The following is a 230,686-nucleotide window of genomic DNA, read 5'->3' on the forward strand; positions in this document are numbered from 1 at the left end:
TGAGACCGGAGATCATCCAGTCCAGGTACGTCTCGTTGGAGGCGGCCTGCTCGAGGAAGACTCCCCAGTGAAAAACGTAATCCATGATGCGTCCTCAAAAAGAAACGGAAGGACTGCTCCTTCCGTTTCGCACTGCTCCAATCGCAGGGATCAGTCGAGTGCCTTGTCGTTCGGGGTCTTGAAGAGCGCCTTCATGTCTTCGGACAGCGGGAAGTCCAGGTTCAGGCCCTTCGGCGGTACCGGTTGCTGGAACCACTTCGTGTACATCGTGTTGATCGAGCCGTCCTTCATCAGGCCGGTGATCACGTGGTCCGACAGCTTCTTGAACGGTGCATCGTCCTTGCGGATCATGCAGCCATACGATTCACGCGATTGCGCCTTGCCCACCACGATCCAGTCGTTCGGGTTCTTGGCCTTGGCGCGTTCGCCGTAGAGCAGCGCGTCGTCCATCATGAACGCCACGGCACGGCCCGATTCCAGCGTCAGGAACGACTGGCCATGGTCCTTGGTGCTGATGATGTTCATGCCCAGCTTCTGGTCGTCGTTCATCTTGCGCAGCAGGCGCTCGGACGTCGTACCGGCCGTGGTCACCACGTTCTTGCCCTTCAGGTCGGCCCAGTCCTTGATGCCGCCGTCCTTCTTCACCATGATGCGCGTGCCGATGATGAAGATGCTGGTCGTGAACGATGCCTGCTTCTGGCGTTCCAGGTTGTTCGTGGTCGAGCCGCACTCGATATCGATCGTGCCGTTCTGCAGCAGCGTGATGCGGTTCTGCGACGTGATCGGGATTTCCTTGACCTGCAGGTTCGGCAGCTTCAACTGGTCCTTGATGGCTTCCACGATCTTCATGTTGATATCGTAGGAATAGCCCACCTGACGCACGCCGCCCAGGTTGTAGTTGAACGGAATCGAAGAATCCCGCACACCCAGCGTGATGACACCCGTTTCCTTGATTTTCTGTAGCGTACCCGTCAGCGGCTCGGCTGCCTGTGCGCTTGCGCACAGCATGCCTGCCGCGATCATCAGGCCTGCCAACTTGGCAACATTCATAACATCTCCTTGACCATGAAGAGAAAGGCGCGACTGTATCAGCAGTCTTGCCGGCGAAACAGTATTGCTTAGCTCGTCACCCAAGACAACGGGTTTTTCCCCTAAGTGGTGCCTGTTCGGGCATGGTTTCGCGGCGTTGCGCCAAAATGAGACACAACTGCGAACGCCTGGCCTGCATCCTCCGAAGCCGCTTCAATAAAAAAACGGCGACCGGAACAAACCGGCCGCCGCTTCTCGATGCATCAGGAAGGCGGGAAACCTGCTGCATTGCAGCAGCCCGGTTTTCCCGTTCCATTACCCGTTTGCATCAGGGATACAGACCGCGCATCTCGCGCGCCTGCAGGATTCGCGTACATGCCACGATGAACGCGGCCGTACGAAGCGTGACCTTGTTGTCCTGGGCAACCTGCCAGATTGCCCGGAAGGCCTCTTGCATGATTCGTACCAGGCGGTCGTTGATCTCCTCCTCGGTCCAGAAGAAGCTCGAGAAATCCTGCACCCATTCGAAATAGGACACGGTCACGCCGCCGGCGTTGGCGATCACGTCCGGGCAGACCAGTACATTACGCTCGCGCAGGATGTCGTCCGCCTCGGGCGTGGTCGGGCCGTTAGCGCCCTCGATGACCAGCTTGGCGGTGATCTTCGGCGCGATCTGCGCCGTGATCTGGCCTTCCAGCGCCGCCGGGATCAGGATGTCGCAGTCGACTTCCCAGAACTGCGCGGTCGACAGGACTTCAGCCTGGAAGCCATCGATGGTGCCGCTGTGCGACGAATATTCCATCATGGCCGGAACATCGAGGCCGGCCGGGTTGTACAGCGTGGTGCGGTGATCCTGCACGGCCACCACCTTGGCACCCGCCTCCTGGAACAGCTTGGCCGCCACGGCGCCCACATTGCCGAAGCCCTGCACGGCCACGCGCGCACCCTTGATGTCCATGCCCAGGTTGCGGGCGGCTTCCGAACCGACCACGAACACGCCGCGGCCCGTGGCTTCGTGACGGCCCAGCGAACCGCCCAGCGAAATCGGCTTGCCGGTCACCACGCCGGTGGCCGTGCTGCCCGAGTTCATCGAGTATGTATCCATCATCCAGGCCATGACCTGGGCGTTGGTATTGACGTCCGGCGCGGGAATATCCTTGGTCGGCCCGATGATCAGGTTGATTTCGCTGGTGTAGCGACGCGTCAGGCGTTCCAGCTCACCAGTCGACAGCGTGCGCGGATCCACGCGGATACCGCCCTTGGCACCGCCGTATGGCACGTTCACGGCCGAATTCTTGACCGACATCCAGGCCGACAGCGCCATGACCTCGGACAGCGTGACATCCTGGTGAAAACGGATGCCGCCCTTGCCCGGGCCGCGCGACAGGTTGTGCTGCACGCGATAGCCCTCGAAATGGGCGATGGTGCCGTTGTCGAGTTCGATCGGTACATCCACGATCAGCGCCCGCTTCGGGCGCTTCAGCGTTTCCACCCAGCGCGCCAGCGAGCCCAGGTAAGGCGTGACACGATCGACCTGCTTCAGGTAGATGCCCCAGGGGCCGAGATCGTCGGCATTCAGGTACGAGGGCAGGGTGTGAGCGTTGGAGACGTTCTGCGTCGGTGCTACGGAAGACATCGTTGAGTTCCGAGTGAAGGTGACACGCAGCATATCGGCGCCCCCCACTGCGAATCCAATGCCGTTTGCTCATCCGGCCCACAGCCCTTATGCAAGTCTTGCATAACCTTCGCCAACCAGCCTTGCCGGATCAGCCCGGCGCCGCTGGCGCCTGGACCGCGGCCCAGACCTTGTCGACGAGCTGCCGCTTGCGGCGCTGCTGCACGGCGCGGCGTTCGGCGCCGTTGTCCGACGGCCGCTCGCGGTAAAGCCGGATCTCCATGTCGATCGATTGCGGCAGGCTGCGCCCCGATTCGGCGCGCACCAGGCGGCCGGCTGCCACGTCCTCGCGCACGGTACTCTCAGGCAGGAAGGCCATGCCATGGCCCGCCAGTGCCATGACCTTGAGCGCCTCGGCCATATCGGTCTCGTAGCATTTGTCGAGCTTGAGCGTATCGGGGGATTCGGCCAGCAGCATGTCCACCATGCGGCCCAGGAACGCATTGGGCGTATAGCTCAGGAACGGCACCGGCTTCTTGTCCGTGCCGGGCAACCGGAACAGCGGCCGCCCCGTGGCATCGGGCACGCTATACGGTGACAGCCGTTCCGTGCCGAGCACCAGCATGTCGTAGTGCGCCGGGTCGAGCTGGATGGCCTGGCGCGGATGGTGGTAGACCATCACGAGGTCACAGCCGCCTTCCACCAGCATCAGCACCGCATCGTGCACGTTCAACGCGCGCAGCCGGCATGGCAGCGTACCCACCCTGCGCTCCACGGCCTTGAGCCATTCCGGGAAAAACGTCAGCGACAGCGTATGCGGCACCGCGAATTCCAGCACCTGCGCATTGGCCGAACGCTGGCCGCGCATCAGCGCACGTGTCTCGCTGACCTGCGCCAGCATGGCCAGTGCCTGTTCGTAGAACACCTTGCCGGCCGCGGTCAGGCTGGTGGGATAGCTTGACCGGTCAATCAGCTCGGTGCCCACCCATGCTTCCAGCGACTGGATCCGGCGCGAGAACGCCGGTTGCGTGACATGCCGCAGTTCCGCCGAGCGCGAGAAGCTATGCGTCTCGGCCAGGCTGACGAAGTCTTCAAGCCATTTGATTTCCATGTCGCGAATTATCGCCGGTCAATTCAGGCTGCGCACAGGGAGCAATAATTTTTCTCCAGACCATATTTTTGTAGAACAGGATTACAATCCACGACGAATTCACGTCATGATTTGCACGCTTGTGCTCGGGATGCGCGACTAAGATGAACATCATCAAGAACCGACAAGAACGAGCCAGCCATGCAAGCCAACTCAAGTCCGTCCGCGCTGCGTGCGCCGGACCCATTGAACCCACTGACCCTGCTGGCCTCGGGCATGGAAGCCACGCTGGCGCAGAGTGCGCGCATGGTGGCGGCACACGTGGCGGCCAGCCTGCCCGATGCCGAGACCTTGCTGGCCGGCCTGCCCCCAGGCGCGCTCGCCGGCAGCCCCGATACCTACACGCGTCATCTGGTGCATGCCGATCCGTACGAACGTTTCTCGGTCATGCTGCTGGTCTGGCGCCCTGGGCAGCACAGCCCGGTGCATGGGCATCGCACGTGGTGCGCCTATCGCGTGCTACGCGGCACGCTGTCCGAACGGCACTACCGCTGGAATCCCGAAAACCGCACGGCCACGCAAGTCGGGGCCGTGGCACGCGAGACCGGCGATACCTTCAGCGTGCCCGCCGGACTGCAACATATCCACGCGCTCGGCAACGACAGCAATGCGGTAGCCGTGTCGCTGCATATCTATGGCGTGGAACAGGACCGCATCGCCACCGGCGTGAACCTGCTGGTGGATACCATCGTCAGCTGATACCGGCCGCGCAGCGATTGTGGTTGGTGGGTAGCTGGTGCCCTTTCACTTTCCCCACTTTCCGCGATACCCATGGACCGCTATGACCGCCAGATCCTCGGCATCCTGCAAGAGGATGCTTCCGTACCCGTTGCCGAAATCGGCGAACAGGTCGGCCTGACCTCGACACCGTGCTGGCGCCGCGTACAGAAGCTGGAAGAGTCCGGCATCATCCGCAAGCGCGTGGCGCTGCTCGATGCCGCCAGGCTCAATGTTGGCGTGACCGTCTTTGTATCGATCCGCACCAACCAGCACAACGTGAAATGGCTCAAGGCGTTTCACGGGCTCGTGGCCTCGATTCCGGAAGTCACCGAGTTCTACCGCATGGCTGGCGATACCGACTACCTGTTGCGCGTGGTGGTACCCGATATCGCCGCCTATGATGCCGTGTACAAGAAGCTGATCCAGGGCGCGGAACTTGCCGATGTGAGTTCAAGTTTCGCGATGGAGCAGATCAAGTACACCACGGCGCTGCCGCTCGATTACGCGTAGCCGTTATTGCGCGGGCTGAGTGGGTCGCTGGTGCACGATATCGAGGCCGAGACGGAAGGTGCCAAGCTCGGGCTGCTTCGGCAGGTCCGTGCCAATGATCTGAACCTTGGCCCATAGGCCGGCGGCAGCCGTATAGCGTGCACCGGGCACGAGGTCCGGATTGTCCGCCGGATCGTACCAGGCGATGAACGTGCCCAGGCCCGCATCGCCGCCGATGGCATCTACGGGGCCGCGCGCCCCGCTCAATCCCTCACCCGATGTAGTGCGCTGCAGCCGCAGCCACACCGGAAACAAATTACCAGGCTTGAGGTCCGATTTGGCCCACATATGCAGTTTGTTGTACCCGGGACCATCGAAGAGTACCTTCCTTCTCGATTCGTTCGGCCGCGTGACTGCGAACTGGAGTCGAGTATCCCGCTGGGCAGGCTTCACAGTGTGCACCGCAGGCTTCGCCTCTCCATTGGCGGGCACTGTGACATCCACTACCGTCAGCCCACCCGGGCCGATGTAGTCGCCAATGGACCACCAGGCGTCCGATTTGCGGGGCTGCTCCCCGGCCGTTGCGGGATCCATGTTGGTATAGACGCGGTTGCGGAGATGCACGCAACTGTCCGCCGGATAGTCCTTGGCCGTCCACGCCTCGATTTCACCTGGACATTCCTCGGGGTAGAAAAGTTCGGCGCTGGCATGGCCCGACAGCAGCAACGACACGAGCGTGGCGGATACCGTGACCGCATGACGTAGCTTCAGCTTCTTCTGATGCATGGTTTGGACCTCAGGGTTGTGAACGCCGAACGTAAGTCCGACGACACGCACTCTAGGGTTGCGCCATGCTGACTGAAAATAGCCTTCTATCCAAACTGGGCTGCAGTCATGCCGGTCACTGTCGAACCGATCGATTCCCGTCAACCTCGCATCGGCATTTTCGCAATCGCATCCGATCAGCCACGATGCGCCCAGCTTGTCATGCGCTTTTCAAGCACCGCGAACAGTTCGTACATCACCATGGCCATCACCGCGATAACCACCAGGCCGGCAAACGCGAGCGGCATCTTCATTGCCGAACCGGCCGACACCAGCAGGTAGCCGATGCCCTCGTTGGCCGCGCTCATCTCCGACACCGTGGTGCCGACGAAGGCCAGCGTGATCGCCACCTTCAGCGATGCGAAGAAGAACGGCATCGCGCGCGGCAGCCCGACCTTGATCAACACGTCACGGCGCTTGGCCCCGAGCACGCGCAGCACATCCTCGAGCTCCGGTTCCAGCGTGGCCAGCCCGGTGGCGATATTGACCATGATCGGAAAGAACGAGATCAGGAATGCGGTCAGGATGGCCGGACCGGCACCAAGGCCGAACCACACCACGAGGATCGGCACGAACGCTGCCTTTGGCAGCGCGTTGAACGCCGTCATCAGCGGATAGGTGGCCGCGTAGGCGAGCCGCGACGAGCCCATCAGCATGCCCAGCACCACGCCCACCACGATGGCCAGGCCAAAGCCGACCATGGTGGTCCAGAAGGTGCGCCATGCATGCCCGGCGATCACGCCGCTGTACTCGGACAGCGACACGACGATTGCGGACGGGCTCGGCAGGATGAAGTCCGATACATTGAACACCAGGCAGGCGCCCTGCCATAGCAGCAGGAACGCACCCAGCAGGACCCAGGGGGCAAAGCGCTGCACGCGCCTTGCCTGGAGAGAAGACATCGTTGCCATGATCAATGCTGCCGGTTGTTACTGCACTTGTTTCTTGTGGCCGATCTTCTCGCGCAGCTCGTGCACGCGTTCGGCAAACGGTTCGGTGTAGGTGATATCGAGCGGACGCGGGCGCGGCAGGTCGATCTCGCGACGCAGTACGATGCGGCCCGGACGCGCGCTCATCACGTAGACGGTGTCGGCCAGGAACACTGCCTCGCGCAGGTCGTGCGTGACCAAGATCACGTTGAAGCGCTGCGCCTGCCAGAGATCGCGCAGCACGCACCAGAGCTCCTCGCGCGTGAACGCATCGAGCGCGCCAAACGGCTCATCGAGCAGCAGCATGCGCGGCTGATGGATCAGCGCGCGGCAGATCGAGGCGCGCTGCTGCATGCCGCCAGACAGCTGCCACGGGTACTTGTCCTCGTAGCCGGCCAGGCCCACGGTCTTCAGCAGGTCACGGGCGCGCGCCACATACTCGTCGCGCTTCTTGCGCATGGTCGAACGGTAAGGCTCGACGATTTCCAGTGGCAGCATCACGTTGTCGAGCGTGGTGCGCCATGGCAGCAGCGTCGGCGCCTGGAACGCCATGCCCACCTGCTTGAGCGGGCCGGTAACCTTGGCACCGTTGATGCTGACCACGCCGCGCGTGGCCTCGCGCAGGCCCGTGGCCAGCTTCATGAACGTGGATTTGCCGCAGCCCGACGGACCTACGATGGCGATGAACTCGCCTTCGGCGGCCTGCAGCGACATGTCCTCGACCGCGAACTCGCCACGACGCGCGAGTTCGTCGTCGTAGGCCAGCCAGACGCGATTGAAATCGACGAAGGGCTTGCCGCCCTCCTCTGCTGATGGAGCCCCGCCCGCGGCGGGGGCCAGCGCTTCCCTTGCCATCATCGCAACACATCCAGTTCGGCGGCCGACGGCAGGTAGGCATCGGTCCACAGCGTGTCGGGGTTGATACGGCCCTTGGTGCCGAACGCATCGGCAACCTGCGATGCCATCAGCGACAGGCGCGGCTTGTTCACGCGACCGAAACCTTCGGCCTTGGCGTCGGGCGACTTGACCACGCTGTCGAGGGCCAGCTTCAGGCGCTTGACTTCAAGCTTCTCGTCGATGATGCCGTCGCGCGCCTTCACGGCCTTGATGCCTTCCTCGGGATGCGCGATCACGTCCTTGGCGGACTTGGCGAAGGCGCGCAGGAACGCCTTGACTGCCTCAGGATTGCTCTTCAGGAATTGTTCCGAGGTAATGATCGCGTTCCCGTAAAGCTTCACGCCGTACTGCGGATACGGCAGCACGACGATGTCTTCATCCTTCACGCCGCGCGCGTTGAGGTTCAGGATCGACGTGAACGAGAAGCCGGTGATCGCATCGAGATCGCCGCGCGTGAGCATGGTCTCGCGCAGCGTCGGGTCCATGGCCTGCCAGTTGAACGAAGCGGCCTGCAGCCCGTTGGCCTTGGCGAAGATCGGGAAGGCACGGCGGCCGGCGTCGAACACCGGCGCGCCGAGCTTCTTGCCGGTCAGGTCCCGGGGCGCCTTGATGCCCGACTTCTTCAGCGCCAGCACGGCGGCCGGCGTGTTGTTGTAGACCATCATCACGGCCACCGGCTTGTTCTTCGCGTCCGGGTTGTTGCCGTAGAACTCCATCACCGACGCGAGGTCGGCGAAACCCATGTCATAGGTGCCAGAGGCCACGCGATTGACCACGTTGCCCGAGCCGTTGCCCGCGTCGATCGTCACGTCGAGCTTCTCGGCCTTGAAGTACCCCTTCTGCTCGCCGAGCAGGAATAGCGCCGACGGTCCTTCGAAACGCCAGTCGAGCTGGAAGCGGACCTTGGTCGCGGCTTGCGCCTGCGCGGTGCCTGCACAGAGTGTCGACAGCACCATCGTGGTGCCCAATGCAGTGCCCAGCTTCAGCAGATGACGGCGAACAGGGGATTGCGGCATGTACCTTCTCCAGTAGTTGATCTCTCTGGGAAGGACTTTTCGCAAGGGGCGTGCCAGCTTTTCATGGGGCTGTCATGCACCGGCGCGGCGCGTGCGCGCGGTGCATTGACGAACCATGATTGTGCGTGAGGCCGTGTCAGCGCGAGTTGCCGATCACGATTGTCGACAATCCTCAGGCATCCTGCGTGGCATCGCCCACGTCGATGGCCAACGCATCGGCATCGGGCGATCCCTTTGCCGCGTTGCGTGCCTGGATCTGCCACATCTCCGCGTAACGTCCATTGGCACGCATCAATTCGGCATGCGTGCCGCGCTCGATGATGCGGCCGTGATCCATCACCAGGATCTGGTCGGCATGGACCACCGTCGAAAGCCGGTGTGCAATCAGCAGCGTGGTGCGGTTCTGCGCGAGCCGCATCAACTCTGCCTGGATGGCCTGCTCGGTGCGCGAGTCGAGGGCCGAGGTGGCTTCATCGAAGACCAGGATCGGCGGATTCTTGAGCAGCGTGCGCGCAATGGCCACGCGCTGCTTTTCTCCACCGGACAGCTTCAGGCCGCGCTCGCCCACTGGCGTGTCGTAGCCCTGTGGCAATTCGCGGATGAAATGATCGATCTGCGCGGCGCGCGCGGCGGCAATCACTTCATCACGCGTGGCTTCGGGCCGGCCATAGGCAATGTTGTAGTAGATACTGTCGTTGAACAGCACCGTGTCCTGCGGCACGATCCCGATCGAGGCACGCAGGCTCGACTGGCGCACCGCGCGGATATCCTGGCCATCGACCTCGATGCCACCCTGGGTGACGTCATAAAAGCGGAACAGCAGGCGCGCCAGCGTCGATTTGCCCGAACCGCTATGGCCAACCACGGCCGTGGTGGTGCCGGCGGCAATCGTGAAATCGACGTCTTCAAGAATCACCCGGTTCGATTCATAGCCGAACCCCACATGGCGGAAATGCACCGCGGCGCCATTGACACGAAGCGTCGGTGCATCGGGCGAATCGGCCACCTCCTGGTTGGTGCCGAGCAGCACGAACATGCGGTCCATGTCGGTCGTTGCCTGCTTGATCTCGCGATAGATCACGCCAAGGAAATTCAGCGGGATATACAGCTGGATCATCAGCGTGTTGACCAGCACCAGGTCGCCCAGCGTCAGCTTGCCGGCCGCCACGCCCACCGTGGCCCGCCACAGGATCAGGATCAGCCCGACCGCAATGATGGTCTGCTGGCCAAAATTGAGCAGCGACAGCGAGTTCTGCGAACGGATTGCCGCAGTGCGATAGGTGCGCAGGTTTTCGTCATAACGACGCGCTTCGTATTCCTCGTTGCCGAAGTACTTGACCGTCTCGAAGTTCAGCAGCGAATCGATGGCCTTCTGGTTGGCGCGCGAATCGAGCTCGTTCATCTTGCGCCGGAAGTGCGTGCGCCATTCGGTCACGATGATCGTGAACGTGATATAGCCCACCAGCGCGCACAGCGTGATGGCCGCGAACCAGATGTCGTAATGCAGGAACAGGAAGCCGACGACCAGCGACATCTCCACCAGCGTGGGCAGGATGCTGTACAGCGAATACGAGATCAGTGACTGGATACCACGCGTGCCGCGTTCGATATCACGGCTCATCCCGCCGGTCTGCCGCTCCAGATGGAAGCGCAGCGACAACGCATGCAGGTGGCGAAATACCTGCAAGGCAATCTCGCGCACCGCACTTTGCGTAACTTTCGAGAAGAGTATCTCGCGCAACTCGGTGAACAGCGTGCCCGACAACCGCAGCGTGCCGTAGGCAACGATCAGCCCCACCGGCACCACCAGCAGCGCGGTGGTGTCGCCCGGGCCGATGTTCATGGTGTCGACCAGCTTCTTCATCAGCACTGGCACGCCCAGGTTGGCCACCTTGGCGGCTACCAGGCAGGTCAGCGCCAGGATGACGCGCCACTTGTAGTGCCAGACGTAAGGCAACAGGTTGCGGACGGTCTGCCAGTCACTACGGTGCGAACCGGCACCCTTGAAAAGCGAATTGGCCGGCTCGGCGGGGGCGGGCTCGGCGGTCGTGGAATAGCGGCGCATACGTTAGAATTCGTGCCAATGCCGCGATTGTCGCAGAGATCGCCGCGTCCGGCAGACCACAGTATTCCCGCCTTATGAATTCGCCGTATTTCCCGCTCTCCTCGATCGCCGACATGTCCACTACCACTCCGCTCTCAGAACTGCCCCCTGGCAAGAATCCCGCATTGCGCGTGGTACCGATGCCCGCCGACGCCAATGTGCATGGCGATGTGTTTGGTGGCTGGATCATGGCGCAGGTCGATATCGCCGGCTCGATCCCGGCCGTCGAGCGTGCCCAGGGCCGCGTGGCCACGGTTGCCGTGAATTCGTTCCTGTTCAAGCACCCGGTATTCGTGGGCGACCTGGTCAGCTTCTATGCCGATATCGTCAAGACCGGCCGCACGTCGATCACGGTATCGGTAGAGGTCTACGCGCAACGCATGCGCCACAGCCACGAGATCGTCAAGGTGACGGAAGCCACGCTGACGTATGTGGCCACCGATGAAAGCCGGCAACCAAGGGTGCTGCCGACGGCGTAAGTTTTCTGCGAGTTTTGGTTCCCCTCTCCCGCCCGCGGGAGAGGGGTTAGGGGAGAGGGCCAGCGGTTCTGCTTGCCACCTGCCTCAATTTGAACCGCTTTGCCCTCTCCCCCGGCCCCTCTCCCGCCATGCGGGAGAGGGGAGCAAACAGGCAGGTACTTGAAGTCTCAGTTGAACTTCGAGAAATCCGGTTTGCGTTTCTCGAAGAATGCCGTGAACGCTTCCTTCGCTTCCGGCGCCACCAGCATGCGGCGGAACACGTCGCCCTCTTCGGCCATCTTCTTCTCCACGGCCGTGACATCGTCTCCCTTCATCAGACGCTTGGTCTCGCGCAGCGACGACGCCGGCAGCGCGGCAAGCTTCGACGCCTGCTGGCGCACATAGTCCTGCAGTTCGGCCACCGGCAGCACCTTGGTCACCAGGCCCATCGCCAACGCTTCCTGCGCACTGAATGCTTCGCCAAGCAACAGCTTCTCGGCGGCGCGTTGATAGCCAACCAGACGCGGCAGCAGCAGGCTCGATGCGGCTTCCGGGCACAGGCCTAGTTGCGCGAACGGCAGCGAGAGCTTGGCCGTGTCCGATGCGTAGACAAGATCGCAATGCAGCAGCAGCGTGGTGCCGATACCCACCGCCGCGCCGCTGACCGATGCCACTACCGGCTTGCTGGCGTGGCTGATCGCGTGCAGGAACTGGAATACCGGTGCCGGCGTGCCGTCGTCGCCATGGGTTGGCGGACGCTTCATGAAATCTTCCAGGTCGTTGCCGGCTGTGAAGATCTCTGGCTTGCCTTCGATCACGATCACGCGCACGGCGTTGTCGGTCTCGGCTGCGCGCAGCGCATCGGCCATGGTCTGGTACATGGCCGCGGTGATGGCGTTTTTCTTGTCGATGCGATCGAAACCAATCGTCAGTACGCCCTGGTCGATCCGTGTGGCAATGCTCATGTCTTCCTCGTCTCGGTCTGATGCTATTTCGCCGCTCACACAAACGGTGGCGGCATGTCGGAAAGATAACTCAAGCCAAACGCGCCGGCGCCCACGTTCAGCGCGACGGTCAGGCTCATGGGCGCGAGCATCAGCTCGACACCATGCCTGGCTGCGGTCTGTGCCAGCGACTGCCAGGCAGGCCACGCCTCCACGTCTTCAGGCTCGCCCGAGTATGCGGCGGCAATGGCCGGCGTGAGCAGGCATTTTGCCCGGATACAGGCTTCCGCGTGCGCCAGCAGGCGACGAATGCCGTCTTCGGTGCCGCGCGCCTTCGCAATCGCTTCGGTCTGGCCCTGATGCATGCGTATCACTGGCCGGATATTGAAGGCGCTGCCCAGCATGTAGCGGCTCCATGTGATGCTGTTCTCGCCTTTGAGCTTCGCACGCGTGTACATGTAAAGCAGCTCATCCGGAATCAGGAACATGTGCGCCGCATCGCGCAGGCGGTTCTCCACCGCATCGACCACGGCCGCGGGGCTGGCACCATCGGCCAGCATGCGCGCGGCCTCGCGCACGATCAGGGCCTGTCCCGGCCCGATTGCACCGGTATCGATCACGGTCAGGTCGAACAGCCCGCTACGCCCGGCGTCCTTGCGCAGCTTGAAACTGCGCGCCACGGTACCGACCACGGCGCCGGTGGCGTTCGCGTAAAGCTTGCTGCGGCTGCTGGCAATCGTCAGCAGGATCGCGCGGTCGCAGCCTGCCACCACGTTCTTGAGCAGATGGTCCTCAAGCTCGCGTTCGAGCAACGGGATCGATTCAGCGTAGTGGTCCTGCTTGCCAACCAGATACTGCTGATAGAGATCCGGCAACGCCGCCTCGTCGCGAGTGTCGGCCACGAAACGGTCGCCGGCGCGAATGCGGAATGGAATGGTGCGGACGCCCAATGCGTCCATCATCGCGCGCGGCATATCGCATGCCGCGTCGGCCAGAATGGCTGTCTCCTGCATATTGTTGTTTTCCTCCGGGTCAGTGCGTCAACGTGTTGGCATCTTGCGTGTCCATACATTTCTTCATCTGATCGAAGGTCGGGACAGCCAACACGGTTGACTGTCCCTTGCTGGCGCGTTTAGACGCGCTCGAAGATTCCTGCGGCACCCATGCCCGTACCCACGCACATGGTGACCATGCCGTACTTCAGGTTGTGGCGACGCAGCGCGTGCACCACGGTGGCCGAACGGATCGCACCCGTTGCGCCGAGCGGATGGCCCAGCGCAATGGCGCCGCCCATGCGGTTCACACGGGCCGGATCGAGTTCCAGATCTCGCATCACCGCCAGCGACTGCGCGGCAAATGCTTCGTTCAGTTCGATCCACTCGATCTGGTCCTGCGTCAGGCCGCCGGCCTTCAGCGCAGCCGGAATCGCGGCCTTCGGGCCGATCCCCATGATTTCCGGCGGCACGCCGCGTACAGCGAACGATACGAAGCGCGCCAGCGGCACCAGGTTGAACTGCTTGAGGATCTTTTCCGAAACCAGGATCAGCGCGCCCGCGCCATCCGAGGTCTGCGAGCTGTTGCCGGCCGTCACGCTGCCCTTGTTGGCGAACACCGCGCGCAGCTTGCCCAGTCCTTCCACCGAGGTGTCCGGACGCGGGCCTTCGTCCAGCGCGATAGTACGCGTCTTGACGCTGACCTGACCAGTAGCCAGATCCGGAAACTTCTCAACTACCTCAATCGGGGTAATCTCGTCGTTGAACTCGCCGGCCTGCTGCGCGGCAATGGCCTTCTGGTGCGAGGCCAGCGAAAACGCGTCCTGGTCTTCGCGGCTCACCTGCCATTGCGTGGCCACCTTCTCGGCGGTCAGCCCCATGCCGTAGGCAATGCCAACGTTCTCGTCGCGCTCGAAGATCGACGGCGACATCGACGGCGAGTTGCCCATCATCGGCACCATGCTCATCGATTCCACGCCGGCGGCGATCATCACATCCGATTCACCCACGCGGATACGGTCTGCCGCCATGGCCACGGCCGACAGGCCCGAGGCGCAGAAGCGGTTCACCGTGATGCCGCCCACGGTGTTCGGCAGGCCTGCCAGCAGCGCGCCAATACGCGCCACGTTGAGGCCTTGCTGCGCTTCGGGAATTGCACAGCCAACGATGGCGTCCTCGATCAGCGCCGGGTCCAGGTTCGGCACCTGGGCCACGGCAGCCTTCAGGATCATGGCCAGCAGGTCATCCGGGCGCGTGTTCTTGAACGCGCCCTTGGGGGCCTTGCCAATCGGCGAACGGGTAGCCGCAACGATGTAGGCGTCTTGCAGTTGTTTCATGATGTCGGTTCCTCGTTGGCCTGATTAGTTACGCACCGGCTTGCCCGTCTGCAGCATGCCCATGATGCGTTCCTGCGTCTTGCCATTGCCCAGCAGGTCGATGAATGCCTTGCGTTCGAGCGCCAGCAGCCAGTCTTCACTGACCAGCGAGCCGGCTTCCACGTCGCCGCCGCAAACGACTTCGGCAATGCGCGCGGCAATCAGGAAGTCATGCGCCGAGATGAAGTTGCCATCGCGCATATTGACCAGCGAGGCCTTGATCGTGGCGATGCCCGAACGGCCTGCCACGGGGATCAACTGGCCCGGCAGCGGCGCACGGTAGCCGGCATTGGCCAGCGCACGCACTTCGCTTTGCGCCACGTAGAGCAGTTCGTGAACGTTGTAGACGATCGTGTCGGTCGGTTGCACGTAGCCGATCTTCTGCGCATCGAGCGCCGAAGTGGATACCTTGGCCATTGCCGCCGCCTGGAAGCGGTTGGTGACGAAGTTCAGGTAGTTGGTGCTGCCCGCGGCCTGCGCGGCCTTGGCCGCTGCAATCGCGGCTTCCTTGAGTCCGCCGCCCGCCGGCACCAGTCCCACGCCAACCTCGACCAGACCCACGTAGCTTTCCAGCGCCACCACACGCTTGGCCGAATGCAGCATCAGTTCGCAGCCGCCACCCAGCGCGATACCCGACACGGCCGGCACCACGGGCACCGCGGCGTACTTCACGCGCATCATGGTGTCCTGGAATTTCTTCACGAATGGCTCGATGCCCTTGGCACCGCCCATCATGAAGGCCGGCATCGCGGCTTCCAGGTTGGCGCCGGCCGAGAACGGGCCACCGGGCGCACCGAGTTGCAGCGACGTCGGCTGCCACACCACCAGCCCCTTGTAGCCGGCTTCGGCCAGATCCACCGCGCGCACGATCGTGTCGAGCACGTCGGGGCCGATCGTGTTCATCTTGCTCTTGAACGAGATGACCAGCACATCGTCGGCACCGTCGCTGGTCCAGATGCGCGCGCCGTCATTCTCTTCGATGGTCTTGCCCGCGCTGCGCGGATCGGTGGCGTCGGTACCCTTGAGCGCGGCGCGGAACACCTGGCGCTCATACACCGGCAACGCGGCGCGCTTGACGAAGGCATTGGTGGCCGGCGACCACGAACCCTGCGCGCCGTGCACGCCACCGTTGTCGGCCACGGCACCATTCAGTACCCATGCCGGCAGCGGTGCGTTCGACAGCGCCTTGCCTGCATCGATATCTTCCTTGACCCACTCGGCCACCTGCTTCCAGCCGGCGGCCTGCCAGTCCTCGAACGGACCCGAGTTCCAGCCGAAGCCCCAGCGGATGGCCAGGTCGATATCGGCCGCCGAACCGGCGATCTGCTCGAGGTAGACGGCGATGTAATGGAACACGTCGCGGAACACGCCCCACAGGAACTGCGCCTGCGGATTGGTCGATTCGCGCAGCAACTTGATGCGTTCGGCCGGTTCCTTCTTGAGCATGCGCACGACGATCTCGTCGGCCTTCTTGCCCGATTCCACATACTGACCGGTCTTGGCGTCCAGCACCTTGATGGCCTTGCCTTCTTTCTTGTAGAAGCCCGCGCCGGTCTTCTGGCCCAGCGCGCCGGCATCGACCAGCCCCTTCAGCACGGCCGGCGTCTTGTAGACCGGTGCGAACGGATCACCGGCAAGCCCATCCTGCATGGTCTTGATCACGTGCGCCATGGTGTCCAGGCCCACCACGTCGGCGGTGCGGAACGTGGCCGACTTGGCGCGTCCGAGCTTGGTGCCGGTCAGGTCGTCGACGATATCGAACGGAATGCCAAATTTCTCTGCCTCGGCGAACACGGCCAGGATCGAGAAGATGCCCACCCGGTTGGCGATGAAGTTCGGCGTGTCCTTGGCGCGCACCACGCCCTTGCCCAGCGTGGTGGTCAGGAACGATTCCAGGCGGTCCAGGATTTCCGGCTTGGTGGTCGCGGTCGGGATCAGTTCCACCAGGTGCATGTAGCGCGGCGGATTGAAGAAATGCACGCCACAGAAACGCGCCTTCAGCTCGGCGTCAAAACCATCGGACAGCGAGGTGATCGACAGACCCGACGTGTTGGTCGCGAAGATCGCGTGCGGGGCCAGGTGCGGGGCCACCTTCTTGTAGAGGTCGTGCTTCCAGTCCATGCGCTCGGCGATCGCCTCGATCACCACGTCGCATTCCTTGAGCAGCTCGATATCGTCGTCGTAGTTGGCCGCACGAATCAGGCCCGCTTCATCCTTGATGCCGAGCGGTGCTGGGGACAGCTTCTTGAGATTCTCGATCGCACGCAGGGCGATACCGTTCTTCGGGCCTTCCTTGGCCGGCAGGTCGAACAGCACCACCGGCACGCGTGCATTGACCAGGTGGGCGGCAATCTGCGCGCCCATGACGCCGGCACCGAGCACGCCGACTTTCTTGACGATGAAATTGGACATACGCGCTCCTTGGAGAGTGAGCGTTTGAAGAAGAGGGTGAATATGCTCTTGGTTTGCTCCCCTCTCCCGCGCGCGGGAGAGGGGTTGGGGGAGAGGGCCAGAAGTTCTGCTTGCCGCTTGTGGCGATTTGAACCGCCTTGCCCTCTCCCCCTGCCCCTCTCCCGCATGCGGGAGAGGGGAGAAAACCATCAGAACAAGTCAGCGTCCAGTGCCATCAGCGTGGCCGAACCTGCGCGTGCCTTGCGGATTTCCGCGGCGGTTTCCGGCAGCAGCTTGGCGAAATAGAAGCGCGCCGTGGCCAGCTTGGTGACGTAGAACTTGTCGCCGCTGCCCTGCTTTTCCAGCGCGATCTTGGCCATGCGGGCCCAGAAGTACGAGAACACCAGATGACCCACCACACGCAGGTACGGCACCGCGGCGGCGCCGACTTCGTCGGGGTTGCCCATCGCCTTCATGCCGATTTCCATCGTCAGCTTCTGCACCTTGTCGCCAATATCGGCCAGCGGGTTGACGAATTCCTGCATCGCTTCGTTGGTGCCTTCCGCCTCGACGAACGCCTGCACGATCTTGCCGAACGCCTTGAGCTTGGCGCCCATGTCGCCCAGGATCTTGCGGCCCAGCAGGTCCAGCGCCTGGATCGTGTTGGTGCCTTCGTAGATCATGTTGATACGCGCATCGCGTACGTATTGCTCCATGCCCCATTCGGAGATGTAGCCATGGCCGCCGAACACCTGCATGCCCTCGTTAGTCGAGGTGAACGCGTTGTCGGTCAGGAATGCCTTGATCACCGGCGTCAGCAAGGCCACGAGGTCGCCGGCTTCCTTGCGCACGCTCTCGTCGGGATGCGACAGCTCGCGGTCGATCTGCAGCGCGGTCCAGTAGCTGAACGCGCGGCCACCTTCGGCATAGGCCTTCTGCGTCAGCAGCATGCGGCGCACGTCCGGGTGCACGATGATCGGGTCGGCTGCCTTGTCCGGTGCCTTGGGACCAGTCAGCGCGCGCATCTGCAGGCGGTCCTTCGCATACGCCAGCGAGTTCTGGTATGCCACCTCGGTCAGGCCCAGGCCCTGCGCGCCAACGCCCAGGCGGGCGGCATTCATCATCACGAACATCGCGTTGAGGCCCTTGTTAGGCTCGCCCACGAGCCAGCCGCGCGCGCCATCGAGGTTCATCACGCAGGTGGCGTTGCCGTGGATGCCCATCTTGTGTTCGATCGAGCCGCACTTGATGCCGTTGCGCTCGCCCGGGTTGCCGCTGGCATCGGGGATGAACTTCGGCACCACGAACAGCGAGATGCCCTTGGTGCCGCCCGGTGCATCGGGCAGGCGGGCCAGCACCAGGTGAATGATGTTCTCGGCCAGGTCGTGTTCGCCGGCCGAGATGAAGATCTTGGTGCCGGTGATGGCATAGGAGCCATCGGCCTGCGGGTCGGCCTTGGTGCGCAGGATGCCGAGGTCGGTGCCGCATTGCGGCTCGGTCAGGCACATCGTGCCGGTCCACACGCCCGACACCAGCTTGGGCAGGTAGGCCTGCTTCAGTTCCGGCGTGCCATGCGCGTGCAGCGCTTCATACGCGCCATGCGACAGGCCCGGGTACATGGTCCATGCCTGGCCGGCCGAGTTCAGCATCTCGTACAGCGCATTGTTGATGATGATCGGCAGGCCCTGGCCACCGAACTCGGGGTCGCAGGCCAGCGCCGGCCAGCCGGCTTCCACATACTGCTGGTAGGCCTCCTTGAAGCCCTGCGGGGCGCGCACCACGCCGTCTCCGACATAGGTGCAGCCTTCGCGGTCGCCCGGCTGGTTCAGCGGGAACACCACGTCGGCGCAGAACTTGCCGGCTTCTTCGATGACCTGGTTGATGGTGTCCGCGTCGATGTCCGCGTGCTGCGGCATCGCCTTGAGTTCGGCTTCAGCGCCGAGCAGTTCGTGGAGCACGAACTGCATGTCGCGCAACGGTGCGGTGTACTGGCCCATCAAAGTCTCCTTGGAGGTTTTCAATGCCGCCACACGCGCGTGCCGCACAGCCCCCCGCGAGGGAGCGCATGCGACCGTTGCCGGGAGGCGGCTCAGGTTCGGTAAGACTGAATCAGTTTGTTGAGCGCGACCATGGCAAGTTCGGCACTGTCCGGCAGGCGCAGGAAACGGGCGTCATGATGCAAGCCTAGTTCAAGGCTGTACATTTCGAACAGCATCAGGCGCGGATCGCAATCCGCGCGCAGATGCCCCTCTTCCTTGGCCTGGTCGATCGCACGCATCAGCGCGGCCCGCCAGATCGTGACGCTCTTGACCAGCTCGTCACGTACCGGGCTTTCCGCGCGATCGTCGTACTCGACCGCCCCGCTGATGTAGATGCAACCCGTGGTCACTTCCTGGATGCGCTTTTCCATCCAGCGCCGCACCATCGACCACAGGCGAGGCAAACCGCGCGGCTCCTGCAGCGAGGGATAGAACACCTCCTGCTCGAACCGACGGTGATACTCGCGCACCACTTCCACCTGCAGGTCCTCGCGCGACCCAAAATGCGCGAACACACCGCTCTTGCTCATCTGCATGCGTTCCGCGAGCAGGCCGATGGTCAGCCCTTCGAGTCCGTCGCGGGACGACAGCTCCAGTGCGGCATCGAGAATCGCCACGCGCGTCATCTCGCCCTTGCGCAAGGGCGTGGGCGCGGCGGCGGATTCAAGACGAACTGACTGGTGTCGCATGGTTTTCTCTCCGTTCCTTGCAGCCCCCGACATGGAGGCAGTTCCTGGCCTGACGCTGCGTTCGACAGGCATCACGACAGCCGAAGCCGCCGAATGCACGAAGTCTAAGCCAAAAAAGAACGGTCGTTCAGATTATTCTGGCGGGGCCGATTGGCATCAAGTATTTAATTAGACCGGTGTTTCTAAACGCGCGGCGCGACAGGCAGATTCGCGGCGCATTGCAGCATCGGCTTAAAAGCCGCGTGAAACCGCCGGATGCACGCAAACCGGCATTGCGGGTTGCGGCAGGACAGCATGTTACCTTGATTGGCCTCAATAGCGGCCGGTCACGCCGGCAATCACGACGCCAAGACGCAACACGTAGTAGGCGGCCCAATTGGCAAACCGGCGCAGCCGGGGCACCCGCGCATGCACTTCGGGCATCACGCGCGCGCTGCGCTGCGCCATGGCGCGCTCCAGCCGCGCACGCAAGGTATTGGCAAAGCCGGCATCGTAGACCGCCACATTCGCCTCGCGCGCCAGCAGCAGGCTGAACGGGTCCATATTGCTCGACCCCACGGTGGCCCAGGTATCGTCCACCACGGCCACCTTCGCATGCAGGAAGCTTTCCTCGTACTCGAAGATTTCCACGCCAGCCTCCAGCAGCCGTGCATACAGCGCGTGCGTGGCGTAATGCTGCAGTCGGTATTCGACCATGCCCTGCAACAACAGCCGCACGCGCACGCCGCGTTCGCGGCAGGCCAGCAGCGCTCGCCGCATCTTGTGGCCGGGCAGGAAATAGGCGTTGGCCAGGATCACGTCGTGGCGCGCGGCGCCCAGTGCGTAGAGATATTCGCGTTCGATCGTGCGCCGGTTGCGCAGGTTGTCGCGCATCAGCAAGGCGGCAGGCACGCCATCGGCCCGGACATCGTTGCGCGCCAGGCGCGCGCCCCGCGTCAGCGTTTCCACTTCGGCGAATGCCGTGGCGGTTTCACGCAGGCCGCGGCGTTGTGCAATGCGGAACCAGAGCCGTGCCGATGCCAGCGCAATCTGCGCCACCAGCGGCCCCCGCACCCGTACCGCGAAGTCAAAGCGCGGGCCCAGTTCGGGAAGATCGAGCGGGCCGTGGTTGTGGTCGTCGATGATATTGATGCCGCCCACGAAGGCCACTTTGCCATCGACCACGGCCAGCTTGCGATGCAGTCGGCGCAGATGGCGCCGCGCAAGCTTGAAGCCGCGCATGGGCCGGTAGATTTCCAGGTTGACGCCACCGGTGCGCAGGCGCTCGATCAGTGCGGCGGGCATGTCGCCCGCGCCAAACCCGTCGACCACCAGGCGCACGTCGACACCACGCCGCGCCGCGTCGATCAGTGCCTCGCCGACACGCGCACCTACGTCGTCATCGGCATAGATGTAGGTCTCCACGACCACATGTTCCTGCGCGCCCTCGATGGCCTCGATCAGCGCCGGAAAGAATTCCTGCCCATTGCTGAGCAGGTCGACGAGATTTCCCGGCACGGGGCTGCCACGGCGCCGCACCCAGCGCATCATCCGCGCTTTGGCGATGGCGCTGGTGACACCGATCCCGCGCACGGGATCAGGCGGGTGGGCCGCCGGCGGCGGTGCGTCGGGCGCGGTGGTCGAATCGGTTTCGGCGCGGTCGTAGGTCCGTGACATGACTCGATTATCGGCCAACGGGCGGCTCCTGCACATGGTCCGGGCGAACTCTGCTATCGTCGGTGTCATTCTGACGCCCAACAGGGAAAGCATTGTGAAGGTTTTTGGCATCGCCGGATCGTCGGGCAGCGGCAAGACCACGCTGCTGGACCAGTTGATTCCGCGCTTCGTGGCCGATGGCCTGCGCGTAGCCGGTATCAAGCACACGCACCACGGTTTCGACCCGGATACGCCGGGCAAGGATTCATGGCGCATGCGCCAGGGCGGTTGCGAAAACGTGGTGCTGGTGGGGGCGCGGCACCTGACGCTGATGCGCCACTACCCCGAAGACAAGCCATCGCCGGAAATTGGCGAGGCGCTGGCGGTGCTGCCGCGCGACACCGACCTGGTGATGGTGGAAGGCTACAAGTGGAGCGATTTCCCCAAGCTGGAGATCTATCGCCCGGCCAACGGCAAGACGCCGTTGTGGCCCGAGGTGCCGGGTGTGGTGGCAGTGGCCACCGATGCGATCGACGAGGTTACCGGGCAGACTGCGCTGCCGCTGCTCGATCTGTCCGATATCGATGCCATCTACGGCTGGATCCGCGACTACCTCGCGTCACACTGACCGCACCCGCTTACGCTTCCGGAATCGCTACGCGATGCGCCAGTTCGGCCATCAATGGCACATGGTCTGAGCGCTGGGCCCATTCGCGACCCGTCAGCGCCTGCGTGCGCTCGAAATCGAAACCCCGCACGTAGATGCGGTCAAGCTGCCACCACGGCATATGGCTTGGGAAGGTGTGGATACGCCCGTTCTTCGCATGGGCAGACTCCACCGCGTTGAGCGTATTACAGATCTTGGTATCGAGCTTGTGGTTCCAGTCGTTGAAATCGCCGGCGATCACCAGCGGTGCGTGAGCGGGAACCACGGCACGCACGCGCTCCACCAGCGCGCTGGCCTGGCGCACGCGGCTGCGTGCGAACAGCCCGAAATGCACGCAGATCAGGTGGGCTTCCACGCCATGGATATCGGCCACCGCATGCAGCAATCCGCGTTGCTCGAAACGATGATCGGAAATATCGAGGTTCTCCGACATCAGGATCGGATGGCGCGACAGGATCGCATTGCCGTGGTGCCCATGGTCATAGACCGCATTGCGGCCATAGACCGAATGGGGATAGGCATCGGTCGCCAGGTAATTGAGCTGGGTGTGATCGGGGTCGAACAGTTCGGCGGCAACCAGCCGGTCGTTGCGGTCCTGCACTTCCTGCAGGAACACGATATCGGCATCCATGGCCTGCAGGCCGGTGCGCACGCTCTGGATGCGCGGCTTGCCCGAGAACCCGGTCACGCCCTTGTGGATGTTGTAGGTTACGACGCGTAGTTTCATCGCGCGCCCCCTGCATCCATCGCTGGCAGTGCGGCGCTGCGCCAGACCAGTTGGCGCACCGCTTCGGCATTGCTGGTCGAGAAGCAGCGTTCGGCGGCCGCCTGCCAGGGCAGCCATTCGAACTGCAGGTGTTCACGCGGCGCCAGCGTCACGGGCAATGGCTCCGGCACGCACAAACCGAACCAGTGTTCGGTATTGCGCGTGATGCCCGGGGCATAGCGGTGTCGCCACTGGGGATAGATTTCGTAGTCGATCGTGTGCTGCCAGTCGGTCAGCTGGTAGCGGCTCGCGACAATGCCCGTTTCCTCGGCCACTTCGCGCGCCGCGGTGGCCAGCAAGGGCTCGTCTTCGGCATCAAGGCTACCCGTGACCGATTGCCAGTAGCCTGGCCGGTCGGCACGCTCGATCAACAGGACTTGCAGGTCTGGCGTATGGATGACGACCAGCACCGATTCGGGAATCTTGAAGTGCATGGGGCGGTGGAAAGGACAAACCCAAGCATAACGCAGCGGCGCATGCTTGGGCGTCTCCCGCATCCATTTACCGCGATGTGGAATGTCGGGTGCGATATCAGGCTGGCGTCAGGCCAGGGTACGTTCGTCTGGCTGGCGCGGGGACAGGAAGTGATCGCCACCGCCGGCTGGCGGGGTATCCGGCTGGACTGTGCCGGGCGCGCCGCGCAGCCAGGTATCGAAGACTTCCGGCGAATCACCATGGCCCCAGGCGGCGCGCAGTTGCTGCATCAGCGGTGCCAGCGCCTGCGTATAGCGTTGCGATGCTACATGGGCATGCTCGGCCAGCGCATCGGTGCTCTCGCGGACCTGGGCGGCCAGTTCGGCGCGCTCCTGGCCGATTTCCTTCTCGCGCGTGCCCAGCTGGTTGTACTTCTGGATCAGGAAGCGCTGGTAGTCACCGGCCTCCACGCCCTGGGCGGCCTGGGCATTGACCTGCTCGAAGCGCATCACGATGCTGGCGGTTTCCTGCTCCACATGCGCGGCCTCGGCGCTCAGGTCGCGCAGCACATCCTGCAGGCGCAGTGCTTCGCGGCGATGGGTCTGCAGTCGTGCTGCCTCGTCGTCGAACGTACGTTGGGCGGTCAGGTACGCCTGTACCACCGGCTGCGGCGCTACCACCAGCAGCGGATCGGCACCGCCCGCGCGGCGGCCCGACAGCAGCGCGTCGTCCGGCAGGCGCAGGTTACCCACATCTTCCAGCCAGCGGCCGCGGGCCATGACCGTGGCCACGGTATCGAGTGCCAGCTTGCGCAGCGCTTCGGCCCGCTGGGCCGCCACGGGCTCTGCCCCATAGGCCAGGTCCGCCGCCGGCGGCTGGGCGCCCTGCACGGCATGGGCAATATCGGGGACGCAGGCGGCCACGGTCGTGGCCACCGATTCCGACATCGCCTGTGCCGACTTGCGTACCGCGCGGCGCAGCTCGAAGCGCGCCACCAACATCATCAGCAACCCGGCCACCAGCCAGGTCAGGATGGTTTCCGCATGCGCCTGCAAAAAGGCACGGATCAGTTCTGTATCAAGTTGCATCGGTCTTTCCTCCCACGTCACGGCCGGCCTTTCGGGTGGGCCAGCTTCGCGCGCATCAGGCAAAAAGACATTCTCGGCCTGTGCTTCGTTCCAGCTGGTAACAAATGGAAACGCATCCTTTCGCCTGGAACAAAAAAACCGCGCCGAAGCGCGGTTTTCTTGCAATCCGATTAAGGATCAGACCGTGGTCTTCGGCTCCTGTGCGCGCAGGCGGATATGAAGCTCGCGCAGCTGCTTCTCGTCCACCGTGCTCGGGGCCTGGGTCAGCAGGTCCTGCGCACGTTGCGTCTTCGGGAACGCAATCACGTCGCGGATCGAGTCGGCGCCAGCCATCATCGTCACGATACGATCCAGGCCGAAGGCCAGGCCACCATGCGGCGGCGCGCCATATTGCAGTGCGTCGAGCAGGTAGCCGAACTTGGCACGCGCTTCCTCGTCGTTGATCTTCAGGGCGCGGAACACCTTGCTCTGCACGTCCTCGCGATAGATCCGCACCGAGCCGCCGCCCATTTCCCAGCCGTTCAGCACCATGTCGTAGGCCTTGGCGATGCACTTGCCCGGATCGGTCTCCAGGTATTGCATGTGCTCGTCCTTCGGGCTCGTGAACGGGTGGTGCATGGCCACCCAGCGTGCGTCTTCCTCGTCGTACTCGAACATCGGGAAGTCGATCACCCACAGCGGCTTCCAGGTGTCCTCGAACAGGCCCGTGCTCTTGCCGAATTCCGAGTGACCGACCTTCAGGCGCAGCGCGCCGATGGAGTCGTTGACGACCTTGGCCTTGTCCGCGCCAAAGAAGATGATGTCGCCATCCTGGGCGCCGGTGCGCTTCAGGATCTCGGCAATCGCGGCGTCGTGCAGGTTCTTCACGATCGGCGACTGCAGGCCATCGCGGCCCTTGGCCACTTCATTGACCTTGATCCAGGCCAGGCCCTTGGCACCGTAGATGCCCACGAATTGCGTGTAGGCATCGATCTCGCCGCGCGAGATGGCATGGCCACCCGGCACGCGCAGGCCCACCACACGGCCGTTTTCGCTGTTGGCCGGGCCCGAGAACACCTTGAAGTCGACGTCTTTCATCACGTCGGTCAGCTCGGTGAATTCCAGCTTGACGCGCAGGTCCGGCTTGTCCGAACCGAAGCGGGCCATGGCTTCGCGGAATTCCATCACCGGGAATGCATCGAGGTCCACATCGATGGCGTTCTTGAACACGGTGCGCATCATGTCCTCGAACAGGTCACGAATCTCCTGCTCGGTCAGGAACGACGTCTCGCAGTCGATCTGCGTGAATTCAGGCTGGCGGTCGGCGCGCAGGTCCTCGTCGCGGAAGCACTTGGTGATCTGGTAGTAGCGGTCGAAGCCCGAGACCATCAGCATCTGCTTGAAGATCTGCGGCGACTGCGGCAGCGCGAAGAAATGGCCCGGGTTCACACGCGACGGCACCAGGTAGTCACGCGCGCCTTCGGGCGTGCTCTTGCCCAGCATCGGGGTCTCGATGTCGATGAAGCCTTGTGCGTCCAGGTACTTGCGCACTTCCATCGCCACCTTGTAGCGCAGGCGCAGGTTGTATTGCATCTGCGGACGGCGCAGGTCCAGCACGCGGTGCGTGAGGCGCGTGGTTTCCGACAGGTTGTCGTCGTCAAGCTGGAACGGCGGCGTGACCGACGGGTTCAGCACGCTCAGCTCGTGGCACAGCACTTCGATCTTGCCCGAGGTCAGGTTGCTGTTCTCGGTGCCGGCCGGACGCGGGCGCACCTTGCCAACCACGCGGATGCAGAACTCGTTGCGGATTTCTTCCGCGGCCTTGAACATCTCCGGACGGTCCGGATCGCACACTACCTGCACCAGACCCTCGCGATCGCGCAGGTCGACAAAGATCACGCCACCATGATCGCGGCGACGTTGCACCCAGCCGGTCAGGGCCACTTCCTGGCCGATCAGTTGTTCGGTCACCAGACCGCAGTAGTGAGTACGCATGGAGGACATAGGAGGAATTCCCTGTAAAGCACGGCGGCAAGGCGCAGCCGCGCGCAAATCAATTGGTATGGGTGTCGGCGACTTCAGCAGCGGCGTCGGCGGCAACGACGGCGAGCGCGGCGTCGGCAGCGTGATCGTCATCGTTCTGCTTGCGCGGCAAGTCGGTCGGCGCCACGACGCCCATCGACACGATGTACTTCAGCGCCGCATCGACGGTCATGTCGAGCTCGATGGTGTCGGCCTTGGGCATCATCAGGAAGAAACCCGAGGTCGGGTTCGGCGTGGTCGGCACATACACGCTGACGTATTCGCCTTGCAGGTGATTCTGCACGTCTCCGCCCGGTCTGCCAGTCAGAAACGCAATGGTCCACGACCCTTCGCGCGGATACTGCACCAGCAGCGCCTTGCGGAACGCGTTGCCCGATGACGACAACAGCGTGTCGGACACCTGCTTCACGCTGGTGTAGATCGGGCCGACCACCGGAATATGCCCCAGCAGTGCTTCCCACCAGCGCACCAGGCGCTGGCCGATGAAGTTGTGGGCCAGCACGCCCACCACGAGGATGAACAGCAGGGTCAGGATCGCACCGAGGCCCGGAATGCGGCGCCCGAACAGGTTCTCGGGCTGCCACGCCACGGGCAGCAGCGCCATGCTCTGGTCCATCGTGCCGATGATCAGGTTGAGCACCCACAGCGTGATGCCCAGCGGCACGAGCACGAGCAACCCGGTCAGGAACCAGGTCTTGACGGCGGAAGTCTTCTTGGTGGCCACGACTTGCCCGCGCTTAGTGGCTGGCGCTCGAGCCGGCGCCGCCGGTGGCCGGCGCGGCGGATGCCGTGGCCGTGGCCGACGACGATGACGACTCGGCGGCGGCCGGGGCCGCTGCGGTTTCAGTCGCGCCGGCAGCACCGGTCGCGCCAGCCGCGGTGGCGGGCGCACTGGCGCCGCCGCCGTTGCCGCCGCGGAAGTCCGTCACATACCAGCCCGAGCCCTTGAGCTGGAAGCCGGCCGCGGTCAGCTGCTTCTTGAAGGTCCCGGCGGTGCCGCACGATGGGCAGTCCGTCAGCTGAGCATCGCTCATCTTCTGCAGCACATCGCGCCCGTGGCCGCAGGCGTCGCAACGGTAGGCATAGATCGGCATGGTTCTCTAGTGAAAATCTGAAACGTAAAGCGGGTAGATGGCTGCGCCGCCGCAATCGACAAGTGCGATGCACGTGAAAAAAATGCACGTGCGGCGATGCAAAGCCTCGGATTATAAACCGTCGGCGAGGTATCTACTGGCAGGAAATGGGCTCATTCCGAGGCGCAATCGTCACGAATGCGCCAGAAATGGTGAATGTTACGCAATATGCACTTCACGAACCCGCGGATGGTCGCTGATCCATTGCGGCAGCAGCGAGCCAAACACCATGCCGCTGATCGAGAACAGCAGTCCCACCATCTGCGGCGGCACCGTGGCATCGGCGAAGGCCACTTCGCAGGTCAGCCACGACGCCAGGCCGAGCATGATCGCCAGCAGGCCGCCCTGCCGCGTGGCCGGCTTCCAGAACAGGCCAAACGCCAGCGGTACGAACGACGACACCAGCGTCACCTTGTAGGCGTTCTCGACCATATGGAAGATCGACAGGTGCGAATTGAGCGCGAACAGCGTGATCAGCGCGGTGAACACCAGCACCACCGCCTGCATCACGCGCAGGAACTGCTTGTCGCTGAGATGGCGGAAGTACGGACGCAGGATGTTTTCGGCAAAGGTCACCGACGGTGCCAGCAGCGTGGCAGAGGCACAGCTCTTGATGGCCGACAGCAAGGCACCGAAGAACATCACCTGCGCGAACATCGGCGCGTGGGTCAGGATCAGCTTCGGCAGGATCAGTTGCGAATCGGTATTGATGTACTTCTCGACCATCCCCGGGTCGATCAGCGTGGCCGAGTAGGCCAGGAACATCGGGATGAACGCAAAGAAGAAATACAGCACGCCGCCCAGCACCGAGGCACGGCCGGCAATTTTTTCGGTCTTCGACGACGTCACGCGCTGGAACACGTCCTGTTGCGGGATCGACCCGAGCATCATCGTAAACAGCGCGGCCGCGAAGCCGATGATCTGCACAAAGTCGAGCGAGGGCAGGAATTCGAACTTGCCGGCGGCCGCCGCGTGAGACACCACCGCCGTCACGCCACCGGCCTGGCCACTGACTTCGTAGCCGATATAGAGCATGCCGATCACGATGATGATCATCTGGATGAAGTCGGTCACGGCCACCGACCACATGCCGCCGAACAGCGTATAGACCAGCACGCTGGCCGCGCCGATCATCATGCCCGCGTCCTGCGACAGCGCGCCGTCCGATACCGTATAGAACACCAGGCCCAGCGCCTTGATCTGTGCCGCCACCCAGCCCAGGTACGACACCACGATGCACAGCGTGGTCAGCACTTCGGCCACGCGGCCGTAGCGGTTGTGATAGTAGTCACCGATGGTGAGCAGGTTCATCCGGTACAGCGGCCGGGCGAAGAACAGGCCCACGAGGATCAGGCACAGCGAGGAACCAAAGGGATCGGACACCACGCCCGACAGCCCTTCCTTGAGGAATACGGCCGGGATACCCAGCACGGTCTCGGACCCGAACCATGTGGCGAATACCGTGGCGGTGACGATGTAGAACGGCAGGCTGCGGCCCGCGACGGCGAAGTCGGCGGTGCCCTTGACGCGCAAGGCCGCCCACAGGCCGATGCCGACCGAGATAATCCAATAGACGATGACGAACCAGATCAGCATGCCGCTGCCCTATCCCAAATAGCCAGAAATGCCCTGGTGGCGAAAAACCGAAAGCCGGCTGGAGGCCTGGAGCTTCACAGGCTGACTCCAGCGGGAGTCCAATTCATCGGTCGGGGCCGCGGGCGCCCGGGCGGGCAGGTGCGGTCGTAGCCGAATCAAAACGCGGATTATAGCGATGCAGACCCCTGCGGGAACAAAAAAATCCCGGCGCCAGGTCAAATCCCCATTCTGGTTCACATGAAGTGTTGTATGGCGGCGAGGAGGCGGAGTCGTACCGCCTACCAGTACCCCACCCAGGCCAGGGCCTGGACGATCACGATCCCCGCCAGGAAGCCGCCCATCAGCAGCAAGGCCGTGGACAGCCGGCGGTTGGTGCGGCGCTGTTCACTCACCAGTTGCGCCAGCAGGCGCTCCTGCTCGCCGTTGTTCTGCAGCGCGCGGCGCTCCAGGAACTGGTGGGCCAGGCGCGGGAAGTCGGGCAGCATCTTGGCCCATTGCGGCGCCTCCACCTTGACGCGTTCCCAGGCGCCCTGCCAGCCCACCTGCTCATACATCCAGCGTTCCAGGAACGGCTTGGCCGTCTTCCAGAGATCGAGGTCCGGGTCGAGCTGGCGGCCCAGCCCTTCGATATTGAGCAGAGTTTTCTGCAGCAACACCAGTTGCGGCTGGATCTCGACATTGAAGCGGCGCGAGGTCTGGAACAGGCGCATCAGCACCATGCCCAGCGAGATCTCACGCAGCGGCTTGTCGAAATACGGCTCGCAGCAGGCCCGCACGGCCGATTCCAGCTCCTCGACACGCGTCTCCGCCGGCACCCAGCCAGATTCCACGTGCAGCAGCGCCACCCGGTGATAGTCGCGGCGGAAAAACGCAATGAAGTTCTGCGCCAGGTAGTTCTTGTCGAACTCCGACAGCGCGCCGACGATGCCGAAGTCGAGGGCGATATACCGGCCGAAGGTCTCGGGCTGCACCGACACCAGGATATTGCCGGGGTGCATGTCGGCGTGGAAGAAGCCGTCACGGAACACCTGCGTGAAGAAGATCTCCACGCCCTCCTCGGCCAGCTTGTGCATGTCCACGCCCGCCGCCTTCAGCGATTCGGTACGCGAGATCGGGATGCCGTGCATCCGCTCCATCGTGAACACACTGGTGGTACACCAGTCCCAGAACACTTCAGGCACGCACAGCAGGTTGCTGTCGGCAAAATTGCGGCGCAACTGGCTGGCGTTGGCCGCCTCGATCATCAGGTCCAGCTCGTCGTGCAGATACTTGTCGAACTCGGCCACCACCTCGCGCGGTTTCAGCCGGCGGCCGTCCACCCAGACCCGTTCCAGCCAGGTGGCCATGTCGCGCATCAGCGCCAGATCGCTGTCGATCACGGGCAGCATGCCCGGCCGGAGCACCTTCACGGCCACCTCGCGGCCATGGTTCGGGCCGCCGCGCAGCGTGGCAAAGTGCACCTGCGCAATCGATGCGCTGGCCACGGGCTGGTGCTCGAAATTCTCGAACAGCGTGGTTAGCGGCCGGCCCAGCGATTTTTCGATGATCTTTACCGCTACGGCGGAATCGAACGGCGGCACCTGATCCTGCAGCTTGGCCAGTTCATCGGCGATATCGGTCGGCATCAGGTCCCGGCGCGTGGACAGGACCTGGCCGAACTTCACAAAGATCGGACCGAGCGTGGTCAGCGCCAGGCGCAGGCGCTCGCCACGCGGCTGGTCGAGCTTGCGGCCGATGGTGATGACGCGCACCAGCAGCTTGATGCGCCGGCTCTTGAAGCCGGACAGCACTAGCTCGTCGAGCCCGTAGTAAAGGATGACAAAGACAATCTTGCAGAGGCGCAGCAGGCGGGTCATGCGGGATCTTCAGGATGCGGAGCCGCGCGGGGCGGCAACGGGTGCAATATGGCGGCAGACATCAGCCGGGGGCTAGCGGTGGGCCGACGGCAGCGATCCCGGGGAACCCGCTCCCGGCGCCTGCGCTGTCGACCGCTCCAGACGTTCAAGCCTTTTCTCCAGCCGCGCCAGATCGTCGCGCAGGCGCGCGACATCGCTGCCCAGCCCGTCCAGCGCCGCATGGCGCACCAGCGTCGGTTGCTCGTCCAGCAGGTATTCGGTCACGTTGTCGAGCAGGGCACGGCCAACGCGCGTTGCGCTTTCGTGCATCTGGCGCGCGCCGTCTACCACGCGCTGCGCCACGCTGTCGCTGACCGGCGCACCCATCACGCCACGCAGCGCACGCGACAGGTCTTCGGCCGCATCCCAGCGCAGATTGCGCGCGAGCGTGGATACCGCATTGGCCAGTTCGGCATCGCCATCGATGCGTACATGGCGCATCGCGGCAGCCTGCCCGCCTTCGGCCACGTCGGCCACCACGAGCGGCCATTGCTGCAGCGGCACGATCAGCGTCACGGCGGCCTCGCCGGCCTCGGGGGCCAGCTCGATGCCGCCCTGCTCCACCACCCGCAGCGACAGCGCGAAGGCGGCCGCATCAAAGCGGATCACGCGGCCAGCGAACGGCGCCAGCAACGTACAGGCCCATGGTTCCTGTTCGATCAGGTGATTCAGTGCGGCGACGATCGGCGCGGCCAGCGGTGTCGGCAAAGCGTTCATGGCGTCCGGTATTCGGGCGGGTCTCGCCCAATAAAAAAGGCCCACGCGTACGTGGGCCTCCATTCTAAGCTACTTGATAAGCTACTTAAGCTGCCCGGCCGCCGCATCACGCCATCCGTGCGGCGGCTGGCGCAAGCCGGCTCAGGATTCCTGCTGGATACCGGCCAGCAGCCAGCCGCCATCGCCGGACGTCGACTTGGCCAGGTTCCAGACCTCGCCGAACGGCTGGGCCGCTTCACCGGCGTTTTCGCGGATCATGCCCGAGAAGCGCACGCTGGCGATATGCTGCGTCGCGGTCGACTCGATGCCGAGCAACTGGGCGTCAAGCGTAACCACGTCGGTCTTGTTGACCGCGGTGCCGCGCTCGGCCAGGTCCATCTTGATTTCGGCGAACATTTCCGGCGACGTGAACTCGCGGATATCGTCGAGATTACCGGCATCCCATGCGGCCTGCAGGCGCACATAGTGGACCTTGGCATTGCGCAGGAACGATTCGGTATCGAAATCGGCCGGCACACCCCATGGCTGCTGGACTGCCGCGGCGGTAGCACCCGCCGCCGCGCCGCCCATGACCGGATTGGCCGCCGCACCGTTGTAGCCAGTCGGCTGCACCGGTTCGGCCTGGCGCAGCGTCGGCTCGGCACTACGCTCGGCACCACCGAACGGTCCAGCGTTGCCGTTGCCGCTACCCATGCCGGCATAGGCCGGGGTCTGCGAGCGTGCCGAACCGCCACGGAACTTGCGGAACAGCCACAGCGCGATCATCGCGATCACGGCGAACATGATCACGTTGGCCAGGAAGCTGGCGGCCGCGCCGCCCAGGCCAAAGTGCGACAGCAGGTAGCCGATACCCAGGCCAGCCGCGAGGCCGCCGAGCATGCCACCCCAGTTACGCTTGGGTGCCGCGGCTGCGGCCGCACCCGCGGCGCCGGCCGTTGCCGGCGCGGCCTGCTGGGCCGGTTGCTGCTGGGCCGGCGCATTCTGCTGCGGCGGCGTTGCCTGGCGCTGTTGCGTCACGCTCGACGATTGCTTGCCGACGCTGCGCGAACCCCCCAGGCGCTTGGCCTCCGCGTCCAGCGTTGCCCCGAAGGCTACCGTCGCGATCAGCGCGATAGCCAGGAATTTCCCACGAAAAGAAGACATTATTTGCGATCCCCTGTCATTTCCGCTCAACTTTGGAGCGAACATGGCGAATTAATACTTTCTACCGACGTGGAGCGCCACTACTCCGGCCGTCAGATTGAAGTATTCGACCTTCTCGAGCCCAACTTGTTCCATGATGCGTACAAGCGAACCCTGGTCTGGATGCATTCTGATCGATTCCGCCAGATAGCGATAGCTAGGGGCATCCCCCGCTACACGCTCGCCCAGCCACGGTAGCACCTTGAAAGAATAGACGTCGTAGGCCTTTTCGAGCGGCTTCCAGACCTTCGAGAACTCCAGCACCATGACCTTGCCGCCCGGCTTGACCACGCGGCGCATCTCGGCCAGCGCGCGGTCCTTGTGCGTCATGTTGCGCAGGCCGAACGCCACGGTCACCAGATCGAAATAGTTGTCGGGGAACGGGATCTTCTCGGCGTCGCAGAGCGCCACCGGCGTTACGACACCCTTGTCCAGCAGGCGGTCGCGGCCCACGCGCAGCATCGACTCGTTGATATCGGTCAGCCAGACTTCGCCGGTCGGACCGGCCTTCTTCGCAAAGGCCTTGGCCAGGTCGCCCGTACCGCCGGCAATGTCCAGCACCTTCTGGCCCGGACGCACGTTGGCCTGGGCAATCGTGAACACCTTCCAGAGCCGGTGCATGCCGCCGGACATCAGGTCGTTCATCACGTCATAGCGGCTCGCCACCGAATGGAACACGCCCGCTACCTTGCCGGCCTTTTCCGTTTCGTCGACTTTCTCGAACCCGAAGTGGGTTTCACTCATTCTCTGACTCCAGGTCCTGTATTCAGTGCTGATGGCCGCATGCGTGGCCGCCGGCCGCGGGCATCTGCGCATCGCGGTCTAGCCCGGCGGCTTCAAGCCGCTTCAGGTAGTCCGTCCACAGCGCGTCCTGCTGGTCGCCCAGGCGATACAGCAGTTCCCATGAATAGATGCCGGTATCGTGGCCATCGTCGAAGCGGATCAGGATGGCGTAGTTGCCGACCTGCTCCACCGCCGCGATACCGACGTTGCGCTTGCCGGTCTGGAGGGTTTCCTGTCCGGGGCCATGGCCCTGCACTTCGGCGGAGGGCGAGTAGACGCGCAGCAGTTCAAACGGCAGCCGCCAGGTGCGGCCATTGTCAAAACCGATTTCGAGCACGCGCGACTGGGTGTGCACGGTCAGCGCGGTGGGATGGGGGGTATCTTTTTCGAGGCCAGCCATGATCAAGTGTGCGACGCCATCAGGCGTCCTGTACGACCCGATAGCTTACTCCACCGCCCTCGCCTTGCCCATCCCGCGGGCCGCCGCCGCTTTCGTCCGTGCCATCGCCCACCGGCATGTAGCGCAGGCGCCGTCCATGAAACGCGGCCACGGTACTGCGGTGGGCAATGCTGACGATCGCGGCATCGGGCAGTTCCTCCACCATCAACTGGTACATCGCGCGCTCGGTTTCCTCGTCGAGGGCGCTGGTGGCTTCATCGAGGAACAGGTAGTCGGGCTTCTGCAGCAAGGCGCGCGCGAAGGCCAGCCGTTGCTGCTCGCCCGGTGACAGCCGCAGCGACCAATTGTCGAATACGTCGAGATGCTTGGTCAGCATACCCAGTCGTGCCTGGCGCAACACCTTGACCAGCGTCTCGCGCGAATGGGCGTTGCCGACATCGGGATAGGACAATGCATCGGCCAAGGTGCCGATCGGCAGATAGCTACGTTGCGGCAGGAACAGCATGCGCGTGTGCGGAACCGTAATGCGCCCGCTGCCATAGGGCCAGATACCGGCCAGCGCGCGGAACAGTACGCTCTTGCCGCAGCCGGACGGACCGCTTACCAGCCAGCGTTCGCCCGGCCCGATCGACAGCGAGAACGGCGCCACCAGCGGCCGTTGGCCAGGGCGGGCATTGGGATCGACGCCCTCCTCATCGACACCCAGGCCACCGCGCACCGGCAACGCCAATGCCAGGCCACTGATCGCGATACTGGTATCGGTGCGGTCGTCGGATTGCACCACCTCGATATCACCGGGGCCTTCATGCAGCAGGTCCTGGCGCTCGGCCACCCGCATGGCTTCCTGGAAATCGATCAGACGGTTCGCCGCGGCCTTCCAGCCCACCAGCGTTGCATAGCTGTCGACGAACCATGACAACGCGCCCTGCACCTGCCCGAATGCCGAATTGATCTGCATCAGCCCACCGAGCGTAAGCTTGCCCGAGAAGTAACGCGGCGCGGCCACCAGCAGCGGGAAGATGATCGCGAACTGGCCGTAGCCCGAATTCACGAAGGTCAGGCGCCGGGTGTAGCGCATCAGCTGGTTCCAGTTGGCCCGGATCCGCTCGAAGCGGGCGCGCAGCCCGGCCTGTTCGGTGGGCTCGCCGCGATACAGCGCCACCGGCTCGCTGTTTTCACGCAACCGCACCAGCATGAAACGGAAGTTTGCCTCGTACTGCTCCTGCTGGAACGACAGGCCGATCAGGGGCCGCCCGACAAAGTGGGCAATCAGCGAACCGACCACCGCGTATGCAATGGCAAACCACACCATATAGCCCGGGATGGTCAGGTCCACCCCGCCCAGCGCAAAGCTGATCGGCCCGGACACCACCCACAGGATGCCGATGAACGACACCAGCGTGACCACCGAGTTGAGCAGGCCCATCGACAGCGTCAGCGCACCATCCGTGAACTGGCGCAGGTCGTCGGCCAGCCGCTGGTCGGGGTTGTCCGTGGCATGGGTCTGTTCGATGCGGTAGTACGCCTGGTGACCCAGCCAGCGCTGCATGAACGTGCCGGTCATCCACGTGCGCCAGCGCATCTGCAACATCATCTGGTAGTACTGACGCGAGATCGCCAGCACGATAAAGCAGGCGGCAATCCACGAGAACCGCAGCAGCAGCGCCTTGAACGAAACGTAGTCGCGCTGCTCGATCGCGTTGTAGAACACGCGGTTCCATTCGTTGAGCAGCACATTGATATAGACGATGCCAAGGTTCAACGCCACCACCAGCGTGAGCAGGCCCAGGCCGGCCTTGCGATCCTCGGATTTCCAGTACGGCTTGATCAGTGCCCAGGTGGCGGCCAGGCGCAACCGGCTCTGGTTCTTGAGTGCCTCTGCGGGAACGGCAGGGCCGGGCACGATAACGGACGACGGTGTGGAAGACATGGCGCCTGCGGTTTGACCCGCACGGCTGGCCGGCGGGCATGTTGTTGTTCGACCGGTGTCAGACGCGCCGCGATGCGCGCGGGTTCCGTACCAGACTGCTAGCGCACTTTATCAGTCGGCCGGGCCAAGCGCCGAAAGTGCGGCCCGCAGGGTAGGCAGGCGGGTCGCCAGTTCGGCGATGCGCGCCGGCTCGGCAGCCCGTTGCGGCGCGGCCCAGATGGCTTCGGGGAAATGGGTATCCCAGCGATAGCGCGGGATGATGTGCCAGTGCAGGTGGGGCACCATATTGCCAAACGCGGCCAGGTTGACCTTGTCCGGGGTCATGACTTCACGCACTACGCGCTCCACACGCGCCACCAGCCGCATCAGCCAGGCCTGGTCGGCCTCGTCAAGATCGGTCAACTCGGCCGCATGGTCGTTCCAGACCACGCGGCAGAATCCCGGGAAACGCTCATGCTCGACCAGGATCACGCGCGCCCGATCCCCCATCCAGACCATCTCGCCGCCATCGGCTTCGCACAGGGGACAGTTGGGGAGTCGGGTCATGGCGCAGATAAATTGAGATTGGTTTGCTCCCCTCTCCCGCACAGCGGGAGAGGGGCCGGGGGAGAGGGCCCGGCGGCTCTGAATGCGACAAGTCGCAATTTGAACCGCTTTGCCCTCTCCCCCACCCCTCTCCCATTGCATGGGAGAGGGGAGCGCATAACTACTGGTGGTAGCGAGTTAAACCAGAACTCGCTCGATACCACCCGAGTTGGCCTTCGTCACGTAGTCGGGCAGCCAGTTCTCACCGAGCAGATGCTTGGCCATCTCCACCACGATGTAGTCGGCGGTCACCGATGCATCCTCGTTGTAGCGCGACAAACCCTGCAGGCACGACGGGCAGCTGGTCAGGATCTTGACGTCGCCGTTGAAGTCGTCGGTGCGCAGCTTGTCGGCACCCTTACGCATTTCCTCTTCCTTGCGGAAGCGGATCTGCGTCGAGATATCGGGACGCGTCACGGCCAGCGTGCCGGACTCGCCGCAGCAACGCTCGTTCTTCTCGATCTTGCCGCCGCCCTGGTTGCCGCCCATCAGGTCGTTCACCAGCTTGGTCGGATCCATCGTCTTGATCGGCGTATGGCACGGGTCGTGGTACATGTAGCGCGTACCGGTGACGCCCTCAAGCTTGACGCCCTTCTCGAGCAGGTACTCGTGGATGTCGATGATGCGGCAGCCCGGGAAGATCTTGTCGAATTCATACCCGGCCAGCTGGTCATAGCAGGTGCCGCAACTGACCACCACGGTCTTGATGTCGAGGTAGTTCAGCGTATTGGCCACGCGGTGGAACAGCACGCGGTTGTCGCTGACCATCTTCTCGGCCTTGTCGTACTGGCCGGCGCCGCGCTGCGGATAGCCGCAGCACAGGTAGCCCGGCGGCAGCACGGTCTGCACGCCCACATGCCAGAGCATGGCTTGCGTGGCCAGTCCCACCTGCGAGAACAGACGCTCCGAACCGCAGCCCGGGAAGTAGAACACGGCTTCCGTTTCGGCCGTGGTCGTCTTCGGATTGCGGATGATCGGCACGATCTCGTTGTCCTCGATATCGAGCAACGCACGCGCGGTCTTCTTGGGCAGGTTGCCCGGCATCTTCTTGTTGATGAAGTGGATCACCTGCTCCTGCACCGGCGGCTTGCCAACCGTCGCGGGAGGATGCTGGGTCTGCTTCTTCGCCAGTTTCTTGAGTACCTCGTTGCCCAGGCGCTGAACCTTATAGCCCCAGCCGATCATGGCCGCGCGGGTCATGTTGATGGTCTGCGGGTTGGTCGCGTTCAGGAAGAACATCGACGCGGCGGTGCCTGGGTTGAACTTCTTCTGGCCCATCTTGCGCAGCAGGTTGCGCATGTTCATCGACACGTCGCCGAAGTCGATCTTGACCGGGCACGGCGTCACGCACTTGTGGCAGACCGTGCAGTGGTCGGCCACATCGGAGAACTCGTCCCAGTGCTTGATCGACACACCGCGGCGCGTCTGCTCCTCGTACAGGAACGCCTCGACCAGCAACGACGTGGCCAGGATCTTGTTGCGCGGGCTGTACAGCAGGTTCGCGCGCGGCACGTGCGTGGCGCACACGGGCTTGCACTTGCCGCAGCGCAGGCAGTCCTTGACGCTGTCGGCAATCGCGCCAATGTCGCTCTGCTGCATGATGATCGACTCATGCCCCATCAGCCCGAACGACGGCGTATAGGCATTGCGCAGGTCGGCGCCGGGCAGCAGCTTGCCCTTGTTGAAGCGGCCCTGCGGATCCACGCGCTGCTTGTACGCGCGGAATTCGCCGATCTCGTCCTCGGTCAGGAACTCGAGCTTGGTAATGCCGATGCCGTGCTCGCCAGAGATCACTCCATCGAGCGAACGCGCCAGGTCCATGATGCGGGCCACCGCGCGGTGCGCGTCCTGCAGCATGTCATAGTCGTCCGAATTTACCGGGATATTGGTGTGGACGTTGCCGTCGCCGGCGTGCATGTGCAGTGCCACGAAGACGCGGCCGCGCAGCACCTGCTTGTGGATCTTCTGCGCCTCATCGAGGATCGGCTTGAATTCGCCGCCGTTGAAGATCTTGCGCAGTTCGGCACGGACCTCGCTCTTCCAGCTCACGCGGATCGTGCGGTCCTGCAGCAGGTGGAACACCGTGGCGTCGGGTTGCGCCTGCAGGCGCTGCTCGAAGGCCGGCCCGAGCAAACCCAGGCCATGTCCGATCAGCGAGGCACGCGCGCTGGCCAGCGGCGTATCGAGATGGTCCTGCAGGTAGCGCCAGCGCGCGCGGATTTCGCGCAGCAGCGACAGCGCATGCTGCACGCGGTCTTCCAGCAGTTCGGCACTGGGAATTTCATTGGCGTCGTCGCTGCGGCCCAACGGCAGGTTGCCGCGCGCGAAGAACGCTTCGAGATCGTCGGTCAGCTTGAGCTTGTTCTTGATCGACAGCTCGATATTGATGCGCTCGATGCCATCGGTGTACTCGCCCATGCGCGGCAGCGGGATCACCACGTCTTCATTGATCTTGAAGGCGTTGGTATGGCGCGCGATGGCGGCGGTACGCGAACGGTCGAGCCAGAACTTCTTGCGGGCCTCGGGGCTCACGGCGATAAAGCCCTCGCCGCTCTTGCCGTTGGCCATGCGGATCACTTCCGAGGTGGCGCGCGCCACGGCATCTTCGTCGTCGCCAACGATATCGCCAATCAGCACCATCTTCGGAAACGCGTTGCGCTTGCTCTTGGTGGCGTAGCCCACCGCGCGCAGGTAACGCTCGTCCAGGTGTTCCAGGCCGGCCAGGATGGCGCCGCCCGGACGCTTCGATTCGCCGTCGAGGTAGTCCTTGATTTCGACGATGCTCGGAATCGCATCGCGCGGCTGGCCAAAGAACTCGAGGCACACCGTGCGGATATGCTTCGGCATGCGATGCAGGATCCAGCGCGCGCTGGTGATGATGCCGTCGCAGCCTTCCTTCTGCACGCCGGGCAGGCCCGCCAGGAACTTGTCCGTAACGTCCTTGCCGAGCCCTTCCTTGCGGAACTTGCGGCCTTCGATGGCCAGCGTCTCGGTGCGCAGCACCTTCTCGCCCGGCTTGCGATTGCCGTCCGACCACTGCAGTTCGAAGGTGGCCACCGGCACATCGTGGATCTTGCCCAGGTTGTGGTCCATGCGCCGGATCTCGAGCCAGTTGCCCCCGGGATCGACCATGCGCCACCACGCCAGGTTGTCCAGCGCCGTGCCCCACAGCACGGCCTTCTTGCCGCCGGCGTTCATGGCCACGTTACCGCCGATGCACGACGCATCGATCGAGGTCGGGTCCACCGCGAACACCAGGCCGGCCTTGTCAGCCGCATCGGCCACGCGGCGCGTCACCACGCCGGCACCCGAGAAGATCGTCGCCACCTTGTGCGAAACGCCCGGCATGTCGGTCATCTCGACCGGATCGAGCTGTTCGAGCTTTTCGGTGTTGATGACGGCCGAGAACGGCGTCAGCGGCACCGCGCCACCGGTATAGCCGGTGCCGCCCCCACGCGGGATGATGGTCAGGCCGAGTTCGAAGCAGCCCTTGACCAGGCCGGCAATCTCTTCCTCGTTGTCCGGGGTCAGCACCACGAACGGGTATTCAACGCGCCAGTCGGTGGCGTCGGTCACGTGCGACACGCGCGACAGCCCGTCGAACTTGATGTTGTCTTTCTGCGTCACGCGGCCCAGCACGCGCTGGGTGCGCTTGCGCAGCGCGTAGGCATCGGCAAATTCCTGATGGAATGCCTCGATCGCCTGCTTGGCGAACGCCACCAGTTGCTCCACGCGGTGCGAACGGTCCTCGGCAGCCGGCTCGGCGTGCTCGGCACGGTCCGCGGCGCTGCGCTTCTCGATTTCGTTCAGGCGGTGGTGCAACGCGCCAACCAGCATCTGGCGGCGCTTGGGGTTTTCAAGCAGGTCGTCCTGCAGGTACGGATTGCGGCGGACTACCCAGATATCGCCGAGCACCTCATAGAGCATGCGCGCCGAACGGCCGGTACGGCGTTCGCTGCGCAGTTCATCGAGAATGCGCCAGGCTTCGTCGCCCAGCAGACGGATGACAATCTCGCGATCCGAAAACGACGTGTAGTTATAGGGGATCTCACGCAGGCGCGGAGGGGCATCCTGCGCAGCGAGCTTGGCATCGAGCACGAGTGGGGCGTTCATGGGCGGGACCGCTGAAGCTGCGCACGGGGACTGTGCGCGATTTTCGTCATTAAAGGGCGATTGTACTGCAACGCCCCATTTTGCCGCACCGCAACAATGCGCTTTTCGATGAATAACCCCTGAAACTGTCAGGGATCATCGCCAATTGCATGCAATTCGTGCGGTTTTTCACATTACTCAGAACCACTGGCGAATCGCCTCGCCGACCCCGTGCCAGAACGAATCCGGGATCCACAGCAGACTGCCGGTCATCACCAGATAGCGCAGGAATTTGCCAATCGCCATATAACCCACGCTACGCCAGAACGGCATGCGAAGCCAGCCCGCTAATGTGCACAATGGATCACCAATACCCGGCAACCACGACAACAGCATGGTCGGCGGGCCGTACCGGCGCATCCAGCGGAAGTATTTCGCGTCGAGCTTGGGCTTGTGCGGTTTGCGGGGGTGACGCCGGTGCTGGGCGTGCTCGATCTCATGCTGATGGTGCTGGCGCCGCTGGCGATAGCGCACCACGGCCAGCTTGGCCGCGTAGCCGAGCCACCAGTCGATGGCGCCGCCAATGGTATTGCCCAAGGTGGCGACCAGCACGGCCGGCCAGAACATCCCGGGATTGAGCTTGATGTAGCCAAACACGGCCGGCTCGGAGCCCAGCGGCAGCAACGTGGCCGACACCAGGCTGACCACGAAGATGGCGGGCAGCCCCACCTTGGGCAGGGCTACGGTCTCGAACAGCCAGTCGATAAAGGCTTCCATGCGTTGGTTGGCAAGGGCGCGGACGGCAGGGGAAACCGCGTGGCGAGCCCTGTGGTTTTGTGATTTACTGTTAGAGCCTGTTGCGGCGATTCGTTCATCTCGCCGCCCAAACCGGGCAAACCCGGCAGCACCAATATCACGAAATAGCCGTCTCAACCAAGCGGCAGTACCGCGTCGTGGCCCGTCCCGCGCAGTTCATCTTCATTCGGGATCGGCGGAGCTGGCCATGCGCGCACCCACATGGAGACAAGCATGGCGATTCCGATCCGCCTGACGGTCAATGGCAAGCCCGTTGACGCCCAGGTCGAACCCAACACCCTTCTGGTCCAGTTCCTGCGCGAGCAGCTTCGCCTGACCGGCACGCACGTGGGCTGCGACACCGCCCAATGCGGCGCCTGCACGGTCCACCTCGACGGCCGCGCCGTGAAGTCGTGCAACATGCTGGCGGTCCAGGCGGACGGCGCCAGCGTGACCACCATCGAAGGGCTTGCCACCAACGGCGAGATGCACCCGATGCAGCAGGCATTCCGCGAATGCCACGGCCTGCAATGCGGCTTCTGCACGCCGGGCATGGTGATGGCCGCCACCTCGCTACTCAGGCAGCAGCCGAACGCCGATGCCCATGCGATCCGCGAACAGCTCGAAGGCAATCTGTGCCGCTGTACCGGCTACCACAACATCGTGCGTGCGGTGCAGCAAGGCCAGGCCGCGATGCAGGGCAAGGGCGGCGCCGCGCAGCCGGGCGACCTGGCTGTAGCCAGTGCGGAATAAGGGAGGCCTGCCATGAACGCACCCGACAAACATCCGCTGATCGGCACACCCGTGCGCCGCAAGGAAGACTACCGCTTCCTGACCGGCAACGGCCAATACACCGACGACGTCACGCTGCCGCACCAGAGCTACGGCTATTTCGTGCGCTCGCCGCATGCGCATGCGCGCATCAGGTCGATCGATGCCAGGGAGGCGCTGGCCGCCCCCGGCGTCATTGCCGTGCTGACCGGCGACGATATGGCCAATGACAAGGTCGGTGGCCTGCCCTGTGGCTGGCTGATCCACAGCATCGACGGCACACCGATGAAGGAGCCGCCCCACCCTGCGCTGGCGCACGGCAAGGTCCGCCATGTGGGTGACCAGGTGGCGCTGGTGATTGCCGAATCGCTGCAGCAGGCGCGCGATGCCGCCGAGAAAATCGATGTCGACTACGACGAGCTGCCCGCCGTGGTCAGCCCGGCCGATGCCGCCGCGGCGTCGACACTGGTCCATGACGATGTACCGGCCAACACCTGCTACACCTGGGGCCATGGCGACAAGGCCGCCACCGACGCGGCGTTCGCCAAGGCCGCGCATGTGACCACGCTCGAGATCGTGAACAACCGGCTGATCCCGAATGCGATCGAACCGCGCGCGGTCAATGCCAGCTACACGCGCCAGGACGACGGCTACACGGTCTATGTGTCCAACCAGAACCCGCACGTGGAACGGCTGCTGATGGGCGCCTTTGTGCTGGGCCTGCCCGAATCGCGGCTGCGCATCATCGCTCCCGACGTCGGCGGCGGCTTTGGCTCGAAGATCTTCCTGTACCCGGAAGACGTGGCACTGACATGGGCGTCGAAGAAAGTCGGCCGGCCGATCAAGTGGACCGCCGAGCGATCTGAGTCGTTCCTGACCGACGCGCACGGCCGCGACCATGTCACCAAGGCCGAACTGGCGATGGATGCGGACGGCAAGTTCATGGCCATGCGTGTGCATACGGTAGCGAATATGGGCGCGTACCTGTCCACGTTCGCCAGCAGCGTGCCAACCATCCTCTACGCCACGCTGCTCGCGGGCCAGTACGCCACGCCGGCAATCTATGCCGAAGTGCATGCCGTATTCACCAATACGGCACCGGTCGATGCCTATCGCGGCGCGGGCCGGCCCGAGGCCACCTATGTGGTCGAGCGTCTGGTCGAAGCAGCCGCGCATGAACTGAACACCGACCCCGCCGCACTGCGCCGCAAGAACTTCATCCGCACGTTCCCGTATGCCACGCCGGTGGGCCTGACCTACGACACCGGCGACTACGAGCCGTGCCTGGCACGCGCCCAGGAACTGGCGGACGTGGCCGGCTTCCCGGCTCGACGCGCGGCGGCGCAACAACGCGGCAAGCTGCGCGGGCTCGGCTATTCGTGCTACATCGAAGCATGCGGCCTGGCGCCATCGAACATCGCGGGCGCGCTAGGCGCGCGTGCGGGGCTGTTCGAGGTTGGCGAAATCCGCGTGCATCCGACCGGCACGGTGACGGTGTTCACCGGTTCGCATAGCCACGGACAGGGCCACGAAACCACGTTCGCGCAGATCGTGGCCGACCGTCTTGGCATTGCGCTCGATGCGGTGGAGATCGTGCACGGCGACACCGGACGCGTGCCGTTCGGCATGGGCACCTATGGTTCGCGCTCGCTGGCCGTCGGGGGCTCGGCAATCGTGAAGGCGCTCGACAAGATCGAGGCCAAGGCAAAGAAGATTGCCGCGCACCTGCTCGAAGCATCGGACGCCGACATCGAGTTCAGCGACGGCGTGTTCCGCGTGGCCGGCACCGACCGCACCAAGACTTTCGGCGAGGTTGCACTGACGGCCTATGTGCCGCACAACTATCCACTCGACAAGCTCGAACCGGGCCTGAACGAAAACGCGTTCTACGATCCCACCAACTTCACCTATCCGTCCGGCGCCTATATCTGCGAGGTCGAGGTCGACCCCGATACCGGCGAATCGCAGGTCATCAAGTTCACGGCGGTCGACGACTTCGGCAACGTGATCAACCCGATGATCGTTGAAGGACAGGTGCATGGCGGCATCGGGCAAGGCCTCGGGCAGGCGATGCTCGAACAATGCATCTACGACCCCGACAGTGGCCAACTGCTGACTGGTTCCTATATGGACTATGCGATGCCACGCGCAGCCGACCTGCCCGATTTCACGGTGGAGACCGCCAGCGGCACACCATGCACGCACAACCCGCTGGGCGTGAAGGGCTGCGGCGAAGCAGGCGCCATCGGTTCGCCACCGGCGTTTATCAACGCGCTGGTGGACGCGCTGTCACCGCTTGGCGTGCGCGATGTACAGATGCCCGCCACACCGCATCGCGTATGGCAGGCCATCCAGGCCGCGCAATCCAGTGCGTCGTAACCGGGGAGGATGACATGTACGCATTCCAGTTCGAACGCGCCACGGATGCCAAGGCTGCCGTGGCCAAGCTCAAGGCCGATGGTGACGCCAAGTTCCTTGCAGGTGGTCAAAGCCTGCTGGCGGCAATGAAGCTGCGCCTGGCCGCGCCATCGATGCTGATCGACGTGGCTCGCATTCCCGGCATGGCCGATATCAGTGTGCAGGGCGACGAGCTAGTCATCGGGGCCGCCGCGCGCCATGCCGATGTGGCATCGAATGCCGACGTGATGCGCCGTATCCCGGCGTTGGCCGCATTGGCCAACGGCATCGGCGACCGGCAGGTGCGCGCGATGGGCACCATCGGAGGATCACTGGCCAATGACGACCCCGCTGCCGATTATCCGGCGGCGGTGCTCGCACTGAACGCCACGGTCGTCACCGATCGCCGCAATATTGCCGCCGACAACTTCTTCAAGGCGCTCTACGAAACCGCACTGGCCCCAGACGAACTGATCACGGCCGTACGCTTTCCCGTGCCGGATCAGGCCGCCTATATCAAGTTCCGCAATCCGGCCTCGCGCTTTGCGCTGGTGGGCGTGATGGTGGCGCGCAGCGGCAAGTCGGTACGCGTGGCGGTCACCGGCGCGGCCGACAGTGTGTTCCGCGCACCAGCGCTGGAACAGGCCCTGACATCCAGCTTTACGCCGGCGGCAGCGCGCGCGGTGAAGATGGACCCGTCGGGGCTCAATACCGACCTGCATGCGTCGGCGGAATATCGCGCGCATCTGATCCCGGTGCTGGCCTCACGGGCGGTGGAACAGGCGTTGAAGGGATAGGTCGTGTTCCCCTCTCCCATTGCATGGGAGAGGGGAACGCATAGCAGCGGATATTGCGAAACAACAATGCTCCCGACTTCCATCGACCACACCATTACTCTGCTCGAAAAGCAGCAGTATTTCGCCGATCGCGAGACTGCGACCGTGCTTTACCTCGCGCTGCGCATGCAGCGCCCGCTATTCCTTGAAGGTGAGCCCGGCGTCGGCAAGACCGCGCTGGCCCATGCGATGGCCAGCACGCTTGGCACGCGCCTGCTGCGGCTGCAATGCTACGAAGGGCTCGATGCCGCGAGTGCGCTCTACGAGTGGGACTACCCGCGCCAGATCATGGCGCTGCGGCTGGCGGAAGCGCGCGGCGAACGCCCCGAGCAGCAGTCGCTCTATCACGACGACTACCTGCTCAAGCGTCCGCTGCTCGAAGCACTGCTACCCGACCCGGCCGCACCTGGCGTGCCCCGTGTACTGTTGATCGACGAGATCGACCGCGCCGATGAACCTTTCGAGGCGTTCCTGCTGGAGGTGCTGTCCGAATTCCAGGTATCGATTCCCGAGATTGGCGTGGTGCGTGCCGAGCGGCCGCCGCTGATCGTGATCACGTCGAACCGCACGCGCGAGGTCCATGACGCGCTCAAGCGCCGCTGCCTTTATCAATGGATGGGCTACCCGGACCGCGCCCGCGAACTGCAGATCGTGGCCGCCCGCGCCCCCGAAGCCGCCACGGCGTTGCAGCATCAGGCAGTCGACTTTATCCACCGGCTGCGTGGCATCGACCTGTTCAAGGCACCGGGTATCGCCGAGGCCATCGACTGGTGCCGCGCGCTGTCCGCGCTGGGCGTAACCGAACTGGATCCGCAATCGGTGCGCGACACACTGGGCGTGCTGCTCAAGTACCAGGACGATCTGGCACGCGCCGATGGTCCCACCATTGCGGAGTTGCTGGCGGGTGCACCGCCAGCCTGACACGATGCGTGCCGCTCCCGCCCTGCTGCCGATGCTGGCCCGCAACGTCACGCATTTCATGCGGCTGCTGCGCGATGCGGGCTTCGGCCTGTCGCCGGCCCACGCCATCGACGCACTTGAAGCACTGCGTCACGTAGACATCGGCACGCGTGACGAAGTACGTGCCGCGTTGGCTGCGCTGGTACTGTCAGGCCCTGACCAGCGACCATTGTTCAATGCCGCGTTCGACCTGTTCTGGCGCGATCCCGACTGGGAAGGCAAGTTGCGCGCGATGTTGTTGCCGCGCGTCGATGCCGGGGCGCCACCGCCCAAACGCAGCAATCGGCTGGCCGATGCACTGGCCGCGCGCCAGCCGCCTGCGGCAAAGCCGGGCCAGCCCATGCGCGAGGAGCGCTTTACCGCGCCCCTGACCTTCTCGGACCAGGAGCGCCTGGCCAGTCGCGATTTCGAAACCCTGTCCGCCGAGGAATGGCGTGCGCTGCAGCATCTGGTACGCACGCGCCGCACGCATCTGGCATTGCAACGCACGCGCCGGCTGCGCGCCGCGAGCTGTGGCACCCATGCCGACCTGCGGGCCAGTGCGCGTCTGGCGGTACGCCAGCATGGCGAATGGCTGCGCTGGAAATACCGCAAGCAGGCCGAGCGCAAGCCGCCCGTGGTGCTGCTGCTCGATATCTCGGGATCGATGAGCCAGTATTCGCGCGCGGTGCTGTACTTCTGCCATGCGCTGATGCAATCGCGCGAACGCATGCATGTATTCCTGTTTGGCACGCGGCTCACCAACGTCACGCGCGCGCTGCGCGAACGCGACCCCGACGATGCGGTGACGCTGATCACCGAACAGGTGCGCGACTGGGCCGGTGGTACGCGCATTGGTGCGGCGCTTGCCGCGTTCAACCGGCAATGGGCCCGCCGCACGCTGTCGGGCCGTGCCACGGTGCTGTTCGTCAGCGATGGGATCGATCTCGAACATATCGACCTGCTCGAGCAGGAAATGGCTCGCCTGCGCCGATTTGCGCATCGCATCATCTGGCTCAATCCGCTGCTGCGTTATGCGGGCTTCACGCCGCAGGCACGCGGTGTGCAGGCGATCCTGCCGCATGTCGATGCGCTGCGCCCGGCGCACAACCTGGACAGCCTGCTGGCACTGGAATCGCTGTTGGCCGATAGTGGCACACGCCAGTCTGTTCCACCCGTGAGACAAACCAGCCTCGACAAAGGAACCTCGCCATGGAAATGAACCAGAGCCAGCGCCTGCCGGTGCCACAACAGGTGGCCTGGGCAGCGTTGAATGACACGGAACTGCTCAAGCAATGTATTCCCGGATGTGAGAGCATCGAGCCCGACGGCGAAAATGCCTACCAGCTGGCGCTGACTGCGGCGGTCGGTCCGGTCAAGGCGCGCTTCAAGGGACGCATGGCGTTGCTGGATATCCAGGCGCCGGACAGCTATACGATCCAGTTCGACGGCCAGGGTGGCGCGGCTGGCTTCGGCAAGGGTTCGGCAAAGGTCACGCTGACACCCGAAGGCGATGAGACGGTGCTCGCTTACGTGGTGCAGGCACAGGTGGGCGGCAAGATTGCGCAGATCGGCTCGCGGCTGGTGGATGCCGCCGCACGCAAGATGGCCGATACGTTCTTTGCACGCTTTACCGAGGCCGTCAGCGGCGACGGAAGCGACGCAGGCAGCGAGGAAGGCGGCGAGGGTAGCGATGCGGCACAGGCCGCCGGCAACGAGGCCACCGGTGACGGTGGCGACGAACAAGGAAAGAAGCGGAAACGATCATGGACAGCGTGGATCTCGAAGTCCTGAAGAGCAGCGTGAAGTGGCAGCAGGAAGGACATGGTGTTTTGCTGGTAACGGTGGTGCGGACCTGGGGCTCATCGCCGCGACCGGAAGGCGCGATGCTGGCGGTGCGTGACGATGGCCTGGTGGTCGGCTCGGTATCGGGCGGCTGCATCGAGGACGACATCATCTATCGCGTGCATCGCGAAGGCATCCGTTCAACGGTTCCGGAAGCGATGAAGTACGGCATCAGCGCCGAAGAAGCACACCGCTTCGGGCTGCCTTGCGGCGGCACGATCGAACTCGTGGCGGAACCGCTGGCCGCACACAGCGGCATTGCCGACTTGCTGAAGGCGGTGGAGAGCGGCCGCCTGGTTGCGCGTTCGCTCGACATGGAAACCGGCCATGCTTCGCTTGGTCATGCCGAGGCCGCCGACGGCCTTTCGTTCGACGGCAAGACGCTGCTGACTATTCATGGCCCGCGCTATCGCATGCTCGTGATCGGGGCCGGGCAACTGTCGAAATACCTGTGCCAGATTGCCGTAGGCCTGGGCTTCCAGGTCACCGTCTGCGATCCGCGCGAGGAATACACCGAGACCTGGGACATCCCCGGCGTAACGATGGTACGCACGATGCCCGACGATACGGTGATGGAAATGAAGCTCGACGAACGCTGCGCCGTGATCGCGCTCACGCACGACCCGAAGCTCGACGACCTGGCGCTGATGGAAGCGCTGCGCACGCCGGCCTTCTATGTTGGCGCGCTTGGTTCGCGCCGCAACAACCAGGCGCGTCGCGAACGTCTCAAGGAGTTCGACCTGACCGATATGCAACTGGCGCGCCTGCACGGCCCGGTTGGCATCTATATTGGCAGCCGCACGCCTCCCGAGATTGCGATTTCGGTGCTGGCCGAGGTCATCGCCGCCAAGAACCACGTATCGCTACCCGACATCCTGCAGGTGGAAGGCGCCAAGGCCGCGCGCGAGATCGCGGCCGGCGAAGCCGAATGTCCGATCCTGCCCGCCTCGGTACCACAGCCATGACCAAGCACGCCCGCGCCGCGCTCACGCAAACCGACCTGCCCACCGGCATCCTGCTGGCCGCCGGCTTTGGCCGGCGCTTCGATCCTGCCGGCACACGCAACAAGCTGCTCGAGAAAATGCCCGATGGCCGCACCGTGGCATGGCGCAGTGCGCGTACGCTGGCCGCGGGGCTGCCGAACTCGATTGCAGTGGTCAGGCCCGGCCATGCCGAACTTGCGGAAGAGTTGCGGCGCGGCGGCTGCAAGGTGATTGAATCGGCCGAAGCGGAAGCCGGCATGGGCGCTGCGCTGCGTGCCGGCGTGGCAGCCACCGCTGATGCGCGGGGATGGGTGGTGGCACTGGCCGACATGCCGTGGCTGTCGATGGAACTCGTGCGGGCGGTGGCGCTGACCATCACCTCGCGCGACACCATCGCGGCGCCGTGGCGCGATGGCCAGCGTGGTCATCCGGTGGGCTTTGGGGCGGCGTGGCGCGAAGAACTGCTCAAGCTCGATGGCGACGAGGGCGCGCGCGTATTGCTGAAGAGCCAGCCGGTGACGCGCATCCTTACCGAGGATGACGGGGCGTTCCGGGATATCGATATGCCCGGGGATCTGGTTTAGGCGCTTGGTGACTTGATGCGCTGGCCCTCTCCCCCAGCCCCTCTCCCGCGTGCGGCAGAGGGGAGAAAACCGTGGGCATATTGTCAACCGCCATCCGTCTCCATCAACGTTCGCAGATACTCGCTGCTCCACCAGTGCACGTCCTGCTGGCGAATCCGTTCCAGCAGCTTCTGGTGACGCGCGCGGCGATCGGCCAGCGGCATGTGCAGGGCCTGCTGGATTGCCTGCGCGGTCGCACGCGTATCGTATGGATTGACCAGCAGCGCTTCCTTCAGCTGCTCCGCCGCGCCGGCAAAGCGCGACAGCACCAGCACACCCGGATCGTCGGGGTCCTGCGCGGCGATGTATTCCTTGGCCACCAGATTCATGCCATCGCGCAGCGGCGTGACCAGCGCCACGCTGCTGGCGCGGCATAGCCCCGGCAGACGGCGCCGTGACGTGGAGCGATGGATGTAGCGCACTGGCATCCAGTCCAGCTCGCCGTATTCGCCGTTGATCGCGCCCGTGATGCCTTCCATCTCGCGCCGCAGGTCGGCGTACGCATCGACCGACTCACGCGACGGGGCTGCGATCTGGACCAGCGTTGCGCTCGAGCGGTTCTCCGGATACTCGGCCAGCAGCGTCTGGAAGGCCTTGAGCCGCTGCGGCAGGCCCTTCGAATAGTCGAGACGGTCGATGCCGAGCAGCAGGCGCCGCGTGGAATACTGGCCGCGCATCATCTCGTAGGTTTCGCGCGCCTCGGTCTCGCGGCCCAGTCCGATAAATTCATCGACATCGATGCCGATCGGAAACGCCTGCGCGCGCACCGTACGGTGGAATGCGCGGAAGCGGTATTCGCCCATCGGCTCGGCGCCAGCTTCACCCTGCACGTAGCGCGAAAAATGGTCGAGATCGGCCTGGCTCTGGAAGCCCAGCAGGTCATAGGCAAACAGCGCGCGCATCAGCCATTCGTGCTGCGGGATCGCGGCAAGGATCAGTGGCGGTGGCAACGGTACGTGCAGGAAGAAACCAATGCGCTGGCCGCAGCCGATTGCGCGCAGTTCCGCCGCCAGCGGGATCAGGTGATAGTCATGGATCCAGATCACGTCGTCCGGCTTCAGCATCGGCGCCAGCTTGCGCGCGAACAGCTGGTTCACACGCCGATAGGCATTGAGGTTGCCGCCCGAATCGAAATCCGCCAGATCCACGCGATAGTGCAGCACCGGCCAGAGCACGCCGTTGCTGTAGCCGAGGTAGTACGAGTCGTGATCTTCGCGGCTCAGGTCCACCGTGGCCAGCGTCACATTGCCGGCCTGCACCTGGTGCACCTCGCCCTCGCCGGGCGTGCCGCCCTGGCTGGCTTCCACCACCTTGCCGCTCCAGCCGAACCACAGGCCGCCGGTCTTGTTGAGCGCTTCGGAAAGCGCTACTGCAAGCCCCCCCGCCGCATGATTGCGGGGATCCGCGACCCGGTTCGATACCGCTACTAGTCTGCCCATATATCGCTTGTTGTTGTTGCGAATCCTTTCTTCAGATCACGGTGTCCCATGGTGCCGACAACCGCATGGCACCGTTGATCAGGCCGACCATCGAATAGGTCTGCGGGAAGTTGCCCCACATCTCTCCGGTGAGCGGGTGTGTGTCTTCCGACAGCAATCCCAGCGGATTGCGCGCCGCCAGCATGGCCTCGAAGATCTCGCGCGCTTCCTCGCGGCGGCCAATGCGCGCCAGTGCGTCGATGCGCCAGAACGTGCAGATGTTGAACGCGGTCTCGGGCTTGCCGAAATCGTCGGGCGCCTCGTAGCGCCGCATGTACGGGCCGTCGCACAACGTTTCCTCGAGCGCCTTGACGGTCGATACAAAGCGCGGATCCTTCGGGTCGATGAAATTGACCTCGGCCATCAGCAGCACGCTGGCATCGAGTTCCTTGCCGCCGAAGCTTTCGGCGAACGCCTGCCGCGATTCATTCCATGACTCTTCAAGAATGCGCTGCTTCATGCGGTTCGCATGGTCGTGCCAGTACGCGGCACGCGCCGGCTGCTCGAGCTTTTCGGCGATCTTGGCCAGGCGGTCGCATGCCACCCAGCTCATCAGCGCCGACGAGGTGTGGACCCGTGCACGCGTGCGCAGCTCCCACATGCCTGCATCGGGCGTGCCAAACACGCGCACGGCTTGTTCCCCCACCTCCTCGAGCCTTTGGAATTCGGCCGGGCCACCACGATGGAGCAAACGATGATCATGAAACGCCTGCGCGGCGGCCAGCACCACATTGCCGTAGACATCGTGCTGGAAATGCTCCTGCGCCTGGTTGCCCACGCGCACCGGGCCCATGCCGCGATAGCCGCTCAGGTGATCGAGCATGCTTTCGGGCAGCTCGCGCTCCAGTCCGATGCCGTAGAGCGGCTGGATATGGCCGTCCTGCGACTGCATCACCACGTTCGACAGCCAGCGCAGGTAGTCTTCCATCGTGCCGACTTCAGACAGGCTGTTCAGCGCGCGCACCACGAAGAACGCGTCGCGCAGCCAGCAGAAGCGGTAGTCCCAGTTGCGGCTGCTGCCCGGCGCCTCGGGGATGCTCGTGGTCATGGCGGCCACGATGGCGCCGGTCTCCTCGTAGAGCGACATCTTGAGCGTGATGGCCGCGCGGATCACGGCGTCCTGCCATTCGCGCGGCACGGCCAGGCGCCGGCTCCAGAGCCGCCAGTACGAGGTGGTTTCCTGCTCGAAGTCGCGGGCGATATCTTCCACGCCGTGCGTGAGCGTCTCGTCCGGCCCAAGGATAAAGTTGTAGCCGCGCGTGACCAGGAATGGCGTATGCGACAGCACGTAAGCCAGCGGCGCATCGGTGGTCATGCGCAGCGTCATCTCCTCGCCCACGAAGCGCACATGGCTGCTGCCGCGCGTGATGGTGGGCTTGATGCGGCCCCAGTTGAAACGCGGCGCCAGCGTGACGCGCACGCGTGGCGCCCCGCGAATCGGCCGAATCCGGCGCACCAGTGTCAACGGCCGGAAATAGCGGCCCATACGAAAGAAGCGCGGGCAGAAATCGGTGATTTCCAGGCAGCTGCCATGCTGGTCGATCAGGCGCGTACGCAGGATGGCCGTATTGGGCTCATACCACTGCGTGGCTTCCTTGAAATCCTCGATCTCGATATTGAAGTGACCGGCGTTCTCGCTCGTATCGAGCAACGCATTGAATACCGGATCGGCGTCGTAGCGCGGCATGCAGCACCAGACGATGCGTCCCCGGCCGTCGACCAGCGCCGAGAATGCGCAATTGCCGATCATGCCCAGCGACAGCGACGGATCGGCCTGGCGGCAAGAACTGTCCGAATCGGTATTGACGGCCGGGGCCTCGGTGGCAACGACCGGGTTGAGGTTGGCAGGGTCACTCACAACAAATCCTCCCTTTCAGACGATGGGGGTGAGAGGGGTTCCCGCTCGTCGCCACGCCGCGCCATCAGATGGGTCAACGCATGCGCCGAACGATGCAGCCAGCAACGCAGGGCGGCAGGCCCTGTCACGCTGACCGACGCGGCCGTGGCGCGCTGGCCTACCAGCACGCCCACGCCGCCCAGTTCACGTACGACGGTAAATCCAGCCTCATCGGTCACATCGTCGCCGGCAAACAGCGGCATTCGACCGGCAAACGGCGGCGAGCGCATGAACGCGGCGATCGCCCCGCCCTTGTCGACGCCGGCCGGCTTGATCTCGACGACCATCTTGCCGGGCAAGCCTTCGAGCCCGATCGCATCGCGCAATACATCGGCCACGGCGGCGCGTACCAGCGGTTCGAGTTCGGGAACCTGGCGGTAGTGAATCGCCACCGCCACCGACTTGCGTTCCAGCTGCAGGCCCGGATGTCTTGCCACCAGTGCTTCAAGCCGGGGCAGCAAGGGGCCGATGCCGGGCGCCGGAGGCGTGACCAGGCGCTCGGCGCCATTGCGGAATTCGGCACCGTGCACGCCGGCTGACGGCAATCGTAGCGGTTGCAGGAAGTGGTCGAGCTCGGCCACGGGCCGTCCCGAGACGATGGCGAGCGCGCCGTCCAGGCAGGTGTGCAACGCACGCAGCGTGCCAACCAGTTCCGGTTCCACCTGCACCAGGTCGGGGCGCGGCGCAAGGTCGGCCAGCGTGCCGTCGAAGTCCAGGAACAGCGCGGTATGAGGTTCGATTAGAGGTAGCTGAGGCATCGCGGGAAACCGTAACACGTCGATTTGACGAGCGTCCAGCGGGCGCTGTCCTACAACAGTGGTCCTTGCGGCACCTGCCGGCAAAGCTGTCACGCTGGCGCCCCAGAGTGCGTCATCCATTATCATTGGCGGTTTCCGCCGACTTTTCCGGCTTTTTTTGCCGTCGTGCCGATGGCACCGCTGATCATGACCCGCACCCCCGCCAAGCCCGACTATTTGAAGAAGATCCTGACCGCCAAGGTCTACGACGTGGCCCAGGAAACCGAACTGACCTATGCGCCCGCGTTGTCGGCCCGCACCGGCAATGCCGTCTGGTTCAAGCGCGAGGACACGCAGCCCGTGTTCTCGTTCAAGCTGCGCGGGGCGTACAACAAGATGGCGTCACTGACGGCCGAGGAACTGAAACGCGGCGTGATCGCCGCCTCGGCCGGCAATCACGCCCAAGGCGTGGCCTTGTCCGCGGCCCGGCTGCAGTGCAAGGCCATGATTGCCATGCCCACCACCACGCCGCAGGTGAAGATCGACGCGGTGCGCGAGCGCGGTGGCGAATGGGTGCAGATCGTGCTGCATGGCGATTCGTACAGCGACGCCTACCTGCATGCGGTCGAGCTCGAGAAGAAGCACAAGCTCACGTTCATCCATCCGTTCGACGATCCCGAAGTCATCGCCGGCCAGGGCACCATTGCCATGGAGATCCTGCGCCAGCACCCGGGCCCGATCCACGCAATCTTCGTGGCCATTGGCGGCGGCGGCCTGATTTCGGGCATCGCGGCCTATGTGAAGGCCGTGCGTCCCGAGATCAAGGTGATTGGCGTGCAGACGCTCGACTCCGACGCGATGAAGCGCTCGGTGGACGCCGGCAAGCGCGTGGAACTGAAGGACGTGGGCCTGTTCTCGGACGGTACCGCGGTCAAGCTGGTGGGCAAGGAAACCTTCCGCATCACGCGCGAGCTGGTGGACGAGATCATCCTGGTCGATACCGACGCGATCTGCGCCGGCCTCAAGGATGTGTTCCAGGACACGCGCAGCATCCTGGAGCCGGCCGGCGCACTGGCCGTGGCCGGGCTCAAGGCCTATGCCGAGCGCGAGAAGCTCAAGAACCAGCAACTCGTGGCAATCGCCTGCGGCGCCAACATGAACTTCGACCGCCTGCGCTTCGTAGCCGAGCGCGCCGAAGTGGGCGAGGCGCGCGAAGCGGTCTTCGCCGTGTCGATTCCCGAGGAGCGCGGCAGCTTCAAGCGCTTCTGCGAGCAGGTCGGCACGCGCAGCGTCACCGAATTCAACTACCGTATCGCCGACAAGGGCGTGGCGCATATCTTCGTCGGCCTGCAGATCTCGAGCCGTGCCGAGAACGAGAAGATCGCCGCCAGCTTCCGTCGCCACGGTTTCGATACGCTCGACCTGTCCAACGACGAACTGGCCAAGCAGCATATCCGCTACATGGTGGGCGGCCATTCACCGCTGGCGCATGACGAACTGCTGTATCGCTTCGAATTTCCCGAGCGCCCGGGCGCGCTGATGCGTTTCCTGTCGAGCATGAGCCCGAACTGGAATATCAGCCTGTTCCACTATCGGAACCAGGGCGCGGACACGTCGAACATCCTCGTCGGCATCCAGGTGCCGAAGAACGAGAAGCGCGCATTCCGCACCTTCCTTTCCACGCTCGGTTACGTACACTGGGACGAGACCGACAACCCCGTCTACAAGCTGTTCCTGTCCTGATTCCGACCATGACGCTTCCTGAGCACTCGCCGCTGGGCAAGCCCTCGGCGTACAAGACCGAATACGATCCGACGCTGCTGTTCCCGATTCCGCGCCAGCCCAAGCGCACCGAGATCGGACTGGCCGAAGGCAAGGCACTGCCGTTCTTCGGCGTGGATATCTGGAACGCCTACGAGGTGTCGTGGCTGAACCTCAAGGGCAAGCCGCAGGTGGCACTGGTGACGTTCATCATTCCCGCCGACACGCCGAATATCGTCGAGTCGAAATCGTTCAAGCTGTACCTGAACTCGTTCAACCAGAGCAAGATTGCCTCGGCCGAGGCGGTGCAGCAGTTGCTGCATCACGACCTGTCCGAAGCCACGGGCGGCACGGTACAGGTACGGATCGTGACCGAGTCCGACCTGAGCAAGCAGAAGATGGGGGAACTGGAAGGCCTGCTGCTGGACCGGCTCGATATCGAGACGGACATCTACGAACCCGATCCGACGCTGCTCAAGGCCGCGCAGGAAGAGTCGCCGGTGGAGGAATCGCTGGTGTCGCACCTGCTCAAGTCGAACTGCCTGGTGACCGGCCAGCCCGACTGGGGCAGCGTGCAGATCCGCTACGTGGGTGCGCCGATCGACCAGGAAGGATTGCTGAAGTACCTGATCTCGTTCCGCAATCACAACGAGTTCCACGAGCAATGCGTGGAGCGGATCTTCACCGACGTGCTGCGCATGTGCAAGCCCGTGAAGCTGGCCGTCTACGCGCGCTATACGCGGCGCGGCGGGCTCGATATCAATCCGTTCCGCACCAACTTCAATACGCCGTGGCCCGATAACCGCAGGAACGCACGGCAGTAGAGTCTGGCGCCCCTCACCCGCACGCGGGAATCAAAACTCCGCGTGCGCCCGAATCCCGATGAACTTCGCCGGGCCGCGATCACGGTTGTAGCCGGGATTGCGCACGTACTGGAAGTCCGGGCTCAGGCTCAGCGTCTTCCACACCGCAATGCTGTAGTAGATCTCGAAGACCTGCTCGGGACCATAGCGCAGCGCCCCATCGCCAAGGAATGCGCCGAGGCCGCCAGCGGCCAGATAATTGCGGTGCGCCGAGCCCAGCATGTTCACCGCCACGGCCAGACCCACTTCATCGTTGGGCCGCCCCCACGACGCGCCCTTCAGCGTGCCACCGCCTGATACCTGCCGCCCGATTTCCGTGAAGGCATAGGTTTCGGTCTTGTCGTCGGACCAGTTGGCGCGCAGGAACACACCCGCGTCGTTGGCCACTTCCTGCACGAAGGCAAGGCCCACGCCCATCTTGCTGTGTTCACGCCGGACGTCGCCCACATCGGGTGTTACGCCATTGGCCTGCCCGAATGCGATGGCATCATTGAACGCACCCATCTTGGCCTTGTTGCGCCATAGCAGCAGCCGCGCCTGACCCGGCCGGCCCGCAATCGCGTAGCGCTTCTCGAGCTCCAGCATCTGGCCATAGTGTTCGAACAGCCGCGTGTCGAGCTCGCGCCCGTTCGACTCGATCGGCTGCAGGAAATGGCCGATGCGCGCCGACCAGCCATCGCCGATGTATTCGAGCGCCGCGCCCCAGTTATAGCCACGCGAATCGGCTGGATAGTCCCATGAACCATGCGTCATGAACGACCAGTTCATGAACTGGGTACGCGGGTCCGATCCATACGGATTCTGGTCGAATACATCGATCACGCCGAAGTTGCCGGCGGTCAGCACCACGCGCTGCTTGTCGACGGTGCGTGCGAACGAATTGAAATCGGCTTCGATCTTTTCGTCGCCACCGCCCATGCCCCAGTACTGCCGGACGAACGCACGCGCACGATAGAACTTCGGGCTCGTGCTGGCGGTCTTGGCGAGCTCGCCGTTGGACAGGCCACCCATGCCATGCAAGTTCGAGAACGGCACGCCCTGCGCGACCTCGGGATTGAAATGGAATTCGGCGCCCTGCCACAACCGCAACCCGAGATCGAGCGTACCCGTGAACGAGTAGCTCTTGGCACGCTCGGCCGTCAGGCTGTTTTCGCCCGAGTAGGCCGCACCGAACGACGGCTTGCGTTGCCAGATATAGGTGGTCTGGCCGTGGACCGCGAACGGGCTCTCGGTGTCGGGCTCGGCCGGTTGGGCTACGGCGTCCTGCCCATGCGCGGCCCACGGCAATGCCGTACTGCCGGCCAGCATCACAGCGGCAAGGCGTCGGACAAAGCGCGGGCGCAGCCGCGCCAAAGCGGCCGGAAGACAGAAACGCAGCATAGGAAAAACCAGAGAAGGCGGATGGGCGACGCGCGACGAGCGCACATCCTGTGGACTGGCGCGAAGCATAGCCAACCGCGTATGACATGTCTACCGACATTTGCTGCATCGCAACATTCTAAGAATGTGCCGCAACTTCGACGTTGTAACGGACCTTGAATTAATTAATTCGAAAATTAATATTGGGCAGAGCAAGTCGAGTCTCTTGAATGATGAATGCCGATGCCGACCAAAACCTCGCCCTCCGATCCCTCGTCCGATCCGCCGCGGCGCCCAGGGCGCCCCACCGCGCAAGCCACCGATGCGGGCCAGCGTGACCGACTGGTCGATGCCGCGGTGAACCTCTTCGCCAGCCACGGCGTAGCAGCCACCTCGACCAAGGCCATCGCCGCCGCGGCCGGCGTCACGCCGGCGCTGGTGCACTACTACTTTCGCGACCGCGAAGCCCTGCTCGACACCGTATTCAACGAACGGCTGCAGCCCCTGATCGAACAGGTGTTCGGCACGCTCCAGGCTGAATCGACCGATCCGGTGGCATTGATCCAGACGCTGGCTGCGCAGTTGATCCGCACCGCTGCGGCCACGCCCTGGTTCCCGGGACTGTGGATCCGCGAAATCGTCGGTGCCGAGGGGCAGTTGCGCGAACGCCTGCTGCAACGCGTGGCCTTGCAGCGCGCGCAGTTCATCGCGGGGCCCCTTGCCGCTGCGCACGCCAAGGGGCAACTGAACCCGGGGCTGGAGCCCGCACTGGTCATGGTGTCGCTGATCGGCCTGACCTTGTTGCCGCTGGCCACCACGCATATCTGGCGCGCCCTGCCCGGTGCCGCCGACATCGACACCGAAAAACTGGTGAGCCACGTGGTCGCCCTGCTTGGCCACGGCCTGTCCGTACCCACTACCCCTTGAAACACGGAGCCCGTATGCCGTTCCCCTGCCCTGTTCGCGCCTGGCCCGTGCTGGTACTGGCCGTCACGCTCGCCGCCTGCGGCAACGACAAGCCGGCCACCTGGCAAGGCTATATCGAAGGCGAATTCGTTGCCGTGGCCTCCCCGTTCGCGGGCCGGCTGGAAAAACTGTCGGTCGAGCGCGGCCAGCAGGTCGACAACGGTGCGTCACTGTTCATCCTCGAAGCGGACGATGAACGCGCCGCGCGCCAGCAGGCGGCCGAGCAGGTCCGCGTGGCCGAGGCCCAGTTCGCCGATATCCAGACCGGCAAGCGTCCCGTGGAAGTGGCCGTGAACCAGGCGCAACTGGTGCAGGCGCAGGCGCAAGCCGTACGCAGCGCCGCGCAACGCAAGCGCGATGAGGCCCAGTTCGATATCGGCGGTATCTCGAAGGCCCAGCTCGACGAAAGCCGCGCCACCGCCGAAGCCGATGCCGCGCGCGTGCATGAACTGAAGCGCGATATCGATGTCGCGCGCCTGCCGGGCCGCAAGGATCAACTGGCCGCGCAAGGCGCGCAGGTCGATGCCGCGCGTGCCGCGCTGGCACAGGCCGAATGGAAGCTGTCGCGCAAATCGGTCAATGCCACGGTATCGGGGCTGGTCTACGACGTACCGTTCCGTCCCGGCGAATGGGTGCCCGCCGGCAGCGCCGTGGTACGCATGCTGCCGCCCGGCAACGTCAAGGTGCGCTTCTACGTGCCCGAGGCCGTGGTCGGCTCGCTGAAGAACGGCCAGTCGATCCTTATCCGTTGCGATGGCTGCGCAGCGCCAGTGGCGGCAAAGATCACCTATGTATCGAACGAAGCGGAGTTCACGCCACCGGTCATCTACAGCAACGAAACGCGCCGCAAGCTGGTGTTCCTGATCGAGGCACGCCCGAGCACCGAAGATGCGCCAAAGCTGCGGCCCGGGCAACCGGTGGAGGTATCGCAATCATGAGCGAACAGCCTCGCAATGGCGAACTGGTGATCGACGTGCACGATCTGAACAAGCACTTCGGCGACAAGCACGTGGTCAACAACCTGACCATGCAGGTGGCGCGCGGCGAGATCTTTGGCTTCCTGGGCCCGAACGGCAGCGGCAAGACCACCTCGATCCGCATGATGTGCGGACTGCTGACACCTGATTCCGGCTCTGGCACCTGCCTCGGTTTCGACATCCTCAAGCAGGCCGCCGAGATCAAGCGCAACGTCGGCTACATGACGCAACGCTTCTCGTACTGGGAAGACCTGTCGATTCGCGAGAACCTCGACTTCGTGGCCCGCGTCTACGATATGCCCAACCGCCGCGAGGTCGTCGACCGTGCGCTGGAAGACCTCGGTCTGCAATCGCGCGCCGAGCAACTGGCCGGTTCGTTGTCCGGCGGATGGAAGCAGCGCCTGGCGCTGGCCGCATGCCTGCTACACGAGCCGCAGTTGCTGCTGCTCGATGAACCGACCGCCGGTGTCGACCCCAAAGCGCGCCGCGATTTCTGGGAGCAGTTGCACCAGTTGGCCGCGCGCGGCATCTCGGTACTGGTCAGCACGCATTACATGGATGAAGCCGAGCGCTGCCACAAGCTCGCGTATATCGCGTATGGCAAGCTGCTGGCGCAAGGCACGTCGGACGAAGTGGTGGCCAGCCAGCACCTGAGCACGTGGAGCGTGGAAGGCGACAACCTGGCCGAACTGTCGGCGCAACTGCAGGGCAAGCCCGGCGTCGACCAGACCGTGGCATTCGGCACCGCGTTGCATGTGACCGGCAAGGATGGGACACAGCTCGAACAAACGCTCAGGCAGTATGCCGGCGCAAACCATCGCCTCGTCGAGACGCAGACAAGTCTCGAAGACGTGTTCATCCACATGATGGGCGGCGCACAGGACAATATGGCCGCCGCGCCTGCCAGAAAGCCTTTGCATCGCGGCAAGGAGGCCTCATGAACGCCGCGCGCCAGATTGCCCGCCTGCACAAGTCGTTCTCGGTGCAGCGCTGGTGGAGCATCGTGCTGAAGGAATTCCTGCAGTTGCGCCGCGACCGCATCACGTTCGGCATGATCGTGGGGCTGCCCATCGTGCAGTTGCTGTTGTTCGGCTTTGCGATCAACAGTGACCCGCGCCATATGCCTACGGCCGTAATCGTCGCCGAACATAGCGACTTCTCGCGGACCTTTATCGCGGCATTGGAGAACACCACCTATTTCAGGATCGTGCGCACGATGCCCGATGAGGCCGCGGGCCGTGAAGCTCTGCTGCGCGGCGATGTGCAGTTCGTGGTGAACATCCCCACCGATTTCTCGCGCAAGCTGCTGCACGGCGACCGGCCTTCGATCCTGGTGGAAGCCGACGCCACCGACCCGTCCGCCACCGGCCCGGCCATCGGCGCACTGGCGCAATTGCCCGATACCGTCGCGCGCATCGACCTCAAGGGTGCGCTCGCGCCACTGGCCGGCGGAAAGTCCGCGTTCGACGTCAATGTTCAGCGCCTGTACAACCCCGAAGGCATCACGCAGTACAACATCGTGCCGGGCCTGATGGGCGTGATCCTGACCATGACAATGGTGATGATGACGGGCCTGGCCATGACGCGCGAACGCGAGCGCGGCACCATGGAAAACCTGCTGGCCACACCGGTGCAGCCCATCGAGGTGATCTCGGGCAAGATCGTGCCGTACATCTTTATCGGACTGGTCCAGGCCACGATCATCGTGCTGGCCGCGCACTTTGTGTTCGCAGTGCCGTTCCTCGGTTCGGTGGTGGCGGTGTACATGGCCGCGTTGCTGTTTATCGCCGCCAACCTGACCGTGGGCATCACGTTGTCGTCACTGGCCAGCAACCAGCTGCAGGCGGTGCAACTGACGTTCTTCTATTTCCTGCCCAATATCCTGCTGTCCGGCTTCATGTTCCCGTTCGCAGGCATGCCCACCTGGGCCCAATGGATCGGCAATGTGCTGCCGATGACTTACTTCAACCGGATGGTCCGCGGCATCATGCTCAAGGGCAGTGGCTGGACCGAGCTGTGGCCCAATGTCTGGCCCGTGGCGCTGTTCACGGTGATCGTCATGACCATTGCCGTGCGCTTCTACAAGCGCACGCTGGACTGAACCGGAACACCATCATGCGTACCTTGCCTACCCTGCTCGCCTCGATCGTTATGCTGCTGGTGGCCGGCTGCACAGTCGGTCCCGACTTTCGCGTACCGGATGCGCCCACCGATGCCCGGTACACCGCCGGCCCGCAACCGGTGCAAATGACGGCGAACGGATATCCCACGCAGGCACTGGAAGTCGCCGACATTCCCGCGCAGTGGTGGACGCTGTTCCGCAACCCGCAGCTCGACGAGACCATCCGCGTCGCGCTGGCCTCCAGTCCGACACTGACACAGGCCCGCGCCCGGCTGCGTGAAGCGCAGGAGAACCTGGCCTCGCGCACTGGCGCCACACAGTTTCCGCAGGTCGATGCCAAGCTCAGTGCCACGCGCCAGCAGGTTGACCTGACCTCGGTCGGCATCACGCAGTTTCCAAGCCCCGGTCCGTTCACGCTCTACAACGCCAGCGTGCAGGTGTCATATGCACTCGACCTGTTTGGCGGACAACGGCGCGAACTCGAAGGACTGCAAGCCGCCGTCGACTATCAGCGTTACGAACTCGAAGCCGCACGGCTGTCGCTGGCCGCAAACGTGGCCACGGCCGCGATCCGCGAAGCAGGCCTGCGCGCGCAGCTGGCCGATACCGTGGCGATCGCGGCGGCGCAGCAGCGCCAGCTCGGCATCATGCAGGAGCGGCTCAAGCTGGGCGGCGTGGCGCGCGTGGACGTGCAGCGCCAGCAGTCGGAACTCGCGCAAACGCAGGCGTTGGTGCCGGGGCTGTCACAGCAGCTCGATGCCACGCGCCATCAGCTGGCCGTCTACACCGGGCAGACACCATCGAGCGCGCAACTGCCGGAGTTCCGGCTCGAAGACCTGCAGCTCCCCGAGACCTTGCCCGTCAGCCTGCCGTCGGAACTGGCGCGCCGCCGCCCCGATATCCGCGCCGCGGAAGCGCTGCTGCATCAGGCCTCGGCCAACATCGGCGTGGCCACGGCGAACCTCTATCCGCAGATCACGCTGACCGCAAGCGGCGGCACCCAGGAATTGCGCGCACGCGACCTGTTCAGCAGTCTCAATGTCTGGAGCCTGGCGGCCGGCGTGGTGCAACCAGTGTTCCATGGCGGCGAGCTGAGAGCGCAGAAGCGCGCCAAGGAAGCGGCGTACGAGCAGTCGTTGGGCGCTTACCAACAAGCCGTTCTGCAGGGCCTGCAGAACGTTGCCGACACACTGCGCGCGCTCGAGGCCGACGCGGGAACGCTGCAGGCGCGCGCCGACAATGCGAAGCAAACGCGCGACACGCTGGCGATCGTTTCGGAGCAATACCGGCTGGGAGGCGTAAGCCAGTTCACCGTAATCGACGCCGAACGCCAGGCACGCCAGGCCACACTGGACCTGGCGCAAGCGCGCGCCACACGTCTCGCGGATTCGGCGGCGCTGATGCAGGCGCTGGGTGGTGGATGGTGGAACGAGGGGACGACGGTGGGGAGTTTGAAGTAGGCGCGTAAGGATCTGGCATACGGTTCAAATGCCGCTGGTGGTCTCCCCTCTCCCGCGCGCGGGAGAGGGGCGGGGGTGAGGGCCGGCGGCTCAAGTTGGGACAAGTCTCGATTTGAACCTCAGCGCCCTCTCCCCCAGCCCCTCTCCCGCGTTGCGGGAGAGGGGAGCGAGCCGTAGGTACTTCATAGGCTACCGCGCCAGAAACGCACTCAACCGTTTTACCCCTTCATCGAGCCGTGCGACATCGCACGCGTAGCACCAACGCACAAATCCTTCACCTTCATCGCCGAACGCGCTGCCGGGTGCCAGACCGAGATGCGCTTCGCGTACCAGCTGCTTGCACAGCGCCAGGCTGTCGCTGGTACCTGCCAGCTTGAAGAACACATACATGGCGCCATCGGGCGCGTGCGCATCGACGCCAGGCAGCGCAATCAATGCATTCACCAGATGATCGCGCGCCGTGCGTAGCCGCTGCACCAGGTCTTGCGTGAACGCCTCGCCTTCCCGCACCGCCACGATGCCGGCTTCCTGCACGAACGATGGCGCGCATGACGTGTTGTATTCGACCAGCTTGCCGAGGTCATCCATCAACGATGCGGGCAGTACCATCCAGCCAAGGCGCCAGCCAGTCATCAGCCATGCCTTGGAAAACGAGTTCACGGCAATCACGCGTTCGTCGCGGCTGGCGATGTCGAGGAACGACGGCGCATTACCGCCTTCGCTGCCGTAGTAAAGCCGCTCATAGACTTCGTCGGCGATGATCCAGATGCCGAGGCGCCGGCAGTGATCGAGCACGATCTGCTGCTGGGCGCGCGGCATGACCCAGCCGGTGGGATTGTTCGGGGAGTTGATCATCACCGCACGCGTGTCCGGCGTCAGCGCCGCGAGCAGCTTGTCGGTATCGAGGGTCCAGCCGTCGGCGCCATAATCGAGCGTGACGGTCTCCACGGTCGCACCAAGGATGCGCGGGATCTCGACCAGGTTGGGCCATAGCGGCGTCACGGCTACCACGCGATCGCCAGGGCCAGTCACCAGTTGCGCGGCCAGCATCAGTGCATTGACGCCGGCACTGGTCACCGCAATGTTCTCGACGCGCGTGCTGCCGTGCAGCCGCGTGACATAGTCGGACAACACCTCACGCAGCGGTGCAATGCCAAGATTGTGCGTGTAGAACGTGGCGCCATTGGCCAATGCCCGCGCCGCGGCATCACGAATGAATTGCGGCGTGACCTGATCCGATTCACCAAACCAGAACGGCAGCACATCGGGCAGGCCGATGCCGGCATTGGCTACCTCGCGGATGCGCGAGGCCCGCAGCGCATGCACGACATCGCGCGCCAGCGGCGCGGCTTCATTGGAGTAAGGCTGGCGGGGCGGGCTGGCGGACATCGGCACTCCTGTGGCGGAATCGGATGAAGCACCTAGCGTACCGGAATCCGGCCCGCCTCGCATGGGCGATTACGCGAAGCGCACCCGCAGTTCGTTGGCGGTCATCGTGGCATAGCCAAGGCCTTGCAACGGCGCACCAACCGCACGCAGCAACGCGGCATTGTCGGGGGCCACGGCACCGTCCGGCAGCGCCATATTGTTCTCGAAGCCAATCCGCGCGTGTCCACCGAGCATCACCGCAGTGGCCGCGCAATCGGCCTCCTGCTTGCCGAATGCGCATACCGCCCATTCGGTGCCAGTCTGGTCGAGTCCCATCTCGTGCCACGCGGCAAGGAACGGCAGCAGGTCCGCAGGCGACGATTTCTGTCCGGCCGAATACCTGCCCAGCACAAACAGCACCCAGTGGCGCCCTTCCGGAATTGCGCCGCTGCCGCGCAGCGCGGCGTAGCGGCGTACATCATTGGCATCGTAGAGAATGTACTGCGCCACCACGTGCTCGCGATGCATCCACTGGAAGAACTCCTCGGCAGCCGGTAGTGCGGCCTCATCTGGAACCAGTTCGCGCACGGCCACCGATGCCGCCTCGGGACGCAGCGCGCGCACCATGGCAATTTGCTGCGCGGGCTCGTAGATACCCACCGCTTCGGTGGTCAACTGCAGCACCAGCTGGTTGCCCACGGCCTGCCGCACCGCGGCGATGGCAGGCTCGTAGTCGGCTGCTTCGAGACTGTGCGTGGCATCGGCCTTGCGCACGTGCAGGTGGATCATCGCCGCGCCGGCGTCGACGCACTCGCGCGCACACTGTGCCAGCTCTTGCGCGGTGATTGGCAGGCGCGCGTGGTCGGCGTGGGTCTTGCGCGCACCGTTCGGCGCCACGGCCAGTGCAAACGGGCGGCGCAACATGTCATTGTTCATCAATCTGCTCCTCAGGCCGGCAGGACCTTGCTCACCGACTGCGCGAAGCGATCGACGATATTGTCGATATCGGCGGGCGAGCAGATGAACGGCGGCGCAAACAGTACGTGATCGCCGTTGATCCCATCTACCGTGCCGCCCATCGGATAGACCAGCAGGCCATGCTCCATGCAGGTGCGCTTGAGCACCGCATGGGTCTTTCTTGCCGGATCGAGCGTGGCCTTGGTAGCACGGTCAGCCACGAACTCCACGCCGACAAACAGACCCCGGCCGCGCACATCGCCAAGGTTGGGATGTGCACCGAGCGCTTCGCGCAGGCGCGCCCGCAATTGTTCTCCACGCGCCAGCACGTTGTCGAGCAAACGGTCATCGGCGATCGTGCGTTGCACGGCCAGCGCCGCCGCACATGCCGTGGCGTGGCCGATATAGGTATGGCCATGCTGGAAGAAACCGCTGCCGCCGACAATCGCGTCATAGATGCGCGCGGTGGACAGCATCGCGCCAATCGGCTGGTAGCCGGCACCAAGGCCCTTGGCAATGGTGACGATATCGGGCACCACGCCATCTTCCTCGCACGCGAACAGATAGCCGGTGCGGCCCATGCCGGACATTACCTCGTCCAGGATCAACAGCACACCATACTTGTCGCACACCGCACGGATGCGCCTGAGATAGTCCCCCACCGGCGGCACCGCGCCAGCCGTGGCACCGACCACGGTCTCGGCCACGAAGCCGGCCACCGAGTCCGGGCCCAGTTCCAGGATCTTGGCTTCGAGTTCGTCGGCGAGCCGTTGCGCATATTGCTCGTCGGTTTCACCGGCGGCCTGATCGCGATACGCGTAGCACGGCGACACGTGATGCGCGGGCACCAGCAGCGGCAGGAAGGGCTCGCGGCGCCATGCGTTGCCACCAATCGCCAGGGCGCCCAGCGTGTTGCCGTGATAGCTCTGGCGACGTGCGATGAAATGCCGGCGCTGTGTCTGCCCGATTTCCACAAAGTACTGGCGTGCCAGCTTCAGCGCGGCCTCCACGGCCTCGGAGCCGCCCGACACGAAGTACACGTGATCGAGATCGCCGGGCGCGGCATCGGCCAGCGTTTGGGCCAGCGTTTCGGATACTTCCGTCGTAAAGAATGACGTATGGGCGTAGGCCAGGCTATCCACCTGCGACTTGATGGCCTCGATCACGCGCGGGTGTCCGTGGCCCAGGCACGACACCGCCGCACCTCCGGAAGCGTCCAGATAGCTGCGGCCGTTGCTGTCGAACAGTTCGATGCCTTTGCCGCCGACAGCAACAGGCAAGGTTTGCTTGGGATTGCGATGGAATACGTGCGTCATGGTGCGATTGCGATAGCGGCGTCAGGGTGCCAAACAGGTGCCAGTATAGGAACAACGACCGCCACGCGCAACAAGTGTTTCATTGAATCTCACCCAAGAAACATACGAATCAACCAACGAAAAGGAACAGGAAAGGGCACCAGCGCGCGACCTGTGCAACAATCGTTGCATTTTCTGCTCGACCCACGCCAGATGTCCGCCGACCACGCCACCCCGCCCCAATCGCTCGATGCGCTGCTCGACCAGTTGCGCGGTGATTTTCCGAACCTGAGCGCCCAGTTCCAGGGCGGCGCGCGCTATCTGCTCGACCATCCGCGTGATATCGCGATCCAGTCGATGCGCAAGGTGGCCGCCAACGCTGGCGTGCAACCGGCCACGCTGGTACGGCTGTCGCAGTCGCTCGGGTTCGAAGGCTGGCAGGGATTGCGGGAGTTGTTCGTGACCGCGGTACGCGAGGGCGGCAGCCAGCCCTATGCACGGCGCGCGCGCAAGGTGGTCAAGGAGAGTGGATCAAGCCGGATGCTGGCGGAAATGATCGAGGTGCAGCACCAGAACCTCGACGCGCTACTGGCCAACAACGCCGACGCGTTGCCGCGCGCGGCCGATCTGCTGGCCGCGGCCCCCACGGTACACGTGGCCGGCTTCCGGTCCTGCTTTCCGATCGCATTCACGTTCCACTACATCTACGGACTGTTTCGCAGTTCGGTTCGCCTGATCCGTGGCGACGCCGGCACACTGGAAATGGAATTGCGGGCGCTCAATGCCAAGGATGCGGTGCTGGTTGCCGGCTTTGTTCCCTACTCGCAGGAAAGCCTGCGCGTAGCCACCGCGGCGCGCGAGGCCGGCTGCAAGGTGATTGCCTTGACCGACAGCACCGTGGCACCGATTGCGCTGGAAGCCGACTGCACGTTGCTGTTCGCCATCGACAGCCCATCGTTCTTTCCGTCGATCACATCCGGGGTGACGATGGTGGAAGCGCTGGTCGAACAGTTGCTGGCGCGCAAGGGCAAGGGCGCAATCCGTGCGCTGGAACAGACCGAAGGCCAGCTCCACCGCACGGGCGCCTATCTGCCCGACAAAGGCCGGTAGCAGATCTTATTCGAAGGCTTCGTCGGAAGGTTGCGCGTAAGCCTTCCTGATCTGTTCGTTCTGCGGCAGGTCGAACGACAGATTCTTGGGCGGCACCGGCTTCTGGAACCATTTGGCGTACAGCGTATTGATCTCGCCGCTGCGCATCAGGCCGCTCATCGCGCCATCCACCACCTGCTTGAAGCCCGGATCGTCCTTGCGCATCATGAAGCCATAGGCTTCGAACGATTGCGGCGTACCCACCACGGCCCAGTCGTCCGGCTTTGGTGCCAGCGTGCGTACGCCCGAGAGCAGCACATCGTCCATCATGAATGCCGCCACACGGCCCGACTGCAGGATCAGGAACGACTCGCCGTAATCCTTGGCGCTCTGGATCGTCATGTTGGCGCCCTTCTCGTCATTGAGCTTGCGCAGGATCCGTTCCGACGTGGTACCGGCGTTGGTCACCACGGTCTTGCCGCTCAAGTCCGCAAAATCGTGGACCGGGCTACCCTTCTTGACCAGCAGTCGCGTACCGGCCACGAAATAGGTGGTCGAGAACGCCACCTGTTGCTGACGCGCCTTCAGGTTGGTGGTCACCCCGCATTCGAGGTCCACCGTACCGTTTTGCACCAGCGACATACGATTCTGCGACGTCACCGGCACCATGCGCGTCTGCAGGCCAGGCGTACCGGTTTCCTTCTTCACGGCATCGATCACGCGATCGCAGATGTCCTGTGCGAAGCCGATCACCTTCTGGTTCGCGTCGTAGTACGAAAACGGAATCGACGACGTACGGTGCCCGATCGAGATCGCGCCGGAAGACTTGATCTTGCTCAGCGTCGGGCTGGCGGCCACATCGACGGCCAGCGCCGAGCCGGCGCCAAACGACACCGCCATCAGCGCGGCGGCACGGATCAAAACGGTCGGGTTCATGGAACACTCCTTTTCAATGAAAGCATCAGCTGTTGCAATGCTAGTCATTGAGCAACAAGTGTTCCATCATGGATAACCATGAAACAAATGGTTTTTCCTCGGGATTTCCCCAAAGTCGGGCATACGGCCGGTGTGTGTCGGGCATATGGCGCCCGGCTTTGGGGATTTGCGGCGGTTCTAGTGCGTCGCCGGGTTGCGCGGCACGCCTTTCCACATGGCCAGTCCACTGCACACCAGCAGGCCGGCCAGCAGGTACAGCGCGTTGTCCATGCTGCCGGTATGGGTCTTGATCTGACCGATCACCCAGGGGCTTACGATGCCGCTGGTGATGCCAATGCTGGAGATAAAGGCAATGCCCGTGGCCGCGGTCTGGGCTGGCAGATGGCTCGGCGGCAGCGCCCAGAAGATCGGCAGCGCGGCAAAGATCAGCACCGAGGCGGCGGAAAGCAACGCCAGCGATATCGCCAGGCTCGGCACATGCAGTGTCAGCGCGATCAGGGCCAGCGCACCGCCCGTGGTGCAGCACAGGAAGTGGCCGTGGCGCTCGCCGAGCCGGTCGGAACGGCGCGCGATCAGGATCAGGCCCACCGCGCCGATCGCATTGGGAATCACCGAATACAGGCTGACCGCCATGACATCGCGAATGCCGAAGTCGCGAATCATCAACGGCATCCAGAATGACAGCGTCAGGGACCCACAGGTCAGTGCGAAGTAGATGAACGCGAACAGGTACACGCGCGGATTGCGCAGTGCCTGGCCCAGTGCCTGCAGCGAATGCGCGTGGCCGCCCTGCCCCCGCGTCTCGGCCGCATGCTGGGCCAGCAGGTAATCCTGTTCGGCTGGCGTCAGCCAGCGCGCCTGACGCGGACCGTCGACCAGGCAGGTGGCTGCAATCAATCCCAGCAGCACCGCCGGCGCACCTTCGATCGCAAACATCCATTGCCAGCCGTGCATGCCAAGCACGCCGGCCATGTCACGCATGATCCAGCCCGATACCAGGCCGCCCAGCACGCCAGCCACGGCCACCCCGGCAAAGAAGATCGCCATCACGGCCGCACGGCGGCGCGCGGGAAACCAGTAGGTCAGGTAGAGCACGATGCCCGGAAAGAAGCCTGCCTCGAACACGCCGAGCATGAAGCGCAACAGATAGAAGTGCGACGGCTGCGAAACCATCATCATGCCGACCGACGCCAGGCCCCACAGCACCATGATGCGGGTAAAGGTACGCCGCGCACCGAAGCGCGCCAGCAGCATGTTGCTTGGCACCTCGCACAGCACATAGCCAACATAGAACACCGCGGCACCGAGGCCATACATGGCATCGCTGAAGCCCAGGTCCTGCTTCATCTGCAATTGGGCAAAGCCGATGTTGATGCGATCGAGGAACGACACCACGTAGCAGATGAACAGGAACGGAATGATGCGCAGCCAGACCTTGCGGTACAGCGCGTCTTCCTGCTGCGTGGGGAAGACGTCTGGCATTGCGTCAGGCAATACGGGGGCGGCGCCCAGGCTCTGGGTGTGCATGGTTGTCTCCGGATGCAGGATTTTCAGGGACGAACTGGCCCCGGGGCGTCTGGTGCGCCCCTGATGTCCAGTCGTCTGGTGGGTGACGAGTAAGGGTGAGAGGTGGTGAAGCCCGGGTTACACGGGGGTGACGTCGGCTGTGGCTTCTGCAGCGGCGTCGCGCGCGAGCCGCATCGCTTCGAGCAGCGTGGCGTGATCGCCGATATGGTTGGCCAGCAGCAAAATCAGTCGTGCATTGACGGCCTGGCTTTCGGCATCGTCAAGATCGCGATGCATGTCGATCAGCGCCTCGTAGAAATCGTCGGGGCGTGCAAGGTTGGGAGCGGTGTCGAGCGGCATGGGCCTGTCTCCTACGTATTACGTGTTCGCGGTTATCAGGCCAGGGCCGGTGTACGCACCGGAGCGGTCGGGTTGATGCCGGGGAATGCTGCGGGCTGGTTGCCGGTAGCGCGTGCCATTGCCTCGGCGATGCGGGCAACGTCGACACTGCGCCAGCGTGCGCAGACATGCTGGTCCGGGCGAATCAGGTAACACGTACCCGCGCGCGCATCGTAGCGTTTCGCGGCAAGCCCCTCGACATCGCGCAACACGGTAGTACCCTGCCATGCCTGCGCGGACGCCGAGATTGCCGCATCGGTGACAAATACGACCCGCAATGGAATGCCACCTTGCTGCAGTCGACGCAATGCTTCATCGGTCTGCGCATCGAGCCCGGCCGGTGCACCAAAGACCAGCGCCACGAATTCGTCGCCCAGATGCGGCAGCAACCAAGGCTTGCCGGTATCGCTGGCCACCGGTGCATCCACGCATACCGTGCCCGGCGTCATCGCACCGTCAAACCCTTCTGCATCAGGCGTATTCAATGGCGATTCATGGAGCACCGCCGGCACCGAGAGCCGGCCGCTATTGACGAGCTGCCGCGCAAACGCATGGTCGCGCGCCAGGGTCAGCACCGCGTCGCGGAAGATGCGGCTCACCGCGCTTTTCGGCGTGATGAAATCGGTGGAGCGGGTCGAGTTGCGGATATTCTCGTCGGCGGCATACTCGCGTTCGCTTGCGTAGGTGTCGAGCAGTTGTTCGGGCGCCTTGCCCTGCAACACATAGGCCAGCTTCCACGCCAGGTTCTCGGCATCCTGTACGCCGCTGTTGGCGCCTCGCGCACCGAATGGCGAAACGCAATGCGCCGCATCGCCCGTGAACAGCACGCGACCATGGCGGAAGCTGTCCATGCGCACACACGCAAACGTATAGACACTGACCCATTCAAGCGAGAACTTTGCATCGGGTCCCAGTAGCGCCTGCACCCGTGGAATCACGCGCTCGGGTGCCTTCTCCGCGGCAGGATCCGCATCCCAGCCCAGCTGGAAGTCGATACGCCAGACATTGTCAGGCTGGCGATGCAGCAACACCGACTGGTTGGGGTGGAATGGTGGATCGAACCAGAACCAGCGCTCGGCCGGGAACGGCGCCTCCATCTTGACGTCGGCAATCAGGAAGCGGTCGCGGAAGGTATGGCCATGGCTTTCCTGTCCCAGCATCTTTCGCAACGGACTGCGCGAACCGTCGGCAGCCACCACGTAGCGGCCACACAGCGTGTAGCAGCCGTCGGGCGTCTCGATCGTCAGTGCCGCATGATCGGCGTGCTGTTCCACCGCCACGGCGCGACTCTTCCAGCGGATCTCGATGTTCGGCATCGCCATGGCCGTTTCGAGCAGGTAGCCTTCAACGTAGTACTGCTGCAGGTTGATGAATGCCGGGCGCTGGTGGCCGGATTCTGGCAGCAGGTCGAACGCGTAGACCTGGCGCTCGCGCAGGAAAATCTTGCCCAGGTGCCAGCGCACCCCCTTGTCGACCATGCGGTCGCCGCAACCGAGCCGATCGAAGATATCGAGCGTGCGTTTGGCGAAGCAGATCGCGCGCGAGCCGGTAGAGAGCGTGCAATCGTCGTCGACCAGTACCACGGGCACGCCATGGCGGGCCAGGTCGATGGCGGTCGACAGGCCAACCGGCCCGGCACCCACCACGATCACGGGATGCGGGGCCTCGGCAACCTGACCCGCCTTTTGCTCGGCACACGCGGTGTATTCGTAAGTCTGCCGCTGATAGTCGATTTCGACTGAGGTACTGCTCATGGTGTCTCCGTCCACTCTATGTTCTGTGGTGTTATTTGCTCCCCTCTCCCGCGTTGCGGGAGAGGAGTTGGGGGAGAGGGCTAGTGGCTCCAATTGCGACCAGGCTCGACTTGAACCGCCTGCCCTCTCCCCCGCCCCTCTCCCGCGTTGCGGGAGAGGGGAGACAACAATCGATCATTTAATCAATCGATCCATCAATCCTGCAGCGCCGCCCACATTTCCTGGTCGCGCTGTGCGGTCCAGATACGCGGATGCGTAATGCCCGATGCTTCGTCGAACGCGCGCGATACGTCGAACGGCAGGCAGTGCTCGTAGATGAAGACGTTGCCGAACTTCGGATCCATCGACTTGCGCGTATGCGCCATAGCGGCCTTCAGGTCCATTTTTTCGCCGAATGCTTCCTTGCCGGCCTGCAGCAGCGTGGATACGAAATCCTTGGTGTAGGCCAGACCCTTGGCGACATCGTCTGGGGTGGTCAGCGCGGGACCGCGACCGGGTACCAGCTTTTCGGGCTGCAATGCGGCCAGCGCATCGAGCGTGGCGGGCCATTGCTCGAGTTGCGCGTCACCGCAGTAGCAGGCGGCGTCGTACTCGACGAGGTCGCCCGAGAACAGCACCTTCTGTTGCGGCAGCCACACCACGGTGTCGCCCTTGGTGTGCCCCGCACCCAGATGGGCAATGCGCACTTCGAGCTTGCCCATGAACAGCGTGATTTCCTTGTCGAAAACCAGGGTCGGCCAGGTCAGGCCCGGCACCGTCTCCACGCCGGCGAACAGGCGTGGAAAGCGTTCGATCTCGGATTTCATGTCGGCCTCGCCGCGCTCCACGATCATCTCGTAGGTGCCACGGCTGGCAATGATCTGCTGCGCGCCTTCGGCAAAGTAGGCCGATGCCCCCAGCACGCGCACCGCGTGATAGTGCGACAGCACCACATACTTGATGGGCTTGTCCGTGACCGAGCGGATCTTCTCGATCAGGTCTTGGGCCATGGCCGGCGTGGCGGTGGTATCGATGATCATCACGCCGTCGTCGCCAATGATGACGCCCGAATTGGGATCACCCTCGGCCGTATAGGCGTATGCGTTTTCGGAAAGCTGGGTGAAGGTGATCTGCTTGGCTTCGAGGTCGGCCTGGGATGCGAATGCTTTTGCCATGTCTGTCTCGTTATGGGAGTGAGGAAGAAACGATGGGGATGTCGGTGTAGGGAATCTTAGAAACGCGAACCTGTTTAGTCAATGACAAATACGATTGCTATTTGCTAAACAGACTGCAAAGCCTTGTTCTCTCGTGGCTGCTGCGGGAAAACCCCAGCACTTTTGACCGGTGGCAAGAGACTGACAGAGCGCAACACAGCGCCCAGAGCAGGCGCTTCGATTACCATTTGGCTCTTCCGAATCGAAGGTAGATGCAGGTATGGCACGACCCCCGGGCGAATCCGCAGGCAAGACGCAACGCGGCATCCAGAGCGTGGAGGTAGGCGGCCGCCTGCTGCAGGCGCTGGCCGATGCACGCCGGCCGCTGGGGCTGGCCGACCTGGCCGCCGCGGCGCAACTGGCGCCCGCGCAGGCGCATACCTATCTGGTCAGCCTGACCCGGCTCGGGTTGATCAAGCGCGACCATATCGACGGCAACTACGAGCCGGGCCCGTTGGCACTGCGGCTCGGCATGATGCATCTCGACCAGGAACCGGCCTATCGCGCGGCGGTACCGCGTGTGCAGGCACTGGCAGCTGCCATCGGTTTCAACGTGGCCATCAGCCTGCCCACGGCGCAAGGGCCCACGATCGTCCACTATGCGCCGGCTGGCACGGCGTTGCATGTGAACCTGCACGTGGGCACCGTGATGGCCCTCGATGCCACGGCCACGGGGCGCACGTATTGCGCATTCCAGCCCGAGGCGCACTGGCAACCGATCTGGCGGCAGCAGCATCCCGCCGCGTCGGCGGATACGCTCGCGGCATTTGCGAAGTCGCTGGCGGTCATACGCGCACGCGGAATGGAACGCAGCATCGACTCGCCCAGCCCCGCCGTCAGCAGCCTGGCGATGCCACTGCTGGCCAGCGACGCCACGCTGCGACTGGTATTGACCGCCATCGGATCGACGGGCGCCATCGATGTCGACTGGCAAGGGCCCGTCGCGCACGCCTTGCAGGCCGCCCTCGACGACATCGCGCACCTGATGGAGCCCGCATGAGCGATCTCGAAGACAGCAAGCCCCAGCGCGGCATCCAGTCGCTCGACAACACCGGACAGTTGCTCAATGCACTGGCCGACGCACGACGTCCGCTATCGCTGGGCGAACTGGCGCGCGCCGCGGGCATGGTGCCGGCCAAGGCGTTCCCGCATCTGGTCAGCCTGCAGAAGATCGGCCTGCTTGCACGCAATGCCAACGGCGATTTCGAAGCCGGCACGCTGGGACTCGAACTCGGATTGATGGCGCTACAGCGACTGTCACCCACGCGCGAAGCAGAACCCGAAGTCATTGCGCTGGCGCAAGCCACGGGCTTGTCGGTCGCCATGGCAGTCTTCGGGCCGCTGGGCCCCACGGTAATCCGTCTGGAGGAAGCCTCACGCCCGCAGCATGTCAGCCTGCGCGTGGGCACCGTGCTGTCGATGGTCAACACGGCAATCGGGCGTACCTGTGCAGCGCATCTACCCGACGATGTCCTGACGCAGGCGCTTGCGCAGGATGCGATCCGCATGGCCGGCGTGGAAGTCGACGCGGCGCTGCGGGCGCAATGCATGCCGCGCTGGCGCAAGATTCGCGCGGACGGCATCGACAATGCCGAAAGCCGCCCCGTGCCCGGCATCGACACACTGGCAGCCCCGGTGTTCGATCACACCGGCACGCTGGCGCTGGTGATTGCCGTGATGGGCAGCAGCGGCAGCTTCGACAGCGCACTCGACAGCGAAATCGCCCGCATCGTCAGGCAGGCGGCGCAACGATTGTCGTGGAGGTTTGGGGCGACGGGGTTGGGTGCGGAGTAGGAAGGATCTGAAAACAAAAAGGCTCCCGAAGGAGCCTTTTCGAACAGCTAACCGGAACCTCTTGTCTATTTGCACACTTGGGTGCAAACCCGTTCAGGGCGGGGTGGCGCACAGCTTATGGCGCAGAGCTCTTGACCTACCTACCGTTGTCCAGCCAGCCACCCGGCCAGCGCTTCGGTCACGCCGTTTGCAAATGTCGCGAACACCGGCTCGCAGACAAAGCCCATGTGCGGCGTCACCACGACGTCGCGGCGCTTGCGCAAGGGGTGATCGGGTGGCACCGGTTCCGAGTCGAACACATCGAGTGCGGCCAGTGCGGGGCGTCCCTGGTCGAGCGCGCGCGGCAAGGCGTCCATATCGATCAGGGCCGAGCGCGATGTGTTGACCAGGATCGCATCGGGTCGCATCAGGGCCATGCGCTCGGCGTTGATGAGCTTGCGGGTCTCATTGGTCGGCACCAGATGCAGGCTTACCACGCGCGAGGTCTGCAACAGTTCATCGAGACTCACCGCCGTGGCGCCTTCCTCCGCCGCACGCTCGGGCGTCATATGCGGGCTCCATGTCACCAGCTCCATGCCGAAGGCCTTGCCCACGCGGGCCACGCGCTTGCCGATTTCGCCAAGTCCGACGAGTCCGAGGCGCTGGCCGTGCAGCACGCCGGGCAGCGCCATGCTGTTGGTCGACCGCCACCCGCCCGCGCGCATGGTTGCCATCTGTGCTTCCAACTGGCGCACTGCGGCAAGGATCAGCGTCCATGTCATTTCGCAGGTGCTTTCCTTGGAGGGTCCCCAATGCGTACTGGCCACCGGAATGCCACGAACCTTCAACGCTTCCGTATCCAACGTGTTGTTGCGCGTGCCGGTGTAGACCACCAGCCTGAGATGGTTGGCAACAGCTAGCGTGGCCGCGTCCAGTGGGGTACGGTCGCGTACCAGCACCAGCACGTCGGTATTGCGCAGTACCGCAACCAGCGCCTCGCCGCGCAGCGGGTCATGGTGGAAGCTGACGTCGGCTTGCGCGTCGATAGCTGACCAGTCGGCCAGGCGCGCAAGCGCGCGTTCGTAGTCGCCAAGGACCGTGATGCGTGGGCGGGCAGCCATGTCACCTCCGTGCACCAGCCCTGCTGGACCGGCGTCGTTGTTGTCGGGATCGGACTGCCATGATCGCGGTAACCGGCCGCGCTGTGAATTGCAAAGTTGGGTTGGATTGATGCAGCTGACGCATCAAAAGACGAACGCCTCGGCTATGCGTCCGGTGCCCTGCCCGTGCTACCGAGATAGTCATCCACCGCACTCCCCACGGTCGGATGGAAGCGGTCGTCGCCGAAGATCTCGGTCAGCTCGAAACGCTTGAGCTTGTCACGCACCGGGTCTTTCATCTCGGCGAAATGCAGCGCGATGCCACGGTCGCCCAGACCATGGCACAGTTCGCGCAACATGTCGGCCGACGTAACATCGATACTGGTTACTGGTTCGGCGGCCACCACCACGCGCCTGACCGGCGTTGGCGAAGCGTCCACCGCCTCGGTCAGCCGTTGCTGGAACAACTCGGCATTGGCGAAGAACAGCGGCGCATCCCAGCGAAACAGCACCAGGCCGTCGATCAGCGAAGCCTGCGGATAGCGCTGCAGGTCATGGTAGCCGCGCAAGCCCGGCACTCGGCCCAGCACTGCGAAATGGGGCCGCCAGCCATCCCACAGGAATTCGATGATGGCGACCACCACAGCCAGGCAAATACCGGGAATCGCACCGAATACCGCAACCGCCGCGAAGCACAGCATCGACAGCCAGAACTCCCATTGCTGGATGCGGTAGATGCGCTGCAGGTCCTTGAACTCGAACAGGCCGATTGCCGCGGCAATTACCACGGCCGCCAGCGCGCTGTTGGGAAGATAGCGCAACAGGTTGGGCGCAAACATCAGCAATGCCGCCACCGCAACGGCACCGACCACACCGGTCAGTTGCGTGCGCGCGCCGGCGGCCTCGGCCACCGGGGTCCGCGATGCGCTGCTGCTGATCGGAAAGCCCTGAAAGAAACCTGCGGCAAGGTTGGCCGCGCCGAGTCCTACCATTTCCTGGTTCGGATCGACGCGCGTGTGCGAACGCGCCGCAAAGGTACGCGACAACACGCTGGTATCGGCAAACGCAATCAGTGCCACCGCGCAGCCGCCGAGCACGATGCGCACCAGATCGGCCTCACTGAGCCATGGGATCGCGAAAGCCGGCAAGCCTTGCGGAATTTCCCCAAGCACCTTCACGCCATAGGCATCGAGATGGAATACGCTGACGGCAAGCGTAGCCAGTATCACGGCGATCAGGATGCCCGGCACACGCTCGAAACGCTTGAGCGCCAGGATCACTACCAGGCTCGCCGCCCCCACCGCAAAGCTGTACCAGTTTGTCTGGCCATCGAGGATTTTCTGCGCCAGCTGCCATAGCTCGCGCAGCGGGCCCGCATCGTCGATGGAGATGGCGAACAGCTTCGGCAACTGGCTGACCAGCACGGTCAACGCAATACCGTTCATATAGCCGTAGCGAATCGGCTTCGACAACAGTTCGGTGATGAACCCGAGCCGCAGCAGTCCGAGCACGATGCAGAACACGCCTGAGACGATGGCCATCAGGCTGGCCGTGGCCACGGCGCGCGCCGGATCGCCAGCCGATGCGCTGATCACCACCGCCAGGATCGGGGCGGCCAATGCGGAATCGGGCCCCAGCACCAGGATCCGGCTCGGGCCGAACAGTGCGTAGGCCAGCAGCGGAACAATCGTGGCATAGAGGCCGTACACGCCGGGCACACCCGATGCCTCGGCGTAGGCAATGCCTACCGGCACCAGCATCGTGGTCAGCACCAGCCCGGCCGCCAGATCCCTGGGAAGCCAACCGGGCTCATAGTTCTTCAACGTCACCAGGCCGGGCAGCCAGCGCAGCCATCGCGGAGCGGGTGCCCCGTGCGAGGAGGGAGTCGTGGATGCCATAAGTATCTTTTGCGCTATATCGCTCCGCTCCAGCATAGGATCGAATGCCGCGAAAAGGGATAGGCCTTACGTCCAACTCCCGTCCAACTCCGGGCCAACTTACGTCATCGAGCCACGGAACGTACCTCTCAGCGGTCCGCCGGCTGCGGGATGGCGTCAACCTTGAGCGTGGGCCGCCAAGTGTCCGGACCGGGTGCGCGCTCGACCGTACCTTTTGCAACCACGCGTCGATTGGCCAGCGATCGCGCTTCATCGAGAGACACGCCTATCAGTTCCCACACCGCATGATCGTCGGTCTCGATCACCACGGTCGGAAACGGCTCATTGCCCTTGATATGGATCGATCCAACCAGGGTCTGCCGCGAACCGGCGGGCATTGTCGTAGCACACGCTGCAATGCTGACAGCGGCGATCAGTGCGGCGATGATTGCCTTCATTCGGAGTCTCCACTCGGTCAGAGGGCGGCTTGCGCCGCCCCCGCGTACCTTATTGAATCACGACAGACAGCGTGGTGCCGGCCGGGACCTTGACGGTTTCGCCATACGTGCCGCTGATGGCCTTGCGGACCACCGGCAGGCTTGCGTACGGCTGGATCGTCGCCGGTACCGCTTGCGTCAGCGTGCGGCTGGGCAGTTGAAGCTGCGGATCGATGACCGGCAGCACGAAACCACCTTCCGAGCGCGCCGGGAAGCCAAACCCGACCGGGCTCGGCGACTTCATGAGCGCCCCTGCCGAAGCGGTAAAGCGACGCAGTTGTTCACCGAGGCTGGACGTGGGCACGACCGCACGGATCGACGCGTCGAGCACCGCCACGGAATCGGTACTGCTGAAGTTGGTCAACAGGCCCTTGTAGAAGCCGAGGCCAAGTTGGCGATCGAGGAAGCCACCCAGCGAACCCGATACCGAATAACTGTCGCACGAGGCACCGAACGGCGTCCAGTCGAGCAGGCTGCAGTTATAGGAGCCGGACTTGTACCCGACATAGTTCGGGAAGCGGACGTCCCGAATCGCGTTGTAGGTTGCATCGATGGACTGGCTTGCGAAGTCCTCCATCATCATGGCCGTAGCCTCTTCGAGCCACGTATCGAAGCTGTAGGTGTCACCGTGGACGACGCCGCGGCGATAGAAGTTCTGCATATGCATGCCTTCGTGCGCCATGGTCAGCAGCATCGACTTCATGCCCGACGCGCCACCGAGGTACAAGGTTTCTGCATCGAGATACAGCGACACCGATTCATTGCTGTACGGATTGGTGAGCGGATCCATCTTCACCGCATTCCGGCCATAGAAGTAGCCGACCATTCCGAACGGTGTGTTGTTCTGGTCGAAGTTCAGGATCACGATATCGATCGGCTGGCCCGTGCCTGCAATCAGGTTGGAATAGCCATGCGTGCCCCACATCGCGCCACCGACCGACTTCAGCATGTCGTAGATCTTGCCGGTCGGCACAAAGCCTGCGGCCAGGGTGTTCACGATTGTCGGGCTGACCTTGGTCGGGTCGTTCTCGGCGTTCTCGACCCAGAAATTGACCGTTGTGCCGTCGGACGTGGTGTCCTGGCGAACCAGCGTTGCCGAGCGCGCCGAGTTGTCCTGGTTGTACCAGACACGTACATCGTTCACCACCGACAAGCTAGGCGCGCCGAACATGGATGCGCTAGGGCTGCCGCTCTTGGTTCCGGCAAGCGCGGCCCACCCGTCACGGTTGAAATCCGCAATGCGGCGCTTGACCGCGCTGGTACCGTCATCCCATTCGATCGCACTCGCGGCGACCGTTGGATAGTAGGACGCCGTCAGCGGAATCGTCGGCATGACCTGCGCCGTGCCGGTCTGGTTGGTGAAGACCAGCGTGACATCCTGGCCAGTCAGGCCGGCAATGCTGATCGGCATGTTCACGGCCGCAGCCGTGGCATTGATGTTCTGCCACACCCCGACTCCCGTACCGGAGTAGGTATTGGCATCGACCGCCCCGCAACTGACGCAGGCCGGTGCGACCACGCTGGTTGGCTTGGCCGGTTCGCCCGCTGTTCCCGTCGAACCAGTGGTCGTGGTCGATTGCGCTGCGGTTTGAGACCCGTCCCCACCGCCTCCGCAAGCGGCCAGAACGGCGGAAGTCAGCAATGCCAAAGCAAGCGACCCCGGGAAAGACAAAGTGCGCTGATTGCGCTTCATGGATTTCTCCTTATTTTTGGAAGGCCGCGGCCCTTCATGTCGCGGCATCGTCGATATCGGCAAAACTGGCGAATTCGTCACCCCGCTGATTGGGGGACTGGATGCCAGATGCCTGATACGTGTGCCGGGAAACCGCGGCCGCCTTCAGGAGAAATCGATCGTCATCGGGGCAAGCGCTATCGTTTCAGGTCCACGACGGTAGGCTTGCCATTCACCGTGTCGAAGGTCGCCGAAACCTGGTCGCCTTCCTTCAACCCTTTGAGCATGGCCGCGTCCTTGACCGGGAAGGCCATGGTCATGGCAGACATGCCGAGGTTGGTGATGGGTCCATGCTTCAGTGTCACTTTTCCGGTTGCAGCGTCGATCTTGCGAATCTCCGCTGGCACCGGTTGCGGCACCTTGGTCGCGCCTGCCGCAGGCTTCATGTCCATGCCGTCCATGTTTGCGGCAAATACCGGGGGTAGCGTGCCGCCCATGGCCAGGGCCAGCGCCATGGCGCCGAAAGTGGTTTTGAGGAACGTCTTCATGCTTTCTCCTTGAGAGAGGTGGAGTGGGATGTAGCGGGAAATTTCGTGGTCTGCCCGTGACGCATCAGCAGATACACAGCGGGTACGACGAACAGCGATAGCAGCGGCGCCGTGATCATGCCGCCGACCATTGGCGCCGCAATGCGTTGCATGACTTCGGAGCCGGTGCCGTGTGACCACATGATGGGAACCAGGCCGGCCAGAATCACGGCCACGGTCATCGCCTTGGGCCGCACGCGTTGCACGGCACCTTCCTGGATCGCGGCAAGCAGCGCGGTGGCATCGGTTTCGCCCCGCGCCTGGTGGTTCTGCCAGGCGTGCTTGAGATAGAGCAGCATGATCACGCCGAACTCGGCGGCCACGCCCGCCAGCGCGATAAAGCCGACCACGCCGGCCACGGACAGGTTGTAGCCGAGCCCATATAGCAGCCAGAACCCACCGATCAATGCAAGCGGCAACGTGCCCATGATCAGGAGCGCTTCATCGAGCCGCCCAAACACCAGGAAAAGCAGCACGAAGATGATCAATAGCGTGAACGGCACCACCACCTTTAGCCTGGCACTCGCGCGTTCCAGATATTCGAACTGCCCGGACCAACTGAGCGAATAGCCAGCGGGCATCGGCACCGCACGGGCCACGACGGATTGCATGTCGTGCACGGCAGAGCGCAGGTCTCGCCCGCGAATATCGACATAGATCCAGCCGGACAGCCGCGCATTCTCGCTACGCAGCATGGGCGGCCCTTGCGTAACGCGGATGCGCGCCACATCGGACAATACGATCTGCTGGCCGCGCCCGGTAACGATGGGCAAACTCCGCAACGCCTCGACCGAATCGCGATAGTCGCGTGGGTAACGCACATTGATCGGAAAGCGCGCCAGCCCATCGACAACTTCGCCCACGTTATCCCCGCCGATGGCGGACGAGACGATGCTCTGCACATCGTCGACATTGAGCCCGTATCGGGCGGCCGCCGCACGGTCGATGTCGACGTCGATATAGCGCCCGCCAGTCAGGCGTTCCGCCAGTGCCGAGGTGACACCTGGCACGCTCTTCACAGCTTCCTCGATGCGGGTGGCAATCCGGTCGATCTCGTTGAGATCCGCGCCGGCCACCTTGATGCCCACCGGGCTCTTGATACCGGTGGCCAGCATGTCGATGCGATTGCGGATCGGCGGCACCCAGATGTTCGACAGGCCCGGCACTTTCACCACGCGGTCGAGTTCCTCCACCAGCCTGTCAGGCGTCATGCCGGCCCGCCATTGGTCGCGCGGCTTGAACTGGATCGTGGTTTCGAACATTTCAAGCGGGGCCGGATCGGTGGCGGTGTCCGCGCGGCCCGCCTTGCCGTGGACCGTCGCCACTTCAGGCACCGACTTGATCAGCCGGTCGGTCTGCTGCAGCAGTTGTGCCGCCTTGCCGACGGACAGGCCGGGCAGCGCGGACGGCATGTAGAGCAGATCGCCCTCATCGAGGGGCGGCATGAACTCCCCACCGGTGCGCAGGATGGGCCATGCCGTCGCCGCCAGCAGGACGGCCGCCACCAGCACCGTCGAACGCGGATAGGTCAGCACCTTGGCAAGCAGCGGCTGGTAAAGGCGGATCAACCAGCGACTCAACGGGTTCGCCTGCTCCGCCGGAATATGCCCGCGAATCAGGTAGCCCATCAGCACGGGCACCAGCGTGATCGACAAACCCGCCGCGGCGGCCATCGAATAGGTTTTGGTAAAAGCCAGCGGCGAGAACAGCCGGCCTTCCTGCGCTTCGAGCGTGAACACCGGCACGAAGGACAACGTGATGATCAGCAACGAGAAGAACAACGCAGGTCCCACTTCCGCAGCCGAATCACCAATCACACGCCAGCGAGCCTCCCCTGCCAATGCCTTGCCGGGATGGGCTGCCTGCCATTGTTCCAGGTGCTTGTGCGCGTTCTCGATCATCACTACTGCCGCATCGACCATCGCCCCGATCGCAATGGCAATGCCGCCGAGCGACATGATGTTCGCGTTGACACCCTGGTAGCGCATGACCAGGAACGCCGCCAGCACGCCGAGCGGCAGCGATACGATGGCCACCAGCGCCGAGCGCAAATGGAACAGGAAAACAAGGCAAACCAGCGCCACGACGATGAATTCCTCGACGAGCTTGTGACTGAGGTTTTCCACGGCGCGGTGAATCAGCGCCGAGCGGTCGTAGGTGGTTACGATCTCGACGCCCGCGGGCAGGCTTTTCCTGAGCGAGTCGAGCCTGGCCTTGACGGCGTCGATGGTCTCCAGCGCATTCTTGCCCGAGCGCATCACGATGACGCCACCAGCCACCTCGCCTTCGCCATTGAGATCGGACAGGCCGCGCCGCGTTTCGGGGCCGAGCTGGATCGTGGCGAGATCGCCCAGCCGCACCGCGACGCCCGCACCACTGGTTTCGATCGGAATCTGGCGGAAGTCGTCGAGGGTCTTCAGATAGCCCGAGGCCCGCACCATGTACTCGGCCTCTCCGAGTTCGAGCACCGAGCCACCTGCTTCCTGGTTGGCACCACGAATCGCCGCCAGCACTTTCGCCTGCGACAGGTTGTAGGCACGCAATCGGTCCGGCATCAGCGTGACCTGGTACTGCCTGACCATGCCGCCAAGCGATGCAACCTCTGCCACGTTGGGCAGCGACTTCAACTCGAAGCGCAGGAACCAGTCCTGCAGCGCGCGCAACTGACTCAGGTCGTGCTGCCCGGTGCGGTCCACCAGCGCATATTCGTATATCCATCCCACGCCGGTGGCATCGGGCCCCAGCGCGGGCCTGGCTGCCGCCGGCAGGCGCGACTGGACCTGGTTCAGGTATTCGAGCACCCGCGAGCGCGCCCAATAGGGATCGGTCCCGTCTTCGAACAGCACATAGACAAAGGAATCACCGAAGAACGAATAGCCACGTACCGTCTTCGCCCCGGGCACCGACAGCATCGTGGTGGTAAGCGGGTACGTGACCTGGTTCTCCACCAGTTGCGGCGCCTGCCCCGGGAACGGCGTGCGTATGATGACCTGCGTGTCTGAAAGATCGGGCAATGCATCGAGCGGAATGCTGCGCACGGCCCACAGCCCCCAGGCCGTCAGCATGACGGTAGCCAGCAGGACGAGGAAGCGGTTGCGTATCGACGCGAGGATGACGTGCGCTATCATCGCTTGCCTCCCTCGGTGCCGATGGTAGTCACGGTGGACAGCGTGGCCACGCCGTCGCGGTCCAGCTGGAAGCGGAAACGGATGCGATCTCCCGGCTTCAATCCGTTGAGCATTGCCGCATCGTGCGCGCCGAAATCCATCGTCATCGCCCCCCATTGCGCGGCAGGAATCGGCCCATGGGAGATGGTCAGGCCTTCAGCATTCACCGCTTCGATGCGTCCCGTGCCCTCGTACTCGGGCGCGGCGGCGGCTGGTGCGGCGGCTGGTGCGGCGGCAGAGCTGGCTGGTGCCAGCCGGCCCAGCGTGCCGCGCAAGCTGGCGTCCGAATCGATCAGGAACTGGCCCGAAGCCACCACCTTCTGTCCGGCGCGCAATCCGGCAACCACCTCGACCTGACCGTCGGATTCACGTCCGACGCGAACCTCCGCCGACACATATCCTTGCGGCCCGGCGTCAACCATTACGATATTGCGCTGGCCTGCCCGGATTACGGCTTCGGATGGGATCAGCAACGCGTCCTGACGAGCAGCGCCGTCGAACCGCACGCTGGCAAACATGCCTGGCACCAGCCGTCGCTGCTGGTTGGGCAGGACGATGCGGACCTTGATGGTGCGCGTGGCCGCATTGACTTCGGGCAGGATGGCATCAACCTTGCCCGTCACGGGCTCCGGCACAGCAGGTGCCAACACCGTGACGGCCTGGCCGGGCGTCACGCTTCGAGACTGGGTCTCGGGCACTTCGGCGATCACCCACACCTGGCTCAGATCGGCAAGCCGGAACAGCGTCATGCCCGGCGAAACCGTCATGCCCTCGCGCACGGCGATCTCGGTGACCACACCATCAAGCGGGCTGGCGATGCCCTGCCCCGTTTGCAGCTTGCCCGAGCGCGCCACGGCATCGGCCTGCGCCGGCGTCATGCCCGCCTGCAACATGCGCGCTCTTGCCGCACTCACCAGATCGCCCTGCACGCCCGATGGCAGCCGCGACACAGCCAGATACTCCTCCTGCGCCGCCACCCATTCCGGCGCATGAAGGCTGACCAGCGTCTGGCCCCGCCGCACCGGGTCCAGCGTTGCGCGCACCCCTACTTGTTCGACGAACGCTGTCGTGCGCGCCTGGATGACCTGGATACTGCGCTCGTCGAAGGTCACGTTTCCGGGGGCTTCCAGCACGCTGCCAATGCGACCCGCCTTGACTTCAGCAGTGCGGATGCCCAGGTTCTGCGCCACACGGCTGTCGATCCTGACGCCGCTGTTTTCGCCGCTCGTGCCACCAGCATCGCCATCGGCGTAGACCGGCACCAATTGCATGTCCATGAACGGCGATTTACCGGGCTTGTCGAAGCGTTGCCCCGGCACCATCGGGTCATGCCAGTACAAGATCTGTTTGCCGGCATGTGGATCGGGACTGCCAGGCTTGCCGGGCTGGCCCATCGCACCATCGGCATTGGCAGATGTCGTCCTGGCCTGCATGGCGCCGAGGCGATAGCCGCCGTAGCCAGCCGCACCGACCATGACCAGGCAGACCGCGGCGATTGTCAGTCGTGAGTTCATTGCGAATCCTTGTGGGTCGATACGGTCTGTGCAGTAGGCAGTGGGGCCAGGAATTTCAGATCCGCCCAGATCCTTGCGGTACGCTGCTCCAGGGCCAGGCGTTCCAGCGCCGTATCGATGGCGCGGTGATTGGCTTCGGCAACGGCCAACAGCGATCCGCTGTTGGCGCGATACGCTGTCAATGCCGCTTCCGCCTGGGCATTGGCCAGTGGCAGCGTGGCTTCGTCATAGCGTTTGAGGCGTTCCTGGTTGCGACGTAGCTCGGCCACGCGCGCGCCAACCAGCGCATCGGTATCGCGCTGGACGATTTCCGCCCTGGCGCGCGCCGCGTCGGCCTGCGCCAGCCGCGCTGACACTTCGCGGTCCTGCCGGTTGGCGCGATCCCATGGCAACGGCAGGCTCACGTTGACCGAAGCCATGTTCGAGTACGCCGAGCCGCGTTGGCTGTACGTCAGCTCTACCGTGACATCGGGCCGGCGCGATTCGTCGGCCACGCGCACCTCGCTCTCCGCCAGAGTGACATCACGCTGGGCGGCGGCGATTTCCGGCACACCGTCGTAACGGGAACGCATGAGTTGTTCCACGCCGCCGGGCATGGCCAGCACCGGACGCTCACCGAGCGGACGCGCGGCATCGGCGCCAATCCAGCGCGCAAGTTTCACGGTGGCAGTGTCCACCGCGGCCTGGTTTTCACTTTCGCGGTCGCGCAGCTTCTGCACTTCGAGCTGTGCCGCCAGGACATCTGCCCGCGTACCACGTCCGCTGCGATACGCCGCATTGGCAGCCTCCAGGGCCAATGACAGCGGATGGCTATGATGACCAAGCAAGGTCGCCGCCTGCTCGGCATACCAACGGTCGATCCATGCGGCAACGGCATTGCGCTGGACATTGGTCACACCAAGTACGCGTTGCGCATCGGCGGAAGCCGCCTCTGCATCGAAGCGTGCGGAGCGCGCGCGGCGTTTGTCCGAGCGCGTGAATTCCTGCATGACGCTGATGGAACGCATCGTCATGGAGTCCCGACTCAGCGAGAACTTGTCCGGACCATCGGCGGGTACGTTGTTCAGGCCGAATTTCAGGATCGGATCGGGCAACTGGCCTGCCGCGACAGCCATCTGCACAGCCGATTCGATGGCGCCATGCGTGTTCTCGGCATCGCTGGCGCGCGAGGTGGCCAGCGTGGCGGTTTCTTCAATGGATAAGACTGGGGCAGCACGCAACGGCGCTACGAGCGCCATCGACATGCCGACGGCGGACGTCAATCGAAACGTCCACCTCAGGCAAGGCGGGAATGACATAAAGCCTCCGGAAACGACGACCACCGCTCCCACGAAAACGGGAGCGACAAGACAGTGGCGTGGCTTCGGAGGCTACGTGCGCAAACAGCAGTGAAGGATGGCGTGCGGCGGTGGCGGCGCGCGCGGCTGCGCGTTGGCGCGCTGCATGAAAAACGGGGCGGGCACCAGCGCGGGCGGTTCGACAATCACGCCAACGAGGACCGGGATAAACGCGAAAACCTGCGGCGCGGGTTGATCGGCGTGCTTGGTGTCGGCCTGACAATGGCCCATGCAGAACGCCTTCTCACCGTTGAAGTGCCCGGCGTCCTCGTCAATCATCCCGGCCATCTCGGCGCAGGATGCCATGTCCTCCATCGCGCCCATGACTTCCTGCCGTGGCGTGTCCGTGCGCATGCCTGCCGAGCAGGCGTAGGCGGCCGCTGCCAGTTGAACGGACAGAAACACCAGCAGAAGGAATCCGGCAATCCAGGAATGCCGGCGAACCAGATAGCGCACGATGGACGAAGGTGTCGGGACAGCGGTGAGAATAGCGCTTTCGATATCTTTTTCAAAGGCGACCAACAGACGCACCCGGCGGCCGATACGACCGCCCAGCCTAACTGTCGATGGGATTGTCGTGAGCGTAAACATTCCCATAGCGGCAAGGTCAAGGCTAAAAAGGGAATTGCACTACTTCCATATTTCGACTACATTCGAATCATGGAAACCGATAACGCCCTCGAAGCGCTTGCCGCGCTTGCCCACGCCATTCGCCTGGCCGTCTTCCGTCTGCTTGTACAGGCTGGGCCCGAAGGCCTGCCCGCAGGCCGCATTGCCGAACTGATGGAGATGCCAGCGTCTTCGCTGTCGTTCCACCTCAAGGAACTACATCGCGCCGGCCTGCTGGCAAGCCGCCAGGAGGGCCGCTCGATCATCTACATGGCTCGCTTCGAGACCATGAATGAGTTGCTGGGCTATCTCACGGAGAACTGCTGCGGCGGCAATCCCTGTTCGCCGGTGTCTTCCTGCTCGGTTGCCTCGAAGGCGTGATCATGAAGCGATTCCACGCCCTTGTCAGCGTGCCCGATCCGACGGCCAGCACCTCCGCAATATGAACACGGCGCAACCGACTGCCGCGGCAGCAACACCCAGCGCAATTGGCTTCTTCGAACGCTACCTGACCGTCTGGGTCGCGCTTTGCATCGTCGCCGGCATCCTGCTCGGCCAATGGCTGCCATTGGTCTTCCAGGCCATCGGCGCCATGGAAGTCGCCCAGGTGAACCTGCCGGTCGGCATGCTGATCTGGATCATGATCATTCCGATGCTGATCAAGATCGATTTCGGCGCGATGGGCCAGGTGGCCGGCCACTGGCGCGGCATCGGCGTGACCCTGTTCGTGAACTGGCTCGTCAAGCCGTTCTCGATGGCATTGCTGGGCTGGATCTTCGTACGCCACCTGTTCGCGGGATTGCTACCGGCAGATCAGCTCGACAGCTACATCGCCGGCCTGATCCTGCTGGCCGCGGCACCCTGCACGGCGATGGTGTTCGTCTGGTCGCAACTCTGCAAGGGCGATCCGTATTTCACCTTGTCGCAGGTGGCGCTCAACGACGCGATCATGGTGGTGGCCTTCGCGCCCGTCGTCGCGCTGCTGCTGGGCCTGTCATCGATCACCGTGCCGTGGGACACGCTCATCACCTCGGTCGCGCTCTACATTGTCGTGCCCGTGCTGGTCGCGCAGGTTATCCGCAAGGCATTGCTGGCGCGTGGCGAGGCCACATACAAGCGCGTGGTCGGCACCCTCGGCCCCTACTCGATCACCGCACTGCTCGCGACGCTGGTACTGCTGTTCGGCTTCCAGGGCAATGCCATCGTGGAGCAGCCGCTGATCATCCTGATGCTGGCCGTGCCGATCCTGATCCAGGTACTGGTGAACTCCGGCCTGGCCTACCTGCTCAATCGCAAGCTCGGCGTGGCCCACTGCGTGGCGGGACCGTCGGCGTTGATCGGCGCAAGTAACTTCTTCGAGCTGGCCGTCGCTACCGCCATCAGCCTGTTTGGCTTTCAATCCGGCGCGGCGCTGGCCACCGTAGTGGGCGTATTGATAGAAGTACCCGTGATGCTCCTCGTTGTTGGCGTGGTCAACCGCTCGCAGCGCTGGTACGAATCGCGTTAAGGAATCACAATGTCCGTCACGATCTATCACAACCCGGCCTGTGGCACGTCACGCAATACGCTGGCCATGATTCGCAATGCGGGCATCGAGCCGACCATCATCGAGTACCTGAGCACGCCGCCTGACCGGCAGACCTTGCAGGCAATGATCCGTGCTTCCGGTCTCACCGTGCGCGAAGCGATTCGCGAGAAGGGCACGCCCTATGCCGAGATCGGCCTCGGCGATCCGGCGCTGACCGATGACCAGTTGCTTGACGCGATGCTGGCCCAACCGATCCTTATCAATCGGCCCTTCGTCGTCACGGAACTTGGCGTGCGATTGTGCAGGCCATCGGAAGTCGTGCTGGAAGTCCTGCCGGCGCCGCAGCAACGCGCGTTCGTCAAGGAAGACGGCGAGGCGGTGATCGACGAGCAAGGGCGGAGAACCAAATGACAGTGGAGTTACGATGGCCGCTATCAAACTCGAATCTGTACTGACCTGCCCGCACTGCGGCTTCGCCAAAGAAGAATCCATGCCCACTGACGCATGTCAGTTCTACTACGAATGCCAGAACTGCAAGACGCTACTGCGCCCAAAGCCGGGCGACTGCTGCGTGTTCTGTTCGTTCGGTTCGGTGCCGTGCCCGCCGATACAGCAACGGCAATCGTGTTGTCGCTGAAAGCTTCTCACTGCCCATAAGGCAACGATCAAAAAGAAAAACCCCGCTGGTTTGGCGGGGTTTTTCTTTACAAGGATTGCCTACGCAATCTCGGAACGGTTAGACCGGTCAGAACGGGATATCGTCATCCATGTCTTCGAACCCGTTCGACGGTGCCTGCTGCTGACGGCGCTGGCCGCCCTGCTGGCCACCTTGCTGGCCGCCACCGCCCTGACCACGGCCACCACCGTAGCCGCCACCGCCGCCGCCTTGCGATTCACGGCTGTAGCCACCACCGCCGCCGCCGGCACCTGCACCACCGCCGTAGCCGCCTTCATCGCCGCCACCGCCCTGGCCACGGCCGCCCAGCATCTGCATCTGGTCAGCCACGATTTCCGTGCTGTACTTGTCCTGGCCCGACTGGTCCTGCCACTTGCGCGTGCGGATGCGGCCTTCGATATAGACCGACGAGCCCTTGCGCAGGTATTGACCGGCGATTTCGGCCAGCTTGCCAAAGAACGCGATCCGGTGCCACTCGGTGGCTTCCTTGAACTCGTTGCTCTGCTTGTCCTTGTAGCGGTCGGTCGTTGCGAGCCGGATATTGGTCACGGCATCGCCGCTGGGCATGTAGCGGGTTTCCGGGTCGGCGCCCAGGTTGCCGACGAGAATGACTTTGTTGACCGATGCCATATAGAAGTTCTCCAAGGACCGCGCCCTTTCAGCGCGGCGTTAAACGTAGTGCGAGTAATCGCGAAAAAAAACCGGTGACCGTAAACGACATCACGCGCCGTTCGGAAACTCCGTGGGCGCGTGTCGAATGCTACCGCCGATATCGGGAAAAAGCGTGTCGGGTTGTTGCGGATAGGTGAAAAAGTGTGTCTAAGCCGCCACTGCCGAAGTGCCGCCGTTCTTGTCGCTGCCTGCGCGGGCCGGAGGCGCCTTCATGCTCCAGGCGATTATAAGCCAGACCAACAGCACGGCCGCGCAGCCGACGAACACCGCGGGGCGCCCTTCATGCTTGAGCAGCCAGCCGCCCGCCACGCCGCCCAGGAACAGTCCGAGAGCCTGTGTGGTGTTGTAGATGCCAAGCGCCGCGCCACGGCTGGCGGCCGCGTAGCGCGACACCAGCGAGGGCTGCATGGCTTCGAGCACGTTGAAGGCGACGAAGAACAGCAACAGCACGCCGACGATCGGCCACAGGCCATGTACCGTGGCAAACAGCAACTGCACGGCGGTCATCAGCGCCACCGATGCCAGCAACACCGGGCGGACCTTGCCATAGCGCTCGGCGGCCATCATCGGCGCCAGCATCAGCAGGAACGACACGAGCACGACCGGCAGATAGACCTTCCAGTGCTGGTCAAGCGGCATGCCGGCATCGCTCAGCATTGCCGGCACCACCATGAACATCGCCACCTGGCTGGCATGCAACGCCAGCACGCCAACGTTCAGGCGGATCAGGTCGGCATTGAGCAGCACCGTGCGGAACGGCAGTTGCACCGGATGCGGCGCGGGCGGCGTCGGTACCAGGAACAGCGTGACGCCGATTGCCACCACGCCCAGCACGCCCATCAGGCCAAAAATGCCGGACATGCCGATGCTGTGCAGCAGCGGCGAGGCAATCACCAGCGAAAGCGCGAAGGTCAGGCCGATGCTGCCACCCACCATCGCCATGGCCTTGGTGCGATGGCGTTCGCGTGTCAGGTCGGCAATGCAAGCGGTGATGGCCGCCGAAATGGCGCCCATGCCCTGCAGTGCGCGGCCCACGGTAATGCCGGTCAGCGTGTCGGCGAACGCGGCAACCAGCGCACCGGCCACGAACAGCAACAGGCCGGCCACCATCACCGGCTTGCGGCCGATGCGATCGGACAGCCAGCCCAGCGGAATATGCAGGAATGCCTGCATCAGCCCATAGATACCCATGGCAATGCCCACGCGCTGGGCATCATGCCCGTCCGGCAACGTACGCGCGAACTCGGCAAACACGGGAAGGATCAGGAACAGGCCCAGCATGCGCAGGGCAAAGATGCTGGCCAGCGAGAGACTGGCACGCAACTCGCTTCGGGTCATGCGGTCGCGCGAGGTTTCCGCTCGGGCGGGTTCGTCGGCAAGCATTGCGGGTTGTGAGGAAGGCGGGATCGACGGCATTGCGGTCGTAGGTGGAATTCTGGCTCGGTTGGCGTCGCTGCTTCGATCGCCTTGACGTGCGGAAGTTGCCCGGAATCTGCAATGTCCGACATGGCAGACATCGATCCGACAGGCGGTTGCTGTGATGTCCGCGACGCTGTCGATACCGTGCTGTCTCCAGGCGCGTCTGGCGCCGGGCGAACCCCGGAAACCGAAGTTCGGTATATTAGCAGGTTTGCTTCTCGCGCTTCCCCAGTCACCTTGGGTACCGCGAACTGTTTCAGGGCACTGCGGCAAGGTGCCGTGAAAGGCACTGCAAAAGGCATTTTGGCGTTTCCGTGAGACCGGCCTGCATATGGCAGGCTGCGGCCACCGGGCGAACGAACGGGATATGGAAGAAATCAAGATCCGTGGGGCGCGTACCCACAACCTGAAGAACATCAACCTCGACCTGCCGCGCAACAAGCTTGTGGTGATCACGGGCCTGTCCGGTTCCGGCAAGTCGTCGCTGGCGTTCGACACGCTTTACGCCGAGGGCCAGCGCCGCTATGTGGAGTCGCTGTCCGCCTACGCCCGCCAGTTCCTGCAGTTGATGGAAAAGCCCGATGTCGACCTGATCGAAGGGCTGTCTCCCGCGATCTCGATCGAGCAGAAGGCCACCAGCCATAACCCGCGTTCCACCGTGGGCACGGTCACCGAGATCCACGACTACCTGCGCCTGCTCTATGCCCGCGCCGGCACGCCCTACTGCCCCGACCACCATATCGCGTTGCAGGCGCAGAGCGTGGCGCAGATGGTGGACGCCGCCCTGGCGCTGCCGGAAGACACCAAGCTGATGATCCTGGCGCCGGTGGTAGCCGACCGCAAGGGCGAGCATTCCGACCTGTTCGATTCGATGCAGGCGCAGGGTTTCGTGCGCTTCCGCATCCGCTCGGGCGGTGGTACCGCACATGAAGCCGAGGCCAAGGTCTACGAAGTCGACGCGCTGCCGAAGCTCAAGAAGACCGAGAAGCACACGATCGAAGTGGTGGTGGACCGCGTCAAGGTGCGCGCCGACATCAAGCAGCGCCTGGCCGAATCGTTCGAGACCGCGCTGCGCCTGGCCGATGGCCGTGCACTGGCGCTGGAAATGGATACCGGCCACCAGCATATGTTCAGTTCGCGCTTTGCCTGCCCGATCTGCTCGTATTCGCTGCAGGAACTGGAACCGCGCCTGTTCTCGTTCAACAATCCGATGGGCGCCTGCCCGAGTTGCGACGGGCTGGGCCAGATCACGTTCTTCGATCCGAAGCGCGTGGTGGCTTTTCCCAACCTGTCGCTGGCGTCGGGTGCCATCAAGGGCTGGGACCGCCGCAACCAGTTCTATTTCCAGATGCTGCAGAGCCTGGCGGCGTTCTACGAATTCGATACCGATACCGCGTTCGAGGACTTGCCTGCCGAAGTGCAGCAGGTGGTGCTGCACGGCTCCGGTGAAGTCGAGATTCCCTTCACCTATATCAACGAGCGTGGCCGCACCACGGTGCGCGCGCATGCGTTCGAAGGGATCATCCCGAACCTGGAACGCCGCTATCGCGAGACCGATTCGGTGGCCGTGCGCGAGGAACTGGCCAAGTACCAGAACAACCAGGCCTGCCCGGTTTGCCATGGCACGCGCCTGCGTACCGAGGCACGCCATGTAAAGATTGGCGAGGACGAGCAGGCACGCGCGATCTACGAGATCAACGGCTTGCCGCTGCGCGACGCGCTGACGTGGTTCCTGACGCTGAACCTGCATGGCGCCAAGCGCGAGATTGCCGACAAGATCATCAAGGAAATCTCGGCACGGCTGAACTTCCTGAACAACGTGGGGCTCGACTACCTGTCGCTCGAACGCAGCGCCGACACGCTGTCGGGGGGCGAGGCGCAGCGCATCCGCCTGGCCTCGCAGATTGGCTCGGGGCTGACAGGCGTGATGTATGTGCTCGACGAACCGTCGATCGGCCTGCACCAGCGCGACAATGACCGCCTGATCGGCACGCTCAAGCATCTGCGCGACATCGGCAACTCGGTCCTGGTGGTCGAGCATGACGAAGACATGATCCGCGCGTGCGACTACGTGGTCGATATCGGCCCTGGCGCGGGTGTGCATGGCGGCATGATCGTGGCCGAGGGCACGCCGCAACAGATCGAGGACTCGCCAGCCTCGCTGACCGGCCAGTACCTGTCGGGGCAGCGCAGCATCGAGGTGCCGAAGGAACGCGCCGCGCCCGATGAGGAGCGGCTGCTGCGCATTGTCAACGCCACCGGCAACAACCTGCGCAATGTCTCGGCGGAAATTCCGGTGGGCCTGCTGACGTGCATCACCGGGGTATCGGGATCGGGCAAGTCCACGCTGATCAACGACACGCTCTACAACGCGGTGGCGCGGCACCTGTATGGTTCCACGGCGGAGCCGGCGGCGCACGACCATATCGAGGGACTGGAACATTTCGACAAGGTCATCAACGTCGACCAGAGCCCGATCGGCCGCACGCCGCGCTCGAATCCGGCCACCTATACCGGGCTGTTCACGCCGATCCGCGAACTGTTCGCCGGGGTGCCTTCGGCCAAGGAACGTGGCTACGATCCGGGCCGTTTCTCGTTCAATGTGAAGGGCGGGCGCTGCGAATCATGCCAGGGCGATGGCGTGATCAAGGTGGAGATGCACTTCCTGCCCGACGTGTATGTGCCGTGCGATGTCTGCCATGGCCAGCGCTACAACCGCGAGACGCTCGAAGTCCTCTACAAGGGCAAGAACATCTCCGAGGTGCTGGACCTTACCGTGGAGCAGGCGCACGAATTCTTCAGCGCGGTGCCGGTGGTGCGCCGCAAGCTGCAGACGCTGCTCGACGTGGGTCTTGGCTATATCCGCCTGGGGCAGTCGGCCACCACGCTATCGGGCGGCGAAGCGCAGCGCGTGAAGCTGTCGCTGGAACTGTCCAAGCGCGATACGGGCCGCACACTCTACATCCTCGACGAACCGACCACGGGCCTGCACTTCCACGATATCGAACTGCTGCTCAAGGTCATCCAGAAGCTGCGTGACCATGGCAACACGGTGGTGATCATCGAACACAACCTCGATGTCATCAAGACGGCCGACTGGCTGATCGACATGGGACCGGAAGGCGGTGCCGGCGGCGGACTGGTGATTGCCAAGGGCACGCCGGAAACGGTGGCGGCCAGCAAGGCCAGCTTTACGGGGAAATACCTGGCACCGCTGTTGAAGCGGGCCTAGGCTATGGTTGCTCCCCTCTCCCGCAATCGCGGGAGAGGGGTTGGGGGAGAGGGCGTTGAGGTTCAAATTGCGACTTGTCTTGGCTTGAACCGCTTGCCCTCTCCCCCGCCCCTCTCCCGCAGCGCGGGAGAGGGGAGAAAACCGTTGGTGGACGACGCGCTTACCGAGCTTCCGCTACGTCCCCGACCTTCTCCGCGGAATCGTCTTTCATACGGCTGCGGTTCATCATCCCGGCCCGCTCCAGCACCGGATACGCGGTGGCGCAGAACAGCGAATTCAGCCGTTTCAGCTCGCTGATGATATCCAGGTGCAGTGAACTCGTTTCGATCGACTCAGTCGTCTGGATGGCCACGCGCTGCAGGTGCGAGCGCGCGTACTTGCGTTCCAGGTCGCGGAAATTGGCCTTCTCTGCCATCAACTGCTGTGCGCTGCGCAGGTCGCCGGTCAGGAACACCGACAGGCCGAGCCGCAGGTTGCTCACCACGCGCGCGTGCATTTCCGCAATCTCCTGCATGCCGGCTTCGGAGAACTGCAGGTTGTGCGCGATCTTCTTTTCCTTGGCGTCGACGATCACGCGTTCGATCAGATCGCCCGCATGTTCGAGGTTGATTGTCAGCGAGATGATTTCGGTCCAGCGCTGGCCGTCGTTCTCGTCGAGCGCCTCGGTGCTGATCTGAGTCAGGTAGAGCTTGATCGCCGTATAGAGATCGTCCACCTCGTTGTCGATGCGACATGTGGCATTGGCCAGTTTCACATCGTTGGTACGCAGCACACGCAGCATGTTGTCGAGCATCTGCTCGACGCGATCGCCAATCCGCAGCACTTCGCGTGCGGCATTGGACAGCGCCAGCGTGGGCGTGGGCAACGCGGCCGGGTCCAGGTGGCGTGGCGTGACCTGGCTGTCGCCGGTATTGCGGCCGGGCAGGATCGCCTCGCACAGGCGCGCCAGCGGCGCCGTGGCGCCCAGTAGCAGCACGGCCAGCGCCACGTTGAACAGCAGGTGGAAGTTGACGATCAGCCGTTGCGGATCGGCGTCGAGATGGGCCAGCAGTTCCTCGGCCTGGGTCAGCAACGGCAGCGCGATCACGCAACCGAGCAAGCGCGAAAGCAGGTTGCCCAGTGTCACGCGCTTGCCGGGCTGGTTGTTGCCCGAGGTGGTCAGCAGCGCCGAGATGCCCGAGCCCAGGTTGGCGCCCAGCACCAGTGCCAGCGCCACGTGGATCGACACCACGCCGGCCGACGCCAGCGCGCCGCAGAAGAGCACCACCGCCAGGCTCGAATAGCAGAGGATGGTCAGGAACGCGCCGATCAGCATGTCCAGCGCCGCGTCGCCAGTCAGCGTGCCGAACAGCACCTTGACGCCGGCGGCCTGCACCACGGGACGCGTGGCAATCGAGATCAGTTCCAGCGCCAGCGTGATCAGGCCCAGGCCGATCAGCACACGGCCCACATGGCCGGCCTTGTTGCCCTTCCAGGTCAGGTGAAAGATCACGCCCACGAAGATCAGCAACGGCGACAGCCACGACAGGTCGAGCGAGAACACCTGCACCATCACGGCCGTGCCCACATTGGCGCCCAGCATGATGGCCAGCGCCGGGGCCACGGCGATCAGGCCCTGTCCGACGAACGAGCTGACGATGACGGCGGTGGCATTGCTGCTCTGCACGAGCCCGGTCACGCCAAGGCCCGCGGCAAACGCGGTGAAGCGGTTGGACACGCTGACGGAGAGCACGTGGCGCAGATTGGCGCCGTACACGCGCAGGATGCCGACCTTGACGATATTGGTGCCCCATACCAGGAGCGCCACGCCGGAAAGAAGATGTAGCAGTACGCCCATTGTGCGTCCCTTTTTTTTGTGACCGGTGCCGGCAGGGCAGGTGCAGAGGCGAACCGCCCGGTCATCGAGTTGTTATCAAGGGGGCATTATGCGCCCCGCTATTACACGGGGCAATCGGGCGCGCGCTGACGCGATCAGTGACCGCCGAAATTGCAGACGGTGAACAACGGCAGCCCGCTGGCATGCAGCAGCTTCGAGCCGCCCAGCTCGGGCAGGTCGACGATTGCCGCGCCTTCCACCACGGTGGCACCCAGGCGCTCGAGCAGCTTGCGGCCGGCCATCATCGTGCCGCCCGTGGCGATCAGGTCGTCGATCAGCAGCACGCGGTCGCCAGTCTTGCAGGCGTCGGCATGGATTTCCACGGTGGCGCTGCCATATTCGAGTTCGTATTCCTCGGCCACGGTCTGGAACGGCAGCTTGCCCTTCTTGCGGATCGGCACGAAGCCAAGGTTCAGCTCATACGCGATGATCGCGCCAAGGATAAAGCCGCGCGCATCGATGCCGGCCACGAGGTCCAGTTGCTGGTCCATGTAGCGATGCACGAAGACGTCGATCAGCACGCGCAGGGTCTTGGGGTTTTGCAGCAGCGGCGTGATGTCGCGGAACTGGACGCCGGGCTGCGGCCAGTCCGGCACGGTGCGGATGCGGTCTCGCAGGTAACCGGTGACATCGCCGAGATCGGGGGACTGGATGATGGAATCTGCCATGGGAATCTATTTGAAATTGGGTCGGGCGAATCTTGCGCCATGCGGTAACGGGCTACCACCCACGCCGCGCGCTGCCGCCGCACAATGGCCCGGCAGCTTGGACGTTCGCAACCCGTAACCATACAGGAGACAGCTATGGCAAAGAAGATTCTGATGCTGGTAGGCGACTTCGCCGAAGACTACGAGACCATGGTGCCGTTCCAGGCACTGCAGATGGTGGGCCACACCGTGCACGCGGTCTGCCCCGACAAGAAGGCCGGCGACGCGTGCGCCACGGCCATCCACGATTTCGAGGGCGACCAGACCTATACCGAGAAGCGCGGCCACAATTTCACGCTCAACGCGACCTTCGCCGACGTGGACCCGGCAACCTATGACGCACTGGTCATCCCCGGTGGCCGCGCGCCCGAATATCTGCGTCTGAACGAGCGCGTGCTCGAAATCGTGCGCCATTTCGCCCAGGCCAACAAACCCATCGCCGCCGTGTGCCATGGCGCGCAACTGCTGGCCGCGGCCGATGTGCTGGAAGGAAAGACCTGTTCAGCCTATCCGGCCTGCGCCCCGGAAGTCCGGCTGGCCGGGGGCAAGTACGCCGATATTCCGGTGGACCAGGCCCACACCGATGGCAATCTGGTAACGGCCCCGGCCTGGCCGGCACATCCCGCATGGCTGGCACAGTTTCTTGCCGTGCTGGGAACCCGGATCGTAGAGTAGAGGCTTCCGAACGCGGCCAGCCCGGCCGCGGCGCACGGGAGTTTCCATGTGTGAGATCTTCATCCGGGCCAATCCGGACTCGTACCAGACCCAGTCGCGGTCGCTGCGTCTACATGGCGTGGCGACCAGCATCCGGCTGGAATCCTTGTTCTGGGAAGTACTCGAGGAACTGGCCCAGCGCGACGGCATGACCGTCAACCAGTTGCTGACGCGGCTTCACGACGAACTGGCCGAGCATCGCGGCGAGGCCTCGCTCTCGGCCAATTTCTCGTCATTTCTGCGCGTGTGCTGCATGCGATACCTGCTGCTACAGAACGAAGGACGGATCCCGGCGGACCACAGCGTGCCGCTGCGTTCGCTGGATGCGCGGGCCGTATTGGCAGACCTCCCCGCGTCGTGGGTCGACCAAGGTGGCGAAGGAAGCTCCCCTCGCCCGCACGCGGGAGAGGGGCCGGGGGAGAGGGCGCGGCGGTTCAAGCAACGACAAGTCGCAGTTTGACCTGCAGGCCCTGTTCCCTACTCGCGCACCAGCCGCTCTTCCGCCGATTCGAGCGCTTCGGGGGTGCCGCGCAGTACGACGATGTCGCCCGGCTCCAGTACGGTTTCGGGCTGGGGATCGAACGCGCGAATCCCGCGCCGGCGCACCGCCGTGACCTCCACCCCGATCCGTTCGAGCCCCAGCGCGCCCAGGCGGCGCCCCACGGCCGTATGCTCGGGCCCCAGCGACACCGAATGTAGCCGCACGGTGTCGCGCTCGACCATGTCTTCCTCGTCGTCGCGGCCGTGGAAATAGCCACGCAGGAGGCTGTAGCGCGCATCACGCGCCTGTTGCACCCCACGTACCACGCGCCGCATCGGCACGCCCAGTAACACCAGCGCGTGCGAAGCCAGCATCAGGCTGCCCTCGATGATCTCGGGCACCACCTCGGTGGCGCCGGCCTTCTGCAGCGTGTCGAGTTCCGAGTCGTCGACGGTCCGCACGATCACCGGCATGGCGGGTGCCAGTTCCTGCACGTGGTGCAATACCTTCACGGCCGACGGCGTATTGGCATAGGTAATCACCACCAGCGCCGCGCGATGGATACCGGCGGCGATCAGCGACTCGCGGCGGCCCGCATCGCCATAGACCACGGTATCGCCAGCCGCGGCGGCCTCGCGTACACGGTCCGGGTCGAGGTCCAGCGCCACATAGGTGATGCCCTCGCGCTCCAGCATATGCGCCAGGTTCTGCCCACTGCGGCCGTAGCCGCAGATGATGGCGTGTTTTTCGGTCTGCAGGCTTTGCGCGGCAATTCGCGTCATGTTGAGCGATTGCATCAGCCATTCGTTGGCCGCAAAACGCAGTACGACGGCATCGCTGTACTGGATCAGGAACGGCGCGGCCAGCATCGACAGCAGCATCGACGCCAGGATCACCTGGATCAGTACCGGATCCACGAGACCCATGCCGTCGATCTGGTTGAGCAGCACGAAGCCGAATTCGCCGGCCTGCGCCAGGCCCAGGCCGGTGCGGATGGCCACCCCCTGCCGCGAGCCGAACAGGCGCGCCAGTCCCGTGATCAGCACGAGCTTGAACACGATGGGAATCACCAGCAGGCCCAGCACCAGCCAGACATGGTCGAGCACCACGCGGATATTCAGCAACATGCCGATGGTGACGAAGAACAGCCCCAGCAGCACATCGCGGAATGGCTTGATGTCCTCCTCCACCTGATGGCGGTACGGCGTCTCGGAGATCAGCATGCCGGCCATGAACGCGCCCAGCGCCATCGACAGGCCCAGCCGCTCGGTCAGCGCGGCCATGCCCAGCGTGACCAACAGCAGGTTCAGCATGAACAGTTCCTGCGACCGGCGCGCCGCCACGATGTGGAACCAGCGGCTCATCAGGCGCTGTCCCAGGAAAAAGATCGCACCCAGGGCCACCACGATCTTGACCGTGGCCTGGCCCAGCGCCCAGGCCAGGTCGCCGGGATCGCGCGACAGGGCCGGGATGATGATCAGCAGCGGCACCACCGCCAGATCCTGGAACAGCAACACGCTGATGATATTGCGGCCGTGCTCGCTCTCGAGCTCCATGCGCTCGGAAAGCATCTTCACGACGATCGCCGTGGACGACATGGCCAGCGCGCCGCCCAGCGCCACCGATGCCTGCCAGGACAACGGAAACATCCAGCTGAAGAGCCAGCTGGCCGGAATCACGACCAGCATCGACAGCGCCACCTGCGAGCCCCCGAGCCCGAACACCAGCCGCTTCATCGCGCGCAGCTTGCTCAGGCTGAATTCCAGCCCGATCGAGAACATCAGGAAGACCACGCCGAATTCCGCCAGGTACTTGGTCTGCCCGGAATCGCTGGCCAGGCCCAGTGCGTGCGGGCCGATCAGGATGCCCACCGCCAGGTAGCCCAGCATCGGCGGCAGTTGCAGCATGCGGAAGGCCACCACGCCGAAAACGGCGGCGGCCAGCAGCACAAGGGTCAGTTCCAGCGGAGAATGCATTCGGGCAGGTCTGGCAGCTTTGAAAGGACCAGCCGGGCACTCGCGCCACGCCGGCATCTGCACCCCGCCGGCAAAAGACGGCAAGCGCGACGGTCGCCGCGGCCCACAGGCGGGTAGCCGGGCCAGGCGCCATCGCATTCGTTGGTATACTCCAGCGCCATGATAGCCAATTTCGATGCGAATCGAGCACTCGAGCTCGCCCGCCATACCCTCCAGATCGAGGCCGACGCCGTTTCCGCGCTGGCCGGGCGCCTGACGCCCGAATTTGCCAAGGCGGTTGAGATGATTCTCGGCTGCACCGGCCGCGTGGTCGTGTCCGGCATCGGCAAGTCCGGCCATATCGGACGCAAGGTGGCTGCCACGCTGGCGTCCACCGGTACGCCCTCGTTCTTCGTGCACCCGGCCGAGGCCAGCCACGGCGACCTTGGCATGATCACGCGCGACGACGTGCTGGTCGCCTTTTCGAATTCCGGCGAAACGGCCGAATTGCTCTCGATCATCCCGATCGTGAAACGGATTGGCGCCGGCTTGATCTCGGTCACCGGCAACCCGGAATCGAATCTGGCCAAGCTGTCCGATGCGCACCTCGATGGCGCCGTGGCCCAGGAAGCCTGCCCGCTGAACCTGGCCCCGACGGCCAGCACCACGGCCGCACTGGCGCTGGGCGATGCCCTGGCGGTGGCCGTGCTCGACGCCCGCGGTTTTGGCGAGGAAGACTTTGCCCGCTCGCATCCGGGTGGCGCACTGGGCCGCAAGCTGCTGACCCATGTGCGCGACGTGATGCGCACCGGCAATGCCGTGCCGGAAGTTCGTGAAAACACGCCGCTGGCCCAGGCGCTGATGGAAATCACGCGCAAGGGCATGGCCATGACCGCCGTGGTGGACCCCGACGGCAAGGCCGTGGGCGTGTTCACCGACGGCGACCTGCGCCGCCTGCTGGAAACGCCGCGCGACTGGAAGACGGTACCGATCGGTGATGTCATGCATCGCAACCCGCGTACGGTGCACCAGGACCATCTGGCCGTGGAAGCCGTTGAAATCATGGAAGCCAACCGTATCAACCAGTTGCTGGTCGTCGATGACGACGGTCGCCTGGCGGGCGCGTTGCACATCCATGACCTGACCCGCGCCAAGGTCATCTGAACGATGCCCGACTTCCTGTCCAGACTCACCGGCCTGATCATGCGGCTGCTGCCGCTGCTGCTGATGGCGATCGTCGCCGGCAGCACGTTCTGGCTGGTGCAGTTGAACTCGCCGCGCGAGGATGCCGAGAAGTCGAGCGCCAAGCGCCACGAGCCAGACTACTGGATGGAGCGTTTCTCGGCCACCGAACTGGCCGAGGATGGCTCCACCAAGATGCGTTTCACTGGCGTGAAGATGGTCCATTACGAAGACGACCAGACCTACGACGTGACCACGCCGGCGATGCGCGCCTACGAGCCGGACCGCCCGCCCGTGACGGCCAATGCCAACCGGGGTGTGATGAACGCCGAAGGCTCGGTGATCGATCTCTACGGCAACGCGTTCATCGTGCGCCAGGCCGGAGCGGATGTGTCGAAGGACCCGCGCATGACCGCGGCGTCGCAATACTTCCAGCTTCTGGTCAACGACGACATCGTCAAGACCGACAAGCCGGTGCAACTCACGCGCGGTCCGTCGGTGATGACGGCCAATGGCCTGATCTTCAACAACGTCACCCGCGAAGTACAATTGCTGGGCAACGTGCGGGGCACCATCATCATGAACTCGCCGGGACAGCCCAAGACCCAATAATCCGCCGGGCAGGCAGCATCGCCCAGGCCGCAGTCCTTACCTCACCACTCGCCTAACATGACCGCATCCCTGACGACATTGTCCTGTCGCCGCATCGCGCCCGCCCTTCTGGCCGCCGCCGCCCTTGGCCTGACGCTGGCCGCGCCGGCGTTTGCCGAGCGCGCCGACCAGGGCAAGCCGCTGGTGCTGGAGGCCGACAACGCCAGCTACGATGACGTCAAGCAGATCTATAACCTCACCGGCAACGTGGTGCTGACCAAGGGCACGATGGTGCTGAAGTCCGATGCGGCCGAACTGCGCACCGACCCCGAGGGCTACCAGTACGCCATCGCCACGGCCAAGCCGGGCCGCCAGGCCTATATCCGCCAGAAGCGCGACGGCGTGGATGAATACATCGACGGCTGGGGCGACCGTATCGAATACGACGGGAAGTCCGAGATCAACAAGCTGATTGGCCACGCCCGTGCGGCGCGCGTCTCCGGCGTCGGTGCAAAGATCATCGACGAGATCCGCGGTGCCTTGATCACCTACGACAGCCGCAACGAGTTCTACACGGCCACCGGCGGCGACAGCAACACCACGGGGGGCAACTCGTCCGGCCGCGTGCGCGCCGTGCTGTCGCCGCGCGCCGATGCCAGCGCACCAGCCGCCGCAGGCGCGCCGCTGGACCTCAAGCCATCCACCACGCCCGCCAAGCCCTGAACGCCTTACTCCCAGCCAGTCCCCGATGAACGATTCCGCCACGCTCGCAGCCTCCGCCTCGTCCCCCGCGTCCGCCGTCCGCGCCGACAGCAGCACGCTGGTCGTGCGACACCTGAAGAAGCGCTACGGCACCCGCACGGTGGTCAAGGATGTGTCGCTCGACGTGAAGAGCGGCGAGGTGGTGGGCCTGCTGGGTCCGAACGGCGCCGGCAAGACCACCTCGTTCTACATGATCGTGGGCCTGGTGGCGCTCGACGAAGGCGATATCGTGCTCGACGACCAGCACATCAGCGGGCTGGCCATTCATGAACGCGCCCGCATGGGGCTGTCGTACCTGCCGCAGGAAGCTTCGGTATTCCGCAAGCTCAATGTCGAAGAGAACATCCGCGCGGTGCTGGAACTGCAGGTGGAAAAAGGCAAGTCGTTGCCAAAGGCCGAGATCGATCGCCGGCTCGACTCCCTGCTCGACGACCTGCAGATCGCCCACTTGCGCAACAACCCGGCACTGTCGCTGTCCGGAGGCGAGCGCCGCCGCGTGGAAATTGCGCGCGCGCTGGCCTCGTCGCCGCGTTTTATCCTGCTGGACGAACCGTTCGCCGGCGTGGACCCGATTGCGGTGGGTGAAATCCAGCGCATCGTCAGTTTCCTGAAGGCACGCAATATCGGCGTGCTGATCACCGACCACAACGTGCGCGAGACGCTGGGCATCTGCGACCACGCCTACATCATCAGCGAAGGCACCGTGCTGGCTGCCGGCCAGCCCGAGGAAATCATCGCCAACGAATCCGTGCGACGCGTCTACCTGGGCGAGAATTTCCGCATGTAACGCCTGATGGCGATGTCCTACGGGACATGCGCCGAACCGTGCGATTCGTCAACTAGCCGTTGTCGATCACGGCGTCACAGCGATAGCTGATTGCGATAGCAATTTCCGTTCCAACAACGGAAAGATGCGCATAGAATAGGTCGCATGAAACCATCGCTTCAGCTCCGACTTTCCCAGCATCTGGCCCTGACGCCGCAACTGCAGCAATCGATCCGGTTGTTGCAGCTCTCCACGCTGGAGTTGCAGCAGGAAGTGGAGCAGGCGCTGACGGAAAACCCGCTGCTCGAACGCGAGAACGACTGGATCGAGAGCCCGCTGCGCGTGGCGGCGGACGGTTCGGTGAACCTGCAGACCGCGCCGGCCCCGGCGCCCGCCGAACCGCAGTCCAATGGCGAGGATCGTGCCGAAGGCGCCGCCGGCGGCGACGAGGACAGCTTTGGCGATTCCGGCACCGAGGACTATGGCAACGACTGGAGCCTCGACGATTTCGCGCGCCGCCCGCAAGGCGACGAGGACGAGAAGACGCCGATGCAGTTGCGCGATGCCGATCCCACGCTGCGCGAGTTCCTGATGGAGCAGCTCACGCCGCTGAAGATTTCCACGCGCGACAAGGGCCTGGCGATCTTCCTGATCGAATCGCTCGACGACGACGGATACCTCGGGGCGTCACTCGAGGAAATCTGCACGGAACTCCCGGAAGAACTCGAGTTCGAAGTCGATGAAGTGCAGGCGATCCTGACGCTGCTGCAGAGCTTTGATCCGCCCGGCGTGGGCGCACGCAATGCCGCGGAATGCCTGAGCCTGCAACTGCGACGACTCAAGCATCCGCAGCGCGAACTGGCATTGTCGATCGTCAATCATCATCTGGAACTGCTTGCCGTGCGCGATTACACGCGGCTCAAGAAAGCGCTTCAGGTTGACGAAATAGCATTAAAGGCGGCGCATGATCTGATCCGCTCGCTGGCACCGTATCCAGGACATGCGTATAGCCGTCCGGAAGCAGATTTCGTGGTGCCGGATGTGTTCGTGCGCAAGAGCGGTAGCGGCTGGATTGCGCAACTCAATCCGGACGTGATGCCACGCCTGCGCATCAACGACATGTACGCGCAGATTTTGCGCGGTGCAAAAGGAGAAGCGGGTGCCGCAGGACTGCAGCAGAAGCTGCAGGAAGCGCGGTGGCTCATCAAGAACATTCAGCAGCGTTTCGACACGATCCTGCGTGTGGCGCAGGCAATTGTCGAACGTCAGAAGAACTTTTTTTCGCACGGGGAAATAGCAATGCGCCCCTTGGTTTTGCGGGAAATAGCCGATACACTCGGTTTACATGAGTCGACCATTTCCCGGGTGACCACGAACAAATACATGGCCACGCCAATGGGTACTTTCGAACTGAAGTACTTCTTTGGTAGCCACGTCTCCACGGAGACGGGCGGCGCGGCCTCATCCACGGCGATCCGCGCGCTGATCAAGCAACTGATAGGAGCCGAAGACCCCAGGAATCCCCTTTCCGACAGCCGCATCGCCGAATTGCTGGGCGAACAGGGCTTTGTGGTCGCACGCCGCACGGTGGCCAAATACCGCGAAGCGCTGAAAATCCCCGCAGTCAATCTCCGCAAGTCTTTGTAGCCGAGCCGCAACCGCCTGCCTGGTGCGGCTCTTTCAGAAGGAGAAGCGCTATGAACTTCAAGATCAGTGGACACCACCTCGACATCACGCCGCCGCTGCGTGAGTATGTGGAAACGAAACTGGAGAGGATTGTCAGGCATTTCGATCAGGTCATTGGCGTGAGCGTGCTGCTATCTGTCGACAACCACAAGGAAAAGGACCGGCGTCAGTACGCGGAAATCAATCTGCATCTCAAGGGCAAGGACATCTTCGTCGAAGCGCATCATGAAGACCTGTATGCGGCGATCGACTCTCTGGTCGACAAGCTCGACCGGCAAGTGATCCGCTACAAGGACCGCGTGCAAGGGCACGACCGGGAAGCGGTCAAGTATCAGATGGCCGCTGAGCAGCTACAGCAACAATAAGGCGGCAACCCATTGAAGGTTGCTCCCTGAGAGGATCGATAAGAAGAGATAAAGCCGCGCATTTGCGCGGCTTTTTTGATGCTCCGGTGCCGGGCAGCCACCACGCGGCTCGTTACCTTGACGCCACGCTCGCCGCGATTAGATTTGGCCGGGGGTGTTCGCAAGGCGCGCCGCTCGGTGTATGCTGCGCCATACAAAACCACAGGCAGAACGGTCCCGATGTACCGGCCTGGCATACCGTGCGGCAAACGACCGTACGATGCCGGCGGCGACTCCGGGTGGGCACACCGGTCGGCAAGTTCGCGGCACCACCCGCGGCGCCGGCGCTGCAATGCACAAGTGCATGGCAGCCCTGCTCTATAATGGCCGGACGCTCCAATGCGGGCGTCTTCATAGCACTCAATATCCTGTTTGCCCCAACTCGGCGGGCTGGTCCATGCGCGCCGGCTTGCCACTCAGACTTCTCGTGCATCGCCCATGAATCGTTTGGCCAAACTGCTGCCACCCGGCAACATCCACCTCGACGTCACCGTCACCAGCAAGAAGCGGGTCTTCGAGCAAGCCGGGCTCCTGTTCGAGAACAACCATGGCGTGGCCCGAGCCATCGTCACGGACAACCTTTTCGCACGCGAATCGCTTGGCTCGACCGGCCTCGGTGCTGGCGTGGCCATTCCGCACGGCCGCATCAAGGGCCTCAAGCAGCCTTTGGCCGGCTTCATGCGCCTGGCGGAACCGATTCCTTTCGAATCGCCCGACGGCAAGCCGGTCTCGCTGTTGATCTTCCTGCTGGTGCCGGAACAGGCAACGCAGCAGCATCTGGAAATTCTTTCGGAAATTGCCCAGTTGCTGTCGGACCGGGAAATGCGCGAAGGCCTGGCCACGCTGCCCACGCCCGAGGCTGTCCACCAGTTGCTTACCGAATGGCACCCATGATGTGCAGGCTGGCCGCGCAGGCCGCCTGAAGCCATCCCCGCCCCATCCCAGAAAGTCATCCCGCATGGAACTCACCGGCGTCACCTCGCAGTCGATCTTCGACGACAACGCAGCCGACATCAAACTGTCGTGGGTCGCAGGTCTGGAAGGGGCCGATCGTGCCTTCGATGTGGAATTCGCACGCGAAGCCACCTCGGCCGCGGATCTGGTCGGCCACTTGAACCTGATCCACCCGAACCGGATCCAGGTGCTGGGCAAGCCCGAAATCCTTTACTACCAGCGACTCGACGACGAACCGCGCAAGCGGCAGATGGGCGAACTGATCCTGCTCGAGCCGCCGTTTTTGGTAGTGGCCGACGGCATGGAACCGCCGCCCGACCTGGAACTGCGCTGCACGCGGTCCTCAACGCCGCTGTTCACCACCCCGGTGTCCTCCGCGGCTGTGATCGACCACCTGCGCCTGTACCTGTCGCGCATCTCGGCACCGCGCGTGACCATGCATGGGGTGTTCCTGGACATCCTCGGGATGGGCGTGCTGATCATGGGCGAATCGGGCCTGGGCAAGAGCGAACTGGGCCTGGAACTGATTTCGCGCGGCCATGGCCTGGTGGCCGACGACGCCGTGGATTTCGTGCGCCTGGGCCCCGATTTCATCGAAGGCCGCTGCCCGCCGCTGCTGCAGAACCTGCTTGAGGTGCGTGGCCTTGGCTTGCTCGACATCAAGACCATCTTCGGTGAAACCGCGGTGCGCCGAAAGATGAAGCTCAAGCTCGTGGTGCAGCTGGTACGTCGCAATGACGGCGAATTCGAGCGCTTGCCGCTCGACTCGCAATACCTCGACGTGCTCGGCCTGCCGATCCACATGGTCAAGATCCAGGTGGCGGCTGGCCGAAACCTTGCCGTGCTGGTGGAAGCCGCCGTGCGCAATACGATCCTGCGCCTGCGCGGTATCGACACGCTGCGTGACTTCATGGACCGCCAGCGAGCCGCCATGCAGGCCGATGTGGTGTCGCGCGGCCAGGGACGACTGCTTTAAGCACCCGTATCGCCGGTCCGCACGCCGGTCCGCAAGCCGCCCCGCCTGCCGCACCAACGCCCGCCCGGCCAGGACGGGCGTTTTTCATTGGCGCGTCTCAATCGCGGTTTTCAATTGCTTACAAGCCCCAGCATGCGTCGCGTCAACGGCCTATGGCCGCTTACCGTTTTGTGCTGTAATGGGCATCGAGCCCAGTGCGGTACCGCCAGCCAGCTTGCAGCATCCAGACAATGGCGCGCGGCCACGATGTTTTTCCACAGCCAGGAGAGAAGCATGAAAAAACTGATCGCGATGTGTGTGCTGGTGACCCCGTTGTTTGCCACGGGCGCGTTTGCCCAGGGTGCTTCGGCCCCGGCTCCCGCTGCGGGCAAGACCGCCCAGCAGGAAAAGATGTCGGCCTGCAGCAAGCAGAACAAGGGCAAGAAGGGTGACGACTACAAGAAGTCCATGAGCGACTGCCTGTCGGGCACCGCGCCGGCCGCCGCCGAACCGAAGACCCAGCAGGACAAGATGTCCGCCTGCAGCAAGCAGAACAAGGGCAAGAAGGGCGACGACTACAAGAAATCCATGAGCGACTGCCTGTCGGCCAAACCGGCCGCCTGATCGCACCGGGACAACAAGGTTTCCCCCCAATGAATGGCGAATCGCATGCGATTCGCCATTTTTGTTTGCAACAGGCTGTCATGACGCGGCCACCTTGCGGTGCTATCCTTGCGTCGCTATGCGGATCATTCTTATCACCGGAATTTCCGGCTCCGGCAAGTCGGTCGCCCTGAACGTCCTGGAAGATGCAGGCTACTACTGCGTCGACAACCTGCCAGCCCAGTTCATTCCCGAGCTTGCCACCTACCTGGCCGACCAGGGCTATTCGCATCTTGGCGTGGCCACCGACATTCGCAGCCGCGAATCGCTGGCCCGACTGCCCGATACCGTGCGCGAGCTGTCGGCCAAGCATCACGTCCAGGTGCTGTTCCTGACCGCGAACACCGACGCGCTGGTGCAGCGCTATTCCGAGACACGCCGCCGCCACCCGCTATCGACACGGGTGGAATCGGGCACCGGATCGGATGCCCCGGACGATACCTCGCTGATCGAGGCCATCGAGATGGAACGCGAGCTGCTCAGTCCGCTGGCCGAATCCGCGCACCGTATCGATACCAGCAATGTCCGCACCAACACGCTGCGCAGTTGGATCAAGGAACTGATCCGCAGCGGCCCCGACAACGAATCCCAGCCGCTGACGCTGCTGTTCGAATCGTTTGGTTTCAAGCACGGCGTGCCCAGCGACGCGGACCTCGTGTTCGACGTGCGCTCGCTGCCCAATCCGTATTACGACCTGGCATTGCGTCCGCTCACGGGACGCGACGCCCCGGTCATCGACTTCCTGCAGAGCCAGCCCATGGTGCTGGCCATGGCCGAGGACATCCGCGCCTACGTCGAGAAGTGGCTACCGAGTTTCATTGCCGACAATCGCAGCTACCTGACGGTGGCCATCGGCTGCACCGGTGGGCAGCATCGCTCGGTCTTCATCGCGGAAAGACTCGCCAACTATTTCCGGGCCCATGGTAATGTGCTGGTCAGACACCGCGAAATGGCCGCTGCCGGCTGACACGCGGGCTTGAGGGGTGGCGCGCTGGCGCCGTCCCGCTACTGGAGCGGCCATTCGCATGTCGATACTTTCCGCCGACACCGCACCCACCTCGCCCACCCTGGATGCGCTGCCGCTGTTCCCGCTGAACACGGTCCTCTTTCCCGACGGCCGCCTGCCACTGCGCATCTTCGAGAAACGCTACGTCGACATGGTGCGCAACTGCATGCGCGACACCACGCCATTCGGCGTCTGCCTGATCGCCAGTGGCGAAGAGGTGGCACGCCCTGGCCACACAACGGAGCCCGAGGAAATCGGCTGCCTGGCGGAAATCGTCGATTGCAATATGGAGCAGCTCGGCGTGCTGCTGATCGAGACGCGCGGCCGCCAGCGCTTTCGGGTGCTATCGCGTACCACGCGGGACGACGGCCTGCTGGTGGCCGAGGCGGAATTGCTGCCCGACGATGTCATCGACTGCAAGCTTGAACTGCTGGGCGAATGCCTGGCCGCGTTGCGCCGGATCGTATCGTCATTGCACGCCGAACAGCCCGACAAGTCGCGGCTGCCCTTTGCCGAGCCCTATCTCTGGGATGATCCCACCTGGGTCGCCAATCGCCTGTGCGAGTTGCTGCCCGTGCCGCTCAAGGCCAAGCAAATGCTGATGGCACTGCCCGATGCAGGCATGCGCATCGAGATCGTGCACCGCTATATGCGGCAACACCACATCGTTTGATCGCCATGCGCGATCAGAACAGCCCGATCCTGGCCTGATCCTCGAGCAGGCGCCGCACAGGCGCGGGCGTGCCGAGCGCATCGAGATCGTCGAGCGACAACCAGCGGGTGTCACCATTGACGCGCGGCGTGGCAGCGTCGAGATCGATGCGGATTGCACGAATCAGCAGCCGGAAATGCGTGAAGACGTGCGTCAGCTCGCCGGCAAGGTATGCGCGCGCGGGCTGGCCGAACTGACGCGCAACCTCCATCGCGGCATCCTCGGCGGCTTCGGCATCGAAGGGCACGGCATCGTCCACCATCTCGGGCAGGCTCCAGAGGCCGCCCCAGATGCCGCTGGCAGGTCGCAGGCCCACCAGCACATCGCGCCGATGCCGCATGATCAGCATCACGGTACTGCGTTCGGGAATGGCCGCGCGCGGCTTCGGCGTTGGCAGTATTGCCGTGAGGTTGTCGCGGCGTGCCACGCAATCGGACGATAGCGGACACGTGTCGGCATTGCCCAGGCATGCAGGCTTGCCGCGCGAACAGACTGTCGCGCCGAGATCCATCAAACCCTGTGTATAGGCCACCATGTTCTCAGCCTGGCCCGCGCCGGCCGGCGGCAACGCGTGCGCGGCCAGCGCCCACATGCGCGTCTCGATGGCACGCTCGCCAGGATAACCATGGATGCCGAACACACGCGCAAACACACGCTTGACGTTGCCGTCCAGGATTGGCGAACGCACGCCCGCGCTGAATGCGGCAATCGCGGCCGCGGTCGAGCGGCCAATGCCAGGCAAGGTGACCAGCACCGCCGGATCGGTCGGAAATACGCCGCCGTGCTCTTCGACGACGGTCTTGGCGCAGCGATGCAGGTTGCGCGCGCGCGAGTAGTAGCCAAGCCCGGCCCACAACGCCATGACCTCGTCGGCCGGCGCAGCCGCCAGCGCAGCCACGGTAGGCAACGCGGCGACGAAGCGCTGGAAGTAGTCGATCACGGCAGCGACCTGGGTCTGCTGCAGCATGATTTCCGAGAGCCAGATGCGATAGGCATCGCGCGTGTTCTGCCAGGGCAGGTCATGCCGGCCGTGCTGGCGCTGCCACGCAACCACGCGCATGCCGAAATCGGACGGTACGGCGATCGCTTCGGTAACAGGAGCGATGGCGGGAACAGCGGCAGGAGCGGCGGCAGTCTTGCGGGGCATTGCGGGGAGTCTGGAAAAGAAAAGCGCCGCTCTTGGGCGGCGCTACATGATACATCGGCGGGGGTGTCAGGCTTTCTTGCGGCGCGACGGCATTCGATGCGCCGACCCTCTCCCCCAGCCCTTCTCCCGCGCGCGGGAGAAGGGAGCGCCCCCACAGCTACGCCGCGCGAACGGATGCTTCTTCGGGGGCTTCCACCAGTTTGCGCGTGAAGTACTCGATCTTGGTGCTGCGTTCGTCGAGGCCGTTGAGTACTTCTTCCAGCTCGGCAATACGGCTTTCCAGTGTGTCGGTGGCTTCGTGGATGCGTTCGATCGAATCCACCCGGCGACGCAACTGCTTCTGGTGCTCGCGCACCTGCGCTTCCAGCGGCGTCATCACGGACTTGAGCCAGATCTCGATATCGCGGTTCAGGTCGCGGAAGTTCTCCAGCACGCGGCTGGCCATCGTCGCGAATGCGTTCTGCACCAGTTGCGGACGCGAGCGCGTCAGCATGTTCACCGTGCCGAAGTGCGCATTGACGAGCGCCAGCGTTTCCTGCAACTCCGCGGCGTAGCGCGACGTCACGAACTGCATCGGCGACGGCAGCGTAAAGCCATGCTCGGCGTTGAAGCGCCGGTACATGCTGTCCACCAGCTGATGCAGGCCGGCAATCTTCTGGTCGGCGTCCTGGATCAGCCCGGTCAACTGGGCAAACAGGCTCTCCATGTCTTCGCGCAACCCGCGCGAGAAGAAACGTTCCTTCATCTGCTCGCGCTTGTCGCGCATGGTGCGCCGTACATCGCGCAGTTGCAGGCTCTTGATGATGTCCGAGCTATGGCGGCCAAACACCAGGCGCAGCGCCTGGAACTTGGCAATGCTCTGCTCGAACTCTTCCTTCTCGCTCTGCACGCGCATCAGCATGTGCTTGACCATCGCATGGTTCTTGCCGCGCAGGCCGCGCAGTTCGAACAACTGCTCGACGATGTCGCGGCGGCGGCTTTGCAGCAGCTGCTGCGCGCCGCGCGACATGTCCTGCACCAGGCGCTGTACCTGGTCGGACACGATCTCGCGCCGCTGCGGAATCAGCTGGTCGGACAGCACGTTCTCGAACTGCATCAGGTTGCTGCGCACGAGCATCGGCTGGTCATGCGTGACCTTGGCCACCAGACCCTTCTGCGCCGATACCGGATACACGCGACGCTCCTCGATACCCAGCGTCTGCGCCGTGGAGCGTACCTGGCGCGAGATTTCCCCGGCAATCTCGGGCGACGTCTTCAGCGGATCCCACAGGCCGTCGATCTTGTTGAGCACGGCCAGGCAACCGCGGCGATGGCCTGCGCCAACGTGGGTGCGCCACAACGCAAGGTCGCTCTTGGTCACGCCGGCATCCGCGGCCAGCACGAACACCACGACGTGGGCATCGGGAATCAGGCGCAACGTCAGTTCCGGCTCGGTACCGATCGCGTTCAGGCCCGGCGTATCCAGGATCACCAGGCCCTGGCGCAACAGCGGGTGCGGGAAATTGATCACCGCATGGCGCCAGCGCGAGATCTCGACCATGCCGTCGGCATCGACCGAATAGGCGGCGTCGGGATCGTTCTCGTTGTAGAGGCCCAGCGATTCGGCCATCGACGGAGTCACGCGCGTCGTTTCCACCACATGCTGGAAGGCCGCGAGCATGCCTTCTGGCGACGATGGGTCGAGCGGCACCGTGGTCCAGTGCGAGTTGGCAGTACCGGGCTCCATGAAATCGGCCGTGGAGGCGTCCTGCAAACGCGTCTCGATCGGCAGCAGCCGGATGCTGGGCGGCTCGTTCTCGTCGTAACGCAGCTCGGTCGGACACATCGTCGTACGGCCGGCCGAGGACGGCAGGATGCGGCGACCATAGTCGGCGAAGAAGATCGCGTTGATCAGTTCGCTCTTGCCGCGTGAGAACTCGGCAATGAACGCCACCTTGAGCCGGTCGCTCTTGAGCACGTTCTGGATGCGCTGCGCGCGGTCGTCCGCGGTGGCGTCATGCAGGTCGTACTCTTGCAGCCAGGACTGGAATTCGGCGAGTGACTGGAGGACCCCGGTTCTCCAGGCGCCATATTGTTCGAATTGATGGGCGAGGCTCGTCATGAGTGATCGCTGTGTCGGCTCGGATTTATGTTTTTGGGCGCGTATTTCACGCCTGGCGCCGGGCTTGCCCGTTGACCCGCGGACCCGATGTCAGGCGGCTTGCCGGGTCGCTAGATACGGCGATCCGGCTGTTTTTGTAACTTTTTATGACTGCGCACACGATACAGGTTTCTGCGCGGATTTTGTGGAATTCGCGTCCCTTGTTGCGTTCATGTATCGCGAGTGTTGCGCCGAGCCATCGGCAAATCATTGCAACAATGTTTTGCCACCGGATTGCGATGAGCGGCGCCGCACCGGACAGTTGTCAGGTCAACTCCGGCAACCGGCCTTCAGGCTTGCAAGCCTGCCGTCAATGCTGGCACTGCGGACAGTAGAAGGTCGATCGCTGTCCCTGGACGATCTGGCGGATCGGCGTACCGCAGACCCGGCACGGTTCGCCGGCACGGTCGTAGACAAAGCAGTCAAGCTGGAAGTAGCCGCTGCTGCCGTCACTGCCGACAAAGTCGCGCAAGGTACTGCCGCCCCGGGCAATGGCTTCGGCCAGCGTTGCGCGCACGGCCTCGGCCAGCTTTTCGCAACGCGCCAGGCTGATCCGGCCGGCCGGCGTGGTCGGGCGGATTCCCGCGCGAAACAGGCTTTCGGAGCAATAGATGTTGCCGACACCCACCACGATTTCGCCCGCCAGCAGCGCCTGCTTGATGGCCACGGACCGGCCGCGCGTCAGCCGATGGATCCAGGCACCGTCGAAGCGCGGATCGAACGGCTCGATCCCGAGCCGCTTCAGCAACGGATGTTCGGCCAGCGCCGATTCGGCCAGCGGGGTCCAGACAATGGCCCCGAAACGCCGTGGATCGCGAAAACGCAGCACCATGGCGGGGCGTCCGTCCTGCCCCGCCTCGGGCGCCAGCACAAGATCGAGGTGATCGTGCGGGCCGGCGGCCGGCGCATCGGGATAGACGCGCAGCGTGCCGGTCATGCCAAGGTGCACAAGCAGCCAGCCGGGCGCGGCGTCGGACTCCGGAGCGGGCAGGCATTCGAGCAGCAGATATTTACCGCGACGCTCGATGCGATGAATCACGCGCCCGGTAAGGTGCGCCTCGAGCTCGGGCTCCACGGGCCAGCGCAGGCCGCGGTGACGCACCGTCACATCGACGATGCGGCAACCCACCACATGCGGCAGCAACCCGCGCCGCGTGACTTCGACTTCCGGCAATTCTGGCATCGCGCCCCTGTCTCCCGCCCTGCATTGGCCCAGCTTCCTGGCTCGGCGTCAAAACCTCGCAGAACCCGCAGAACCTCTGGTGCGCTTTTGCGCTCCAATCACGCAGGGAATTCCCTGCCGCTGGCCGCGCATTGTGCGGGTTCCCATACGTAAGCGCCCTGCGGGGCAAGCAGGGCATTGTAGCGGCAGGCTACAATGCCTCCATCCATTCCTACGCCCCCGTGCGCCGGAGCTTTGATTTCATGCCGGACTTCTTCTCGTCCTCTCAGGCCATGCGCCCGGAATCCACGCCGATGAACGCATCCCGCTTCCGTCGCCATGCGCGCGCCCTGGGTGTGGCCGCGTGCCTGGCGTTTGCATCGCTGGCCCATGCCGCACCGGCAACGGTTGCCCAGAACGATGACGAAGTCATCGACATTCCGGCACCCTCCGGCGCAGCCAAGGCGGCACGAACGCCACTGCCCGATGTCGCACTGACGCCGGAAATCCTGTATCGCGTGCTGGCGGCGGAAATTTCCCTGCAGCGTGGACTGGTGGGTCCGGCCTACCGCACGTACATGGACCTTGCGCGCGATACGCGCGATCCGCGCATGGCGCAACGTGCCACCGAGATCGCATTCAATGCGCGCGTCGCGCAGCAGGCACTCGACAGCGCGCGGCTCTGGACTGAACTGGCGCCCAAGTCGCCCGCTGCACGGCAGGTCCTGTCGACCCTGCTGGTACTGAATGGCCGCTGGGAAGACGCCGAGCCACTGCTGATCCAGCAACTGGCTGCCGCCCCCGCCGCGCACCGTGGCGAAGCCATCCTGCTCATGCAGCAGCAGTTGTCTCGCACCAGTGATCCGGCCGGCGCCGTCGGCGTACTCCAGCGCATCACCGCGAACGACTCGAAGCTGGCCGAAACGCACCTGGCGCTGGCGCGCGCGCGCGAGGCCGCGGGTGACAATGCCGGCGCACTGACCGAACTGGACCAGGCGTTGCGCATCAAGCCGGATCTTGAGCCCGCCGCGCTGATGTCGGCCGAGCTCCAGGCCGAGAACGCCCCGGACAAGTCGATCGAGGTGCTCAAGCGCTTCCTGGCCAAGTCGCCGTCGTCGGTCAACGGGCATATCACGCTTGCACGCCTGTACCTGCAGAAGAACGACATGGAGGCCGCGCGCGCCGAGTTCGAGGTGTTGCGCAAGGTCGCCCCGAACGATCCACGGGTGCCGCTGGCGCTGGGCCTGACCAGCCTGCAGGCGCGCAGTTATGACGATGCCGAGCGCTATCTGAAGGAATACCTGCAGATGGCCGAGAAATCGCCGGCCGCCAATCCCGATATCGCGTTCCAGTACCTGGCACAGATCGCCGAGGAAAAGAAAGACTACGCGTCAGCCATTGCATGGCTCGACAAGATCGATGACAGCCGCCTGGCCACGGCGGCGCAGGCCAAGCGCGGACAGTTGCTGGTGCGCATGGGCCGGCTCGACGACGCCCAGGCCGTGTTTGGCGACCTGCTGGCCGACGCCGAGGACATTCCCGACCCGATCCAGCGCAACCAGCGCATGACCGCGATCCGCCAGGCCGAAGTCGGTGCATTGCTCGATGGCAAGGCCTACGACCGTGCGCGCAAGGTACTCGATGAACGCGTGAAGGCCGAGCCGCAGAATGCTGACTGGATCTATGAACTGGCGATGCTCGACGAGCGCGAAAAGCGCTATGACAGCATGGAGCGTGGCCTGCGCAAGGTCATCACGCTGCAGCCCGAGCAGAAGCAGGGCTACAACGCGCTGGGCTATTCGCTGGCCGACCGCAACGAGCGCTTGCCCGAAGCCCGCAAGCTGCTGGAACGCGCGTCTGAACTCGGCCCGGACGATCCGTACATCATGGACAGCCTGGCCTGGGTGAAATATCGCCAGGGAGAACTGCAGCCCGCCGCAGACCTGCTCAGGAACGCGTATTCCAAGGCCCCCGAGGCCGAGATCGGCGCGCATCTGGGCGAGGTGCTCTGGCAACTTGGCCAGCATGACGAGGCACGCAAGACCTGGAACGAGGCCGCCAAGGTGGAGCCCGAGAACCAGACGCTGATCGATACGCTGCGCCGCTACAACCAGAACCTGCTGCTGTCCAAGTAGCCAGCAAACCAATCCGCAAAGTCATCCGCATTGAATCCGCATTGCGTATCATGCAAACGCCCGGGCCCCTGCCCGGGCGCGTCGTTCTGATGATCCGCAGACCTGCAGACCCGCCGAGATCTGATGAGACCCGCAGGCGTCAATGACGCCTGCGGCCATGCCTCATCCCGCCAACCATGACCATGCTCCGCTCCCGACGCCTGGCCCTGCTTTGCCTGGCCGCCCCGCTCTGGCTTGCCGCGTGCGCCAGCATCACGCCAACGCGCAATTTCGACACCGGCGAATCCGCGCGCAGCGAACACTACTCCGGCCGCTTCGCCGCCAACTACACGCGCTACGGGCGCAGTGAAGGCGTGCAGGGCAGCTTCCGCTGGGAAGAACAGGGCCGCAACGTGCGGCTCGACCTGGTCTCGCCGCTGGGCCAGACCCTGGCCGTGGTCACGAGTACACCTTCGGGCGCCACGCTCGACCTGCCCAACGAAAAGCCGCGCAATGCCCCCGAGGTGGACAGCCTGATGGAACAGGCGCTGGGCTTCTCGCTGCCGGTGTCGGGCATGCGTGACTGGCTTCACGGCCGTCCCGCGCCCGGATCGCAGTCGAAGATCACGCGCGATGCCGATGGCCGCCCGGACACGCTCAGGCAGAACGGCTGGACCGTACGCTATGTGGCCTGGCAGGACACCCCTGAGGGCACCACCGCGCCCTCGACGCAACCGCGCCGCATCGACATGGCGCGCGATGGCAATGAAGCGCCGCTGTCAGTGCGGCTCGTGATCGATCCGGAGACCCGGCAATGACCGCTGGCAACGCCCTGCCCCCCGCCGATCTGCGCAATTGCGCGGCGCCGGCCAAGCTCAACCTGTTCCTGCATGTCACGGGCCGCAGGCCCGACGGCTATCACACGCTGCAGACGGTGTTCCAGCTGATCGACTGGTCGGACACCCTGCACTTCCATCGCCGTGACGATGGCGTGATTGCACGCACCACGGACATTCCCGGTGTACCGGCCGACACCGACCTCGTGGTGCGCGCGGCACGCGCGTTGCAGCAGGCCAGCGGCACGCAATTCGGGGCCGACATCGCCATCGACAAGATCCTGCCGATGGGTGGCGGCATTGGCGGCGGCTCATCCGATGCGGCCACCACGCTGCTGGCGCTGAACCATCTATGGGGCACCAATTTGCCGCGCACGGAACTGATGCGGATTGGCCTGGCGCTGGGTGCGGACGTACCCGTGTTCGTGTTCGGCCAGAATGCATTTGCCGAAGGCGTGGGCGAGGAATTGACGCCGGTCACGCTACCCGACAGCTGGTTCGTGGTCATCCATCCGCGCCAGCATGTACCGACTGCAGCAATTTTTTCGGACGAACGCTTGACAAGGGATTCTCCGATCTCTATAGTTGCGGACTTCGCTGCTTGCACAAACAAATTCGCTTTCGGTCGCAACGACTTGCAAGCGATAGCAACAGCGAAATTCGGTGAAGTTGCCCGAGCCCTTGAATGGTTGAGACAGTACAGTCCACATGCAAGGATGACCGGTTCCGGAGCCTGTGTGTTTGCCCGTTTTGATGACGAGCAGAGTGCGCAGAAGGTGATGGAAAGGTTGCCGTCCGAATGGGATGGCAGGTGTGCGAGAAGTTTGTCGCATCACCCGCTCGAAAGCTTCATCTAAAGGTTTTCGTTTGGCGAAGTACTGAAGTAAAGTTCGGTTCGGCGACAAACGGCAAAGGTTGTGTAGGGGAGTCGCCAAGTTGGTCAAGGCACCGGATTTTGATTCCGGCATTCGAAGGTTCGAATCCTTCTTCCCCTGCCATTACTTCCTATAGTGTCCTTGCGACACGCAGAAATTCGCTACCGGTAGTTGCCGGTAGCGCCAAGCTCCCCCAGCAGCAAGACAGGTGCCCCGAATGAGCGTCGAAGGCTTGATGGTATTTACCGGCAACGCCAACCCTAAACTCGCGGAGGCTGTTGTACAGCACCTCGGCATTCCTCTGGGCAAAGCTCTGGTCGGCCGTTTCTCCGACGGCGAAGTCCAGGTCGAAATCCAGGAAAACGTTCGCGGCAAGCACGTCATCGTGCTGCAGTCCACCTGCGCGCCGACCAACGACAACCTGATGGAACTGATGGTGATGGTCGATGCGCTCAAGCGCGCGTCGGCACGCAGCATTACCGCCGCCATGCCCTACTTCGGCTATGCCCGCCAGGATCGCCGCCCGCGTTCGGCGCGCGTGGCCATCTCGGCCAAGATCGTGGCCAACATGCTGGAAGTAGCCGGTGTCGAGCGCGTCCTGACGATGGACCTGCACGCCGACCAGATCCAGGGCTTCTTCGATATTCCCGTCGACAACATCTACGCATCGCCGGTTCTGCTGGGCGATCTGCGCGAGAAGAACTACGGCGACCTGCTGGTGGTATCGCCGGACGTTGGCGGCGTGGTGCGCGCCCGTGCACTGGCCAAGCAGCTCGACTGCGACCTGGCCATCATCGACAAGCGTCGCCCCAAGGCCAATGTCTCCGAGGTGATGAACATCATCGGTGAAGTGGCCGGCCGTAACTGCGTGATCATGGACGACATGATCGACACCGGCGGCACGCTGTGCAAGGCTGCCCAGGTGCTCAAGGAACGTGGCGCACTGAAGGTGTTCGCCTACTGTACGCACCCGGTGCTGTCGGGTGGTGCCGCTGCACGTATCGCAGCGTCGGCGCTGGACGAAGTGGTGGTCTGCGACACGATCCCGTTGTCCGACGAGGCGCGCCAGTCTGGCAAGATCCGCCAGGTTTCGACCGCCCCGCTGCTGGCCGAGACCTTCACCCGGATCGTGAAGGGCGACTCGATCATGTCGCTGTTTGCCGACGCCTGACCGGGCATAACCGGGCCTTGCGGCTCGGTACTGGCAAATACCTGCTAGAATCTTAGGCTTTACTGCATTGGCTGCCTTTGGGCGGCCAATGTGATTCAAGCGGTACGGTTTTGCATCGTACTGCTTCGTCGAGGCTGTCTGGTCGCGGACAGCCTTCTTCACATCTGGAGTTGAACATGAAAGTTGTAGCTTTCGAACGTAGCGTACAGGGTACGGGTGCGAGCCGCCGCCTGCGCAATTCGGGCAAGACGCCCGGCATCATCTACGGTGGCGCTGCCGAACCGACGATGATCGAACTGGATCACAACGCGCTGTGGCACGCCCTGAAGAAGGAAGCGTTCCACTCGTCGATCCTGGACCTGGAAGTGGCTGGCAAGAGCGAAAAGGCTCTGCTGCGCGCATTCCAGATGCACCCGTTCAAGCCGCTGGTGCTGCACGTTGACTTCCAACGCGTGTCGGCCACGGACAAGATCCACGTGAAGGTGCCGCTGCACTTCATGAACCAGGAAACCGCTCCTGGCGTGAAGCTGGGCCACGGTATCGTCAGCCACATCCTGAACGACCTGGAAGTGTCGTGCCTGCCGGCCGACCTGCCCGAGTTCATCGAAGTGGACCTGGCAAAGGCTGAGCTGAACCAGATCATCCACCTGTCGGACCTGCAACTGCCGAAGGGCGTTACTGCCATCACCCATGGCAACGACAACCCTGCCATCGCCAGCATCACGCTGCCGGCTGGTGCCCAGGCGTCGGAAACCGCCGAAGGCGGCGCAGCTGGCGAAACGCCGGCTGCCTAAAGCAGGCTGCTGATGCCCGGGTGGCCCTGCCACCCTGCGTCGAAAAAACCGCCGGTTCGCCGGCGGTTTTTTTTCGCGGTTCTTTTCGCGTATCCTGTCTCGCCTGAATCGCCTGAATCTATCGCTGTGGAGCTGTCCCAGCGAACCGACTATCGTTTCGAACGCATGATCAAGCTTATCGTCGGCCTCGGCAATCCCGGGGCGGAATACGAGGCCACCCGCCATAACGCCGGATTCTGGCTCGTTGACCAGCTCGCCCGCATGGGCAGCACCACGTTGCGCGTGGAAGGCCGTTTTCACGGCCTGGCGGGCCGCGCACGGCTATGGGACCAGGACGTGTGGCTGCTCAAGCCATCCACGTTCATGAACCGCTCCGGCCTGTCGGTGGTCTCGCTGGCACGCTTCTACAAGATACTGCCCGACGAAATCCTGGTGGCACACGACGAGATGGACCTGCCTTCGGGCTCGGTCAAGCTCAAGCGCGGCGGCGGTTCGGGTGGCCACAATGGGCTCAAGGATATCTCGGCCCATCTGACCACGCAGGACTACTGGCGCCTGCGCATCGGCGTGGGCCACCCGCGCAATGCCCCGGGTGGCACCGCGGGCGGACGCGAGGATGTGGTCAATTTCGTGCTGAAGCCGCCTCGCAAGGAAGAACAACAGGCCATCGACGAAGCCATCGACCGCTGCATGGGGCCGCTGGGCGTGCTGGCACGCGGCGAGAGCGAACGCGCGATGATGGAACTGCATACCGGACGCTAGTTTCCGATAGTCGTCGATATGAAGAAAACCCCGCCAACCTTGCGGTTGTGCGGGGTTTTCTTTTTATTGCATTTGTTTTGTGGGGCCGGAACGAAGCCGCCGGATGTGTCTCCGGCTTCAGGCCGCATGCTTGGCCGCGGTCAGCAGCCGGTAGCGTTGCATCAGCACCTCGTGCGTTTCGACGCGGTTCGGATCCTTCGGAATGCATGCCACAGGGCAAACCTGCTGGCATTGCGGTTCATCGAAGTGGCCGACACACTCGGTGCACTTGTTGGGGTCGATCTCGTAGATCTCGGGCCCCATCGAGATGGCTTCGTTCGGGCACTCGGGTTCACAAACGTCGCAATTGATGCAGTCGTCGGTGATCAGTAGCGCCATGATGATTCCTTCCTGCGACCCGCCCGTGCCCGACTGGCCACGTCGGCGGGATCGAAGGCTCTATTTTATTCCGGTTTGGTCTTCCGGTTTGCCGATCTTGTCGTTGAGCCAGCGCTCGACGGAAGGGAAGACAAACTTGCTGACATCGCCACCCAGTACGGCAATCTCGCGCACGAACGTGCCCGAGATGAACTGGTACTGGTCCGATGGCGTCAGGAACATCGTCTCGACGTCGGGCAGCAGGTAGCGGTTCATGCCGGCCATCTGGAATTCGTACTCGAAGTCGGACACCGCACGCAGGCCACGCACTATTACGCGTGCATTGTTCTTGCGCACGAAATCCTTGAGCAGGCCCGAGAATCCCTCGACCCTGACATTCGGATAGTGGCCCAACACTTCACGGGCAATGCCGATGCGCTCTTCGAGCGAGAAGAACGGGCGCTTGTTGGGGCTGTGCGCCACGCCGACCACGAGTTCGTCGAAGATATTCGACGCACGACGGACGAGATCCTCGTGTCCCCGGGTCATGGGATCAAAAGTACCGGGATAGACGGCGACGACCATGTTTCCTCCTTTGGGGCTGCCCGTTGCCGGCCCGCCAACCTGGGGCCGCTTTCGAATGCATGTTGCGTGACGGGCGTTGGACAATCAACAGCGGCGTAGTGTAACCCCAAATGCGGCATTTGGAATTCCGCCCGAGCGCATTTTTGCGGCAATGCAGCAGACCCGCAAACGCTTGCCGGGCGCGGCAGTCCGCCTGGCAGTCGTCATACGACACCGCCAGCGATTCAGTCGGCGCCGTGACCGGTCCGATGCTGCAGCAGATGAAAGTGCACCGCGCCCGCGCGCGCTTGCCGGACAATTTCCAGCGAGGCCGGTACCGGGGCATCGGCACCGATCAGCGCCTTGTCCGACTCCACATAGACCACCCCACCTGGCCGGGTCAGCCGCGCCGCATGCTCCAGCGCGGGTCCGATCCATTCCTCGGCAAAGGGCGGATCCAGGAACACCACGTCGAAGCTCTCGGCCGGCATCTGGGCGGCCGCCGCAAAGGCATCACTCTGGATGATCCTGATCTGCGAAGCATCGAGCCGGTACTGGTTGTCACGCAACTGGCGCGCCACTCGCGGATTGGCCTCGACCAGCGTGACCGCGGCTGCGCCACGCGATGCCGCTTCGAAGCCCAGCGCTCCAGAGCCCGCAAACAGGTCAAGGCAGGCCAGGCCGGCCAGATCCTGGCCAAGCCAGTTGAACAGGGTCTCGCGCACGCGATCGGGAGTCGGACGCAGACCCTCGGCCTCAAGCACCGGCAGCAGCGAACGTTTCCAGCGGCCGCCGATGATGCGCACCTGCGCGGGCGCCTGGCGGGGAACAGAAGTTCGCCCGCGCGGTGCGGGCGAAGGTCGGGATTGCGAATTCATGCCGTGATTGTAGAGCCTGCCGCGTCCCGGTACAGGTTCGTACTGGCGCGCGGCGTGCCCTGGCCCACGATCAAGCCTGACGCATCACTTTTCCGGACCACCGACAATCACGGTTGCCATGGCATCGGGGTGCACATGGCGCTGGAACGCCGCACGGACCTGATCGCGCGTGACCTTGTTGATCTGCGCGGTCCAGGTGTCGAGATAGTCCAGCGGCAAGCCGTACCAGCCAATATTGGCCACATTGGTCAGCAGCTTGCGGTTACTGTCGATACGCAACGGGAAGCCGTTGATCAGGTTGTCCTTGGCCGCACGCAGTTCGGTATCGGTCGGTCCCTGGGCCACGTACTGGGACACGATCTGCCGTACCAGTGCCAGTGCCTCGTTGGTATTTTCCTTCTTGGTCTGCAGCGTGACGCTGAAGGGGCCCGGCTGCCGCGACGGCGCAAAGTAGCTGTCTACACCGTAGGTGAGTCCGCGCTTCTCCCGCACCTGGTCGGTCAGGCGCGAACTGAAGCCGCCACCGCCCAGCACGTAGTTGCCCACCAGCAGCGCGAAGTAATCGGGATCGCCGCGCGCAATGGCCGGCGCGCCAATGGCCACGCTGGCCTGTTGCGCCGGATGCGGAATCCGCTTCTCGCTGGCCGGGATCGTCATCTGCACGTCAGGCAGCTTGGGCGGCGTGGTGCCCTCAGGCAGGCCGCGCGTCAGGTCCTCGGCAATCTGCTCGGCCTGCTTGCGGTCGATGGCACCAATCAGCGTGATGACCGCACGCTTGGCCGTGTAGTTGTCGCGCCAGAACTTCAGCAGATCGTCCCGTGTGATCGAACCCACCGATTCCGGCGTGGCCGACACGCCATAAGGATGGGTCGGGTAGATGGCCTTGGACAGCGTCTTGTCGGCAATCACGCCGGGGCGCGTGTCACCCTCGCGAATGGCCGTGATCAGGCGTTGCTTCTCGCGTGCGACGACCGCGTCTGGGTACGACGGCGCCTTGATCAGCTGCCCCGCCAGGCGCAGTGACTGCTCACGTTCCGGCGATGCGGTCAGCGTGCGCAAGCCAATGCCACCGCGGTCGCCACCGGCGGCACCGCCAAAATCGGCACCGGTATCGGCAAAGGCGTCGGCAACCTGCGCTTCGTTGCGGGCGGGCTGCCCGTCCTGCGCATTGGCCCCCTTGTCGAGCAGTGCGGCAGTCAAGGTCGCCAGGCCCGACTTGCCGGGCGGGTCGTAACGGCTACCCGCGTCGAAGTCCAGATTCACATCGAGCATCGGGATCGACGGGCTCGGCACGAAAAATACCTTGGCCCCGGTGGACGCAGTCCAGCTCTCGATCGGAATCGCGGCATGGGCAACGGTGCCGGCCAGCAGAGCGGCCGCCCCGCACGCGGCGCCGGCCAGGCGACGCAGCAGGCGTGGGGACGCAATCGTCATGACGGACAAAGACATCGTTGCTCCTTAGTGCCGCAGGCCCTCGGGGGCGGCGGTCTTGGGCTTGTTGGGATCGATCGGCTGCGGCAGCAACGTGGCCACGGTGAGGTTGTCGTCGTTGAAATACTTCGCGGCGACGGCCTGCACCTGCGCGGGCGTGACTTCCTTGATCTTGTCGAGCATGCGGTCGATCTGGCGCCACGAGATGCCGGAGATCTCGGCCACGCCGATCTCCATGCCCTGCCCGAATACCGAATCGCGCTTGTAGATCTGGCCGGCCACGACCTGCGCCTTGACGCGCCTGAGTTCTTCCTCGGACACGCCGTTCTTCGCGATACGCTGCATCTCTTCACGCAGCGCCTTCTCGATTTCATCGGTCGTATGGCCATTGGCCGGCGTGCCGTCGAGTACGAACAGCGATTCGTTGCGATTGATGCTGTCGTAGCCCACGTTGACGTCGTCTGCCAGGCGCTGCTCGCGCACCAGTTCGCGCGTCAGCCGCGCATTGTCATAACCGTTGAGCACGGCGGACAACACCTCCAGCGCATAGGGATCGACGTCTTTCTCGACGTCATGCAGGCGCGGCACCTTGTAGGCCATCACCATGTAGGGGTTTTCGGCCGGGGCCTTGACCCAGATCCGCTTGACGCCCTGCTGCTGCGCCTCGAGCTGGGTCTTGCGCAGCGGCAGCTGGCGCGGCTTGAGCTTGCCGTAGTAGCGCTCGGCCATTGCCCGGACCTCGTCAGCCTTGACGTCGCCGGTCACCACCAGCATTGCATTGTTTGGCACGTACCACGACTTGTACCAGTCCTGCACGTCTTCCACGCGCATGTTGACCAGGTCGTCCATCCAGCCGATCACCGGATGGCGGTACGGCATGGCCGTGTAGACCGTGGCCAGCAGTTGCTCGTAGACCTTGCCGCGCGGAGAGTCGTCGGTACGCAGCCGGCGCTCTTCCATCACCACCTTCATCTCGCGATCGAACTCGTCCTTCTTGATGATGAGGTTGGCCATGCGGTCGGCCTCGAGCTCCATCATCTTGGGCAGGTACTGTTTGGCGATCTGCTGGTAATAGAGCGTGAAGTCGCGATTGGTCAGCGCGTTCTCCCGGCCGCCGAGCAGCGCGATCTGGCGCGAGAATTCGCCCACCGGCACCTTGGGCGTGCCTTTGAACATCATGTGTTCAAGCATGTGGGCCACGCCGGTGGTACCGCTCAGCTCATCGGTGCCGCCGGCACGATAGTAGATCTGGTGCGCCACGGTGGGCGCGCGATGGTCTTCCTTGACGATCACGCGCATGCCGTTCGAGAGGCGGAACTCGGTGGTGCCCGCTTCGGTCTGGCCGATCTTGCCGGCCGTTGCCATGCCCGACGGCGGACCTTGCGGCGTGGTGGCCCTGGCGCTCTCGGGCCCGGACTGCGCCAGCGCGGTACCGGCCAGCGGGCCAGCCAGCGCGGCGATGATCAGGGTGGAAAGCATGCGCCGCGAAAACCGGGCGGCGCCGGCGGGCAGCGAATCGAAGTGGGCGGTTCCCGCTCCGGACAAGTCAGCGCAATGGTTCATGCGACCCCGTCTGCTAGAATTTTGGCGATTGATTCTACCGGGGTATTGACCCCTTTCCCAATGTTTAGTTTCTGGAAGAAGCGCAAGGCCGAGCCGGCTCCGGCGCCCGTCGAGCCGCCGGTTGCCGCGCCCGCACCCGCTCCGGCGCCCATCCCGACGCCGGCCCCCGCTCCCGCACCGCTTCCGGCGCCGGCGCCAGTACCGGTGCCAGTTCCCGTCCCGGTCCCTGTGCCCGTGCCGGTTCCCGTACCAGTCCCTGCCCCGGTACCTGCTCCGGCCCCGGCTCCGATTCCCGTGCCGGTACCGGTGCCCGCCCAGGTGCCACCGCCTCCACCCGCCCCGGTTGCCTATGAACCGCCCGTGGTCGAGGAACTGGAGCTGGTGCCACCCCCCGCGCCCACGGCCGAGGCCAGGCGTGGCTGGATGTCACGGCTGAAGGCTGGCCTGTCCAAGACCAGCCGCAATATTGGCGTGCTGTTCGTGGGCGTGAAGGTTGACGAAGCCCTGTTCGAGGAGCTTGAAACCGCGCTGCTGATGGCCGATGCCGGCGTGGAAGCCACCGAATTCCTGCTTGGCGAACTGCGCCGCCGCGTGAAGAGCGACCGCATCGAAACCGCCGAAGGCGTGAAGGCGGCGCTCAAGGATTTGCTGGTCCATCTGCTCAAGCCGCTCGAAAAGACGATGGAACTGGGCCGCGAACAGCCGCTGGTGATGATGATTGCCGGCGTCAACGGGGCGGGCAAGACCACCAGCATCGGCAAGCTCTGCAAGCATTTCCAGTCGTATCACCAGTCGGTGCTGCTGGCCGCCGGCGATACGTTCCGCGCCGCCGCGCGCGAGCAGTTGACGATCTGGGGCGAGCGCAACAACGTGACCGTGGTGGCCCAGGAAAGCGGCGACCCCGCAGCGGTGATCTTCGACGCCGTGAACGCCGCGCGCGCACGCAAGGTCGATATCGTGATGGCCGACACCGCGGGACGCCTGCCCACGCAGTTGCACCTGATGGAAGAACTCAAGAAGGTCAAGCGCGTGATCGCCAAGGCCATGCCCACGGCACCGCACGAATGCCTGCTGGTGATCGATGCCAATACCGGCCAGAACGCACTGGCGCAGACGCGGGCTTTCGATGATGCGCTGGGGCTGACCGGCCTGATCGTGACCAAGCTCGACGGCACGGCCAAGGGCGGCATCCTGGCCGCCATCGCGCGTCAGCGCCCGGTGCCGGTCTACTTCATCGGCGTGGGCGAAAAGGTGGAAGACCTGCAGCCCTTCAAGGCCGAGGATTTCGCCGAAGCATTGCTCGGCTGAGATCGTTTCCTAGTGTTTGCTCCCCTCTCCCGCCTTGCGGGAGAGGGGAGAACACCTCCGCTATTCGCTATCCGGCTGCGCGGCAGGCGCCGCGTCCCGGAACGCATCGAGCTCCATGCAGGCTGCATGGATCCGTGCAATCGCCGGGAAGCGATCCAGGTCGACGTTAAAACGCTGCGCGTTGAACACCTGAGGCACCAGGCACAGGTCGATCAGCGTTGGCGTATCGCCATACGCGTAGCGGCCCACGCGGCCCAGTTGCGCCAGGTTGGCTTCCAGCGATGCGAAGCCCTGCTCGATCCAGTGCCGGTACCACGCGTCCTTGGCCTCTTCCGCAACCTTGAGCTCGTGCTTGAGATACTTGAGCACGCGCAGGTTGTTGAGTGGATGGATCTCGCAGGCGATCTCCTGTGCCAGGCCGCGCACGACGGCACGCTCGAACGCGTCCTTTGGCAGCAGCGCCGGTTCCGGATGCGTTTCGTCCAGGTACTCGATGATGGCCATCGACTGGATCAGCGGCTTGCCGTCAACTACCAGCGTCGGCACCACGCCATCGGCATTGAGTGCGCGATACTCGGGCTTCAGCTGCATGCCGCCTTCCTTGAGCAGATGCACGCCCTTGTAGTCGTAGGGCAGTCCCTTGAGATTCAGGGCGATGCGCACGCGGAACGAGGCCGAGCTGCGGAAGTAGCTGTAGAGCTCGAGCATCGGATCACACCACCTTGACGGTCAGGTCGCCCACGCCAGCGATATGGCATTGCATGACGTCACCCTTGACCACCGGGCCCACGCCTTCGGGCGTGCCGCTGTAGATCAGGTCGCCCGGCTGCAGTTCGAACAGCTTCGACAGGTACGAGACCATTTCCGGCACCGACCAGATCAGGTCCGACAGGTCGCCGCGCTGCTTTTCCACGCCATTCACGGCCAGCGTCACGTCACCTTTTTCGGGATGGCCGATGGCCGACACCGGCACGATCGGGCCGATCGGCGCGGACTTGTCGAAAGCCTTGCCGGTTTCCCAGGGACGACCGGTCTTCTTCGATTCGTTCTGCAGGTCGCGGCGCGTCATGTCCAGGCCGATTGCATAGCCGAAGACGTGGCTGGCGGCCTGCTCGACCGGAATGTCCTTGCCACCCTTGCCAATGGCCACGACCAGCTCGACTTCGTAGTGGCAGTTGCCGGTGCCCGGCGGATACGGAAACGTGCCCTCGGCGTTGTCGGCCACATAGCTGACCGCGTCGGAAGGCTTGCAGAAGAAGAACGGCGGTTCGCGATCGGGGTCCGAGCCCATTTCACGCGCGTGCGCGGCATAGTTGCGACCCACACAATAAACCCGGCGCACCGGGAAGCTTGCACTGCTGCCTCGCACCGGAACGCCGACGGGGGCTTGCGGGGCGAATACGAACTCGGTCATCCAACTCTCCTGCTTGCTCTTTCTCTTTTGATGGAATGCCTCGCCGGTGCATTCGGTCAACCGGCATGGCAGTCGCACAGCATACACCCGGCGTACCGCGGCATACAGTGGCCACCGCCCGGCACGTCGCAGGTGCATTGCACAACAGTGGCGCCCGGCGCGGTTTCGCCCACGCACGGTTCCGGAGAAATTGCCGGGCAAAACCAGGTTCCCAAGGCGCAATCCGCCGCGCCGCAGCCCGATGGCGCACCGCAACAAGCTGGCACGGCGTTTGCGTTATCGATGGCACGGCCAATGACGGCCGCGCAGTCTCCGGCAATACCCACAATTTGTGTGCACGCGATCGCTCACGGTCGCGCGGCATCGGACAACGGCGTCCTGCACTGCACCCCCGATTTCTGGCGAAGGCGGGGCTGCGGTCAGGGCGCCTTTTTTCTTTCGGAGCCATCGCAATGCCCTCTCGCCTCAAAGATGCCAAGCCCCCGCGTGCCGCCAGCGTTGTCGACCAGGCTGCGCCCGCCAGCCACACACGCCGCCGCGTGCTGGCCACCATCGCCGGCGCCGGCGTGATGACGCTGGTCGACCCGCTGGTACGCAGCGGTGCCTGGGCAGCCGGCTCCGATGCACCGGAAAAAACCGAGGTCAAGATCGGCTTCATCCCGCTCACCGACTGCGCATCGGTGGTCATGGCATCGACGCTGGGGCTCGACAAGAAGTACGGCATCAAGATCACGCCCAGCAAGGAAGCGTCGTGGGCGGCCGTGCGCGACAAGCTCGTCAATGGCGAACTGGACGCCGCGCACGTGCTGTATGGCTTGATCTATGGCGTGCAGCTCGGCGTCAGCGGCCCCAAGAAGGACATGGCCGTGCTGATGAACCTGAACCACAACGGCCAGGCCATCACGCTGTCGTCGAAGCTCGCGGAAAAGGGCGTCAAGGACGGGGCCAGCCTCAAGGCGCTGATGGCGAAGGAAAAGCGCGACTATGTATTCGCGCAGACCTTCCCCACCGGCACGCACGCGATGTGGCTGTACTACTGGCTGGCGGCCAATGGCATCAATCCGCTGCAGGATGCCAAGGCCATTACCGTGCCGCCGCCGCAGATGGTGGCCAATATGCGCGTGGGCAATATGGATGGCTTCTGCGTGGGTGAGCCGTGGGGCGCACGCGCCATTGCCGACAAGATCGGCTTCACGGCCGAGACCACGCAGTCGATCTGGAAGGATCACCCGGAAAAGACGCTCGGTACCACGGCCGAGTTCGTGCAGAAGAACCCCAACACCGCGCGCGCAATGGTGGCCGCGATCCTCGACGCGTCGAAGTACATTGATGCGTCGGCATCGAACCGCCGCAAGACCGCCGAGACGATTGCCGCGAAGTCCTATGTCAACACCGATATGGACATCATCCTGGACCGCATGCTGGGCCGCTACAGCAATGGCCTGGGCAAGACCTGGGATGACCCCGATGCCATGAAGTTCTACCAGGATGGCGCGGCGAACTATCCGTTCCTGTCGGACGGCATGTGGTTCCTGACCCAGCACAAGCGCTGGGGCCTGCTCAAGGAGCATCCGGACTACCTGGCCGTGGCCAAACAGGTGAACCGCATCGATATCTACAAGCAGGCCGCCAGCGCCGCGCAGGTGCCGCTGCCCAAGAGCGATTTCCGTACCGCCAAACTGATCGACGGCGTGACATGGGATGCGACCAAGGACCCGAAGGCCTATGCCGACGGATTCCGGATCAAGGCCTGATGTTTCATCACTGATCTCCCGATCCCCCGTGGTTCCTCTTTCCAGGAGCTTGCCGTGAATGCCATCGCCCCAACCTCATCCGAAGGTGCCGCCATGAGCGCGGATGCCGTCGACACCGATATCAAGGAACAGACCCGCCGCCGGGCGCTGGAGCTGGCCGCACAGGAACGGCAGGCCGCACGGCGCGACGCGCTGGCCGGCTTCGTGCTCAAGTGCGTACCGCCGCTGGTGGGTTTCGTGCTGTTCCTGCTGGTGTGGCATGGCATCGCCACACTGATCCCGGCATTGCCCACGCCTGGCGCCACATGGAATGCGGCGGTGCCGCTATTCTCCGATCCGTTCTATCGCAACGGACCGAACGACCAGGGTATTGGCTGGAACGTGCTGGCGTCACTGGCACGCGTGGCGGCGGGCTTCGGCATGGCCGCGGTGATCGGCATTCCGGCCGGCTTCCTGCTGGGACGCTTCGCGTTCCTGAACGCCATGGCCGCGCCCGTCATCAGCCTGCTGCGGCCGGTGTCGCCACTGGCATGGCTGCCGATCGGGCTGCTGCTGTTCAAGGCCGCAAACCCGGCCGCGATCTGGGCCATCTTCATCTGCTCGATCTGGCCCATGATCATCAACACGGCCGTGGGCGTGACGCGCGTGCCGCAAGACTACCTGAACGTGGCCCGCGTGCTGGACCTGTCCGAATGGAAGATCTTCCGGCGCGTGCTGTTCCCGGCCGTGCTGCCGTACATGCTGACCGGCGTGCGCCTGTCGATCGGCACTGCATGGCTGGTGATCGTGGCGGCGGAAATGCTGACCGGCGGCACCGGTATCGGTTTCTGGCTCTGGGACGAGTGGAACAACCTCAAGGTTGAGCATATCGTCATCGCGATCTTCATCATCGGCGTGGTCGGCCTGGTGCTCGAGCACCTGCTGCTGGCACTGGCGCGCCGCTTCAGCTACGGCAATTCCTGAGCGGGATGCACATCATGGAAAAATTCGTCAGCATCGAAAACGTCGGCCAGACGTTCAAGACGCGCAAGGGTCCGTTCGTGGCGCTGCGCGATATCAACCTGTCGATCGCCGAAGGCGAGTTCATTACGCTGATCGGGCACTCCGGTTGCGGCAAATCCACGCTGCTGAACCTGATTGCCGGGTTGACCACACCCACCACCGGTGCGCTGATCTGCGCCGGGCGCGAGATCGCGGGGCCCGGTCCCGAACGTGCCGTGGTATTCCAGAATCATTCGCTGCTGCCGTGGCTGACGTGCTTCGAGAACGTCTACCTGGGCGTGGAACGCGTGTTCAGCAGCACCGAGAGCAAGGCGCAACTGAAGGCCCGCACGCACGACACGCTGGCGCTGGTGGGCCTCACGCACGCCGAGGCAAAGTATCCGCATGAGATCTCGGGTGGCATGAAGCAGCGCGTGGGCATTGCCCGTGCGCTGGCGATGCAACCGAAGGTGCTGCTGATGGACGAACCGTTCGGCGCGCTCGACGCGTTGACGCGTGCGCACCTGCAGGACGAACTGATCAAGATCGTGGCCCGCACGAAAAGCACTGTGGTGATGGTCACCCACGACGTCGACGAAGCCGTGCTGCTGGCGGATCGCATCGTCATGATGACCAACGGTCCCGCCGCCACCATCGGCGAGATCCTGCAGGTCGGGATCGCACGGCCACGCGACCGCGTGGCACTGGCCGACGACCAGAACTACCATGCCTGCCGCACGGCGGTGCTGGACTTCCTGTACCGCAAGCAGCGCAACCCGGCACTGCAGGAAGCCGCCTGACACACTCCACGCACGGAATCGTGGGCTATCATGAACGCCAACCCCACGATTCCAGCAGCATCATGACCTCCGCATCCTCCACGCCATTCTCGGCGGCAAAGTACATCAAGGAAATCGGACGCGGCGTCAATGGCGCCCGCGCGCTGCCGCGTGAAGACGCCCAGGCGCTGTTCGACGCCATGCTGGCCGGCCATGTTTCCGATATCGAGATGGGCGCCGTGCTGATGGCGTATCGCATCAAGGGCGAGGCGCCGCACGAACTCGCCGGCATGCTGGAAGCCGCGCATCGGCATTGCCAGCCGCTGGCCGCGCCGCCGGACCAGCCCGTGGTGGTGATTCCGAGCTACAACGGCGCCCGCAAGCAACCGAACCTGGTGCCGCTGCTGGCCATGCTGCTGGCGCGCGATGGCGTGCCGACACTGGTGCACGGCACGCGCACATTCCAGGGCCGCGTGACCAGCCTGGCATTGTTCGAAGCGCTGGGCGTGCCGCTGTGCACCACCACGGCGCTTGCACAGGATCAACTGCGCGCGGCATCGAACCCGCTGGCGGTGTTGCCGATCGACGTGCTGTCACCGGCGCTGTCGACGCTGCTCGACAAGCGCTCGATCATCGGCCTGCGCAACTCGTCGCATACGATCGTCAAGATGCTGCAACCGGTAGGCGAGCATACACCCGCCGAAGCACTGCGGCTCTACAGCTACACGCACCCTGAATACCGTGAGACGCTGACCGATTATTTCTCGCACGAGCCGGCCAACGTACTGCTGGGCCGCGGCACCGAGGGCGAAGTCGTGGCCGATGCGCGCCGCAGCACCCGGATCGACTGGCTCCACGACGGGCATCAGCACACGCCGGTGGATCCCGTGGGCGGCTCGATCGGCGAAGTGCCGGACCTGCCTGCCGGTACCGACGTGGCCGCAACCGCGGCCTGGATCCGTCAGGTGCTCGATGGCACGGTGCCGCTGCCCGCGCCGATCGCAACCCAGATCGCCACCATCAAGGATTGCCTGAAGCAGGCCACCCGGGTGGCCTGGGCCAACCCGGTCTGAACTGCCGGCGGCGCACGCCCTAGCGCCGCGTCGGCAGCGGAATGCGCTCCGTTTCACCCGGCACATGGGGGAAACGGTCGTCCTGCCAGCGCTGGCTGGCTTCCTCGATGGCCTCCTTGCTGCTGGCTACGAAGTTCCAGAAGATGAAGCGGCGGCCATCGGTGGGATCTCCTCCCAGCAGCATCACGCGCGACGGCATGGTGGCCGTCAGGGTCACCGCCTCGCCCGGCGTGAGCACCACCAGGTGCTCGGCCGGCAGCGTCTCGCCATCGAGTTCCAGGTTGCCTTCGACCGGATACACGCCACGCTGGACATGCTCGGGCGGAATCACCAGGCTGGCGCCCGCCTCCATCTCAATGGCCACATAGAGTGTGCGGCTGTACACCCGGACCGGCGACTCTGCACCGAAGGCATCGCCAGCGATCACGGTCATCCGCACGCCGGGCAATTCCAGCTTGGGCAGGGTGGCGCCGGGATGGTGATGGAACGATGGCGGATCGTTCTCATGCGGCTTGGGCAGCGCCACCCAGGTCTGGATGCCGTGCAGGCGCGGCCCGGCCTGCCGCGCGGCGTCGGGCGAGCGCTCCGAGTGGGTAATGCCGGTGCCCGCGGTCATCCAGTTCACGTCGCCGGGACGAATCACCTGCTCGCTGCCCAGGCTGTCGCGGTGCATGATCTCGCCCTCGAACAGATAGGTCACCGTGGCCAGGCCGATATGCGGATGCGGGCGCACATCCATGCCCTGCCCCGGCGCCATTTCCACCGGACCCATGTGATCGAAGAAGATGAACGGCCCGACCGTCTGGGTTGTGGCGGCAGGCAGCAGGCGGCGTACTGTGAACTCGCCGATATCCCGCACGTGCGGCTTCAGCAAGTGTTCGATAGCAGACATGAAAGACACTCCGGGAGATGGTGCAATGCGGCTGAAAAACAACTTCAGTGTAGCGAATCCTGCAATTCATCATCCCAATTTCGTGATGGATTCGTGTGAAACCGATTGACTCCGCGCCCCTCTAATCTTTCTGTTGACCGCGCGCGACCCGCCAGCCCTTGTGGCGTGGGAGCTAGGCGGAATCAACGGTGCCGGATCAGACTATTCAAAAATAGATTCTGATGAGTTGGAACTATCAACCCTATAGGTCTTCTAACTTAGCACTCGTCCGGTTCGAGTGCTAATATGCGTTGCAGTGCGGTGTCCTGTCAGGACACACCGGCAACCCACCGCCGGATGCGAAAGGAGTCATAGTGAACGCAGTCCTGTCTGCCGATCAAACCCAAGTTTCCCGCCGTCTGCCGACGGCGCCCCAGAACGCTGCCGCGAACAGTTTCGCGCTGACGTTTCCTGGCACGCTGGGCAATCTGGAAAGCTATATCCAGGCGGTCCACCGTATCCCGATGCTCACCCCCGAGGAAGAGCAGCGGCTGGCGCGCGACCTGCGCGATACCGATTCCGTCGATGCCGCGCGTCGCATGGTGCTGTCCCACCTGCGCCTGGTGGTGTCGATTGCCCGCCAGTACCTGGGCTATGGCCTGCCGCATGCAGACCTGATCCAGGAGGGCAATATCGGCCTGATGAAGGCCGTGAAGCGCTTCGACCCGGATCAGGGTGTGCGGCTGGTGTCGTACGCAATGCACTGGATCAAGGCTGAAATCCACGAATACGTGCTGAAGAACTGGCGCATGGTCAAGGTGGCTACCACCAAGGCCCAGCGCAAGCTGTTCTTCAACCTGCGCAGCCACAAGCAGGGTTCGCATGCCTTCACCCCGGAGCAGATCGAAGCCGTTGCGCGCGAGCTCAACGTCAAGCCCGAGGAAGTGATGGAAATGGAAACCCGCATGTCGGGTGGCGACATGGCGCTGGAAGGACAGGTCGACGATGGCGAGGAAGAGTTCGCCCCGATCGCCTACCTGGCTGACAACCATAACGAGCCTACCAAGGTACTCGAGGCCAAGCGCCAGGACCGTCTGCAGGTCGAAGGCCTGGAAGAGGCCCTGACGAAGCTCGACCCGCGTAGCCGCCGCATCATCGAGGCGCGCTGGCTCGATGTGAACGACGACGGCTCGGGTGGTTCCACGCTGCATGAGCTGGCCGACGAGTTTGGTGTTTCCGCCGAGCGGATCCGCCAGATCGAGACCGCCGCGATGAAGAAGATGAAAGGTGCGCTGGCGGCATTCGCCTGATCCACGCACACTCGCAGTCATGCAAAAGGCCGGTCCACTGGACCGGCCTTTTTGTTTGCCCGGGCGATTAGGCGATTGGGCGATTGGCGTTGCCGGAGTATCAGGACATCAGCGCCTTCAGGTCATGCGCGATCGGTTCCGGCCCCTGGCCGTGCCGGATGAACAGGCGCAGCTGGCCTTTGCCATCGAACACATAGCTGCCGGCGGAGTGATCCATCGTGTAGTTGTTCGGCGACGAGCCGGGCACCTTGGCGTAGTAGACCTTGAAGTCCTTGGTCACCTGCTTGAGCGCGGCCTCGTCGGCCGGGCGCAGGCCCAGGAAACGCGCATCGAACGCCGGTACGTACTGGGCCATCAGCGCCGCGGTGTCACGCTCCGGATCCACCGTGACGAACAGCACCTGCACCTTGTCGGCATCGGGGCCCAGCTGCTCCATGACCTGCTTGAGCTCGACCATCGTGGTCGGGCAGACATCGGGGCAATGGGTATAGCCGAAGAACATCAGCACCACCTTGCCCTTGAAATCGCCGAGCGTGCGGGTCTTGCCCGCGGGATCTTGCAGCGCGAAGTCCTTGCCGAATTCGGTGGCACCCGAGATATCGACGTTCTTGAACGACGGTTTCGGCTGGCCGCAGGCCGCCAGCAGGGCCGTACACAGTGCGAGCAGGCAGAGGCGACGCAATGGGGTCAGAAGCGGGGCCAGGAAGCCTTGGGCGAGATTCGGCATACGCGAAGTGACGGATTGGGAGGTAGGCCCGAAAGTATCGCCGATCACGTCGAAGGTGGCTTCCGGGCGCGGCAAGATGCCGCAGGCGTATCAGACCTGCGGCACGAACTTGAAGTAGTGGTCGACCAGCAGCGCGGCAAACAGCAGCGACAGGTACAGGATCGAATAGCGGAAGGTCCGCTGGGCCAGTTGGTCCGAGTAGTTGCGGAACAGCTTCCAGGCGTAGCCCAGGAACACCAGCCCCAGCCCCAGCGCGGCGGCCAGGTAGATGTAGCCGCTCATGCCGTAGACGAACGGCAGCAGCGTAGCGGCGATCATCACCAGCGTGTACAGCAGGATATGCAGCAGCGTGTAGCGCTCGCCATGCGTGATGGGCAGCATCGGCAGGCCGGACTTGGCATAGTCGGCACGTCGATACAGCGCCAGCGCCCAGAAGTGCGGCGGGGTCCACGTGAAGATGATCAGCACCAGGAACCAGGCCTCGGCCGGCACGGTGCCGGCCACGGCGGCCCAACCCAGCGCGGGCGGCATGGCGCCGGACAGGCCACCGATCACGATGTTCTGCGGCGTGGCCGGCTTGAGCAGGATCGTGTAGACCACCGCATAGCCGAGGAACGTGGCAAACGTCAGCCACATGGTCAGGTCGTTGGCGAAGACATGCAGCAGCCACATGCCCGCACCGCCGAGGATGGCCGAGAAGACCAGCGTCTGCGCGGTGGTGATCTCGCCGGTGGCCGACGGGCGCCATGCGGTGCGGCGCATCAGCGCATCGATCTTCTGTTCCACCAGGCAGTTGATGGCAAAGGCCGCGCCGGCCAGCAGCCAGATGCCGGCGGCACCGCCGATCAGTACGGACCACGGCACCATGCCCGGCGTGGCCAGGAACATGCCGATGATGGCGCAGAACACCGCCAGTTGCGTGACGCGCGGCTTGGTCAGTGCTGCGTATTGGCGGGCCAGATGGCGTAATCGGCCCACGGAAGACCGGGGGTGGGCGGCGGTAGCGGAAACGGCGGGGGGCATCTTGTCCTTCATGTGGCGCGCGCCGCAATTGCGGAATGGGCGGCGGCGCCGGCGGAACGGGTCGCGAGGCCGATATTGTAGTTGAGACGGAGCAACAGCATCAGCAACAGGGCTGCTCCGCCGTTATGAGCCACGGCCGCAACCAGCGGCCAGTCGAACACGATGTTCGACATGCCGGTGGCCAGTTGCAGCGCCAGCACCGCCAGCAGCCACTTGCCATGGCGCGCCAGGCCTTCCAGCTTGCGGGCCTGCAGTCCGAACCAGAGCAGGTAGCCCAGCACCACGAATGCAAAGCCACGATGGACCCAGTGGATCGCCACCAGCGCCGCGTGTGGAATGTAGTCGCCGTCAGCGGTCATGCCGAGCTGGCGCCACAGCGTGAAGCCGTGGCGGAAGTCCATCTCGGGCACCACTTGCCCGTTGCAGAGCGGGAAGTCGGTACAGGCCAGCACCGCGTAGTTGGTACTGACCCATCCACCGAGGAAGATCTGGATCACCAGCAGCACGATGGCGACCAGTCCGGCCCAGCGCAGCGACGCGGCCTGGGGCGCCACCACGTGCGGCGGATCATTGCGCGAGCCAAGCCAGATCAGCGACGCCAGCAGCGCCATGGCCAGCAACAGGTGCGTGACCACGATGATCGGCTGCAGCTTCATGGTCACGGTCAGCATGCCGAATGCACCCTGCACGCAGACCAGCACGAATACCCCGGTGGCAAACCACGGGGATTGCTTCAAATCGCGCCGCCTGACCCAGGCCAGCACCATCAGCGAAATGATCAGCACGCCCACCGCCATCGCGAAATAGCGATGGATCATTTCGATCCAGGCCTTCATCAGCGTCACCGGGCCGCTTGGCAGCGCCGTCTCCGCCGCGCGGATCGGCTCCATTGCCGCATGCGGGTTCGAATGGCCGTAGCAACCGGGCCAGTCCGGACAACCGAGGCCCGAGTCGGTCAACCGCGTAAAGCTGCCGAACATGATCAGATCCAGCGTCAGGAACGCCGTGATCCACACGAGCTTGCGGTATTTGTCACGGCTGCCGCGCACCATCACATAGGACAGCGGCAGCAGGGCGATCAGGATGCCAATAATGGCGAGCTGGAGCAGCATTTCGGAACAGCCGGTAATTCAGTTATTCGGTTCTTCAGTTCAATCGGTATCGGGACGTCAGCCAGTCAGCCGATGCGGGAATACTTGAGCAGCTTCTTGAGGTCGCTGCTCACCTTCTTGGGGTCGGGGTCCGCCGGCCAACGCATCATCAGGTTGCCCATCGGATCGACCAGGTAAATCGTGTCCTCGACGCGCCCGCCCTCCCTGGCCGGCAGCCATTGTGCGATGGCGGCACGGTCCATGCGCAGGAAGCGCACGCCGGCATACGGTTCGTTGTAGGCGGCGGTCAGCCGATCGTCCACATTTCCTGCATCCTGGATCAGCCAGACGGGAACGATACGTTCGCGATCCTCGCCCTGCCCCATGCGAATCTGGCGCATCGTGAACAGCTTGCGCGCGCAGGCCTCGTCGCAGGCGGACGGATCGGTCATCAGCATCAGCCATTTGCCGCGCAGCGCCGCCAGCGGCACCGCTTCGCCACGCTCATTGGTCAACTGTGCGGCCGGCATGGGCCGTTGCGGATCGATCAGCGCGCCATAGTTGGTGCTGCCGCCCGCGGGCTTGATCACGTAATAGGTGAAATACGAAAAAAGCACCGGCGATGCACATACCAGCAGCAGCATCAACATTTGCAGGCGGCCGCGGCGCGTGCGCGCATCGATGCGGGGATCCTGCGTGGCCGGAGGGTCTTGCTGCGACATGGAATTGGTCTGTACGTTCATGGTTCGGTTATTCGTTTGCCGCCGTAGCTTCGCGCCGGGCGCGGCGCCAGCCCAGCACGGCCACCAGTATGACGGTCAGTGCGGCCAGGCCAAACCACTGCGCGGCATAGCCATAGTGACGCTCGGCGCCGAAGTCGGCCGGTGCCCAGTCGCGCGCCAGGCCATCGCCAGTGTCGCCGGACTGCTCCACCACCACGGGCACCAGTGGCGCACCGGTCTCACGCGCAAACGCGGCAAGGTCGATATTCTGACGGATCTTTTGCCCGGCCTCGGCCGCCGGCTCCAGGCCCATGCTATACACGCGCGGCACTGTCGCCAGCGCCGTGCCTTCGATGGTCACTTCTCCGCCCGGCGTCGAAAACGGCGCGATGCGCGTGCGGTCCTGCGTATCGCGCGGCAGCCAGCCGCGCAGCACCAGTACATCGGCGCCATCTGCCATCCGCAGCGGCGTCAGCACCAGGAAGCCCGCCCGGCTATCGGTGCCGTTGCCGTGCGGACGATTGTCGAGCAGCACGGTCCTGGCATCGTCAAAGGTGCCGCGTGCGCGCACATGGCGATCCACCAGCCGCGCGGCATCTGCCTGTCCTGCATGCAGATCCACCGGCGCCTGTACGGCCAGCATGCCCAGCCGCTCGGCGCGCCCGGTCTTCTCGTGCGCGCGGCGCAACTGCCAGTTGCCCAGCGCACAGGTAACCGCCACGACCACCAGCGCGGCAATCATCGGCACCAGCCCCGGCGCACGCCATGGCATGCGGGTCGTCACGGGTTTCCCCGGCACGGCCCGGTGCGATAATGGGCGCTTACAAGAACCGGCCCCCACATGCGCTTCGTCATCATCGTCGCCTTTATCCTGATCATCGGCAGCCTGGCTTCCGCGCTGTTCTTCATGATGCGCGACCGTGGCCGCACGCCCAACATGATGCGCTCGCTGATGCTGCGCGTCGGGTTCTCGGTGGCGCTGTTCCTGTTCATCCTGTTTTCGCACTGGATGGGCTGGATCCACAGCACCGGCATCCAGATGTCGCCCTGAACCCGCGTTGACACTGCTTCGCGCATCAACAAAAAAGCGCCGCTGAGGATTTCTCCCGCGGCGCTTCTGCTTTGGTACCGCAGCGCCGCCGTCCGGGCGGCGCCAGTGCCTTACAGCCAGTACACCACCACGTACAGGCCCAGCCAGACCACGTCCACGAAGTGCCAGTACCACGCGGCGCCTTCGAATGCGAAGTGGTGCTCCGGCGTGAAGTGGCCCTTCAGCACGCGTCCCAGCACCACGGCCAGCATGATCGCGCCCATCGTCACGTGGAAACCGTGGAAGCCCGTCAACAGGAAGAACGTCGAACCATAGACACCCGAGGTCAGCTTCAGGTTCAGTTCATGGTAGGCGTGGATGTACTCGTAGGCCTGCAGGCACATGAAGATCGCGCCCAGCAGGACCGTCAGCACCAGCCCCTGGATCACCTGGTTGCGCTTGCCAGCCAGCAGCGCGTGGTGGGCCCAGGTCAGCGTCACGCCCGAAGTCAGCAGCAGCGCCGTGTTGATCGTCGGGATCGGCCACGGCCCCATGGTCTGGAAGCTTTCCACGGTGCCAGCCGGCCCCGTGTTCGGCCACACAGCCGCGAATTCGGGCCAGATGATCTTGTTGTTCAGGTCGCCGAGCCACGGCATGGCGATCGTGCGCGCGTAGAACAGCGCGCCGAAGAATGCCGCGAAGAACATCACCTCGGAGAAGATGAACCAGCCCATCGACCAGCGGAACGACACGTCGATGTTCTTGCCATACAGCCCGCCCTCGGATTCGCCGATGGCGTCGCCAAACCAGCTCTTGAGTACGAACAGGAACCAGATCAGGCCGAAGCCGCACAGGTACGGCGCCCAGGACTGCCCGTTGACCCAACCGGCGGCTCCCGCACCGGTCAGCAGCAGGCCAAACGCCGCCGTGATCGGATGGCGCGACGGGCCCGGCACGAAGTAGTACGGGGCGTTTGCGCGATTCGCACTCATTCTTCTATCTCCAGCTCAAAGTCTCTGTTTCATGGTTATCCGCACATCCGGCCAGCCTTGTGCCGGTGGCGTGCTCGCTTTGTATCTGCTGCCCTGCTATGCCTGGCTGACCACGGTGCGCACGATGACGATCAATACCGCCACGAACACAGCCGCCGCAATCAGCCCGGCGATGATCACATGCACCGGGTTCAGGCGCGCCATGTCGGACTCATGCTCCGAACCCTTGCGCAGCCCGATGAACGACCACAACACCGCGCGCACCGTCTGTGCGAAAGACGCCTTGCGATGTACCGGATCGTCGGTCGCCATCCCTTGTCCCCTATCCCGTCAGCTGCCCTGGCGCGCGGCCGCTTCGTCGCCGCCCGGCGCCTGCGCCACCGGCGTACCCACCTCGAAGAACGTGTACGACAGCGTGATGTTCTTCACATCCTTCGGCAGCTTCGGATCGATCACGAAGACCACCGGCATCTCGCGCGCCTCGTTCGCCTTGAGCGTCTGCTGCTTGAAGCAGAAGCACTCCACCTTCTTGAAATACTCGGTCGCCTGCTTGGGCGCGTAGCTCGGAATCGCCTGCGCCGAGATATCGCGCGGCTGGCCGTTGGCCACCTCGTACACGATCGTCGTCAGCTCGCCCGGATGCACTTCCATCGAATGCTTCACCGGGCGGAACGCAAACGGACCGCGCGCATTCGAGTCGAACTCCACGGTGACCGTGCGGCTCGTGTCGACCTGCGTGTTCTTCACCGAGCTGGCGCCATACAGGTCGCGCGTGGTGACCACGTTCAGGCCGGTGATCTCGCAGATCGCCTTGTACAGCGGCACCAGCGCATAGCCAAAGCCGAACATCAACGTCACCACCACCAGCAGCCGCATCAGCATGCCGCGGTTGAAACGCCTTTCGAGAGCCTTGTCCTGCGCGTCCACGCGTGTGTCTCCTGCTACTTCATCTTTTTATTCGGGTCAGCCGCCAAGGAACACCATCTTGGCAACGAATCCCAGGAAGAAGACCATCGCGATCGACAGCATGATCAGGCCCAGGCGCCGGTTGGCGGCTTTCTGGCTGGCTTGTCGTTGCAATTGCGAAGGGCTTTTTGCTGAGGGCTGCATATCTACCAGGTCCGTACAGCCGGATGCACGAGGCATCCGGCCGGATTACATGATTACTTCACTACTGCATTACTTGACGATCGGCGGCTCTTCGAACGTATGGAACGGCGCCGGCGACGGCACGGTCCATTCCAGGCCTTCGGCACCATCCCACGGCTTGTCACCGGCAGCTTCGCCACCACGGTACGACGGCAGCACCACGGCGAAGAAGAAGTACACCTGCATCAGGCCGAAGCCCAGCGCACCGAGCGAAGCCACGGCGTTGAAGTCCGTGAACTGGGTCGGGTAGTCGGCGTAGCGGCGCGGCATGCCTGCCAGGCCCAGGAAGTGCATCGGGAAGAAGGTCACGTTGAAGAAGATCAGCGAACCCCAGAAATGGATCTTGCCGCGCATCTCGTCGTACTTGAAACCGCTCCACTTCGGGCCCCAGTAGTAGAAGCCCGCGAACAGCGCGAACAGCGAGCCCGCCACCAGCACATAGTGGAAGTGCGCCACGATGAAGTACGTGTCCTGCAGCTGGATGTCGATCGGCGCCACAGCCGGCATCAGGCCCGTGAAGCCGCCGATCGTGAACACGAAGATAAAGCCGATCGCGAACAGCATCGGGGTCTCGAACGTCATCGAGCCGCGCCACATCGTGGCAATCCAGTTGAAGATCTTCACGGCGGTGGGCACCGCGATCAGCATCGTCGCGTACATGAAGAACAGCTGGCCCGTCACCGGCATGCCCGTGGTGAACATGTGGTGAGCCCACACGATGAACGACAGGATCGCGATCGATGCCGTGGCATACACCATCGAGCTGTAGCCGAACAGGCGCTTGCGCGCGAAGGCCGGTACCACATGCGAGACGATGCCGAACGCCGGCAAGATCATGATGTACACCTCGGGGTGCCCGAAGAACCAGAAGATGTGCTGGTACATCACCGGGTCACCACCGCCGGCGGCCGAGAAGAAGCTCGTGCCGAAATGGCGGTCGGTCAGCACCATCGTGATGGCACCGGCCAGCACCGGCATCACGGCGATCAGCAGGTAGGCGGTGATCAGCCACGTCCAGCAGAACATCGGCATCTTCATCAGCGTCATGCCGGGGGCACGCATGTTGAGGATGGTCACGATGATGTTGATCGAGCCCATGATCGACGATGCGCCCATGATGTGCATGGCAAAGATGGCCATGTCCATGCCCGGGCCCATCTGCACCGACAGCGGCGCATACAGCGTCCAGCCCGCGGCGGTGGCGCCGCCCGGTGCGAAGAACGAACCCACCAGCAGCAGTGCCGCCGGCGGCATCAGCCAGAAGCTGAAGTTGTTCATGCGCGCGAAGGCCATGTCCGATGCGCCGATCTGCAGCGGAATCATCCAGTTCGCGAAGCCCACGAACGCGGGCATGATCGCGCCGAACACCATGATCAGGCCGTGCATCGTGGTGAACTGGTTGAACAGTTCGGGGCGGAAGAACTGCAGGCCCGGCTCGAACAGCTCCAGGCGGATCAGCAGTGCCAGCACGCCGCCCGACAGCAGCATCGTGAACGAGAACAGCAGGTACAGCGTGCCGATGTCCTTGTGGTTGGTCGCGAACAGCCAGCGGCGCCAGCCATGCGGATGATCATGCGCGTGATCGTCATGACCATGGCCGTTATCGTGCGCGTGGTCGTGCGGATGGCCCAGTGTCTCCGGGGTAGCGGTACTCATCGCAATGACTCCATCAATTCCTGAATGCGGGGCTGCCGCGGGTCAGCCTGCAACGCGGTTGCCCGCGCGGCTGGCCTGCTTGTCGTTGGACGTGGTCGGCGTGGCGGCCTTGGGGGCCGCGTCGCCGGCGCCGGCTTGCGCGCCGCCGCCTTCCGGGAACTTGCCCGCACGGGCGTTCACGAAGTCCGCCGGCTGAATCACTTCACCGGTCTTGTTGCTCCAGCTGTTACGCGTGTACGTCATGACCGCGGCCAGCTCGGTATCCGAGAGCTGCTTCCACGACGGCATGCCGCCCTTGCCTTCCAGCAGGATGTGCATCTGGCCGGCCTTCGGGCCATTGACGACCTTCGAGCCATCGAGCGCGGGGAATGCGCCGGCGCCCTTGCCGTTCGGCTGGTGGCAGACCGCGCAGTTCGACGCGTAGATTTTCTCGCCGCGCACCTTGATCTCGTCGAGCGTCCAGGTCTTGTTGGGATCGTCGGCAGCGGCGGCCAGCGCCTTCTTCTTGTCGTCGACCCACTTGGTGTACTCGGCGTCGGACACCACGCGCACCACGATCGGCATGAACGCATGTTCCTTGCCGCAGAGCTCGGCGCACTGGCCACGATAGATGCCGGTCTTCTCGGCACGGAACCACGTGTCGCGCACGAAGCCCGGAATCGCATCCTGCTTGACGCCGAACGCGGGAATCATCCACGCGTGGATCACGTCATTGGCCGTGGTAACGATCCGGATCTTCTTGTTGACGGGCACCACCAGCTCGTTGTCCACCTCCATCAGGTAGGTGTTCGACTTTTCCTGCTGGTTGTTGATCTGCTCGCGCGGCGTGGTCAGCGTGGACACGAACGAGATGCCCTCGCCCTGGCCCTTGATGTAGTCGTAACCCCACTTCCACTGGTAGCCGGTGGCCTTGATCGTGATGTCGGAGTTGGTGGTGTCCTTCATCGCCACCACGGTCTTGGTGGCAGGCAGCGCCATCGCAATCACGATCAGGAACGGCACGATGGTCCAGACCACTTCCACGGTAATGCTCTCGTGGAACGATGCGGACTTGGCGCCCTTGCTCTTCCGGTGCTTGAAGATGGAATAGAACATCACGCCGAACACGGCAATGAAGATCACGGTGCACATGATCAACATCATCCAGTTCAGCCAGTGAATCTGTTCGGCGATTTTTGTAACGGGTTCGGTTAGGTTCAGTTGTCGGACGGCCGGGCCGCCTGGCATGTCACTGACCGCGGAGGCCGCCTGGCTGACAAGCAGGGATACCCCTGCCAGACATGCTGCGGATGCCTTCTTCCACATTTTCATTGTTTATCTACCCAATTTACAGATTCAAATCTGTCCCCGCCGTGCCCCGTTTCGCATCCGGTCTGGATGCAATGCAGGGCCGCCGCGAGTTCCTGCGCGAACTTGCGCCGCCGGTACGGGACCAGATACGACCCCACCCGCACGGAGCGCTTGTCCGACCGCAAGACCACCAGCGCCCGGAACGATTCACCCAGTTCAATCCGCACCCAGTGTGGATTGAATACTTCCCGCGTGACCCGATTGGCGCTGGCTGTCTCCACGACCAGCATCCCGTCGATCACACTCACGCGTTCATAATCCGCCGCATGGCGCGCATACGCCAGCAGGGCAATCCCCAGCCCGATCAGTTCCAGGCCAGCAAACGGCAGCACGAGCCAGGCCCCATGCCACACGGTCAGATATGCCGTGATGGCAAGGGAAAGGCATGCGATGGAGAAGTAGAACCAGCCAACCTGGCGGGGAGAGAGCGAACAATTCCGCTTCATCAGCCAGTCGTTGCACGGCAAGGGAGTGCGTCCGTCGAGATTTCCGCCGGAGTCACCTACTGCCGTCTGGAATGCGATACCCAAGTCTTGCATCGCCAACCACTCTGCATCGGATGCACACCCGGGACGAAACCCGCCTCAGGCTCTGCACGTGCGAAGTGCATTCCAGGGGCGTTCTTGTGCCAGGGGACCACTGCGACAAACCGGGCCATTATATGGCGCTTCGCATACCTGAACAACATAGGATTTGACCGAAGTGCTTGCCATCGGCAAATTTTTGTGCATGGCGCAAAGCCCCCCGATAGGCAACACAAACGACGGGCCCCGATTGTTGCCCAACCGTGCCCGGCGCATTGTTCAGCGGCGCGGCTGTGCGCGGCCGATCCTGTCGATCGGCACTATCGCGCGGCCCTGATCGTCTGTCGCCTGCTTGCCACGCGGCGCCAGCTTCCAGGCATGGCCATAGACAATCTCGAACGTCAATGGAATTACACCCTCGGTGTTGCGCAGCCGCTCCAGTGCCGCCAGCAAGGCCGCATGCCACCGCCTGCCACGCAGGCCCGACATGCCCGGACGGCGCAAGCCACCGAATGCCTGCACCTCGCGCAACAGGGTCTCGGGCGATTCGTAGGTAATGGTCAGTGTTTCCATGTCCATCACCGGCGTGGACCAGCCGCCATGCACGAGCATGTCGCCAATGTCATGCATGTCGACGAAGCGCAGCGTGTGGGCGTCGAGATCGACATCGGCAAACGCCTCGCGCAGTTCCTTGAGCGTATCGGGACCAAACAGCGAGAACATGACCAGCCCTTCGTCAGCCGTCACACGATGCCATTCCGGAAACACGCGATGCGGCTCCGGATGCCAGTGCAGCGCCAGGTTCGACCACAGCAGATCGAAGGTGGCGGCGCCGAACGGCAGTGTGGCAAGATCGCCTTGCACGAGGTCGAACATCGGGCGCTTGCCGAGCAGACGCCCAACCCAGCCGGGCCGCCGTTGCGGATCGCGCTGGCCGGCCTGTTGCAGCATGGCGCCGGAAATATCGAGTCCGGCAATCTGCGCATCGGGAAAGCGGGCGCGCAAACCCGCCAGCCCCTGGCCATGGCCACAGCCGATATCGAGCGCGCGGCGTGGCGACAGCTTGACCACCTCCATTCGCTCCTGCATGCGCTGGCCAATTTCGCCAAGCAGGAAATCGAGCTGGCCGAAGCGCGGGCTGCGGCGGTCGAACGCAAGCCGGGTCAGCCGCGCGGGCGGCAACCAGGCATCGGGGGAATCGGAGGCATGCAGGGACACGGACAGACGGGGCAACAGGAATCGGATCGACGGGCAGTGCGACAAAGTGTCGCACCCTGGAACAGCCGGGTGGCGCATCGCGCCCCGGCAGGTCCGGAAGTATACGCGCCAGGCCCGATGGCTGCCGGAGCCGGCCTGATCCGGAAAGTGACGCGCTTGTGGCCCTTGCTGTTGCCATCGGCTTGCCTGGTCTGCGCCAGCGTCCAACGCGAGGTGGTCTGTACGGAATGTGCCGGCACCCTGCTGCTGCCCGTGCCGCGTTGCCCGCGCTGTGCCATGCCGGACAGCCACGGGCACTGCGGGACCTGCGCCGACGATGATCCCGTCGATGCCACGCTGACGCTCGGCAACTATGCCGCACCATTCGACACACTGATCCTGCAACTCAAGTTTGGCGCCCGGCTACCGGTCGCCGCATGGCTTGGCGCGCAGTTGGCAGAGACCGTGCGCGTATCCGGCACCCGGCCCGACCTGCTCGTACCGGTTCCGCTTTCGGCGCAGCGCCTGGCAGAACGCGGTTTCAACCAGGCATGGGAAATGGCGCGTCCGATGGCCCGGCGACTCGGCATCGACATGTCGGCCACCATGTTGACGCGATCGCGCGACACCCTGAGCCAGCGCACGCTGGACCTGGCCGCGCGGCAGGCCAATCTTCAACAGGCATTCGCAGTCAATGCCACGGCGAAACTTGATGGCCTGCATGTCGGCCTCGTCGATGACGTGATGACCACCGGCGCAACGCTGCGCGAGGCGGCACGGGTGCTCAAGGCACATGGCGCGGCACGCGTTACCGCGCTGGTTGCGCTGCGCACGCCGTGACACTGGCAGTCGTACAAGGTAAGCTGCGCTCCGGTTTCCTGCTTCCATCCCATGTTCAACGTCGTCCTTGTCGAACCCGAAATTCCGCCGAACACCGGTAATGTGATCCGCCTGTGTGCCAACACCGGTGCGCAGCTGCATCTGGTCAAGCCGCTGGGATTCCCGCTTGAAGATGCACGCATGCGCCGCGCGGGGCTCGACTATCACGAGTACGCCACGATGCGCGTGCATGACGACTGGGATGCCTTGATGGCCGCTGAAAAGCCCGATCCGTCGCGCATGTTCGCGCTCACCACACATGGCTCGACACCGTTTGGCCAGGTCGAATTCCAGCCCGGCGACTGGTTTGTGTTCGGCTCGGAAACGCGTGGCCTGGCCCCCGAACGGCGCGAGTGGTTCCCAACGACCCAGCGTATCCGACTGCCGATGCGCCCCAACAATCGCAGCCTGAACCTTTCCAACACGGTTGCCGTCGTCGTGTTCGAAGCGTGGCGCCAGAACGGTTTCGCCGGCGGCGCCTGAGCCGCGAATCAGTTTTCCGGCTGCACGTTGGCGGCGCGGATTACCTTGTCCCAGCGCGCCTTCTCGCTGACCATGGTCTGTCGCAGTGATGCCGGCGCGGTACCGGCCGGCACGAAATACTGCGCGCGCATCTTGTCGCGTACGTCCGCGCTGCCAATGATCTTCACGAGTTCGCGATAAAGCCGGTCGACAATTGGCGCGGGTGTACCTGCCGGCGCCAGGATGGCCTGCCACGAAATTGCCTCGAACCCTGGATAGCCCGATTCCGCGACGGTCGGCACCGAGGGCAGCACGGCCGTGCGCCCGGTGGACGTCACTGCCAGCAAACGCAGCTTGCCGGCAGCCACCATCGGCATCGCGATCGCGGGCACCATGAAGCCCGCCTGGACCTGACCACCCACGATTGCCGTGGTGATCTGCGGAAAGCCCGGATATGGCACGTGCTGCAGATCGATGCCGGCCATCGCCTTCAGTTGCTCCATCGCCAGATGCGCGGCACTGCCATTGCCCACCGAGCCGTAGTTCAGATCACCGGGCTTCGCCTTGGCCAGCGCCACGAATTCACGCAGGTCGTGCACTGGCAGCCGCGCATCGACAACCAGCACATTGGGCGACGTCGCGACCAGCGTTACCGGCGCCAGCTGTTTCATCGGGTCGTAGCTCAGGTTCCGGTACAGCGATGGCGCCGTGACCAGTGGGCCATTGATCGTGAACAGCAACGTATAGCCATCGGGCGCGGCCTTGGCGACCATACCCGTGCCAATATTGCCCCCCGCGCCGGGGCGGTTCTCGACCACGATGGGCTGGCCCAGTACTGCGGCGAGTTTCTCGGTAACGATGCGCGCAATCAGGTCCGGAGACGAACCGGCCGGAAACGGCACGATCATGCGGATCGGTTTCGAGGGCCAGCTGTCACCAAGCGCGGGCAAGGCGACGGCGGCGGTAGAGGCGATCAGGGCGTGCAGGGCCTGGCGGCGGGTGGGCATCGGCGTGATTGGTTATTGATGCGCCGGCCCTCTCCCCCGCCCCTCTCCCGCACGGCGGGAGAGGGGAGACAACCAACGGATTATCAATTGCTGTCGGTTTGCTCCCCTCTCCCGCATGGCGGGAGAGGGGCTGGGGGAGAGGGCCAGCACGTAAAGCACTGGACAGCTATCTCGTAGCTACTTGTCGCTACTCGTCGCGCGCATCGCGCTGCAGCAGCCGCGCTACCGCATCGGCCACGGGCAGGCCTTCGAACAGCACCGCACACACCGCACGCGTGATCGGCATTTCCACACTGTGGCGTGCTGCCAGTGCCGCAACGGCCTGTGCGCAACGCACGCCTTCGGCCACATGGCCGAGGTCGCGCAGGATCTGCTCCAGCGTCTTGCCGCCGGCCAGTTGCTGGCCGACCTTGCGGTTACGCGACAGGTCACCGGTGGCCGTGAGAATCAGGTCGCCGATGCCTGCCAGGCCCATGAATGTTTCCACGCGGCCACCGAGCGCAAGGCCCAGGCGCGTCATTTCAGCCAGTCCGCGCGTTACCAGCGCCGCGCGAGCATTGAGGCCCAGGCCAAGGCCATCGCTGGCACCCGTGGCGATCGCCAGCACGTTCTTCACCGCACCGCCAACCTCGACACCGGTCAGGTCGTCACTGCCATAGATACGCATGGCGTGGTGATGAAACGCCGCCTGGGCGCGATCGGTCAGCGCGTGCGTGGTGCCGGCCACGGTCAACGCGCAGGGCAGGCCCTGCGCGACTTCCTTGGCAAAACTCGGGCCGGTCAGCACGCCGTAGTCGATCTCGCCGGATGCCACGCCCAGCGCATCGAGTTCCTCACGCACCATCTGGTGCGGCAGCGCGTGGGTATCGGCCTCGAATCCCTTGCAGAGCCACAGCATCGCCAATGCCCCCTGGCGTCGCGCTGCCAGGCGGCGCGTCATCTCGCGTAGTCCGGAGACGGGCGTGGCAACGATCAGCAATCCTTGCGGATCGGACAATGCATGGTCTACCGCGCGGTCGAAATCAGACTCGCAGACGAGCCGCGGCGACAACGCCACGCCGGGAAGATAGGTGGCATTGATACCGGTAGCGGCAATGCTGGCCAACTGGCCTGCATCGCGCCCCCACAACATCACGTCGTGTCGCGTATCGACGGCGGCATGGCTGGCCAGTGCGGTACCCCACGCACCGGCGCCCAGGATGGTCAGTTTCATCGGCAGGTCGGAGAATAGCGCTGTTATGAAGAATGAAGACAGTATGAAAGGCAAATCCGGCGCCGGAAAAGGCAAACGGGGCCGAAGCCCCGTTTTGCGGTAGTCCTGCGCCGCGGACGCGGATCAGTGGCGAGCCTGGCTGCCGTCCGGCAGCACGATGCCCGAGTCGCTGGCCTGGCCCTGCGCTTCTTCCATCGCAGCCTGCAGGCGTTGCTCGTACAAGGCCTGGAAGTTGATTTCCGACAGGTGGATGGCCTGGAAACCGGCACGCGTGATCACGTCGGCAATGTTGCCGCGCAGGTACGGGTACAGGATCGTGGGGCAGGCGATGCCCAGCAGCGGGTCAAGCTGCTCGACCGGCACGTTGCGGATGTCGAAGATGCCAGCCTGGTGCGCTTCCACCAGGAAAGCAACCTTGTCCTGCACCTTGGTCGTCACGGTACCGGTCACGACCACTTCGAAAATGCCTTCCTGCAGCTGGGACGCACCTACGTTCACCTGCACTTCCACCGACGGGGCTTCCGACTCGAGGAAGATGCCCGGCGAATTGGGCTGCTCGAGCGACATGTCCTTCAGGTACACGCGCTGAATGTTGAAGAAGGGCTGGTCGTCCTGCTGGGTGGCTTGTTGCTGGTCGCTCATGAAAGGCTTCCGGATGGAACGGTTTGGGCGCGCTGCGCCATGCGCAGCCGGCGGTCAGGACCACCGGCGGCCGATTGGGAGGGTAGGAGCATACCATTGCTGGTTTGCTCCCCCCTAAGAACCGTACGTGCGAGTTTCCCCGCATACGGCTCAAGCCCTTACAAAATGCTGGACATCTCCAGCACCGGTTTCACAACGGTTCGACCATGATGGTGTACTTGGACGTGGCAGTTGGGATGCAGCAATACGCGATTTCCTAGAGCGTCTGAACCTCCGTGGGTTCTGTAGACGATGTGATGGTCATCCCACCCGGTCTCTTTGGTTATCTTGCACTGACACACCGCGCATAAGCCCCGCTGATCGACATATAGCCTGATCCACTGTTTCCGGTGAGACATGCTTTCCAGCATGCGGTCCCGGCGTAGATTTTCGCCATACATCTCTTGCGCTGGATCGAAAGGATTGAAGTCCCCCCGAATCTTCTTGTGCCGTCTGATGGGCGTGCTAGCAAGCGAATACAACTCCTGCCAGCGCCGTTCCCCATCGTCTTCCACAAACTCAGTCCCGAACACCCAGTTTCGATCACCAAACGAAGCGAAGTATTTCTTCCGCACCCATTCGGCGTTCTTCCCTCTGTGTCGCCGTTTTGTCCACCAAAGCAGCGCCCGGAAAACTCGGCTCTGCATCTTGCTGAACGCTTCTTTTGCCACTACCGGGCTGTGATACTGCGCCCAGCCTCTCAGCATCGGGTTCAGCAGGCGAATGATGACCTCCTGCTTTACCGTCTTGTTAGCACTGATAACCTCCTTAACCTTGCGATAGAACGCCTGCGCGTTTTTCCTGCTTGGCTTAATGAGCAGCGTTCCGGAATACTTCCGGAAATTCCACCCAAGGAAGTCAAAACCCTCGTCAATGCTCACGATCCGCGTTTTCTCCGTGGACAGGGACAACCCTCGAATTGCGAGGAACTGTTCCACCCACGGCTTCACCTCGTGTTCCAAAACTTCCGGCGTGCTGCCGGTGATCACGAAATCGTCCGCATAGCGCACAACATTTACTTTGAGCTTCCGGGTCTGGTTGACACCCAGCGTGGTTTCGAGAAACCGAGCTAGCTGTTGTTCCAGTCCGTTCAGCGCCACATTGGCTAAGGTCGGGGAGATGATGCCCCCCTGTGGCGTACCGGCTTCGGTCGCCTGAAACTGGCCCTGAAATACCACGCCAGCTTTCAACCACTTCCGAAGGATCGCTTTGTCCATAGGGACATTGCGCTCCAGCCAGTCGTGACTGATATGGTCAAAACACCCGCGGATGTCCGCCTCCAATATCCATGAGGCCGAGACCTTTCTGGATAAGTTGACGAATAGCTGGGACATAGCATCCGCAGTAGAACGATTGGACCTGAACCCATAAGAGTTCGGATCGCTCGTCCCCTCGGACACCGGTTCCAGCGCCAGCAGATATAGCGCCTGCATGGCCCGGTCCAACATGGTCGGGATACCCAGAGGGCGTTCCTTTCCGTTGGCTTTGGGGATGAAGACCCTCCGTAATGGCATGGGCCGATACCCCCGGCGTCTCAACCGTCCAATGGCTACCCATCGAACTTCAGGCGAGTCCCAGAGTTCGCGGTCGACACCTGCCGTCCGTTTACCTTGGTTCTCCGTCACTCGTCGCACCGCCGATGCCTTGGCGGAAAACGAGCGGGTCAGAGACCGCTGCAGAGCTTTCACCCTGCGCCAGTCCCGTTCCTGTGTCGCCTTCGCAATTCGAATCTGCATTGCTCGAACATTCTGTTCGACGCGGCGCCAATTGATGTCGCCCCATCGCTGCGGAATGCCGGAGGGCGCAGATTCATCCTCGCGGATCAATGCTTCCATGCTGCTCTCCTATCTTGAGGACTTCCCCAACTAGCAGAGACAACATGCCCCTTGCGGGGTATGTCACCCCCCAAGGGAAGAAAATTAAACAAGCGAGTTCAGTCAGCCGTCTTGCGACGAAAGACCAGTTGGAAGTCTGCCCGCTTTCGCGTGGGATGATGTTTCAACCCCTATCCGGACCATTACAGCCCGACGTTCGCTTTCTCCAACCTCCCATACCCGCACAGCCAACAGCGTTCCTTGCGGTTCGCTTGCCAGAGCCATACAGCGCCCCGGCAGCCATACGGGCTTACCACGTTCCCTGCGCGTTACAAGACCGGGTTAGGGCCTGCCTCTTCGCCGGTGGTCTTACAGCGACGTATTCCGAGCTTCCAGCGGAATAACCGACCACGTACCTTTTGGTTAGTGCCACGCAGCAGCTTAGGCACCGTCATATTCACGGCGTTTATCAGCAGTTCACTTACATTACCCATACCAGCCAGCCTGGCTCCTTGACCCCATTGCTGCTCGGAGTCTCTGCGTCCTTATCTCACGATAATGACGCACCCTTGCGGGGGCTACGTTGTCAGGAAAGCTTCACACCCCACCGTTGCCAGTGACGCATGTCTCCCTAGGCTACTGTCAGTCGCATGACAGGTTCTCTATCGAGGCACCCTCGCGGGTGTATTCGACCGAACCATAACGCGCAGAGCTATACGCTCCGGGAAACCTCACTTCATTACTTCAGTGCCTCCATAGTGGCAGGCGCTTGACGGCGGCGGTCTCTTTCGAGCGCAGACCCGTCCCAAAGAACGTAGCGCCGACCCAACCGGGCCGGTTTGAATGCTATGTAGCGGAGATGCAACGAAAACTACAGTCGCAAACCCACCCGCACCTACCGAAGTAGGGCGTTTAAAGAGAACTTGCCCAAAGGCAAGCGTCCCCGCCTTTGGGCAATGGCTGGACATATATCCAGCAAATAGCAAGCTGCGAGTCAGCCGATGGTCTGGCCTTCCCACAACACATGGACTCGCTCCAACCTTACGGCTGGGCTTGTCAAAGCAAGAAATGGTTGAGATTGGACGGTTCTGGCCGAAGCCTTTCCCTTGTCTCAACAAAGGTCGATGCTCTTAACGTAGAGCTGCCGGACACGAAAGTGCGTGTCGCACGAAAGCGCATATGGTACATGACGCGGATGGCGAATTCACCGTGCCGCAGCATTATCAGATTCGTCTCTTGATCTGCTGCGGCGCAACGTGGCCGCCGCCCGCCGTGGGTGTCAGGCCGCCAGCAGCGGCACGAGGCCACCCTGCCGGTCGAGCGCCGACAGGTCGTCGAAACCGCCAACGTGGGTATCGTCGATGTAGATCTGCGGCACGGTACGGCGTCCGGTGCGGGTCATCATTTCCTCTCGCTTGCCAGGCTCGCGGTCGATCAGGACCTTCTCGATCGCTTCCACGCCACGCTGCTTGAGCAGGCGCTCGGCCATCTGGCAATAGGGACACACTACCGTGCTGTACATGACGACGCGGGCCATGCGGGTTCTCCTTGACTGAAAAAACAACGGCGCGGACTGCCCGGGGCAGTACCGCGCCGCGACTGCATTTGAAAAAGGGGCCTTATTTCACGACCGGCAGGCCGGCCTGCTGCCAGGCGGTCTGGCCGCCCTCCAGCGCGTAGACCTCACTGTAACCGGCTTCCTTCAATGCTGCTTGGGCCTTGGCCGTGCCCTGGCCGTTCTGGCTGACCAGCACGACGGGCGCGGCCTTGTCCTTGGCCAGGCCGCTGGCGCGGTTAGGCAGGTCGGCAAGTGGCGCGCTCTTCGCCTGTGGCAGGTGGCCCTTGGCGAAATCCGCGGCGTCGCGGATATCCACGACCACTGCATTGCGCTTGTTGATCAGCTGCGTGGCGGCAGCCGTGTTGACGCGCTTGCCGCCCGTGCCGGCCTTGATTTGCGGCCAGGCCAGCAGGCCGCCCGAGACCACGGCGATCGCGATCAGGGCCAGGTTGTTGTAATCGGCGAAGAAATTCACGTTGGCATTCCGTTGGGTTGGGTCGGCGGCATTATAAAATACGCGGTTTCGCGCCAGCGCCGATTATTTGTCGGCGGCGCTTGCCGCACCCGGTGCGGCAGCAAGTGGCGCCGCAGGTTACTTACTACCCTGGAAGCAGCATGTACAAGCTCGTTCTCATCCGCCACGGCGAATCGACGTGGAATCTCGAAAACCGCTTCACGGGCTGGGTCGACGTCGACCTGACCGATACCGGTGTGGCCCAGGCCCGACAAGGCGGCCAGTTGCTCAAGGAAGCCGGCTTCAGCTTTGACGTGGCCTACACCTCGGTGCTCAAGCGCGCGATCCGCACGCTGTGGCACGTGCAGGACGAAATGGACCTGATGTGGATCCCGGTCCGCAACGAATGGCGCCTCAATGAACGCCACTACGGCGCGCTGGCCGGCCTGAACAAGGCGGAAACGGCCAAGAAGTATGGTGACGAGCAGGTGCTGGTGTGGCGCCGCAGCTACGACACCCCGCCGCCCGCGCTGGAACCGACCGACGAGCGCGCCTCGTTCAATGACCCGCGCTACGCCAATGTGCCGCGCGAGCAGGTGCCGCTGACCGAATGCCTGAAGGATACGGTGGCCCGCGTGATGCCGCTGTGGAACGAATCCATCGCTCCCGACATCAAATCCGGCAAGCGAGTGGTGATTGCCGCCCACGGCAACAGCATCCGCGCGCTCGTAAAGTATCTGGATCAGATTTCGGATGACGACATCGTCGGCCTCAACATTCCCAATGGCACCCCGCTCGTCTACGAGCTCGATGCCGACCTGCGCCCCCTGCGCCACTACTACCTGGGCGACCAGGCCGCGATCGCCGCATCGCTGGCCGCCGTGGCCAACCAGGGCAAGTCCCGCTGACAGCCGGTGCGCAAACGCGCCCGCCCGGGCTGCGTCCGGGTAGACGCGCACGCTTGTGTGGCCACTCCCACCATGGATTGGTGGCCCGCAGGTCTTTTTCTGCGCACCCTCTTATACTGTCGGTCAAATCCGCGCCGGTCGCCCCCTTGCTCCGGCCCGGCTTTGACCTTCGCATAATCCTCACAAGTTCAGGCTGCCCTCATGCGTAAGACGCTCAAGAACATTAGCCTCGTCTCGGTCGGCGTCGTTGCCGGCGTGCTGGCCACGCTGCAGATCTCGGCAACCGCCCAGAACTCCTCCGGGCCGTTGCCGCTTGACCAGTTGCGGTTGATGTCCGACATCTTCGGCCAGATCAAGCGCGAGTACGTAGAGCCGGTCGACGACAAGAAGCTGCTGACCGAAGCCATCAAGGGCATGGTCGCCAGCCTGGACCCGCACTCGGCCTACCTGGACGAGAAGGACTTCAAGGAACTGCAGGAAGGTACCCGCGGCCGCTTTGCCGGCCTGGGCATCGAGATCTCGCAGGAAGAAGGCCTGGTCAAGGTCATCAACCCGATCGAGGACACCCCTGCCTTCCGCGCCGGCATCCAGCCGGGCGACCTGATTACACGCATCGACGACAAGCCCGTGCGCGGCCTGCCGCTCGAACAGGCGGTCAAGCGCATGCGCGGCGAGCCGGGCACCAAGGTCACGCTGACCATCTATCGCAAGAGCGAGGAACGCACGTTCCCGGTCTCGATCACGCGCGCCGAGATCCGCGTGCAGTCGGTCAAGACCAAGATGCTCGACAACAACACCATCGGCTGGGTGCGCCTGACGAGCTTCCAGGAACGCACCGTGTCGGACCTGGGCCGCCGCCTGAAGGACATGGCGGAGAAGAACCCCAACCTGAAGGGCATCATCCTGGACCTGCGCAACAACGGCGGTGGCGTGCTGCAAGGCGCGGTCGGCGTGGCAGCAGCCTTCCTGCCGGAAGATTCGACCGTGGTGTCGACCAACGGCCAGGTGCCCGATGCCAAGCGCGTCTACAAGTCATCGTTCAACAACTACCGCCTGTCGTCGCTCGAGGACGATCCGCTCAAGGACCTGCCCGCGCAGTTCAAGAAGCTGCCGATGATCGTGCTGACCAATGCCTACTCGGCATCGGCCTCGGAAATCGTGGCCGGCGCGCTGCAGGATCACAAGCGTGCGTTGATCATGGGCAAGACTACGTTCGGCAAGGGCTCGGTGCAGACCGTGCGGCCGCTGACCAACGATACGGGCATCAAGCTGACGATCGCCTACTACTACACGCCGTCGGGCAAATCGATCCAGGCCAAGGGCATCCGCCCCGATATTCCGGTCGACCAGAATCCGGAAGGCGATCCCGACGACGCGCTGATTACGCGTGAGATCGACACCGAACGCCACCTGCACAACAAGCAGGAATCGGAAGAGCCGGAAATGAACGAACGCGAGCAGCGCCGCGTGGATGAACTGCGCCGCCTCGAGGAAGAAAACTCGAAGAAGACGCCGGAAGAGCGCGAGAAGGATCGCAAGAAGAAGCCGGTGGAATTCGGTTCGGCCGACGACTTCATGCTGCAGCAGGCCATTGCGCAGCTCGACGGCAAGCCGGTGCAGCGCTCGAAGTCGCGTCTGGAAGCCACTGGTACGGCCGGCAAGCCTGACACCAAGGAAGAAAAGGCCGGTAGCAAGGCGCCGGCCAAGCCCGCCGCGAAACCGGCGCCCGCCAAGCCGGGCCCGGCCAGCCAGCCACCCGCGAGCGCCCCGATCGGGCAACCGCTGGGTACGCCGACCGGCCAGAAGTAAAGGAAACAGAGGAAACGCAGCTGCCGCGCGAGTTTGCGCGGCGCGTTCCGGACCCAACCTTGCGGCCCGCGGTATTGCACCGGCGGGCCGTTTTTCATTTGCCGCCAAGCCATGAACGACGATCAGCTATTACGGTATTCGCGCCACATCCTGCTGGATGAACTTGGTATCGAGGGCCAGGAGCGGCTGCTGGCCGGCCACGCGCTGGTCATCGGGGCGGGTGGCCTTGGCGCGGCAGCGCTGCCCTACCTGGCGTCCGCCGGTGTGGGTCATCTCACGATCGTCGATGACGACGAGGTCGACCTGACCAACCTGCAGCGCCAGATCCTGCATACCACCGCCAACGTGGGTCGGCCCAAGGTGGAATCCGCCAGGGACGGGCTGCTGCGCATCAATCCCGACATCGATATTCAATTGGTGCCGCAACGCGTGGGTGAGGCCGAACTCGATGGGCTCGTGGCGCGTGCCGACGTGGTACTCGACTGTTGCGACAACTTCGCCACGCGCCAGGCGGTCAACCGTGCCTGCCTGCGACATCGGAAGCCGCTGGTCTCGGGCGCCGCGCTACGGTTTGACGGTCAGGTCAGCGTGTTCGATCTGCGCCGGCCCGAGGCGCCCTGCTACGGCTGCCTGTTTCCGCCATCGGAACCGGCGCCCGAGGCCGCCTGCGCCACCATGGGCGTATTCGCGCCGCTGGTCGGCATGATCGGTACGGTGCAGGCCGCCGAAGCGCTCAAGCTACTGACCGGCGTAGGAGAAACGCTGGCCGGCAGGCTGCTGATGGTCAATGCGATGACGATGGAATGGACCACGATGCGTCTGGCGCGCACGCCGGGCTGCGAGGTCTGCGGACAGGGACACTGAGCGGGGAAACGCCAGAAGCTGCCTGGAAGCGCCTGGCGGCCCCCGCGGTGGAGCCCCCTCCCCGCGAGGTCGCCAGTTCCGGCGCGATGTGACTGGATGGAGACAAGAATCCGAATGAGAAAGGTTATTAACCCATTCCACATCGAAACGTGGCGCCATCCCGCACCACGTGTCTGACCGCCCGCCGCTTGCGCTACGCGCCCGCGGCAGTGGCGATCGCCAGCGAGCTTATTGCTCGCCCGGCTCCAGTTGCGACTGCAGGTAGTTCTGCAGGCCAACCTTGTCGATCAGGTCCAGCTGCGTTTCCAGGTACTCGATATGTTCCTCGGTGTCCGTGAGGATATCGACCAGGATCTCGCGGCTCACGTAGTCGCCCACCGATTCGCAGTACGCAACGCCTTCCTTGACCGTGGCGTGCGCGGTCTGCTCAAGCTTCAGGTCGCACTTGAGCATCTCGGGCGTGTCTTCGCCGATCATCAGCTTGTGCAGGTCCTGCAGGTTGGGCAGTCCATCGAGCATCAGGATGCGGTCGATCAGGCGATCGGCGTGCTTCATTTCGCCAATCGACTCCTTGTACTCGACATCACCTAGCTTCTTCAGGCCCCAGTGGCGGTACATGCGCGCGTGGAGGAAATACTGGTTGATCGCGGTCAGCTCGTTCTTCAGCTGGGCGTTCAGATGCTGGATGACCTTCTTGTCACCTTTCATACGGGGGCTCCTGTTGTCTGCATCGTTGAACCCGGCATGCACGCAGTTGCGAAAAACGCGAAAGAACTGCGCAGGCGACTCAAACAACCCAACAAAGCCGAATAAACGCCAAACGACGAAGCGCGCCGCGGAACAAGTCCGTAGGCGCGCTTCTCAATTCACGCGTTGTTCGGTGAGAGGCTGCTTTCCTGAATCAGGCAACCAGCGCGGTGCGCTGGTCGTTCGCGACTGCCGGGTCACGAGCGTCCATTATGGCATGTGACGTCGCAGTCGAACAGGCTGAAATTTCGACGACCTTGATGGTCGAGAGGGTGGAGGCCTTCATGTTCTGTACGGCGGCAACGCCTTCGCATAGCACTTGCTTCGCGCAATCGCGGCAACGGCCGCAGCAGGTTCCCACGCCTAGCGTTTCGGCCAGCTCGTCGAGCGTGGACACGCCAAGATGAGCGGCACCATGGATTTCATGGTCGGTAACCTGGTTGCAGATGCAAACGTACACAGAAGCCTCCTGGGGGCAGCGCCGGCACCGGCATGCCGTACGCGATGAGAGGCAGAATAACAGGAATCGAAAATGATAACAATTCCCATTATTGCTCATGAGAATCGCCATTCACAATCCGCCAACCCGGGTTTCCAGGAGCATTCTTCACGCCACTTTACGGATCGAAAAGTGGCGTGCACTCCGCCGACATTCCAGACAAAGACCCTACGAAGTCGAGGGTTGTGTCAGGCTGACAACAGCTTCAGGGTCGCAGTCAGTTCTTCCGGCTCGTAGCAGGTCAGGATCTGGTCCACCACCTTGCACAATCTTTCGCAGTCGGCGTGGATGACTTCCTGCTTCACGCGCAGCAGCTGTGCGGGATGCATCGAGAACTCACGCAGGCCCATGCCCAGCAGCAACCGGGTCATGGCCGGGTCGCCAGCCATCTCACCGCAGACCGCCACCGGCACGCCGGCATGGTTGGCGTCGCGGATGGTGCGCGCGATCAATTGCAGGACCGCCGGGTGCAGGGGATCGAACAGGTGCGCGACGGCATTGTCCGCCCGGTCGATGGCCAGCGTGTACTGGATCAGGTCGTTGGTACCGATCGACAGGAAGTCCATGCGCTTGAGAAACAGCGGCAGCATCAGTACCGCGGCCGGAATCTCGATCATCGCGCCAACCTTGATGCCCGGATCGTATGGCTGGCCGCGCTCGTCAAGCTGGCGCCTGGCCTGGGCAATCAGGTCGAGCGTCTGGTCGATCTCGCTCGCATGCGCCAGCATCGGGATCAGCAGCCGCACCGGGCCAAAAGCCGACGCGCGCAGCAGGGCACGTAGCTGGGTCAGGAACATGGCCGGCTCGGACAGCGACCAGCGGATCGCACGTAGCCCCAGCGCCGGGTTCAGCGCCGTTTCGAAGTCATCGTTAAGCCCCTCCAGCGGCTTGTCCGCGCCAACATCGATGGTGCGGATGGTTACCGGCAGGCCATGCATGGCCTCCACCGCGTTGCGGTAGGCCTGGAACTGCTCCTCCTCGTCGGGCATCTCGTCACGACGGTTCATGAACAGGAATTCGGAGCGGAATAGCCCCACGCCGACGGCGCCGGCCGACAATGCCGCACCGGCGTCCTCGGACATCTCGATATTGGCCAGCAGGTCGATCTCGAGTCCGTCCAGCGTAACCGCCGGCATGTGGCGCAGCCGCTGCAGGCGCTTCTTTTCCAGCGCCCGCTCGCTCTGGCGGTGACGGTATTCCTCGAGGATGATCGCGGACGGGTCGACGATGACCAGCCCGGCATCGCCGTCGATGATGATCCAGTCGTCCTGGCGAATCAGCTCGCTGGCGCTCTTCACGCCCACGGCAGCCGGAATGTCCAGGCTGCGCGCCACGATCGCCGTGTGCGACGTGCGCCCGCCCAGGTCGGTGACAAACCCGTGGAAGACCGTGTGCTTGAACTGGAGCATGTCGGCCGGACCAATGTCGTGGGCCACCACGATCACGCCCGGTGCCGCTTCGCCGTCGGGCGCCAGGGCCGGCACCGGGGCCGGCGCCAGCACCGGCGCGCCGGCCAGTACCTTGAGGATCCGCTCGACCACCTGCTGGATGTCGGCCTTGCGCTCGCGCAGGTATTCGTCCTCGATCTCGTCGAACTGGCGCATCAGTTCCTCGAGTCGCGTGGTCAGTGCCCACTCCGCGTTATAGCGGCGCTGGAGAATCAGTTCCTCGGGCTCGCGCGACAATGCCTCGTCGTCGAGGATCATCGCGTGCACATCGAGGAAGGCCCCCATTTCCTCGGGGGCCTCGCGCGGCAGGTCGCGCTTCAGGTTGATCAGTTCCGCGCGCACCGCGGCACGCGCCGCGCGCAGGCGCTCCACCTCGGCATCGAGCCGGTCTTCGTCGACCAGGTAATGCGATACATCGAGCGCAGCCGGCGCAAGGATATGGGCCCGCCCGATGGCGACCCCACGCGAAACCGGAATGCCGTGCAAGGCAAAGGGCATGACCCGCTCCGTCAGGAACGTTTAGAAAGACTGACTCGTTATGACGCCGGGACTCACTCGCCTTCGCCGAAGCGGTTGGCAATCAGCGCCAGCAGCGCGTCCATTGCCTCCTGCTCGTCGGGGCCGTCGGTCTCGATCGTGACTGTCGATCCGATACCAGCCGCCAGCATCATTACCCCCATGATGCTCTTGGCGTCGACCTGACGGCCATTGCGGGCCATCTTGACCTGGCTCTTGAAGCTGCCCGCCAGCTGCGTGAGCTTGGCAGATGCGCGAGCATGCAGCCCGAGCTTATTGATGATGTTGGTGTCCCTCTGCAGCATATTTGTCGGGATGATTTGCGGTTTGATTCTGGACAGCGGTCGTGCCCACCTGCAGCACGCCCTGGGCGCCACCGGCCAGCGCCTTGGTGGCCAGCTGGTCAAGTTTTTCGGTGCGATAGCAGATCGCGCGCACCAGCATCGGCAGGTTCACGCCCGCCAGCACCTTCACCCGGCCCGGCTCGGCCAGCCGTGCGGCGATATTGGCAGGCGTGGCGCCAAAGATATCGGTCAGCACCAGGGCACCGTTTTCTTCGCAGACCGCTTCCAGGCTGCGCCGCGCCTCAGCCAGCACCGCGGCCGGATCGGCGTCGGCAACGACGTCGACAGCCTCGAGCCGGGGCGGCTGGCCACAGTAGACGTGGGCAGCGCAATCGCGCAGCGCCGAAGCCAGCGGTGCATGCGCGATGATCAGAATTCCTGCCATGATGTGAATCCGTTGGACTGCCCGAATTGTAGCAGGCAGTCTTACGGCCTCTTCCCGTGTTTATACCCGGCGCACGGACTGTGGCGCCTTCGCATCGATTGCCTCGCGGCCTAGCGGCGCTCTGCCGCCACCGCCTGCTCCAGCGCGTCGATGAACATGGCACCGACGTTGAACCCGGTCTGCTGCGTGATTTCCTGAAAACAGGTCGGGCTCGTCACATTTACTTCGGTCAGGTAGTCGCCGATCACATCCAGTCCCACCAGCAGCAGGCCCTGCTTCCACAGACCCGGCGCCAGCGTTTCGGCAATCTCGCGGTCGCGTGCGCTCAGCTCCTGCGCGCGGCCCAGGCCACCGGCCGCCAGGTTGCCGCGGATCTCGCTGCCCTGCGGAATCCGTGCCAGCGAATATGGGACCGGCTTGCCACCGATCAGCAGAATGCGCTTGTCGCCTTGCTTGATGGCCGGAATGTAGCGCTGAACCATCAGCGTGCGCGCACCGTTGTCGCCCAGCGTCTCGACGATCGCGCCAAGATTCATGGCATCGGCGCCCACGCGGAAGATGCCCATGCCGCCCATGCCGTCCAGCGGCTTGACGATGATGTCCTGGTGCTCGGCATGGAATTCGCGGATACGGCCCGCATCGCGCGTCACCAGCGTCGGCGTGATGAACTGCGGATACTGGCCGATTGCCAGCTTCTCGGAATGGTCGCGAATCGCCTGCGGCTTGTTGAAGATCCGCGCGCCCTGCTTCTCCGCCAGTTCCAGCAGCCACGTGCTGGTCACGTATTCCATATCGAACGGCGGATCCTTGCGCATCAGCACCGCGTCGAACGCGGTCAGCGGCGTCAGCGCGGCGTCGCCCAGGCGGAACCAGTCATGCGCATCGTCGGTCAGCTCCAGCGGCCGCACCACCGCCTCGACCACGTTGGCCGACAGCGACAGCTGGGCCTGCAGACAGAAGAACAGCTCGTGCCCACGTGCAGCCGCCTCGGACATCATGGCGTAGGTGGAGTCCTTGTAGGTCTTGAAGGTCTCCAGCGGATCGGTAATGAACAGGATGCGCATGATGGCTCGTCGCGGTCGCGTCAGATTGGATATGTCCGGCTCAGCCAAGCCGGACCAGGGGCGGACAGGGTGTGCGGCCGGCGCCGCGGATCAGAGAATCGGATTCGGATCGGTCTTCTCAAGTTCCACCGAAGCCGCCAGCAGGGCCAGGCGGGCCACCACGCCATACATGTAGAACCGGTTCGGCACGGCCGCGCCCGGCTTGGCATGGCTGTCGGGAATGCCGTTGGGCGCAAAGGCCAGCGGCACGAAATGCATGCCCGGCGCGTTCAGGTTCTCGTCGTTGCCGCGGCCCGTGTGCACGCGGTAGAAACCGCCCACCACGTAGCGGTCGATCATGTAGACCACGGGTTCGGCCACGGCCTCGTTGACCTTCTCGAACGTGTGCACGCCTTCCTGGATGATGACGTCGGAGACCTCCAGGCCTTCCTTCACCACGCTCATCTTGTTGCGTTCCTTGCGGTTCAGCCCCTTGATCTCGGACGGATCGCGCACGGTCATGATGCCCATGCCATAGGTGCCCGCATCGGCCTTGACCACCACGTACGGCGTTTCCTTGATGCCGTACTCGCGGTACTTCTTGGCGATCTTCTTGAGCACGCCTTCCACCGCGTCCGCCAGTTCTTCCTCGCCGATGCGTTCGTGGAAGTTCACGCCCGACGTACGTGCGAAGTACGGGTTCACCATCCACGGATCGACGTCGATCAGCTTGGCGAACTTCTTCGCCACTTCGTCATAGGCGGCGAAGTGGCTGCTCTTGCGGCGCGTGGACCAGCCCGCGTGCAGCGGCGGCAGCAGGTACTGTTCCTGGATGTTCTCAAGAATCGGCGGAATACCGGCCGACAGGTCGTTGTTCAGCAGGATCGAACAGGGGTCGAAGTCCTTCAGCCCCAGGCGGCGCCCCTTGGTACCCAGGCGCGCCAGCGGTTCGACCACCAGCGTCTGGCCATCGGGCAGGTCGATCGGCGTCGGTTCGGTGATTTCCTCGGACAGCGAGCCCAGGCGCACGTTCAGGCCAGCCTGGCGCATGATCAGCGACAGCCGCGCCACGTTCTGCAGATAGAACATGTTGCGGGTGTGGCGCTCGGGGATCAGCAGCAGGTTCTTGGCGTCGGGGCAGATCTTCTCGATCGCGGCCATGGCGGCCTGCACGGCCAGCGGCAACATCTCCGGAGCGAGATTGTTGAAACCGCCCGGGAACAGGTTCGTATCGACCGGTGCCAGCTTGAAACCGGCATTGCGCAGGTCGACCGAGCAATAGAACGGCGGCGTATGTTCCTGCCATTCCAGCCTGAACCAGCGCTCGATGGACGGAGTCGCGTCCAGGATCTTCTTTTCCAGTTCGAGCAGCGGACCGTTCAGCGCGGTGATGAGATGCGGGACCATATCCATCCTAAGGTATCTAGCTTTATTGTCCGCCCCGATTGTAAGGGAACGGCCTTCAGACTGCAGGCTGGCCTCATATAACCATATGCGGACGCCGGCTTAAGGGTGCTAAAGGGGACTTGAAGGAGGGGGATATGGGGCCGATCACGGCATTTCAAACCCCGGTAGCCAATGCTGGGGCGCATACGGTATCCAGCTTGAACCACCCTGGTCGAAAAAAAAAGCGCGGCGTGCGCCGCGCTTTCAAATGGCCTGACAGATACGGGGAGCGTTCTGCAGGTGGAGGAAACTGCCTCAGTGGCACTCTATGCGTGCTCCCCCTTAAAGACAATTGAGACTTTTTAAGATCCGATTTAAGCACCCTGCGAATACTGACGCCCGTTTGAGTCCGTTTGAGTCCGTTTGACAAGGCCCGCTCCGGCGCGCCCCCGGTTACCCGTCCAGCGGACCGCGCCTAGCCACCGATCCGGGTGCCGCCAGCGCCGGCCAGCGCCGTACCCATATTCGGGATGTCGGTGACCACACCCTCCGAATGTGCGTTTTTTTCCACAAATTCCAGGACGGCCTCGATCTTCGGTCCCATCGAGCCTTTGCCAAAATGGCCCTCGGCCATCAGCCGTTCGGCCTCGGCCACGCTCAGGTGATCGAGCCAGCGTTGTTGGGGCTTGCCGAAATGGATCGCCACCTTCGGCACCGCTGTGGCAATCAGCAGCCGTTGCGCCTGCAATTGCTGCGCGAGCAATGACGATGCGAGGTCCTTGTCGATCACCGCCTCGCGATTGCTCAGCAGGCCGTCGGCGTCCATCGTCACCGGTATGCCGCCGCCGCCGCACGCGATCACGATATGGTTGCGGTCCAGTAGCGCGCGGATCGTTTCGATTTCCACCACGGCACGCGGCCGCGGCGAAGCCACGCAGCGGCGCCAGCCGCGGCCCGGCTCTTCCATGATGCTCCAGCCGTTTGACTGCGCCAGTTGCCGGGCCAGCGCCTCGTCCATGATCGAGCCGATCGGCTTGCTGGGGACCTGAAACGCGGGATCGGCTTCATCGACCACCACCTGCGTGATCACGGTCGCCACGTGCATCGCCATGCCGCGCCGACGCAAGGCGTTGTACAGGCTGCGCTGGAACATGTCTCCAATCGCGCCCTGCGTGTCGGCCGTGGCGTAGTCCATCGGCACCGGTGGCACTTCGTTCATGGCCAGCTCGGAGCGGCGCAGGATATAGCCGACCTGCGGACCATTGCCATGCGTCAGCACGACGCGCCAGCCCTGCGCCACCACATCGACAACATGGTCCGCGGCGCGCGCGGCGGCACGGGCCTGGTCGTGCAGGGTCGTGCCGCCGCCTTCAGGGGCCAGCGCGTTACCGCCAACCGCAATCACCGCAATCGGGCGTGTTGCCTGCTCAACTGTGCTCATTCGGGTCTCCTTGCGGCGCTGGCGGCAGAACCGCAGCCAGCGCGCGAATGGCCTCGGTGAAGCAGGCCAGTGGTGCATGGGTAATGCCTGCGCCGATCTGGCCGACACCGGCTTCCCGATGCGCAATGCCGGTATTGATGACCGGCAGGATGCCGGTGTCCAGCACGCGCCGCGCATCGATGCCGGCCGGCGTGCCGGTGAAGTCGAGCGCCGGCAACGTGAACGCACTGTTCTGACCCAGCGTGATATGCAACATGCGCCGCGTATTGGCCAGCGCATCGCGCGGCGTTCCGCCGACAAACTGCACGATGGCCGGTGACGCCGCCATGGCAAAGCCGCCTACACCGGCGGTTTCGGTAATGGCACTGTCGCCCAGGTCGCGCGCCGCGTGCTCGGGGCCAAAGCCCGGGAAGAACAATCCGTCGATGACGGCTGCCGGCGCAGTGAACCAGCCGTCGAGCCCCGACAGGCGAATGCCGAAGTCCACGCCGTTGCGGGCCATCGCGGTCACCAGCGTGGCATGCGGCACGCCGTGCGCGGCGTCGAGCATGGCCTTGCAGGCCGCCATCGACAGGTTCAGGAAGAAGTGGTCATTGCCGGCCACGAACGCCAGCGTCTCGGCCACGCTGCGCGGGTCCAGCCGGGTGGAAGCCAGCGCCGCCACGGTCAGCTTGCGGAACAGCAGTCCGCTGGCCGCTGCATTGCGGTTATGCACCTCGTCGCCCATATGCAGGGCCTGCGCCATCAACGGCTTCAGTTCCAGGCCGCCCAGTTCCTCGACGATCGTGGCCAGCGTCGGCCCCAGCGTGCCGGACATCCAGCGCAGGCGCTGCAGGACTTCATCGCCATGGGCGCCAAAGCGCAATACCTTGCCAAGCCCTTCGTTCATGTTGCAGTAGGCGACATTGCCGCCGGTCATGTTCTTGACGATCCAGACCGGCATCGACGGGCTGATGATGCCGGCCATCGGACCCACTGCCGCATGATGGTGGCAGGGTTCCAGCCGCACCGTGCCGCGCTCGACCAAGGCGCGCGCATCGGCCAGCGTATCGGCCCAGCCTTCGAACAGGATCGCGCCCAGCACCGCACCCTGCTGGGGTCCGCACATCGCGTCCCAGCCGATCGGCGGTCCCGAATGCAGGATGATCCGGCCGCCCATGCCGGGGATCGCCTCCCCAGCCGTCGACACGCCGGTCAGCACCGGTTGCGCTGCCATATAGCGCGCGTAGGCCACGCGGTTGGCTTCCTCGATACGCGGATCATCGATGAGCCTGGCCAGTGCCAGGCCCGCGTCAATATCGCCCTCGGCGGGCGGTTGCCATTGCAGTTCGAACGCCTCGCCGCCGCACTGGCGCAGGTTGGCGGCGAAGCTGGCGAGCCCGGCATTGATGACAACGGGCTTCTGCTGAATCAGGGTCATGGCATCAGGCTCCTGCATCGATTCGATTTACGCAGCCCAGCACCGTGCGGCACAGCTGCACCGCCTGCGCATTGCTGTCGGCCAGTTCCACACCGGCGTCCGCCAGCGTCTGGCGTTGCAGATCCAGTTGCTGCGGGTCACCTCGGGTCCCACAGACATGGCCGATGAACAGCACTTCGCGGCCATCGCTGGCCGCCACCTTGCGTGCCGCCTGCAAGGACGGCACGATCTGCGTCGCCGGGTCTTCATGCGCGCCGTATCCGAGCACGAAGTCGAGCAGGATGATGCCGACGCCCGGGTCCGATGCTTCGGCAACGATGCGTTCGTTGCGCAGGCCGGGATCGATCATCGGATGCGGACGTCCGCGCGTGAAATCGTCGTCGCCAAGGTCGAGGATGGTATGGCCCTGGCTATGCCAAAGATCCGCAACACGCAGCGCCTTTCCGGTTGGCGTGTTCGACTGGAGCCCGGGCAGTTCGTCCTGCAACAACAGCAGTGCCTCGTAGCAGAACGTGCCACCGGTATAGAGCCCGCGCAACATGGTCTGGGTCGGCTTGAGCCGTTGCGCGAGTGCCGCCGCGCGCGCCTGCATGGCAGCATCCGTTGGCGCGGCTTCGCGCGGTCCGACGCCCTTCGAAAGATCGACGGCCAGTTGCGCGGCCTGCTCCAGCGTGGCCGCCGGCACCAGTCCCGCGGCGCGCGTCTCTTCCGGATTTGCGCCCAGGAAGCAGACCACCACCGGCTTGCCACTCTCACGCGCGGCGCGCAGTACCTGCGCGGCAACGCTGGCCGCCGGCGGCTTCGACACCAGTACGATCACCCGGGTCGCCGGGTCGGCGGCAAGTTGCGACAACGCCGTCAGCATCGTGATTCCGCCCACGGCTTCGGAAAGATCGTGCCCGCCAGTACCGATCGCATGGGTGATCCCGCAACCGTACTGGTCGATCAGGCAGGTGACCTGCTGCAGGCCGGTGCCCGACGCCGCGATCACACCGATGTCTCCGCGCGCCACCACATTGGCAAACGCCAGCGGCAGCCCATCGATGATGGCCGTGCCGCAGTCGGGCCCCATGACCAGCAGGTTGCGCGACTGCGCGTAGCGCTTGAGCGCAACCTCGGCTTCCACGCTGACGTTGTCGGAGAACAGCATCGCATTCATGCCCAGCCGCAGCGCCTTCATGGCTTCGGCCGCGGCATAGTCACCCGGCGTGGAAATCAGCACGAGATTGGCGCGTCCATCGCTGGCCTCGTACGCCATCTGCACGCTGCGCAGTGGCTCGCTCAACGCGTCCTGCGCGGCATCGGCAGCCTTCTCGTTGAGCAGGGCCGCGGCCTGCTCCAGCGCGGCGTCGAGCGCGTCGGCCTCGCCGCGCACCACCAGCAGGATGTCATTGGGACGGGCCGCGGGCGCGGCGTCGAGCAACCCCGCGCCAACCATCAGTTCGAGATTGGGCCCAGTGGCCATCTGCGCGGAGGCCTCGCTCACGCCCGGAAGCTTGCCAAGCTTCGCGGACAGTTGCATCAAGGCGACCGAGTCTCGATAGAGATTCGGGAAGAAGCGTACTGCGGTCGATGTCATACGAACATCCTTTCCTGTTGCGGCGCGGGCGCGCCCGCTCAGGCGTTCAGTGCGGCGATCACGTCCGCCGACGGCGCCACCCAGCCAAAGATGCCACCCTGGGCCTTGATCATTGCCAGCCCGATGCGCTGGAATTCGGGAAAATAGGATCCGGTGGCGTCGGAGACCACCACGCATTCAAAGCCGCGGTCGTTGGCCTCGCGCACGGTCGTGTTCACGCAGACCTCGGTCGTCACGCCACATACGATCAGCGTCCGGATGCCACGGTTGCGCAGCCGGAGTTCCAGGTCGGTGGCGTGGAAAGCGCCCTTGCCCGGCTTGTCGATCACGGGCTCGCCTGTCACCGGATATAGCTCCGGGATGATGTCGTGCCCTGCTTCGCCCCGTACCAGGATGCGCCCCATCGGTCCCGCGTCGCCAATCCCGGTTTCCAGTCCGCCGCGCGCCAGCTTGGTCGGCGGACAGTCGACCAGGTCCGGACTGTGCCCTTCGCGCGTATGCACCACCAGCAGCCCGTGGCGCCGCGCGGCATCGAGTACGGCCTTGCACGGTGCAATCGCACCACGCAGCAGCGATACATCGTTGCCAAGCATCGCGCCAAAGCCGCCGGGCTCCAGGAAATCGCGCTGCATGTCGATGATGACGAGCGCCGTCATGTCCGGGTCGAACGGAAGATCGTAGGGTTCCGCCTTGATGGATCTGGTCATTGCAAACTCCTGCAGAATCGGCGCGTCACGCGCGCTTCGACGCCATGTACGCGCGCCAGTCGCCATAGCTCGAAATATCGGTGTGTGCCGCGGTGATCTGCTCCTGCGGATAGAGGATGCCGTCGACCACCTGACCATCGTCCAGCTCGACCGGTCCGCAGTACAGATGCGGCGGCTCGCCGGCCTCCACGCGCGCCCAGGTCTCGTCGCTCATGCGGTACATCTCTCCCGCGACCGACACGCCGCCTTCGCTGACCTTGAACATGCCCGGGTGCACGTCATTGATCGAGTAGATGCGGTACAGCGGCCGGGTGCGGAACTCGCCCAGGAATTCGGCACCGTCGAGGTTGCCGTGCAGCGCCAGGCCGCGCATGAGGGTGCCGTTGACGAACAGCGTCTTTGCCATGGTGAAATACTCCTGAATCAATGAACCGGGTCGGCTTCGTCATCGTTGGACGGTGCCCAGCTGATGCCTTCGCCCGATCGCTTCTGTTGCCACGCCATCCAGATGAACAGCAACGTGGCCACTGCATAGCCAAACGACACGCCCGGCGATGCATTGACTGCCAGGTGCGCGCCATGGATAAAGCCGAAAAACGACAGGAGCGTGGCTGCACCCGCATAGACGGCCGCCCAGTTGAAGCGCCGGTCGATCACGAACACGGCAATGGCGCCGATCATCAGCCCGGCCAGCACCGCCCCGCCGCCCGCCAGTTCCATGCCGCGATACAGCACGCCGGCGTTGGCCATGTCGGCAAATGCCTTTTCCGGAATTGCCGCAACGTTGAAGCCGCCGGCGCCCAGCGCGCCATCCACCTGGGTCTTGGCCCACTCGGCAATATTCGGCACCAGCGCCAGCACGATCGCCGGGGCGTGTCGTTTCGGCGATGCCTGGAACGCCTGCGCACCGATCACCAGCCCGATGAACAGCAGGATCGGCACGATCGATACCAGCGGAATCAGCGATAACAACAGCGCGGTGAGGCCGAGGAAGCAGATCAGGCCCACGCCGACGCCGGTGGCCAGCGAATAGCCGATGCGTCCGCCCATGGCCTTCCAGCCGGGATGCCCGATATACACCGCCGGCGGAAACGGCGAGCCAAGGAACGCGCCAACGATCGCACCGAGCCCGTCGGCCATCAGGATCGCGCGCAGGTTGTAGTTGTCGCCGCCCGCGCTGGCGGACTCGACGTTGTTGATCCCTTCGGTGAAGTTGTAGATGCCGAGCGGAATCGCCGTGACCAGCAATGGCCATACCTGGCTGAACGGAATCGACAACACATCGCCACTGACGATCGGCAGGTGCAGCGAGAAATGGGTGATGGCCTCGCCCACGGCCGACGGCTGCATCAGGTTGCTCCAGCCAAGCGCGGTGGCAATCCATGCCATGCCCGCCCCCACCAGCACCACGGCCAGGCCACCTGGGACGCCGAACGGCAAGCGCACATTGCCCACCCACGACAGCAGGATGATCATGAAGCAGACCAGCCCGATCCACGCGCCATCGAACATCTGGTAGGCCGGACGCATCGAGATGAAGGCAATCGAGATGCCCGCCAGGGTGCCAAGCATGGCTGCGCGCGGCGTGTACTTGCGGATGGTGGGTCCGACGAACGCCCCGAGCAGCACGATGATGCCGACAATGAAGGCCCATACCAGCCCTAGCTTCCACGCCAGGATGGCATCCTTGGTGGACAGGTACGTGGGCAACATGACCACGAACACGACGATGAACATGTGCGGCACGCTCGGGCCGTACGGCATCGCCGTCACGGAATCGCGGCCCTCCTTCCTGGCCAGTTGCCAGGCCAGGTAGGCATAGAAGAGGTTGCCCAGTGGCAACGCGATGCCGAGCGCCGGAAGAATGCGGCCATAGACGGTTTCGCCAGGCATCTGCACCACGAACAAGGCGAGGCCCGATAGCACCAGCACGTTGAGCAGGACATTGGTGAACAGGCCGAAGAATGCGTTCAGGTCTCCCGCCACCCACAGGCGCGGTGACATGACTGGAACAGCGGGACTCGCACCGGAAGAAATTTGACTCACGATTAAACTCCTTTAACAGAATTTGTGAAATCCAACGATGCGTGCCGACCAATCTGATCCAGCTGGAATTCCGGGATCAGATGCCATTTCCTGCATTGCTGCCATGCATGCCGGAAGAAAATTCGCCTTATAAAACCGTCCTACAAAATCTAGTGCACGGAAAGCAAAAAAGGCCAAGGAAAATAACTCCGGATCGTTGAGAGGATCCTAGAGTTCCACGGCACAAAGGGCGCTGGATGAAATCAAGGTTTGCGCATTGGAATTTCGATAAATCATCTTCGGTCGTGCAAAACAGTCACGCACGCCAGATCGGTGAATCGCTCGCACCGATATTCAGCAATTCCTACCGACTCACACAAATCTCCAACACATTTCTTGCAGTTGCACGGAATGGCCCGCAACAATAAAAAAGCCCCGGCACCAGGCCGGGGCAAAACTCCTGAGAGAAGATTCCCAATCAGCTCTCCAGCACAACACTTTCGTGGATATCAGACTTCGTAGGCCGTTTCGCCGTGCGAGGTGATATCCAGGCCTTCGCGTTCTTCCTCTTCAGGCACGCGCAGACCAATCAGCATGTCAACCAGCTTGAAGGCCACCAGGGCCACCACGCCCGACCACACGATGGTGGTCAGCACGCCTTCGAACTGGATCCACAGTTGACCAGCGATCGAGTAGTCGTCGGCCACCTTGTTGGCAACGTAGTCGTAGATGCCGACACCACCGAGGCTCGGTGCGGCAAACACACCGGTCAGCAGCGCGCCCACGATACCGCCCACGCCGTGTACGCCGAACACGTCCAGCGAGTCGTCCATGCCCAGCATGCGCTTCAGGCCGGTCACGCCCCACAGGCACAGCAGGCCAGCCACGAGGCCCATCACGATCGAGCCCATCGGACCCACGAAGCCGGCAGCCGGGGTGATCGCCACCAGGCCAGCCACTGCACCCGAGGCACCGCCCAGCATCGACGGCTTGCCCTTGCCGATCCACTCACCGAAAGTCCAGGCCAGCACTGCGGCGCACGTGGCCAGCAGCGTGTTGACGAAGGCCAGTGCGGCACCGCCGTTGGCTTCCAGACCCGAACCGGCGTTGAAGCCGAACCAGCCGAACCACAGCAGCGAGGCACCCACCATCGTGAACGTCAGGCTGTGCGGACGAATCGCTTCGCGACCGAAGCCGATACGCTTGCCGAACATGAACGCACCCACCAGACCCGCCACTGCGGCGTTGATGTGCACCACCGTGCCACCAGCGTAGTCAAGCGCGCCCTTCTGGAACAGCCAGCCAGACTTGGCCGTGGCAGCCGTGGCGGCAGCGGCGTCGGTGTAGGCGTCAGGACCCGGCCAGAACCAGACCATGTGGGCCATCGGGATGTAGGCAAACGTGAACCACAGCACCACGAACACCAGCACGGCCGAGAACTTGGCACGCTCGGCGAAGGCGCCGATGATCAGGCCGCAGGTAATCGCGGCGAAGGCGCACTGGAATGCGAAGAACACCAGTTCCGGAATCACCACGCCCTTGCTGAACGTTGCCGTGACGGCATCCGCGTTCAGGCCCTTCATGAACAGGCGATCCGTGCCACCAAAGAACGCGTTGCCTTCGGTGAACGCGAAGCTGTAGCCGTAGATGGCCCACAGCAGCGACACCAGCGAGAAGATCACCAGGCACTGCATCAGCACCGACAGCATGTTCTTGGAGCGGACCAGGCCGCCGTAGAACAGTGCCAGGCCAGGCAGCGTCATCAGGATCACGAATGCGGTAGCCACCAGCAGCCAGGCGGTATCGCCCTTGTTGGGGACCGGTGCCGGTGCCGCGGCAGGCGCGGCTTCGGCGGGCGCTGCAGCAGCCGCGGCGGGAGCTGCCGCGGCAGGCGCTGCGGCGGGGGCGGTGGCCGCCGCCGGGGCCGAAGCCTCGGCAGCGGGCTTGTCCTGCGCCACGGCATGGGTGGACAGGCCGAGGCCGGCCGTGCCGAGCGCCAGCGTCATTGCGCCAGCCGTCAGGAATCGCTTGAACCAGGTTTTCATGTGCTTAACCTCTGTCTCTCGTCTTTCTTGTGTCACAGCGCATCGCCGCCGGTCTCGCCGGTGCGGATGCGGATGACCTGTTCGACCGGCGCGATGAAGATCTTGCCGTCGCCGATCTTGCCGGTGCGGGCCGACTTCTCGATGGCCTCGATGGCGCGCTCGACCACATCGTCCGGCACCGCCACTTCGATCTTCACCTTGGGCAGGAAGTCGACGATGTATTCGGCGCCGCGATAGAGCTCCGTATGGCCCTTCTGGCGGCCAAAGCCCTTGACCTCGGTCACGGTGATACCGGACACGCCCACGTCCGAGAGCGCTTCGCGCACCTCGTCGAGCTTGAACGGCTTGATGACTGCAATGATGAGTTTCATCAGATTTCTCCTCGGGGTGGCCCTCTCAGGCGGGCCACCCTGCCTGAAGCGTGGTGTTTAGAAAGTCTTGGTAATCGATGCCCAGGCAGCGGCCTTGCCCAGGTACCGGCCACGGTTGGCGCTGGTATAGAACGATTCCTTGGCGTTGGTGTCGACATAGGCCACCGACAGTGCGAAGCCCTTGCCGAGATCCTTGGTCAGGCCGATCTTCCAGTCCGTGTACGACGCATCGCTGTGGTGCGTCACGCCCTGGTAGCCCACGTGCGCATTCAGCGTCAGGTCCCAGAAGTTCAACGGCACGTTGGCGGTCAGGTCGACGTAGTAGCTGTTCTTGCTGTCGTCGACCCCGAACAGGTTGGTCACCGCGTGCGAGTACTTCAGGAATACCGGACCCCAGCCAATACCGGCATAGAGCTCGGTGGTGTACGGGCGCGTTGTGGTGTAGCCGCCCGGGTAGTAGTACTGGAGCACACCCACGTCGTAGTTGATGTCCTGGTCGGCCACCTTGAACGAATTCTTGAAGCCACCGTAGAAGTCCATTTCGACCGGCGCGGAAACGGCCGAATTGGAGTCCTCGAGCCAGCTGATGCTCGAGTTCCAGTTGCCGACATAGAAACCGCTCTCGTGCGAATAGTCGAACCCGCCCTGAATGGCCGGACGCAGGTTGGTCTGGCTGATACCGCGGTAGCGGTAGTCAGACACCAGCGACACGTTGGCCGTGAACGTGTGGGGCGATGCCGGCTCGGCGGCCGGTGCGGCGGCGGCTGGCGCGGCGGCATCGGGTGCGGTCTGCGCGAACGCAACCGGGGCGGCAAGGCTGAGCAATACCGCAGCGGCGCTGACTGCGAGGCTCGACGTCTTCATCTGGTTTTCTCCTTTTCCTGAAATCTTCGCGGGGCTCGTTTGAGGGATCTGCTGCTTCTTTTTGAATTCGAAGGTTTGACGCTCCTGGCATCCAGTACTGCAACTGCCGTGCCAGCGATCCCGCCCCGTGGCGGCGCATGCTCCGAAACGTGTGATCCCCCGTCGACAGGCGGTGTCGGCACCACTTGTCCGACGCTCGCTGACGCGCCCCGAAAGCACTGAAATCCGTTAAAAGATGTGAGCAAGCCTTGTTGGAGCTTTCATGGCGGGCAACGAAGCGCCATAATCCGCGTCATGAAGGGTCAAGTGCTGCAGGCTTGGCGTTTGGACTGCTGACAAGCGCGGATGGACGGCGACCAGACTTGGTGCGCCCCACTCAGGTGCATCACTGCGGTCACCGCATGTGCGTTACGCCCCTGCAAGGCGCCCCATCACGGTGCATGCATGGCAGATACGTCATGGCGATGGCACACGGACCCCGGAACGAAACAAATTGGTCACTACAGGAGCTTCACCATGAAACCGACCGATCTCTTCAATGATCTGCAGAACAAGGTCAGCGAAGCGCTGCGCAATTCGCCGGCCAAGGACATCGAGAAAAACGTGCGCAGCATGATGACCCAGGGCTTTGCACGCCTGGACCTGGTCACGCGCGAGGAATTCGATGTCCAGTCGCAGGTACTGGCACGCACCCGCGCCCGGCTCGAAGAACTGGAAGCGCGCGTCGCGGCACTGGAAGCCCGGGCCGGCATCGGCGCGCCCCCTTCCTCCGGGGTATGACGCCCAGCGCGCACTACGCCTCGCCACGCCAGAAAGGCCACCGGATTCCGGTGGCCTTTTTCTTTAACACTTTCGCAAACGCCTGAGCCACTCATGAGCCTCGCCGTCCTGCGCAGCCGGGCCCTGACCGGCATCGATGCACCGCCCGTTTCGGTCGAGATCCATCTTGCGAACGGCCTGCCGGCCTTCAATATCGTCGGCCTGGCCGACACCGAAGTGCGCGAGAGCCGCGAGCGCGTCCGTGCGGCGCTGCTCAACAGCGAGTTCGAATTCCCGAATCGCCGCATTACGGTCAACCTGGCGCCGGCCGACCTGCCCAAGGAATCGGGGCGCTTCGACCTGGCCATTGCACTGGGCATCCTGGCCGCCAGCGGCCAATTGCCGTCAAGCGGGCTTGATGCCTTCGAATTTGCTGGCGAACTGTCACTGGCCGGCGACCTGCGGCCGGTACGCGGCGCGCTGGCCATGGCAATGGGGCTGGCGCGCGACAATCGCGCCCGGCGCGCCGACGGACACCCACCACGCGCGTTTATCGTCGCCACCGGCAACGGCCCGGAAGCCGCGCTGGTCGAAGACCTGGCGGTCTACACCGGCAATACGCTGCGCGATGTGTGCCATCACGCAGGGCTGCTACCGGCGCGCACGCTCGCGCGCGCCACGCCACCCGAGCGCGGCAGTGCAGCCGGTGAGGTGCCCGACCTGCGCGACGTACGCGGACAGCTCCAGGCCCGGCGCGCCATGGAGGTGGCTGCGGCCGGGCAGCATTCCGTGCTGCTGGTGGGGCCGCCAGGCACCGGCAAGTCGATGCTGGCGCAAAGGTTTCCGGGACTGCTGCCGCCCATGACCGACACCGAGGCACTGGAAGCGGCAGCGGTGGCGAGCCTGACGCCCAATGGTTTCCAGCCCGCGCACTGGGGGCGCCGGCCATTTCGCAGCCCACACCACACAGCCAGTGGACCCGCCATGGTGGGCGGCGGCGGCAATCCACGCCCCGGGGAGATTTCACTGGCCCACCACGGGGTGCTGTTCCTCGATGAACTGCCCGAGTTCGAACGCCGCGTGCTCGAAGTGTTGCGCGAGCCGTTGGAAACCGGCCACATCACGATCTCGCGCGCCGCGGCCCAGACCGATTTCCCGGCGCGGTTCCAGTTCATCGCCGCCATGAATCCCTGCCCGTGCGGCTACCTCGGTCATCCCACACGCATGTGCCGCTGCACACCGGACCAGGTGCAACGCTACCAGTCACGCATCTCGGGGCCCCTGCTCGACCGCGTGGACCTGCAGATCGAAGTCCCCGCGCAAGGCCAGCGCGAATTGCTCGACGGGCCGCCCGGCGAACCCAGCGAGGCCGTACGCGCGCGCGCCGGCGCCGCCCGCGCGCGTCAGATGGCGCGCCAGGGCACCCCCAACAGCGAACTGTCCGGCCGCGCCATCGAAGGTCATTGTCCGCTCGACAGCGAGGCCCAGGCCTTGTTGCGCGGTGCAATGGAGAAACTGGGCTGGTCGGCGCGCGCCTATTTCCGCGTGCTCAAGGTGGCCCGCACGATCGCGGACCTGGATGGCGTGGAGGTACTGAACGCCCGGCATGTGGCCGAGGCCATCCAGTATCGGCGGGTATTGCGGACGGGTTAAAGAAATACAGCGGAGAACCGGGACGTCTACAACTGGCTGTTCAACGCAGCTTGCAACCGTGCATTAAATGGCGAGTCCTTCACTGAGATCAAACCATTTTTGCTGCGCGCGTGGCATGCTTGTTTGCCAACCCAGCGAGCAAGCCTACTGGCAGCGATTCAAAGTGAAGCCGATCTGGCATGCGTAAGCTCGCGCGAGGAATTTCACCGTTTCGTCAACTACCCCGGCCTAAAGGCCGGAGCTTGAAAGGCAACTGAAAAGCTCGGGTTGACCAGGCAAAGCGGTAGCCAACCCGCTACGTTGCGAATAGGTACAAGACCGACGTAGGGATGCTTCCTTAGTCCCTACCTCTCGAAGCCCCGATTGCAGACAAGCGACAGGGTAAGCACGAAACGGATCAGGGCAGATCGCCGGTTCGCAACATTGCCGAAGGGAGACGCCCCGCAAGGGGCGCGTAACCAGGCCCGTAAGGGCACCTATTCAGGAGAGATTGCCATGGCAGTCTTTGTGTTGGACCAACACGGCAGGCCGTTGATGCCGTGCAGCGAGAAGCGGGCGCGCCTTTTTCTCGAACGTGGCCTTGCGCGCGTCAGGCTCGTTCAACATCCAAACGCCGAATGGTGTCGTGCAGGCAATCAGCCACAGCCGTTGTTCGCTGGTGCAGCGGGCAGACGGATATGGCTACCACTTTCGTCCCAAAGATAGCCACTACAGAGGAGAAGCGGGAGAAGGGCGTGCGGCGCACGCCGCGCTATCCATACCCGGCCTGAAGTCCGAGGTTTCCCGCGCAGCATGATGAAAGACGTTCGCCCAATCCATTGAATGAGTACGGCCCCCATCCCCGCCTTCGCTCCTTCCATTACACCGGCGGCTCCAGCGGCGGAGGCGGCGGTTCCTCGATGGGTGGCTGGTCCGCCGGAAAGCCGGGCGGCGGCGGTTCGTCGGGAGGCGGCTCCCGGTGGGCGCCGGGACGGACCATCAGGGCAACAGGATCGCGCATCGGGGTCTCCATGATTCGCTGGTCACTCCCATTGAAGCAAACCCCGACGCACAGCGCCAGTCGCCTTTTGGCGCCCGTTCAATCCGCGCGCGCCCAATCTCAGGCGTGATGGCGGCGCACGAAGAACAACGCCGTACCCACCGCCACCAGCACCCCGCCGAAGAAGCGGTTCTGCCAGCGCACCGCGCGCGCGTTGCGGAACAGGCCCTGCATGCGCGACGCCAGCAGCGCGTAGCCGTGCATCACGATCAGGTCCACGAAGCACATCGTGGCGGCCAGGATGGCCAGTTGCACGCCAAGCGCATGGGACGGATCGATAAACTGGGGCAGCACCGCCACCATGAAGATGATGCCCTTGGGGTTGGTGACATTGGTCAGCAGGCCCGTGGCAAAACGCCGGCGACGGCTCATGGTGGCCACGCGCACCGTGCCTGCCTGGCCGCCCTGCTCCGCGCCCGGGTTCGTTTCCACCCTGGCGCGCCATTGCTGGATGCCAAGGTAGATCAGGTACATCGCCCCGATGGTCTTGACCACCAGGAACGCTTCCTCGGACGCCAGCAGCAATGCGCCCAGGCCACCACCGGCAATCAGCAGGATGATGACCAGGCCGGTCTGCAGACCCAGGATCGTGGTCGACGTTTTCTTCAGGCCATACGACAGGCCATGGTTCATCGACAGCACGGCGCCCGATCCCGGCGAAACGGCAATCACCCAGCACGCTGCAAAATAGGCCAGCCAGACTTCCCAACGCATTACTGCACTCCTTGAATGAAAACGTAACTAGAACGGGTGAAAGCCACTCAGGAACTGGTCCACCTGCTCGGCCTGGCGCGTGTCGCGCGCGGCCTCGCCAGCTTCCAGCACCACGGCCTGGTAAATATGCGCGCCCGATGCCACCAGCCGCGCGGTCAGCCGGCGCGGCGACTTGTCCTGCGGCGAAACTCCGGCCACGGAAAGCTCCACACCGTCGAGCGGGATCGGCGGCTGTGCCGCCGACATCACGGTAACCGGACGCGCCTGCGGTGGGGTCTCGGGATGCGCGCCAAGATTGGAGACAAGCCCCGCCTGCATCGATGCCAGCGCCTCGCGCCGTAGCGCAGCGTCGTCGCTGGGCAAGGTGACCACGCCAACCGCAAACAGGGTGCCGTCGATGTTCGCGGCTTCCATCGTCATTGGCAACTTGCGGCCCGCGATGGAAACGTCGCGCGCGGCGCTGGTGGGCTTGGCCGGATAGAGCGCGGCATACTTGCCATCGCTGGAAACGATCGTGCGCCAGTCATAGCGCGGTGAACAGCCGGCCAGCGCGAGCCAGAGCAGCGCGAACAGCGGCAACAGGAACTTCCGGGAAGTCTTGGTCGGCATCAGGATGGCGGGCGCAATCGGGCGCAATCAGGCGCAAGCGGGCAAATTCGGGCGCAAGCCGGTATTATCCGGGAAGCCGCGCCGTCGCGCATTCAGCGATTGCGCCGGCAGCGCTTTTCGTGAGGTCCCGCCATGTCTTCCCGCCCCCTGCTTCGCTCCGCAACCTTCGTGCTGGCCGCGCTGGCGCTGACCATTGCACGAGCCGCCATGGGCGCCCCGCACCTGCCAGCGGTGACTGACGTGGGCGCGCAATCGGCCGACGCCGCGCAACGCGGTGAGCCTCTAGTGGTGCTGGTCAGCCTGCCCGGCTGCTCGTACTGCGAGACGGTGCGCCGCAACTATCTCGGCCCCCAGGCCACTGCCGGCGAAATCACCGCGCGTGAAATCGACATGACGGCCGATACGCCGATCCGTGACGTCGACGGCACCATGACCACGGCCAAACAATGGGCCCGTGCCCACAATATCTCGGTGGCGCCGACCGTGCTGTTCCTGGACCGCCACGGGCGCAACCTGGCCAGCCCGCTGCGCGGCATGCAGCCCGATTTCTACGGCGCCTACCTGGAGCAGGCCATCGACGAGGCGCGCACCAAGGTATCCGCCAGGCCGGTCGCTTCGAAATAGGCAATCCGTCAAACCCGCGATTGCGGCGAATTGCCGCACCTCGGCAGCGTTTGACGGGACGCCCAGCCAGCATCCGCGCGTGGCAGTAGAATAGCCGCTGTCCGTAGCTGGCTTCCCCCAAGGGACCGTTGCACCATGCCCAACACCGCTATCCCCACCACCTCCTCACGCAAGCGCTGGCCAATTGCCGTCGCGGTCGTGATCGTCGCGCTGCTCGGTTTCTTTGGCTATCGCGCACTGACGCCGGCCAACACGGTCCCCGACGCCACTTTCACGCTGCTCTCGGGCGAAAAAGTCAGCACCACGGGCGATCTCAAGGGCAAGGTCTACCTGATCAACTTCTGGGCCACCAGCTGTGTCACCTGCGTCAAGGAGATGCCGCAGATGATCAACACCTACAAGCAATACAAGGACAAGGGGCTCGATTTCGTGGCGGTTGCCATGAACTACGACCCGCCGATGTACGTGGCCAACTATGCCAAGACGCGCGAGTTGCCGTTCAAGGTGGCCATGGACTCCGATGGCATGGCGGCCAAGGCATTTGGCAATGTCCAGCTTACGCCGACGACATTCGTGGTCGACCGCAACGGCAAGATCCTCAAGCGCTACGTTGGCGAACCCGAGTGGGACGCACTGCACAAGCTGCTCGACGGGGCGCTGGCCAACGCGGCCTGATAAGCGGCCTGATTCCAGTCGATCGCTCGAGAAAGGTGCCCTTGCGGCACCTTTTTTGTTGCCTGGCTACGGCAATGATGCGTCCGGCTTGCCAGTGAGGGCTGTATGGATATACAGTGGGCGCCAGATTTTTCCTAGTCCTGACTAAGCCCATCACGCCGTGTTGCCGGATCTCGCCCACGAAGCCGACGCGCCTGCCGACACCGTGCAGGCACCGCCCTACCTTGCCAAGCTGAACCCGGAGCAGCATGCCGCCGTGGCCTACGCAGGCGACGCGCCGCTGTTGATCATTGCCGGGGCCGGCTCGGGGAAGACCAATACGCTGGCGCATCGCGTGGCCCATCTGGTGGTGGGTGGTGCCGATCCGCGCCGCATCCTGCTGCTGACATTCTCGCGCCGTGCCGCGGCCGAGATGGGCCGCCGGGTCGAGCGTATCGTCGATCAGGCACTGGGCACGCAGAGTGGCGCGGGACGCGCGGCGCTGCAATGGTCCGGCACGTTCCACGCGATTGGCGCGCGCCTGCTGCGCGAGTACGCCGAAACGCTGGGCCTCGCGCCCACGTTCACGATCAGCGACCGTGGCGACTCCGCCGACCTGATGCACGTGGTACGGCACGACCTGGGAATGTCCGAGCAAACATCGCGTTTCCCGCGCAAGGAAACCTGCCTGGCCATCTACTCGCGCGTGGTCAACACGCAGTTGCCGATCGAAGTGGTACTGAAGACCCAGTTTCCGCGCTACGCGATGTGGGCCGACGCGCTGAAGACATTGTTCGCCGGTTACGTCGAAGCCAAGCAGAAGCAGCAGGTGCTCGACTATGACGACCTGCTGCTCTACTGGGCGCAGGCGCTGACCGAGCCCGCGCTGGCGCAGGACATGGGCGCGCGCTTCGATCACGTGCTCGTCGATGAATACCAGGACACCAATGCGTTGCAGGCTTCGATCCTGCTCGCACTGAAGCCGCATGGCCGCGGCCTGACCGTGGTCGGAGACGATGCGCAGTCGATCTACGCCTTCCGCGGCGCCACGGTGCGCAATATCCTCGACTTCCCGACGCATTTCACGCCACCAGCGCAACAGGTCACGCTGTCGCAGAACTATCGTTCCACGCAGCCGATCCTGCACGCGGCCAATGCCGTGATCGGCCTGGCCGCCGAGCGCTTTACCAAGGACCTCTGGTCGTTGCGCGAGTCCGCGGAAAAGCCTGGCGTGGTGGTGGTCAACGATGAGGCCGACCAGGCCCGCTTTGTGGTCGAACAGGTGCTGGCACGACGCGAGGCGGGGCTGGCCCTGATGCAGCAGGCGGTACTGTTCCGCGCCGCCGACCATAGCGCGCAGGTCGAGATCGAACTCGCGCGGCGCAATATCCCGTTCGTGAAATTTGGCGGCCTGAAGTTCCTGGAATCGACACACGTCAAGGATGTGATGGCCGTGGTGCGCTGGCTTGAGAATCCGCGTGACCGCATGGCCGGGTTCCGTACCCTGCAATTGCTGCCCGGCATCGGTCCGAAGACCGCCGCGCGCGTGCTGGAAGGGCTGGAAGCCGCTACCGAACCGCTGGTCGCGCTGGAAGCCTTCGAAGCTCCGCCGGCCGCCGCGCCTGCCTGGGACGATCTGCTATCGCTGGCGCGCGCCCTGATGGCGCCGACCTCGCCATGGCCTTCGGAATTCGAACAGGTGGTCGCCTGGTACCTGCCGCACCTCGAACGCATGCATGACGACGCGGCCGCGCGCCAGGCCGACCTGCAGCAGATCGAGCGCATTGCCGCCACCTATGGCTCGCGCGAACGTTTTCTTACCGAACTCACGCTCGATCCGCCGAGTGCTTCAAGCGATGAGTCGGGCGTGCCGTCGCGCGACGAAGACTACCTGATCCTGTCCACGATCCATTCCGCCAAGGGGCAAGAGTGGAAAGCCGTGTACGTGCTCAATGCCGTCGACGGCTGCATGCCGTCGGACCTGGCCACCGGCACCACCGAGGAAATCGAGGAGGAACGTCGCCTGCTCTACGTGGCAATGACCCGCGCGCGTGACCACCTCGATGTGATCGTGCCGCAGCGCTTCTACGTGCACAACCAGGTGGGTTTTGGCGATCGCCACGTCTATGCATCACGCACGCGCTTCCTGCCGAACCGTGTAATGCCAAATTTCTACAGCCGCTCGTGGCCGCCCCCGCCGATGCCCGGCGAGGGGCAGGCCAAGCCGGCGTTGCCGCAGGTCGACCTGGCCAGCCGCATGCGCAGCATGTGGAAATAGCGCTTCAGGCCAGTTCCACGCCGGCCTCGCGCACCACGTCAACCAGTGCACCGGCGCGCAGCAGCGCGGCAACCGTCTCGATCTCGTCGGTCATGTAGCGATCCATGTCGAGGAACGGCACGTGCTGACGCACGAACGCGAATACCGCGCGCCCTGCCGGCGACAGATGCTCGACCGCGCCCGCCAGTTCGACCGCCTGGCAGCCTGCCAGCAATTCGATCGCCAGGATGTACTGGTTGTTGTCGAGGATGCGGCGTGCATTACGCGCCGAGATCAGGCCCATGCTGACCACATCCTGGTTGTCGCCATTCGACGGCACGCTCTGGATGCTGGCAGGGCTGCAGATGGTACGGTTTTCGGCAACCAGCGCGGTCGCCGGATACTGCGCACCGGCAAACCCGCACGACAAGCCTTCGTTGGCAGCTGCCAGGAACGCCGGCAACTGGTTGTTCAGGTGCGGGCTCAGCAACCGGTTCAGACGGCGCTCCGCCATCACGCCGAGTTGCGTGGCTGCGATGGCCAGGAAGTCCATCGCGAATGCCACCTGCTGGCCGTGGAAGTTACCGCCGTGGAACAGCGCGCCGTCATCAAAGAACAGCGGGTTGTCATTGGACGAGTTGAGCTCGCGTTCGACCACGGTTGCGCAGTGGTCGAGCGTGTCGCGCACCGCACCAAGCACCTGCGGAATGCAGCGCAGCGTGTACGCCTTCTGGATAAACACGCCGGTGCCCGTGTTCTTTTCCTCGCCGGCACGCGACTTCATTTCGGTGGACAACGTGTCGTGTCCCGCCAGTCGCGTCGAGCCAGCCAGCAATGCGCGCATATTGGCAGCCGAACGAATCTGGCCCGGGTGCGGCTTGGCGATGTCGTGGCCATGCGTCATGAATGCGTCGGCCGATGCCGACAGCCCTTCCAGCGCCAGCGCCGCGATGATTTCTTCCTGCCGCACCTGCGCGCGCAACGTCTCCAGTAGCAGGCACGACACGCCGGTCATTGCCGAGGTACCGTTGATCAGCGCCAGGCCTTCCTTGTACGCCAGCGTGATGGGCGCGATGCCATGTTCGCGCAGGACCTCGGCGGTCGGCGCCGTGCCGCCATCGGCGGTCAGCACCTTGCCTTCACCAATCAGCGTAATGGCCACATGCGACAGCGGCGCAAGATCGCCGCTCGCGCCCAGCGATCCCACCTGCGGCACCGCCGGCGTAATGCCCGCTTCCAGGTACTTGAGCAACTGCTCGATCACTACCGGGCGCACGGCCGAATAGCCACGCGATAACGCATTGGCACGCGCCACCATCATCGCGCGCACTTCATCGCGCGAAAACAGCGGGCCCACGCCCGCGCAATGGCTACGCAGCAGGTTCTCCTGCAACGCGCGGCCATGCTCGATATCGACCCAGTTGTGCACCAGTTCGCCAAACCCGGTGGATACACCATAGATCGGCACATTGGCCGCGGCCACCTGCTCGAAACGTGTACGGGCTTCGCCAACCTTGTCGAGTACGGCGCCGGGGACATTGGCCTTGCGCTGGCCATGGGCAATGGCGGCTACGGCATCGGGGGTCAGGTTGTGGCCGTCGATATCGGCGGAATTTGCGGTCGTCGTGGTCATAGGGCGTTACGTGGCTGTTGATGCGCTTGCCCTCTCCCCCGCCCCTCTCCCGCCATGCGGGAGAGGGGAGACAACCATCGGTTATCCGGCGGGCAAAAGGCGCCGAAAGCCGCGAGTGTATCAACTCGTCCGCGTTGCGCGGACAACCCGCCGGTTACTACAGACCGTACCGCTTGATCTTGTCGTAGAGCGTGGCCTTGCCCATTTGCAGCAGATCCGCGGCCTGGCTGACCGCGCCGCCGGTACGTGCCAGCGTATCGGCGATCACGGCGCGCTCATAGCGCTCCATGCGTTCGCGCAGCGGTACCGACTCATCGCCACCCTCGGCCCTGGCGCCACCTCCTTCGGGCACGCCCAGCACCAGGCGATCGGCCGCGTTGCGCAACTCGCGCACATTGCCGGGCCACGGACGTTGCCTCAGCTGCTGGCGCTGCATTTCGGAAAGGATCGGCGCGGGCCGCTGGTAGCGCACCGCGGCTACCAGCATGAAATGCTCGAACAGCGGCACGATGTCCTCGCCGCGCTCACGCAGCGGCGGCAGCGGGATCGTCACCACATTGAGCCGGTACAGCAAGTCCTGCCGGAAGGTGCCCTGCGCAACCAGCCCTTCCATGTCGCCCTTGGCGGCGGCAACGATACGTACATCGATCGGCACCGAGGTATTCGATCCCAGGCGTTCCAGCGTGCCTTCCTGCAGCACGCGCAGCAGCTTCACCTGCAGCGCCAGCGGCATGCTCTCGATTTCGTCGAGGAACAGCGTGCCGCCCGATGCATGCTCGAGCTTGCCGACCCGGCGCTTGCCGGCGCCGGTGAACGCGCCAGCCTCGTGGCCAAACATCTCGCTCTCAAAGATTGCCTCGGGCACCGCGCCACAGTTCAAGGCGATAAACGGTGCATCGCGCCGCGTCGACAGCGCATGCAGGCTGCGCGCCACCAGTTCCTTGCCCGTGCCGGTCTCGCCATTGATCATCACCGGCACGTCGGTCGCGGCAACATTGGCAATCAGGTCGCGCACGCTGGCAATGGCCGCCGACCGGCCGATGATGCGCGTGCCGGCCGCCGGACCGGCCAGCTCGCGCCGCAATGCCATGTTTTCGAGTTCGAGTGCACGGCGTTCGAGCGCACGGCGCACCGTATCGGTCAGGCGGTCCGCGCCAAACGGCTTCTCGATGAAATCGTAGGCGCCCTCGCGCATCGCCTGAACCGCCATCGTGATATCGCCATGTCCAGTCACCAGGATCACTGGCACGCCTGGCGCCACGTTGCGGCAGTGCTGCAGCAGGTCGAGCCCCGACGCGCCCGATAGCCGCACATCGGAAACCAGCACGCCAGGGAAATCGGCGGTCAGATGCGGCATGGCGGCCTCGGCCGACGGCAACGCCAGCACCGCGAAGCCGGCCAGTTCCAGGCTTTGCGCAGTGGCCTGGCGCACCAGCGGTTCGTCTTCGACAAACAGCACGCGCAGTCCGTCTTGCATCGCAATCATGTTCATATCCTCTTCACGCCGCCACGGGCTGGTGTGCCCGCCGCAACGTCACCACGAATTCGGCGCCGCCGCTTGCCACATTGCCAGCGACCAGCTGGCCCCCGAACTCACGCACGATCGACGACGAAATGGCCAGGCCGAGTCCCAGGCCCTGGCCAATTTCCTTGGTCGTGTAGAACGGTTCGAACAGGTGTGGCAATGCTTCCGGCGCTATGCCGGTGCCATTGTCGCGCACGGCGATGCGGACCATGTCCGCAGTGGCGCTGACGGCAATTTCGACCCTTCCGTCGGCCTGGCCTTCGGTGGCGATCGCATCGAGCGCATTGCCGGCCAGGTTCAGCAGCACCTGTTCCAGCTTCAGTTCGTCGGCCCATACCGCCAGGTCGGCCGCGTCGCCTTCCAGGCCGCGTACCGTCAGCACGACTTGCCCGAGGCGCGGCGCCATCAGTTGCAGCACATGCTCGAGCGCGGCGCGCACGCGCACCGCGTTACGGCGCTGGCGCGCCTTGCCGGCAAACAGCTTCAACTGCCCGGTGATCTTGCCCATGCGTTCGGTCAGGTCGGCAATCGCGGAAAGATTGCCGTTGGCCGCATCGAGCTGGCCACGTTCCAGCAGCACACGTGTATTGTCGGAAAACGTCCGCAACGCGGCCAGTGGCTGGTTCAGCTCGTGGGTGATGCCCGCCGCCATCTGACCCAGCGCCGCGAGCTTGCTGGCCTGCACCAGTTCGTCCTGCGTCGCACGGAGTTCGCCTTCGGTACGGGTGCGCTCGGCCACCTCGGCTTCGAGCTGTTCGTTGATGGCCATCAGGTCAGCCGTACGGGCCTCTACCCGGCGCTCCAGTTCGTCGTAGGCCGCTTCCAGCAGCCGGCGGCTGTACAGCATGTCGCGTGCGCGCTGGCGGCGCTGGCGCAGGTTCACCAGCAGCAGGCAGATACACGCATACGCCAGCGCCGCGCCCAGCGTCGCGCCGCGCGCATTGGCCAGCACCGGGTCCAGCGGCGCCATCACCTGCATGGTCCAGTTGGCCGGCCCGATCGCGCGATTGATCTCCAGATAGCGGTCGCCGCCCTCATCGGCGAGGCCGAAGCGCAGGCCTGCGCCATCGATACCATCGGGGGCGTTGCCGGCGCCGCTCCTGTCCGTCCAGCCGACCCGCACCAGGCGCTCACCATCATTGAGCGTGGTATCGGCCAGCCAACGCGTGACTGGTGAGTCGAGCGGATGCAGCGGCAGCGGCGTGACATCGACATCGTGGTATTGCCGCGTGTTGTGCAGCTCCGCCTGCAGTTCTGGCGGTAACGGCCTCAGCGTGCGGTATTGCCAGCCCGGCACCGACGACAGGAAGATCACACCGTGGTCGTCGGACACCATCAACGGTTCGCCCCGGCCCGAGCCTGCGCGCGGGAACCATTCGAGGTTCAGCTTCACGACGGTCACACCGATCACCTTGCCACCGGCCTCGATCGGTTGGGCAATGTAGTAGCCCGGTTCATCGCTGGTGACGCCGATTGCATAGAAGCGCCCGACCTCGCCGCGTGATGCCATCTGGAAATACGGACGAAAGCGGTAGTCGGTGCCGACGAAACTGCCCGGCTCGCCATGATTGCTGGCGGCCAGCGCCAGCCCGTTGGCGGCGATCACATAGGTGGCCGAGGCGCGCGCGCGCCGGTTCACTTCGACCAGGTAGTCATTGACCGCGGCAATGCGGGCCGGATCCTCGGGCGAGGCCAGCAGCGCGCGCACCGACGGATGCAGCGAGACCAGCGCCGGCAGGAATTCGTAGCGGTCGAGCGTTGATTCGAGCGTGGCCGCATAGCGGTCGGCGCGCATGGCGGTGGACTGCTGCAAGGCAGCAATGCCGCGCTGCACTGACAACAGCCAGGTCAGTGCGCACAACACCAGCAGGCCGCCAAGCAGCGCAATGGCAAAGCCCCACCAGCGCGAACTGGTGCCTGGCGCATGCACCGGGCCAGGTGGTGCGGGATCATGCACGGCAAGGAAGTCGTCGGAATGGGGCATCGGCGCGCGCGGAAGCTCTCGCGCCGATGATACCCGCTGGCCGTCCTGGGGGTCGGGCGCGCCGGCGGGTGGAGGTAGACCGGAGCCGGCTACGCCGTCAGCGGGCGTGCCGGACTCCGGCCGGGTCACGTCAGCGGGCGCCGGCGTCGGCGAGTTCGACGGAATCATCGCCGCCACCACGCAGCACGCGGTTCAGGCGGGCGCGGTCGAGCTCGCGTTCCCAGGCCGACACCACCACCGTGGCCACGCCATTGCCGACGATATTGGTCAGCGCGCGGCACTCGCTCATGAAGCGGTCGATACCCAGGATCAGTACCATGCCGGCCACCGGAATGGTCGGCACCACGGCCAGCGTCGCGGCCAGCGTGATGAAACCGGAACCGGTCACGCCGCTGGCACCCTTGGACGTGATCATCGCCACGCCCAGGATCGTCAGCTGCTGCAGCAGCGTCAGCTCGATATTGGTGGCCTGCGCGATGAAGATCACGGCCATCGTCATGTAGATGTTGGTGCCATCGAGGTTGAACGAGTAGCCGGTCGGGACCACCAGCCCCACCACCGACTTCGAGCAACCGAGCTTCTCCAGCTTTTCCATCAGGTGCGGCAGTGCGGCTTCCGACGAGCTGGTACCCAGCACGATCAGCAGCTCTTCCTTGATGTAGGCGACGAAGCGGATGATCGAGAAGCCGGTCAGGCGAGCCACGGTACCCAGCACCACCAGCACGAACACGATGGCCGTGAAGTAGAACGTGCCAATCAGCTTGAGCAGCGGCACCAGCGAACCCAGGCCGTACTTGCCGATCGTGAATGCCATGGCGCCGAACGCGCCAATCGGCGCCACCTTGGTGATCACGTGGACGATGTGGAAGAACACCTTCGACACCTGGTCCACCATCTCATGGATGATGCGTGCACGGTCGCCCACCACGGCCAGCGCCGAACCGAAGAACAGCGAGACCAGCAGGATCTGCAGGATGTCGCCATTGGCGAACGCGCTGAAGATCGTGTCCGGGATGATGTGCATGAAGAACTCGACCGTGCTCTGGCCATGGGCCTTCGACACGTATTGCGAGATCGTCTTGGTATCGAGCGTGGCCGGATCGATGTTGAAGCCCACGCCGGGCTTCAGCAGGTGCGACGCGACCAGGCCGATCAGCAGCGCGAACGTGGAAATGATCTCGAAGTAGAGCAGCGCCTTGCCGCCCACGCGTCCTACCTTCTTCATGTCGCGCATGCCGGCAATGCCGGACACCACGGTACAGAAGATGATCGGACCAATGATCATCTTGATCAGCTTGATGAAGGCGTCGCCCAGTGGCTTCATCTCCACGCCGGTGTCGGGCAAGAAATGGCCCAGCAGAATGCCCACGGCGATTGCGAACAGGACCTGTACGTACAGGATCTTGTAGAAGGGTTTCCTCATGATGTCGTCCTCGGTGTTTTGACCGGTGCCGGGCGCTCGGGGGCGCCCACGTTGCGCGCCTGGATCTGAAGGCATGGGCGGCGCGTCTGGACGTAACTATTTGCAACCGCCGTGCCACCATCACCCGGACTGGCAAGCCATTGATTCATAAGGAAAAGATAAAAATCCCCGGCCGCAATGCTCCAGCTTTCCGGAAATCCGGAATGGGCGACTCCGGAAAGCCAGACACCTGCCGGGCCTTCCGGCACCGAAAAAGTGTCGACAAAGGCATTCCCCGGCATGCCGGCATGCGTGGATCGGGTCCCGGATCGGCGTTCGCCTCGCCAATTCCGGAAATCCGGGCGTTGCCGCGGTGCGGAACGCAGTGGCTGACCACGTATAATTCCGAGCTTCCGAATCCATACGGCCATGCCGCGCCTGACACTGCGTCGTCACAGGCGGCCACGCGCCATCCCAGTTCGCCGTCATGAGCAGCTTCTACAAACACCACGTCTTCTTCTGCCTGAACCAGCGCGACGACGGCAAGGCCTGTTGCGCGGACCACAATGCCAAGGCCATGCAGGAATACGCCAAGAAGCGCTGCAAGGAACTGGGCATCGCGGGCGCCGAAGGCCGGGTGCGGATCAACAAGGCCGGGTGCCTGAACCGTTGTGAACTTGGCCCGGTACTCGTGGTCTACCCCGAGGCCGTCTGGTACACCTTCGTCGACGAGCAGGACATCGACGAGATCATCGACAGCCATCTGGTCAACGGCAAGCCCGTCGAGCGCCTGATGGTGGATCGCTGATCCGGTTACCCGCCGAGCCGCGCCGGGTCGATGCCCGGTTTTTTGTTGTGCCGATGTTCCCTGCCCCTGCCACCATGAACGCGCATACCCAGGTCACCTCCATCGCCGGCCCCGTCGGCGCCATCGACATCTCGATCGATCTGCCGCAGAACGAAGCCGTGCGCGGCCTGGCGCTCGTGGCGCATCCGCACCCGCTGTTTGCCGGCACCAAGGACAACAAGGTGGCCCAGACGCTGGCGCGCACCTTCGTCGCGCTTGGCTATGCCACGGTGCGGCCGAATTTTCGGGGCGTTGGCGGCACGGCGGGCGAGCACGACCAGGGCATTGGCGAGCAGGACGACCTGTTGGCCGTGATCGACTGGATGCGCACGCAGACCGCATGGTCGGCCGATGTGGCCACGCTGCCGCTGGCGCTCGGCGGTTTCTCGTTCGGCAGCTTCGTGCAGACGCACGTGGCGCGCCGCCTGGCCGAAGCCGGCAAGGCGGCACAGCGCCTGGTACTGGTTGGCACGGCCACGAGCCGCTGGGATGTGGCTACCGTGCCGGCCGATACCATCGTGATCCATGGCGAGCAGGACGACACCGTGCCACTGGCCAGCGTGCTCGACTGGGCCCGCCCGCAGGAATTGCCGGTCATCGTGATTCCCGGCGCCGACCATTTCTTCCACCGCAAGCTGCACCTGATCAAGCAGCTTGTCGTCAACGCGTGGGAACGGTGAACCGTCCCGTCCGCGCAAACTTTTTCTCGTTGGATAACTACACATGCTGAACAGAGCCACGCCGCGATTCGTGTCCGCCCTTGCCCCCGTCGCCGTTGCCGCGACGCTCGCCACCGCGCTAGCCGCCGCGCCCGCCGCCGTCCTGGCGCAAGGCGTGCCGATGCCGCAGGTCGCCGCCAAGTCCTGGATGCTGTACGACGTGACCAGCGGCCAGGCCCTGGCTGCCCAGAATGCGGACCTGCGCATCGAACCTGCGTCGCTGACCAAGCTGATGACCGCCTACCTGGCGTTCGAGGCGCTCAAGGAAAAGCGCCTGACGCTGGACCAGACCATCACGCCGACCGACATCGTGCGCAAGGTGAAAAGCGATGAGTCGCGCATGTTCATCGAGGCCGGCAAGCCGGTCAGCGTGCAGGACCTGCTGATGGGCCTGATCGTGCAGTCGGGCAACGACGCCGCGCTGGCGCTGGCCGAGGCCGTGGGCGGCTCCGAGGAAGGCTTCGTCGCGATGATGAACCGCGAGGCCCAGCGCATGGGCATGAAGAACACGCACTTCACGAACACCGACGGCGTGCCCGATCCGAACCACTACACCACGGCGATGGACCTGGCCACGCTGACCACGCGGCTGATCAAGGACTTCCCCGAGTACTACGCAATGTACTCGCAGAAGGAGTTCACCTATAACAAGATCAGGCAGCCCAACCGCAACCGGCTGTTGTATATCGACCCGACCGTGGACGGCGTGAAGACCGGCCACACCAAATCGGCCGGCTATTGCCTGGTTTCGTCGGCCCAGCGTCCGCTGGCCAACGTGCCGAATGGTTCGCGCCGCCTGGTGTCGATCGTGATCGGCACGGCCACCGAGCAGACCCGTACCCAGGAAAGCCTGAAGATCCTGAACTACGGCTTCCAGTTCTTCGACACGCTGCGCCTGTACGACAAGGGCCAGGTGCTGGCCACGCCCGAGATCTACAAAGGTAAGGCTGGCACGATCAAGATCGGCGTGGCCAACGAGACGTTCGTCACGGTGCCCAAGGGCACGGGCGGTCGCCTGAAGCCGGTGCTGGAGCGCCAGGAGTTGCTGATTGCACCGATCGCCGCCGGCCAGCAGGTGGGCACGGTCAAGCTGATGGACGGCACCAACAAGGTGGGCGAGTTCCCGGTGGTGGCGCTCGAGGAAGTACCCGAGGCCGGCTTCTTCGGCCGCCTGTGGGATACGATCCGCCTCTGGTTCAAGCGCAAGTAAGGTTTGCAGATGACGACAGAATCGAACGACGGTCCGAAGACCCTGGGTGATATCCCGCCCGAGCAATCGCTGATCGAATACCCGAGCGACTTCCCGATCAAGGTCATGGGCGCGATGCAGGACGGCTTTGCCGAAGCCATCGTGACGCTGATCCAGGGATTCGACCCGAACTTCCACGCCGGCAAGATGGAGATGCGTCCGTCGCGCAACGGCAACTACCTCGGGCTGACCGTGACCGTATGGGTCACCAGCCGCGAACAGCTCGACGAAATCTATCGCACGCTGACATCGCACCCGATGGTCAAGGTGGTGCTGTAACCGCATGAACGTCATTACCCTGAAGCCGGGCAAGGAAAAATCCCTGCTGCGGCGCCATCCGTGGATCTACGCCACGGGCATCGCCTCCACCGAAGGCCGCTGCGAGGCGGGCTCGACCGTGGTCGTCCGTGGCGCGGATGGCCGTTTCCTGGCGCGCGCCGCCTACAGCCCCGAATCGCAGATCCGCGCCCGCGTGTGGACCTTCGATGAAAACGAGCCGGTCGATCATGCGCTGTTCAAGCGCCGCGTGGCCGCCGCGGTGGCGCATCGCCAGCGCTGGGTGCGCGACACCGACGCCGTGCGCCTGATTTTCGGCGAAGCGGACCGCCTGCCCGGCCTGGTGGTGGACTACTACGGCCAGGGCGAAACCGGCCAGCTGGTCTGCCAGTTCAATGCCGCGGGCGTGGAACAGTGGAAGGATGCGCTGGTCCAGGCACTGGTCAAGGAAACCGGGTGCCCGAACGTCTACGAGCGCTCCGACGCCGCGGTACGCCAGCGCGAGGGCCTGCCGCTCGTGACCGGCGTGCTGGCTGGCGCGGAGCCGGACCCCGAACTGTCGGTGACCGAGCATGGCGTGCGTTACTACGTGGACGTGCGCACCGGGCACAAGACCGGCTTCTACGTGGACCAGCGCGACAACCGCAAGCTGGTGGGTGACCTGGCACAGGGCCGCGAGGTCCTGAACTGCTTCTGCTACACCGGCGGTTTCTCGCTGGCTGCGCTACGCGGCGGTGCCACCTCGGTGACGTCGATCGACTCGTCGGGCGAAGCGCTCAAGATCGCGGCCAACAATGTGTCGCTGAACGGCTTCGATGCGGATCGCGCCACCTGGCTCGACGCCGATGTGTTCAAGATGCTGCGCGAATTCCGCGCCGAAGGCCGCCAGTTCGACCTGATCGTGCTGGACCCGCCCAAGTTCGCCCCGTCGGCCCAGCATATCGACCGCGCCGCGCGCGCCTACAAGGAAATCAACCTGGTCGGCATGCAGTTGCTGCGACCGGGCGGACTGCTGTTCACGTACTCGTGTTCCGGTGCGATCGGCATGGAACTGTTCCACAAGATCGTGGCCGGTGCCGTCACCGATGCGCGCGCCGATGCCCGCATCCTGCGCCGGCTGTCGGCGGGAACCGATCACCCGATGTCTGCCGCGTTCCCCGAAGGTGAATACCTGAAGGGACTGCTGCTGGAAAAGGTCTGATCAGGGTTTTCCGGAATTGTTTGGGGCTGTCTTCTGGTGGTCACAAACGCCGACTAAGATTCGTCTCACGGTAAGGCATTGGCAGGTGTCTGACCGTCTCTTCTTATCAGTCTTCGTGGTAATCGCCCCGTCTTCTTTTGACGGGGCTTTTTTTTGGCGCAAACTCACGTAGACGCCGACCTCTACCCCCAGTCCACACCGATCCGAAACTCCCTATAATCGAACGATCGTTCAGTTCGTTCAGTTCGTTCACTTGCAAGGAATCGAGGAGACACCATGCCCGGCGCCAAACATATTCCAACCGCCCTGCAAAACCTGGCCCTGCCCGTCATCGCATCGCCGATGTTTATCGTCAGCTATCCGGAACTGGTGCTGGCGCAATGCAAGGCCGGCATCGTCGGATCGTTTCCCGCGCTCAATGCGCGTCCTGCCGAATTGCTCGACCAATGGCTGACGCAGATCGACGAGGAACTGGCTGCGTTCAAGGCGGCCAACCCGGGCAAGCCAGTGGGTCCGGTGGCAGTGAACCAGATCGTGCATGCGTCGAACGCGCGCCTCGAGCACGACATCAAGGTCTGCGTCGAGCACAAGGTGCCGATCTTCATCACTTCGCTGCGTGCTCCGCCCAAGGAAATGATCGATGCGGTGCACAGCTACGGCGGCATCGTGCTGCACGACGTAATCAGCATCCGCCATGCCGAGAAGGCCATCGAGGCCGGCGTCGACGGACTGATCCTGGTAGCTGCCGGGGCCGGTGGCCATGCCGGGATGCTGTCGCCATTCGCGCTCGTGGGTGAAGTGCGCAAGATCTTCGACGGCCCGATTGCACTTTCGGGGTCGATCGCGACCGGTGATGCCGTGCTGGCCGCACAGGCCATGGGCGCCGATTTTGCCTATGTCGGCACGCGCTTTATCGCATCGAAGGAAGGCCACGCGAGCGAAGAGTACAAGCAGTCGATCACGAGCTCGGCCGCATCGGACATCATCTACACCAACCTGTTCACCGGGGTGCACGGCAACTACATCCGCGAAAGCATCATGAATTCCGGGCTCGATCCGGAGAACCTGCCGGTGGCCGACAAGAGCAAGATGGATTTTTCGAGCGGCAGCTCGAAGACCAAGGCATGGAAGGACATCTGGGGTGCAGGCCAGGGTGTGGGCCAGATCCATGACATTCCGAGCGCCGGCGAGATCGTGGCGCGCATGAAGACCGAGTACGAGGCGGCGCGGGCCCGGCTGGGACTGGTAGCATAAGGGCGATTTCCGCCCTTTGCCCCCGAACCGTTGCAACCTTCCGACCGCGAAAGCCCGCTCCTCCGAACCGGCCAGCCTGAAACGCTGACGCACCGCGAACGCGCAATCCGCGCGTTCTGGGTCACTTGCGGCGTGCTGAGCCTGGTGCTCGGCATCATCGGCATCTTCCTGCCGTTGCTGCCGACCACGCCTTTCGTGCTGCTAGCGGCGGCGTGCTTCGCGCGCGGGTCGGAGAAATTCCACCACTGGCTGATCACGCACGAGCGCTTCGGGCCGCTCGTGCGCGACTGGCAGGCCCATCGCAGCATTCCGTTTCGCGCCAAATGCCTGGCGCTATCCATGATGTGGCTGTCAATGGGTACCACCGCATGGCTGCTGCGTGCGCGGCCGGTATCGTCGCTGACCTTGCTGGCGATCGGACTGGCCGTCACGGTCTGGATGGTCCGCTTGCCAACCCGGCCTCGCGGTGGCTACCCCGATACCGGCGACCAGTCCTCTCAGTCGTAGCGCCGCGCGTCCTCGATCACCTTGCCGTCCTGCGGCAACGTTCCGGCCGCGACAAAGCTCACTTCGCCACGCAGGCGCATTACCTCGCGCATCGAGTCGGCCACGGCTCGCGCCAACCCCTCATCGTCGCGCGTGGCATCGCAGTGCAACGTCATCACGTCGGCACCCACCGTGCCGGTGACCACCAGCCGTGCAGCGCGGATCTCGGGATGGCGCCGCACCACATCGGCCACCTGCCCCGGATGAACGAACATGCCCTTGACCTTGGTGGCCTGGTCCGCACGACCCAGCCAGCCTTTCAGACGGATATTGGTACGGCCGCACGGGCTGGCCAGATGCGTCGAATCGGCAACGATGGCCGACAGGTCGCCAGTGCCAAAGCGGATCAACGGATAGTCGCCATTGCCAAGCACCGTGACCACCACCTCGCCGGTTTCGCCCTCGGGCATCGGCTTCGAACCGCCGGGTTCGACGATTTCCACCAGCACGCCTTCGTCGACCACCCAACCGTCACCGCCCTCGGTTTCATAGGCAATCAGCCCCAGGTCCGCCGTGCCATACATCTGCCGCGCAGTGATGCCGTGATCGTGCAACCATGCACGCAATGCGGGCGGGCACGCTTCGCCAGACACCAGCGCCTTGGTCAGGCTGCCGCAGGGAAGCCCCATTTCGCCGCCGCGTTCGACCAGCAGTTTCAGGAATGATGGCGTGCCCGCATACGCCGAAGGTTGCAGACTGGCCAATGCCTGTACCTGCGATTCGGTCTGCCCCACGCCGGCCGGGAATACACAACAACCGAGCCGGTGTGCGCCAGATTCCATCATCATGCCGGCCGGCGTGAAGTGATACGAGAACGTGTTGTAGACGAGCTCTCCGGCACGAAAGCCCGCCGCAAACATCGCGCGCGCGGTGCGCCACCAGTCGGCGGCAAAACCGTCGGGTTCATGAATCGGCCCCGGCGACTGGAATACGTGGCGCAGTCCGCCGAGCGCGGTAGCATTAAGCCCGCCCAACGGCGGCGCCATGCGCTGCCGCGCGGCCAGGTCGGATTTGCGTGTGACCGGCAGTAATGCCAACGTGTCGCGCGAGACAATCTCGCGCGCGTCGAAATCACACAATATCTCGGCGAAGTACGGCGCATGCGCCTGGGCATGCGCCACCTGCCGCTGCACCGCAGCCAGCAGTGCGGCTTCGCGTTCCGCGGGTGCACGCGTTTCCAGCGAATCGAAATATTCAGCCATGTCGGTGCCTCGGAAAATCAGGCCAGCCAGCGTTTGCGGCGGCGATAGCTCTTCACGTCACGGAATGATTTGCGCGCGCCATCCTCGGCATCGTTGGCGGCCACGCCCAGATAGAATTCCTTGACGTCCTCGTTGGTGCGCAGCGATTCGGCATCGCCATCCATTACCACGCGGCCGTTCTCGAGGATATAGCCGTAGTCCGCATAGCGCAGCGCCACCATGGTGTTCTGCTCGGCCAGCAGGAAGCTCACGTTCTCACGTGCATTCAGGCCGCGCACGATCTCGAAGATCTCTTCCACGATCTGCGGCGCCAGTCCCATCGACGGCTCGTCGAGCAGGATCATCGACGGCTTGGCCATCATGGCCCGGCCAATCGCGCACATCTGCTGCTCGCCGCCAGAGGTATAGCCAGCCTGTGACTTGCGGCGCGTCTTCAGGCGCGGAAAGTAACCGTAGATCTTTTCAAGTTCGTCACGCGTTTCCGCGCGCGACAAGCCACGGGTGTAGGCGCCCGTCAGCAGGTTTTCCTCGATGGTCAGGTGCGCGAAGCAGTGGCGCCCCTCCATCACCTGGATCACGCCGCGCTTGACCAGGTCGTTGGGCGTCAACTGATCCACGCGCTGGCCGCGAAACTCGATCGAGCCCTTGGTGACATCGCCACGCTCGGCATGGAGCAGGTTGGAAATCGCCTTCAGCGTGGTGGTCTTGCCTGCGCCGTTGGCCCCCAGCAACGCCACGATCCGGCCTTCCGGCACGTCCAGCGAGACGCCCTTGAGCACCAGGATCACGTGATCGTAGATGACTTCGATATTGTTGATGGAGAGAAGGGTCATGTCTCTTTTCCCTGTGTGTTTGCTCCCCTCTCCCGCACGGCGGGAGAGGGGTTGGGGGTGAGGGCATTGAGGTTCAAGTTGCGACGTGTCGGTGATTGAACCGCCTGGCCCTCTCCCCCGCCCCTCTCCCGCGCGCGGGAGAGGGGAGAAAACCACCATTACTCTCTACGACTTCATGCACGCTGGCGTGATGCCTTTCTCTTTCGCGTATTGCGCGGCCGTGGCCTTGAATAGCGGGTGGATCAGGTTCTTGTTGCCTTCGATCCAGTCCGACACCACCACCCACTTGCTGCCGTCCCACTGCTGGATCTTCACCTTGCCCGAGCCTTCGTGGTTGTCGCAGCTGGTCTTGATCTCTGGCAGCAGACCCGTGGCACCCAGTTGCTGAAGCCGCGCGCTGGTCAGGTTCAGGTTCTCGAAGGCCCAGCGCATGTCGTCGCCGGTCATCACCTTGCCCTTGCCGAACTTGCCCTGCGCCACGCGGATCGCTTCAACGGTGACCACCGCTGCCGATACGCCGCGGTTATAGAGCACCGAGCCGACCTTGTTCTTGTCCTGCATATTGCCCTTGCCAGCACCGTAGACCACCTTCTCGATATCGGCGATCAGCGGCACGCTCTTGCCGGACACGTTCCACGTCGCGCTCATATAGCCCTTGGCCGCATCGCCGGCCGGCACGGTGTCCTCTTCCGACCCGGCCCACCAGGAGCCAATCATCTTGTCGCGCGAGAAGCCGACCTTCTGCGCCGCCTTCAGCGCGGTCTGGTTCATTACGCCCCAGCCCCAGAAGATCACGTAGTCCGGGTTCTCCTGCCGGATCTTGAGCCATTGCGCGCCCTGCTCGTTGCCCGGATGCGCCACCGGAATCTCGACCAGGTTGAACTTGCCGAGCTTGGCCTCGGCCTCGAGCGCCACGATCGGCTCCTTGCCATATGCCGAGTCGTGATACAGGTAGACGATCTTCTTGCCCGCCAGCGATCCGCCGTTCTTCGAGGCCAGGAACTTCACGATGGCCGACACCTGCATCTGGTAGGTCGTGACCAGCGGGAATGCGTATGGGAACACCGAACCATCGACCGCATCGGTGCGTCCATAACCCATCATCACCAGCGGCACCTTGTCAGCCGAGGTCTTGTCCACCAGCGCATATGAAATGCCCGTGGACATGGTGTGGTACGCGGTACCCTTGCTGGTGCCGTTCTTGGCTTTCAGGCGCTCGTAGCACTCGACGCCCTTGGCGTTGTTGTACTCGGTCTCGCACTCTTCCCACGACAGCTTCACGCCGTTGACGCCGCCGTCCTTGAGATTGACGTAGTTCAGGTAGTCGACAAAGCCGCCATAGAACGACTGCCCGTTCGAGCCATAGGGACCCACGCGATAGCTTGGCAGCGCAACAAACTGGTCATTGGCCTGCGCCAGCGCCGGCAAAGCGGGCGCCAGCAGGGCAGCCGCGACGCTGACCACCAGGGCGGCGCGCTGCACATTGCGAAACACGGTTGTCATCACAGTCTCCTTCCCCTCGAAAGGGCATTGTTATGGGAAAGACTCGGGGAAACCTAATGCGGGAATGGCCACAGGCGCAGCTTCTCCTTGGCGATCTGCCAGAGCCGCGCCAGTCCGTGCGGCTCGACAATCAGGAAGAAGATGATCAGCGCACCGAACACCATCAACTGGATATGCGACACCGTGGCATTGGTGAATGGCAGGTGCAGCAGCGCTGCCAGGGCCGGCAGCACGTTGTCCAGGAAGATCGGCAGCAGCAGGATGAACGCGGCACCCAGGAACGATCCAAGGATGCTGCCCACGCCGCCGATGATGATCATGAACAGGATCCGGAACGACAAGTCCAGCGAAAAGCCGTCCGGCTCAACCGAACCGAGATAGCAGAATGCATAGAGTGCGCCGGCCACGCCGCAATAGAACGAACTGACCGCGAATGCCAGCAGCTTGGTGCGCATCAGCGGGATGCCGATCACCTCGGCTGCCACGTCCATGTCGCGCACCGCCATCCACGCGCGGCCCGTGGCGGAGCGCACGAGATTCTTGGCGAGCAGCGCCAGCACGGTGACGATGCCCAGCACGAACAAATACTTCTTCACCGGGGTATCGATCGGCATGCCGAACAGGTCCAGACGCTGCGCCGTGATCACCCCGGACGAGCTATTGTTCGACAACCACGGAAACTTCGTCAGCGCCCACACCACGAAGAACTGCGCGGCCAGTGTCGCCACGGCCAGATAGAAGCCCTTGATCCGCAACGACGGCAACCCGAACGCCACACCCACCAGCGCCGCCGAGAACCCGGCCAGGATGAACGTCAGCAACACCGGGATGCCTTCGATCCGTAGCTGGAAGTTGTACGCGGCATAGGCGCCGACAGCCATGAATGCCGCGGTACCCAGCGACAGCTGGCCGGCATAGCCGGTCAGGATATTGAGCCCGAGCGCAGCCAGCGAAAAGATCAGGAACGGCGTCAGGATGGCGTTGAACCAGTACTCGCTGCCCGTGAATGGAATCACGACGAACGCCACCGCCAACAGCAGCGCGAAGAAGATTCGGTCCTGCCGGATCGGGAAGATCTGGCTGTCGGCAACGTAGCTGGTCTTGAACTGGCCGGATTCGCGGTAGAGCATGGCGGACTCCCGTCAGACGCGGTCGATATGTTTCTCGCCGAACAGGCCTTCGGGCCTGACCAGCAGGAACAGTAACGCGAACACATACGGGAACCAGCCCTCGATTCCCCCGAAATTGCCGCCGAACACCGACTGGAACACCGGCGGGATGTAGATCTCCGCCAGCTTCTCCGATGCGCCGATGATGAGCCCGCCAACGATGGCGCCCGGCACCGAGGTGAAGCCGCCCAGGATCAGCACGGGCAGCGCCTTGAGCGCCGTCAGCGTCAGCGCGAACTGCACGCCATTGCGCGAGCCCCACAGCATGCCCGCCACCAGCGCGACAAAGCCCGCCACGCCCCAGACGATGGCCCAGATGTTCTGCAGCGGGATGCCCAGCGACAACGCCGCCTGGTGATCGTCGGCCACCGCACGCAGCGCACGGCCCACCTTGGTGTACTGGAAGAACAGCGCGAGCACGGCCACCAGCACTGCGGCAATCAGCGCGGCGGCGAGGTCGAACTTCGACACCACGATATTGAACTTCGTCAGGATTGCCTCGATCGGCTCGTCGACGATGCCAAGCTGGATCGGCCGCACTTCGTTGCCGAACAGCAGCGGCCCCAGGCCTTCCAGGAAAAACGACAATCCGATGGTGGCCATGAACAGCGTGATCGGCGGCTGGTTGACGAGCTTGCGCAGCACGAAGCGCTCGGTGCTCATGCCGACGATGATCATGACGATGAACGCACCGATCACCGCGGCCCACATCGGCATGCCCTTGTCCATCAGCCCTACCACCGCCAGTGCGGCAAAGTAGACCATCGCACCCTGCGCGAAGTTGAACACGCCGGAAGCCTTGTAGATCAGCACGAAGCCAAGCGCCACCAGCGAGTACATCAGTCCCGAGAGCAGGCCACCGATCAGGATTTCAAAGAAGAAGGTCATCGTCGCTTGCCTTTCGGTGTGCTCAGTGCGAGGTGCCCAGGTAGGCGCGGATTACATCGGGATTCGACTTGACCTCTGCAGGCGTGCCGTCGCCGATCTTCTTGCCGTAGTCGAGCACCACCACGCGATCCGAGATATCCATCACCACGCCCATATCGTGTTCGATCAGTACGATGGTGGTGCCGAACTGCTGGTTGACGTCCAGGATAAAGCGGCACATGTCCTGCTTTTCTTCCACGTTCATGCCCGCCATCGGTTCGTCGAGCAGCAGCATCGACGGCTCGGCCGCCAGTGCGCGCGCCAGCTCCACACGCTTTTGCAGGCCATACGGCAGGCGTCCCACCGGCGTCTTGCGGATGGCCTGGATTTCCAGGAAGTCGATCACTTCCTCGACCTTGCGGCGATGGCGCATTTCCTCGGCGCGTGCCGGGCCCCACCAGAGCGCATGCGCGAACAGTCCGGTACGGAACTGCGTGTTGCGGCCCGTCATGATGTTGTCGAGCACGGTCATGCCCTTGAACAGCGCAATGTTCTGGAACGTGCGCGCGATACCCTGGCGTGCGGCCGCGGTCGGATGCATCTGGCGGCGCTCCTGGCCGCGAAACACGATGCGGCCCTGCTGCGGGTGATAGACGCCATTGATCACGTTCAGCATCGAACTCTTGCCGGCGCCATTCGGGCCGATGATGGCTCGGATCTCGTGTTCGCAGACATCGAACGAGATATCGGTCAGTGCCTTGACGCCGCCAAACGATAGCGAGATGTTCTGCAGGTCCAGGATCACATCGCCACGCGTATGCGTGCGTGCGGTGGTGTCGGGCTGATGGGCGTCGCCGGTGCGCACGCTGTCGTCAGGCGCGCCTTCCGCGCGTCCCGGTGGCGTAATGGTGCCGGGCGATACCATCGCGCCCGTGGCATCCACGCGCGCCATGCCGCCCTGCCACGCTGTCTGGGTTACCGTCATGCTGTGCGCCTCCGTGTCTCAAGCCGCGCGCGCACCGCCCGCGGGCGGAAAGCGCTTCACGTCCACCAGCTTCAGCGTGGCCGAGACACTGCCTTCGCGGCCATCCTCGAATTTCACGCGCGTATCGATAAACTGCTCGGCGCGCCCCGCATAGAGCGCGTCAACCAGCACGCCGTATTTCTCGGCAATAAAGCCGCGCCGCACCTTGCGCGTGCGCGTCAGTTCATCGTCATCGGGGTCCAGTTCCTTGTGCAGGATCAGGAAGCGCGCGACCTGGGAGCCGGCCAGCATCGCGTCGTTAACCAGATCGGCATTCACCTGCTCCACGCACTCGGCAATCATCGCGATCACGTCGGGCTGGCCGGCCAGATCGACATAGCCCGCGTACGGCAGGTGCCGGCGTTCGGCCCAGTTGCCGACCGCATCGAAGTCGATATTGATGAACGCGCAGACGTGTTCGCGGTCGGTACCGAACGCCACCGCTTCCTTGATGTACGGGAAGAACTTGAGCTTGTTCTCGATGTACTTGGGCGCGAACATCGAGCCATCGGCAAGCTTGCCCACGTCCTTGGCGCGATCGATGATCTTCAGGTGCCCGTCGGCGTCGATCACGCCGGCGTCGCCGGTCATGAAATAGCCCTCGTCATTGATCGCCTCGCGTGTAGCGTCGTCGCGCTTGTAGTAAGCCTTGAGCAGTCCAACGCCACGCACCAGCACTTCGCCGTTGTCGGCGATACGAATCTCCATGCCGGGCGCGGCGGGACCGACAGAGTCGAACTTGACCTGGCCGTCCGGCTGCAGGCACACATACGCGCAGGTTTCGGTCTGGCCGTAAAACTGTTTCAGGTTGACGCCAATCGACCGGTAGAAGCGGAACAGGTCGGGTCCAATCGCCTCTCCAGCCGTATAGCCCACGCGGATCCGGCTCATGCCCAGCACATTGCGCAGCGGGCCATAGACCAGCACTTCGCCCAACGCGTAGCGCATGCGTTCCAGCAGCGGTACGCCACGCTTGTCGAGGATGTCCGCACCGCAGCGGCGCGCCACGTTCATGGCCCAGTGGAACAGCTTGCGCTTGAGCCAGCCCGCATCTTCCATGCGGATCATGACTTGCGTAAGCAGGCCTTCATAGATGCGCGGTGGTGCAAAGTAGTAGGTCGGCCCGATCTCGCGCAAATCGGTCATCACGGTTTCACGCGACTCGGGACAGTTCACGGTGAACCCGGCCACCATGGCCTGTGCGTAGGAAAACAGGTTGTCGCCAACCCATGCCATCGGCAGGTATGACAGTACGTCGTCATCGGGACCGAGGCCATCGAACTGGCAACCGTTGCGCGCGGCGCCGATCAGGCCCGCATGGGAATGGCACACGCCCTTCGGCTTGCCCGTGGTACCCGACGTATAGAGAATGATCGCCGTGTCGTCAGGCATGCCCGCCTGCACCTGCGCGTCGAAGAAACCAGGGTTCGCCTGGTCGTATTCGCGGCCGATTTCCTGCACGCGTTCATACGACAGCAGCGTCGGATGATCGTAATCGCGCAAGCCGCGCGGGTCTTCATAGACCAGATGCCGTACCGCGCGTCCGCGTGTGGAAAGTTGCGACTCCACCTCCAGCAGCTTGTCGACCTGCTCCTGGTCCTCGACGATCGCGAACTCGATCTCGGCGTCGTCCAGCACGTAGACCATCTCGTTGGCGATGGCGTCCTGGTATAGCGGCACCGGTACGCCACCGAGCGCTTGCGCGGCGGTCATCGCCCAGTAAAGACGCGGACGGTTGTCACCCACCACTGCGAGGTTCATGCCACGGCGGAAACCCAGCGCCGCCAGGCCGCAGGCCAGGGCCCGCACTTCGCGCGCGGCCTGTGACCAGTTGTAGGTCTGCCAGATACCGAGATCCTTCTCGCGATAGGCCGGATGGTCGGGCCGCTGCGTGGCATGCGCCAGCAGCCATCGCGGGAAGGTCGTTGCCGACGATTCCTGCATCGCTGTCTCCTCTCCCCTGCGGATGGCGTAGGTGCCATGCCGGGTATCAAGCCGCCAGACCGGTCGCTATACTGGGCGTTTGCCAGCACGGCATTGCCGCACCGCATCACGCCCGCCTTGCCTTGTTGGGTGAGGACTGCTGGCAGGGCCGGTTCCGTGTGATCGTAAGATAGCCGATGCCATCCCCCCGGGTTGTCGCGCCGGCGACAATTCCGGGTTAATCCCTACGGGAGTCCGATGCGTACCGCTTCAGACCACGAATTCATCGACCGCAGCGCCTGGGCCGTCGACCTGAGCCCCGAACAACGCGAGCGTGTCAAACGCGTGACCACCGTGCGTGAGTACGCACAAGGCGACTACGTCTGTCACAAGGGTGAAATGGCCGAGCACTGGCTTGGCGTGGTCGAAGGCATCGTCAAGATCACCACGGTGTCGCCATCCGGCAAGTCAGTCACGTTCACGGGCGTGCCGCAGGGCGGCTGGTTCGGCGAAGGCGCCGTGCTCAAATCCGAGATCCGCAAGTACGACGTGATGGCGCTGCGCCGCTCGCACATTGCTTTCGTGCCGCGCGACACTTTTCAGTGGTTGCTGGATACCAGCCTGCCTTTTACGCGCTTCCTGCTGATGCAGTTCAACGAGCGCCTTGGACAATTCATCGCGGCGGTGGAATACGAACGCCTGCTCGACATCGATTCACGCGTGGCGCGTGCGGTGTCGTCACTGTTCAATGAGCATCTGTATCCCGGCATCGGCAAGACGCTGGAGATCTCGCAGGAAGAGATCGGCTTGTTGGCGGGGATTTCACGGCAACGCGCAAACCAGGCACTCAAGGTGCTGGAGCAGCAGGGGCTGGTGCGCGTGGACTATGGCGTGATCGAGGTACTCGATCTGGAAGGGTTGCGACAGTACGGCGAGTAGCACTGTTTTGCTCCCCTCTCCCGCGAAGTGGGAGAGGGGTTGGGGGTGAGGGCATCGAGGTTCTGCTTGCCGGTTATCGCAATTTGAACCGCCGGGCCCTCTCCCCCGGCCCCTCTCCCGCCATGCGGGAGAGGGGAGAAAAATACATCCTTACTTCGAGTACACGTACACGCCGCGGCCGGTCTTGCGGCCCAGGTACCCTGCGGCAACCATCTCGCGCATCAGCATCGCCGGGCGATATTTCGGATCCGCGAACTCGGTGTACAGCACTTCCATCACGGCCAGCATGGTGTCCAGGCCGATCATGTCGGCCAGTGCCAGCGGGCCGATCGGATGGTTGCAGCCGAGCTTCATGCCTTCGTCGATTTCTTCTGGCGATGCCAGGCCTTCGCCAAGCACGCAGAATGCCTCGTTGATCATCGGGCAGAGAATGCGATTGACCACGAAGCCCGGGCTGTTCTTGACCGTGATCGGATACTTGCCCAGTTGCTTCGCCAGCTCTTCCACATCGGCATGCGCGGCATCGCTGGTCTGCAGGCCGCGAATCAGTTCCACCAGCGCCATCATCGGCACCGGGTTGAAGAAATGCATGCCGATGAAACGATCGGCGCGCGAGGTCACCGCGGCGAGCTTCGTGATCGAGATCGACGAGGTGTTCGAAGCCACGATCACGTCGGGGCCGACGATGGCATCGATCTGTTTCAGGATCTTGACCTTGAGATCGTAGTTCTCGGTGGCAGCCTCGATCACGATGTCGGTGCGCTTCAGATCCTCATACGACGTGCTGCCATGGATACGCGACAGCGCGGCGGCCTTGTCGGCTTCGGTGGCCTTTTCCTTCTTGATCAGCCGGTCCAGGCTCGACGCCACGGTGGCAACGCCTTTCTGTACCGCCGCCTCGCTGATATCCACCATCACCACATCTAGGCCCGCCACCGCGCATGCCTGCGCAATGCCGTTGCCCATCGTGCCGGCACCTACGATGCCCACTGTCTTGATTGCCATGTCTCGCTTCCTTGCTTTGTCAGAGATTCGTTTCGATTCGGGGGCTCACGCCTGCAGCTTCGCCAGCGCAGCCACCACCCGTTCGGCGTGCTGCTTGAGCACTGCCATGTCCTGTTGCTGGCGCGCGTGACCGCGCAGGGCCTGGTCGGTGTAGCGCGGCACGATATGGAAGTGCACGTGCGGCACGGTCTGCCCGGCTGCCGCGCCATTGAACTGGCTGATCACCACGCCGTCCGGCTGGAATGCTTCGCGTACGCCGCGCGCGACGATCTGCGTGACGCGGATGGCCGCGGCCGCACCGGCCTCGGAAAGGCCGAACAGATCCACCGCAGCCTCCTTCGGCACCACCAGCGCATGACCGTCGGATTGGGGCATGATGTCCAGGAACGCGATAGCATCCGCGTCCTCGTAGATCTTGAAGCACGGGAGTTCGCCACGCAGGATGCGGGCAAAGATATTGTTGCTGTCGTACTCGGCTTGCATGAATGTCTCGGAGATGGGTCCGGCTTGCGGCGGAACGAAGAGTGTAGCCCCAGCGCCCCGCCGCGTGAACTGTCTCCGGCTACATGTTGCGACGGTATTGCCCGCCAACTTCGAACAACGCGTGCGTGATCTGCCCCAGCGAGCACACGCGCACCGCATCCATCAGCACCGCGAACACGTTACCGTTATCGATCACGGCCTGGCGCAGGCGGTCGAGCATAGCTGTCGCATCCGGCGCATGGCTGCCCTGGAATTCCGCCAGGCGGCTCAACTGGCTCTGCTTCTCGTCCTCGCTCGAACGCGCCAGTTCCAGCGTTTGTGGCGTGGGGTCGCCATTCGGATTGCGGAAGGTATTGACGCCAATGATCGGCAGCGTGCCGTCGTGCTTGAGCTGCTCGTAGTACAGCGACTCTTCCTGGATCTTGCCGCGCTGGTAGCCCGTTTCCATCGCTCCGAGCACGCCGCCGCGTTCGGCAATGCGTTCGAACTCCTGCAACACGGCTTCTTCCACGAGGTCGGTCAGTTCCTCGATCAGGAAGCTGCCCTGGTTCGGGTTCTCGCACTTTGCCACGCCCCACTCGCGATTGATGATCAGCTGGATGGCCAGCGCGCGGCGCACCGATTCGCCCGTGGGCGTGGTGATCGCTTCGTCGTAGGCATTGGTGTGCAGCGAATTGCAATTGTCGTAGATCGCGATCAGCGCCTGGAGCGTGGTGCGGATATCGTTGAAGTCGATTTCCTGTGCATGCAGCGAGCGGCCCGAAGTCTGGATGTGGTACTTGAGTTTCTGGCTGCGATCGTTTGCACCATACTTGTCGCGCATGGTCACCGCCCAGATGCGGCGTGCGACGCGGCCCAGCACGCTGTACTCGGGGTCCATGCCGTTCGAGAAGAAGAACGACAGGTTGGGCGCGAAGTCGTCGATGTGCATGCCGCGCGCAAGGTACGCCTCCACGTAGGTGAAGCCGTTGGCCAACGTAAAAGCCAGTTGCGAGATCGGGTTCGCGCCGGCCTCGGCGATGTGATAGCCAGAGATCGACACCGAATAGAAATTGCGCACCTGGTGATGGACGAAATACTCCTGGATATCGCCCATCACCTTCAGCGAAAACTCGGTCGAGAAGATGCAGGTGTTCTGGCCCTGATCCTCCTTGAGGATATCGGCCTGCACCGTGCCGCGCACGTTCTGCAGCACCCAGGCGCGAATCTTGGACTCCTCGTCGGCGGTGGGTTCGCGAGCGTTGTCGGCGCGGAACCGGTCCAGGTTCTGGTCGACCGCGGTGTTCATGAACATCGCCAGGATGGTCGGCGCCGGGCCGTTGATCGTCATCGACACCGACGTGCTGGGGCTGGTCAGGTCGAAGCCGTCATAGAGCACCTTCATGTCTTCGAGCGTGGCAATCGATACGCCGGAGTTGCCCACCTTGCCGTAGATGTCCGGACGCTCATGCGGATCTTCGCCATACAGCGTGACCGAGTCGAACGCGGTTGAGAGCCGCTTGGCATCCATGCCTTCCGACACCAGCTTGAAGCGGCGGTTGGTGCGGAATGCATCGCCTTCGCCCGCAAACATGCGCGTGGGATCCTCGCCCTCGCGCTTGAAGGCAAACACGCCGGCGGTGTACGGAAAGCTGCCCGGCACGTTCTCGCGCATCAGCCAACGCAGGATTTCGCCTTCATCCTCGAAGCGTGGCAGCACGACCTTGCGCACTTTGGTGCCCGACAGCGTGGTCGTGATCAGCCCGGTGCGGATCTCCTTGTCGCGAATCTTCACGACGTACTCGTCACCACCGTAGGCGGCCTGCATTTGCGGCCACATCGCCAGCAGCTTGCGTTCGACGCTGCCCAGCGACGCGTCACGCTCGGTGGCCAGGGTTTCCAGCGCCTGCCCGTCTGCATCCTTGCCGGCGGACTTCAGCATGGCGCGTGCCGCGCGCAACTGCTGGCGCTCGCGTGCCAGCTTGCTTTGCCCGGCCACACGGCGATGGTAAGCCCGCACGGTATCGGCCAGTTCGGCCAGATAGCGGCTGCGCGCGGGTGGCACGATCACGTTCTGGCCCGTGGAAATGCGTCCCGTCAGTTGCGGCAGCACGCCAGGCCTGAGCACCAGCCCGCGCGCCGACAAAGCCTGGACCAGCCCCTGGTAGAGCATGGTCACGCCATCGTCGTTGAAGCGTGATGCTTGCGTGCCATAGACCGGCATCTCGTCGGGGTTGCTGTGCCATTGCTCGCGGTTGCGCTGCACCTGCTTGGCCACGTCGCGCCACGCGTCCTGCGCGCCCTTGCGGTCAAATTTGTTGATGGCCACGAAGTCGGCAAAATCGAGCATGTCGATCTTCTCGAGCTGGCTGGCCGCGCCGAACTCGGGGGTCATCACATATAGCGACAGATCGACGTGCGGCACGATGGCCGCGTCGCCTTGCCCGATGCCCGAGGTTTCCACGATCACCAGGTCGAAGCGCGCGGCCTTGCAGGCGGCGATCACGTCAGGCAGGGCCTGCGAGATTTCAGAGCCCGCTTCGCGCGTTGCCAGTGAACGCATGAAGATGTTCGGATGATTGATCGCATTCATGCGAATGCGGTCGCCCAGCAAGGCGCCGCCCGATTTGCGGCGCGACGGATCGATCGAGATCACGGCGATCGACAGCGCATCCTGCTGGTCCAGGCGGAAGCGGCGAATCAGTTCGTCGGTCAATGACGACTTGCCGGCACCGCCAGTACCGGTGATGCCAAGTACCGGCGTGGTCGCGGTCCGGGCCTGGTCGTGGAGCGCGCTGACCAGCGACGGCGCAGCGCTGCCGTTCTCCAGCGCGGTAATCAGTTGCGCCAGCGCGCGGCGGTCGCCGCTTGACACGCCGTCGAGCGCGGTCGGTGCGTAGCCGGTCAGGTCGATATCGCAACGCTGCACCATGTCCGCGATCATGCCGGCCAGGCCCATGCGCTGGCCATCCTCCGGGCTATAGATCCGGGCCACGCCATAAGCCTGCAGTTCGCGGATTTCATCGGGCACGATCACGCCGCCGCCGCCGCCGAACACCTGGATGTGTTCGCCGCCGTGCTCGCGCAGCAGATCGATCATGTATTTGAAGTATTCGACATGGCCGCCCTGGTAGCTCGAGATGGCAATGCCCTGCACGTCCTCCTGGAGCGCGGCGGTCACCACTTCATGTACCGAGCGGTTGTGGCCGAGGTGGATCACCTCGCAGCCATGCGACTGAAGAATGCGCCGCATGATGTTGATCGACGCGTCATGGCCGTCGAACAGCGACGCCGCAGTGACAAAGCGCACCTTGTTGGCCGGGCCGCTGCCGGCGCTCGCCTGGGATTTGGCGGCCGCCGTCCTGCTCACATCCGAAAGATCAGTCATTGTCTCCACCGCTCTGTTATGTGGCTGGCTGCCACCCGTTGGCGGTTCTGACGACCGCACTGACAGGGGCCGGACGATTATATGACGTTTACGTTAACGTAAGTCCAGGGACGCGGGAAAGCACCGATCGTCACCAGATGCATCGTCGCACGGCAAAGCGGATGGAAAAAGAGCCCGGTGGCCGCACACTCCCGCAGGAATGTCATGGAAGCGGCCTCCGGATCACGAGGCAGGGAGAGAGAATCGGTCAGGCGCTGGCCTGGGGGCAATCGCCAAACGCATCGGTCTTGCGCCCGTTCCAGCGGCGCATCAGTTGACGTGCCAGGTACACGCCACGGCGCAACGACCACGGCGCCGGCGTTTCGGTCAGCAGGAAGCGCGCCGTTGGCGCTTCTCCGGACAACCAGACACGCTCGCCTTCGACCAGCGCGTACACGTCGCCAGGGCGCAGCCAGATGTCGGCAACCTGCCCTTCCACGGTCAGCCACAGGCGGCCTTCCAGCGCGGTCACGCTTTGGCCGTGGCGCGCGCGCCAGCTAACAGGCCGGCCCGGTTCATCAAGTTCGAAAGTCCTGAGTTCACGCATGGGCGTCTCCTTGTCTTGCCCGGCGCAGCCGCTCTGGATCAATGCCATGAGCGATAAAAGGGGGGCGCTGCGCCACGCTTCCATTATTCATGGCGCGATCTACAATCCCATGCACAGTTCCGAACAGTTTTGGTTGAACTGTTCAGTAGTTTTTACTGACAGTTGCCGCATCCGACACCCATGAAGCTCATCCTCGACTCTTCCACCGGCGTGCCACTGACCGAGCAGATCGTGCTTGGCGTGAAATCGTGGATCAGTTCGCGCGAAGCCACGCCCGGCGCGCGCCTGCCATCGATCCGCGCACTGGCCGCCGAGCACAAGATCAGCCGCTTTCCGGTCATCGAGGCTTATGACCGGCTGGTCTCCCAAGGACTGGTCGCCTCGCGCCAGGGCTCGGGCTTCTATGTGGCGGACAGCGCGCTGGCCGGTCGCAGCGGCCGCGGATGGTCGGACCCAAGCCTCGCCGAAGACCTGTCGCTGCATATCATCGACCAGTTCCACCATCCCAGCGGCATGCTGAAGCTGGCGGGTGGCTTCGTGCCCGAGGAATGGCGCGACGTGGAAGGCCTGACGCAGGCGATCCGCCATATCACGCGGCACGATATCGACAGCGTGATTCACTACGCTACGCCGCTCGGGCATCCCGCGCTGCGCAAGCAGGTGCTGACGCGCGTGCGGCAGGTGGGCATCCAGGCCGAACTGTCGCAGATCCTGATCACCTCGGGTGCCAGCCAGGCACTCGACCTTATCGTGCGGCACCTGCTCAAGCCCGGCGATACGGTCTTTGTGGAAGACCCCGGCTACTACAACCTGTTTGGCCTGCTGCGCATGCACGGCGTGCAGCTGGTGGGCGTACCGCACACGCCAAACGGCCCTGATCCCGAGGCCTGCGAACGGCTTTTGCGCGAACACAAGCCCAAGCTGTTCTTCACCAACAGCGTGCTGCAAAACCCCACGGGATCGACCCTGGCACCACCGGTGGCATTCCGGTTGCTGGAGCTTGCACGCCGGCACAACTTCCGCTTTGTCGAGGACGACATCTTCTCGGATTTCCAGCTCAGTTTCACCGACCGGCTGGCCACGCTCGACCAGCTCGAACACGTGATCTATATCGGCGGATTCTCCAAGACGGTATCGGCGGCGCTGCGCGTCGGTTATCTCGTCGCGGACAAAACACTGATCAAGGACCTGATCGATGTGAAGGTGCTGACAAGCGTGGCGGGCTCACACTTTGCCGAGGCCGTTACGGCAACGATGCTCGAACGCGGCAACTACCGCAAGTATGTGGAACGGCTGCGCGTGCGCACGCGCGAAGTCACTGCCGACGCCGTCAAGATTCTCGGCCAGTATCAGTGGGAGGTGTTCTGCGAGCCGGCCGGTGGCAACTTCCTCTGGGCGCGCCCACGCGGTATCGAGGATTCTCGCGAGCTCGTCACGCTGGCGGAGCAATATGGCATTGCACTGGCGCCGGGGCATTTCTTCCGGCCCGGCGGCGAGACCTCGGCCTGGGTGCGCATCAACTCCGCCTACGCGGGCGAGGAACGCTCACGGGCGTTCCTCGAAGATGCGGGCAGCAGATAGTCAGCCCTGCGCGTCGCCGCCGTGGTTGTGCAGCACGGCGTTGCGACGCGAGTAGGCGAAATAGATCACGAGGCCCAGGGCCAGCCAGCACAGGAATGCGATCCACGTCAGCGCCTGCAGATGGGCCATCAGGAACACGCAGAACGCAACCGACAGCAACGGCACCACTGGTACCCCCGGGCAACGGAACGTGCGATGCAGATGCGGATGCGTGCGCCGCAGCACCAGCGTGGCCACCGAGATCAGCGTGAACGCCGACAGCGTGCCGATATTGATCAGCTCGGCCAGCACATTCAATGGCACGAAACCGGCGATCGCCGCGAAGATGATGCCAACGGTCCATGTGGCCGTGAACGGCGTGGCATGCACCGGATGCACGGTCGACAGCGCCTCGGGCAGCAGGCCATCGCGTGACATCGCGAAAATGATGCGTGTCTGGCCATAGGTCATCACCAGGATCACGGTGGTCATGCCCAGGATGGCGCCGAGGTCCACAAACCCGGCCACCCAGTTCTGCCCCGCGTACTGCAGCGCCAGCGACACCGGATGATCGACACCTTCGAACTTCATGAATGGCACGATGCCGGTCATGATGGCTGCCACGGCAACATACAGGATGGTGCAGACCGCCAGCGACCCGATGATGCCGATCGGCAGGTCGCGGCCCGGGTTGCGCACCTCCTCGGCGGCCGAGGTCACCGCATCGAAGCCGATAAAGGCAAAGAACACCAGCGCGGCGGCATTGAAGATGCCGGAAAAGCCGAACGGTGCGAACGGTTCCCAGTTGGCCGGCTTTACGTGCCAGACGCCCACCACGATGAACATCAGCACCACGCTGATCTTGATGGCCACCATCACGTTATTGAGCCGCGCCGACTCGCGCACGCCATATGACACCACCCACGTGATGGCCAGCATGATCAGGATCGCGGGCAGGTTCAGGAATGTTTCCACCCCGGGCACCGACCCGGGTGCCGCGGCAAGCGCCGGCGGCAGATGAATGCCGAAGCCCGCGATCAACGACTGGAAATAGCCCGACCATCCGACCGACACCGCCGACGTGGCCAATCCATATTCGAGCAGCAGGTCCCACCCGATCATCCACGCGATGATCTCGCCCAGCGTGGCATAGCTGTAGGTATAGATCGATCCGGAAACAGGAATTGCCGAGGCAAACTCTGCGTAGCACAACGCTGCAAAACCGCACGCCATCGCGGCGATGACGAACGACACGGTCAGTGCCGGGCCAGCGGTGAGCGCGCCCGTGCCGGTCAGCACGAAGATGCCCGTGCCAATAATGGCACCGATCCCCATCAACACCAGGTCGACCGGTCCCAGCACCTTGCGCAATCCGTCATGCTCGCTGACATCGAGCATCGATTCTATGTTCTTGGTGCGGAAGAGACTCATGGCGCGGCTCCGGGTGCAGTCATCGATATGACTATAGGTGGAACAGGTCGCATCGGCGACTTGTCCTGCACGTCTCGTGAACCGCAGCGCCGCCGGCGAAAGGGCGCGCTGATGCGCGCCTTGGCGACTCTTTGCCCCCTCTCCCGCGCGCGGGAGAGGGGTTGGGGGAGAGGGCATGAGGTTCAAGTTGCGACCTGTCTCGGCTTGAGCCGCCGGCCCTCTCCCCCGCCCCTCTCCCGCAGGCGGGAGAGGGGAGAAGACACAACACACAGCAAACAGTTACTTCGCCACCGGCATCGTGAATTCCGCGCCCTTGGCGATGCTGTCCGGCCAGCGTTGCATCACGCTCTTGTAGCGCGTGTAGAAGCGCACGCCTTCCTCGCCATAGGCATGGTGGTCACCGAACAGCGAGCGCTTCCAGCCGCCGAACGAATGCCATGCCATTGGCACCGGAATCGGCACGTTGATGCCGACCATGCCGACCTGGATCTGACGTGCGAACGCACGCGCGATGCCGCCGTCGCTGGTGTAGCACGACACACCATTGCCGAACTCGTGCCGGTTGATCAGGTCCACGGCCTCGGCAAAGTCATGCACGCGCACCACCGACAGCACCGGGCCGAAGATCTCTTCCTTGTAGATCGTCATGTCCGGCTTGACGTTGTCAAACAGCGTACCGCCGACGAAGAATCCGTTGTCGTGGCCATCCACCTTGTGGCCGCGACCATCGGTGACCAGCTTTGCGCCTTCGGCCACGCCCTTGGCGATATAGCCTTCGACCTTGGCCTTGTGCGCGGCCGTGACCAGCGGGCCCATTTCGGCATCGTCTTCCATGCCGTTGCGGATCTTCAACGAAGCGGCACGCTCGGCCAGGCGCGGCACGAGCTTGTCGGCCACGTCGCCAACCGCCACGGCCACCGAGATCGCCATGCAGCGCTCGCCGGCCGACCCATAGGCCGCACCGACCAGCGCGTCGACAGCCTGGTCGAGGTCGGCATCGGGCATCACCACCAGATGGTTCTTCGCGCCGCCCAGCGCCTGCACGCGCTTGCCGTGCTTCGTGCCTTCGGTGTAGATGTACTCGGCGATCGGCGTGGAGCCAACGAATGACAGCGCCTGCACATCGGGATGCGCCAGCAGCGCATCGACGGCAACCTTGTCGCCCTGCACCACGTTGAACACGCCATCGGGCAGGCCGGCCTGCTTGAGTAGGTCGGCGATCAGCAGGCTTGGCGACGGATCACGCTCCGACGGCTTCAGCACGAACGTATTGCCGCATGCCAGCGCTACCGGGAACATCCACATCGGCACCATCACCGGGAAGTTGAACGGCGTGATGCCGGCCACCACGCCCAGCGGCTGGCGCAGGTTCCAGTTGTCGATGCCACCGCCGATGTTGTCGGTGAAGTCGGTCTTGAGCAGGTTCGGAATGCCGCAGGCAAATTCCACTACCTCGATGCCACGCGTGACTTCTCCCTTGGCATCGGAAAACACCTTGCCGTGCTCGCGCGTGATCAGCGCGGCCAGGTCATCATGGTGGCGGTCCAGCAGTTCCTTGAACTTGAACAGGATCCGCGCGCGGCGCAGCGGCGGCATTTCGGCCCATGCGGGCCAAGCTGCCTTGGCAGCGGCCACGGCGGCGGCCACGTCGTCGGTGGTGCCCATGGCCACGCGGGCCGCCACGTCACCGGTGGCGGGGTTGAACACATCGGCAAAGCGGTCGGTACCCGCGCGGTGCACAGTGCCGCCGATGTAGTGATGGATTTCGGCGATCTGCCGGTTCTCTGCGATATTCACTGCGGTCTTCCTCTCAATATTCCTGGGCAGGTCTTACTTGATGCTCTGCAGTGCCTGCTTCACGGTATCGAACAACTGGTCGATCTCGGCCTCTGAAATGATCAGCGGCGGCGAGAACGCCAGGATATCGCCGGTGTAGCGTACCAGCACGCCAAGCTCCAGGCATTTCAGGAACGCTTCGTAAGCACGCGCACCCGGTGCACCGGGGCGCGATTCCAGTTCCACGCCGGCCACCATGCCGAGGTTGCGGACATCCTTCACGTACGGTGCGCCGCGCAAGCCGTGCACCGCCGCTTCGAATTTCGGCGACAGCTCGGCAGCACGGCCGAACAGGTTGTCGCGCTTGTAGAGGTCCAGCGTGGCGATACATGCGGCCATCGCCAGCGGATGGCCCGAGTAGGTGTAGCCATGCGGCAGCTCGATGCCGCCTTGCGGGGTCGCGTTGATCACGGCATCGTGTACTTCGCGGCGCACCGCCACCGCACCCATCGGCACGGCCGCGTTGTTGATGGCCTTGGCCATCGTGATCAGGTCCGGCGTTACCTTGAGTCGTTCCGCGGCAGTGGCGGCGCCAAGGCGGCCGAAGGCGGTGATCACCTCGTCGAAAATCAGCAGGATGCCGTGCTTGCTGGTGATCTCGCGCAGTTTTTCCAGATAGCCAACCGGGGGCACCAGTACGCCGGCCGAACCGGCCAGCGGCTCGACAATCACGGCAGCGATGTTCGACGCATCGTGCAGCGCGACGAGACGCTCGAGTTCGTCGGCCAGATGGCCGCCCCACTGCGGCTGTCCCTTCGAATACGCGGCTTCGGCAATATTCAGCGTGGCCGGCAGATGATCGGTGCCGGGCATCACGTTGGCCGACCACATCTTGCGGTTCGGGCCAATGCCGCCCACGCCCATGCCACCGAAGCCCACGCCATGGTAGCCGCGCTCACGGCCGATGATGCGCGTGCGCTGGCCTTCGCCACGCGCACGGTGATAGGCCAGCGCAATCTTCAATGCGGTGTCGACCGACTCGGAACCCGAGTTCGTGAAGAAGATGCGGTCGAGCCCCTGCGGCATCAGCGAGGCCACCTTGGTGGCGGCTTCGAATTCCAGCGGGTGCCCCATCTGGAACGGCGGCGCATAGTCGAGCGTGGCCGCCTGTTGCGCGATTGCCTCGACGATCTCCTTGCGCGCATGGCCTGCCGCCACGCACCACAGACCCGCGCATCCGTCCAGGATCTGGCGTCCGTCGTGGGTCGTGTAGTACATGCCGCTGGCCGATACCAGCAGGCGCGGTGCGCTCTTGTACTGGCGGTTGGCGGTGAAAGGCATCCACAGGGATTCGAGATCGGGAATCACGGTCTTGGCGGCGTCCATACATTCTCCTGATGGCGGTATCGTTATGCGGGTGTGGCGCGACGGTGTGTCACGTGGTGCGGCAACTCTAACGGCGGGGTCTGGAGTAAAGAATAGACGGTCGCGAGAACTCCACCTTGCCGTACAGGCAAGTCCGTAACAACCGTACAGGCAGGCGTGCCGCGCCGCACCGTTGCCATGCCTCGACAACAAGCCGGAAAAGGCCGGAAACTGGCGGTTTGCGTTGCAGTGCATCAACTGCGACGCCATCTGAGAGGTGCCAGTACACTGTACAGGTTCCAGATTTTCCGGGCGTCGCATGCTCAACCTGAACCTTATCCGCACCCGTCGTGGCGGCGAAACGCTGACCGAACAGATCGTGGCCGGCATCGTCGCGCTGGTAGACCGGCGCGCGTTGCGTGCCGGCGCTTCGCTGCCGTCGGTGCGACGCTTTGCGCAGCAGCATGACGTCAGCACGTTCACGGTGGCCGAGGCCTATGGCCGACTGACCGCGCTGGGCTATCTCGCCGCGCGTCCCGGCTCGGGCTATACGGTTGCACACCGCCACGCCCCGGCTGGCCATCCGCGTGCCCCGCACTGGGAAGCACCGGGCCTCAATGCGGCATGGCTGCTGTCGGATGTATTTGCCGACCATTCCGTGCCGATCAAGGCGGGGGCGGGATGGCTACCCGGCGACTGGCTTAACGAGGAAGGACTGCACCAGGCAATGCGCACCGCCGCTCGCGTGCCGGCGGCACAGGTATCCGGCTACGGGCATCCCTATGGATTCGGCGCGCTGCGCGAACATATCGCGGTGCATCTGAGCCAGTACGGCATGCCGGTGCAGGCCCAGCAAGTGGTACTGACCCAGGGAGCCACGCAGGCGCTGGACCTGGTGGTGCGCACGCTGCTGCGGCCCGGCGACACCGTGCTGGTGGAATCGCCGTGCTACTGCAATCTGCTGCAGATCCTGCGTTTGGCCGGGCTGCGCGCGATCGGCGTGCCTCGCACCCATGCGGGCCTCGATACCGATGCGCTCGACGACGCGATCCGCCAGCATGCGCCGCGCGCACTGTTCGTCAACACCGTGCTGCAGAATCCGACCGGTGCCAGCCTCACCAGCATGAATGCGTTCCGCGTGCTGCAACTGGCCGAACAGCACCGCCTGCTGGTAGTGGAAGACGATATCTACCGCGAACTGGCGCCGGCCGGATCGCCGATGCTGGCTGCCATGGACGGGTTGTCGCAGGTGGTCTACGTGAACGGATTCTCGAAGACGATCACCCCTTCGCTACGCGTCGGCTACCTGGCGGCCAGTCCGGACCTGGCCAAGGCGTTCGCACGCACCAAGATGGCCGTGGGCCTGACCTCGTCGGAGGTGACCGAACGGCTCGTATATTCGGTGCTGACGAGCGGGCACTACGGACGGCATGTCGCCGCGCTGGCCGAGCGGCTACGCGCGCAACAGGATCGTGTCACGGAAAAAATGGAAGCGCATGGGCTGGAGATCATGCTGCGCCCCGAAGGCGGGATGTTTGCCTGGGCGCGGCTGGCGCAGCACGACCATGGCGCGACGCTGACTGGCAACCAGTTGGCCACGCTGGCGCTGGAGCACGGCATCTGGCTGGCGCCGGGATCGTATTTCGAACCCGATGAAGCGGACTCGCCGTGGATCCGTTTCAATGTGGCGACCAGCGATGCGCCTCAGTTGTGGGCGTTCTTCGATGCGGTACGCAGCGGCACGGCGAATCTCGCCAGCGCCGCCGCGTAGCATCAGCGCATCTGTCGCTCAGAAGCGATAGCGCACGTAGCCGGTGTAGAAATTGCTGCCCGGGTTCGGCTCCTTGATCCCGGCATTGGAGATGTGCTGGAAGCGGAAGCCCACTTCCGTATTGGCGTTCTTGCCGAAGCCCACGCCGAGACCCACCATGTCGGAAAACTGGAATGCGGTGCCCGAGCGATGCTGGTCCGACGTGCCGGTATGGCTCAGCACACGCAGGCCTACCGATGCTTCGGCGAATGGCACGAAATAGCCACCGCGCTTTTCCACGCGCAGGATTGGCGAAACGCCAAACTCGAACAGGTTCTGCTGGTTGGTACCGCCACGCGCATCCCAACCGGCCACATTGAATTCGGCCTGCAGCCGGAACAGCCAGCCCTGCGGGTTGCCGTACTGGATCGGGGTGTTGAAGTTCAGCCCGAGTTCGTACTTGTTGACGTCATGACTGGTATCGCGGCCGTACGCCACGTGTACGGCAGGATGGCTCCAGCCAACCAGCTCTTCAGCGCTGGCGGCCGAACTGGCAGCCGCGAACAGTGCGGCCACCGCAACACTGCGGACGAAAAACGGGACTCGGGAGACTTGGGCGGGGTGCATGCGGCGTTCTTGTTGTTCTGTCTTCATGTTCGAGGGCATCGAAGAGAGAGTGGCTCGGCAATAAAACATGGATCGACTGCCAGACCTGCCGCAGCACGCTTCGTGCCAGGACGGGTCAGGCCCAGAGCCGCTCCACCAGCCAGCTCGCGGCAACACAAATTCCGAGCCAGACGGCGAGGCAGCCTGCAATAAAACGGTACGTCATTGTGAGAATTAACAGCAGAGGGGGGTTTCTGATCGAATTTTTGCGATGCATTATACATGCATCCATGAATGTATGTATCGAGCTCCAGGCTTGCAAGCGTCGATCCGTACATCTGACCTATCAGAAAATCTCCAATTCGGCATGATGCCAGCATGCGAAGAACCCTGCACGCCGTAGCTTAAACAGGGCTTTCAAGAAAATTGAAGATGCAGGGAGTTGGTGTGTGCTTACAACGGGACGGGATCGCGTGCACGGGGCAGGCCCCGGACGGGCCCTGCCCCATCTGCGGCCGCTCTGCCGCGCTCCGGAAGAGCGTAGAAAGCCTTAAGGCAATCAATGACTTGTGCCTACTGCGCGCGCAGGAAAGGCAGCACTTCTTCCAGTAATTGTTCCGGGATTTCCTCGGCGATGTAGTGGCCGCACGACAGTGCATGTCCGCTGACGCGGCGCGCCACCTTACGCCATTCTTCAAGCGGTTGGAAACACTTTTCGACGGCGCCGTCGGCGCCCCACAACGCCAGCATCTCGCATTCGACCATTCGGCCGGCTGCGATATCGGCTCGGTCGTGGTCCAGGTCGATGCCGGCACTGGCCCGATAGTCCTCGCACAGGCCGTGCGCGGCGCCCGGCAGCTTCAGGCAACGCAGGTATTCGGCGAGTGCTTCTGCGGTAAAGGGTGCGAGTCCCGCACTGCGGCTGCCCATGGTTTGCCGCAGATACAGTTCGGGATCGGTCTCGATCAGCGTTTCGGGAAATGGCGCCGGACGGATCAGGAAGAACCAGTGGTAATAGGCACGCGCAAACGCCTCATTGGTCTGGTTATACATTGCCAGGGTCGGGGCAATGTCCAGGGTTACGAGCCTTTCCACTGACTGCGGATGATCGACCGCCAGCCGATGCGCCACGCGCGCGCCCCGGTCGTGCGCCAGTACACGGAAGCGCTCAAACCCCAGTGCGCGCATCACGGCCAGCTGGTCGGCGGCCATCACGCGCTTGCTGTAGTTGGCGTGGTCAGCCAGCCCGGCAGGCTTGCCGCTGTCACCGTAGCCGCGCAGATCGGTGGCCACCACCGTGAAATGCCGCGCCAGTTCGCCGACGACCTTATGCCAGATCACGTGCGTTTGTGGATGGCCATGCAGTAGCAGCAGCGGCGGGCCGTCTCCGCCCACCACGGCATGGATCGGCACACCCTCATGATCGATACGGTGTGTGGTGAATCCGTCGAACATCGCTCTGTCTCCTCAGCCTGCTCAGGCCAATCCGTTCATCGAGGCCAATCGTGCCATGGTCGTCGCGGCAACATCGCGCAGCCATGGGTTCGCGGCATGGTGCCGGCTGGCGAACGCCGCTACTGCATCTGCGTGGGTCAGCGACATGCCGATGATGTCCAGGCCACGGCGGAACATGTCGAGATGCCGGGCCGACATCGAGAACGGTGTATGGTAAGTGCCCGTGCCAACCGTCATGGCATCCAGGTCGATCCGGATCGACGCCGGTGCCACCGGATCGCTGACAGCCTGCATCAGGATATCCACTTCGGCCTGCGGCAACACTACCAGCAGCAGCCGGTTGTTCATCGCATTCGAATAGAAGATCTCGCCAAAGCTGGGCGCGATGATCGCGCGGATGCCGTATTGCTGCAGCCCCCACACCGCATGTTCCCGGCTGGACCCGCAGCCAAAGTTGGGGCCCGCCACCAGCACCTGCGTAGCGCGCCACGCGGGCTGGTTCAGCACGAAGTCCGCGCGTGGCTGGCCATGCTCGTCGAAGCGCATGTCGTAGAGCAGGCCACGGTCGAGCCCGGCCTTGTCGATGCCGCGCAGGAACTGCTTCGGCATGATCTGGTCGGTGTCCAGGTTCGGCAGCGGCAGTGGTGCCCCGATGCCCTCGATCAGCGTGAATTCAGACATGCGTGGTCCCCTTTCCAGTCAGCTCGCGCGAGTCGGTGATGCAGCCTGTCACGGCCGCCGCCGCGGCCATGGCCGGGCTCATCAGGTGTGTACGGCCCGCACGCCCCTGCCGCCCTTCGAAATTGCGGTTGGTAGTCGATGCACAACGCTCGCCTGGCGCGAGCACATCGTCATTCATCGCCAGGCACATCGAGCAACCCGGCTTGCGCCATTCAAAACCGGCCTCGACCAGCAGTGCGGCAATGCCTTCGGCTTCTGCCTGCTGCCGCACCGACCCCGAGCCCGGCACCACCATTGCCCGTACGCCGGGGGCCACCTTGCGACCCCGCACGATATCCGCAACCGCGCGCAGGTCCTCGATGCGGCCATTGGTACATGAGCCAATAAATACGCGCTGAATCGGCAAGCCCTGCAGCCGGCTGCCCGGCACCAGGCCGATATAGTCGAGGGCGCGCTCGGCAGAGGCCCGCGCAATCGTATCGATGGCATCGGCCGGGCTCGGCACGGCAGCCCCCACCGGAATCGCCTGGTCGGGGCTGGTGCCCCATGTCACGTAGGGCTCCACCGCCGATGCATCGAAAGCCATCTCGACCTCGAATCCCGCATCGGCATCGGACACCAGTTCTGCCCATGCTTGACGCGCCTGCTGCGCCAGTTGCGCATCGATATCGGCGGCACGCTCGAGCACATAGCTGATCGATGTGGCGTCGGGCGCTATCAACGCGCCGCGCGCACCGGCTTCGACGGCCATATTGCACAAGGTCATGCGTGCTTCCATCGACAACGCGCTGATCGCGCTGCCCGTGAACTCGACCACGAAGCCGCGCGCTCCCTGTGCACTGATGCGCGAGATGATATGGAGGATCAGGTCCTTCGCCGTGGTACCCGCGGGCAGCAGTCCATCGACACGGATGCGCATGTCCCGCGCAAGCCGGTAGACCAGCGTCTGCGTGGCCAGCACGTGTTCCACCTCGGAAGTGCCGATGCCAAAGCCAAGCGCGCCGAACGCACCGTAAGTCGTGGTGTGGCTGTCGCCGCACAGCACGACCATGCCCGGCCGGATCATGCCGTGCTCGGGCGCGATCACATGTTCGATGCCTTGCAACGGATCATTGGTATCGAATAGCGCAATGCCATGCAGGTCGCAGTTGCGCTTGAGATTGCGTGCCTGCAGCGCCGACGCGGGGTCCTGGATCACGCGTGGCGATTCGGCGTGCGTCGGGATGATGTGGTCGACCACGGCCAGCTGCTGCCCGGGCATGGGCACCGTACGGCCCTGCGCGGCCAGCCCCGCAAACGCCTGCGGGCTGGTGTACTCGTTCATGAGGTGAAGATCCGCGAAGAGCAACACGTGGTCCGCATCGAGCGCGACCACGGTGTGCGACTCCACGAGTTTCCGGTAAAGCGTGCGTCCGGCCATGATGCTTGCCTGCCTGTTGTGGGATGGGAATCTCGATGGACGCAGTCTAGCCGTGGAATCCATCGCTATAATTCCTCGAATCTCACTTCATTCGTGCATTGCATTCACGAATTTGAATTCTCCTGCAATGTCGACCTTGCCATGGATGCCTTTTCCGATCTCGCCTTCTTCATCCTGCTGGTCAAGCGCGGCAGCCTGGCCGGCGCGGCACAGCAGCTCGGCCTGACCCCGTCGGCTGCCAGCAAGCGGTTGGCCGCACTGGAAGCCCGGCTTGGCGTGAGGCTGTTGAATCGCACGACGCGGCGACTATCGGTCACCCCGGAAGGCGAAGCGTATCTGGCACAGGGTGGGCGCATCCTCACCGAGCTCGAGGAACTGGAGCAGGGTCTGGGCAGCAGTCGCGTTGCGCCGCGCGGGTTGTTGCGCGTCAATGCCACGCTGGGCTTCGGCCGCCGGCACCTGGCCCCGGCCGTGGGCGAATTCCTGCTGGCCTACCCCGATGTCGAAGTCCAGCTGCAGCTCACGGACCGCGCGCTGAATTTGGCCGAGGAAGGGTTCGATATCGGCATCCTGGTGGGTGACCTGCCCGATGCCCGGCTCAACGCCCGCAAGCTTGCACCGAACAACCGCGTGTTGTGTGCCGCCCCGGCCTATCTGGCACGCCATGGCGAGCCGGCGTCGCCACGTGCGCTGCAACAGCATCGGTGCATCGTGATCCGTGAAAGCGATACGGCGTATGGCACATGGCAACTGCATGCCGCAGGCCGCCAGGAGACGGTCAAGGTGCGCGGCCCTGCGGCGACCAATGATGGCGAAGTGGCGGTGAACTGGGCGCTCCAGGGACACGGGATCCTGTTGCGGTCGGAATGGGAGGTCGCGCCACTGCTGCGCTCCGGGCGGCTGCGGCAGGTGCTGCCCGACTGGTCGGCGGCGCCGGCCGACATCTACGCGGTCTATCTGACTCGCGACAAACTGTCGGCGCGCGTGCGCGCCTTCGTCGATTACATGGCCGAGCGCTTCGGCGGCCATGACACCGCGGCGGACTATCACGGCTGGTAGTCACGGCTGGAAATTGAGCCTGCGCAGGCAACGCCCTGTTCCTGTCATGGTCGTGCCGCGTATTGCCACGCGCGACTGCTACCCTTGTGGCTGTCACCCAACGCAATACAGAACTTCCCATGCACACCCACAACCTGTCCGCGTGGACCCATTCCCACGTCTTTGACACCGGCAACCAGGCGGCCGAGCGCGGCACGCGCCTGGTCATGTGGATCACGCTGGCCATGATGGCCATCGAGATCGCGGCCGGCCTTGGTTTCAACTCGATGGCACTGCTCGCCGACGGCTGGCACATGAGCTCGCACGCGGTGGCGATTGGCCTCTCGGCCTTCGCTTACGCGGCCGCCCGGCGACTGGCCCAGGACGCACGATTTACGTTCGGCACGTGGAAGATCGAAGTGCTGGCCGCATTTGCCAGCGCGGTGTTCCTGCTCGGCGTGGCCGGCCTGATGGTGTTCGGATCGGTCGAGCGCCTGTTCAGTCCTGAGCCCATCCACTACCAGCAGGCCATGGCCGTCACCGCCATCGGGTTGCTGGTCAACCTGGGTTGCGCACTGATCCTCGGTGGCGCGCATCAGCATGGCCATGGACACGATCATGGTCATGCGGACCACGGGCACGCCCATGGCCACGCGCATGATCATCATCATCACGACATCAACCTGCGCTCCGCGTATCTGCATGTGGTCGCGGACGCGGCTACCTCCGTGCTGGCCATCGTGGCCCTCGCGGGTGGCTGGTGGCTGGGCTGGAGCTGGCTGGACCCGGTAATGGGGCTGGTGGGCGCGGTACTGGTCGGGCGCTGGGCCATAGGGCTGATGCGCCAGAGCGGCACGGTGCTGCTCGATCGCGAGATGGATCATCCCGTGGTGGACGAGGTGCGCGAAGTGCTCGACCAGTTTGCCGAGGGTGAAGATGGCACGCGTGTGGCGGACCTGCACGTCTGGCGCGTTGGCCGCGAGCAGTTTGCCTGCATCGCCAGCCTGGTCACGCATGACACATCGCTGACCCCGCAGCGCGTGCGGCAGGCGCTATCGGTCCACGAGGAACTGGTCCACGTAAGCGTCGAGATCAATCATTGCGACGATGGCCCGGCACACCACCGGGCAAAGCATCGTCATTGATCGCCAAGGCCCCTGGGGCGACGCTCAGGGCAGCAGCAGGATGGCGCCGGTGGTTTCACGGCGCTCCGCGGCCTCGTGCGCATGCGCCACATCGGCCAGCGGGAAGCGCGCGCCGACATCGACCTTCACATGTCCGGCCGCGATGGCATCGAACAGGTCTTTCGCGTTGGCGCGGAAGCGCGCCGGATCCGCGTTATGCGGAAAGACCGACGGACGCGTCAGGAACAGGCAGCCCTTCTTGTTGAGCAATTCAGGCTCGATCGCGGGTGCCGGACCGGATGCCGCGCCGTACAACACCACCATGCCGAAGGTCTGCGCGCAATCCAGTGAGCCCAGGAACGTGTCCTTGCCCACCGCATCGTAGACCACGGTCACGCCGCGTCCATCGGTGGCATCACGAACCTGCTTGACCCAGTCGCCATGGCTGTAGTCGATGGCGATATCGCAACCGGCGGCCCGCGCCCGTTCGCACTTGGCCGCCGACCCGGCCGTACCAATCACGCGAGCGCCCAGGGCTTTGGCCCAGCCGCTGAGGATTTGCCCTACCCCACCGGCCGCGGCATGCACGAGCACCGTGTCACCAGGCTTTACGGCGTATGTGTGGCGCACAAGGTACTGCGCGGTCATGCCCTTGAAGATGGTTGCTGCCGCCTGCTCGTCGCTGACGTTGTCAGGCAGCTTGACGAGCTTGTCGACGGCAACATTGCGACCTTCGGCGTACGCGCCAAGCCCGGCGTTCATATAGGCCACGCGATCACCTGCCTTCACGTCGCTTACGCCTTCGCCGATCGCCTCGACCACTCCCGCTGCCTCGAACCCCAACCCGGTGCCGGCCGGCAGCGGATACGTGCCGCGGCGCTGGTAAATGTCGATGAAGTTGAAGCCAATCGCGGTATGCCGCACGCGCGCCTCGCCGGCTGCCGGCGGTGGCAGCTCAACCGGCTCCAGCCGCATTACCTGCGGCAAACCGAATTCGTGTAGTCGGACAGCACGGACAGTCGTCGACATGGGGTCTCCTCGATGCACTGACAGAAAATGGAGCCCCGATTATTGACGCTTTCAGGATTTCTTGCCGAAGCTCACATCAGTTCCGCACTCATGCAGAGGGCGCTGGTATTGCGCAGGCGCTGGAATTCCTGGCTTTCCAAAACCGCGGTCGGCAGTTTCGACGCGTGGATCAGCGAAAAACCATAACGCGCGAAATAGCTCGGACAGGTCGAGGTCAGCAGTACCGCGCGACGGCTGCCATTGGCACGCGCGCGCATCATTACCGCATTCACGAGATGGCTTGCCACACCCTGGTCACGCCATTCGCGTAGCACCGCCACGGAACGGACAATGGCCGTATCGCCGAACAGTTCGGCACACGCACAACCTACCAGTTGCGATTCCAGTATTGCCACGTGGAACTCACTGACCAGGCGCGGCAAATCGTCCACCGGCAGACCACACCGCTCCAGCACGGTGCCGATGGCAGGCGCATCCGACGGCTGAGCCATGCGGATTCGCAGATCTTTAATCATTTGGAGCCTCTGTTTCTCTCATCACGTTGCGACGGATATGCCATGGAAGCCCTGCATGGTGAAACCTGATACGTCGATCACCGATTTGAAACACCGGTCGTCGTACGACGACGTGCGCCAGGAGAGCGGTGAAATGCTGACGATTGGTGCACGCGCGCCCCACAGTATCGCAATTGGCCCCGAGTTTCCAGAGGGGAATCACCGAATGCGACGCGTCCCATGCGTGAGAAAAAACCGAGCATGAAATGCGCCAGGCCAACGCTCAGTATCGGTGCGATACGTGACGGGAATACGAAGCGGGAATGAAGCCGAAGCAGGCGGCAGGAGTGAAGCAGAAAGATGGAGGCGGGGATACGGAATCGAACCGTCGTAAACGGCTTTGCAGGCCGTCGCATAACCACTCTGCCACCCCGCCCCGGGATGACGGCCCGAGCGGGCCGTTCAGTAGTGCGGGGCGCAGTGTAGCCGAAGTGGAAAAATTCTGCAGAGGACGGAAATTTGCGCCAGCTACTCGTCCACGCCGCCCATGGCCGACTGGAGGTAGTTCTGCACGCCGACCTTGCCCACCAGTTCCAGTTGCGTCTGCAGCCAGTCGATATGGTTTTCGGTGTCCTCGAGGATATGGCTCACGATCTCGCGCGACACATAGTCGCCAACCGATTCAAAGTACTTGATCGCATCCTTGCAGCTGGCCTGAGACGTCAATTCCAGCTTGAGATCGCAACCGAGCATCTCCTCGGTGTTCTCGCCGATCATCAGCTTGTCCAGGTCCTGCAGGTTGGGCAGGCCGTCGAGCATCAGAATGCGTTCGATCAACTTGTCCGCATGCTTCATTTCCTCGATCGACTCTTCGTACTCGTGCTTGCCCAGCGCCTTGAGGCCCCAATGGCCATACATGCGGGCGTGTAAAAAATACTGGTTGATCGCGGTCAGCTCGTGCTTGAGTTGGCCATTCAGCAGTTGAATTACCTTCTTGTCGGTTTTCATGGCATTCATTCCCGAAGCGCAGCAGCGATGATTTTCATGGTAATTCGCCAACCCGGAAGGTCAAGCCCGGCGCGGCTTTCCGGCCGATGACCGCACGCCATTGATGCGTGTGCGAGTGATATTGATTTCGATTCAGAAAATCGGCCAAAATAAAAGCGCCTGTAGCGAGGCGCTTTTATTTGTCCGGCCTACTTTATATTCGCCGGCTTATTCACCGCTGGCGCGATAACGGTTACGCAGGTCGCGGATCAGATCGTGATTGCGCAGCACCCCCTGGTACTGACGCTCGATCAGCGCACGGATATCGAAGCTCAGGTCCGTTTCCTGCAGGGCATCGGCGTACTTCTTCTTGGCGACGTCCTCGCCCTTCTCGGTCTCTTCCAGGATGGCCAGGTCGGTACGATCAGTCACCGCGGTGCGCAAGCTGATCCAGCCGCGATGCAGGGCCCCCGACACGCTGCCGTGATCCTCCGGCTTGGCGCCCAGTGCCGTTACCTGGCCCTGGAGTTCACGTACCGCCGCGCCTATTTCCGTCGCGCGGCTCGAAAACAGTGTCTTCAGTTCCGGGTTCTTGGCATCTTCCGCAGCCTTGCGAAAGCCCTCTTCCCCGTCGCGCGAGACTTCAATCAGGTCGTTCAGTACAGACACATTGTTGTCAGCCATGGCGAACTCCTCTCATCTCATCGGGCGTGGCGCGCAATTGCTGCTTGATGCGACACGCCATGGAACATTCCGCGAGCCGCCTGTGCGGCGACGCGGGCCTTGGTTCCACGATAGAAGAGTGGCCCCGCCAATACTGTCGGGGGGCCTCGCAAGCCGCTGTCGGTCTATACCTACATGAGCCCGTCAGGTGCTGACCTAGTCGAACAGGTGACCCATGCGCGACCGCTTGGTCGCCAGGTACTTCTCGTTCTCGGAGTTGGCGGGCACGATATGGCGCATCTGCTCGGTCACCTTGATGCCAGCATCTTCGAGCGCGCGGATCTTGACCGGGTTGTTGCTCATGAGGCGGACAGACGTCACGCCCCATTGACGCAGGAAGTCGGCCGCAAACGCATAGGTGCGCGCGTCGATGGCCTGGCCGAGCGCAAGGTTGGCATCCACCGTATCGAGTCCGCCATCCTGCAACGCGTACGCGCGGATCTTGTTCGACAAGCCGATGCCGCGACCCTCATGGCCACGCAGGTAGAGCAGGACGCCGCGGCCTTCCTCGGCGATCTTCTTCATGCCCAGGTCCAGTTGCTCGCCGCAATCGCAGCGGCAAGACCCGAACACATCGCCCGTCAGGCACTCGGAATGCAGGCGCACGAGCACGTTCTCGCCCGAGATATCGCCCATCGACAGGGCCAGGTGTTCAGTACCGGTATCCATGCCCTGGAAGGCATGGGCGGTGAATTCGCCATAGCGGGTCGGCAGCCGGGCGGAGCCGATCAGCTCACTTTCTAGGTCTTTCATATGGTATGCATTTGCTGGAGGCGCCATGGTGCCCGTGGGGCATGATGCAGGCACGGGGCAGGCGCGCCACGTGGCGCCGATTGGGAGAGGCGCCGACGCGGCATGCCGGCAAGGATACCGCGAAATGGATTCCGCCATCCGATGTGGGGTTACCGGACGGTAGGTTGGGGGCGCCTTGATGTGCGGTTTGCGCTTCACTCAGTCTGGCATGAATGTGCCACTGGCAAGTTGCGATGAACAACCGGCCAGAGCGCGGGGGAGACGCTCGCCACTACCTCGCCAGCATGGGAAACAACGAGATGGCTCGATGCACACTATTACGCCGCGCCCCTGTTCAAAATACGCGAGGTGCGATGCAAAGCATGACGAAACCTCTCCATTCCATAAATACAAGCCAATCACTTCGTCCATCGTTTTTGCTTTAAAGTAGTTTTTGTAGCTATTCAGACGTGGCGATGACACGACACGCTCAAAGTTATCAATTGA

209 protein-coding genes and 2 tRNA genes (1 of these 211 running past the window's edge) are annotated in these 230,686 nt (G+C 63.8%); 77 read left to right on the forward strand and 134 right to left on the reverse strand.

The features are described from left to right. The 4 genes from ACO550_RS00805 to ACO550_RS00820 form a co-directional block, all read right to left on the reverse strand. On the reverse strand, positions 1-85 hold the start of the coding sequence (locus tag ACO550_RS00805; RefSeq protein ID WP_315594329.1) for an amino acid ABC transporter permease. Its footprint begins 644 nt before the window's first position; 85 of the gene's 729 nt are visible here — the first part of the coding sequence; it begins with the start codon at positions 83-85; its stop codon lies beyond the left edge, outside the window. A 65-nt stretch (positions 86-150) separates the two neighbouring features. After that, positions 151-1,050, reverse strand: a complete 900-nt coding sequence (locus ACO550_RS00810; protein WP_315594328.1) for a glutamate/aspartate ABC transporter substrate-binding protein — start codon at positions 1,048-1,050, stop codon at positions 151-153. Positions 1,051-1,357: 307 nt separating this feature from the next. After that, positions 1,358-2,665 (reverse strand): Glu/Leu/Phe/Val dehydrogenase, encoded by a 1,308-nt coding sequence (locus ACO550_RS00815; protein ID WP_315594327.1) that lies wholly within the window; start codon positions 2,663-2,665, stop codon positions 1,358-1,360. A 130-nt stretch (positions 2,666-2,795) separates the two neighbouring features. Next, complete coding sequence (locus tag ACO550_RS00820) at positions 2,796-3,755, reverse strand: LysR substrate-binding domain-containing protein (RefSeq protein WP_315594326.1); 960 nt, start codon at positions 3,753-3,755, stop codon at positions 2,796-2,798. 180 nt (positions 3,756-3,935) lie between these two features. Between ACO550_RS00820 and ACO550_RS00825 the strand changes: the two genes are divergently transcribed. Both ACO550_RS00825 and ACO550_RS00830 read left to right on the forward strand, forming a co-directional pair. Further along, entirely contained in the window at positions 3,936-4,493 is a 558-nt protein-coding gene (locus tag ACO550_RS00825) for a cysteine dioxygenase family protein (RefSeq protein WP_315594325.1), read from the forward strand. Between the two features lie 72 nt (positions 4,494-4,565). Continuing rightward, a complete protein-coding gene (locus tag ACO550_RS00830) occupies positions 4,566-5,024 on the forward strand; it encodes an Lrp/AsnC ligand binding domain-containing protein (protein ID WP_315594324.1) in 459 nt (152 codons plus the stop codon). A 3-nt stretch (positions 5,025-5,027) separates the two neighbouring features. Here ACO550_RS00830 and ACO550_RS00835 read toward each other — a convergent pair whose 3' ends face one another. The 5 genes from ACO550_RS00835 to ACO550_RS00855 form a co-directional block, all read right to left on the reverse strand. Beyond that, positions 5,028-5,789, reverse strand: coding sequence for a hypothetical protein (locus tag ACO550_RS00835; RefSeq protein WP_315594323.1), 762 nt, complete (start codon positions 5,787-5,789; stop codon positions 5,028-5,030). 176 nt (positions 5,790-5,965) lie between these two features. Continuing rightward, positions 5,966-6,739 carry an ABC transporter permease subunit gene (locus ACO550_RS00840; protein ID WP_315594322.1) on the reverse strand — a complete coding sequence of 258 codons (774 nt, stop codon included), beginning with the start codon at positions 6,737-6,739 and terminating at the stop codon, positions 5,966-5,968. An 18-nt stretch (positions 6,740-6,757) separates the two neighbouring features. Next, the gene (locus ACO550_RS00845) at positions 6,758-7,615 is read right to left on the reverse strand and encodes an ATP-binding cassette domain-containing protein (protein ID WP_315594321.1); all 858 of its coding nucleotides are present in this window, start codon (positions 7,613-7,615) and stop codon (positions 6,758-6,760) included. Beyond that, positions 7,612-8,670: an ABC transporter substrate-binding protein gene (locus tag ACO550_RS00850; RefSeq protein WP_315594320.1), complete on the reverse strand. Its 1,059-nt coding sequence runs from the start codon at positions 8,668-8,670 to the stop codon at positions 7,612-7,614. The genes ACO550_RS00845 and ACO550_RS00850 overlap by 4 nt, the downstream gene beginning before the upstream one ends. Positions 8,671-8,842: 172 nt before the next feature. Continuing rightward, positions 8,843-10,735 (reverse strand): ABC transporter ATP-binding protein/permease, encoded by a 1,893-nt coding sequence (locus ACO550_RS00855; RefSeq protein WP_315594319.1) that lies wholly within the window; start codon positions 10,733-10,735, stop codon positions 8,843-8,845. Between the two features lie 113 nt (positions 10,736-10,848). On the opposite strand from ACO550_RS00855, the gene ACO550_RS00860 reads away from it, so the two are divergent. Then, a complete protein-coding gene (locus ACO550_RS00860; protein WP_315594318.1) occupies positions 10,849-11,253 on the forward strand; it encodes a hotdog domain-containing protein in 405 nt (134 codons plus the stop codon). A gap of 167 nt (positions 11,254-11,420) precedes the next feature. Here ACO550_RS00860 and ACO550_RS00865 read toward each other — a convergent pair whose 3' ends face one another. From ACO550_RS00865 to clsB, 7 genes are all read right to left on the reverse strand, one after another. Beyond that, positions 11,421-12,197: an enoyl-CoA hydratase-related protein gene (locus ACO550_RS00865; protein ID WP_315594317.1), complete on the reverse strand. Its 777-nt coding sequence runs from the start codon at positions 12,195-12,197 to the stop codon at positions 11,421-11,423. Positions 12,198-12,232: 35 nt separating this feature from the next. After that, positions 12,233-13,189: a DegV family protein gene (locus ACO550_RS00870; RefSeq protein WP_315594316.1), complete on the reverse strand. Its 957-nt coding sequence runs from the start codon at positions 13,187-13,189 to the stop codon at positions 12,233-12,235. Positions 13,190-13,308: 119 nt separating this feature from the next. After that, complete coding sequence (locus ACO550_RS00875; protein ID WP_315594350.1) at positions 13,309-14,508, reverse strand: acetyl-CoA C-acyltransferase; 1,200 nt, start codon at positions 14,506-14,508, stop codon at positions 13,309-13,311. 21 nt (positions 14,509-14,529) lie between these two features. Continuing rightward, positions 14,530-16,956, reverse strand: a complete 2,427-nt coding sequence (locus ACO550_RS00880) for a 3-hydroxyacyl-CoA dehydrogenase NAD-binding domain-containing protein (protein ID WP_315594315.1) — start codon at positions 16,954-16,956, stop codon at positions 14,530-14,532. Between the two features lie 188 nt (positions 16,957-17,144). Beyond that, positions 17,145-18,932 (reverse strand): acyl-CoA dehydrogenase C-terminal domain-containing protein, encoded by a 1,788-nt coding sequence (locus ACO550_RS00885; RefSeq protein WP_315594314.1) that lies wholly within the window; start codon positions 18,930-18,932, stop codon positions 17,145-17,147. 92 nt (positions 18,933-19,024) lie between these two features. After that, entirely contained in the window at positions 19,025-19,615 is a 591-nt protein-coding gene (locus tag ACO550_RS00890; protein WP_008645958.1) for a TetR/AcrR family transcriptional regulator, read from the reverse strand. Positions 19,616-19,975: 360 nt separating this feature from the next. Beyond that, a complete protein-coding gene (gene clsB / locus ACO550_RS00895) occupies positions 19,976-21,319 on the reverse strand; it encodes a cardiolipin synthase ClsB (RefSeq protein WP_485993953.1) in 1,344 nt (447 codons plus the stop codon). Positions 21,320-21,413: 94 nt separating this feature from the next. Here clsB and mobB point away from each other — a divergent pair, with 94 nt between their 5' ends. Next, on the forward strand, positions 21,414-21,926 hold the full coding sequence (mobB, locus tag ACO550_RS00900) for a molybdopterin-guanine dinucleotide biosynthesis protein B (protein ID WP_315594312.1): 513 nt from the start codon (positions 21,414-21,416) through the stop codon (positions 21,924-21,926). A gap of 10 nt (positions 21,927-21,936) precedes the next feature. On the opposite strand, the gene ACO550_RS00905 is transcribed toward mobB, so the two are convergent. The 16 genes from ACO550_RS00905 to ACO550_RS00980 form a co-directional block, all read right to left on the reverse strand. Beyond that, positions 21,937-22,692 (reverse strand): endonuclease/exonuclease/phosphatase family protein, encoded by a 756-nt coding sequence (locus ACO550_RS00905; protein ID WP_315594311.1) that lies wholly within the window; start codon positions 22,690-22,692, stop codon positions 21,937-21,939. Then, complete coding sequence (gene nudB / locus ACO550_RS00910) at positions 22,689-23,165, reverse strand: dihydroneopterin triphosphate diphosphatase (RefSeq protein WP_315594310.1); 477 nt, start codon at positions 23,163-23,165, stop codon at positions 22,689-22,691. Before nudB ends, ACO550_RS00905 begins: the two co-directional genes overlap by 4 nt. 108 nt (positions 23,166-23,273) lie before the next feature. Then, on the reverse strand, positions 23,274-24,233 hold the full coding sequence (locus ACO550_RS00915; protein ID WP_315594309.1) for a hypothetical protein: 960 nt from the start codon (positions 24,231-24,233) through the stop codon (positions 23,274-23,276). 177 nt (positions 24,234-24,410) lie between these two features. Further along, complete coding sequence (gene aspS / locus ACO550_RS00920; protein WP_315594308.1) at positions 24,411-26,216, reverse strand: aspartate--tRNA ligase; 1,806 nt, start codon at positions 26,214-26,216, stop codon at positions 24,411-24,413. A gap of 49 nt (positions 26,217-26,265) precedes the next feature. Continuing rightward, entirely contained in the window at positions 26,266-26,979 is a 714-nt protein-coding gene (locus tag ACO550_RS00925; RefSeq protein WP_315594307.1) for a DUF502 domain-containing protein, read from the reverse strand. Between the two features lie 13 nt (positions 26,980-26,992). Beyond that, the gene (locus ACO550_RS00930; RefSeq protein WP_315594306.1) at positions 26,993-27,349 is read right to left on the reverse strand and encodes an FmdB family zinc ribbon protein; all 357 of its coding nucleotides are present in this window, start codon (positions 27,347-27,349) and stop codon (positions 26,993-26,995) included. 198 nt (positions 27,350-27,547) lie between these two features. Next, a complete protein-coding gene (locus ACO550_RS00935; protein WP_315594305.1) occupies positions 27,548-28,984 on the reverse strand; it encodes a sodium:solute symporter family transporter in 1,437 nt (478 codons plus the stop codon). 278 nt (positions 28,985-29,262) lie between these two features. Further along, a complete protein-coding gene (gene ubiB, locus ACO550_RS00940) occupies positions 29,263-30,840 on the reverse strand; it encodes a ubiquinone biosynthesis regulatory protein kinase UbiB (protein ID WP_315594304.1) in 1,578 nt (525 codons plus the stop codon). Between the two features lie 72 nt (positions 30,841-30,912). Continuing rightward, a complete protein-coding gene (locus tag ACO550_RS00945; RefSeq protein WP_315594303.1) occupies positions 30,913-31,596 on the reverse strand; it encodes a ubiquinone biosynthesis accessory factor UbiJ in 684 nt (227 codons plus the stop codon). 141 nt (positions 31,597-31,737) lie between these two features. Beyond that, a complete protein-coding gene (locus ACO550_RS00950; RefSeq protein WP_315594302.1) occupies positions 31,738-32,739 on the reverse strand; it encodes a TIM44-like domain-containing protein in 1,002 nt (333 codons plus the stop codon). A gap of 51 nt (positions 32,740-32,790) precedes the next feature. After that, complete coding sequence (ubiE, locus tag ACO550_RS00955) at positions 32,791-33,522, reverse strand: bifunctional demethylmenaquinone methyltransferase/2-methoxy-6-polyprenyl-1,4-benzoquinol methylase UbiE (protein ID WP_315594301.1); 732 nt, start codon at positions 33,520-33,522, stop codon at positions 32,791-32,793. Between the two features lie 22 nt (positions 33,523-33,544). Then, positions 33,545-33,961 (reverse strand): DUF971 domain-containing protein, encoded by a 417-nt coding sequence (locus ACO550_RS00960; RefSeq protein ID WP_315594300.1) that lies wholly within the window; start codon positions 33,959-33,961, stop codon positions 33,545-33,547. A gap of 19 nt (positions 33,962-33,980) precedes the next feature. Next, a complete protein-coding gene (locus ACO550_RS00965) occupies positions 33,981-35,891 on the reverse strand; it encodes an ABC transporter ATP-binding protein/permease (RefSeq protein WP_315594299.1) in 1,911 nt (636 codons plus the stop codon). 111 nt (positions 35,892-36,002) lie between these two features. After that, a complete protein-coding gene (locus ACO550_RS00970; protein ID WP_315594298.1) occupies positions 36,003-36,437 on the reverse strand; it encodes an HIT domain-containing protein in 435 nt (144 codons plus the stop codon). A gap of 177 nt (positions 36,438-36,614) precedes the next feature. Further along, the gene (locus ACO550_RS00975) at positions 36,615-40,589 is read right to left on the reverse strand and encodes a DUF3683 domain-containing protein (protein ID WP_315594297.1); all 3,975 of its coding nucleotides are present in this window, start codon (positions 40,587-40,589) and stop codon (positions 36,615-36,617) included. Between the two features lie 177 nt (positions 40,590-40,766). Then, positions 40,767-41,345, reverse strand: a complete 579-nt coding sequence (locus tag ACO550_RS00980) for a VTT domain-containing protein (protein ID WP_315594296.1) — start codon at positions 41,343-41,345, stop codon at positions 40,767-40,769. Positions 41,346-41,597: 252 nt separating this feature from the next. Between ACO550_RS00980 and ACO550_RS00985 the strand changes: the two genes are divergently transcribed. The 8 genes from ACO550_RS00985 to ACO550_RS01020 all read left to right on the forward strand — a co-directional run bounded on the left by ACO550_RS00985 (position 41,598) and on the right by ACO550_RS01020 (position 49,718). Next, on the forward strand, positions 41,598-42,116 hold the full coding sequence (locus ACO550_RS00985; protein WP_315594295.1) for a (2Fe-2S)-binding protein: 519 nt from the start codon (positions 41,598-41,600) through the stop codon (positions 42,114-42,116). A 12-nt stretch (positions 42,117-42,128) separates the two neighbouring features. Then, positions 42,129-44,513 carry a molybdopterin cofactor-binding domain-containing protein gene (locus ACO550_RS00990; protein ID WP_315594294.1) on the forward strand — a complete coding sequence of 795 codons (2,385 nt, stop codon included), beginning with the start codon at positions 42,129-42,131 and terminating at the stop codon, positions 44,511-44,513. A gap of 14 nt (positions 44,514-44,527) precedes the next feature. Continuing rightward, positions 44,528-45,328 (forward strand): FAD binding domain-containing protein, encoded by an 801-nt coding sequence (locus ACO550_RS00995; RefSeq protein WP_315594293.1) that lies wholly within the window; start codon positions 44,528-44,530, stop codon positions 45,326-45,328. 66 nt (positions 45,329-45,394) lie between these two features. Beyond that, positions 45,395-46,288, forward strand: a complete 894-nt coding sequence (locus tag ACO550_RS01000; protein ID WP_315594292.1) for an AAA family ATPase — start codon at positions 45,395-45,397, stop codon at positions 46,286-46,288. 4 nt (positions 46,289-46,292) lie between these two features. Beyond that, positions 46,293-47,528, forward strand: coding sequence for a VWA domain-containing protein (locus tag ACO550_RS01005; RefSeq protein ID WP_315594349.1), 1,236 nt, complete (start codon positions 46,293-46,295; stop codon positions 47,526-47,528). Further along, positions 47,519-48,100: an SRPBCC domain-containing protein gene (locus ACO550_RS01010; RefSeq protein WP_315594291.1), complete on the forward strand. Its 582-nt coding sequence runs from the start codon at positions 47,519-47,521 to the stop codon at positions 48,098-48,100. The genes ACO550_RS01005 and ACO550_RS01010 overlap by 10 nt, the downstream gene beginning before the upstream one ends. Beyond that, positions 48,073-49,116: an XdhC family protein gene (locus ACO550_RS01015; RefSeq protein WP_315594290.1), complete on the forward strand. Its 1,044-nt coding sequence runs from the start codon at positions 48,073-48,075 to the stop codon at positions 49,114-49,116. Before ACO550_RS01010 ends, ACO550_RS01015 begins: the two co-directional genes overlap by 28 nt. Continuing rightward, positions 49,113-49,718, forward strand: a complete 606-nt coding sequence (locus ACO550_RS01020; protein ID WP_315594348.1) for an NTP transferase domain-containing protein — start codon at positions 49,113-49,115, stop codon at positions 49,716-49,718. Before ACO550_RS01015 ends, ACO550_RS01020 begins: the two co-directional genes overlap by 4 nt. Before the next feature lie 83 nt (positions 49,719-49,801). Here the strand turns inward: ACO550_RS01020 and ACO550_RS01025 are convergent, their stop codons facing one another. The 3 genes from ACO550_RS01025 to otsB are packed head-to-tail and all read right to left on the reverse strand — an operon-like array spanning position 49,802 to position 53,890. Further along, positions 49,802-51,196 (reverse strand): alpha,alpha-trehalose-phosphate synthase (UDP-forming), encoded by a 1,395-nt coding sequence (locus tag ACO550_RS01025; RefSeq protein WP_315594289.1) that lies wholly within the window; start codon positions 51,194-51,196, stop codon positions 49,802-49,804. A 31-nt stretch (positions 51,197-51,227) separates the two neighbouring features. After that, positions 51,228-53,093 (reverse strand): glycoside hydrolase family 15 protein, encoded by a 1,866-nt coding sequence (locus ACO550_RS01030; protein WP_485993962.1) that lies wholly within the window; start codon positions 53,091-53,093, stop codon positions 51,228-51,230. After that, positions 53,090-53,890, reverse strand: coding sequence for a trehalose-phosphatase (gene otsB, locus ACO550_RS01035; protein WP_315594288.1), 801 nt, complete (start codon positions 53,888-53,890; stop codon positions 53,090-53,092). The genes ACO550_RS01030 and otsB overlap by 4 nt, the downstream gene beginning before the upstream one ends. A gap of 186 nt (positions 53,891-54,076) precedes the next feature. Between otsB and ilvA the strand changes: the two genes are divergently transcribed. Both ilvA and queF read left to right on the forward strand, forming a co-directional pair. Beyond that, on the forward strand, positions 54,077-55,612 hold the full coding sequence (gene ilvA, locus ACO550_RS01040; RefSeq protein ID WP_315594287.1) for a threonine ammonia-lyase, biosynthetic: 1,536 nt from the start codon (positions 54,077-54,079) through the stop codon (positions 55,610-55,612). Positions 55,613-55,620: 8 nt separating this feature from the next. After that, positions 55,621-56,454 carry an NADPH-dependent 7-cyano-7-deazaguanine reductase QueF gene (gene queF, locus ACO550_RS01045; RefSeq protein ID WP_315594286.1) on the forward strand — a complete coding sequence of 278 codons (834 nt, stop codon included), beginning with the start codon at positions 55,621-55,623 and terminating at the stop codon, positions 56,452-56,454. Between the two features lie 30 nt (positions 56,455-56,484). Here the strand turns inward: queF and ACO550_RS01050 are convergent, their stop codons facing one another. Next, positions 56,485-57,873, reverse strand: coding sequence for a carbohydrate porin (locus ACO550_RS01050; RefSeq protein ID WP_315594285.1), 1,389 nt, complete (start codon positions 57,871-57,873; stop codon positions 56,485-56,487). A 222-nt stretch (positions 57,874-58,095) separates the two neighbouring features. On the opposite strand from ACO550_RS01050, the gene ACO550_RS01055 reads away from it, so the two are divergent. The 5 genes from ACO550_RS01055 to ACO550_RS01075 are packed head-to-tail and all read left to right on the forward strand — an operon-like array spanning position 58,096 to position 63,377. Further along, positions 58,096-58,779: a TetR family transcriptional regulator gene (locus ACO550_RS01055; RefSeq protein ID WP_315594284.1), complete on the forward strand. Its 684-nt coding sequence runs from the start codon at positions 58,096-58,098 to the stop codon at positions 58,777-58,779. Between the two features lie 14 nt (positions 58,780-58,793). Continuing rightward, a complete protein-coding gene (locus ACO550_RS01060) occupies positions 58,794-59,756 on the forward strand; it encodes an HlyD family secretion protein (protein WP_315594283.1) in 963 nt (320 codons plus the stop codon). Continuing rightward, entirely contained in the window at positions 59,753-60,736 is a 984-nt protein-coding gene (locus ACO550_RS01065; protein ID WP_315594282.1) for an ATP-binding cassette domain-containing protein, read from the forward strand. The genes ACO550_RS01060 and ACO550_RS01065 overlap by 4 nt, the downstream gene beginning before the upstream one ends. Further along, positions 60,733-61,896: an ABC transporter permease gene (locus ACO550_RS01070; RefSeq protein ID WP_315594281.1), complete on the forward strand. Its 1,164-nt coding sequence runs from the start codon at positions 60,733-60,735 to the stop codon at positions 61,894-61,896. Before ACO550_RS01065 ends, ACO550_RS01070 begins: the two co-directional genes overlap by 4 nt. 14 nt (positions 61,897-61,910) lie before the next feature. Continuing rightward, positions 61,911-63,377: an efflux transporter outer membrane subunit gene (locus ACO550_RS01075; RefSeq protein WP_315594280.1), complete on the forward strand. Its 1,467-nt coding sequence runs from the start codon at positions 61,911-61,913 to the stop codon at positions 63,375-63,377. Positions 63,378-63,566: 189 nt separating this feature from the next. Here ACO550_RS01075 and ACO550_RS01080 read toward each other — a convergent pair whose 3' ends face one another. From ACO550_RS01080 to ACO550_RS01090, 3 genes are all read right to left on the reverse strand, one after another. Then, positions 63,567-64,766, reverse strand: coding sequence for a pyridoxal phosphate-dependent aminotransferase (locus ACO550_RS01080; RefSeq protein WP_315594279.1), 1,200 nt, complete (start codon positions 64,764-64,766; stop codon positions 63,567-63,569). Positions 64,767-64,835: 69 nt separating this feature from the next. Continuing rightward, positions 64,836-65,669 (reverse strand): 3-keto-5-aminohexanoate cleavage protein, encoded by an 834-nt coding sequence (locus ACO550_RS01085; protein WP_315594346.1) that lies wholly within the window; start codon positions 65,667-65,669, stop codon positions 64,836-64,838. Between the two features lie 23 nt (positions 65,670-65,692). Further along, a complete protein-coding gene (locus ACO550_RS01090) occupies positions 65,693-67,018 on the reverse strand; it encodes an aspartate aminotransferase family protein (RefSeq protein WP_315594278.1) in 1,326 nt (441 codons plus the stop codon). Between the two features lie 192 nt (positions 67,019-67,210). Between ACO550_RS01090 and ACO550_RS01095 the strand changes: the two genes are divergently transcribed. Continuing rightward, complete coding sequence (locus ACO550_RS01095; RefSeq protein WP_315594277.1) at positions 67,211-68,107, forward strand: SIS domain-containing protein; 897 nt, start codon at positions 67,211-67,213, stop codon at positions 68,105-68,107. A gap of 6 nt (positions 68,108-68,113) precedes the next feature. Here ACO550_RS01095 and ACO550_RS01100 read toward each other — a convergent pair whose 3' ends face one another. The 5 genes from ACO550_RS01100 to ACO550_RS01120 all read right to left on the reverse strand — a co-directional run bounded on the left by ACO550_RS01100 (position 68,114) and on the right by ACO550_RS01120 (position 73,835). Continuing rightward, the gene (locus ACO550_RS01100) at positions 68,114-68,986 is read right to left on the reverse strand and encodes a transporter substrate-binding domain-containing protein (protein WP_315594345.1); all 873 of its coding nucleotides are present in this window, start codon (positions 68,984-68,986) and stop codon (positions 68,114-68,116) included. Between the two features lie 213 nt (positions 68,987-69,199). After that, positions 69,200-70,549 carry an MFS transporter gene (locus ACO550_RS01105; RefSeq protein WP_485993968.1) on the reverse strand — a complete coding sequence of 450 codons (1,350 nt, stop codon included), beginning with the start codon at positions 70,547-70,549 and terminating at the stop codon, positions 69,200-69,202. Positions 70,550-70,666: 117 nt separating this feature from the next. After that, positions 70,667-70,888 carry a DUF2783 domain-containing protein gene (locus ACO550_RS01110; protein ID WP_315594276.1) on the reverse strand — a complete coding sequence of 74 codons (222 nt, stop codon included), beginning with the start codon at positions 70,886-70,888 and terminating at the stop codon, positions 70,667-70,669. 35 nt (positions 70,889-70,923) lie between these two features. Next, positions 70,924-72,681, reverse strand: a complete 1,758-nt coding sequence (locus ACO550_RS01115; protein ID WP_315594275.1) for an FAD-dependent oxidoreductase — start codon at positions 72,679-72,681, stop codon at positions 70,924-70,926. A 194-nt stretch (positions 72,682-72,875) separates the two neighbouring features. Further along, the gene (locus ACO550_RS01120) at positions 72,876-73,835 is read right to left on the reverse strand and encodes an MBL fold metallo-hydrolase (RefSeq protein ID WP_315594274.1); all 960 of its coding nucleotides are present in this window, start codon (positions 73,833-73,835) and stop codon (positions 72,876-72,878) included. 259 nt (positions 73,836-74,094) lie between these two features. On the opposite strand from ACO550_RS01120, the gene ACO550_RS01125 reads away from it, so the two are divergent. Both ACO550_RS01125 and ACO550_RS01130 read left to right on the forward strand, forming a co-directional pair. After that, a complete protein-coding gene (locus tag ACO550_RS01125) occupies positions 74,095-74,874 on the forward strand; it encodes an IclR family transcriptional regulator (RefSeq protein ID WP_315594273.1) in 780 nt (259 codons plus the stop codon). Beyond that, complete coding sequence (locus ACO550_RS01130; protein ID WP_315594272.1) at positions 74,871-75,668, forward strand: IclR family transcriptional regulator domain-containing protein; 798 nt, start codon at positions 74,871-74,873, stop codon at positions 75,666-75,668. Before ACO550_RS01125 ends, ACO550_RS01130 begins: the two co-directional genes overlap by 4 nt. A 140-nt stretch (positions 75,669-75,808) precedes the next feature. Here ACO550_RS01130 and ACO550_RS01135 read toward each other — a convergent pair whose 3' ends face one another. The 9 genes from ACO550_RS01135 to ACO550_RS01175 form a co-directional block, all read right to left on the reverse strand. Further along, entirely contained in the window at positions 75,809-76,768 is a 960-nt protein-coding gene (locus ACO550_RS01135) for an NAD(P)-dependent oxidoreductase (RefSeq protein ID WP_315594271.1), read from the reverse strand. 143 nt (positions 76,769-76,911) lie between these two features. Beyond that, complete coding sequence (locus tag ACO550_RS01140) at positions 76,912-78,645, reverse strand: SulP family inorganic anion transporter (RefSeq protein ID WP_315594270.1); 1,734 nt, start codon at positions 78,643-78,645, stop codon at positions 76,912-76,914. Positions 78,646-78,773: 128 nt separating this feature from the next. Continuing rightward, on the reverse strand, positions 78,774-79,082 hold the full coding sequence (locus ACO550_RS01145; protein ID WP_315594269.1) for a hypothetical protein: 309 nt from the start codon (positions 79,080-79,082) through the stop codon (positions 78,774-78,776). A 49-nt stretch (positions 79,083-79,131) separates the two neighbouring features. Further along, positions 79,132-80,814 (reverse strand): M30 family zinc metallopeptidase, encoded by a 1,683-nt coding sequence (locus ACO550_RS01150; protein WP_315594268.1) that lies wholly within the window; start codon positions 80,812-80,814, stop codon positions 79,132-79,134. 176 nt (positions 80,815-80,990) lie between these two features. Further along, on the reverse strand, positions 80,991-81,341 hold the full coding sequence (locus ACO550_RS01155) for a copper-binding protein (RefSeq protein WP_315594267.1): 351 nt from the start codon (positions 81,339-81,341) through the stop codon (positions 80,991-80,993). Further along, the gene (locus ACO550_RS01160; RefSeq protein WP_315594266.1) at positions 81,338-84,508 is read right to left on the reverse strand and encodes a CusA/CzcA family heavy metal efflux RND transporter; all 3,171 of its coding nucleotides are present in this window, start codon (positions 84,506-84,508) and stop codon (positions 81,338-81,340) included. Before ACO550_RS01160 ends, ACO550_RS01155 begins: the two co-directional genes overlap by 4 nt. Next, entirely contained in the window at positions 84,505-86,061 is a 1,557-nt protein-coding gene (locus tag ACO550_RS01165; protein ID WP_315594265.1) for an efflux RND transporter periplasmic adaptor subunit, read from the reverse strand. Before ACO550_RS01165 ends, ACO550_RS01160 begins: the two co-directional genes overlap by 4 nt. Next, the gene (locus tag ACO550_RS01170) at positions 86,058-87,359 is read right to left on the reverse strand and encodes a TolC family protein (protein ID WP_485993973.1); all 1,302 of its coding nucleotides are present in this window, start codon (positions 87,357-87,359) and stop codon (positions 86,058-86,060) included. The genes ACO550_RS01165 and ACO550_RS01170 overlap by 4 nt, the downstream gene beginning before the upstream one ends. A gap of 72 nt (positions 87,360-87,431) precedes the next feature. Further along, positions 87,432-87,989, reverse strand: coding sequence for a copper resistance protein (locus ACO550_RS01175; protein WP_315594264.1), 558 nt, complete (start codon positions 87,987-87,989; stop codon positions 87,432-87,434). 69 nt (positions 87,990-88,058) lie between these two features. Here ACO550_RS01175 and ACO550_RS01180 point away from each other — a divergent pair, with 69 nt between their 5' ends. From ACO550_RS01180 to ACO550_RS01195, 4 genes are all read left to right on the forward strand, one after another. Further along, on the forward strand, positions 88,059-88,388 hold the full coding sequence (locus ACO550_RS01180) for a metalloregulator ArsR/SmtB family transcription factor (RefSeq protein WP_315594263.1): 330 nt from the start codon (positions 88,059-88,061) through the stop codon (positions 88,386-88,388). A gap of 61 nt (positions 88,389-88,449) precedes the next feature. Next, positions 88,450-89,514: an ACR3 family arsenite efflux transporter gene (arsB, locus tag ACO550_RS01185; protein ID WP_315594262.1), complete on the forward strand. Its 1,065-nt coding sequence runs from the start codon at positions 88,450-88,452 to the stop codon at positions 89,512-89,514. 9 nt (positions 89,515-89,523) lie between these two features. After that, the gene (gene arsC / locus ACO550_RS01190; protein ID WP_315594261.1) at positions 89,524-89,946 is read left to right on the forward strand and encodes an arsenate reductase (glutaredoxin); all 423 of its coding nucleotides are present in this window, start codon (positions 89,524-89,526) and stop codon (positions 89,944-89,946) included. Between the two features lie 13 nt (positions 89,947-89,959). Next, on the forward strand, positions 89,960-90,172 hold the full coding sequence (locus ACO550_RS01195) for a GDCCVxC domain-containing (seleno)protein (protein ID WP_315594260.1): 213 nt from the start codon (positions 89,960-89,962) through the stop codon (positions 90,170-90,172). A 108-nt stretch (positions 90,173-90,280) separates the two neighbouring features. Here ACO550_RS01195 and ACO550_RS01200 read toward each other — a convergent pair whose 3' ends face one another. Both ACO550_RS01200 and ACO550_RS01205 read right to left on the reverse strand, forming a co-directional pair. Continuing rightward, entirely contained in the window at positions 90,281-90,841 is a 561-nt protein-coding gene (locus ACO550_RS01200) for a single-stranded DNA-binding protein (protein WP_315594259.1), read from the reverse strand. Positions 90,842-91,030: 189 nt separating this feature from the next. Further along, positions 91,031-92,299, reverse strand: coding sequence for an MFS transporter (locus ACO550_RS01205; protein WP_315594258.1), 1,269 nt, complete (start codon positions 92,297-92,299; stop codon positions 91,031-91,033). Between the two features lie 370 nt (positions 92,300-92,669). Between ACO550_RS01205 and uvrA the strand changes: the two genes are divergently transcribed. Then, positions 92,670-95,534 carry an excinuclease ABC subunit UvrA gene (gene uvrA, locus ACO550_RS01210; protein ID WP_315594257.1) on the forward strand — a complete coding sequence of 955 codons (2,865 nt, stop codon included), beginning with the start codon at positions 92,670-92,672 and terminating at the stop codon, positions 95,532-95,534. Positions 95,535-95,694: 160 nt separating this feature from the next. On the opposite strand, the gene ACO550_RS01215 is transcribed toward uvrA, so the two are convergent. Both ACO550_RS01215 and ACO550_RS01220 read right to left on the reverse strand, forming a co-directional pair. Continuing rightward, complete coding sequence (locus ACO550_RS01215) at positions 95,695-97,371, reverse strand: Na/Pi symporter (protein ID WP_315594256.1); 1,677 nt, start codon at positions 97,369-97,371, stop codon at positions 95,695-95,697. A gap of 134 nt (positions 97,372-97,505) precedes the next feature. Then, positions 97,506-98,078 (reverse strand): adenine phosphoribosyltransferase, encoded by a 573-nt coding sequence (locus tag ACO550_RS01220; protein ID WP_315594255.1) that lies wholly within the window; start codon positions 98,076-98,078, stop codon positions 97,506-97,508. A 135-nt stretch (positions 98,079-98,213) separates the two neighbouring features. Between ACO550_RS01220 and ACO550_RS01225 the strand changes: the two genes are divergently transcribed. Further along, positions 98,214-98,792, forward strand: a complete 579-nt coding sequence (locus ACO550_RS01225) for a DJ-1/PfpI/YhbO family deglycase/protease (RefSeq protein WP_315594254.1) — start codon at positions 98,214-98,216, stop codon at positions 98,790-98,792. A 46-nt stretch (positions 98,793-98,838) separates the two neighbouring features. After that, positions 98,839-99,291: a ribbon-helix-helix domain-containing protein gene (locus tag ACO550_RS01230; RefSeq protein ID WP_315594253.1), complete on the forward strand. Its 453-nt coding sequence runs from the start codon at positions 98,839-98,841 to the stop codon at positions 99,289-99,291. A gap of 17 nt (positions 99,292-99,308) precedes the next feature. Here ACO550_RS01230 and ACO550_RS01235 read toward each other — a convergent pair whose 3' ends face one another. Continuing rightward, a complete protein-coding gene (locus tag ACO550_RS01235) occupies positions 99,309-101,288 on the reverse strand; it encodes a monovalent cation:proton antiporter-2 (CPA2) family protein (protein ID WP_315594252.1) in 1,980 nt (659 codons plus the stop codon). Between the two features lie 159 nt (positions 101,289-101,447). Between ACO550_RS01235 and ACO550_RS01240 the strand changes: the two genes are divergently transcribed. The 11 genes from ACO550_RS01240 to ACO550_RS01290 all read left to right on the forward strand — a co-directional run bounded on the left by ACO550_RS01240 (position 101,448) and on the right by ACO550_RS01290 (position 110,909). Next, complete coding sequence (locus ACO550_RS01240) at positions 101,448-102,431, forward strand: KpsF/GutQ family sugar-phosphate isomerase (RefSeq protein ID WP_315594251.1); 984 nt, start codon at positions 101,448-101,450, stop codon at positions 102,429-102,431. 3 nt (positions 102,432-102,434) lie between these two features. Further along, positions 102,435-103,061 (forward strand): LPS export ABC transporter periplasmic protein LptC, encoded by a 627-nt coding sequence (lptC, locus tag ACO550_RS01245; RefSeq protein WP_315594250.1) that lies wholly within the window; start codon positions 102,435-102,437, stop codon positions 103,059-103,061. 57 nt (positions 103,062-103,118) lie between these two features. After that, the gene (gene lptA / locus ACO550_RS01250) at positions 103,119-103,763 is read left to right on the forward strand and encodes a lipopolysaccharide transport periplasmic protein LptA (RefSeq protein WP_315594249.1); all 645 of its coding nucleotides are present in this window, start codon (positions 103,119-103,121) and stop codon (positions 103,761-103,763) included. A gap of 25 nt (positions 103,764-103,788) precedes the next feature. Beyond that, positions 103,789-104,589, forward strand: coding sequence for an LPS export ABC transporter ATP-binding protein (gene lptB, locus ACO550_RS01255; RefSeq protein WP_315594248.1), 801 nt, complete (start codon positions 103,789-103,791; stop codon positions 104,587-104,589). A 144-nt stretch (positions 104,590-104,733) separates the two neighbouring features. After that, the gene (locus ACO550_RS01260) at positions 104,734-106,215 is read left to right on the forward strand and encodes an RNA polymerase factor sigma-54 (RefSeq protein ID WP_315594247.1); all 1,482 of its coding nucleotides are present in this window, start codon (positions 104,734-104,736) and stop codon (positions 106,213-106,215) included. A gap of 50 nt (positions 106,216-106,265) precedes the next feature. Then, on the forward strand, positions 106,266-106,619 hold the full coding sequence (gene hpf, locus ACO550_RS01265; RefSeq protein ID WP_315594246.1) for a ribosome hibernation-promoting factor, HPF/YfiA family: 354 nt from the start codon (positions 106,266-106,268) through the stop codon (positions 106,617-106,619). A 477-nt stretch (positions 106,620-107,096) separates the two neighbouring features. Continuing rightward, entirely contained in the window at positions 107,097-107,552 is a 456-nt protein-coding gene (locus ACO550_RS01270; RefSeq protein ID WP_315594245.1) for a PTS sugar transporter subunit IIA, read from the forward strand. Between the two features lie 64 nt (positions 107,553-107,616). After that, a complete protein-coding gene (hprK, locus tag ACO550_RS01275; RefSeq protein ID WP_008650955.1) occupies positions 107,617-108,588 on the forward strand; it encodes an HPr(Ser) kinase/phosphatase in 972 nt (323 codons plus the stop codon). A 273-nt stretch (positions 108,589-108,861) separates the two neighbouring features. After that, the gene (locus ACO550_RS01280; protein ID WP_315594244.1) at positions 108,862-109,191 is read left to right on the forward strand and encodes a PsiF family protein; all 330 of its coding nucleotides are present in this window, start codon (positions 108,862-108,864) and stop codon (positions 109,189-109,191) included. Positions 109,192-109,309: 118 nt separating this feature from the next. Continuing rightward, on the forward strand, positions 109,310-110,197 hold the full coding sequence (rapZ, locus tag ACO550_RS01285) for an RNase adapter RapZ (RefSeq protein ID WP_315594243.1): 888 nt from the start codon (positions 109,310-109,312) through the stop codon (positions 110,195-110,197). Positions 110,198-110,255: 58 nt separating this feature from the next. Beyond that, positions 110,256-110,909: an LON peptidase substrate-binding domain-containing protein gene (locus ACO550_RS01290; RefSeq protein WP_315594242.1), complete on the forward strand. Its 654-nt coding sequence runs from the start codon at positions 110,256-110,258 to the stop codon at positions 110,907-110,909. 13 nt (positions 110,910-110,922) lie between these two features. On the opposite strand, the gene mutY is transcribed toward ACO550_RS01290, so the two are convergent. The 3 genes from mutY to mutM form a co-directional block, all read right to left on the reverse strand. Further along, positions 110,923-112,095 carry an A/G-specific adenine glycosylase gene (gene mutY / locus ACO550_RS01295; RefSeq protein WP_315594241.1) on the reverse strand — a complete coding sequence of 391 codons (1,173 nt, stop codon included), beginning with the start codon at positions 112,093-112,095 and terminating at the stop codon, positions 110,923-110,925. A 157-nt stretch (positions 112,096-112,252) separates the two neighbouring features. Then, complete coding sequence (locus ACO550_RS01300) at positions 112,253-114,196, reverse strand: dynamin family protein (protein WP_315594240.1); 1,944 nt, start codon at positions 114,194-114,196, stop codon at positions 112,253-112,255. 349 nt (positions 114,197-114,545) lie between these two features. Next, a complete protein-coding gene (gene mutM / locus ACO550_RS01305; protein WP_315594239.1) occupies positions 114,546-115,418 on the reverse strand; it encodes a bifunctional DNA-formamidopyrimidine glycosylase/DNA-(apurinic or apyrimidinic site) lyase in 873 nt (290 codons plus the stop codon). Positions 115,419-115,660: 242 nt separating this feature from the next. Between mutM and ACO550_RS01310 the strand changes: the two genes are divergently transcribed. The 7 genes from ACO550_RS01310 to pth all read left to right on the forward strand — a co-directional run bounded on the left by ACO550_RS01310 (position 115,661) and on the right by pth (position 121,949). Beyond that, positions 115,661-117,532 (forward strand): tetratricopeptide repeat protein, encoded by a 1,872-nt coding sequence (locus tag ACO550_RS01310; RefSeq protein WP_485993986.1) that lies wholly within the window; start codon positions 115,661-115,663, stop codon positions 117,530-117,532. Positions 117,533-117,708: 176 nt separating this feature from the next. Beyond that, a complete protein-coding gene (lolB, locus tag ACO550_RS01315; RefSeq protein ID WP_485993988.1) occupies positions 117,709-118,329 on the forward strand; it encodes a lipoprotein insertase outer membrane protein LolB in 621 nt (206 codons plus the stop codon). Further along, complete coding sequence (gene ispE, locus ACO550_RS01320) at positions 118,326-119,204, forward strand: 4-(cytidine 5'-diphospho)-2-C-methyl-D-erythritol kinase (RefSeq protein ID WP_315598535.1); 879 nt, start codon at positions 118,326-118,328, stop codon at positions 119,202-119,204. The genes lolB and ispE overlap by 4 nt, the downstream gene beginning before the upstream one ends. A gap of 64 nt (positions 119,205-119,268) precedes the next feature. Further along, positions 119,269-119,345: transfer RNA gene (locus ACO550_RS01325), tRNA-Gln, on the forward strand. A gap of 94 nt (positions 119,346-119,439) precedes the next feature. After that, the gene (locus ACO550_RS01330) at positions 119,440-120,393 is read left to right on the forward strand and encodes a ribose-phosphate pyrophosphokinase (protein ID WP_061957223.1); all 954 of its coding nucleotides are present in this window, start codon (positions 119,440-119,442) and stop codon (positions 120,391-120,393) included. 176 nt (positions 120,394-120,569) lie between these two features. Continuing rightward, on the forward strand, positions 120,570-121,187 hold the full coding sequence (locus tag ACO550_RS01335) for a 50S ribosomal protein L25/general stress protein Ctc (protein WP_315598534.1): 618 nt from the start codon (positions 120,570-120,572) through the stop codon (positions 121,185-121,187). Positions 121,188-121,352: 165 nt separating this feature from the next. Beyond that, complete coding sequence (gene pth, locus ACO550_RS01340; protein ID WP_315598533.1) at positions 121,353-121,949, forward strand: aminoacyl-tRNA hydrolase; 597 nt, start codon at positions 121,353-121,355, stop codon at positions 121,947-121,949. 117 nt (positions 121,950-122,066) lie between these two features. Here the strand turns inward: pth and ACO550_RS01345 are convergent, their stop codons facing one another. From ACO550_RS01345 to ACO550_RS01365, 5 genes are all read right to left on the reverse strand, one after another. Beyond that, the gene (locus ACO550_RS01345) at positions 122,067-122,327 is read right to left on the reverse strand and encodes a YfhL family 4Fe-4S dicluster ferredoxin (protein WP_011296529.1); all 261 of its coding nucleotides are present in this window, start codon (positions 122,325-122,327) and stop codon (positions 122,067-122,069) included. Positions 122,328-122,387: 60 nt separating this feature from the next. After that, positions 122,388-122,891 carry a pantetheine-phosphate adenylyltransferase gene (coaD, locus tag ACO550_RS01350; RefSeq protein ID WP_315598532.1) on the reverse strand — a complete coding sequence of 168 codons (504 nt, stop codon included), beginning with the start codon at positions 122,889-122,891 and terminating at the stop codon, positions 122,388-122,390. 224 nt (positions 122,892-123,115) lie between these two features. Further along, positions 123,116-123,748, reverse strand: coding sequence for a 16S rRNA (guanine(966)-N(2))-methyltransferase RsmD (rsmD, locus tag ACO550_RS01355; protein ID WP_315598531.1), 633 nt, complete (start codon positions 123,746-123,748; stop codon positions 123,116-123,118). Between the two features lie 84 nt (positions 123,749-123,832). Further along, positions 123,833-125,197 carry an insulinase family protein gene (locus ACO550_RS01360; RefSeq protein WP_315598530.1) on the reverse strand — a complete coding sequence of 455 codons (1,365 nt, stop codon included), beginning with the start codon at positions 125,195-125,197 and terminating at the stop codon, positions 123,833-123,835. A 9-nt stretch (positions 125,198-125,206) separates the two neighbouring features. Beyond that, positions 125,207-126,742, reverse strand: a complete 1,536-nt coding sequence (locus tag ACO550_RS01365; RefSeq protein WP_315598529.1) for an insulinase family protein — start codon at positions 126,740-126,742, stop codon at positions 125,207-125,209. Between the two features lie 60 nt (positions 126,743-126,802). Here ACO550_RS01365 and ftsY point away from each other — a divergent pair, with 60 nt between their 5' ends. Beyond that, entirely contained in the window at positions 126,803-128,050 is a 1,248-nt protein-coding gene (gene ftsY, locus ACO550_RS01370) for a signal recognition particle-docking protein FtsY (RefSeq protein WP_315598528.1), read from the forward strand. A gap of 60 nt (positions 128,051-128,110) precedes the next feature. Here ftsY and maiA read toward each other — a convergent pair whose 3' ends face one another. Both maiA and ACO550_RS01380 read right to left on the reverse strand, forming a co-directional pair. Beyond that, entirely contained in the window at positions 128,111-128,758 is a 648-nt protein-coding gene (gene maiA, locus ACO550_RS01375; protein WP_315598527.1) for a maleylacetoacetate isomerase, read from the reverse strand. Between the two features lie 4 nt (positions 128,759-128,762). Continuing rightward, positions 128,763-129,464 (reverse strand): fumarylacetoacetate hydrolase family protein, encoded by a 702-nt coding sequence (locus ACO550_RS01380; RefSeq protein ID WP_315598526.1) that lies wholly within the window; start codon positions 129,462-129,464, stop codon positions 128,763-128,765. Between the two features lie 452 nt (positions 129,465-129,916). On the opposite strand from ACO550_RS01380, the gene ACO550_RS01385 reads away from it, so the two are divergent. From ACO550_RS01385 to ybiB, 4 genes are all read left to right on the forward strand, one after another. Further along, positions 129,917-131,218, forward strand: coding sequence for an ABC transporter substrate-binding protein (locus ACO550_RS01385; protein WP_315598525.1), 1,302 nt, complete (start codon positions 129,917-129,919; stop codon positions 131,216-131,218). A 54-nt stretch (positions 131,219-131,272) separates the two neighbouring features. Beyond that, positions 131,273-132,181, forward strand: a complete 909-nt coding sequence (gene ntrB, locus ACO550_RS01390; RefSeq protein WP_315598524.1) for a nitrate ABC transporter permease — start codon at positions 131,273-131,275, stop codon at positions 132,179-132,181. Positions 132,182-132,195: 14 nt separating this feature from the next. Further along, on the forward strand, positions 132,196-132,999 hold the full coding sequence (locus ACO550_RS01395) for an ABC transporter ATP-binding protein (protein WP_315598523.1): 804 nt from the start codon (positions 132,196-132,198) through the stop codon (positions 132,997-132,999). A 62-nt stretch (positions 133,000-133,061) separates the two neighbouring features. Continuing rightward, positions 133,062-134,051 (forward strand): DNA-binding protein YbiB, encoded by a 990-nt coding sequence (ybiB, locus tag ACO550_RS01400; protein WP_315598522.1) that lies wholly within the window; start codon positions 133,062-133,064, stop codon positions 134,049-134,051. A 19-nt stretch (positions 134,052-134,070) separates the two neighbouring features. On the opposite strand, the gene ACO550_RS01405 is transcribed toward ybiB, so the two are convergent. Continuing rightward, on the reverse strand, positions 134,071-134,943 hold the full coding sequence (locus tag ACO550_RS01405; RefSeq protein WP_315598521.1) for a pirin family protein: 873 nt from the start codon (positions 134,941-134,943) through the stop codon (positions 134,071-134,073). A 353-nt stretch (positions 134,944-135,296) separates the two neighbouring features. Here ACO550_RS01405 and rpoH point away from each other — a divergent pair, with 353 nt between their 5' ends. After that, a complete protein-coding gene (gene rpoH, locus ACO550_RS01410) occupies positions 135,297-136,232 on the forward strand; it encodes an RNA polymerase sigma factor RpoH (protein WP_485993997.1) in 936 nt (311 codons plus the stop codon). 100 nt (positions 136,233-136,332) lie between these two features. Here rpoH and ACO550_RS01415 read toward each other — a convergent pair whose 3' ends face one another. The 5 genes from ACO550_RS01415 to ACO550_RS01435 all read right to left on the reverse strand — a co-directional run bounded on the left by ACO550_RS01415 (position 136,333) and on the right by ACO550_RS01435 (position 140,567). Then, positions 136,333-136,959, reverse strand: coding sequence for an SCO family protein (locus ACO550_RS01415; protein WP_315598520.1), 627 nt, complete (start codon positions 136,957-136,959; stop codon positions 136,333-136,335). A 90-nt stretch (positions 136,960-137,049) separates the two neighbouring features. Continuing rightward, positions 137,050-137,982 carry a heme o synthase gene (gene cyoE, locus ACO550_RS01420; protein WP_485994164.1) on the reverse strand — a complete coding sequence of 311 codons (933 nt, stop codon included), beginning with the start codon at positions 137,980-137,982 and terminating at the stop codon, positions 137,050-137,052. Positions 137,983-137,990: 8 nt separating this feature from the next. Further along, positions 137,991-139,094: a COX15/CtaA family protein gene (locus ACO550_RS01425; RefSeq protein ID WP_315597619.1), complete on the reverse strand. Its 1,104-nt coding sequence runs from the start codon at positions 139,092-139,094 to the stop codon at positions 137,991-137,993. A 65-nt stretch (positions 139,095-139,159) separates the two neighbouring features. Beyond that, positions 139,160-139,816, reverse strand: coding sequence for a cytochrome C oxidase subunit I (locus ACO550_RS01430; protein WP_315597618.1), 657 nt, complete (start codon positions 139,814-139,816; stop codon positions 139,160-139,162). Positions 139,817-139,823: 7 nt separating this feature from the next. Beyond that, on the reverse strand, positions 139,824-140,567 hold the full coding sequence (locus tag ACO550_RS01435; RefSeq protein WP_485994166.1) for an SURF1 family protein: 744 nt from the start codon (positions 140,565-140,567) through the stop codon (positions 139,824-139,826). 69 nt (positions 140,568-140,636) lie between these two features. Between ACO550_RS01435 and ACO550_RS01440 the strand changes: the two genes are divergently transcribed. After that, on the forward strand, positions 140,637-140,846 hold the full coding sequence (locus tag ACO550_RS01440) for a twin transmembrane helix small protein (RefSeq protein WP_315597616.1): 210 nt from the start codon (positions 140,637-140,639) through the stop codon (positions 140,844-140,846). 110 nt (positions 140,847-140,956) lie between these two features. Here ACO550_RS01440 and ACO550_RS01445 read toward each other — a convergent pair whose 3' ends face one another. From ACO550_RS01445 to ACO550_RS01480, 8 genes are all read right to left on the reverse strand, one after another. Beyond that, positions 140,957-141,817: a cytochrome c oxidase subunit 3 gene (locus tag ACO550_RS01445; RefSeq protein WP_315597615.1), complete on the reverse strand. Its 861-nt coding sequence runs from the start codon at positions 141,815-141,817 to the stop codon at positions 140,957-140,959. A gap of 96 nt (positions 141,818-141,913) precedes the next feature. Next, positions 141,914-142,129: a DUF2970 domain-containing protein gene (locus ACO550_RS01450; RefSeq protein WP_315597614.1), complete on the reverse strand. Its 216-nt coding sequence runs from the start codon at positions 142,127-142,129 to the stop codon at positions 141,914-141,916. A gap of 18 nt (positions 142,130-142,147) precedes the next feature. Next, positions 142,148-142,744: a cytochrome c oxidase assembly protein gene (locus ACO550_RS01455; protein ID WP_315597613.1), complete on the reverse strand. Its 597-nt coding sequence runs from the start codon at positions 142,742-142,744 to the stop codon at positions 142,148-142,150. 36 nt (positions 142,745-142,780) lie between these two features. Next, the gene (locus ACO550_RS01460) at positions 142,781-142,927 is read right to left on the reverse strand and encodes a cytochrome oxidase small assembly protein (RefSeq protein WP_315597612.1); all 147 of its coding nucleotides are present in this window, start codon (positions 142,925-142,927) and stop codon (positions 142,781-142,783) included. Between the two features lie 69 nt (positions 142,928-142,996). Continuing rightward, positions 142,997-144,622 (reverse strand): cytochrome c oxidase subunit I, encoded by a 1,626-nt coding sequence (gene ctaD / locus ACO550_RS01465; protein ID WP_315597611.1) that lies wholly within the window; start codon positions 144,620-144,622, stop codon positions 142,997-142,999. A 42-nt stretch (positions 144,623-144,664) separates the two neighbouring features. After that, positions 144,665-145,933, reverse strand: coding sequence for a cytochrome c oxidase subunit II (coxB, locus tag ACO550_RS01470; RefSeq protein ID WP_315597610.1), 1,269 nt, complete (start codon positions 145,931-145,933; stop codon positions 144,665-144,667). After that, entirely contained in the window at positions 145,930-146,511 is a 582-nt protein-coding gene (locus ACO550_RS01475) for a DUF2244 domain-containing protein (RefSeq protein ID WP_315597621.1), read from the reverse strand. Before ACO550_RS01475 ends, coxB begins: the two co-directional genes overlap by 4 nt. Before the next feature lie 264 nt (positions 146,512-146,775). Continuing rightward, on the reverse strand, positions 146,776-147,714 hold the full coding sequence (locus tag ACO550_RS01480) for a methyltransferase domain-containing protein (RefSeq protein WP_315597620.1): 939 nt from the start codon (positions 147,712-147,714) through the stop codon (positions 146,776-146,778). A 117-nt stretch (positions 147,715-147,831) separates the two neighbouring features. Between ACO550_RS01480 and ACO550_RS01485 the strand changes: the two genes are divergently transcribed. Together ACO550_RS01485 and trmL are read left to right on the forward strand one after the other, a co-directional pair. Continuing rightward, the gene (locus tag ACO550_RS01485) at positions 147,832-148,533 is read left to right on the forward strand and encodes a phosphoribosyltransferase family protein (RefSeq protein ID WP_315597609.1); all 702 of its coding nucleotides are present in this window, start codon (positions 147,832-147,834) and stop codon (positions 148,531-148,533) included. Between the two features lie 51 nt (positions 148,534-148,584). Continuing rightward, the gene (trmL, locus tag ACO550_RS01490; RefSeq protein ID WP_315597608.1) at positions 148,585-149,055 is read left to right on the forward strand and encodes a tRNA (uridine(34)/cytosine(34)/5-carboxymethylaminomethyluridine(34)-2'-O)-methyltransferase TrmL; all 471 of its coding nucleotides are present in this window, start codon (positions 148,585-148,587) and stop codon (positions 149,053-149,055) included. 8 nt (positions 149,056-149,063) lie between these two features. Here trmL and ACO550_RS01495 read toward each other — a convergent pair whose 3' ends face one another. From ACO550_RS01495 to ACO550_RS01520, 6 genes are all read right to left on the reverse strand, one after another. Further along, positions 149,064-150,041, reverse strand: coding sequence for a tripartite tricarboxylate transporter substrate-binding protein (locus ACO550_RS01495; protein ID WP_315597607.1), 978 nt, complete (start codon positions 150,039-150,041; stop codon positions 149,064-149,066). A gap of 187 nt (positions 150,042-150,228) precedes the next feature. Beyond that, positions 150,229-151,254, reverse strand: a complete 1,026-nt coding sequence (locus ACO550_RS01500) for an NAD(P)H-dependent glycerol-3-phosphate dehydrogenase (protein ID WP_315597606.1) — start codon at positions 151,252-151,254, stop codon at positions 150,229-150,231. 123 nt (positions 151,255-151,377) lie between these two features. Beyond that, positions 151,378-151,896 (reverse strand): protein-export chaperone SecB, encoded by a 519-nt coding sequence (gene secB / locus ACO550_RS01505; RefSeq protein WP_315597605.1) that lies wholly within the window; start codon positions 151,894-151,896, stop codon positions 151,378-151,380. A gap of 158 nt (positions 151,897-152,054) precedes the next feature. Next, positions 152,055-153,770 (reverse strand): group II intron reverse transcriptase/maturase, encoded by a 1,716-nt coding sequence (gene ltrA, locus ACO550_RS01510; RefSeq protein WP_008642654.1) that lies wholly within the window; start codon positions 153,768-153,770, stop codon positions 152,055-152,057. A gap of 1,258 nt (positions 153,771-155,028) precedes the next feature. Further along, entirely contained in the window at positions 155,029-155,286 is a 258-nt protein-coding gene (grxC, locus tag ACO550_RS01515) for a glutaredoxin 3 (protein WP_315597604.1), read from the reverse strand. Between the two features lie 82 nt (positions 155,287-155,368). Further along, the gene (locus ACO550_RS01520; protein ID WP_315597603.1) at positions 155,369-155,782 is read right to left on the reverse strand and encodes a rhodanese-like domain-containing protein; all 414 of its coding nucleotides are present in this window, start codon (positions 155,780-155,782) and stop codon (positions 155,369-155,371) included. A 140-nt stretch (positions 155,783-155,922) separates the two neighbouring features. On the opposite strand from ACO550_RS01520, the gene gpmA reads away from it, so the two are divergent. From gpmA to ACO550_RS01535, 3 genes are all read left to right on the forward strand, one after another. Continuing rightward, positions 155,923-156,669 (forward strand): 2,3-diphosphoglycerate-dependent phosphoglycerate mutase, encoded by a 747-nt coding sequence (gene gpmA / locus ACO550_RS01525; protein WP_315597602.1) that lies wholly within the window; start codon positions 155,923-155,925, stop codon positions 156,667-156,669. A gap of 201 nt (positions 156,670-156,870) precedes the next feature. Beyond that, entirely contained in the window at positions 156,871-158,478 is a 1,608-nt protein-coding gene (locus ACO550_RS01530) for a S41 family peptidase (RefSeq protein WP_315597601.1), read from the forward strand. Between the two features lie 111 nt (positions 158,479-158,589). Then, a complete protein-coding gene (locus tag ACO550_RS01535) occupies positions 158,590-159,342 on the forward strand; it encodes a molybdopterin-synthase adenylyltransferase MoeB (protein WP_315597600.1) in 753 nt (250 codons plus the stop codon). Positions 159,343-159,570: 228 nt separating this feature from the next. On the opposite strand, the gene bfr (ACO550_RS01540) is transcribed toward ACO550_RS01535, so the two are convergent. The 16 genes from bfr (ACO550_RS01540) to ACO550_RS01615 form a co-directional block, all read right to left on the reverse strand. Then, complete coding sequence (bfr, locus tag ACO550_RS01540) at positions 159,571-160,050, reverse strand: bacterioferritin (protein WP_315597599.1); 480 nt, start codon at positions 160,048-160,050, stop codon at positions 159,571-159,573. A 193-nt stretch (positions 160,051-160,243) separates the two neighbouring features. Then, a complete protein-coding gene (locus ACO550_RS01545; protein WP_485994005.1) occupies positions 160,244-160,486 on the reverse strand; it encodes a (2Fe-2S)-binding protein in 243 nt (80 codons plus the stop codon). 290 nt (positions 160,487-160,776) lie between these two features. Further along, the gene (ptsP, locus tag ACO550_RS01550; protein WP_315597597.1) at positions 160,777-162,534 is read right to left on the reverse strand and encodes a phosphoenolpyruvate--protein phosphotransferase; all 1,758 of its coding nucleotides are present in this window, start codon (positions 162,532-162,534) and stop codon (positions 160,777-160,779) included. A gap of 53 nt (positions 162,535-162,587) precedes the next feature. Continuing rightward, positions 162,588-162,857, reverse strand: coding sequence for an HPr family phosphocarrier protein (locus ACO550_RS01555; protein ID WP_315597596.1), 270 nt, complete (start codon positions 162,855-162,857; stop codon positions 162,588-162,590). After that, complete coding sequence (locus tag ACO550_RS01560; protein WP_315597595.1) at positions 162,826-163,281, reverse strand: PTS sugar transporter subunit IIA domain-containing protein; 456 nt, start codon at positions 163,279-163,281, stop codon at positions 162,826-162,828. The genes ACO550_RS01555 and ACO550_RS01560 overlap by 32 nt, the downstream gene beginning before the upstream one ends. Before the next feature lie 110 nt (positions 163,282-163,391). Further along, on the reverse strand, positions 163,392-164,345 hold the full coding sequence (gshB, locus tag ACO550_RS01565) for a glutathione synthase (RefSeq protein ID WP_315597594.1): 954 nt from the start codon (positions 164,343-164,345) through the stop codon (positions 163,392-163,394). Between the two features lie 90 nt (positions 164,346-164,435). Then, positions 164,436-165,731 (reverse strand): glutamate--cysteine ligase, encoded by a 1,296-nt coding sequence (gshA, locus tag ACO550_RS01570; protein WP_315597593.1) that lies wholly within the window; start codon positions 165,729-165,731, stop codon positions 164,436-164,438. A 454-nt stretch (positions 165,732-166,185) separates the two neighbouring features. Beyond that, entirely contained in the window at positions 166,186-167,151 is a 966-nt protein-coding gene (locus ACO550_RS01575) for a carbamate kinase (protein ID WP_315597592.1), read from the reverse strand. Then, a complete protein-coding gene (locus ACO550_RS01580; RefSeq protein WP_315597591.1) occupies positions 167,138-168,571 on the reverse strand; it encodes a YlbE family protein in 1,434 nt (477 codons plus the stop codon). The genes ACO550_RS01575 and ACO550_RS01580 overlap by 14 nt, the downstream gene beginning before the upstream one ends. Positions 168,572-168,575: 4 nt before the next feature. Next, entirely contained in the window at positions 168,576-170,150 is a 1,575-nt protein-coding gene (gene fdrA / locus ACO550_RS01585; protein ID WP_315597590.1) for an acyl-CoA synthetase FdrA, read from the reverse strand. A gap of 38 nt (positions 170,151-170,188) precedes the next feature. Continuing rightward, a complete protein-coding gene (locus tag ACO550_RS01590; RefSeq protein WP_315597589.1) occupies positions 170,189-170,857 on the reverse strand; it encodes an isochorismatase family protein in 669 nt (222 codons plus the stop codon). A gap of 25 nt (positions 170,858-170,882) precedes the next feature. Then, positions 170,883-171,263 (reverse strand): allophanate hydrolase-related protein, encoded by a 381-nt coding sequence (locus tag ACO550_RS01595; RefSeq protein ID WP_315597588.1) that lies wholly within the window; start codon positions 171,261-171,263, stop codon positions 170,883-170,885. 17 nt (positions 171,264-171,280) lie between these two features. Further along, positions 171,281-172,903 (reverse strand): hypothetical protein, encoded by a 1,623-nt coding sequence (locus ACO550_RS01600; RefSeq protein ID WP_315597587.1) that lies wholly within the window; start codon positions 172,901-172,903, stop codon positions 171,281-171,283. 488 nt (positions 172,904-173,391) lie between these two features. Beyond that, complete coding sequence (gene amt, locus ACO550_RS01605) at positions 173,392-174,927, reverse strand: ammonium transporter (RefSeq protein ID WP_315597586.1); 1,536 nt, start codon at positions 174,925-174,927, stop codon at positions 173,392-173,394. Between the two features lie 32 nt (positions 174,928-174,959). Next, complete coding sequence (locus ACO550_RS01610; protein ID WP_124682595.1) at positions 174,960-175,298, reverse strand: P-II family nitrogen regulator; 339 nt, start codon at positions 175,296-175,298, stop codon at positions 174,960-174,962. A gap of 57 nt (positions 175,299-175,355) precedes the next feature. Beyond that, positions 175,356-176,162 carry a TorF family putative porin gene (locus ACO550_RS01615; RefSeq protein ID WP_315597585.1) on the reverse strand — a complete coding sequence of 269 codons (807 nt, stop codon included), beginning with the start codon at positions 176,160-176,162 and terminating at the stop codon, positions 175,356-175,358. A 516-nt stretch (positions 176,163-176,678) separates the two neighbouring features. On the opposite strand from ACO550_RS01615, the gene ACO550_RS01620 reads away from it, so the two are divergent. The 3 genes from ACO550_RS01620 (at position 176,679) to ACO550_RS01630 (ending at position 179,279) form a co-directional block, all read left to right on the forward strand. Then, positions 176,679-176,942 (forward strand): accessory factor UbiK family protein, encoded by a 264-nt coding sequence (locus tag ACO550_RS01620; protein ID WP_315597584.1) that lies wholly within the window; start codon positions 176,679-176,681, stop codon positions 176,940-176,942. 93 nt (positions 176,943-177,035) lie between these two features. After that, positions 177,036-178,574, forward strand: a complete 1,539-nt coding sequence (locus ACO550_RS01625; RefSeq protein ID WP_315597583.1) for a YifB family Mg chelatase-like AAA ATPase — start codon at positions 177,036-177,038, stop codon at positions 178,572-178,574. 534 nt (positions 178,575-179,108) lie between these two features. After that, complete coding sequence (locus tag ACO550_RS01630; RefSeq protein ID WP_485994168.1) at positions 179,109-179,279, forward strand: hypothetical protein; 171 nt, start codon at positions 179,109-179,111, stop codon at positions 179,277-179,279. A 394-nt stretch (positions 179,280-179,673) separates the two neighbouring features. Here the strand turns inward: ACO550_RS01630 and ACO550_RS01635 are convergent, their stop codons facing one another. Together ACO550_RS01635 and ACO550_RS01640 are read right to left on the reverse strand one after the other, a co-directional pair. Further along, positions 179,674-180,327: a LysE family transporter gene (locus ACO550_RS01635; protein ID WP_315596437.1), complete on the reverse strand. Its 654-nt coding sequence runs from the start codon at positions 180,325-180,327 to the stop codon at positions 179,674-179,676. Between the two features lie 27 nt (positions 180,328-180,354). Further along, positions 180,355-180,936: a hypothetical protein gene (locus ACO550_RS01640; RefSeq protein ID WP_315596438.1), complete on the reverse strand. Its 582-nt coding sequence runs from the start codon at positions 180,934-180,936 to the stop codon at positions 180,355-180,357. Between the two features lie 132 nt (positions 180,937-181,068). Here ACO550_RS01640 and ACO550_RS01645 point away from each other — a divergent pair, with 132 nt between their 5' ends. From ACO550_RS01645 to ACO550_RS01655, 3 genes are all read left to right on the forward strand, one after another. Further along, positions 181,069-181,560: a thioredoxin fold domain-containing protein gene (locus tag ACO550_RS01645; RefSeq protein ID WP_315596439.1), complete on the forward strand. Its 492-nt coding sequence runs from the start codon at positions 181,069-181,071 to the stop codon at positions 181,558-181,560. A gap of 135 nt (positions 181,561-181,695) precedes the next feature. Continuing rightward, positions 181,696-182,235, forward strand: coding sequence for a redoxin family protein (locus tag ACO550_RS01650; protein WP_315596440.1), 540 nt, complete (start codon positions 181,696-181,698; stop codon positions 182,233-182,235). Positions 182,236-182,395: 160 nt separating this feature from the next. After that, positions 182,396-184,492, forward strand: coding sequence for a UvrD-helicase domain-containing protein (locus ACO550_RS01655; RefSeq protein WP_315596441.1), 2,097 nt, complete (start codon positions 182,396-182,398; stop codon positions 184,490-184,492). A 4-nt stretch (positions 184,493-184,496) separates the two neighbouring features. Here the strand turns inward: ACO550_RS01655 and cmdF are convergent, their stop codons facing one another. The 4 genes from cmdF to ACO550_RS01675 form a co-directional block, all read right to left on the reverse strand. Beyond that, on the reverse strand, positions 184,497-186,104 hold the full coding sequence (gene cmdF, locus ACO550_RS01660) for a tyrosine 2,3-aminomutase (RefSeq protein ID WP_315596442.1): 1,608 nt from the start codon (positions 186,102-186,104) through the stop codon (positions 184,497-184,499). 157 nt (positions 186,105-186,261) lie between these two features. Next, positions 186,262-187,581: a sigma 54-interacting transcriptional regulator gene (locus ACO550_RS01665; RefSeq protein WP_315596499.1), complete on the reverse strand. Its 1,320-nt coding sequence runs from the start codon at positions 187,579-187,581 to the stop codon at positions 186,262-186,264. Positions 187,582-187,603: 22 nt separating this feature from the next. Then, complete coding sequence (locus ACO550_RS01670) at positions 187,604-189,613, reverse strand: sensor histidine kinase (protein ID WP_315596443.1); 2,010 nt, start codon at positions 189,611-189,613, stop codon at positions 187,604-187,606. A gap of 130 nt (positions 189,614-189,743) precedes the next feature. After that, positions 189,744-191,039, reverse strand: a complete 1,296-nt coding sequence (locus ACO550_RS01675; RefSeq protein WP_315596500.1) for a C4-dicarboxylate transporter DctA — start codon at positions 191,037-191,039, stop codon at positions 189,744-189,746. Between the two features lie 463 nt (positions 191,040-191,502). On the opposite strand from ACO550_RS01675, the gene ACO550_RS01680 reads away from it, so the two are divergent. From ACO550_RS01680 to ACO550_RS01710, 7 genes are all read left to right on the forward strand, one after another. Next, positions 191,503-191,823, forward strand: a complete 321-nt coding sequence (locus ACO550_RS01680; RefSeq protein ID WP_315596444.1) for a (2Fe-2S) ferredoxin domain-containing protein — start codon at positions 191,503-191,505, stop codon at positions 191,821-191,823. A gap of 74 nt (positions 191,824-191,897) precedes the next feature. Beyond that, positions 191,898-192,542 (forward strand): CocE/NonD family hydrolase, encoded by a 645-nt coding sequence (locus ACO550_RS01685; protein ID WP_315596445.1) that lies wholly within the window; start codon positions 191,898-191,900, stop codon positions 192,540-192,542. A gap of 43 nt (positions 192,543-192,585) precedes the next feature. Then, a complete protein-coding gene (locus ACO550_RS01690; RefSeq protein WP_315596446.1) occupies positions 192,586-193,791 on the forward strand; it encodes a serine hydrolase in 1,206 nt (401 codons plus the stop codon). 9 nt (positions 193,792-193,800) lie between these two features. Then, positions 193,801-194,109 carry a DUF493 family protein gene (locus ACO550_RS01695; RefSeq protein ID WP_315596447.1) on the forward strand — a complete coding sequence of 103 codons (309 nt, stop codon included), beginning with the start codon at positions 193,801-193,803 and terminating at the stop codon, positions 194,107-194,109. A gap of 4 nt (positions 194,110-194,113) precedes the next feature. After that, positions 194,114-195,307, forward strand: coding sequence for a class I SAM-dependent methyltransferase (locus tag ACO550_RS01700; protein WP_315596448.1), 1,194 nt, complete (start codon positions 194,114-194,116; stop codon positions 195,305-195,307). Between the two features lie 276 nt (positions 195,308-195,583). After that, positions 195,584-196,561 carry a nitronate monooxygenase gene (locus tag ACO550_RS01705; protein WP_315596449.1) on the forward strand — a complete coding sequence of 326 codons (978 nt, stop codon included), beginning with the start codon at positions 195,584-195,586 and terminating at the stop codon, positions 196,559-196,561. Positions 196,562-196,591: 30 nt separating this feature from the next. After that, complete coding sequence (locus tag ACO550_RS01710) at positions 196,592-197,068, forward strand: YbaN family protein (RefSeq protein ID WP_315596450.1); 477 nt, start codon at positions 196,592-196,594, stop codon at positions 197,066-197,068. Here the strand turns inward: ACO550_RS01710 and ACO550_RS01715 are convergent. The 7 genes from ACO550_RS01715 to ACO550_RS01745 all read right to left on the reverse strand — a co-directional run bounded on the left by ACO550_RS01715 (position 197,059) and on the right by ACO550_RS01745 (position 205,649). Beyond that, positions 197,059-198,309, reverse strand: a complete 1,251-nt coding sequence (locus tag ACO550_RS01715; RefSeq protein WP_315596451.1) for a phenylacetate--CoA ligase family protein — start codon at positions 198,307-198,309, stop codon at positions 197,059-197,061. The two genes, ACO550_RS01710 and ACO550_RS01715, sit on opposite strands and share 10 nt — an antisense overlap. A 17-nt stretch (positions 198,310-198,326) precedes the next feature. Continuing rightward, entirely contained in the window at positions 198,327-199,142 is an 816-nt protein-coding gene (locus ACO550_RS01720) for an ATP-binding cassette domain-containing protein (protein ID WP_315596452.1), read from the reverse strand. Between the two features lie 165 nt (positions 199,143-199,307). Next, positions 199,308-200,645 carry an ABC transporter substrate-binding protein gene (locus ACO550_RS01725; RefSeq protein ID WP_315596453.1) on the reverse strand — a complete coding sequence of 446 codons (1,338 nt, stop codon included), beginning with the start codon at positions 200,643-200,645 and terminating at the stop codon, positions 199,308-199,310. A gap of 53 nt (positions 200,646-200,698) precedes the next feature. After that, entirely contained in the window at positions 200,699-201,775 is a 1,077-nt protein-coding gene (locus ACO550_RS01730; protein WP_315596454.1) for an ABC transporter permease subunit, read from the reverse strand. Positions 201,776-201,787: 12 nt separating this feature from the next. Further along, the gene (locus ACO550_RS01735; protein WP_315596455.1) at positions 201,788-202,702 is read right to left on the reverse strand and encodes a branched-chain amino acid ABC transporter permease; all 915 of its coding nucleotides are present in this window, start codon (positions 202,700-202,702) and stop codon (positions 201,788-201,790) included. 22 nt (positions 202,703-202,724) lie between these two features. Next, positions 202,725-203,666: an ABC transporter ATP-binding protein gene (locus ACO550_RS01740; protein ID WP_315596456.1), complete on the reverse strand. Its 942-nt coding sequence runs from the start codon at positions 203,664-203,666 to the stop codon at positions 202,725-202,727. Between the two features lie 18 nt (positions 203,667-203,684). Beyond that, positions 203,685-205,649: an AMP-dependent synthetase/ligase gene (locus ACO550_RS01745; protein WP_315596457.1), complete on the reverse strand. Its 1,965-nt coding sequence runs from the start codon at positions 205,647-205,649 to the stop codon at positions 203,685-203,687. Between the two features lie 237 nt (positions 205,650-205,886). Between ACO550_RS01745 and ACO550_RS01750 the strand changes: the two genes are divergently transcribed. Next, the gene (locus ACO550_RS01750; protein WP_315596458.1) at positions 205,887-206,567 is read left to right on the forward strand and encodes a cyclic nucleotide-binding domain-containing protein; all 681 of its coding nucleotides are present in this window, start codon (positions 205,887-205,889) and stop codon (positions 206,565-206,567) included. A 150-nt stretch (positions 206,568-206,717) separates the two neighbouring features. On the opposite strand, the gene ACO550_RS01755 is transcribed toward ACO550_RS01750, so the two are convergent. From ACO550_RS01755 to ACO550_RS01770, 4 genes are all read right to left on the reverse strand, one after another. Continuing rightward, positions 206,718-207,599 (reverse strand): 3-hydroxybutyryl-CoA dehydrogenase, encoded by an 882-nt coding sequence (locus tag ACO550_RS01755; protein WP_485994171.1) that lies wholly within the window; start codon positions 207,597-207,599, stop codon positions 206,718-206,720. Positions 207,600-207,617: 18 nt separating this feature from the next. Next, on the reverse strand, positions 207,618-208,055 hold the full coding sequence (locus ACO550_RS01760; RefSeq protein WP_315596460.1) for an HIT domain-containing protein: 438 nt from the start codon (positions 208,053-208,055) through the stop codon (positions 207,618-207,620). A 79-nt stretch (positions 208,056-208,134) separates the two neighbouring features. Beyond that, positions 208,135-211,422 (reverse strand): fused isobutyryl-CoA mutase/GTPase IcmF, encoded by a 3,288-nt coding sequence (gene icmF, locus ACO550_RS01765; protein WP_315596461.1) that lies wholly within the window; start codon positions 211,420-211,422, stop codon positions 208,135-208,137. A 247-nt stretch (positions 211,423-211,669) separates the two neighbouring features. Continuing rightward, positions 211,670-212,008, reverse strand: coding sequence for a DUF2917 domain-containing protein (locus ACO550_RS01770; RefSeq protein WP_315596462.1), 339 nt, complete (start codon positions 212,006-212,008; stop codon positions 211,670-211,672). Positions 212,009-212,188: 180 nt separating this feature from the next. Here ACO550_RS01770 and ACO550_RS01775 point away from each other — a divergent pair, with 180 nt between their 5' ends. Next, positions 212,189-213,589, forward strand: coding sequence for a PLP-dependent aminotransferase family protein (locus tag ACO550_RS01775; protein ID WP_315596463.1), 1,401 nt, complete (start codon positions 212,189-212,191; stop codon positions 213,587-213,589). Here the strand turns inward: ACO550_RS01775 and bcaP are convergent, their stop codons facing one another. The 3 genes from bcaP to aptA form a co-directional block, all read right to left on the reverse strand. Beyond that, entirely contained in the window at positions 213,590-214,999 is a 1,410-nt protein-coding gene (bcaP, locus tag ACO550_RS01780; protein ID WP_315596464.1) for a branched-chain amino acid transporter BcaP, read from the reverse strand. A gap of 279 nt (positions 215,000-215,278) precedes the next feature. Then, the gene (locus ACO550_RS01785) at positions 215,279-216,796 is read right to left on the reverse strand and encodes a CoA-acylating methylmalonate-semialdehyde dehydrogenase (protein ID WP_315596465.1); all 1,518 of its coding nucleotides are present in this window, start codon (positions 216,794-216,796) and stop codon (positions 215,279-215,281) included. A gap of 33 nt (positions 216,797-216,829) precedes the next feature. After that, complete coding sequence (gene aptA, locus ACO550_RS01790) at positions 216,830-218,161, reverse strand: omega-aminotransferase AptA (RefSeq protein WP_315596466.1); 1,332 nt, start codon at positions 218,159-218,161, stop codon at positions 216,830-216,832. A gap of 298 nt (positions 218,162-218,459) precedes the next feature. On the opposite strand from aptA, the gene ACO550_RS01795 reads away from it, so the two are divergent. Further along, entirely contained in the window at positions 218,460-219,911 is a 1,452-nt protein-coding gene (locus tag ACO550_RS01795; protein ID WP_315596467.1) for an aminotransferase class I/II-fold pyridoxal phosphate-dependent enzyme, read from the forward strand. Between the two features lie 18 nt (positions 219,912-219,929). Here ACO550_RS01795 and ACO550_RS01800 read toward each other — a convergent pair whose 3' ends face one another. From ACO550_RS01800 to leuC, 4 genes are all read right to left on the reverse strand, one after another. Continuing rightward, on the reverse strand, positions 219,930-220,517 hold the full coding sequence (locus tag ACO550_RS01800; protein ID WP_315596468.1) for an acyloxyacyl hydrolase: 588 nt from the start codon (positions 220,515-220,517) through the stop codon (positions 219,930-219,932). Positions 220,518-221,069: 552 nt separating this feature from the next. Continuing rightward, positions 221,070-221,951, reverse strand: coding sequence for an alpha/beta fold hydrolase (locus tag ACO550_RS01805; protein WP_315596469.1), 882 nt, complete (start codon positions 221,949-221,951; stop codon positions 221,070-221,072). 21 nt (positions 221,952-221,972) lie between these two features. Continuing rightward, entirely contained in the window at positions 221,973-222,632 is a 660-nt protein-coding gene (gene leuD, locus ACO550_RS01810; protein ID WP_315596470.1) for a 3-isopropylmalate dehydratase small subunit, read from the reverse strand. Beyond that, positions 222,625-224,052 (reverse strand): 3-isopropylmalate dehydratase large subunit, encoded by a 1,428-nt coding sequence (gene leuC / locus ACO550_RS01815; protein WP_315596471.1) that lies wholly within the window; start codon positions 224,050-224,052, stop codon positions 222,625-222,627. Before leuC ends, leuD begins: the two co-directional genes overlap by 8 nt. A 141-nt stretch (positions 224,053-224,193) precedes the next feature. On the opposite strand from leuC, the gene ACO550_RS01820 reads away from it, so the two are divergent. Together ACO550_RS01820 and dmeF are read left to right on the forward strand one after the other, a co-directional pair. Beyond that, entirely contained in the window at positions 224,194-225,111 is a 918-nt protein-coding gene (locus tag ACO550_RS01820; RefSeq protein WP_315596472.1) for a LysR family transcriptional regulator, read from the forward strand. A gap of 119 nt (positions 225,112-225,230) precedes the next feature. After that, positions 225,231-226,235 carry a CDF family Co(II)/Ni(II) efflux transporter DmeF gene (dmeF, locus tag ACO550_RS01825; RefSeq protein WP_315596473.1) on the forward strand — a complete coding sequence of 335 codons (1,005 nt, stop codon included), beginning with the start codon at positions 225,231-225,233 and terminating at the stop codon, positions 226,233-226,235. Positions 226,236-226,259: 24 nt separating this feature from the next. Here the strand turns inward: dmeF and ACO550_RS01830 are convergent, their stop codons facing one another. The 6 genes from ACO550_RS01830 to ribA form a co-directional block, all read right to left on the reverse strand. Next, a complete protein-coding gene (locus ACO550_RS01830) occupies positions 226,260-227,243 on the reverse strand; it encodes a zinc-binding dehydrogenase (RefSeq protein WP_315596474.1) in 984 nt (327 codons plus the stop codon). A gap of 71 nt (positions 227,244-227,314) precedes the next feature. Continuing rightward, positions 227,315-227,758, reverse strand: coding sequence for a GNAT family N-acetyltransferase (locus ACO550_RS01835; protein ID WP_315596475.1), 444 nt, complete (start codon positions 227,756-227,758; stop codon positions 227,315-227,317). A 340-nt stretch (positions 227,759-228,098) separates the two neighbouring features. Then, positions 228,099-228,173: transfer RNA gene (locus ACO550_RS01840), tRNA-Cys, on the reverse strand. A 92-nt stretch (positions 228,174-228,265) separates the two neighbouring features. Continuing rightward, complete coding sequence (gene bfr / locus ACO550_RS01845) at positions 228,266-228,745, reverse strand: bacterioferritin (protein ID WP_315596476.1); 480 nt, start codon at positions 228,743-228,745, stop codon at positions 228,266-228,268. Positions 228,746-228,952: 207 nt separating this feature from the next. After that, positions 228,953-229,408: a PA2169 family four-helix-bundle protein gene (locus tag ACO550_RS01850; protein ID WP_315596477.1), complete on the reverse strand. Its 456-nt coding sequence runs from the start codon at positions 229,406-229,408 to the stop codon at positions 228,953-228,955. A gap of 195 nt (positions 229,409-229,603) precedes the next feature. Further along, on the reverse strand, positions 229,604-230,200 hold the full coding sequence (ribA, locus tag ACO550_RS01855; RefSeq protein ID WP_315596478.1) for a GTP cyclohydrolase II: 597 nt from the start codon (positions 230,198-230,200) through the stop codon (positions 229,604-229,606). Between the last annotated feature and the right edge of the window lie 486 nt (positions 230,201-230,686).

The organism is Cupriavidus sp. (genome assembly GCF_057315035.1).

Excerpts from the sequence above, each read along its gene's own strand:
- ACO550_RS01150 (WP_315594268.1), bottom strand. The coding sequence starts at position 80,814 with ATGAAGCGCAATCAGCGCACTTTGTCTTTCCCGGGGTCGCTTGCTTTG.
- ybiB (WP_315598522.1), top strand. The coding sequence starts at position 133,062 with ATGACCTCCGCATCCTCCACGCCATTCTCGGCGGCAAAGTACATCAAG.
- ACO550_RS01610 (WP_124682595.1), bottom strand. The coding sequence starts at position 175,298 with ATGAAACTCATCATTGCAGTCATCAAGCCGTTCAAGCTCGACGAGGTG.
- ACO550_RS00960 (WP_315594300.1), bottom strand. The coding sequence starts at position 33,961 with ATGGCTGGCCTCGAAAAAGATACCCCCCATCCCACCGCGCTGACCGTG.
- ACO550_RS01750 (WP_315596458.1), top strand. The coding sequence starts at position 205,887 with ATGCGTACCGCTTCAGACCACGAATTCATCGACCGCAGCGCCTGGGCC.
- ACO550_RS01090 (WP_315594278.1), bottom strand. The coding sequence starts at position 67,018 with ATGACGCACGTATTCCATCGCAATCCCAAGCAAACCTTGCCTGTTGCT.
- ACO550_RS01645 (WP_315596439.1), top strand. The coding sequence starts at position 181,069 with ATGTCTTCCCGCCCCCTGCTTCGCTCCGCAACCTTCGTGCTGGCCGCG.
- ACO550_RS01215 (WP_315594256.1), bottom strand. The coding sequence starts at position 97,371 with ATGGGCGTACTGCTACATCTTCTTTCCGGCGTGGCGCTCCTGGTATGG.
- ilvA (WP_315594287.1), top strand. The coding sequence starts at position 54,077 with ATGACCCGCACCCCCGCCAAGCCCGACTATTTGAAGAAGATCCTGACC.
- ACO550_RS01405 (WP_315598521.1), bottom strand. The coding sequence starts at position 134,943 with ATGTCTGCTATCGAACACTTGCTGAAGCCGCACGTGCGGGATATCGGC.
- ACO550_RS00930 (WP_315594306.1), bottom strand. The coding sequence starts at position 27,349 with ATGCCGATCTATGCCTACCGTTGCGACGCCTGCGGCCACGGGCGCGAT.
- ACO550_RS01440 (WP_315597616.1), top strand. The coding sequence starts at position 140,637 with ATGCGCTTCGTCATCATCGTCGCCTTTATCCTGATCATCGGCAGCCTG.
- ACO550_RS01725 (WP_315596453.1), bottom strand. The coding sequence starts at position 200,645 with ATGACAACCGTGTTTCGCAATGTGCAGCGCGCCGCCCTGGTGGTCAGC.
- ACO550_RS01130 (WP_315594272.1), top strand. The coding sequence starts at position 74,871 with ATGAGCGATCTCGAAGACAGCAAGCCCCAGCGCGGCATCCAGTCGCTC.
- ACO550_RS01425 (WP_315597619.1), bottom strand. The coding sequence starts at position 139,094 with ATGCTGCTCCAGCTCGCCATTATTGGCATCCTGATCGCCCTGCTGCCG.
- ACO550_RS01230 (WP_315594253.1), top strand. The coding sequence starts at position 98,839 with ATGTGTGAGATCTTCATCCGGGCCAATCCGGACTCGTACCAGACCCAG.
- ACO550_RS00880 (WP_315594315.1), bottom strand. The coding sequence starts at position 16,956 with ATGTCCAATTTCATCGTCAAGAAAGTCGGCGTGCTCGGTGCCGGCGTC.
- lolB (WP_485993988.1), top strand. The coding sequence starts at position 117,709 with ATGACCATGCTCCGCTCCCGACGCCTGGCCCTGCTTTGCCTGGCCGCC.
- arsC (WP_315594261.1), top strand. The coding sequence starts at position 89,524 with ATGTCCGTCACGATCTATCACAACCCGGCCTGTGGCACGTCACGCAAT.
- ribA (WP_315596478.1), bottom strand. The coding sequence starts at position 230,200 with ATGAAAGACCTAGAAAGTGAGCTGATCGGCTCCGCCCGGCTGCCGACC.
- ACO550_RS00845 (WP_315594321.1), bottom strand. The coding sequence starts at position 7,615 with ATGATGGCAAGGGAAGCGCTGGCCCCCGCCGCGGGCGGGGCTCCATCA.
- hprK (WP_008650955.1), top strand. The coding sequence starts at position 107,617 with ATGGAACTCACCGGCGTCACCTCGCAGTCGATCTTCGACGACAACGCA.
- ACO550_RS01010 (WP_315594291.1), top strand. The coding sequence starts at position 47,519 with ATGGAAATGAACCAGAGCCAGCGCCTGCCGGTGCCACAACAGGTGGCC.
- ACO550_RS01110 (WP_315594276.1), bottom strand. The coding sequence starts at position 70,888 with ATGCCGCTCGACACCGCTCCCAACCTTGCACGCCCCGACGATTTCTAC.
- bcaP (WP_315596464.1), bottom strand. The coding sequence starts at position 214,999 with ATGAGTCTCTTCCGCACCAAGAACATAGAATCGATGCTCGATGTCAGC.
- ACO550_RS01380 (WP_315598526.1), bottom strand. The coding sequence starts at position 129,464 with ATGACCGAGTTCGTATTCGCCCCGCAAGCCCCCGTCGGCGTTCCGGTG.
- ACO550_RS00855 (WP_315594319.1), bottom strand. The coding sequence starts at position 10,735 with ATGCGCCGCTATTCCACGACCGCCGAGCCCGCCCCCGCCGAGCCGGCC.
- aptA (WP_315596466.1), bottom strand. The coding sequence starts at position 218,161 with ATGGACGCCGCCAAGACCGTGATTCCCGATCTCGAATCCCTGTGGATG.
- ACO550_RS01015 (WP_315594290.1), top strand. The coding sequence starts at position 48,073 with ATGGACAGCGTGGATCTCGAAGTCCTGAAGAGCAGCGTGAAGTGGCAG.
- ACO550_RS01105 (WP_485993968.1), bottom strand. The coding sequence starts at position 70,549 with ATGCACACCCAGAGCCTGGGCGCCGCCCCCGTATTGCCTGACGCAATG.
- ftsY (WP_315598528.1), top strand. The coding sequence starts at position 126,803 with ATGTTTAGTTTCTGGAAGAAGCGCAAGGCCGAGCCGGCTCCGGCGCCC.
- ACO550_RS00980 (WP_315594296.1), bottom strand. The coding sequence starts at position 41,345 with ATGGAAGCCTTTATCGACTGGCTGTTCGAGACCGTAGCCCTGCCCAAG.
- ACO550_RS01070 (WP_315594281.1), top strand. The coding sequence starts at position 60,733 with ATGAACGCCGCGCGCCAGATTGCCCGCCTGCACAAGTCGTTCTCGGTG.
- ACO550_RS01665 (WP_315596499.1), bottom strand. The coding sequence starts at position 187,581 with ATGCAAGACGGACTGCGCGTGCTGTTTGTCGAAGACGAACCGCTGGTG.
- pth (WP_315598533.1), top strand. The coding sequence starts at position 121,353 with ATGATCAAGCTTATCGTCGGCCTCGGCAATCCCGGGGCGGAATACGAG.
- ACO550_RS01830 (WP_315596474.1), bottom strand. The coding sequence starts at position 227,243 with ATGTCGACGACTGTCCGTGCTGTCCGACTACACGAATTCGGTTTGCCG.
- ACO550_RS01800 (WP_315596468.1), bottom strand. The coding sequence starts at position 220,517 with ATGCACCCCGCCCAAGTCTCCCGAGTCCCGTTTTTCGTCCGCAGTGTT.
- cmdF (WP_315596442.1), bottom strand. The coding sequence starts at position 186,104 with ATGACCACGACGACCGCAAATTCCGCCGATATCGACGGCCACAACCTG.
- ACO550_RS00815 (WP_315594327.1), bottom strand. The coding sequence starts at position 2,665 with ATGTCTTCCGTAGCACCGACGCAGAACGTCTCCAACGCTCACACCCTG.
- mutY (WP_315594241.1), bottom strand. The coding sequence starts at position 112,095 with ATGCCCCGCAAGACTGCCGCCGCTCCTGCCGCTGTTCCCGCCATCGCT.
- rsmD (WP_315598531.1), bottom strand. The coding sequence starts at position 123,748 with ATGAATTCGCAATCCCGACCTTCGCCCGCACCGCGCGGGCGAACTTCT.
- ACO550_RS01575 (WP_315597592.1), bottom strand. The coding sequence starts at position 167,151 with ATGAGCACAGTTGAGCAGGCAACACGCCCGATTGCGGTGATTGCGGTT.
- queF (WP_315594286.1), top strand. The coding sequence starts at position 55,621 with ATGACGCTTCCTGAGCACTCGCCGCTGGGCAAGCCCTCGGCGTACAAG.
- ACO550_RS01020 (WP_315594348.1), top strand. The coding sequence starts at position 49,113 with ATGACCAAGCACGCCCGCGCCGCGCTCACGCAAACCGACCTGCCCACC.
- ACO550_RS01365 (WP_315598529.1), bottom strand. The coding sequence starts at position 126,742 with ATGAACCATTGCGCTGACTTGTCCGGAGCGGGAACCGCCCACTTCGAT.
- nudB (WP_315594310.1), bottom strand. The coding sequence starts at position 23,165 with ATGCACTTCAAGATTCCCGAATCGGTGCTGGTCGTCATCCATACGCCA.
- ACO550_RS00865 (WP_315594317.1), bottom strand. The coding sequence starts at position 12,197 with ATGAGCATTGCCACACGGATCGACCAGGGCGTACTGACGATTGGTTTC.
- ACO550_RS01170 (WP_485993973.1), bottom strand. The coding sequence starts at position 87,359 with ATGTCATTCCCGCCTTGCCTGAGGTGGACGTTTCGATTGACGTCCGCC.
- ACO550_RS01330 (WP_061957223.1), top strand. The coding sequence starts at position 119,440 with ATGAGCGTCGAAGGCTTGATGGTATTTACCGGCAACGCCAACCCTAAA.
- ACO550_RS01430 (WP_315597618.1), bottom strand. The coding sequence starts at position 139,816 with ATGAACGTACAGACCAATTCCATGTCGCAGCAAGACCCTCCGGCCACG.
- ACO550_RS01620 (WP_315597584.1), top strand. The coding sequence starts at position 176,679 with ATGAAACCGACCGATCTCTTCAATGATCTGCAGAACAAGGTCAGCGAA.
- ACO550_RS01775 (WP_315596463.1), top strand. The coding sequence starts at position 212,189 with ATGAAGCTCATCCTCGACTCTTCCACCGGCGTGCCACTGACCGAGCAG.
- ACO550_RS01385 (WP_315598525.1), top strand. The coding sequence starts at position 129,917 with ATGCCCTCTCGCCTCAAAGATGCCAAGCCCCCGCGTGCCGCCAGCGTT.
- ACO550_RS01025 (WP_315594289.1), bottom strand. The coding sequence starts at position 51,196 with ATGGGCAGACTAGTAGCGGTATCGAACCGGGTCGCGGATCCCCGCAAT.
- ACO550_RS01000 (WP_315594292.1), top strand. The coding sequence starts at position 45,395 with ATGCTCCCGACTTCCATCGACCACACCATTACTCTGCTCGAAAAGCAG.
- ACO550_RS01495 (WP_315597607.1), bottom strand. The coding sequence starts at position 150,041 with ATGCCCACCCGCCGCCAGGCCCTGCACGCCCTGATCGCCTCTACCGCC.
- ACO550_RS01235 (WP_315594252.1), bottom strand. The coding sequence starts at position 101,288 with ATGCATTCTCCGCTGGAACTGACCCTTGTGCTGCTGGCCGCCGCCGTT.
- leuC (WP_315596471.1), bottom strand. The coding sequence starts at position 224,052 with ATGGCCGGACGCACGCTTTACCGGAAACTCGTGGAGTCGCACACCGTG.
- ispE (WP_315598535.1), top strand. The coding sequence starts at position 118,326 with ATGACCGCTGGCAACGCCCTGCCCCCCGCCGATCTGCGCAATTGCGCG.
- ACO550_RS01460 (WP_315597612.1), bottom strand. The coding sequence starts at position 142,927 with ATGCAGCCCTCAGCAAAAAGCCCTTCGCAATTGCAACGACAAGCCAGC.
- ACO550_RS00870 (WP_315594316.1), bottom strand. The coding sequence starts at position 13,189 with ATGCAGGAGACAGCCATTCTGGCCGACGCGGCATGCGATATGCCGCGC.
- ACO550_RS01555 (WP_315597596.1), bottom strand. The coding sequence starts at position 162,857 with ATGCTGCAGAGGGACACCAACATCATCAATAAGCTCGGGCTGCATGCT.
- ACO550_RS01075 (WP_315594280.1), top strand. The coding sequence starts at position 61,911 with ATGCGTACCTTGCCTACCCTGCTCGCCTCGATCGTTATGCTGCTGGTG.
- maiA (WP_315598527.1), bottom strand. The coding sequence starts at position 128,758 with ATGCTCGAGCTCTACAGCTACTTCCGCAGCTCGGCCTCGTTCCGCGTG.
- uvrA (WP_315594257.1), top strand. The coding sequence starts at position 92,670 with ATGGAAGAAATCAAGATCCGTGGGGCGCGTACCCACAACCTGAAGAAC.
- bfr (WP_315596476.1), bottom strand. The coding sequence starts at position 228,745 with ATGAAAACCGACAAGAAGGTAATTCAACTGCTGAATGGCCAACTCAAG.
- ACO550_RS01225 (WP_315594254.1), top strand. The coding sequence starts at position 98,214 with ATGGCAAAGAAGATTCTGATGCTGGTAGGCGACTTCGCCGAAGACTAC.
- ACO550_RS01415 (WP_315598520.1), bottom strand. The coding sequence starts at position 136,959 with ATGCCGAATCTCGCCCAAGGCTTCCTGGCCCCGCTTCTGACCCCATTG.
- ACO550_RS01095 (WP_315594277.1), top strand. The coding sequence starts at position 67,211 with ATGTCCGCCGACCACGCCACCCCGCCCCAATCGCTCGATGCGCTGCTC.
- lptA (WP_315594249.1), top strand. The coding sequence starts at position 103,119 with ATGACCGCATCCCTGACGACATTGTCCTGTCGCCGCATCGCGCCCGCC.
- ACO550_RS00835 (WP_315594323.1), bottom strand. The coding sequence starts at position 5,789 with ATGCATCAGAAGAAGCTGAAGCTACGTCATGCGGTCACGGTATCCGCC.
- ACO550_RS01205 (WP_315594258.1), bottom strand. The coding sequence starts at position 92,299 with ATGCCGTCGATCCCGCCTTCCTCACAACCCGCAATGCTTGCCGACGAA.
- ACO550_RS01240 (WP_315594251.1), top strand. The coding sequence starts at position 101,448 with ATGATAGCCAATTTCGATGCGAATCGAGCACTCGAGCTCGCCCGCCAT.
- ACO550_RS01125 (WP_315594273.1), top strand. The coding sequence starts at position 74,095 with ATGGCACGACCCCCGGGCGAATCCGCAGGCAAGACGCAACGCGGCATC.
- ACO550_RS01345 (WP_011296529.1), bottom strand. The coding sequence starts at position 122,327 with ATGGCGCTACTGATCACCGACGACTGCATCAATTGCGACGTTTGTGAA.
- ACO550_RS00970 (WP_315594298.1), bottom strand. The coding sequence starts at position 36,437 with ATGACCCGACTCCCCAACTGTCCCCTGTGCGAAGCCGATGGCGGCGAG.
- ACO550_RS01650 (WP_315596440.1), top strand. The coding sequence starts at position 181,696 with ATGCCCAACACCGCTATCCCCACCACCTCCTCACGCAAGCGCTGGCCA.
- ACO550_RS00915 (WP_315594309.1), bottom strand. The coding sequence starts at position 24,233 with ATGCAACTTGATACAGAACTGATCCGTGCCTTTTTGCAGGCGCATGCG.
- ACO550_RS01175 (WP_315594264.1), bottom strand. The coding sequence starts at position 87,989 with ATGTTTACGCTCACGACAATCCCATCGACAGTTAGGCTGGGCGGTCGT.
- ACO550_RS01055 (WP_315594284.1), top strand. The coding sequence starts at position 58,096 with ATGCCGACCAAAACCTCGCCCTCCGATCCCTCGTCCGATCCGCCGCGG.
- ACO550_RS00860 (WP_315594318.1), top strand. The coding sequence starts at position 10,849 with ATGTCCACTACCACTCCGCTCTCAGAACTGCCCCCTGGCAAGAATCCC.
- mutM (WP_315594239.1), bottom strand. The coding sequence starts at position 115,418 with ATGCCAGAATTGCCGGAAGTCGAAGTCACGCGGCGCGGGTTGCTGCCG.
- fdrA (WP_315597590.1), bottom strand. The coding sequence starts at position 170,150 with ATGACATCGACCGCAGTACGCTTCTTCCCGAATCTCTATCGAGACTCG.
- ACO550_RS01795 (WP_315596467.1), top strand. The coding sequence starts at position 218,460 with ATGCTCAACCTGAACCTTATCCGCACCCGTCGTGGCGGCGAAACGCTG.
- ACO550_RS01260 (WP_315594247.1), top strand. The coding sequence starts at position 104,734 with ATGAAACCATCGCTTCAGCTCCGACTTTCCCAGCATCTGGCCCTGACG.
- hpf (WP_315594246.1), top strand. The coding sequence starts at position 106,266 with ATGAACTTCAAGATCAGTGGACACCACCTCGACATCACGCCGCCGCTG.
- ACO550_RS01720 (WP_315596452.1), bottom strand. The coding sequence starts at position 199,142 with ATGACCCTTCTCTCCATCAACAATATCGAAGTCATCTACGATCACGTG.
- ACO550_RS00985 (WP_315594295.1), top strand. The coding sequence starts at position 41,598 with ATGGCGATTCCGATCCGCCTGACGGTCAATGGCAAGCCCGTTGACGCC.
- ACO550_RS01270 (WP_315594245.1), top strand. The coding sequence starts at position 107,097 with ATGAATCGTTTGGCCAAACTGCTGCCACCCGGCAACATCCACCTCGAC.
- coaD (WP_315598532.1), bottom strand. The coding sequence starts at position 122,891 with ATGGTCGTCGCCGTCTATCCCGGTACTTTTGATCCCATGACCCGGGGA.
- lptC (WP_315594250.1), top strand. The coding sequence starts at position 102,435 with ATGCCCGACTTCCTGTCCAGACTCACCGGCCTGATCATGCGGCTGCTG.
- ACO550_RS00885 (WP_315594314.1), bottom strand. The coding sequence starts at position 18,932 with ATGGGCCAGTACACCGCACCGTTGCGCGACATGCAGTTCGTGCTCCAC.
- ACO550_RS01145 (WP_315594269.1), bottom strand. The coding sequence starts at position 79,082 with ATGAAGGCAATCATCGCCGCACTGATCGCCGCTGTCAGCATTGCAGCG.
- ACO550_RS01220 (WP_315594255.1), bottom strand. The coding sequence starts at position 98,078 with ATGGCAGATTCCATCATCCAGTCCCCCGATCTCGGCGATGTCACCGGT.
- dmeF (WP_315596473.1), top strand. The coding sequence starts at position 225,231 with ATGCACACCCACAACCTGTCCGCGTGGACCCATTCCCACGTCTTTGAC.
- leuD (WP_315596470.1), bottom strand. The coding sequence starts at position 222,632 with ATGTCTGAATTCACGCTGATCGAGGGCATCGGGGCACCACTGCCGCTG.
- ACO550_RS01165 (WP_315594265.1), bottom strand. The coding sequence starts at position 86,061 with ATGAACTCACGACTGACAATCGCCGCGGTCTGCCTGGTCATGGTCGGT.
- ACO550_RS01685 (WP_315596445.1), top strand. The coding sequence starts at position 191,898 with ATGAACGCGCATACCCAGGTCACCTCCATCGCCGGCCCCGTCGGCGCC.
- ACO550_RS00825 (WP_315594325.1), top strand. The coding sequence starts at position 3,936 with ATGCAAGCCAACTCAAGTCCGTCCGCGCTGCGTGCGCCGGACCCATTG.
- rapZ (WP_315594243.1), top strand. The coding sequence starts at position 109,310 with ATGCGGATCATTCTTATCACCGGAATTTCCGGCTCCGGCAAGTCGGTC.
- grxC (WP_315597604.1), bottom strand. The coding sequence starts at position 155,286 with ATGGCCCGCGTCGTCATGTACAGCACGGTAGTGTGTCCCTATTGCCAG.
- ACO550_RS01695 (WP_315596447.1), top strand. The coding sequence starts at position 193,801 with ATGACGACAGAATCGAACGACGGTCCGAAGACCCTGGGTGATATCCCG.
- amt (WP_315597586.1), bottom strand. The coding sequence starts at position 174,927 with ATGAAAACCTGGTTCAAGCGATTCCTGACGGCTGGCGCAATGACGCTG.
- ACO550_RS00810 (WP_315594328.1), bottom strand. The coding sequence starts at position 1,050 with ATGAATGTTGCCAAGTTGGCAGGCCTGATGATCGCGGCAGGCATGCTG.
- ACO550_RS01360 (WP_315598530.1), bottom strand. The coding sequence starts at position 125,197 with ATGTCTTTGTCCGTCATGACGATTGCGTCCCCACGCCTGCTGCGTCGC.
- ACO550_RS01500 (WP_315597606.1), bottom strand. The coding sequence starts at position 151,254 with ATGAAACTGACCATCCTGGGCGCCGGTGCGTGGGGTACCGCACTGGCC.
- gshA (WP_315597593.1), bottom strand. The coding sequence starts at position 165,731 with ATGGTCCCGCATCTCATCACCGCGCTGAACGGTCCGCTGCTCGAACTG.
- icmF (WP_315596461.1), bottom strand. The coding sequence starts at position 211,422 with ATGACTGATCTTTCGGATGTGAGCAGGACGGCGGCCGCCAAATCCCAG.
- ACO550_RS01730 (WP_315596454.1), bottom strand. The coding sequence starts at position 201,775 with ATGCTCTACCGCGAATCCGGCCAGTTCAAGACCAGCTACGTTGCCGAC.
- ACO550_RS00990 (WP_315594294.1), top strand. The coding sequence starts at position 42,129 with ATGAACGCACCCGACAAACATCCGCTGATCGGCACACCCGTGCGCCGC.
- ACO550_RS00950 (WP_315594302.1), bottom strand. The coding sequence starts at position 32,739 with ATGTCTTCTTTTCGTGGGAAATTCCTGGCTATCGCGCTGATCGCGACG.
- ACO550_RS01060 (WP_315594283.1), top strand. The coding sequence starts at position 58,794 with ATGCCGTTCCCCTGCCCTGTTCGCGCCTGGCCCGTGCTGGTACTGGCC.
- ACO550_RS01065 (WP_315594282.1), top strand. The coding sequence starts at position 59,753 with ATGAGCGAACAGCCTCGCAATGGCGAACTGGTGATCGACGTGCACGAT.
- ACO550_RS01485 (WP_315597609.1), top strand. The coding sequence starts at position 147,832 with ATGGCTGCCGGAGCCGGCCTGATCCGGAAAGTGACGCGCTTGTGGCCC.
- ACO550_RS00830 (WP_315594324.1), top strand. The coding sequence starts at position 4,566 with ATGGACCGCTATGACCGCCAGATCCTCGGCATCCTGCAAGAGGATGCT.
- ltrA (WP_008642654.1), bottom strand. The coding sequence starts at position 153,770 with ATGGAAGCATTGATCCGCGAGGATGAATCTGCGCCCTCCGGCATTCCG.
- ACO550_RS01180 (WP_315594263.1), top strand. The coding sequence starts at position 88,059 with ATGGAAACCGATAACGCCCTCGAAGCGCTTGCCGCGCTTGCCCACGCC.
- ACO550_RS01080 (WP_315594279.1), bottom strand. The coding sequence starts at position 64,766 with ATGTCCGCCAGCCCGCCCCGCCAGCCTTACTCCAATGAAGCCGCGCCG.
- ACO550_RS01395 (WP_315598523.1), top strand. The coding sequence starts at position 132,196 with ATGGAAAAATTCGTCAGCATCGAAAACGTCGGCCAGACGTTCAAGACG.
- ACO550_RS01835 (WP_315596475.1), bottom strand. The coding sequence starts at position 227,758 with ATGATTAAAGATCTGCGAATCCGCATGGCTCAGCCGTCGGATGCGCCT.
- gshB (WP_315597594.1), bottom strand. The coding sequence starts at position 164,345 with ATGCGCATCCTGTTCATTACCGATCCGCTGGAGACCTTCAAGACCTAC.
- ACO550_RS00975 (WP_315594297.1), bottom strand. The coding sequence starts at position 40,589 with ATGAACGCCCCACTCGTGCTCGATGCCAAGCTCGCTGCGCAGGATGCC.
- ACO550_RS01850 (WP_315596477.1), bottom strand. The coding sequence starts at position 229,408 with ATGGCTGACAACAATGTGTCTGTACTGAACGACCTGATTGAAGTCTCG.
- ACO550_RS01300 (WP_315594240.1), bottom strand. The coding sequence starts at position 114,196 with ATGACGAGCCTCGCCCATCAATTCGAACAATATGGCGCCTGGAGAACC.
- otsB (WP_315594288.1), bottom strand. The coding sequence starts at position 53,890 with ATGCCTCAGCTACCTCTAATCGAACCTCATACCGCGCTGTTCCTGGAC.
- ACO550_RS01705 (WP_315596449.1), top strand. The coding sequence starts at position 195,584 with ATGCCCGGCGCCAAACATATTCCAACCGCCCTGCAAAACCTGGCCCTG.
- ACO550_RS01740 (WP_315596456.1), bottom strand. The coding sequence starts at position 203,666 with ATGACGGTAACCCAGACAGCGTGGCAGGGCGGCATGGCGCGCGTGGAT.
- ACO550_RS01590 (WP_315597589.1), bottom strand. The coding sequence starts at position 170,857 with ATGACCAGATCCATCAAGGCGGAACCCTACGATCTTCCGTTCGACCCG.
- ACO550_RS01640 (WP_315596438.1), bottom strand. The coding sequence starts at position 180,936 with ATGCCGACCAAGACTTCCCGGAAGTTCCTGTTGCCGCTGTTCGCGCTG.
- ACO550_RS01715 (WP_315596451.1), bottom strand. The coding sequence starts at position 198,309 with ATGGCTGAATATTTCGATTCGCTGGAAACGCGTGCACCCGCGGAACGC.
- ACO550_RS01135 (WP_315594271.1), bottom strand. The coding sequence starts at position 76,768 with ATGGCTGCCCGCCCACGCATCACGGTCCTTGGCGACTACGAACGCGCG.
- ACO550_RS01290 (WP_315594242.1), top strand. The coding sequence starts at position 110,256 with ATGTCGATACTTTCCGCCGACACCGCACCCACCTCGCCCACCCTGGAT.
- ACO550_RS00850 (WP_315594320.1), bottom strand. The coding sequence starts at position 8,670 with ATGCCGCAATCCCCTGTTCGCCGTCATCTGCTGAAGCTGGGCACTGCA.
- ACO550_RS01560 (WP_315597595.1), bottom strand. The coding sequence starts at position 163,281 with ATGGCAGGAATTCTGATCATCGCGCATGCACCGCTGGCTTCGGCGCTG.
- ACO550_RS01630 (WP_485994168.1), top strand. The coding sequence starts at position 179,109 with ATGCCGTGCAGCGAGAAGCGGGCGCGCCTTTTTCTCGAACGTGGCCTT.
- ACO550_RS01760 (WP_315596460.1), bottom strand. The coding sequence starts at position 208,055 with ATGCAAGCCGAGTACGACAGCAACAATATCTTTGCCCGCATCCTGCGT.
- ACO550_RS01735 (WP_315596455.1), bottom strand. The coding sequence starts at position 202,702 with ATGACCTTCTTCTTTGAAATCCTGATCGGTGGCCTGCTCTCGGGACTG.
- cyoE (WP_485994164.1), bottom strand. The coding sequence starts at position 137,982 with ATGCCCCCCGCCGTTTCCGCTACCGCCGCCCACCCCCGGTCTTCCGTG.
- ACO550_RS01200 (WP_315594259.1), bottom strand. The coding sequence starts at position 90,841 with ATGGCATCGGTCAACAAAGTCATTCTCGTCGGCAACCTGGGCGCCGAC.
- ACO550_RS01050 (WP_315594285.1), bottom strand. The coding sequence starts at position 57,873 with ATGCTGCGTTTCTGTCTTCCGGCCGCTTTGGCGCGGCTGCGCCCGCGC.
- ACO550_RS01100 (WP_315594345.1), bottom strand. The coding sequence starts at position 68,986 with ATGGCGGTGTCGTTTGGCGCCGGCTCGGCGCTGGCCGTCGATGTGGCC.
- ACO550_RS01115 (WP_315594275.1), bottom strand. The coding sequence starts at position 72,681 with ATGAGCAGTACCTCAGTCGAAATCGACTATCAGCGGCAGACTTACGAA.
- secB (WP_315597605.1), bottom strand. The coding sequence starts at position 151,896 with ATGAGCGACCAGCAACAAGCCACCCAGCAGGACGACCAGCCCTTCTTC.
- ACO550_RS01595 (WP_315597588.1), bottom strand. The coding sequence starts at position 171,263 with ATGGCAAAGACGCTGTTCGTCAACGGCACCCTCATGCGCGGCCTGGCG.
- ACO550_RS01140 (WP_315594270.1), bottom strand. The coding sequence starts at position 78,645 with ATGGCATCCACGACTCCCTCCTCGCACGGGGCACCCGCTCCGCGATGG.
- ACO550_RS01085 (WP_315594346.1), bottom strand. The coding sequence starts at position 65,669 with ATGTTGCGCCGCCCGTTTGCACTGGCCGTGGCGCCGAACGGTGCGCGC.
- lptB (WP_315594248.1), top strand. The coding sequence starts at position 103,789 with ATGAACGATTCCGCCACGCTCGCAGCCTCCGCCTCGTCCCCCGCGTCC.
- ACO550_RS01435 (WP_485994166.1), bottom strand. The coding sequence starts at position 140,567 with ATGCCATGGCGTGCGCCGGGGCTGGTGCCGATGATTGCCGCGCTGGTG.
- trmL (WP_315597608.1), top strand. The coding sequence starts at position 148,585 with ATGTTCAACGTCGTCCTTGTCGAACCCGAAATTCCGCCGAACACCGGT.
- ACO550_RS00945 (WP_315594303.1), bottom strand. The coding sequence starts at position 31,596 with ATGAACGCTTTGCCGACACCGCTGGCCGCGCCGATCGTCGCCGCACTG.
- ACO550_RS01475 (WP_315597621.1), bottom strand. The coding sequence starts at position 146,511 with ATGCAAGACTTGGGTATCGCATTCCAGACGGCAGTAGGTGACTCCGGC.
- gpmA (WP_315597602.1), top strand. The coding sequence starts at position 155,923 with ATGTACAAGCTCGTTCTCATCCGCCACGGCGAATCGACGTGGAATCTC.
- ACO550_RS01005 (WP_315594349.1), top strand. The coding sequence starts at position 46,293 with ATGCGTGCCGCTCCCGCCCTGCTGCCGATGCTGGCCCGCAACGTCACG.
- ACO550_RS01820 (WP_315596472.1), top strand. The coding sequence starts at position 224,194 with ATGGATGCCTTTTCCGATCTCGCCTTCTTCATCCTGCTGGTCAAGCGC.
- ACO550_RS01310 (WP_485993986.1), top strand. The coding sequence starts at position 115,661 with ATGCCGGACTTCTTCTCGTCCTCTCAGGCCATGCGCCCGGAATCCACG.
- ACO550_RS01635 (WP_315596437.1), bottom strand. The coding sequence starts at position 180,327 with ATGCGTTGGGAAGTCTGGCTGGCCTATTTTGCAGCGTGCTGGGTGATT.
- ACO550_RS01805 (WP_315596469.1), bottom strand. The coding sequence starts at position 221,951 with ATGTTCGACGGATTCACCACACACCGTATCGATCATGAGGGTGTGCCG.
- ACO550_RS00820 (WP_315594326.1), bottom strand. The coding sequence starts at position 3,755 with ATGGAAATCAAATGGCTTGAAGACTTCGTCAGCCTGGCCGAGACGCAT.
- ctaD (WP_315597611.1), bottom strand. The coding sequence starts at position 144,622 with ATGAGTACCGCTACCCCGGAGACACTGGGCCATCCGCACGACCACGCG.
- clsB (WP_485993953.1), bottom strand. The coding sequence starts at position 21,319 with ATGTCACGGACCTACGACCGCGCCGAAACCGATTCGACCACCGCGCCC.
- ACO550_RS01680 (WP_315596444.1), top strand. The coding sequence starts at position 191,503 with ATGAGCAGCTTCTACAAACACCACGTCTTCTTCTGCCTGAACCAGCGC.
- ACO550_RS01535 (WP_315597600.1), top strand. The coding sequence starts at position 158,590 with ATGAACGACGATCAGCTATTACGGTATTCGCGCCACATCCTGCTGGAT.
- ACO550_RS01280 (WP_315594244.1), top strand. The coding sequence starts at position 108,862 with ATGAAAAAACTGATCGCGATGTGTGTGCTGGTGACCCCGTTGTTTGCC.
- ACO550_RS01120 (WP_315594274.1), bottom strand. The coding sequence starts at position 73,835 with ATGGCAAAAGCATTCGCATCCCAGGCCGACCTCGAAGCCAAGCAGATC.
- coxB (WP_315597610.1), bottom strand. The coding sequence starts at position 145,933 with ATGAAAATGTGGAAGAAGGCATCCGCAGCATGTCTGGCAGGGGTATCC.
- ACO550_RS00905 (WP_315594311.1), bottom strand. The coding sequence starts at position 22,692 with ATGAAACTACGCGTCGTAACCTACAACATCCACAAGGGCGTGACCGGG.
- ACO550_RS00995 (WP_315594293.1), top strand. The coding sequence starts at position 44,528 with ATGTACGCATTCCAGTTCGAACGCGCCACGGATGCCAAGGCTGCCGTG.
- ACO550_RS01195 (WP_315594260.1), top strand. The coding sequence starts at position 89,960 with ATGGCCGCTATCAAACTCGAATCTGTACTGACCTGCCCGCACTGCGGC.
- arsB (WP_315594262.1), top strand. The coding sequence starts at position 88,450 with ATGAACACGGCGCAACCGACTGCCGCGGCAGCAACACCCAGCGCAATT.
- ACO550_RS01450 (WP_315597614.1), bottom strand. The coding sequence starts at position 142,129 with ATGGCGACCGACGATCCGGTACATCGCAAGGCGTCTTTCGCACAGACG.
- ubiB (WP_315594304.1), bottom strand. The coding sequence starts at position 30,840 with ATGACCCGCCTGCTGCGCCTCTGCAAGATTGTCTTTGTCATCCTTTAC.
- aspS (WP_315594308.1), bottom strand. The coding sequence starts at position 26,216 with ATGTCCTCCATGCGTACTCACTACTGCGGTCTGGTGACCGAACAACTG.
- ACO550_RS00935 (WP_315594305.1), bottom strand. The coding sequence starts at position 28,984 with ATGCTGATCTGGTTCGTCATCGTCTATTGGATTATCTCGGTCGGCATC.
- ACO550_RS01530 (WP_315597601.1), top strand. The coding sequence starts at position 156,871 with ATGCGTAAGACGCTCAAGAACATTAGCCTCGTCTCGGTCGGCGTCGTT.
- ACO550_RS01745 (WP_315596457.1), bottom strand. The coding sequence starts at position 205,649 with ATGCAGGAATCGTCGGCAACGACCTTCCCGCGATGGCTGCTGGCGCAT.
- ACO550_RS00965 (WP_315594299.1), bottom strand. The coding sequence starts at position 35,891 with ATGTCTTCCACACCGTCGTCCGTTATCGTGCCCGGCCCTGCCGTTCCC.
- ACO550_RS00840 (WP_315594322.1), bottom strand. The coding sequence starts at position 6,739 with ATGGCAACGATGTCTTCTCTCCAGGCAAGGCGCGTGCAGCGCTTTGCC.
- ACO550_RS01770 (WP_315596462.1), bottom strand. The coding sequence starts at position 212,008 with ATGCGTGAACTCAGGACTTTCGAACTTGATGAACCGGGCCGGCCTGTT.
- ACO550_RS01155 (WP_315594267.1), bottom strand. The coding sequence starts at position 81,341 with ATGAAGACGTTCCTCAAAACCACTTTCGGCGCCATGGCGCTGGCCCTG.
- ubiE (WP_315594301.1), bottom strand. The coding sequence starts at position 33,522 with ATGAGTGAAACCCACTTCGGGTTCGAGAAAGTCGACGAAACGGAAAAG.
- ACO550_RS01445 (WP_315597615.1), bottom strand. The coding sequence starts at position 141,817 with ATGAGTGCGAATCGCGCAAACGCCCCGTACTACTTCGTGCCGGGCCCG.
- ACO550_RS01615 (WP_315597585.1), bottom strand. The coding sequence starts at position 176,162 with ATGAAGACGTCGAGCCTCGCAGTCAGCGCCGCTGCGGTATTGCTCAGC.
- bfr (WP_315597599.1), bottom strand. The coding sequence starts at position 160,050 with ATGAAAGGTGACAAGAAGGTCATCCAGCATCTGAACGCCCAGCTGAAG.
- ACO550_RS01700 (WP_315596448.1), top strand. The coding sequence starts at position 194,114 with ATGAACGTCATTACCCTGAAGCCGGGCAAGGAAAAATCCCTGCTGCGG.
- ACO550_RS01690 (WP_315596446.1), top strand. The coding sequence starts at position 192,586 with ATGCTGAACAGAGCCACGCCGCGATTCGTGTCCGCCCTTGCCCCCGTC.
- ACO550_RS01625 (WP_315597583.1), top strand. The coding sequence starts at position 177,036 with ATGAGCCTCGCCGTCCTGCGCAGCCGGGCCCTGACCGGCATCGATGCA.
- ACO550_RS01580 (WP_315597591.1), bottom strand. The coding sequence starts at position 168,571 with ATGACCCTGATTCAGCAGAAGCCCGTTGTCATCAATGCCGGGCTCGCC.
- ptsP (WP_315597597.1), bottom strand. The coding sequence starts at position 162,534 with ATGCCCTTTGCCTTGCACGGCATTCCGGTTTCGCGTGGGGTCGCCATC.
- ACO550_RS01160 (WP_315594266.1), bottom strand. The coding sequence starts at position 84,508 with ATGATAGCGCACGTCATCCTCGCGTCGATACGCAACCGCTTCCTCGTC.
- ACO550_RS01670 (WP_315596443.1), bottom strand. The coding sequence starts at position 189,613 with ATGCCCCATTCCGACGACTTCCTTGCCGTGCATGATCCCGCACCACCT.
- ACO550_RS01335 (WP_315598534.1), top strand. The coding sequence starts at position 120,570 with ATGAAAGTTGTAGCTTTCGAACGTAGCGTACAGGGTACGGGTGCGAGC.